Consider the following 220,329-nt stretch of genomic DNA (forward strand, 5'->3'; position numbering starts at 1 on the left):
TCGGCTGGCCCCTGGGCGTCGATGCCGTCTGCCTGGGCGCGCAGATGCTGACCCGGCTGGCAACCCCGGGGCACACCGCCGACTCGACCGCCTACCTGCTGCACGACGAGCAGCTGAAAATCCGCCTGGCATTCGTCGGCGACACGGTGATGCCCGGTGCCCTGGGACGAAGCGATTTCGCGCAAAGTGCGCCGCTGGCATTCGGTCCTTCGCTGAAGAAGCTGGAGCAGGCCGCGGGCCCCCGCACGCTGCTGCTTCCGGCGCACGACTACGACGACCGCTTCGCGAGCACCCTGGCCCGCGAATGCACGGCCCAGCCGCTGCTCGCGCAGGTGCTGTGCGGCGACATCGACGCGGAACGCTTCGCTTCGGCGAAGGCCGAATTGGAGAAAGACCTCGCGCTGACCGAATACCAGACCCTTGCCTGCGGCGCGCGGATCGACAGCGGCTGCGCAGGCGCGGGCCACGAGATGAACGCCACGCAAGCGCAACGGCTGCTGCTCGAACATCCGGGCCTGGTTGTGGTGGATGTGCGCGAGCCCTACGAACAGCGCGTGAGCGAATCGTCGCCCTTCGGTGCCGGCACCCACCGCGAGGCGGTGCCGCTGTCAGGGCTGCTCAATGCGCTGCCCGGCTGGCTGGCGCTGCCGGCCGGTGCGCCGGTGCTGTTCTACTGCAGAAGCGGCAATCGCAGTGCGCAGGCGGCCGAGGCCCTGCGTCGCCTCGGCCATGCGCAGGCATGGAGCCTGGCGGGTGGCCTTGCGCTGTGTTCCGGTGCGGGCGCGGTCGCGCAGCCGGGTGCGTCAATGCACTGAGCCAGCGGAGCTCGAGCGGAATCGCTCCGACAGTGACGACGTGCGTCGATCGACCAGCAAAGCACCAAGTCGCGCGAACAGAGCTTCGCCGCTCAACCGGCCTTCGCAGTCCGGTCGGTGCCGACGGCGGGGCACGACGATGCCGGGGCCCTGCCGGGCTCATCCGCGCCGCACCAGTCTCCACCCAGCGCCTTCACCAGGAACACCGCGGTCAGCAGCCGCTGCCCCCGCAGCTGCGCGGCCTGGCGTTCCACCGTCAGCAGCGACTGCTGGGCGGTGATCACGTCGAGGTAGGTCGACGCGCCGCCTTCATAACGGCTGGTGGCCATGTCCAGCACGCGGCGCGCGGCCGTCACGGCGGCCTGCGCCTGTGCGGTTGCGCTGTCGAGCGCGGAAAGGCCGGTGATGCCGTCTTCCACTTCCTGCATCGCGGTCAGCACGGTGCGGCGGTAGTTGCCCACGGTGACGTCGTAGCCGGCCTTCGCGAAATCGACGTTGGCACGGATGCGCCCGCCGTCGAACAGCACCTGCGTGGCCGACACGCCCACCGACCACAGCAGGCTCGGGCCGTTGAACAGCGTCTCGATCATCCGGCTGTCCACGCCCACGGTGGGCGAGATGAAGATGCTCGGGTAGAAGGCGGCGGTGGCGACGCCGATCTGCGCATTGGCGGCGGCCATCGCGCGCTCGGCCGAGGCCACGTCGGGCCGGCGCTGCAGGATCTCGGAGGGCACGCCCAGCGGCACGGCCGGCGGCCTGATCTCGCGCAGGTCCACCGGCAGCGAGAAGCTGGGCGCAGGCGTGCCGGTGAGCGTGGCCAGCGCATGCTCGTACTGCGAACGCTGCTTTCTCAGCACGTCGACTTGCGTCAGCGTGGTCTCCAGCAGCGCCTGCTGCTGCGCCACGTCCAGGCCCGACACCGCGCCCAGGTCGTGGCGCGCCATCACCAGTTCGAGCGCGCGGCGCTGCAGCGCGATGGAGCGGGTGAGCACGTCGAGTTCGACGTCGGTCGAGCGCAGGTTGAAGTAGCTGCTTGCCACGTCGGCGCTGAGCAGCAGCCGGGTGTTCTGCAGGTCGGCGGCCGATTGCTCCGCCGAGGCCTTGGCACCCTCGACCGTGCGCTGCACGCGGCCGGCCAGGTCGACTTCGTAGCTCGCGTTGAGCGACAGCGCGAAGTCGTTCTGCACGGTCGTCGAATTGGGCGTCGAGTAGTTGGTGAGCGGGCGGTTGGCAGAAATTCTCAGACGCGAGGCGCGGGTGCCGAGGCCGACCTGCGGATACTGGCCGGCCGCATTGGCCGCGAGCGTGGCGCGTGCCTGCGCCAACCGCGCATTGGCGATGGCCAGCGTGGGACTGCCGGCCAGCGCCTGCTGCTGCAGCGCGTCGAGCTGCGGGTCGTCGAAGCGGCGCCACCATGGGCCCTTGTCGGCTGCGTCGCTCGGCGTGCTCACGCGCCAGGGTTCTTCGAGTTTCCAGCTGACGGGCAGCGGCGTGTCCGGCGTCTTGTAGTCGGGGCCGACCGCGCAGCCCGCCAGCAGCATGGCGGCCAGCAGGGCAAGCGGAGCGGCCAGGCGCGGCGGCGTCACGCCGGGGCCTTCGGCGTCGGAGCCTTTGCCGGCGGCGCTTCGGGCGCCACCGCCACCACGTCGCCTTCGGCCAGTGAGTCGGACGGGTTCAGCACCATGCGGTCGGTTTTCTCGAGGCCGTCGATCACCTCGACGTTCTCGCCATAGTTGCGGCCCAGCGTCACGGCGCGCAGGTTGACGCGGCCTTGCGCATCGACCACCGCGATGCGCGTGCCCTCGGCGCGGAACAGCAGCGCGTTCGACGGCACCGAGAGCGTGCGGCTCGCGGCCAGCGGCAGCGACACCTGCACGTAGGCGCCCGGCAGCAGCGCGCCGTCGCTGTTGGGCAGCGACACCTCGACCTGCATCATCCGCGTGGTCGTGTCGATGGAGCCGGCGGTGCGCGCCACCTGGCCCTTGAAGGTCTGGCCGCGCAGCTCGGCCTGCGTCACCACCACGGGCTGGCCGGTCTTCACCAACTGGGCGTAGGCCTGCGGCACGTTGATGTAGACGCGCAGCGGATCGGTCTGCGCCAGCAGGAACAGCGCGCGACCGGCACCGCCGCCCGCGCCCGCGTCGATGAGGTCGCCCACGTCCACGTTGCGCCGCGTGATCACGCCCGCGAACGGCGCCACCACGCGCTTGAAGCCCTCGGTCTGCTTCAGCCGCTGCACGTTGGCGTCGGCTGCAGCCACGTTGGAAGTGGCCTGCGCCACTGCGCTGCGGCGTTCGTCCAGCTCCTGCTGCGAGACCACGTCCTTCTTGCGCAGCGCTTCCCAGCGATCGGCGGTGCTGCGCGCCAGTTCCAGGCCGGAGGCGGCCTGCGCGCGCGCGGCCACGGCCTGCGACAGCTGCTGGTCGATTTCGGGCGTTTCGATTTCGGCGAGCAGCTCGCCCTTCTCGACGCGGCTGCCGATGTCCTTGGTCCAGCGCTTGAGGTAGCCGCTGGCGCGTGCCGAGATGGGCGACTGCACGAAGCCCTGCAGCGTGCCCGGCAGCGACAGCGTCTGGCCGGCGGTGGGCACGCGGGGCAGGGCGGTCTGCACGTACTGCTTCGCGCGCTCGGTCGTGCCCGCTTCGAGCGCGCGGGCGTTGGCGATGCGCACGAACACGGTGCGCGCCGCGCCGAGCCCCAGCAGCACGAGGACGATCAGCACCAGCCAGCGCGTGCGCCGCACGATCTGCCGGCGGCGCAGCAGCTCGCCGTCGCTGTCGCCGGTGGGATGGATGGTCAATGCCGCGTGGCGTTGCTCCGTCATGACCAGCTCGGCGCCGGGCCGCTCCCAAGGCGAGCTGCGGCCCCCTCGGGGGGCAGCGAATACACGAAGTGAATGAGCGTGGGGGTCAAGGCTTCAGTTCTCCCGGGGCTGCGCCCGCTGGCGGTTGATGCTGTGCTGCGCGCGCCGCCTTGCGGCGGGCGAGCCGACTGTGCACCCCCGCGAACACGGCGGGTACGAAAAACAATGTCGACACCGTGGCAAAGACCAGGCCACCGATCACCGCGCGGCCCAGCGGCGCGTTCTGCTCGGCGCCTTCGCCCAGGCCCAGCGCCATCGGGATCATGCCGATGATCATTGCCAGCGCCGTCATCAGCACCGGCCGGATGCGGGTGGCGCCAGCTTCCAGCGCGGCCGAAAGTGGCGGGATGCCCGCCTGCAGCCGCTCGCGCGCAAACGACACCAGCAGGATCGAGTTGGCCGTGGCCACGCCCATGGTCATGATCGCGCCCGTGAGCGCCGGCACGCTCAGCGTGGTGCCGGTGATGAACAGCATCCATGCGATGCCCGCCAGCGCGGCAGGCAGCGCGGTGATGATGATGGCCGCGTCCAGCCACGACTGGAAGGTGACCACGATCAGCAGGTACACCAGCACGATGGCCATCGCCAGCCCCACGCCCAGGCCGATGAACGACGACTGCATGGTCTGCACCTGGCCGCGTATGTCGACCCGGCTGCCGCGCGAGAGCTTCGGACGCATCTCGTCGACCAGCTTCTGCACCTTGGAGGCCACGCTGGCCAGGTCGGTGCCCTGCACGCTCACGTACACGTCGATCACCGGCGCGATGTTGTAGCGCGACATGACGGCCGGCTGCCGGTCGGCCTGGGTACTCACGAGGTTGCCCAGCAACTGCTGCGAGCCGGGCCCGCCCGCGCCGCCGCTGGCGCCCACCGGAATGTTGAGCAGCGAATCGAGCGAATCGACCGTGTACTGCGGCGTCTGCACCGCGATGCTGTAGACCACGCCGTTGGCCGGGTTCAGCCAGAAGGCGGGCGCCGTCTGCGAACTGCCCGAAAGCGCGATGAGCACGTTCTGCCCCACGTTCGAGGCGGTCAGGCCGTATTGCTGAAGCCGCGTGCGGTCCATCTGCAGGCTCAGCGCGGGGCCGTCGAGGCGCTGGTGCACGTGGGCATCGACCGCACCGGGAATCTGCCGGATCGCCTTGGTCAATTCGGCCGCGCGCGCCGCGTTGCCGGCCATGTCGTTGCCGCTGAACTGCACGTCGATGGCCGCTGGCAGGCCGAAGTTCAGGATCTGCGTGACGATGTCCGCCGGCTGGAAGAAGAACTCGATGCCCGGAAAGCGCTTGGGCAGCTCGGCCCGCAGCAGCGACACATGCTGCTCGGTCGGCTTGTGGCCCTCTTTCAGCGACAGCAGCAGCTCGCCGTCGAAGGTGCCGATGGTGCCGGCGTTGCTGTACGACAGGTTGATGCCGCTGTTGGGAATGCCGAGGTTGTCCAGGATGGTCTCGAGCTGGTCGGGCGGCACCAGCTCGCGGATGGCGGCTTCGACCTGGTCTGTGAGGCGCGCGGTTTCTTCGATGCGGGTGCCGGTGGGCGCGCGCAGGTGCAGGCGGATCTGGCCGGCATCGACGGTCGGGAAGAAGTCGCGGCCCAGCGCCGGGTAGAGCAGGCACGACAGCAGGCAGAAGCCGAGGAACAGGCCGATGAAGCCCGCGCGCTTGGAGAGCACCGCCGACAGCACCAGTGTGTAGGCACGGCGCACGCGCTCGAAGCGCTGGTCGAAGGCGCGGTACAGGCGCTGCAGCACGCTCTGCCTTGCGCCTTCGGCCGGATGTTGCTGCGGGCCGTGCGAGCCGCCCATCAGCAGCATCACCAGCGTCGGCACCAGCGTGCGCGACAGCAGGTACGAGGCCAGCATGGCGAACACCACGGCCTCCGCCAGCGGCACGAACAGGAAGCGCGCTACGCCCGAGAGGAAGAACATCGGCACGAACACGATGCAGATGCACAGCGTGGAGACGAAGGCCGCCGAGCCGATCTCGCCCGCGCCGACCTCGATGGACTCCTTCAGCGGCGTGCCCATGTGCAGGTGCCGCTCGATGTTCTCGATGGTCACGATCGCCTGGTCGACCAGAATGCCGACCGACAGAGCGAGCCCGCCCAGCGTCATGAGGTTGAGCGTTTCGCCCAGCGAATACAGCACCAGGATGGACGCCAGGATCGACAGCGGAATGGTCAGCCCGATGATCAGCGTGCTGCGCCAGTTGCCCAGGAACAGCAGCACCATCGCGGCGGTGAGCGCGGCGGCCAGGATGGCTTCGAACACCACGCCCTTCACGGCGGCCTTGACGAACACGGACTGGTCGAACAGCGGCGTGATCTTGATGTCTTCAGGCATCGTCTGCGCGGCGATGGGCAGCATGGCGCGGATGTTCGACACGATGTCCAGCGTGGAGGCTCCGCCGTTCTTCAGCACCGACAGCAGCACGCCGCGCACGCCGTCCTGGCGCACCACGTTGGTCTGCGGCGAGAAGCCGTCGCGCACATAGGCCACGTCGCGCAGGTATGTGGTGGCGCCGTTCACCGTGCGGATCGGCAGGTCGTTCAGGCCCGCGATGGCGTCGGGCGAGCCGTTCATCTTCACGTTGTATTCGGTGGCGCCGAACTTGGCCGTGCCCGAGGGCAGGATCAGGTTCTGCGTGTTCACCGCGTTCACCACGTCGGCCGGCGAGAGGCCTCGCGCCTGCAGCGCCTGGGTGTCGAGGTCGACCGAGATCAGCCGGTTCTTGCCGCCGTAGGGAAAGGGAATGGCAGCGCCCGGCACCGTGATGAGCTGCGGGCGCAGCTGGTTGACGGTGGCGTCGAACAGGGAGTTTTCAGAGCGCGTGGGGCTCGACAGCGCCAGCTGGACCACCGGCACGCTGGAAGCCGAATACTTGATGACCAGCGGCGGCGTGATGCCCGGCGGCAGTTGCCGCACCTGCGCCTGCATGGAGGCCACCACCTGCGAGATCGCCATCTCGATGTTGGCCGTGGGCTGGAAGAACACCTTGATGATCGATACGCCCGCCAGCGACTGCGACTCGATGTGCTCGATGTCGCTCACCGTGGTGGTCAGGCCCCGCTCGACCTGGCCGGAGATGCGCTGCCCCATTTCCTGCGCCGGCAGGCCGGTGTAGTTCCAGATGACGCTGACCACCGGGATGTTGATTTCCGGAAAGATGTCGGTGGCCATGCGCGCCAGGACGAAGGGCGTGGCCAGCACGATCAGCATCGCCATGACGATGAAGGTGTACGGACGACGCAACGCAAGCTGGACCATGGAGGAGGCTCTCTGCTTCCGACGGAAAAAGGTTTCGCATCATAAGGAAGTAGATTTAAGTTTGCTGGCCACGTCGGGGCGGCTGTCGCGCTTTACCAAATGGGTGGCGAATGACACCAGATGCCATTCGCACAGGGCACTCTCAGGCCTTGCCCGCCCGCATAGCCTCGAGAGCCACGGACACGCGGTTCATTGCGTCGGCGACGATTTCCAGTTCTTGCGCAGTGGCTGGCGCAACCATCGCACTCACGAGTTCGGCCTGAATCGCCAGGCACTTCCGGGCGATTGCCATGCCGTCATCGGTCAAGGTCAGGCGCCTGATTCGCGCGTCGGCACCGTCGCTGTCGCGCCGCACCCATCCCCTGGTCTCCATCTGCGTGAGCAGCATGCTGACGCCACTCTTGGCCACGAAGCAACGAGCGGCCAGCGCCTGCTGCGTGATGCCCGGCGTGGTCGCGATGGTGGCCAGCACCTCGTGTTCGCCCACGCGCAAACCGATCGCGGCGAGTCGTGACGTCATGACCGCGTCGCACAGGTTGTAGGCCCGTACCACCGCCAGCCAGGCTTGGGTTCCATGAGGCGACGAGGGCGCGCGGTCGAGTTCGGTCGGCTTTTTGGGCTTTGGGGAGCGCGGCCTGGTGATGCAACTCAGGCCTCGGGTGCACCGAGCGCCAGCCGCAACTGCGTGACATTGGGGTTGCCCGGATCGCGCCGCACCTTGAAGCCCAGCTTGCGCGTCAGCGCCAGCATCGCGACGTTGTCGAACAGCGTGATGTCCGCGAGCTGCTTCACGCCGGCCCCGGCGGCCGCATCGATCAGCTTGCGCATGAGCTTGTGGGCCACGCCCCGGTGCTGCCAGGCGTCGGCGATGACCACCGCGAATTCCGCGACGTGCGCCGTCTCGGGTGTGTCGCCGCGCACGTAGCGCGCCACGCCCATCTGCCGCTCGGCGCCGTCGGCCACGGTGGTCGCGATGAGCGCCAGTTCGCGGTCGTAGTCGATGTGGGTCATGCGCCAGAGTTCGTCCGGCTGTGGCTTGCGCGGCGACAGCAGGCGGCGGTAGCCGGTTTCGTTCGACAGGCCCGCCACGAATGCCGCGTGCATGGCCAGGTCGTCGGCGCGGATCGGGCGGATGCGCACCGCCGTGCCGTCGCGCAGTTGCCAGTCCTCGACCAGGTGGCTGGGGTAGTCGACGGCCGGCATGGCATCGCTCGGTCGACTCAGCCGATGACTTCGGGCCAGTCGGTGTGGAAGAACTGGCCTTCGGGCTTGTCGATGCGCTCGTAGGTATGGGCGCCGAAGAAGTCGCGCTGTGCCTGCAGCAGGTTGGCCGGCAGGCGCTCGGTGCGGTAGCTGTCGTAGTAGGCTAGCGATGCGCTGAAGGCCGGCACCGGAATGCCGTTGCTCACCGCCAGCGCCACCACTTCGCGCCAGCTCTGCTGCGTGCGGTTGAGCAGGTCCTTGAAGAACGGGTCGAGCATCAGGTTGCCCAGCGCCGGGTCGGTGCGGAAGGCGTCGGTGATGCGGTTCAGGAAGCGCGCGCGGATGATGCAGCCGCCGCGCCAGATGGATGCGATGCCGCCCAGGTCGAGCTTCCATTCCTTCTTGTCGCCCATCGTCTTGATGAGGTCGAAGCCCTGCGTGTAGCTGATGACCTTCGACGCATAGAGCGCGTCGTGCACCTTGGCCACGAGCGCCTGCTTCTCGAGCGACAGCTCGATCCTCGGCCCCTGCAGCAGCTTGCTGGCCGCCACGCGCGCCTTCTTCTGCGACGACAGCACGCGCGCTTCCACGGCGGCGTTGATGGTGCTGATGACCACCGCGTTCTCGGCCGCGTTGATCAGCGTCCACTGGCCGGTGCCCTTCTGGCCGGCCTTGTCGAGGATCAGGTCGACGATCGGCTTGCCGGTTTCCGGGTCTTTCTGCTCGAGCGCCTTGGCGGTGATCTGGATCAGGTAGCTCTGCAGCTCGCCGTCGTTCCACTCGTTGAAGATGGCGGCCATTTCGTCGGTGCTGAAGCCGGCCGCCTTGAACAGGCTGTAGGCCTCGCAGATGAGCTGCATGTCGCCGTACTCGATGCCGTTGTGCACCATCTTCACGTAGTGGCCCGCGCCGCCGGGGCCGATGTGAATGACGCACGGCTCGCCGTCGACCTTGGCCGCGATGCTCTCGAAGATCGGCTTCATCACTTCCCAGGTGGAAAGCGGGCCGCCCGGCATGATCGACGGGCCCTTGCGCGCGCCTTCCTCGCCGCCCGACACGCCCGCGCCGATGAAGCGCAGGCCCTTGGCTGCCAGGTAGGCGTCGCGGCGTTCGGTGTCGGTGTAGAGGCTGTTGCCGCCGTCGATGACGATGTCGTCCTTGTCGAGCAGCGGAATGAGTTGCTCGATCACCTGGTCGACCGGTGCACCGGCCTTGACCATGATCTGGATCTTGCGGGGCTTGGCCAGGCTCTGGACGAACTCTTCGAGCGTCTTCGTGCCTACCAGCTTCTTGCCTGGGTTGGCGGCAATGAAGGCTTCGGTGGTGGCTTCGGTGCGGTTGTACACGCTGACCTGGAAGCCGCGGCTTTCCACGTTCAGCACGAGGTTCTGGCCCATTACTGCCAGGCCGATCAGTCCGAAATCGCTTTTGTTGCTCATGGCCCTACTTTCATTCATGTGCGGGGGCGGAGCGCTCCGCGCACGGGTTTGGTTCGACAACCATTTTGCCGGGGTCGGGAAAGAGCCGCAGTCGGAGGCGGTCTATACCCGCTTCGGCTGCGCTTCGGCCGCGTTTCGACGGGCTTGGCACCGCGGAAATCGGCTTTCGCGTGGGGCTGACGGATGCGTCGCACTTCGTGCGCCAGTGCCGTACGCACCTGGGCGCCACGCCGGGGGAACTGCGGCGCCGGCGTTGAACCGGCAGCCGCCGCGCGTTCAGATGGCGCGCAGGTTCACTCGCCTTGAAAGGGCCTCCGCGCTTTCGCGCCGTTCGCTGTAGCGGTCGACGAGGTAGCCGGCACAGTCGCGCGTGAGCAGCGTGAACTTGACCAGTTCCTCCATCACGTCGACCACCCGCTCGTAGTAAGGCGAAGGCTTCATGCGGCCCGCCTCGTCGAACTCCATGAAGGCCTTGGCTACCGACGACTGGTTGGGGATCGTGAGCATGCGCATCCAGCGCCCGAGCACGCGCAACTGGTTCACCGCGTTGAACGACTGCGAGCCGCCTGAAACCTCCATCACCGCCAGCGTCTTGCCCTGCGTGGGCCGTACCGAACCGACGGACAGCGGGATCCAGTCGATCTGCGATTTCATGACGCCGGTCATGGCGCCGTGCCGTTCGGGCGATGTCCACACCATGCCTTCGGCCCACTGCGCGAGGCTGCGCAGTTCGCTGACCTTGGGGTGGTCTTCGGGCGCGCCGTCCGGCGGGGGCAGGCCGTGCGGGTCGTAGATGCGGGGCTCGGCGCCCATGGCGCTCAGCAGGCGCGCGGCTTCCTCGGTCAGCAGCCGGCTGTAGGAGCGTTCGCGAAGCGAGCCGTAGAGCAGCAGGATGCGCGGCGCATGCGTGGCGCGCTGCGCGGGCAGCAGAGAGTGCAGCCCGGGCAGGTGGAAGGCCTCCGGGTCGAGGTTGGGAAGGTCAGGGACGGGCGACACGCTGGCCTTTCGCATTGATGACGGGCTCGCCATCCTCCTTGGAAAAAGCCCCCTGCTGCGGGCGCGGAAGGATGTCGAGCACCACTTCCGACGGCCGGCAAAGGCGCGTGCCCAGCGGCGTCTCCACCACGGGCCGGTTGATGAGAATCGGGTGCGCCAGCATGAAGCCGATCAGCTGCTCGTCGGTCCACTTCGGATCGTCGAGGCCGAGCTCGTCATGGGGCGTGCCCTTGCGGCGCAGCAGGTCGCGCACCGGCATGCCCATCTGCGCGATCAGCCGCTGCAGCGTGGCGCGGTCTGGCGGGTTCTTCAGATACTCGATGACGATGGGCTCGTCGCCTGTGTTGCGGATCAGCGCGAGCACGTTGCGGGACGTGCCGCAGTCTGGGTTGTGATAGATCGTGATGTGGTTCATGGGAGTGCGATGCTCAGTCGAAGCGCCAGTGCCGCCAGGGTGACGAACAGCACCGGCAGGGTCAGCACGATGCCGACCCGGAAATACTCGCCCCAGCCGATCAGCGTGCCCTTCTTTGCGAGCACGTGCAGCCAGAGCAGCGTGGCGAGGCTGCCGATCGGCGTGATCTTCGGGCCGAGGTCGCAGCCGATCACGTTGGCGTAGACCATCGCTTCCTTCACCGCGCCGCTTGCGGCCGATGCGTCGATGGAAAGCGCTCCGACCAGCACCGTGGGCATGTTGTTCATGACCGACGACAGCACCGCCGCCAGAAAGCCCGTGCCCATTGCCGCGCCCCAGACGCCGCCTTGCGCGAACACATCGAGCAGCGCCGCGATCTGCCCGGTGAGCCCGGCGTTGCGAAGCCCGTACACCACCAGGTACATGCCGAGCGAGAACACCACGATCTGCCAGGGCGCGCCGCGCAGCACCCCGCGGATGCCGATCACCGGACCGCGCCCGGCCACCGCCAGCAGCACCACCGCGCCAAAGGCGGCCACAGCGCTGACCGGCACGCCCAGCGGCTCGAGGCCGAAGAAGCCGACCAGCAGCAGCGCAAGTACCGCCCAGCCGGCGCGGAAGGTCGCCGGGTCGCGGATCGCATCGGCGGGTGCCTTGAGCCGGGCCGCGTCGTAGCGCGCCGGAATGCCCCGGCGGAAGTACAGCATCAGCACCAGCAGGCTCGCGAGCACCGCCGCGATGTTCACCGGCACCATGACCGAGGCATACGCGCCGAAGCCGATCCGGAAGAAATCGGCCGAGACGATGTTCACGAGGTTGGACACGATCAGCGGCAGGCTCGCGGTGTCGGCGATGAAGCCCGCCGCCATGACGAAGGCGAGCGTGGCCGCAGGCGTGAAGCCGAGCGCGGCCAGCATCGCCATCACGATGGGCGTGAGGATCAGCGCGGCGCCGTCGTTGGCGAACAGCGCCGACACCGCCGCGCCCAGCAGCACGACGAACGCGAACAGCAGCCTGCCGCGCCCGCCGCCCCAGCGTGCCACGTGCAGGGCGGCCCATTCGAAGAAGCCCGCTTCGTCGAGCAGCAGGCTGATGACGATCACCGCGACGAAGGTGGCGGTCGCGTTCCACACGATGCCCCAGACAACGGGAATGTCGGACAGCTGCACCACGCCGAGCAGCAGCGCGATGACGGCGCCGAGCGATGCGCTCCAGCCGATGCCCAGGCCGCGCGGTTGCCAGATGACCAGCACGAGCGTGAAGACGAAGATCAGGACGGCGGTCAGCATGCCGGCCTCAGCAGCCGCATGCCGAAGGAGCCTCGACGGCGCAGGCCTCGCCCTGGCAGCAGTTCTCGCCGAGGTAGCCGAGCAGGGCGTTCATCTGGTCGAAGGCGGCGCGGTAGACGAGGTTGCGCCCTTGCCGTTCCTGCGACACCAGCCCCGAATGCATCAGTTCCTTCAGATGGAACGACAGGCTGGTGCCGGGCACCTCGAGCGATTCGGTGAGTGCGCCGGGCGTCAGGCCGGCAGGGCCGGCGACCACCAGCGCGCGGAACACGCGAAGGCGCACGGGCTGTGCAAGGGCGGCGAGGGAGCGGACAACGTCGTTTTCTTCCATATTTCAAGTATCTTTGAATAATTGAATGAATGCAACCGTCTTGGCACTGGCACGAATCGGCCATCCGGCTGGCAGGCATGGGCTATTCAAAATGGATCACTGTTTCTAAAGTCCTCATCTGTCGCAACAACGAAAGAGACATCCATGTCAGATACCTATGTTCTGGTTCACGGCGCATGGCACACCGGTGCCGAGATCGAAGCCGTGGCCGATGGCCTGCGCGCGGCCGGCCACACCGTGTATTGCCCCACGCTCGCCGGCAACAACCCCGGTGACGACCGCGCGAACACCGGCCTGGAAGACGCCATCGCCTCGGCCGTGCGCTACATCGAGGAAAAGAACCTCACGCAGGTGCGGCTGGTGGGCCACAGCTACGGCGGGATGGTGATTTCCGGCGTGGCGGACCGCATCGCGCCGCGGCTGAAGCGGCTGGTCTACATCAACGCCTTCGTGCCGCTCGACGGCGAATCGCTCAACGACATGGTGCCGCCGCACTACGTGACGATGTTCGATGCCGTCGCCGAAGCCAACGGCAACGCCGTGACCTTGCCGTTCGAGATCTGGCGCGAAGCCTTCATCAACGACGCCGACTTCGAAACGGCCACCGCCGCCTACGCCAAGCTCAACCCGCATCCGTACCGCACCTTCACCGACAAGATCCGGCTCAAGCAGCCGCTTGCCGCACTGGCGCTGGGCAAGTCCTACGTCAACTGCCAGCAGGACACGGCGATGCCGCACGGCCTGCCGTGGCATCCGCGCCTGTCGGAGCGGCTGGGGCTGTTCAGGCTGGTGGAGTGCCCCGGCAGCCACGAGATGTTCTTCTCCAACCCGGCGCGGCTGGCGCAGGCCATCATCGAGGCGGGGCGCGACTGAGCGCGCGAGGGGTCAGCGGCTGCTGAAGAGCGCGTCGTACACGCGGATCGACGCATAGGCGTCGTTCGCGGCGTAGCGGATCTGCGCCTCGGTGAGCTGCCTGTTGGCCCAATTCGAGGTGGTCGCCTTGCGCGACTTGATGAAGCGGCGGTTGAACACCAGCGCCACCGCCGCCTTCACGCCGACCGACTTGCGGTAGCCGCGCCTGCGGAATTCGTCGTCGATGTCGAACACCGCCTTCGGCTCGATGCCGAGCCGGTTGCGGATCAGCGTGAGGTCGCCCGAAAGCCCGAAGCCGACCTTGCGCAGCTCGGTCGATGCGATGAGCGCGGCCACCACGGGGTTGCAATCGGTGCGGTGCAGCTGGAACAGCCAGGCCGTGTCGCGGGTGGAGAACTGCACCACGTGCGGACCGCCCGACACCTCGTTCTTCGCGAAGGTGGGCTTGGATTCGGTGTCGAAGCCGGCGATGCCGGCGGCCAGCAGCGCGCTGGCCGCATGCTCCGCGTCTTGCAGCGTGGCGACGACCACGATGTCTTTCAGGCCGAGGCCTTCGAAGGGTTCGAGCAGTGCGATCTGTTCGCGCTCGGGCAGGGGCGGGAGCGCCGGCTTGTGTTGCTCGCTCACCGGGAGGCTGCTTTCGTTGTCGTCTTTTTCTTCACTGCGGCTTTCTTTGCTGTTGCTTTCTTCGCTGCGATCTTCTTCGCAGGCGGCTTCTTCTGTTTCGGCGGCTGGCCCGAGCGCAACGCCGCCTCGTAGGCGCGCCGGCCCCAGAGCGCTGCTTCGTGCCTGTCCTCGAACAGGTCCGCCGGGGCCAGCCGGTACGACATCGGCATCGACTGGCCCTGGCGCTCGTAGGTGAAGGGCGGAAGATCGAGCGCGTCGAAGTGCGGTGCGCTTTCGGCGTCGGCCTTGAGATAGAGCGTGTCGTTGGCCACGAGGGCGATCATGCGGTCCTCGTGCCAGATGCCGTGGCCGCCGAACATGCGGCGCGTGCGGATGCGGCCCAGGCGCTCGAACACCTCGTGCAGGCTTTCGACGAATTCGCTCATGCAGTGATCTCGATGCGGTTGCCGTCAGGGTCCAGCACCACGCTCTCGTAGTAGCCGTCGCCGGTGCGGCGCGGTCCGTCGAGCAGCGGGTAGCCGTCGGCCTTCAGGCGCTGCGTGAGCGCGTCGACCGCTGCGTCGGAGCCCACGCTGATGGCCAGGTGCGTCCAGCCCATGCGCTGCGCGCCGGCCTCGGCCGTCACCGGGGAAAGCGTGGTGGTGCTCATGGCCTCGATGCGCGCGCCGTCGCCCAGGCTCAGGAAGCACGAGGCGAAGCCCTTGGCCGGATTGGCATACCCCGCGCCGGCGGTGGCGCCGAAGTAGTCGACATAGAAGCGCTTGCAGCGTTCGAGATCGGTGGTCCAGAGTGCGATGTGGTCGATGCGCATGGAGAGCAGGAAGAAGGTCGGAATCAGCCCACGCGCCACGGTGGGCGGGAGGGCGACCAATGGTAGGCGATGCGTTCGCGGCCGCTGCTCGGATGGCGGTCGACCGTGCCGCGCTCCAGGCCGTAGCGCTCGTAGAAGCGCTGCGCCGATGTGTTGGTCATTGCCACGTGCAGCCGCCAGCCGGTGGGAATGCGCACGCAGGCCTCGTCCAGCAGTGCCTTGCCCAGGCCCTGGCTGCGCAGGTGCGGTTCGACGAAGAGCTGCGCCACGTATTCGCGCCGCTCCAGCAGCACCATGAACGCCAGCACCTGGCCCTCGCGTTCCGCCAGCACCACGTCGGCGGGCGGGCCGAACTCGGTGTGCACGCGATGCAGCCAATGGCCGATGGGCTCTATGACGGCGGCGCCGCGGTTGGCCGCCGTCCAGGCCCGGCGCCAGATGCCGGCCAGCACCATGTTCTCTTCAGCGGAGCCTTCGCGCGACCGCAGGTGGAAGGCGGGAATTTGGGCGGCGGACATGCGGCTCATGATACGGCGCGAGCCCGCCCCGGTCGACCTGCGTCGTCGCTCAGGCGTGCAGGCTCTGCGCGTGGTGCGCGATGTGGTCGGCCATGAAGGTCTGGATGAAGTAGTAGCCGTGGTCGTAGCCCGCGTGGCGGCGCAGCGTGAGCGGCTGGCCGGCGGCGGAGCAGGCCGCCTCGAACGCCTCGGGGTGCAATTGCTCCGCGAGGAATTTGTCGCTCAGGCCCTGGTCGATCAGGATGCCTTGCGGATAAGGCGCGGCCACCTGAGATTTCATGAGCGCGCTGGCGTCGTGCGCGAGCCACTGGGCGCGGTCGTCGCCGGGTGCGCCCAGGTAGCCTGCGAAGGCCTTCTCGCCCCACGGGCACTGCGTGGGCGCGCAGATCGGCGCGAAGGCCGAAAGCGACTTGAAGCGCCCCGGATGCCGCAGCGCCAGCGTGAGCGCGCCGTGGCCGCCCATCGAGTGGCCGAAGATGCCGACGCGATGGCCGTCGATGGCAAAGTGCGTGGCCACCAGCGGCAGCAGCTCGTGCACGATCCAGCTCTCCATGCGCCAGTGCGTGGCCCAGGGCTCGGCGAGCGCGTCGAGGTAGAAGCCCGCGCCGATGCCGAAGTCCCAGTGGTCCTTGGCGCCCGGAAGGCTCTCCACCTCGGCGCCGCGCGGGCTGGTGTCGGGCGCGATCAGCGCAATGCCCAGGCTCGCGGCCATGCGCTGCGCGCCGGCCTTCACCGCGAAGGTTTCTTCGTTGCAGGTCAGGCCCGCGAGGTAGAGCAGGGCGGGCACGGGCCCGTTCGCGGCCTGCGGCGGCAGGTAGACCGAGAAGCGCATCGGCAGGCCGATTTCATGCGAGCGATGCTCGTGGAAGCTCTGCACGCCGCCGAAGGCGTGATGCTCGGAAAGGGTCTTGGGTGTGTTGTCTGTCATGGGGTGTTCTTGCGCAACTCGGGGACCAGTTCGAGCACGGCGTCGGCAAAGGTGCGCGGCGCCTCCTGCGGCATGTTGTGGCCCACGCCGGGCACGAGGCGGTGCGAGCGCGCACCGGTGAAGCGGTGCGCGTGGGCCGACGCTTCTGCGGGTGGGCGCACGCCGTCGTCGATGCCGTCGAAGGTGATGGCCGGCACGGTGATAGCGGGCTGGGCCGCGAGCCGGCGTTCGATGTCGGCATAGGCCGGGTCGCCCGGCACGAGGCCGAAGCGGTGGCGGTACGACTGGATCACCACGTCCACGAAGTCGGGGTGGTCGAATGCGGCGGCGCTGCGCTCGAAGGTGGCGTCGTCGAACTTCCAGGTCGGCGACCACAGCTTCCACAGCAGCTTCGTGAGTGCTTTGCGGTCTTTCTCGAGACCCGCGCGGCCGCGCTCGCTGTGGAAGTAGTACTGGTACCAGAGGCTGTGCTCGTTGGCCGGCGTGTCGGGCTCCATCGCCTTCGCGATGTTCTGGATGTTGTAGCTGTTGAAGGACACCAGCCCCGCCACGCGCTCCGGCCACAGCGCCGCGACCACGCAGGCGGCACGGCCGCCCCAGTCGTAGCCGGCCAGCACCGCGCGTTCGATCTTCAGCGCGTCGAGCAGCGCGAGCAGGTCGGCGCCGAGCGCCGCCTGCTCGCCCGAGCGCGGCGTGGCGTCACTGAGAAAGCGCGTGGCGCCGTAGCCGCGCAGGTACGGCACGATCGCGCGGCAGCCCTGGCCGGCCAGCATGGGTGCGACTTCCGCGTAGGTGTGGATGTCGTACGGAAAGCCGTGCATCAGCAGAGCCGGCGGGCCATCGGCGGGGCCGGTTTCGAAGTACGCGACTTCGAGGACGCCCGCTTCGACTTTGCGCAGGGGTTCCATGCGGTTCATGGCGGGCGCCTCCGGGGCTTTTAGTAGATGACCACGCCGCGGATGGACTCGCCGCGCTTCATCAAATCGAAGCCCTTGTTGATGTCTTCCAGCGGCATGGTGTGGGTGATCAGGCTGTCGATGTCGATCTTGCCTTCCATGTACCAGTCGACGATCTTCGGCACGTCGGTGCGGCCGCGCGCGCCGCCGAAGGCCGAGCCTTCCCACTTGCGGCCGGTGACCAGCTGGAACGGCCGCGTGCTGATCTCCGCGCCGGCCTCGGCCACGCCGATGATGATGCTGCGGCCCCAGCCCTTGTGCGTGCACTCCAGCGCCTGGCGCATCACCTTGGTGTTGCCGATGCACTCGAAGCTGTAGTCGGCACCGCCGTCGGTCAGTTGCACGATCGCGTCGACGATGTTCTCGTGGTCCTTCGGGTTCAGGAAGTGCGTCATGCCGAACTTGCGGGCCATGGCTTCGCGCTCGGGGTTCAGGTCGATGCCGATGATCTTGTCGGCGCCCACCATCTTCGCGCCCTGGATGACGTTCAGGCCGATGCCGCCGAGGCCGAACACCACCACGTTCGCGCCGGCTTCCACCTTGGCCGTGAAGATCACCGCGCCTATGCCGGTGGTCACGCCGCAGCCTATGTAGCAGACCTTGTCGAAGGGCGCGTCCTCGCGGATCTTGGCCAGCGAAATTTCGGGCGCCACGGTGTAGTTGCTGAAGGTACTGGTGCCCATGTAGTGGGCGATGGGCTTGCCGTCCAGGCTGAAGCGGCTGGTGCCGTCGGGCATCTGGCCCTTGCCCTGCGTGCCGCGGATCAGCTGGCACAGGTTGGTCTTGCGGCTCAGGCAGAACTTGCACTGGCGGCATTCGGGCGTGTACAGCGGAATGACGTGGTCGCCCTTCTTCAGGGTGGTGACGCCGGGGCCGACGTCGACCACGATGCCCGCGCCTTCATGGCCCAGGATGGCGGGGAAGATGCCTTCGGGGTCGGCGCCCGAGAGCGTGTAGTAGTCGGTGTGGCAGATGCCGGTGGCCTTGATCTCGACCAGCACTTCGCCGAATTTCGGGCCTTCGAGGTCCACGGTTTCGATGGTGAGCGGCGCTCCGGATTTCCACGCGACGGCGGCTTTGGTTTTCATGGTGTTGGGTTCTTCAGAAGGCGGGAGGGGTGAGGATACTCAGGCGGGGCCAGCGGGGAAGATACCCGACATGCCGATGAACCCGCGCACGTGGCGGACATTCCACACCCAGTTTCGCAGTGCGGGAAATTCGTCGAGCGAAATGCCGCCTTCGCCGGCCAGCGCCACGTACGGAAAGCAGGCGATGTCGGCAATGGTCGGCTCGGGCGCGGATGCGAGCCAGCGCAGGCCCGCGCTGGCCTGTTCCGCCAGATGGTCGTCGAGCACGCGGAACACGGCGCGCGCGCCGCCGCGGCAGGCCTCGATGTCCAGGTGGTGGTAGCCGAGCGCATCGTGCAGCCGCGCGGCCGAGGCGGTGCGGGTGATCTCGTCGGCGGTGGCGAGCCACATCGCGATCTGGCCGCGCAGCCTGGGATCGTCGGGATACCAGTGGCCTTGCTGGTCGTAGCGGCTCGCGAGGTAGACCAGGATGGCCTGCGCATCGCGCAGCAAGAAGCCGTCGTCGTCGAGCACCGGCAACTGGCCGAGCGGATTGACCTTCGCCAGGAACGCGGCCGACTTGTGTTCGCGGCCGGGAAAGAAATCGACTGGCACCGTCTGGTATTCGACGCCGAGCCACGCCAGCATCTGCCGCACCTTGAAGCAGTTGCCCGACAGCGGGTAGTCGTGGAGCTTCACCGTCATGCCGCCGCCCTCACGGCGAAGCGCATGCCGCGTTCGCGCAGCCAGCGCCGGTAGGTGACGGAGGAGGTGTCGCCGCGCGTCGGCGTCTCGGCGCGGCCTTCGAGCGGCATGCGCTTGAAGGCGTGGTTCTCCAGAATGGGTTTGTCCTGCCCGAAGATCGTGTGCTGGAAGGCGATGAGCTCGGCATCGGTGGAGTCGTCGTCGAAGCAGGCGAGCATGGTGTGGGCGATGACATGCTCGTCGTCTACGGGCTGCAGGAAGAGGCCGATGGCATCGAGCTGGCCCTCGCGGAAGCTCGACTTGTAGAGCATGGCCGAGAAGGGCTGCATCACGCGGTACTTGTAGAGCACCTCGCTGCCCGTGCCGTCGTGTGCGGCCGAGGCACGGGGCTGCCAGAAGCGGCAGTCGGTGGCCCAGATCTCGCCGGTGGCGGGCTCGACCTGCACCTGGTACTGCGCCACCTCGGTGTGCGGCACCTTGCCGAGGTAGCCGGCATGCACGAAGGGAAAGTGCGCCATGTCGAGGAAGTTCTCGATCACGCGCAGGCCCGAGACCGCAACGCCGATGCCGCCGCAGTCGATGGTGCGGCGGCCGGGCTCGCTGTATTCGGCAAAGTCGAACAGCGAGCGCGCAGGGTTGCCGCTGGGGCAGGCCCAGAGGTAGCCGTAGCGGGATTGCACGGCCAGCGGCCGGTCGCCGAGGCGGCACTGGGGCGTGCCTTCAGGGTCGATCCACAGCTGCACGGTTTCGCCGAGCAAACGGGTGGTGCGGGGTGCGGACGTGGCGGGGCCGATGACGAGCCAGTCGTCCAGCATGTTGGGGTCGTCGGTGACGAAGGGCATGGGATCTTTCAGCCGAGGGCTTCGATGTCGCCGCGCAGGCTGCGAGCGGCGGTGTGCAGGGCCTGCATGGCGTGGGAGCCTGGGGCGGCGTCTGTCCAGAGGTGGACGAAAGCGAGTTGGGGCTGGGCGTCGAGGACGAGGGCGGCGGTGGCCACCCCGTCGAGCTGGCCGCGCCACGCGCCCGAGGGCACGTCGGTGCTCAGGCCGCGTTGCGCCAGGGCTGCCCGCACGGTTTCGGCGGGCATGTTCACGGTCAGCGTGCGGCAGAAGTGCCAGCCGGCGGGCACGGCGCCGGCCAGAGCCGGCGGCGCGGGCGGTGCCTCCGGCGACAGTTGAACCCAGAGCATCCCGGCCGCTTCCGCCGTGCCGAAGGTCCTGGCGCAGACATTGCGCGGCGCCTGCATGCTCGGGTGCGCCGGGATGCGGGTGCATTGCCCGCTGCCGGCGGCGTACTGCCAGCCGTGGTACGCGCAGGCCAGGTGGTCGTCGACCACCTGCCCCAGCGTGAAGCGCACGCTGCGGTGCGGACAGCGGTTTTCCCAGGCTTGTGCGGTGCCGTCGGTGGCGCGCCATAGCGCGAGTTCCTGGCCTTCTGCAAAGCCTGCGACGATGTTGTCGCCGGGGCGAAGATCGGCCGAGCGCGCGACGGGGTGCCAGACGGCGGTGTTGTGTGTGTTCATGGCGGTGATACCGTACCGCTTCCCACGCACCGATGAAAGCCACATGGAGAGACGCTACTTTTCATTCCTGCAACGCCGGGCCGCATGAGCCGGATCGATCTTGCACTGGTCGAGGCCTTCGTGCTGGTCGCAAAGAGCGGCAGCCTGACCAGGGCCGAAAGCCTCTCGGGCACGTCGAAGGCCACGCTGAGCCGGCAGCTCACGCGGCTCGAAGAGTTGCTGGGCGCCCAACTGCTGCAGCGCAGCCCGCGCCGAATCGCGCTCACCGAGGCCGGGCGCGCCTTCCTCTTGCGCGGGGAGGGGCTGCTCGACGAAGTCACGGGCCGGCTCGAGGCGGCCAGCACCGAGATCCACGAGCTGACCACGGGCGTGTCGGGCCGCCTCTCGCTGCTGTCGGACACGCAGTTCAGCACCTCCTTCGTCTGCCACGTGGTCAAGCTGTTCCTGGAGTCGCACCCCGAGGTGCGCTGCCAGCTCGACGTGGCCAACGGCTTCCATGCTCCGCGGATCGGCGACGTCGACTGCTATGTCTGCTCCGAGCCGCCCGACGCGCCGAATTTGGTCGCCAAGCTGCTCGGGCGGCTGAACTACGGGCTCTATGCGAGCCCGCAGTACCTGGCGCGGCACGGTACGCCGTCGTCGCCGGAGGATTTGGCTGCGCATCAGTCCATCGTGATGAAGGAACCTTCTTCGGGGCGCTCGCAGGTGTTGCTGGTGTCGGGCGCGCAGAGCTTCGCCTTCCAGCCCGAACCCGCCTTCGAAACCAACGACCACTGGGTCATGAAGACCTTCTGCATTGACGGCCTGGGCATCGCGCTGCTGCCGGCCTTCTTCGTGCGGCCGGAGGTGGAGCAGGGTGTGCTCGCGCCGGTGCTGCCGCAATGGCAGCCCGAGCCGCGCCGCATCTACTGCGCCTACCAGCGGCAGCGCTACATGGGGCAGAAGCTGCGGGCGTTCGTCGACCTGATGGCCCGCTGCGTGGTCGACATCGACTCTTACAACTACTACGTCGGGTCATCGGCCGCGCGCCGCCGCAGGGCGGCCGCGAGACCATAATCGGCGCCTGCCAGACAGACCCTCATTCATACAGCCATCATGAAGAAAATCCTCGTCCTCAACGGCCCCAACCTCAACCTGCTCGGTACGCGCGAGCCCGAACAGTACGGACGCGACACGCTGGCCGACGTCGAACGGCTGTGCAAGGAAACGGGCGCCAAGCACGGCGTGGAAATCGAATGCCGCCAGTCGAACCACGAAGGCGTGCTGATCGACTGGATCCAGGAGGCCGGCCGCGAGGTGGCGGCGGGCAACATGCTGGGCGTGGTGATGAACCCGGGCGCCTACACGCACACCTCGATCGCGCTGCACGACGCCATCAAGGGCGCGAGCGTGCCGCTGATCGAACTGCACATCTCGAACGTGCATGCGCGCGAGCAGTTCCGCCACCATTCGTACATCTCGCCGGCGGCGAAGGGGATCATCGTGGGCCTGGGCGTGAAGGGCTACACCCTCGCCATCGCCGCGCTGGTGCCCTGACTGACTAGTACTGCTGCTTGGGCGCCGAGGCCTTCCAGCTGCGGCTGACGCGGCCCTGGTTGTCGATGCTTTCCAGGTGCACGTCGAAGCCCCAGAGCCGCGCGACGTGCTTCAGCACCTCTTCGGCACCATCGTGCAGCGGCAGGTGGTTGCGCTGCGTGTGGCGCAAGGTCAGCGAGCGGTCGCCGCGCGTGGCCACGTTCCAGACTTGGATGTCGGGCTCGCGGCTGCCGATGTCGTACTGGCGTGACAGCGATTCGCGCAGCGCGTGGTAGCCGCTGTCGTCGTGGATGGCTGACACCTCCAACTCCGACTCGCTCTGGAAATCCCGGATCGAGAACAGGCGCAAGTCGCGCATCGTCTTCGGGCTCAGGAACTGGCCGATGAAGCTCTCGTCCTTGAAGTTGCGCATGGCGTAGTCAAGCGTCTTGACCCAGTCGGTGTCCACGAAGTCGGGGAACCAGCGGCGGTCTTCCTCGGTCGGCTTCTCGCACACGCGGCGCAGGTCGGTCATCATCTTGAAGCCGAGCGCATACGGATTGATGCCGCTGTAGGCGCGGTGCCCCACCGGCGGCTGATAGATCACGCCGGTGTGCGAGCTGAGCCATTCCATCATGAAGCCGTCGGCCAACTGGCCGCGGTCGTACATGGTGTTGAGCAGCGTGTAGTGCCAGAAGGTGGCCCAGCCTTCGTTCATGACCTGGGTCTGGCGCTGCGGGTAGAAGTACTGCGCGATCTTGCGCACGATGCGCACCACCTCGCGCTGCCAGGGTTCGAGCAAGGCGGCGTTCTTCTCGATGAAATAGAGCAGGTTCTCCTGCGGCTCCGACGGGAAGCGCTTCGACGAATCGGCCTCGGCCGCCTGCTCGCTCTTGCGCGGCAGGGTGCGCCAGAGGTCGTTCACCTGCTGCTGCATGTGGCGCTCGCGTTCGGCGCGCTGGGCGCTTTCCTGCGCCAGCGAGCGCTTCTGCGGGCGGCGGTAGCGGTCGACGCCGTAGTTCATCAGCGCGTGACATGAGTCGAGCAACTGCTCGACCGCATCGAGGCCGTGACGCTCCTCGCATTCTGCGATGTAGTGCCGTGCGTAGACCAGGTAGTCGATGATGGACGAGGCGTCCGTCCACATGCGGAACAGGTAGTTGCCCTTGAAGAAGCTGTTGTGGCCGTAGGCCGCGTGCGCGATCACCAGGGCCTGCATGGCCATGGTGTTCTCTTCCATCAGGTAGGCGATGCACGGATCGGAGTTGATGACGATCTCGTAGGCCAGCCCCATGTGGCCGCGCTTGTAGTTCTTCTCGGTCGAGATGAACTGCTTGCCGTACGACCAGTGCCGATAGATCATGGGCATGCCCACGCTGGCGTAGGCGTCCATCATCTGCTCGGCGGTGATGACCTCGAGCTGGTTCGGGTACACGTCGAGGCCGTAGCTCCTGGCCGTCTTGGCGATCTCGGCGTGGTAGGTCTCGATGAGTTCGAAGGTCCAGTCGGAGGGGCTGGGCAGGCGTTCGAGAACACGGTCGGTGATCATGACGTCACCCCTTCCTTCTTGAACAGGTCGCGGAAGACCGGATAGATGTCCTGCGCGTCGGACACCTTGCGCATGGCGAAGTTGGGATGCACGCCTTCGAGCTGCTGGTATTCCTGCCACAGGTTCTGCTCGGTCTCGGCCACCTGCACGTAGGCGTAGTAGCGCACCACGGGCAGGATGTTGTCCACCAGCAGCTCGCGGCAGCGGCCGCTGTCCTGGTGCCAGTTGTCGCCGTCGCTGGCCTGCGCGCCGTACACGTTCCACTCGCCGCTGGGGTAGCGCGCCTTGATGATCTCGTCCATCAGCACAAGCGCGCTCGACACCACGGTGCCTCCCGTCTCGGTGGCGTGGAAGAACTCTTCTTCGCTCACTTCTTGCGCCTGCGTGTGGTGGCGCAGGAACACGAGGTCGATCTTCTCGTAGTGCCGCGTGAGGAACATGTACAGCAGCATGAAGAAGCGCTTGGCCATGTCCTTGCGCGCCTCGTCCATCGAGCCCGACACGTCCATGAGGCAGAACATCACCGCCTTGGCGCTGGGCACGGGCGTCTTCACGCGATTGCGGTAGCGCAGGTCGATCGGGTCGATGTAGGGCACGTGCCGCATGGTGCGGCGCAGTTCGGCGATGCGTTCCTCGGTCTCGCGGATCTCGTTCTGGATGAGGGCCTGCACGGCCTGCGGATGCTGCTTCAGCTGCTCGAGGTGCGCCTCAAGCCGCTTGAGTTCCTTGCGCGGTTCGCCGCCCAGCGCGATGCGGCGGGCGAGGGCGCCGCGCATCGAGCGCACCACGTGCAGGTTGTTGGGGGAGCCGTCGCTGGTGAAGCCGGCGCGGTGGCTCTTCCATTCGGGCACGTCGGCAATCTGCGTGCGAATGAGGTGCGGCAGCGCGAGGTCGTCGAAGAAGACGCGCATGAACTCCTCGCGCGTGAGGCGGAAGACGAAGTCGTCCTCGCCCTCGCCGCTGTCGCCGGCTTCCCCGCTGCCGGAACCGCCGCCGCCCCCGCCTTCGGGGCGCTTGATGCGGTCGCCCTTCAGGTACTCCTGGTTGCCCGGGTGCACGTATTCGCGGTCACCGCCGCGCGCATGGCCGAACACAGGTTCGGACACATCGTGGCGCGGCAGGGTCACGTCTTCGCCTTGCTCCAGTTCGCGGATGTTGCGGCCGCTGACGGCGCGCCTCACCGCTTCCTGGATCTGCCCCTTGTAGCGCCTGAGAAAGCGCTCGCGGTTGCCAATGGACTTGTTCTTGCCCGATAGCCGGCGGTCGATGATCTGCTGCAGGATGGCCAAGATGTCTGCTCCCTTAATGACGGATCACGCGTTCCTTCGTGAAACGCCGTGGAACCGGCTTTGCCGCGCCGCTGGCGTTGCCCCCTGCAAGGGGGTTGGCGAAGCGACACGAAGTGCGCGAAGCCTGGGGGTGTGCCATATCAAGAGCTCTTGCGCACCCGCAGATACCACTCGCAGAGCAGGCGGACCTGCTTGGCGGTGTAGCCCTTCTCCACCATGCGCGTCACGAAGTCCTCGTGCTTCTTCTGCTCGTCGGCGCTGCTCTTGGTGTTGAAGCTGATCACCGGCAGGAGCTCTTCGGTGTTGGAGAACATCTTCTTCTCGATCACCGCGCGCAGCTTCTCGTAGCTGGTCCACGCCGGGTTGCGCCCCGCGTTGCCGGCCCGTGCGCGCAGCACGAAGTTGACGATCTCGTTGCGGAAGTCCTTCGGGTTGCCGATGCCGGCGGGCCGCTCGATCTTCTCGAGTTCGGCGTTGAGCGAGGCACGGTCGAAAACTTCGCCGGTGTCGACGTCGCGGAACTCCTGGTCCTGGATCCAGTAGTCGGCATAGGTCACGTAGCGGTCGAAGATGTTCTGGCCGTACTCGCTGTAGCTCTCGAGGTAGGCGGTCTGGATTTCCTTGCCGATGAACTCGGCATAGCGCGGCGCCAGCAGCTCCTTGATGTAGCTGATGTACTTCTGCTCGACCTCGGGGGCGAACTGCTCGCGCTCGATCTGCTGTTCGAGCACGTACATCAGGTGCACAGGGTTCGCGGCCACTTCGGAGCTGTCGAAGTTGAAGACCTTCGAGATGATCTTGAAGGCGAAGCGTGTGGAAACGCCGCTCATGCCTTCGTCGACGCCCGCGTAGTCTCGGTACTCCTGGATCGACTTGGCCTTGGGGTCGGTGTCCTTGAGGTTCTCGCCGTCGTAGACCTGCATCTTGCTGAAGGTGCTCGAGTTCTCGGGCTCCTTCAGGCGCGTGAGCACCGAGAGCTGGGCCATCATGCGCAGCGTTCCCGGAGCGCAGGGGGCCTTGGCGAGCGAGGAGTTGCGCACCAGCTTCTCGTAGATCTTGATTTCTTCAGATGCGCGCAGGCAGTAGGGCACCTTGACGATGTAGATCCGGTCGAGGAAAGCCTCGTTGTTCTTGTTGTTGCGGAAGGCCTTCCACTCGCTCTCGTTGCTGTGCGCGAGCACGATGCCGTCGAAGGGAATGGCACCGAAGCCTTCCGTGCCCTTGAAGTTGCTTTCCTGCGTGGCCGTGAGCAGCGGATGCAGCACTTTGATGGGCGCCTTGAACATTTCCACGAACTCCAGCAGGCCCTGGTTTGCCAGGCACAGGCCGCCGGAGTAGGCGTATGCGTCGGGGTCGTCCTGGGCGTAGGTCTCGAGCTTGCGGATGTCGACCTTGCCGACCAGCGAGGAGATGTCCTGGTTGTTCTCGTCGCCGGGCTCGGTCTTGGCCACGGCGATCTGCCGCAGCACGGACGGGTAGCGCTTGACGACCTTGAACTGGCGGATGTCGCCGCCGTACTCCTCGAGCCGCTTGACGGCCCAGGGCGAGAGAATTCGGTTCAGGTAGCGGCGGGGGATGCCGTATTCCTTTTCAAGGATCTCGCCGTCTTCGAGCGTGTCGAAGAGGCCGAGCGGGGATTCGTTGACCGGCGAACCCTGTATCGCATAGAAGGGCACGTGCTCCATGAGCTGCTTCAGCCGCTCCGCGATGGAGCTCTTGCCGCCGCCCACGGGCCCCAGCAGGTAAAGGATCTGCTTCTTTTCTTCCAGGCCCTGCGCGGCGTGGCGGAAATAGGACACCACCTGTTCTATGGCGTCTTCCATGCCGTAGAACTCCTTGAACGCCGGGTAGATCTTGATGACCTTGTTGGCGAAGATGCGCGAGAGACGGGGGTCATTGCGCGTGTCTACCAACTCCGGCTCGCCGATAGCCTTGAGCATTCGCTCGGAGGCAGTGGCATACGCGGTGGGATCGCGCTTGCAGATGTCCAGGTAGTCCTGCAGCGAGATGACTTCCTCGCGGGTGCGCTCGTAGCGGGCGGCAAAGTTGCTGATCACATCCATGGTCACGCCTCCATCAAGAGTCAGTGGGCTTTTGGCCCGATGGCGTGCAACAAAGGCTTCGCGCAACATTTAAGGTGTGCCTGCCCTTGGCTGCATGCCGCGGAAAACTCCCTTACAACAATCTGCTAACAATCAGCATAAAGCAAAGATTGAACCCGGCAAATCATTTGTTAATTCAGAACCACGCTATCGAGTAAAGTTCCGCGAAAAACAAGGAACAAATTTCCGGATTTCAGCTAAATTCAAAGGCTGACTTTTTGATTTTCTCCGGGTGAAAACGCCTATGTCGAACGGCCATTGGCCATTTTTGATTTTTCTCCGGGAAAAACTCGCCTATTGAGCTTCAAGTCTCAAAAAATCCTGCCTTCTTCTGCAATAACGCGCGATCTGCCGTTTGGTTTATTGCTCGCACAAAAAAATATAAAAGCAATCCTCGCGCCACCTCGGGATAGGCGGTTTTCGTCAACCGGCGTGGGAAAGCTGCCCGTGCCTGCACCAACTTGGTGATCCATGAAAGACAAAGGGCCGCGATCGCGGCCCTTGTAGTGGATGTGGTGCGGTCAAGTTACCGCGGCATCGAGTTCAACTGAAGAACTCCTTCGCCTTGTCGAACCAGCCCTTGTCGGTCGGGCTGTGCTTCTCGCCGCCCTTCTTGAGGGAGTCGTCGAGGTCCTTCAGCAGCTTGCGCTGGAACTCGGTGAGCTTCACAGGCGTCTCGACGCGCACGTGGCAGTACAGGTCGCCGGGATAGCTGGAGTTCACGCCCTTGATGCCCTTGCCGCGCAGGCGGAACTGCTTGCCGCTCTGCGTGCCTTCGGGAATGTCGATGGCCGCCGCGCCCTTGAGCGTGGGCACGTTGATCTCGCCGCCCAGCGCTGCCGTGGTCATGCTCACTGGCACCACGCAGTGCAGGTTGTCGCCGTCGCGCTCGAAGATGTCGTGCTTCTTGAGGCGAATCTCGATGTACAGGTCGCCCGGCGGGCCGCCGTTGACGCCCGGCTCGCCGCTGCCGGTGACGCGCATGCGCTGGCCATCGTCGATGCCCGCGCGGATCTTCACTTCGAGCGTCTTGTTGCGCTTGATCTTGCCCTGGCCGTGGCACGCGGTGCAGGGCTCGGGAATGATCTTGCCGCTGCCGTGGCAGGTGGGGCAGGTCTGCTGCACGCTGAAGAAGCCCTGGCGCATCTGCACCGCGCCCGCGCCGTGGCAGGTCGTGCAGGTGATGGGCTTGGTGCCGGGCTTGGCGCCCGAGCCGTGGCAGGTGTCGCACTCGTCCCAGGTCGGGATGCGGATCTCGGTCGTCTTGCCTTCCGCGGCTTCCTCGAGCGTGATCTCCATCGCGTAGCTGAGGTCGCTGCCGCGGAACACCTGGCGCCCACTGCTGGTGCGGCCGCGGCCGCCACCGCCGAACACGTCGCCGAAGATGTCGCCGAAGGCTTCCGCGAAGCCGCCGAAGCCTTCCGCGCCCGGGCCGCCGCGCATGTTGGGGTCGACGCCGGCGTGGCCGTACTGGTCGTAGGCTGCGCGCTTCTGTCCGTCGGACAGCATTTCGTAGGCTTCCTTCACCTCCTTGAACTTGGCCTCGGCGTCCTTTGCGGTGTCGCCGTGGTTTCGGTCGGGGTGGTGCTTCATCGCGAGCTTGCGATAAGCCTTCTTGATTTCATCCTCGCTCGCGTTCTTGGGGACGCCGAGGGTTTCGTAGTAGTCGCGTTTGGTGGCCATGGCAGGTCGATCAGCAGATCAGGGAAGCAGCGGAAACTCGGGTAACTTGAAGCGAGAAAGGCTGGAGCACCTCCGCAGGTGTTCCAGCCTTGTCCAAGGGACTGAAGATCAGCCCTTCTTGACTTCCTTGACTTCGGCGTCGACCACGTTGTCGTCGGCCTGCGCATGTGCGCCGGCTTCCGCGCCCGCCGGACCCGAAGCTGCCGAGGCGCCGGCCGCGGCCTGCGATTCGGCATACATCTTCTCGCCGAGCTTCTGGCTTGCGGTCATGAGCGTGTTGGTCTTTTCCTCGATCGCGGCCTTGTCTTCACCCTTGAGGGCTTCTTCCAGGTCCTTGATCGCGGCTTCGATCGCGTCCTTCTCGGCGGCTTCCAGGCTCGCACCGTGCTCGCCCAGCGACTTCTTCACGCTGTGGACCATGGCTTCGCCCTGGTTGCGGGCCTGCACGATCTCGAGCTTCTTCTTGTCGTCGGCCGCATTCAGCTCTGCGTCCTTCACCATCTTCTGGATCTCGTCCTCGCTCAGGCCCGAGTTCGCCTTGATGGTGATCTTGTTTTCCTTGCCGGTGCCCTTGTCCTTGGCGCCGACGTGCAGGATGCCGTTGGCGTCGATGTCGAAGCTCACCTCGATCTGCGGCGTGCCGCGCGATGCCGGCGGAATTCCTTCGAGGTTGAACTCGCCGAGCAGCTTGTTGCCCGAGGCGATGTCGCGTTCGCCCTGGAACACCTTGATGGTCACGGCCGGCTGGTTGTCCTCGGCGGTCGAGAAGGTCTGCGCGAACTTCGTCGGGATGGTCGTGTTCTTGGCGATCATCTTCGTCATCACGCCGCCCATGGTCTCGATGCCCAGCGACAGCGGGGTCACGTCGAGCAGCAGCACGTCCTTGCGATCGCCGGAGAGCACTTGCCCTTGGATGGCGGCGCCGACGGCCACGGCTTCGTCGGGGTTCACGTCCTTGCGCGGTTCCTTGCCGAAGAAGGCCTTCACCTTGTCCTGCACCTTGGGCATGCGGGTCATGCCGCCGACCAGGATCACGTCGTTGATGTCGCCCACGCTGATGCCGGCGTCCTTGATGGCCAGGCGGCAGGGAGCGATGGTGCGCTCGATCAGCTCGTCGACCAGGCTTTCGAGCTTGGCGCGGGTGAGCTTGATGTTCAGGTGCTTCGGACCCGTGGCATCGGCCGTGATGTAGGGCAGGTTGATGTCGGTCTGCGCGCTGTTCGACAGCTCGATCTTGGCCTTTTCAGCGGCTTCCTTCAGGCGCTGCAGGGCCAGCACGTCCTTGCTCAGGTCGACGCCCTGTTCCTTTTTGAACTCGCCGATGATGTAGTCGATGATGCGCTGGTCGAAGTCTTCGCCGCCCAGGAAGGTGTCGCCGTTGGTCGACAGCACTTCGAACTGCTTCTCGCCGTCGACGTCCGCGATTTCGATGATCGACACGTCGAAGGTACCGCCGCCGAGGTCATACACGGCGATCTTGCGGTCGGCCTTGTCCTGCTTGTCGAGGCCGAAGGCCAGCGCGGCAGCGGTGGGCTCGTTGATGATGCGCTTGACGTCGAGGCCCGCGATGCGGCCGGCGTCCTTGGTGGCCTGGCGCTGGGCGTCGTTGAAGTAGGCCGGCACCGTGATCACGGCTTCGGTGACGGTTTCGCCGAGGTAGTCTTCGGCGGTCTTCTTCATCTTGCGCAGGATGTCGGCGCTGACCTGCTGCGGGGCCATCTTCTTGCCGCGCACTTCCACCCACGCGTCGCCGTTGTCGGCCTTGGCGATGGTGTAGGGCATCAGGTCGATGTCCTTCTGGACTTCCTTTTCCTCGAACTTGCGGCCGATCAGGCGCTTGATCGCGTATAGCGTGTTCTTGGGGTTGGTGACGGCCTGGCGCTTGGCCGAGGCACCGACCAGCACTTCACCGTCTTCCTGGTACGCGACGATCGACGGCGTGGTGCGGGCACCTTCCGAGTTCTCGATCACACGCGTGGTGTTGCCTTCCATGATCGACACGCACGAGTTGGTGGTGCCGAGGTCGATGCCGATGATCTTTGCCATGTTCTTACTCCTGAAAGCCTGAAAAATATGTTGTTATGAACTTGTGGATAACCCGTCGCGATTCAAGGTATGAAGCGGGGATTTCCTGTGGGAATCTTGTGTGCCGGTGAATGCGGGGTGGCTTACTTCGGCGCGCTGACCGTGACCAGCGCCGGGCGCAGCACGCGCTCGTTGATGGTGTAGCCCTTCTGGAGCACGGTCACCACCGTGTTCGGCTCCTGGTCGGCGGGCACCACCGAGATGGCCTGGTGCTGGTGCGGGTCGAACTTGGTGCCGGGGGCGGGGGCCACTTCGATCACCTTGTTGCGTTCGAGCGCGCTCTTGAGCTGGCGAAGCGTGGCTTCGGCGCCTTCGCGGATCTGCTCGGGGGTGGCGTCCTTGACGGCCAGGCCGGCTTCGAGGCTGTCGGTCACCGGCAGCAGGCTCTCGGCAAAGGCTTCCACGGCGAACTTGCGGGCCTTGGAGACTTCTTCGTCGGCGCGGCGGCGGGCATTCTGCACGTCAGCCTGGGCGCGCAGGTACTGGTCGGCCAGTTCGGTGTTCTTGGCCTGCAGGGCAGCCAGCTCGCCTTGGGCCTGCGCCAGTGCGGCGAGGGCGTCGGCTTCGTTGGCGGCTTGCGCGGCCTCCAGTTCTTCGGGGCTTGGCTCGCCTTGCAGCATTTGTGAATTCTGTGCGGATTGTTGCGGGTCAGACATTTTTCAAAGAACCGGCGTGAGCCGGAAAACAAACGATAGCCAACCACTTGGGGCTGGCCGGGAGCATTTCAAGCGAAAAAATGCGGCCAAGTGGGCCGCTGCACGAGGTTTTCGAGGGTGTTTTCTCGCGGAACACCGCGGAACCGGCTTTGCCGGGCCGCAGGTGTTGCCCCCGGTGGGGGTTGGCGAAGCGACACGAAGTGCGCGCAGCCTGGGGGCGAGGCCGAATCAGTGGGCGTCGAGCAGCTCGACGTCGAACTTCAGGGTGGCGTTCGGGGGGATCACGCCGCCGGCGCCGCGGGCACCGTAGCCCAGCGAGGCGGGGATGATCAGCGTGCGCTTGCCGCCGATCTTCATGCCGGCCACGCCTTCGTCCCAGCCCTTGATGACCTGGCCGGCGCCCAGCGAGAACGCGAACGGGTCGTTGCGGTCGCGGCTGGAGTCGAACTTGGCGCCCTGGGTGCCGTCGTTGTAGAGCCAGCCGGTGTAGTGCACGTGCACGTGCTGGCCAGCCTTGGCTTCGGCGCCGGTGCCGACTTCGGTGTCTTCGTATTGCAGGCCGGAGGGGGTGGTTGGCATGGGAAACGCTCCTTGCGTCGATGTGAGAAGAATGAATCGAAGGCGCGGAGTTTACCGAGGCCGGATTCGCCCGGCCTGTCGGCCGTCAGCCGTGGCTGGTGTCGTCGCCGGGCTGCGCGGGTACGGCAGCGGGCTCTGCGGCCGGGGTCTGCGGTGCCGGCGCCGGGACGGCAGCGGCGGGCGAGGGGGCTGCAGGCGCTGCCGGCGCCGCGGCCTTCTTGATCTGCCCCAGCTGCCACTTGCCGGCAAACGCCTGCAGGTCGGACAGCCGCTTGAGCAGGTCCTGTCCGCTGAGCGTGAGGCTGTAGCCGTCGCTGCCGTGGCCGACGATGCCGGCCTCGCGCAGTTCCTTGATGCGGGTGTTGAGCGTATTGGGAGTGATGCCGCCCACGCTGTCCTGCAGCAGCCGGAAGGTCTGGGCATGACCGTCGCGCAGCGCCCAGAGCACGCGCAGCGCATAGCGGGCTTCGAGCAGGGCGAGCAGCTGGCTGACGGCTGCGTTTTCCTTGGTACTCATCGACATCATCTCCTCGAAGCTGGGCGTGCCGCGGACCTGGGGGCAGGGGCGATGGCGCGCGTTCTCTTGTGTGTGGTTATGAACCGTCCGGGTGGCAGACGACTATAGCGCAAAGGATTGTGATGCTACTAGTTTTATAGCTGTGAAGGCATGCGGCATGCGGGTTGTGAGACAAAGCCTCACAAACTGGAATAGTTGGCCATGGCTTCGCCCAGCCGGATCGAACGCCCTGGCGACCAGTCGGGGTTGAACGCCAGCGCAGGCGCCGGGAACAGCATGACGACCGTCGAGCCGAGCAAGAAACGGCCCATCTCGTCGCCCTTGCGGATGTCGATCTGCTGGTCGTTGTAGCTCCACTCGCGCAGCTCGCCCACGCGCGGCGGGTTGACCACGCCGTGCCACACCGTGGCCATGCTGCCGACGATGGTGGCGCCCACCAGCACCAGCACGAAGGGGCCGTGCGCCGACTCGAACACGCACACCACGCGCTCGTTGCGCGCGAACAGGCCGGGCACGCCACGCGCCGTGGTCGGGTTCACCGAGAACAGGTCGCCGGGCACGTGGATCATGCGCACCAGCCGCCCGTCGCAGGGCATGTGGATGCGGTGGTAGTCCTTCGGGCTCAGGTAGAGGGTCGCGAAACTGCCGTGCGCGAACTTGGCCGCCAGCGTGGCGTCGCCGCCGACCAGCGCGGTGGTCGTGTAGTCATGGCCCTTGGCCTGGAAGATCTGGTCGCCCCGGATCGGGCCGAACTGGCTGATCGCGCCGTCCACCGGGCAGGTCAGGTCGGCCTGCGCGAGCGGGCGCACGCCCGGCTTGAGTTCGCGCGTGAAGAACTGGTTGAAGCTCTTGTAGTGGTGGATGTCCGACTCGAGCGCCTCGCCCATGTCCACGCCGTACTTGGCCACGAAGCGCCGGATGATCCAGGTAGTGACCGCCCCCCGCTCCTTGCCCGCGACCCAGCCGGCGAAATTGGTCAGGGCCTGCTTGGGGAACAGGTATTGGGGCAGTACGGCGGAGCGGTCGGACACGTGGTGGGGGCCTGGAATGCGAATTGGAGGGGCATTCTATAAAGGGCTTCCAAGGCGGGGCGTAGGAAGCTTCCCTCGGTATTGGCCTTGCCTGCTAATCGGCCTTGATTCCGGCGGCCTTGATCACCTGCGCCCACTTCTCCACCTCGGCCTTCTGGAAGGCCGCGATCTGCGTCGTCGTCATGTCGGCCGGTTCCATGCCGAAGCCCTTGAGCTTGTCCTGCATCTCGGGTGTCGCGAGGATCTTTCGGATCTCGGTGTGCAGCCGGTCGACCACAGGCGCCGGCGTGGCGGCCGGCACGAAGATCGCCTGCCACGACACCACTTCGAAGTCCTTCAGGCCCGGCAGGCCCGATTCCGCGATCGTCGGCACGTCGGGCAGCGAGGCCAGCCGCTTCGACGACGTCACCGCAATGGCGCGCAGCTTGCCGCTCTGGATGTGCGGGCCGGCCACCACCGTGGTGTCGAACATCATGTCGACCTGTCCGCCGATGGCGTCCTGGATCGCCGGGCCGCTGCCCTTGTAGGGAATGTGCGTGAACTTCACGCCCGACTTGTACGCCAGCAGTTCGAGCGCCAGGTGCTGCGACGTGCCCGTGCCCGCCGAGGCCGACGACAGCCCGCCCGACTTGGCCTTGCTCGCTTCCAGGATGTCCTTCAGCGTCTTGTACGGGCTGTTCTGGCTCACCACCAGCACCACCGGGTTGGTGCCGATCAGCGTCACCGGCGCGAACGACTTGATCGGGTCGTAGCCGATCTTGGGGTACAGGCTCACGTTGATGGCGTGCGAGCTGATGGTGCCGCCCACCAGCGTGAAGCCGTCCGGCGCGGCGCGAGCGCCGACCTCCGAGCCCACGCTGCCGCCGGCGCCGCCCTTGTTGTCGATGATGACGCTCGTGCCAAGCACCGGGCCGAGCTTCTGTGCAATGAGCCGGCCCAGCACGTCGGTCGTGCCGCCGGCGGGAAACGGCACGAGGTAGGTGATGGCCTTGCCCGTCGGCCAGTTGCTGCTGCTCTGCGCGAAGGCTGCCGGAAGACCGGCGGCAAGCGAAGAGGCAAGGGCGGTGCGGATGAGTGCGCGGCGTTGCATGGTCTTGTCTCCTTATGTTGCCCCGGGGCTCAGGGCTTGATGCCGAGCTTGGTGATCAGCGCCTTGAAGTACTCGTTGTCCTTGGCCAGCGTTTCCTTGAAGGCGGCGCCGTCGGTGTAGGCGTAGCCCAGGTTCTGCTTGTCCATCACCTCGCGCAGCAGCGGCTCCTTGGCGGTCTTGGCGGCGATGTCGCGCAGCTTGGCCATCACTTCGGGCGGCGTGTTCTTCGGCGCGCCGAGGCCGCGCCAGGTGCCGATGGAGATGTCGATGCCGCGCTCCTTGGCGGTCGGCACCTTGTCGAAGGCAGCCAGGCGCTTGTCGGCCATCACCATCAGCATCTTGAGCTTGCCGGCCTGAACGTAGGTCGATACCTCGGCCGGGCTCACCGCCACCGCATCGACGTGGCCGCCGAGCAGCGCCAGCACGGCCGGGCCCGCACCCTGGAACGGGATGTGGTTGAACCTGGCGCCGGTCTTGTCCTCCAGCGCCGATGCCGCCAGGTGCCAGATCGAGCCGGTGCCCGAATTGCCCACGCCCATTTCGCCCGGCTTCTTCTTGGCGGCGGCCAGGAATTCTTCGATGGTGTTGTAGGGCGAGTCGGCCTTCACGGTGATGGCGGCCGGGTCGGCATTGAGCTGCGCGATCGGCTGGAAGTCGTCGTAGTTGAACTTGGCCAGGCCCAGGTGGGGCAGCGTCAGCAATTCGACCGTGAGCACCGCCAGCTTGTAGCCGTCGGGCCGCGAATGGATCACCTCGTTCCAGCCGATGGCGCCGCCCGCGCCGGGGCGGTTCACGATCACGATGCTCTCGGACGTGTGCTTGCGGCTCGCGTCGGCGAAGGCGCGGGCCAGCGCGTCGGTGCCGCCGCCGGGCTGGTAGGGCACGATCAGCTCGACCGTGTGGTTCGGGTAGTCGTTGCCGGCGGCTTGCGCGGCGGGCGCCGCTAAGCCGAATGCAAGGCCGAGCGCACCCGAGAGGGCCGCGAGCTTGCGCAGGAATTCCGTCGTCATCTGTCTTGTCTCCGTTATTGGTTTTGCGGTTGCTGGAAAAAACGTGCGCGGTCAGGGCATGTACTGCCCCCCGTTCACTTCGATCACCTGCCCCGTGACATAGGCCGAGAGCTGGTCCGAGGCGAGATACAGGAAAGCGCCGACGCACTCTTCGGGCTCGCCGAGGCGGCCCATGGGAATGCTGGCGCGGAAGTTATCGAGCATCGCGGGCGTCGAGAAGCGGTCCTGGAAGGGCGTCTGAATGACGCCCGGCGCCACCGCGTTCACGCGGATGCGGTCGCCCACCAGTTCCTTCGCGAGGCCGTGCGTGGCGGTGCTCACGAAGCCCTTCGAGCCCGCGTACAGGTACGCGGCCGGCCCGCCGCCAGTGCGCGCCGCGACCGAGGTCACGTTGATGATGTTGCCGCCGCCCTGCGCGCGCATCAGCGGCACCACCTCGCGGCAATACGCGAGAACCGACCGCGCGTTGATGTGCATCACCTCGTCGAACAGCGCGTCGTCGAACTCGGCGATGGGCACGCGCTTGACCAGGCTGCCGGCGTTGTTGACCAGCACGTCGATGCCGCCGAACTCGGCCACCGTCTGCTTCACGCTGTCGCGGATCGCGCCGGTGTCGCGCACGTCGGCCTTCACCGCCACTGCCGCGCCGCCCGCCGCGCGGATGGTCTCGACCACCTGGTTGGCCGCGGCCGCCGAGCTGTTGTAGTGCACCGCCACGCGCATGCCGCGCGCCGCGAACGCAATGGCCACCGCCGCGCCGATGCCGGTGCTGGCACCGGTGACGAGGGCGGTCTTGTCCTTGAGGTCTTCCATGTGTTTGCTCCTTACGGGTTGTTCAGGTGACCGGCGCCGGGTTGAACAGCACCAGCGCGTTGTGCAGCTTCCAGTGCTCGGCCCAGGTCTTCTTGCGGCCGCTTGCCACGTCGAGCATCAGGTGGAACATCTCCCAGCCGATGTCTTCGATCGTGGCCTCGCCGTCGGCGATGCGGCCTGCGTTCACGTCCATCAGGTCGTGCCAGCGGCGCGCCAGGTCGCTGCGCGTGGCGACCTTGATGACCGGCACTTCGGCCAGCCCGTAGGGCGTGCCGCGGCCGGTGGTGAACACATGCAGGTTGATGCCGGCCGCCAGCTGCAGCGTGCCGCAGATGAAATCGCTGGCCGGCGTGGCCGCGTAGATCAGGCCCTTCTGCGTGGCTTTCTCGCCCGGCGCGAGCACGCCCGTGATCGGCGCCGAGCCCGACTTGACGATGGAGCCCATCGCCTTCTCGACGATGTTCGACAGGCCGCCCTTCTTGTTGCCCGGCGTGGTGTTGGCGCTGCGGTCGACGCGGCCCTTCTGCAGGTAGGCGTCGTACCAGGCCATCTCGCGGATCATGGCTTCGGCCACCTCCGGCGTGGAGGCGCGCGAGGTGAGCTGGTCGATGCCGTCGCGCACCTCGGTCACTTCCGAGAACATCACGGTGGCGCCCGCGCGCACCAGCAGGTCGGTGCAGAAGCCCACGGCGGGGTTGGCGGTGACGCCGGAGAACGCGTCGCTGCCGCCGCACTGCACCCCCACCACCAGCTCGCTGGCGGGCACGGTCTCGCGGCGGCGTGCGTTCAGGCGCGCCAGATGCACTTCGGCCTGCCGCATGACCGAGTCGATCATCGACATGAAGCCGATGTGCTCGTCGTCCTGCAGGCAGACCACGTCGAGTTCCGCATCGCCTTCGGTTTCGCCGCGCTTGTCGACGATGGGGATGCTGCCCGGCGGCAGCAGCCGCTCTGGCTGCAGCTTCTCGCAGCCCAGGCTCACCACCATCACCTCGCCGCCGAAGTTCGGGTTGAGGCTGATGTTGCGCAGCGTGCGGATCGGAACGATGGCGTCGGGCGCGTCGATGGCCACGCCGCAGCCGTAGCCGTGTGCCAGCGCCACCACGTCGTCCACGTTCGGGTACTTGGGCAGCAGTTCGGCCTTGATGCGCTGTACCGCGAAGTCGATCACGCCGGCCACGCATTGCACCGTCTCCGTGATGGCGAGGATGTTGCGCGAGCCCACCGAGCCGTCGGCGTTGCGGTAGCCCTCGAAGGTGTAGCCCTCCAGCGGCGGCAGGGCAGGGGGCTTGACGGTCGCGATGGGCAGGCCGTCGAGTTCCGGCGCCACCGGCATGCGCATCACGCGCTCGTGCACCCAACTGCCGCGCGGCAGCGCCTTCTGCGCATAGCCGATCACCACGTTGTAGCGGACGATGGCCGCGCCCTCCGCCAGGTCGGTGAGAGCCACCTTGTGGCCCTGGGGCACGTTGTCCACCAGCCGGAGGCCGTCGGCGAACTCGGCGCCGGCCTTCAGGCCGCCGTCGTTGGCGACGATGGCGACGTTGTCGTTGGCGTGGATGCGGATGTAGAGCGGCGAGGCTCCGGTGGCGTTGCTCATCGTGCGAACCTCTTTTTGCTTACAGCACCTTGTGGCCGGTCAGCATCGTGGGCAGCCAGGTGGAGAAGGCCGGCACGTAGGTCACCAGGGTGATGGCGATGAAGATCGCCAGATAGTAGGGCCACGCGGTTTTCGTCGCCTCCCCGATGGATATCTTGCCGATGGCGCAGCCGATGAACTGCACCGTGCCCACGGGCGGATGCACCAGCCCCAGCGCGCAGTTCAGCAGCAGCATCATCCCGAACTGCACCGGGCCCACGCCCATCTGGATGGCCAGCGGCAGGAACAGCGGCGTGGTGATCAGGATGTGCGCCGCCATGTCCAGGAAGATGCCCAGGAAGATCTGGATGATGTTGATGTACAGCAGCATCAGCCAGGGGCTGGAGGTGGCGGCCAGCAGCACTGTTTCGATGGCGTCCGGGATCTCCAGGTAGGCCATCTGGTAGCGCAGCATGTTCGACACGCCGATCAGCAGCAGGATCACGCCGGTGGTCTTCGAGGCCTTGGCCAGCGACTTGAAGAGCTTCTCGCGCGTCATCGTGCGGTAGGCCACCACCGTGAGCAATAACGAATACGTCACCGCGATGGCCGCCGCCTCGGTGGCTGTTGCCACCCCCTGCATCACGCAGACCAGGATGATCACGATCACCATCAGGCCGGGAATGGCCGACAGGAAGGTCTTGCCCACCATGCCCCAGCCGGGGAAGCGCTCGACCATGGTGCTGCCGTCGGTGCGCCTGGGGTAGCCGTGCTTGGCGGCCTGCCAGTAGGCGGCCACCAGCATGCACACCATGATCCAGAACACCGGGATCAGCCCTGCGAACATCAGGTCGCCGATGGACACGCCCTTGATGATGTGCCCGTCGATCGTGCCCACCGCGGCCTGCGCGGCGAAGGCGTAGATGATCATGTTGTGCGAGGTCGGCATCAGCGCGCCCGAGAGCGATGCATGCGTCGTCACGTTCACCGCGTAGGCCGCGCTGTAGCCCTCGCGCTTCATGATCGGGATCATCACGCCGCCCATGGCCGAGGTGTCGGCCACCGGCGAACCCGAGACGCCGCCGAAGAGCGTGGACGCCACCACGTTGGCCAGCCCGAGGCCGCCCTTCCAGTGGCCCACCAGGCTGCGCGCGAAGGCGACGATCTTGTCCGCAATGCCGCCGTGCAGCATCAGTTCGCCCGAGAAGATGAAGAACGGAATGGCCAGGAACGAGAACACGTTCATGCCCGACACCATCATCTGGATGGCGGTCTCGAAGGGCAGGCCCTCGTAGGCGAACGTGGCCAGGCAGCTCAGCCCGATGGCGAAGGCCACGGGCATCCCCAGCAGCAGGAACAGCACGAAGCTGAGGGACAGCACTGTCAATGCCATGATGGAACGACCTTCTGGCCGGTGAACTGAGCAGCCAGGTGCTCGATGGAGAAGAGGGTGATCAGCACCCCGGCGAAGAGGATCGGCACGTAGCGCACGGCTTCGGACAGGCCCAGCGTGGGAATCGTCGATTCGCGCGTGGACACTGCCATCTCGGCGCCGCCCGCGAACAGCGCCACGGCGAAGCCGATGGTCAGCACGCAGGTGAGCGCCTTGCACCAGAACTGGCCCTTGGGTGGCAGGGCCTTCACCAGCGAATCGAGGCCGATGTGCCCGGCGTCCCGCACGCCGGCGGAGGCGCCGAACATGGCGACCGAAATCACCAGCAGCAGCGCGACCTGCTCGACATACGGCGGAGCGTCATTGAAGACGTAGCGCAGCACCACGCCATAGACGACGACCCCGAGCAGGCCGACGAGGCACACGCAGGCGATGTACATCGCCCAGCGGGAGAGCCGCGCGTTCAATGAGGTAAGCAGGCTCATGTGCGGCGCGCGTCACTTGGTGTTGACGATTTCCTGCACCAGCGCCTTCTGCTCCGGCGTGGTCGCGAACTTGTCCCACACCGGCTTCTCGACGTCGACGAAGCCCTTGCGGTCGATCTCGGAGGCCGCGACGATCTTGGCGCCGCCCTTGATGACGGCCGCCTTGGCGTCCTTCTCGCGCGGCTCCCACAGCTTCACGTAGTAGGGCACCGAGTCTTTGGCGGCCTTGCGGATCGCGACCTGCTCTTCCTTGGTGAGCGTGTCCCAGATCTTCTTGGAGAACACCAGCACTTCGGGCGTCATGACGTGCATGGTCTCGGAGTACACCGGCGCGGCCTCGAAGTGCTTGGCCTCTTCGTACGAGGGATAGTTGTTCTCTGCGGCGTCCACCAGGCCGGTCTTCAGGCCCGTGTAGACCTCGGCGATGGGCATCGGCGTGGGCGAGGCGCCGGTGGCGCTCACCAGGCTCACCATCAGGTCGGAGGGCTGCACGCGGATCTTCAGGCCCTTCATGTCGGCCACCGACTTGATCGGCTTCTTGGCATACACCGATCGCGCGCCGCTTTCATACATGCACAGGCCGATGAAGCCGGCCTTCTCGAAGGCTGCGAGCACCTTGTCGCCGGCCGGGCCGTACATCGCCTTGCGGAAGTGCTCGATGTCGCGGAACAGGAAGGGCAGCGACGGAATGACCGACTCCGGCACGATGCCGTGGAACGACGCGCTGCTCACGCGCACCATGTCGAGCGCGCCGATCTTCACCTGTTCGACCGTGTCCTTCTCGGAGCCCAGCGAGCTGTCCGCGAAGATCTTGATGTTGTCCTTGCCACCCGTGGCCTTCGACAGTTCATCGCCCATGAACTTCACCGCCTGGTTGGTGGGGAAGTCCTTGGCGTGCACCTCGGCGGAACGGAAGGTTCGCGCCATGGTGGCGTTGCTTGCCGTGAATGCGATCAAACCAATCGCGATCAGGCCCGACAGCTTCTTCATTTGTAGTGATTTCATTTTTGATGCTCCTCGGTGGATGAAAAGAAAACGCAGCGGATGGATGGATCGATAAACGGGTCAGATGCCGAAAGCGGGCTCCGCGAGGCCCTGTGCGCCGGGCCGCAGCGCGAACACGCCGCCGGCCAGTGGTTGGTCCGACAGGTCGATGCCGCCGGGTCGGATGGAGGTGACGAAGAGGGTGTCGAGCCCGGCGCCGCCGAAGGCGCACATCGCGGGCTTCTTCACCGGCACTTCGAGCGAGCGGTCGAGCCGGCCGTCGGGCGTGAAGCGGTGCACCAGGCCGGCGTCGTTGCCGCAGATCCAGTAGCAGCCGTCGGTGTCCATGGCCGCGCCGTCGGGGCGGCCGGGCAGGGGCTTCATGTCGATGAAGAGGCGGCGGTTGCTGGGGGTGCCGGTTTGCGTGTCGTAGTCGAAGGCCCAGACGGCCTGCACCGTGGGGTGCGAATCCGAGAGATACATCGTGCGGCCGTCGGGGCTGAAGGCCAGGCCATTGGGCACGATGAGGTCGTCGAGGCGCAGGGTGGCAGCGCGGTCGCCCTTGCCGTAGCTGTAGAGGCGGCCGACGCGTGCGCCCGCCGCCATGTCGAGCAGCATCGTGCCGGCCCAGAAGCGGCCCTGGCGGTCGCAGCGGCCGTCGTTGAATCGCATGGCCGGGGCGGCGTGTTCGACGGGCGCCAGGGAGGTGGCGGCCAGCGTGCCGTCGGCCTGCGGCTTCAGGGAGAACAGGCCGCTTTCCATGCCGGCGAGCCATTCGCCGGGCACGTCGGCGCGCGGCGCGATGCAGGCGATCATTTCGCCGGCGGTCCACTTCGCATGGCCTTCGCCTGCATGCCAGCGGTTCAGCGTGCGCGCCGGAATGTCGACCCAGTAGAGCGCCTGTTCGCGCGCATGCCACACCGGGCTTTCGCCGGTGCCGTTGCGCGCGTCGAGAACGAGTTCAGCGCTCATCGCCGAACGGGCCTTGTGCGGTGAAGGCGCCGCCCTGGTAGATGGCGTTCGGGTCGGTCGGCGCGACGGGCGGCTGTGCCTCGACCTTGTCGCGGAACACTTCCGAGCTGTCGCGCGGCAGGAAGCCCAGGTGCGCGGCGGCGCTGTTGTCCCACCACACGTCGCGGTTGTTCGACATGCCGTAGACCACCGTGTGCTTCACGTAGGGGGTGAACAGCGATTTCTCGATCAGCGCCGTCAGGTCGTGGTAGCTGAGCCAGGTGCTCATCATCCGGCGGTTGGCCGGCTCGGGGAACGAGGAGCCGATGCGGATGCTGACGGTCTCGATGCCCCAGCGGTCGAAGTAGAACTGCGCCACGTCCTCGCCGAAAGACTTCGACAGGCCGTAGTAGCCGTCGGGCCGGCGCACCGCATGCGCGTCGATGTGCTCGCTCTGCTTGTAGAAGCCGATCACGTGGTTCGAGCTGGCGAACACCACGCGCTTCACGCCGTGGCGGCGCGCGGCTTCATAGATGTGGAACACGCCCTTGATGTTGGCTTCGAGAATTTCCTCGAACGGCCGCTCGACCGACACGCCGCCCAGGTGGACGATGGCGTCGCAGCCGTCCACCAGCGCATCGACCGCCGCCTTGTCCGACAGGTCGCAGGGCACGACTTCCTCGTGCGCATCGGCGGCCGGTGCCAGCGAGGCGATGTCCGAGAGCCGCAGCACCTCCGCGAATGGCTTGAGCCGCTCGCGCAGCACCTTTCCGAGGCCGCCGGCGGCGCCGGTCAGGAGAAGGCGGTTCATCTTGTTGTCTTTCATCTTTGCCCGTCCATGCACGCAGTGGTAGTGGTTTCCGGCGGCCCGCCGTCGCGGTGTCTTGCCGGCAGCAGCGGCCGGTACGATGCCGGCAGGGCAAGGTCGAAAGGGCGCTGCATGTCGGTGCCGTTGAAACCGGAAAGCCGCTGGCGAAGTTGCCGGCGGCGTGTAGAGGTGGTTGAGTGATAGGTTATCTGTTGTCGTACAACTAGTTTGGGGATTATCATCGTGACCATGGTTCAGTCGACTGCGGGTAATCCCTCGATATCAGAAGCGCCGGCGGAAACGGCTTTCGTGGGGCGTCCGCGCCAGCGCGCACGCGGCCTCGCGCACGGGCTGGTGGAAGACCTGGGCGAGAAGATCCGCAACCAGTCGCTGCGGCCCGGCGACAAGCTGCCGACCGAGTCGGCCATCATGCAGGCCTACGGCGTGAGCCGCACCGTGGTGCGCGAGGCGCTGTCGAAGCTGCAGGCCGGCGGCCTGGTAGAGACGCTGCACGGCGTGGGCACCTTCGTGCTGCAGCCGCGCACGGGCGGCGTGTTCCGCCTCGACCCCGGAGAGATCGCCGCTTCGGTCGACGTGCTGGCCGTGCTCGAGTTGCGCATCAGCCTGGAGACCGAGTCGGCCGGCCTCGCCGCCAGTCGCCGTACAGAAGAGCAGCTGGTCGCCATGCGCCAGGCGCTCGACGACTTCGAGCACAACGTGGTCGTGGCGGGCGACACCGTGGGGCCGGACTTCCGCTTCCACCTGCAGATCGCCGAATCGACCGGCAATCCCTACTTCGCGGACATCATGAGGCACCTGGGCACCACGCTCATTCCGCGCACCCGCATCAGCGCGATCCGCACGCACGAGGGCGGGGCGCCTTACCTGAGCCGCGTGAACCGCGAGCACGAAGAAATCTACGCGGCCATCGCGCGCCGCGACCCCGAATCGGCCCGCGCGGCCATGCGCATCCACCTGACCAACAGCCGCGAGCGCCTGCGCATGGCGCAAGAGGCCGCGCAGCAGCAGAAGGCAAAGGCCGATGCCGCAACCGCTGGCGGTGCTGCTTCGGTCGACAACGCCACTTCGAGCTGAGTTTTTCTTGTTTGCCTGGCTGGACAACTCGTTTCTCTAGTTGTACGATGACTGATAACTTGATTCGAGTATCAGGCATGGCCACGACAGCCATCGAACAAAAGGAGACAGCATGACCATCAACCGACGCGGCGCACTAGGAGCCGCGCTTGCCACGACACTGGCCGCCAGCCTGCCCGCGCGGGTTCTTGCGCAGGGCAGCGGCGGCAACTGGCCGTCCAAGCCGCTCAAGCTCATCGTTCCGTATCCGCCGGGCGGTTCGTCCGACATCATTGCGCGGGCCATCAGCCAGCCGCTGTCCGAGGCGCTCGGGCAGTCGGTCATCGTCGACAACCGGGCGGGCGCCAACGGCAACCTCGGCGCCGACCTGCTGGCCAAGGCGCCGGGCGACGGCTACACGCTCATGCTGTGCGACCTGGGTGCGCTGGCCATCAGCCCCTCGCTGTACCCCAAGCTGCCGTTCGACCCGTCGAAGGACCTGCGCGGCGTGGCCATGCTGGCCTACTCGCCGCACCTGCTGGTGGTGCATCCGTCGGTGCAGGCGAACACCTTGAAGGAGCTGGTCGAGCTCTCGAAGAAAAGCGATCTCAACTTCGCCGTCACCGCCAGCGGCAGCACCGCGCACCTGGCGGGCATCGAGCTGCAGCGCAAGGTCGGCGCCAAGTGGGAATACGTGCCCTACAAGGGCGGCGTGCAGGCGGTGCTCGACACCGTCGCCGGCCAGACGCAGGTGCTGATGAACGGCATGCTCGCCACCTACCCGCAGGTGCAGGCCGGCAAGCTCAAGCTCATTGCGGTGTCCAAGGCCACGCGCATGCCGCTGATCGGCAATGTGCCGACCATCGCGGAGCAGGGCGCCCCCGGCTACGAGTCGGGTACCTGGCAGGGCGTGGTCGCGGGACGCGGCGTGCCCGACGCGGTGATCGCGCGGCTCAACCGCGAGCTGGTGCGCATCATCCGCACGCCCGACATCCGCGCCCGGCTCGCCGGCCAGGGCGCCGAAGTCGTGACCATGGCCGCGCCGGAGCAGGACCAGTTCTTCGCCAAGGAGCGCGCGCGCTGGGCGCAGGTCGTCAAGGAAGCGAACGTCAGGCTCGACTGACTTGCCGCTTCGCACCCCATTTTTCTTCTCATTCAAATCTTTACTGGACTCTTCCCCATGAACCCCCAAGAACTCAAGACCATCATGGGCTCCGGCCTGCTTTCGTTCCCGTTGACCGACTTCGACGCGAACGGAGACTTCAACAAGAGCAGCTACGAGAAGCGTCTCGAATGGCTCGCTCCCTACGGCGCCAGCGCGCTGTTCGCGGCCGGCGGCACGGGCGAGTTCTTCTCGCTCACCGGCGAAGAGTACCCGGGCATCATCAAGACGGCGGTGGACACCTGCCGCGGCGTGGTGCCGATCATTGCCGGTGCCGGCGGCCCCACGCGCTTCGCCATCCAGTGCGCGCAGGCTGCCGAGAAGGCCGGCGCGCACGGCATCCTGCTGCTGCCGCACTACCTCACCGAAGCCGGCCAGGAAGGCCTGGCCGCGCACGTCGAAGCCGTGTGCAAGAGCGTGAAGTTCGGCGTGATCGTCTACAACCGCGCCACCAGCCGCCTCAAGCCCGACACCCTGGCCGGCCTGGCCGAGCGCAACCCCAACCTCGTGGGCTTCAAGGACGGCATCGGCGACATCGAGGCCATGGTCGCCATCTACCAGAAGATGGGCGACCGCTTCGCCTACCTGGGCGGCCTGCCCACGGCCGAGGTCTATGCCGCCGCCTACAAGGCGATGGGCACGCCGGTGTATTCGTCGGCCGTCTTCAACTTCATTCCGAAGACCGCCATGGACTTCTACAAGGCCGTGGCCGCCGACGACCTGCCCACGCAGCACCGCCTGCTGAAGAACTTCTTCATGCCCTACCTCGAGCTGCGCAACCGCGTGCCGGGCTACGCGGTGAGCATCGTGAAGGCCGGCGCAAAGATCGTCGGCCACGACGCCGGCCCCGTGCGCGCGCCGCTCACCGACCTGAAGCCGGCCGAGGTCGAGCAGCTCAAGGCGCTGATCGACGCGCTCGGCCCGCAGTGAGCCGGGCCATGAGCACGCCCACCGTCACCGCGATGCGCGTCGTGCCCGTCGCGGGCCACGACAGCATGCTGATGAACCTCAGCGGCGCGCACGGCCCGTTCTTCACGCGCAACCTGCTGATCCTGACCGACAGCGCCGGGCGCACCGGCGTTGGCGAAGTACCCGGCGGCGAGAAGATCCGCCAGACGCTGGAAGACGCGCGCGGCCTCATCGTCGGCCAGCGCATCGGCAATCAAAACGCGGTGCTCAACAGCATGCGCAGCGCTTTTGCCGGCCGCGACAGCGGCGGCCGCGGCCTGCAGACCTTCGACCTGCGCGTGACCATCCACGCAGTAACGGCCGTGGAAGCCGCATTGCTCGACCTGCTCGGCCAGTTCCTCGAAGTGCCAGTGGCGGCCCTGCTCGGCGAAGGCCAGCAGCGCGACGCGGTGCAGATGCTCGGCTACCTCTTCTACGTGGGCGACCGCAAGAAGACCGATCTTCCCTATGACAGCGACCCGAACGCCGACAACGACTGGTTCCGCCTGCGCCACGAAGAAGCCATGACGCCAGAGGCCATCGTGCGCCTGGCCGAGGCCACGCATGCGCGCTACGGCTTCACCGACTTCAAGCTCAAGGGCGGCGTGCTGCGCGGCGAGGAAGAAGTCGAGGCCATCCGCGCGCTGCACGAGCGCTTTCCGCAAGCGCGCGTCACGCTCGACCCGAACGGCGGCTGGCTGCTGCAGGACGCCATCCGCCTGTGCCGCGACCTGCACGGCGTGATGGCTTATGCCGAGGACCCGTGCGGTGCCGAAGGCGTGTTCTCCGGGCGCGAGGTGATGGCCGAGTTCCGCCGCGCCACCGGCCTGCCGACCGCCACCAACATGGTGGCCACCGACTGGCGCGAGATGGTGCACAGCCTCTCGCTGCAGTCGGTCGACATTCCGCTTGCCGATCCGCACTTCTGGACCATGCAGGGCTCGGTGCGCGTGGCACAGCTGTGCCAGGCATGGGGCCTGACCTGGGGCTCGCACTCCAACAACCACTTCGACGTGTCGCTCGCAATGTTCACGCACGTGGCGGCCGCCGCGCCGGGCAAGGTCACGGCCATCGACACGCACTGGATCTGGCAGGACGGCCAGCGCCTGACCAAGGCGCCGCTGCAGATAGAAGGCGGCTTCGTGAAGGTGCCGACGCGCGGGGGCCTGGGCGTGGAGCTGGACATGGACGAAGTCGAGAAGGCGCACCAGCTGTACCTGAAACACGGCCTTGGCGCTCGCAACGATGCGCAGGCGATGCAATACTTGATTCCCAACTGGACTTTCGACAACAAGCGCCCCTGCATGGTGCGCTGAAGGAACCGACGCAATGCAAAACTTCGACAACCTCATCGCCGGCGAATGGCGTGCCGGCGCGAGCTACAGCCCCAACGTCAACCCCAGCAACCTGTCCGACGTGCTCGGCCAGTACACGCAGGGCGATGCCGCCCACGTAGACGCTGCCGTCGCGGCGGCTACTGCAGCCTTTCCGGCATGGGCTACGGGCAGCATCCAGGCCCGCTCGGATGCGCTCGACAAGATCGGCAACGAGATCCTCGCGCGCAAGGAAGAGCTGGGCACGCTGCTCGCACGCGAAGAAGGCAAGACCAAGGCCGAAGGCATCGGCGAGGCCACGCGCGCTGGCCAGATCTTCAAGTTCTTCGCCGGCGAATGCCTGCGGCTGTCGGGCGAGGTGCTGCCGTCGGTGCGCCCCAACATCGGCGTGGAAATCACGCGCGAGCCGGTCGGCGTGGTGGGCCTCATCACGCCGTGGAACTTTCCCATTGCCATTCCGGCCTGGAAGATCGCGCCTGCGCTGGCTTTCGGCAACTGCGTGGTGCTCAAGCCCGCCGACCTGGTGCCGGGCAGTGCCTGGGCGCTGAGCGAGATCATCAGCCGCTCGGGCATTCCGGCCGGCGTGTTTAACCTGGTGATGGGCCGCGGCAGCGTGATCGGCAATGCGCTGGTCAATCATCCGGGCATCCATGCGATCAGCTTCACCGGCTCGGTTGGCGTGGGCCGCAACATCGCGATCCAGTGCGTCACCAACCACAAGAAGGTGCAGCTCGAAATGGGCGGCAAGAATCCGCAGGTGATCCTGGACGACGCCGACCTCGCACAGGCGGTGGAGCTGAGCGTGCAGAGCGCGTTCTATTCGACCGGCCAGCGCTGCACCGCGTCGAGCCGCCTCATCGTGACCGAGGGCATCTATCCGAAGTTCATCGCCGCCATGAAGGAACGCATGGCGAAGATCAAGGTGGGCGACGCGCTCGCGCAGGGCACCGACGTGGGCCCGGTCTCGTCGAAGTCGCAGCTCGACCAGGACATGGAATACGTCGCCATCGGCAAGGGCGAGGGCGCCACGCTGGCGGCCGGCGGCGAGCTGCTGAAGCTGGAGACCGATGGCTACTACATGTCACCGGCACTCTTCAGTGAATCGGCCGCGAGCATGCGCATCAACAAGGAAGAGATCTTCGGCCCGGTCGCAAGCGTGATTCGAGTGAAGAACTACGAGGAAGCGCTGGCCACCGCCAACGACACCGAGTTCGGCCTGTCGGCCGGCATCGCCACCACTTCGCTGAAGTACGCGACGCACTTCAAGCGCCACAGCCAGGCCGGCATGGTGATGGTCAACCTGCCGACGGCGGGCGTGGACTACCACGTGCCTTTCGGCGGCCGCAAGGGTTCGAGCTACGGGCCGCGCGAGCAGGGGCGTTATGCGCAGGAGTTCTTCACCACGGTGAAGACAGCCTATACCCTGGCCTGATCTTTTGGGCTGCTCCCGTTGTCGGGGGCATTCAGGGCGCGCTCACGCCGACGGCGTACCTTGCTCCGCGAATGTCCGCCGGCCTGCGGCCTCCCGCTTTATTTCGCTGCGCAAGGCACCCCACCGTCGTGATCGTTCAGAGCGCTTGTTGATCGGCCAGCACAAGAGCGGCGCCCTGTGCACTCACCCCGAAAAAAACTCAGACCGGCAAAGAAGACGCCGGCGCCTGCCGCCGACGCCTCATCAGGTACTCCACGAGTTCAAAGAGCCCCTCGCTCAACAGCGCCAACGCAGCCGCCGGCAAAGCGCCCGCCAACAGCAGCTCACGGTCATTGAGCGCCAACCCCGTCACGATGCGCTCGCCGAACCCGCCGGCACCAATGAAAGCCGCAATGGTGGCCGTTCCGATGGCGATCGCCGTGGCGGTGCGCACGCCCGCGAGCAGCGTGGGCAGCGCCAGCGGCAACAGCACCAGTTGAAGGCTCTGCGGCGGCGTCATGCCCAGCGCCGTGCCGGCCAGCCGCAGACCGTTGGGCACCTCGGCCAAGCCCGTCACCGTGTTGCGCATGATCGGCAGCAGCGAATAAAGCGTGAGCGCGATCAGCGCCGGAAACGCGCCGATGGCGCCGAGCATCGAAATCAGCACCGCCAGCAACGCCAGCGAAGGCACCGTCTGCAACAGGCTCGCGAAGCCCAGCACCACCGCGCGCAGCCGCACATGCGGGAACACCAGTATCGCGATCGGCACGCCGATGAGAATCGCGACGCCCACCGACAGCGCCACCAGGAACAGATGCTGCCGCGCCAGCTTCCACAGGTCGGGGCCGAACAGCTTGGCCGCGAAGCCGCGGCGCTCTTCCTTCGGCTGCTGCTGCCCCGCCTTCGCTTCCTTGCCGGCGCTCGCGAGAAAGTCGCGCGCAATCACGTCGAAAGGCACGCTCTGCAGTTCGGCGCGGGCATTCATCGCGATCATCGCGTGCTCGTCCACGCGGCCTTCGAGTGTCTTGAGCGCGGCCCATGCCTCGGGCAGCCGCGTCGGCAAATCGAGCTTGTAGAGCACCACCGCGTCGTAGCGCGGAAAGTACTTCTTGTCGTCCTCCAGCACGCGCAGGCCCAGGTGGTCGATCTTCGCGTCGGTGGTGTAGATGTCGATCGCGTCGATCTGCCTGGCGGCCACCGCGTCGTATGCCAACCCGTGGTCGAGCCCCGAGGGTGTCTGCTTGAAGCCGTAGCGCTCTGCCAGGCCCTTCCAGCCGTCGGCGCGGCCGATGAATTCGTTGGACAGGCCGAGCTTGAGTTCGGGGTGCTTCGCCAGGTCGCTCAGCGTGCGCAGGCCCAGCCGGTCGGCATCGGCCGCGCGCACCGCGAGCGCATAGCCGTCGTTGAAACCCAGCGGAATCGCAATGCCCAGGCCCATCGGCGCGAGCGCGGCGTTCATGGCCTCACGCGTGTCCGCCGGCGAGCCCTTGAGGATTTCCTGCGCGATGGTGCCGGTGTATTCGGCATACAGGTCGATCGCGCCCGAGCGCAGCGCCTCGTACACGATGGCCGTGTTGCCCAGGCCCTGCCGCACGACGGGCGGCGACGCGGTATGCGGCGCGGCGGTCTGCGCCAGCAATTCGGCGAGGATGTACGACTCGGTGAAGCGCTTGGACCCGACGCGCAGCGTGTCGTCCGCCGCATGCGCGACATTCGCGACATGCGCCAGGCCCAGCCAGGCGAGCGTCAGGAGCAGGGCAAGGCGGCGGAGGCAACGGGGCAGATGCATCGCGGCCAGTTTATAGACATCGGCCGGCTTGGCGTACCCGCCAATCTCCTACACGCCGTCGTGCGCGCAACCGATGGGCCGCAGGCTGCCGCGCGCGCACCATGCAAGCCATGAAGTCCAAACCCCCGAAGCCCGAAACTCCCAAGTCCGACCCTTTGCCCGCCGCCGATGTGCACGGCCTGCGCGAACTCCCCGGCGTGCACGTCGAAGGCTACAGCCTCCAGTTGCGCGACAAGGACGGCTTCGTCGGCGACCAGGCGAGCCAGACGGCCTTCAGGGAATTGCTCGAGCGCTGGCGCAAGCGCCGCCGCAAGAACGGCAAGGACCCGCTCGGCGAACTGCACTCGCGCGACCTGAGCAAGAAAGCGCTGGACCGCGTGCTGAGCGCAAAGAAAGCCTCGGAGGCCGGCGACGTGATGCACGGCGTGATCGAGGAGTTCACCGAGGAACTCGCCTCCGTCATCCAGCGTTTCCTGCGCCAGCCCTCATGGCAGAAGGTCGAGCGCATCGTCATCGGCGGCGGCTTTCCGGAGAGCGATGTCGGCGAGCGCGCGGTGCTGCAGACGGGCGCCATCCTGGAAGAGATGGGCCTGCACGTGCAACTGGGCCGCCTCTCGCACAACGTGGACGACGGCGGCCTGATCGGCTGGGTGCACCTGGCGCCGCCCGCGCTGCTGCGCAAGTACGAAGCCATCCTGGCGGTCGACATCGGTGGCACCAACGTGCGCTGCGGCATCGTGAAGACGCGCTACCGCAAGGCGCCCGACTTCTCCCGCGCGGAGGTGGTGCGGCGCGAGAAATGGCGCCATGCCGACGAAGGGCCCAACCGCAGCAACATGGTCGAGCACATTGCCGACATGCTGATGGACATGGTGCGCTACAGCGAGCGCAAGAAGATCCGGCTCGCGCCTTTCATCGGCATCGGCTGCCCGGGGCTGATCCGCTCCGACGGCTCCATCGCGCGCGGCGCGCAGAACCTGCCTGGCGACTGGGAAAGCCACGCCTTCCACCTGCCGACGGCCGTATGGCGCCGCATGCTGACGCTGGGCGCCGACCCGATGCTGGTGCTGATGCACAACGACGCGGTGGTGCAGGGCCTGAGTGAACTGCCCTTCATGCGCGACGTGAAGCAGTGGGGCGTGCTCACCATCGGCACGGGGCTGGGCAACGCGAGCTTCACGAACAGGCCCTGAAGCGGCGGCCCGCCGCTACAGGTCTTCGGCCCGCAGTCCTTCGACGCGCACGTTCGCGGAGGCGGAGGCAACGTTGCCCGCCGCGTCGGCCGCGCGCACCTCGACGTTCGCGGCGCCCGGCCTCTTCGGCGTCCAGGCGCATACGTAGGGCGCGGCGCGCAGCGTGCACGCGGTCCTGCCGTCGACGATGAACTTCAGCTCGGCCACGGCCACGTTGTCGGATGCGGTGGCGGCAAGCCGCGTCGCCATGCCGGCCGCGATGCCCGGCGGAACCGACAGCGAGACGGCCGGCGGCACGCTGTCCGAAGGCGGATTGACGATCACGTTGGCCGAGGCAACCGCGGAGTTGCCTGCCGCGTCGATTGCGACCACGCGGATCGTCTGCACGCCGGGCGAGGTCGGCGTCCAGCTGCAGGTGTAGGGCGGGGCGGTGAAGGTGCAGATCGGAATGCTGTCCCGGCCCAGCACCTTGACGCCCCATACGCCCGCGTTGTCCACCACTGCCGGGGCAATGACCGTGAGCTGCCCCACCGTGGCCATGGAGGGGGCGGCGAGCGACACGATGGGCGGCGTTGCGTCGGCGCTGCCGAGCGCCAGGTCGATGGTGAACATCGACTGCCCCTGCACGGCCTTCTGTTCGAAGGCGTCGAAGATGGTGAACCAGCCTGCGCCGGGCGCGCGGTTGGCGGCGCGTGCCTTGGCCAGCAGCGTCGTCTTGCCGACGGCGAAGCAGCTGAAGCCGCAGTTCCAGTCGAACGTGAAGCGGCCCGACGCATCGGCCACGCCGGTCACCAGCATGACCAGCGGCTTGCCGCCCCCGGGGTCTCGCCACACCGACACCTGCGCGCCGGGCAGCGCGGCGCCGCTGTCGCGGTCGGTCACGCGCACCTGCGTGGCGGTGGTGGCGGCCATGAACTTCGAGCTGCCGAGCTTGGGCCAGTCGCTCCAGTCGGTGTCGATGTTGGCCTTGGTGCCGGCGGTGAAGCGGATCATGTCCAGCGTCGCGACTCGGTTGGCGGCGGGGTCGCGGCGCTGCTCGAACACCGTGCCCAGCAGCGGGTCGAGCCGCCAGTTCTGGCGGGTCCACCAATAGCGGTCGTTGTCGTTCGACAGGGCGAGGTCGGTGACGGGTGCGACGCCTGTGGTGTCGGCCACGGCGATGCCGTTGTAGTACTCGCCCGCGCCGGCGCCGAACACGTGCTCCAGCTCGTGCAGCAGGGTCTTGAGCTGGCGGCCGAGGTAGTCCTTCTCGGTGGACTCTGGCGCCGCCGGCGTAATGGCGCGCGACAGGCGCAGCGGGTCATGGATGGCGATCCAGTTCAGGTTCCAGGTCACGCCCTTCTGCGGAAAGGTCCAGCTGGTCGACAGGCCGCCGTGGCTGTAGCCCCGGGTCGACTTCGACACGCAGACCACCACCTCGCCGTTCACGAGGCCGTTGTAGCTGCAGGCCGGCGCGGCGGTGGGCGCCACCAGCTGCAGGTCGGTGGCGGGATCGAAGACGAAGCTGCGCACGGTCTCGCGGGTGAAGACGGTGTTGACGTCGGCCACGTACTGGGCGAGCCGGCGGCCTGCCTCGGCGGGGCCGATGTCGGCGGCCAGCTCGGGGTCGACGAAGAACTTCAGGCGGTGAATGCTGGGGGAGGCGCGGCCGACTTCGTCCATGGCGGCGAAAGCGGGCGGCATTCCGGACAGTGCGATGAGAACTGGTAGCGCAAGAACCAGTTTCGCGAGATTCGCAAGTGCGCGCGGCGAGAAGAAGGCTCGCATCGGATTTCCCCGGATGGCCGGGGCACTGGACTCGAACGGACGGCGCTTCGGGCTGCCGTGCGGTGGCAGCCTGGGCGGACTTCCCCGCAAGGCGGAGGGTTGCGGGAATCCGTTCGAGCCCGACCGATGACTGGTAAATCAGGGGTCAGGCGCGCCTGTCAACTACCGAAACCGGTGGGAATTTTAGTGTGCATGTTCTGCTTGTTGCATTTTTGTTGCATTTATGCACCCAAGATTACAGCTGGAAGGCTACCGTGAGCAGCAGCCCCTCGGCCAGGTCGCGCATGAGTCCGGGGCGTCGCGCGCGGTAGGGCTCGCCAGCCGAGGCGGTGGTCTCGATCCATTCGGCCAGCCAATCGATTTCCTCGGCGCCGTAGAACACCACCGCCGCCTCGTGGTTCAGCAGCAGGCTTCGCAGGTCGAGGTTGATGGAGCCGCACATCGCCAGTTCTTCATCGAGCACCACAGCCTTGGCGTGCACCATGAAAGGCAGCATTCGAAAGTTCACACCCGCGCGGGCAAGGTCGCGCATGGCGCGGGCGCGCACGAAGTCGGCCAGGCGATGGTTCGACTGCGCGGGCATCGCGATGGTCACTTGCACGCCGCGCCGGGCGGCCAGCCGCAGCGCGTCGCGCAGGCCGTCGCCGGGCACGAAGTAGGGCGTGATCGCCAGCACGCGATGCTCGGCACGGAAGCAGGCGTCGATCAGCAGCGCGTGCGCGGTGTCCTCGGTCTGGTCGGGGCCGCTCGGCAGGAACTGGGCCATTGCGGTGCCGGGGCCTTCGGGCACGTCGTCGGCCGTGATCGCGCGGGCCTTGCGCGGGCGCACCGAATTCCAGTCGTGGTCGAACTGGCGCGCCGCCGCGGCAGCCACGCTGCCGCGCAGGTCGAACGACAGGTCGCGCCAGGCCTGGGGGTGCTTTTGGTTGCCGGTGAAGTACTCGCCCGCGAGGTTGCGCCCGCCCGACCAAAGCCAGCCGTCGTCGGCGATGGTGAACTTGCGGTGGTTGCGCAGGTTGCGCGGGCCGATGCGGCGCAGGCTGAAGAAGGGGCGGAACACCGCCACCTCGCCGCCTGCCGCGCGCAGCCGGTCGAAGTGATGGCGCGGCAGCGACAGCGCGCCGAAGCCGTCGAGCAGCACTCGCACCTTGATGCCTTCGCGCGCCCGCTTCGCGAGCCGGTCGATCACCGAATGGCCCAGCGCGTCGTCGCCGATGATGAAAGTGCACACGTCGATGCGCTCCTGTGCGCCGTCGATCACCTGCCACAGCGCCTCGCGCGCGGCCTCGCCGTCGGCATGCATGCGAACGGCCGAGCGGCCCGGCGGCGCGAGGCCGAAGCTCTCGATCAGGTCGGCCGCCCAGTGGCCCGGCGGCACCGAGCGCGGCGGCCGTGGCGAGCCGGCGGGGCGCAGCTTGCGCTGGCCGAACAGCAGGTACATCGGAAGGATGAAATAGGGCATCAGCACCAGCCCCATGACCCAGGCGATGGCCGTGGTGGGGGCGCGCTGCTCGCGGCGCGCGCGGGTGGTCAGCACATAGACCAGCAGCGCGAAGGTCACGACGAGAAAGTGCTGCGACGGAGAGGGCAGCCAGTCGAAACGGGTGTTGTGCGGCATGGCGCAATGATGCGTCAGCGCGGAATCAGCGTTGCAGGAAGGCCGGCACGCCGCGCCCTTGCGAGGCAAGGAACTGCATCATCGGGTCGACCACCGCGCGCACGGCCGGCCGTTCGCCCACGCGGGTGCGCCATGCCAGCAGGCGCGGCGTGGCGTCGGTCATGCCGGCGCCCTTGCGGTCGGCGAACACGCAGGCCATGTAGAAGGCGATGTCCGCGAAGCCGTAGGGGCCCGCGAGGTAGTCGCGCGCGGCGAGCAGGCCTTCCATTTCGTCGTAGTAACGCGCGCAGGCGGCGCAGGCCGCGACGGCGGGAGCGCTCTGCATCGCTTCCTGCAGGCCGAAGAGCTTGATGACGTTGGGGAAGAAGACCTCGTCGGACTTCTGCTCGAGCTGCCGCGCGCGGGCGCGGTCTGCAATGCCGCTCGGCCACAGCGCGGGGGCCGGGTAGCGGTCTTCGAGGTACTCGAAGATCTGGGTCGAGTCGAACAGCGAGACCCCGCCGTCGATCTCGTCGACCAGCACCGGCACCTGCTGCTTGACCGGGTTCACGTGCAGCACTTCAGGGTGCTTGGGCTCGTAGGCGTCGCCTTCGATGAACGGCACCATGACCAGTTCGAAGGCAACGCCTTTTTCGCGCGCCGCTATCTCGACCTTGGCGCCGAACATGCTGAGGGGGCCGGAGTAGATGTGAGTCGTCATGGCCCCCGACTTCAACAGAATCTGCGGGTCAGGTCGAGCCCCAGACCTCCTGCGCGGTCTCGACCACCAGGCGCAGCTTGTTGCGCTGCGCTTCCACCGCGATGTTGTTGCCGTGCACGGTGCTGGAGAAGCCGCACTGCGGCGAAAGCGCGAGCTGGTCGAGCGAGGCGTACTTGGCGGCCTCGTCGATGCGGCGCTTGAGCTCGTCCTTGTCTTCCATCTGGCCGAACTTGGTGGTCACCAGGCCGAGCACCACGGTCTTGCCCTTGGGCAGGTAGCGCAGCGGCTTGAAGTCGCCCGAGCGCGCGTCGTCGTACTCCATGAAGTAGGCGTCGAGGTCCATCTCCTTGAGCAGTGCCTCGGCCACGGGCTCGTAGTTGCCGGCGGCGGCGTGCGTGCTCTTGAAGTTGCCGCGGCACAGGTGCATGGCCAGCAGCATGCCCGGCGGCTTCTGCGCGACCACCTTGTTGATGAAGGCGGCGTAGCGGTGCGGCAGTTCGTTCGGGTCGTCGCCGCGCTTGCGGGCGGCTTCGCGCATGTGCTCGTCGCACAGGTAGGCGAGGTTGGTGTCGTCCATCTGCACGTAGTTGCAGCCGGCGGCGGCCAGCGAGCGAAGCTCGTCGCCATAGGCCTTGGCCACGTCGTCGTAGAACGCCGGGTCGAGCTCGGGGTAGGCGTCCTTGCTGATGCCGGCGCGGCCGCCGCGGAAGTGCAGCATGGTGGGCGAGGGGATCGTCACCTTGGGCGTGTTGCCCGCGGCCACCTGGCTCTTGAGGTACTGGAAGTCGGCGAGCTGGATGTCCTTCACGTGGCGGACCTTGTCGATCACGCGCATCGCGGGCGGTGCGAGTTCTTCGGTGCCGTCGGGCTTGCGGATGGTGACCGGAATGTCGGTCTTCACGCCGCCGAGCTGGTCGAGGAAGTCGATGTGGAAATAGGTGCGGCGGAATTCGCCGTCGGTGATGCTCTTCAGGCCGATGTCTTCCTGGAACTTGACGATCTCGGTGATCGCCTTGTCTTCGACCAGGCGAAGCTGTTCGGGCGTGATCTCGCCCTTGGCCTTTTGCTCGCGCGCTTCGAGCAGGTATTTGGGGCGCAGGAAACTGCCCACGTGGTCGTAGCGGGCGGGCAGGGCGGCGTGCTGTGACATGGATGACTCCGTCTTGATGAGGGGGAACTGGCCGGACATCGTATCGCCATCGAAATGGGGATGGCTGTATACAGAAATCTCAGTGTTTTCCCTATAAATGCCCGAAATGGCTGGAAATTTTCGTGTTTCTGTATACATTGGGTATTCATGAAAACGCCCACGACCGCCTTTCCGCTGAACGCCTGGTATGCCGCCGCCTATGACGTCGAAGTGCGCCATGCGCTGCTGCCACGCACCATCTGCAACCAGAAAGTGGTGCTGTTCCGACGCACCGACGGCGAAGTCGCCGTGCTCGAAGATGCCTGCTGGCACCGGCTGATGCCGCTGTCGCTGGGCCGCCTCGAAGGCGACGAGCTGGTGTGCGGCTACCACGGCCTCGTCTACAACAGCCAGGGCCGCTGCACCCACATGCCGAGCCAGGAAACCCTCAACCCGTCGGCCTGCGTGCGCAGCTTTCCGGTGGTCGAGAAGCACCGCTTCGTGTGGATCTGGCCCGGCGACCCGGCCAAGGCCGACCCGGCGCTGGTGCCCGACATGCACTGGAACGACGACCCCGCCTGGGCCGGCGACGGCAAGATGATCCGCGTCAACTGCGACTACCGCCTGGTGGTCGACAACCTCATGGACCTGACGCACGAGACCTTCGTGCACGGCTCGTCCATCGGCAACCGCGAAGTGGCCGAGGCGCCCTTCGTCGCCACGCACGGCGACCGCTCTGCCACCGTCACGCGCTGGATGGAGAACATCGATCCGCCGCCGTTCTGGGGCGGCCAGATCCGCCATGCGCGCGGCTACACCGGCAAGGTCGACCGCTGGCAGATCATCCGTTTCGAAGGCCCGTGCACGGTGAACATCGACGTCGGCGTGGCCGAGGCCGGCAGCGGCGCGGTGCCGAAGAACGGCGATGCGGGCGACCGCAGCAAGGGCGTCAACGGCTACGTGCTCAACACCATCACGCCCGAGACCGACAAGACCTGCCTGTACTTCTGGGCCTTCTCGCGCAACTACTGCCTGGGCGAGCAGCGCCTCACGCACGAGCTGCGCGAGGGCGTTGCCGGCATCTTCCGCGAAGACGAGCTGGTGCTCGAGGCGCAGCAGAAGGCCATGGACGAGCACCCCGACCACAAGTTCTACAACCTCAACATCGACGCCGGTTCGATGTGGGCGCGCAAGCTCATCGACCGCATGATCGAGAAGGAAAAGCCCGCACGCACCGCCATTCCGATCCGTCCCGCCGAGCAGCCGGGCCAGAAGCAGGCCGCATGAGGGCCGCCGTGGTTTCCTCCGCCGCGGAACAGCAGCCCGGCGACAGCGGCAGCTCGCAGGCCGTGAAGGCACAGCTGCGGCTGCGCGAAATGATCCTCGCGGGCGAGCTGCCCGGCGGCGCGCGCATTGCCGAAGTGGCCATCTCCGAGCAGCTCGGCGTGTCGCGCACCCCGGTGCGCACCGCGCTGATGCGGCTCGAGCAGGAAGGCCTGCTCGAAGCGCTGCCCAACGGCGGCTACGCGGTGCGTACCTTTTCCGAGCGCGACGTGGCCGATGCCATCGAACTGCGCGGCACGCTCGAAGGCCTGGTGGCCCGCCTCGCGGCCGAGCGCGGCGCCGCGCCGGTGGTGCTGCGCGAGGCACGCGCCTGCCTCACGCGCATCGACGAACTGCTGCGCGAGCCCGCGCTCGACGACGCGGCTTTCTCGCGCTACGTGACGCACAACGAACGCTTCCATGCGCTGCTGTGCGAAATGGCGGGCAGCCCGGTCATCGCGCAGCAACTGGAGCGGGTGGTCAACCTGCCTTTTGCGTCGCCCTCGGGCTTCGTCATCGTGCAGGCCAATTCGCCCGCCGCGCGCGACATGCTCGTGATCGCGCAGGACCAGCACATCCAGGTGCTCGACGCCATCGAGTCCGGCGAAGGCTCGCGCGCCGAGTCGCTGATGCGCGAACACAGCCGCATCGCGCGGCGCAACCTGCGCGAGGCGCTGCACGGCACGCCGACGGCCGAACAGCGCCCGCTTCCGGGCGTGCAGCTGATCCGCCGCCGCGGCTGATTCCCTTCCTTTCCCTCCCTTCCTGTTGGTGTTGTTCCCCGATGAAAAGCGATCTTCAATGGATGCAGGCGCAGGTGGTTGCGCTGCGCGACGTGACGCCCACCGTGCGCGAGTTCGAACTGCGCCCCGACGACGGTTTTGCCGGCGCCTATGAACCCGGCGCCCACCTGCAGGTGCAGGTGATGGCGGCGCAGGGCAAGCTGCAGACCCGCTCCTACTCGCTGGTCGGCGAGGGCGACGGCCGCTGCTGGCGCATCGCCGTCAAGCGGCTCGACGACGGCCGTGGCGGATCGCTCGCGATGTGGCGGCTGGCCGTGGGCGACCGGCTGCAGGTCAGCGCGCCGCAGAACCATTTCGCGCTCGACATGTCCGCACCCGGCTACCTGCTGGTGGCGGGCGGCATCGGCATCACGCCGCTGGTGCTGATGGCGCAGCGGCTGGGCGAGCACGCCAGGCGCGGCGGCGTGCCGGTGAAGATGCTCTACGGCGCGCGCAATGCCGACGAGTTCGGCTACCTCGCGCATCTGCGCGAAGCGCTGGGCGAGGGCGTCGAGGCGCACGAAGGCTCGGCGCCCATCGACTTCGCCGCCGCCATCGCCGCGCTGCCGCCCGGCGGCCAGCTCTACACCTGCGGCCCGGTGCCGATGCTCGAGGCGCTCAAGCGCGCCTGGCATGCGGCCGGCCGGCCCATCGAGGACCTGCGCTTCGAGACCTTCGGCAGCAGCGGCCGGCTCGCCACGCAGGCCTTCCAGGTGCGCATTCCGCGCCATGACCTCGCCATCACGGTGCCGGCCGACTGCACGCTGCTCGAGGCACTGGACGCCGCCGGCGTGCAGACGCTCTCGGACTGCAAGCGCGGCGAGTGCGGCCTGTGCGCCATGGACGTGATCGCCGTCGACGGCGAGATCGACCACCGCGACGTGTTCCTCAGCGAGCACGAAAAACAGGCGACCACGCGCATCTGCGCCTGCGTGTCACGCGCGGTGGGTACGCTCACGCTCGACTCCGCCTATCGCGCCGACAGCTGACCCCACCCCGGGCGCAAGCCGTCTTGCGCGATGATCGCGCAGTTCATTTATTGATCGCGCAACAATGCCAAGCGAAAGAGGCGGGGTAGGTGAATGCCTGCTGCGCCGTCTGTTGCAAAGTGTTGAAAATAGCCCCGGTTTCGAGTTCCGTCCCTGAAGGAAAAAACATGCAAAGACGCCATCTCATCCAGACCGCAGCCCTGTCGGCGCTCGCGCTTTCAATGTCGCTGGCCAGTGCCCAGGACAACAAGTTCAAGATCGGCCTGATCCTGCCGATGACGGGCCAGTCGGCATCCACCGGCCGCCAGATCGAAGCCGCTGCGCGCCTCTACATGGCCCAGAACGGCGACACCGTGGCCGGCAAGAAGGTCGAGCTGATCGTCAAGGACGACACCGGCCTGCCCGACGTCACCAAGCGCCTGGCACAGGAACTGGTGGTGAACGACAAGGTCAACGTGCTGGCCGGCTTCGGCCTGACGCCCCTGGCCCTGGCCGTGGCGCCCATCGCCACCCAGTCGAAGACGCCCGAAGTCGTGATGGCCGCCGCCACGTCGAGCATCACCGAGGCATCGCCCTACATCATCCGTTCGAGCTTCACGCTGCCGCAGGTGTCGGTGGCCATGGGCGACTGGGCGCCGAAGAACGGCGTGAAGACGGTCGTCACGCTGGTGGCCGACTACGGCCCGGGCAACGACGCCGAGAAGTTCTTCAGCGAGCGCTTCCAGCTCAACGGCGGCAAGGTGATCGAGAAGCTGCGCGTGCCGCTGCGCAACCCCGACTTCGCGCCGTTCCTGCAGAAGGTGCGCGACGCCAAGCCCGACGCGCTGTTCGTCTTCGTGCCTTCGGGCGCGGGCGCGGCCGTCATGAAGCAGTTCCTGGAGCGCGGCATGGACAAGGCCGGCATCAAGATGATCGCCACCGGCGACGTGACGGATGACGATCAACTCAACGACATGGGCGACGGCGCGCTGGGCGTGGTCACCTCGCACCACTACTCGGCCGCGCACCCGTCGGCAATGAACAAGAAGTTCGTCGAAGCCTTCGAGAAGGCCAACCCGAAGATGCGCCCCAACTTCATGGCCGTGGGCGGCTATGACGGCATGCGCGTGATCTACGAGGCGCTCAAGGCCACCAAGGGCCAGGGCGGCGGCGAAGCGCTGCTGGCGGCCATGAAGGGCCAGGTCTTCGAGAGCCCGCGCGGCCAGGTGCTGATCGATGCGCAGACGCGCGACATCGTGCAGGACGTGTACCTGCGCAAGGTCGAGAAGAAGGACGGCCAGCTCTACAACGTCGAGTTCGACGTGATCAAGAGCGTGAAGGACCCCGGCAAAGCAAAATAAAGGCTCGCCCCCAGGCTGCGCGCACTTCGTGTCGCTTCGCCAACCCCCTGCCGGGGGCAACACCGCAGGCCCGGCAAAGCCGGTTCCTGGGTGTTTCCCGAAGGCGTCGCGCCGTGCGGCAAGCTGCTGAGTCGCTCATATGTTGACCATTCTTTTCGACGGCATCGCCTACGGCATGCTGCTCTTCGTGCTTGCCGTGGGGCTTGCCGTGACGCTCGGGCTGATGAACTTCATCAACCTCGCGCACGGCGCCTTTGCCATGGCCGGCGGGTATCTCACGGTGTTTGCCATGCAGAAGCTGGGCGTGCCGTTCCTGGCCTGCCTGCCGCTGGCGTTCATCGTCGTCGCTCTGGCCGGGGCCTTGCTGGAACGCACGCTCTACCGGCCGATGTACGGCAAGCCGCACCTGGACCAGGTGCTCTTTTCCATCGGCCTGGCCTTCATGGCGGTGGCCGCGGTCGACTACTTCGTCGGCTCTTCTCAACAGAACGTGCAACTGCCCGAATGGCTGCGCGGGCGCACCGAGATCGGCGACGGCGCGCTGCTGCTGGGCATGGGGCACTACCGGCTTTTCATCATCGCGGTCTGCGCGGTGCTGACGGTGGTGCTGCAGCTCATCCTGTCTAAGACGCGCTTCGGCAGCCGGCTGCGCGCGGCGGTCGACGACCCGCGCGTGGCGGCGGGGCTGGGCATCAACGTGAACATCGTGTTCCTGCTGACCTTTGCCGTGGGCTCGGGCCTCGCGGGGCTGGGCGGGGCGCTGGGCGCCGAGATCCTGGGGCTCGACCCGACCTTCCCGCTCAAGTACATGATCTATTTCCTGATCGTGGTTTCGGTCGGCGGCACCTCGTCGATCACCGGGCCGCTGGCGGCCGCGCTGCTGCTCGGCATTGCCGACGTGGCGGGCAAGTACTTCATTCCGAAGATGGGTGCGTTCACCGTCTACCTGCTGATGATCCTGATCCTGATGTGGCGGCCCCAGGGCCTGTTCACCCGAAAAGGAGGCCGCTGAATGAGCGCTCCTTCTTCCTCGGCCGGCTTCCAGTCGGCCCTGCTGCGCAAGGCGCGCTGGCATCCGCTCGAGTTCGTGGCCTGGGCCGTGGCCTTCGCGTTGCCGCTGGTCATGCCTTCGCATTCGCTGCTGGTCAACGAGATCGCCATCGTCGCGCTGTTCGCGATGTCGCTCGACCTGATCCTGGGCTATGCCGGCATCGTGTCGCTGGGCCACGCGGCCTTCTTCGGCTTCGGCGCGTATGCGGCGGCGCTGTTCGCCAAGCTGGTGATGCCCGACCCGACCGTGGGCCTTGTGTTTGCCATCGTGCTGTCGGCGCTGCTGGGCCTGGTGGCCAGCGTGACCATCTTGCGCGGCAGCGACCTCACGCGGCTCATGGTCACGCTGGGCACCGCGCTGCTGCTGCTCGAACTCGCCAACAAGCTCGACTGGCTGACCGGCGGCGCCGACGGCCTGCAGGGCGTGGTCATGGGCCCGGTGCTCGGCATGTTCGACTTCGACCTGTACGGCCGCACGGCCGCCTGGTATTCGCTGGCCGTGATGCTGGTGCTGTTCCTGCTGATGCGCCGGCTGGTGCATTCGCCGTTCGGCGCCACGCTGAAGGCGATCCGCGACAACCGGCTGCGCGCGATGGCCATCGGCATCCCGGTGGTGCCGCGGCTCGTCACTGTCTACACCGTGGCGGCCGGCGTTGCCGGCGCGGCGGGCGCGCTGCTGGCGCAGACCACCGGCTTCGCATCGCTCGACGTGCTGGCCTTCGACCGTTCGGCCGACGTGCTGCTGATGCTGGTCATCGGCGGCGTGGGCTGGCTCTACGGCGGCGTGGCTGGCGCCATCGTGTTCAAGCTGCTGCAGACCTGGCTGTCGGCGGTGACGCCGCAGTACTGGATGTTCTGGATCGGCCTGATCCTGGTGCTGCTGGTGCTGGTGGGCCGCGACCGTCTGCTGAAGCCGTGGACATGGTTCGGCGCCGGCAGGAAGAAGGGCGGTGCGGCATGAGCGACACCGTGCTCTCCACCCACGGCCTCGTGATGCGCTTCGGCGGCATCACGGCCACCAACAACGTGACGATGGAGCTCAAGCGCGGCGCCCGCCATGCGCTGATAGGCCCCAACGGCGCGGGCAAGACCACGCTCATCAACCAGCTGACGGGCGTGCTCACGCCGACCGAAGGCCGCATCACGCTGCTGGGCGAAGACATCACCAGGCTTGCGCCGCACAAGCGCGTGGCGCGCGGCCTGGTGCGCACCTTCCAGATCAACCAGCTGTTCGACTCTATGACGCCGCTGGAGACGCTGGCGCTGGTGGTGTCGCAGCACCAGGGCGCAGGCGCGCAGTGGTGGCGGCCGCTCGGGTCCAGCAAGGCGATCGTCGAGCGCGCTACGCAACTGCTCGAACAGTTCCATCTGAGCGACGTGGCCCGCCAGCAGGTGAAGCACCTGGCCTACGGCAAGCGCCGTCTGCTGGAAATCGCGATCGCCCTGGCCTGCGAGCCGCGCGTGCTGCTGCTCGACGAGCCGGTGGCGGGCGTGCCCGCAGGCGAGCGCGAAGAGCTGCTGCAGACCGTGGCAGCGCTGCCGGCCGACGTGTCGGTGCTGCTGATCGAACACGACATGGACCTGGTGTTCAGCTTCGCAGACCGCATGACCGTGCTGGTCAACGGCACGCTGCTGACCGAGGGCGACCCCGAAACCATCGCCAACGATCCCAAGGTGAAAGAGGTCTATCTGGGCCACGGAGAAGCCGCCCATGTCTGAGCTGCTGCGAATCGAAAACCTGAGCGCCGGCTACGGCGAGGCCGTGGTGCTGCACGACGTGGCGTTCACCCTCGGCGAAGGCCAGACGCTGGCGCTGCTGGGCCGCAACGGCACCGGCAAGACCACGCTGATCAACACGCTGGCGGGCGCGACGCGCCAGCACGGCGGCAGCATCGCGCTGGGCGGGCAGGCGCTGCACAAGCTGGCGCCGCACCAGCGCGCGGCGGCCGGCATCGGCTGGGTGCCGCAGGAGCGCAACATCTTCAAGTCGCTCACGGTGCACGAGAACCTCACCGCCGTGGAGCGGCCCGGCAAGTGGAACACCCAGCGCGTCTACGAGATGTTCCCGCGCCTGGCGGAACGCAAGACCAACCTGGGCACGCAGCTCTCGGGCGGCGAGCAGCAGATGCTGGCCGTGGGCCGCGCGCTGGTGCTCAACCCCAAGCTGCTGCTGCTCGACGAGCCGCTCGAGGGCCTCGCGCCCATCATCGTGGAAGAGCTGCTGCGCGCCATCCGCCGCATCACGCAGGACGAGGGGCTGGCCGCGATCATCGTGGAGCAGCATCCGCAGGCGATCCTTGCGATTTCCGACGAGGCGGTGGTGCTGGACCACGGCACCATCGTGCACACCGACTCTGCAGCGGCATTGCGCGCACAGCCGCAGGTTCTGGACCGGCTGCTGGGCGTCGCGCGCTGAAGCCTCAGATCGCGCAGCCGTCGGGGCCGCACACCGGCGCCGTCGCGGTTGAGTCGGTCGCGGCGGGCTGAGGCGCCGCAACCAGCGCGGCAAGCTGCGCCTTCCAGTCTTCGGCGCGGCCGAGCCAGGGGCCGATGTCGATGCGGCCCGCGCGGCCGTCGGCCTGTGTCAGCACGAAGGTCGGAAAGCCCTGGCCGCCCGCGCGCTGCAGGAATTGCCGGCTCTCGGCAATGTGCTGGGCAGTCGGCGCGCCCGACAGGCGATCGAATGCCGCGGCAAAGGCTTCTGCATCGAAACCGAGTTCGGCCGCCAGTGCCTTCAGCACTCCCACGTCGGCGATGCGCCGGCCTTCCACGTAATGCGCCTGCTGCAGGCGATGCGCCATGTCCAGCCCGCCGCCCGCGCGCAGAGCCTCGGCCGCCAGCACCGCGGTGGTCGGCGGCTCGGAGTCCATCACCGCGCCGGTGTCGCGCAGCAGTCCCTCGAAGTAGTTCTCGCCGAAGGGCTGGCCCGTCATCTCGGCGATGCGATGGTCGTGCGGCATCACGTAGTCGCGCCACTGCGGCGTGATCTGGCGGCGGTTGGCGCCGGTCATCATGCCGCCGCCGTGGAACTCGACCTTCAGTCCGGGCACGCCGCGTGCCGCGTCGACCAGCGGCGCAGCGGCGTAGCACCAGCCGCACAGCGGGTCGAAGATGTAGTGCAGGGTGGCGCCTTGGTCGGTTGCTGCGTTCATTGCGGCCATTTCATTTCTCCCTTGATGACCTTGGCGCCGAGTTCCAGCGACGAGGCGTCTTCCAGCTTCGGGTAGCGCTTCTTCATCGCGGCGATGAGTGCGGCCGAGTCCTTGGCCTTGGCAGCCTCGGTTTCGAAGGCCTTGAGGTAGCCGCGCGTGAACTTCACCGACGCAATGGTGTAAGGCGCCGAGCCGTCGGCATTCGGCAGGTAGTGGCCGGGCACCACCGTCTTCGGGTGCAGGGCCTGGATGCGGTCCAGCGTCTTGAGCCAGTCGCGGCGCGACTCGGGCGTTTGCGTGTCGGCCACCCAGACGTGGATGTTGGCCGACACGGAGATGCCGCCGACCACCGCCTTCAGCGAGGGAATCCACGCGAAGCTGCGCTCGGGCGTGGGGCCGTCGAGGCCGACGACCTGGATCTTGCGGCCTTCGAGTTCGAGGCTGTCGCCGGCCAGCGCCTCGGGCACCACCAGCGACTTGGGCGCGTTGTCCTTCAGGATCGGGCCCCAGTGCGCGAGCTTGCCGTCCTTCGAGGCCTGGATGGCGGCCACCGTCTGCGGCGTGGCGACGATCTTCGCGTCGGGGAAGGCGGCCTGGATCACGTCGAGGCCGAAGTAATAGTCGGGGTCGCTGTGGCTGATGTAAACCGTGGTGAGCTTCTTGCCCGTGGCCTTGATCTTCTGCACCAGCGCCTCGGCGTCGTTGCGCTGGAACTGCGCGTCGATAAGCACGGCGTCGGTCTGGCCGGTGACGATCTCCGACGAGACCGGGAACATCGATTTCGCGCCGGGGTTGTAGACGTCGAGCTTGAGCGGTTGCGCGGCCGTGGCGGCTTGCGCGGCCAGCGGGGCGAGGCTCAGCGTAGTGGCGAGGGCGGCGGCGGAGAGAAGGGCTCTGCGGAACATGGTGCGAACTTTCTGTGTGCGTTGAGGGGTGTGACAGCGCTGATGCCTCGAATGTTAGGTTGCGTGAACCGAAACAAAAACCCGACGAATCGCAATGAATCGTTTCCGATTCCGGGCGAATCGAAGGCCCGGCGCCTCGGTCAGTCCGTGGCGCAGCGCTGCAGATGCGCCACCAGCAACTGCGCCGAGGGCGACAGCGTGGCCTCGTCCCTGAAGCAGATCGCAAACCGCCGCCGCGCCCAGGCGTCGGTCAGCGGCATCAGCCGCAGGCCGTAGGCGTCGGTGAAGGGCCGCGCCACTTCCGCCGGCACCACGCTGATCGCCAGCCGGGCCCGCACCACGCGCAGCGCCGCATCGAAGTTCGACACCAGCACCCGGTGCACCAGCGGCTTGCCCGCCACCGCCGCCTCGCGCGCCAGCATCAGCTGCACCGCGCTGAGCGCGGGCATGCCGACGAACTCATGGTCGAGCACGTCCTCGAAGCGCACTTGCGCGTGTTGCGCCACCGGGTGCGACGGATGCGCGACGATGGCCAGGTGGTCGGTGCGGTAGCTGCGCCTCTGCAGGCCTTCGAGGTCGGCTGCGTCCCAGCACAGGCCGATGGAGGCGCTGCCTTCGCGGATGCCGCGCACGATCTCAGGGCTCACGCGCTCCTCCATGTCGACGCGGATGTTGCGGTGCGCCGGGTTCTGCAGGAAGCCGGCCACATCCTCCGCCAGCGACTCGGCCATGACCGAAGCCGAAGCCAGGATGCGCACGTGCCCGCGCGCGCCGCCGGCATAGGCGGCCATGTCGCGCTCGATGCGGTTCACGCTGCCGAGCATTGCGCGGGCGTGTTCCAGCAGGGTCTCGCCTGCCGGCGTCGGCACCACGCCGCGCCGCTTGCGCAGCAGCAGCGGCGTGCCCACCGCCTCTTCAAGCTGGGCCAGCCGCTTGCTGATGGCCGAGCCGACGATGCTGGCCTGCTCGCCGGCGCGCGCAATGCTGTGCGTTTCGCAGACGGAGACGAATAGGCGGAGGGTGGTCAGGTCGAGGTCGCGCATGGTGTCTCCAGATATTCCGGTTTGGAATCAGGTGGCTTCCAAAATATACCTTCTGAATCGAATCGGAACTTCTAACATGTGTGCCGTACCCTCACGACGGAGACAAAGTCTTGATTCACGCCTTCCTGCCGCGCCGCGCGGTCGTCCGCGAAGTGGGCCTGCGCGACGGCCTCCAGAGCATCGCCCGCGTGCTGCCCACCGAACGCAAGCTCGAATGGATCCGCGACGCCCACGCGGCCGGCCAGCGCGAGATCGAGGTCGGCTCGTTCGTGCCGGCGCACCTGTTGCCGCAACTGGCCGACACCGCCGAGCTGCTGACGTATGCGAAGACGCTGCCGGGGCTGTTCGCCTCGGTGCTGGTGCCCAACCTCAAGGGCGCCGAGCGTGCCATCGCGGGAGAGGCCGACCTGATGATCGTGCCGCTGTCGGCCAGCCATGCGCACAGCCTTGCCAACCTGCGCAAGACGCCTGACGAAGTGGTGGCCGAGGTCGGCCGCATCCGCGCGGCGCGCGACGCGGCGGGCTCGAAGACGCTGATCGACGGCGGCGTGGGCACGGCCTTCGGCTGCACGCTGCAGGGCCATGTCGATCCCGACGAAGTGCTGCGGCTGATGCAGGCGCTGCTCGACGCCGGCGCCGACCGCGTGAGCCTGGCCGACACCGTCGGCTATGCCGATCCGGCGATGGTGCGCAGCCTGTTCGAGCGTGCGCTGCGCATCGCGGGCGACCGGCTGTGGTGCGGCCATTTCCACGACACGCGCGGCATGGGGCTCGCGAATGTGTATGCCGCGCTGGAAGTCGGCATCACGCGTTTCGACGCCTGCCTGGCCGGCATCGGCGGCTGTCCGCATGCACCCGGCGCCAGCGGCAATGTCGACACGGAGGACCTGGTGTTCATGCTCGAGAGCATGGGCGTCGAGACCGGCGTCGATTTGCCGAAGCTGCTCGACCTGCGCCGCCGGGTGGCGGGCTGGCTCGAGGGAGAAACGCTGCAGGGCACGGTATGGCGCGCTGGCTTTCCCAAGACCTTCGCTGTTGCCGAGGGAGTCGCGGCATGAGCGCCACCGAAGAAAAGAAGCGCCTGCCGCTCGCCGGCATCCGCGTGGTCGAGTTCACCCACATGGTCATGGGCCCGACCTGCGGCATGGTGCTCGCGGACCTGGGGGCGGAAGTCATCAAGGTCGAACCCATCGACGGCGACCGTACCCGGCACCTGCTGGGCGCCGGCGCGGGCTTCTTTCCCATGTTCAACCGCAACAAGAAGAGCATCGCGCTCGACCTGCGGAACCCCCAGGGGCTGGAAGCCGCGCTGCGCCTGTGCGCCACGGCCGACGTGGTGGCGCAGAACTTCAAGCCCGGCGCCATGGACAAGTACGGCCTGGGCTACGCCGCGCTCGGCAAGCTCAACCCGCGCCTCGTGTACGTGAACCACACCGGCTTCCTGCCCGGCCCCTACGAGCACAGAACCGCGCTCGACGAGGTGGTGCAGATGATGGGCGGCCTGGCCTACATGACCGGGCGCCCCGGCGATCCGCTGCGCGCGGGCACCAGCGTGAACGACATCATGGGCGGCATGTTCGGTGCCATCGGCGCCATTGCCGCGCTGATGCAGCGCGCCGAGACCGGCAAGGGGCAGGAGGTGCAGTCCGCGCTGTTCGAGAACAACGTGTTCCTGGTCGGCCAGCACATGATGCAGTACGCCATCACCGGCCAGGCTGCCGCGCCGATGCCTGAGCGCATCTCGGCCTGGGCGCTGTACGACGTGTTCACGGTGAAAGACGGCGAGCAGATCTTCCTGGCCGCGGTGAGCGACGCGCAATGGAAGACTTTCTGCGACGCGCTGGGCTTCGACGACCTGAAGGCCGACGCCGCCTTGCAGACGAACAACGCGCGCGTGCGTGCGCGGCCCACCTTGCTGGCCGACTTGCGCGAGCGGCTGGCCGGGCGTTCGGCGGCGGAGCTGTCGGCCATCTTCGAAGCCAACGGCCTGCCTTTCGCGCCGATCACCCGGCCCGAAGACCTTTACGCCGATCCGCACCTCAAGGCCACCGGCGGCCTCGTGGACATCCGCCTGCCCGACGGCGAGCGCGCCGGCGAAATGGCGCAGACCACGCTGTTCCCGATCACGCTCGGCGGCGAGCGCCTGGGCGTGCGCATGCACCCGCCGACGCTGGGCGAGCACACCCGCGAACTGCTGGCCGAACTGGGCTATGCGCGCGAGCAGGTCGATGAACTGCTTGCGGGCTCGGCGGTGGCCTGATCCACGCGCCGGCGCGAATTTTCAAAACCATAAAGAGAGACAAAGCCATGACCGACAAGACATTTCCCCCGATGAACCGCCGCGCGGTGCTGGGCCTCGGCGCCTGCGCCGCCGCGGTGGCCGCATGCCCGGCGTTCGCACAGGGCTCGGACAAGCCCATCCGCTTCATCCTGCCGATCAGCGCCGGCTCCGGCGTCGACACCATCGTGCGTGCGGCGGCACCCGCGCTCGGCAAGGCCTTCGGCCAGCCGGTGGTGATCGAGAACCTGCCGGGTGCCGGCGGCATCACTGGAGCGGGGGCCATCGTCAAGGCCGCGCCCGACGGGCTCACGCTGGGCATGGTGTCGAACAACCACGTCATCAACCCGGCGGTGTTCAAGAAGATGCCGTTCGACGCGATCAACGACATCACGCCGATCAGCGTGGTGGGTGCCACGCCGCTGGTGCTGGTGGCCAACCCGAAGCTGCCCGCAAAGAACGTGCAGGAGCTGATCGCGCTGCTGCGCGCCAAGCCCGGCGGCTACAACTACGCGTCGTCGGGCAACGGCACCATCATTCACCTGGCCGGCGAGATGTTCATGGACGAGGCCGGCGTGAAGGCGCGGCACATCCCGTACAAGGGCACGGGCCCGATGGTGACCGACATGATCGGCGGGCAGGTCGAGATGGGCGTGGTGTCGTTGCCGGCGGTGCAGCCGCACATCAGGAGCGGCGCGCTGCGCGCCATCGGCCTGTGCGGCGCCACGCGCTCGCCGGCCGCCCCGGACATCGCGACCATCGCGGAGCAGGGGCTGCCCAACTACGCGGTCGAAGGCTGGTTCGCGGTGATCGGGCCGGCGAAGATGCAGGCCGCCGATGTGCAGCGCGTGCACGACGCGGTGGCCGCAGCCTTCACCAGCGCCGAGGTGAAAGAGGCGATGGACAAGCAGGGCAACGTCATCAAGCCCACCACGCCCGAGCAGGCCGCGGCGTACTTCCGCAGCGAGGCGGCGCGCTATGCGGCGCTGGTGAAGAAAGCGAACGTCGTACTGGAATGACGGCCGGGCCTACGCCGGCCCGACGGCGCGGTAGAGCGCCCGCACGAAATCCGACTGCGTGATCATCCCCGTCAGGCGCTTCTCGCCGTCGATGATCGGGATGTGGTGGTGCCCGCCTTCGGAGAACAGCGGCACCAGGTCGACCACCGGCCGGTCGGCGCTGGCCACGCGCACCTGGCGCGTCATGATCTGGCCGACCACCTCGGGCTTGTTCGACATCACGGTGCGCGTGGCGCGAATCAGCTCGCGCAGCCTGCCCGCGATGCCGTCGTGGTGCTGCAGGTCGATCTGGCGGAAGAAATCGGCCTGCGTGACGATGCCGACCACGCGGCGCGTGCGGTCCGTTACCGGCAGGGCCTTGATGCGGCGTTCGTGCATCAGCGCCCAGGCTTCCTGCAGCGGCGTGCCGAACTCCACCGAGATGGGCTCGCTCGACATGATGTCGGCGCAATGCAGCGTGCCGAGGCGGCGCTTGTACGACTCCAGCTCGGTCTGCTGGATCAGCGATTCGAGGTCGTCGCGGCTGATGTCCAGCACCTGGTTGTAGCGGGCCAGCACGGCGTCGATGTCGGCCTGGCTGAAGCGCGCATCGGCCGCCGGCGGGCGCGCGACCTGCACATGCGGATAGCGCCGGCCGGTGAGCGTGTTGTAGAGCACGCCCGCCAGCACCAGCAGCAGCGAGTTGGTGAAGAAGGGGAACAGCGCCGACGAGAAATGCGTGGTGTGCGTGAGCACCGCAAGCAGCGCCGCGGCGCCGCCGGGCGGATGCAGGCAGCGTGCGCTGAACATGAGCGCAACGGCCATTGCCACGGCCACGGCGGCAGCGATGGTCGGCTCGGGAATCCAGCTGGCGCAGGCGATGCCCACCGCCGCCGACAGCGTGTTGCCGCCGATCACCGGCCAGGGCTGCGCCAGCGGGCTCGCCGGCACCGCGAACACCAGCACCGCGCTGGCGCCCAGCGGCGCGATCAGCCAGACGCTTGCATGCAGCGGGCCTGCCAGCCAGTGCGACAGCAGCGCCGCCGCCAGCAGGCCGAGGCCGGCACCGGCCACTGCGCGCAGACGTTCGCGCGCATCGACGGTGGTGCGTGCCGGCAGCCAGGCGCGCGCATGAGCCAGGAGGGCGTCGAACCTCGGCATCGGAACGCGTCTCCCGTGCTCAGCCTTCGTGGGCGACCATGCGCCCGATCTCGGGCCAGCGGCCGTGCAGCCAAACCCAGGCGACGAGGCCGATGGCGAGCATGGCCATCGAAGTCAGCGCCAGCGCGAGCGTGGAATGCATCACCAGCGGCGCCACCGCGCCGGCCACGATGCCGTTGGCGGTGGAGCCGATCACGGCCTGCAGCGACGAGGCCATGCCGCGGCGCTCGGGGTGCAGGTCGAGCACCAGCAGCGTGACCACCGGCACCATCAGCGCCCAGCCGAAGGCGAACACCGCCAGCGGCCACAGCGCCCATGCCACGTGCGCCTGGAAGAAGGTGTTGGCCACCACGTTGACCACCGAGGTGATCAGCATGATGAGAAAGCCGTCGCGGATCTGCCGCTTGGGCGCGACCTTGCCGGCCATGCGCCCGCTGGCGCGCGCGCCGAGCATGATGCCGCCGATGGTCAGCAGGAAGAACCAGAAGAACTGCTGCGGCTGCAGGGCGAGGTGGTCGCCGAGGAACGCGGGCGCGGCCAGCACGTAGAGGAACATGCCGTTGAAGGGCACCCCGCTGGCAAAGGCCAGCAGCAGGAAGCGCGGGTCGGAGCACAGGTCCCAGTAGCCGCGCATCAGGTGGCGCACCTGGAAGGGCTGGCGGTGGTCCTTGTGCAGCGTCTCGGGCAGCAGCTTGTAGTTGGCCGTGAACAGCACCACGCCCACCGCCACCAGGAACCAGAACACCGCATGCCAGCCCGCGTGCACGAACAGGAAGCCGCCCACGATGGGCGCGATGGCCGGCGCCACGCCGAAGTAGATCGTGACCTGGCTCATAACCCGCTGCGCCTCTGCGGGCGGGAACATGTCGCGGATCACCGCGCGCGACACCACGATGCCGGCGCCGGTCGACAGGCCCTGCAGCCCGCGGAACAGCACCAGCTGCGTGATGTTCTGCGACAGCGCGCAGCCCAGCGACGCCAGCGTGAACACCGCCAGCCCCCACAGCACCACGGGGCGGCGCCCGAAGCTGTCCGACAGCGCGCCGTGGAACAGGTTCATGAACGCGAAGCCGAAAAGGTAGGCCGAGAGCGTCTGCTGCATCTCTGCAGGCGTCGCGCCGATCGATTGCGCGATGCCCGAGAACGCCGGGATGTAGGTGTCGATCGAGAAGGGCCCGAGCATGCCCAGCACGGCGAGCAGCACGGCAAGCGCCCAGCGCGGGGCCTGCCAGAGTTTGTCTGCATCGGGATTCATGGAAAGGCAGCTCCGTTGTACTTGTTGTCTGTCTACGAAAAAGAGAACGCCCGCCGCCCGTGTGAGGGGCAAGGCGGGCGCTTTGGCTTCAGCGAACCCGGATTACAGGGTGTCGATGAAGCTGCGCAGCTTGTCCGAACGGCTCGGGTGCTTCAGCTTGCGCAGCGCCTTGGCTTCGATCTGGCGGATGCGTTCGCGGGTCACGTCGAACTGCTTGCCGACTTCTTCCAGCGTGTGGTCAGTCGACATTTCGATGCCGAAGCGCATGCGCAGCACCTTGGCTTCGCGCGGCGTGAGCGAGTCGAGGATGTCCTTGACCACGTCGCGCAGGCCGGCCTGCATGGCGGCTTCGATGGGCGCAGTGTTGCTGCTGTCCTCGATGAAGTCGCCCAGGTGCGAATCGTCGTCGTCGCCGATGGGGGTTTCCATCGAGATCGGCTCCTTGGCGATCTTCATGATCTTGCGGATCTTGTCTTCCGGGATCTCCATCTTCGCGGCCAGGATGCCGGCGTCGGGCTCGAAGCCGAACTCCTGCAAGTGCTGGCGCGAAATGCGGTTCATCTTGTTGATCGTCTCGATCATGTGCACCGGGATGCGGATGGTGCGCGCCTGGTCGGCGATCGAGCGGGTGATGGCCTGGCGGATCCACCACGTCGCGTAGGTCGAAAACTTGTAGCCGCGACGGTATTCGAACTTGTCGACCGCCTTCATCAGGCCGATGTTGCCTTCCTGGATCAGGTCCAGGAACTGCAGGCCGCGGTTGGTGTACTTCTTGGCGATGGAGATCACGAGGCGCAGGTTGGCCTCGATCATTTCCTTCTTGGCGTCGCGCGAAGACGATTCGCCTTCGTTCATGCGCTTGTTGATGTCCTTGAGCTGCGTGAGCGGCACCACCACGCGCGACTGGATGTCGGCGAGCTTCTGCTGCAGTTCCTGCACCGGCGGGATGTTGCGCCCGAGCACCGTGCTCCACGGCTTGCCGGCGGCGGCCTGCTTCTCGACCCACTTGAGGTTCAGCAGGTTGGACGGAACGACGTTGCCGTTCTTGTCGAAGCCGCTGAAGTCGCGGATGAACTCTTCCTGCGGGAAGCCGCACTTGTCCACGATGATGCGGCGCAGCTCGCGTTCCTTCTTGCGGACGTCGTCCACCTGCGTGCGCACCAGGTCGCACAGCTTCTCGATGGTGCGGGCGGTGAAGCGGATGGTCATCAGCTCGTCCGACATGGCCTGCTGGGCCTTGGCGTACGCCGGCGTGCCGTAGCCTTCCTTGTCGTAGATCTTGTGGACCTTCTCGAACAGGGCGGCGATGCGGTCGAAGCGCTCGAGCGCGTCGCGCTTGAGTTCTTCGAGCTTCTTGGTCAGGGCCTTGGAGCCGCCCTTGCCGTCGTCGTCGTCTTCTTCGTCGAATTCGTCGAAGTCTTCTTCGGCCACATAGTCGTCGGCCTCGTTGGGGTTCGAGAAGCCGTCGACGATGGTCGAGATGACGACCTTGCCTTCACGGATCTCGGCGGCCAGGCGCAGGATTTCAGCGATGGTGGCTGGGGAGGCCGAGATGGCTTCCATCATGGCCATCAGGCCGCCCTCGATGCGCTTGGCGATTTCGATTTCGCCTTCGCGGGTCAGCAACTCGACCGTGCCCATTTCGCGCATGTACATGCGCACGGGGTCGGTGGTGCGGCCGAACTCGCTGTCCACCGTGGAAAGAGCCGCTTCGGCTTCTTCCTCGGCTTCTTCCACCGTGGTGGCGGTGGGCGCGGTGTTGTTCAGCAGCAGGGTTTCGGCGTCGGGCGTCTGCTCGTACACCGCCACGCCCATGTCGTTGAGCATGGTGACCACGACTTCCATGGTCTCGGCGTCGACCAGCTTGTCGGGCAAGTGGTCGGAGATTTCGCCGTGCGTGAGGTAGCCGCGCGTCTTGCCCAGCGTGATCAGGGTCTTCAGGCGCGAGCGGCGCTTGGCCAGGTCTTCTTCGGAGAGCACGGTCTCGTCGAGACCGAATTCCTTCATCAAGGCGCGTTCCTTCGCCTTGCTGATCTTCATGCGCAGCGGCTTGACCTTCTCTTCGGTGGTCGTGGCTGCCGCGGGTTCGTCGCCGGCCAGGTCGTCCTCGATGTCCGACAGGTCGATGTCGCTCTCGGGCGCGTCCTTGTCAGCCTTGGGCTTGCGGCCGCGCTTGGCGCCGGTGGTGGCAGCGGCGCCGGCGGCCTTGGGCGGGCGCCCGACTTTCTTGGCGGCGGGGGCGGCGGCTTTTTTGGGATCGTCGAGAGAGGTCGATTTCGTGGGCACGGTTTTCACTTTCGTTGCGGCTGCCGATTTGGTTGCGGCGGCACCCGTCTTAGATGCCGGCGACTGGCCGGCTTTCAACGGTTTTTCTGCTGCGGGCTTGGTGGCGACGCTTTTGGCAAGTGAAGGAGCAGGCTTCTTTGAACTGGGCATACGACCTCGTTACGGCAAGAAAAGACAAGCGGAATCACAGGCGCGCCGTCACGCGGACAGCGCCACCACGCCCGTGCACAGGCACGGACAAAACAATTGGGAAAGAGGAAGTGATTCCTCAACAGGCAAGATGTCGGGCGAACATTTGGTGTGCAGTCCTTGCGGTTATTGACCCTTTCCGCCGGAATTTACCGTTGGAGTGCGTTGCGCTAGGGGTCGGCCCGGAGGTGCTGCTGTCGCTCTTGCCTAATTTCGCCAGTTGCGAAGCCCTACATTATAGCGCGTTGCGCAAATTTCAAGCACTTTCTGTACCGGACGGGCGCAGGCGGTTGCGCAATTCGAGCCGGCGCGCCTCCAGCGCCTTGTAGCGCTCCAGGGCCTTCGGGTCTTTACCTACGGCCGCGATGGCCTCGCTCTGCTGGGCTTTCAGGCGGTCGTCGAGCATGAAGTCGAGCACGCTGGTCAGCTCCTTGGCGGCGTCGGCCAGGTGCTGTTCTTCCTCGCCCTCGGGCACCGGCCCGGCTTCGGAGACGGCCATGAGCCGCTCGGCCAGCGGCTCGAAGTCGAGCCCGCGCAGCCCCTCGCGCAGCGCCGCCCAGGGCTGGACGCCGTGCTCGTGCAGCTGGCTGTCGAGCCATGTGAAGAGTGCGCCGTGCGAGCCGGGCAGGTCGCACAGCATCAGGTGCAGCTCGTGCGAAAGCGCCTCCCACTGCGCCATGTTCGACAGCAGCAGCCGCACCGCCACGTCGGGCCGGCTGGGCGGGGTGCCGCGGCCGCGCAGCGGCTCGATGGGCTCCTCGAACTTGCCGCCCCAGCGCTTGCCCTTGGTGAACTTGCGCTGCGGCTGGAACTTGGGCTTGCTATCGCTTTCATAGCGCGGCGGCTCGTAGTCCTGTGGCGGCGGCATGTCGGGGTAGTAGTCGTCCCCGCCACCCGTGTACATGGGCGGTTCGTTGTGGCGCTGTCCGGCGGAGGCGCCGCCAGGCTTGCGCGGGCCGGGCGTGGAAGCCCACAGCTCCGAGAGCGCCGCCGCGTCGAGCTGCACCAGCGCGGCGATCTCGCCCAGCAGCTGGCGCTTGAGCGCGCCGTCGGGCATGGCGCTCCAGAGCGGGCGCACGTTGCTGGTCATGTGGGCGCGGCCTTCGGCAGTGGTCAGGTCGCAGCCTTCGCGGGCGGCTTCGAGCATGAAGCGCGACAGCGGCGTGGCCTCGGTCACGAAGCGGGCGAAGGCCTCGGCGCCGTGCTCGCGGATGAAACTGTCGGGGTCGTGCTCGGCCGGCAGGAACAGAAACTTGATGCTGCGCACGTCGGTGGCGTAGGGCAGCGCGCCGTCGAGCGCCTTGCGTGCGGCGCGGCGGCCGGCGGCGTCCCCGTCGAAGCTGAACACCACCGATTCGGTGAAGCGGAAGAGCTTTTGCACATGCTCGCTCGTGCAGGCCGTGCCCAGCGTGGCCACCGCGTTCGGAAAACCGAGCTGCGCCAGCGCCACCACGTCCATGTAGCCCTCGGTGACCAGTGCGTAGCCACGGTCGCGGAAGGCGGCACGGGCTTCGTAGAGGCCGTAGAGCTCACGGCCCTTGCTGAACACGGGCGTTTCGGGCGAATTCAGGTACTTGGGCTTCTCGTCGCCCAGCACGCGGCCGCCGAAGCCGATGCACTCGCCCTTCACGTTGCGGATCGGGAACATCACGCGGTCGCGGAAGCGGTCGTAGCGCTTGGCTTCCTCCTCGCTGAGCTTGCCTTCTTCGTTGTTGACGATCACCAGCCCGCTCTCGGCGAGCAGCGGGTCGTCGTAGTCGGGGAACACGCTGGCCAGCGCGCGCCAGCCGGCCGGCGCGTAGCCGATGCCGAACTGCTTGGCCACCTCGCCGGACACGCCGCGACCCTTCAGGTATTCGATGGCGCCGGGCGCCTGGCGCAGGTGCTTGCGGTAGGCGTCGCCGGCCTTTTCGAGCACGTCTGTCAGCGTGGCCTGCTTCTGGCGCTGGCTGGCGGCGCGGGCGCGTTCGGCGGGGGAGGCGTCGTCCTCCGGCACCTGCAGGCCGTACTGGCCGGCCAGGTCATGCACCGCCTCGACAAAGCCCATGCCCGCATGCTCCATCAGGAAGCCGATGGCGTTGCCATGCACCCCGCAGCCGAAGCAGTGATAGAACTGCTTGGTCGGGCTGACGGAGAAAGAGGGCGATTTCTCGCCATGGAACGGGCACAGGCCCATGAAATTGGCGCCGGCCTTCTTGAGCTGCACATAGCGGCCGACGATCTCGACCACATCGGCGCGCGCGATGAGTTCCTGGATGAATGAAGCGGGGATGGTCATGTAGGCGAAGAGCGGCAAATCATACGCAAGCCGCCGAACGCCCGCGGCCGGGCGGCATACTGGCCGCGACCGAAATCCACGCATGACGATGTCCAACCCCTTGCAACATGCTGCTCCCGTGCTGCGCCACCCCGTGCGATTCGCCTGGGAGGCGCTGAAGGAATTCCGCGCCAACCAGGGCCTGCTTCTCGCGGGCGCGGTGGCGTACTACGCGCTCTTGTCCATCGTGCCGCTGCTGATCGTGAGCGTGATCGCGCTGTCGCACGTCATCGAGCAGGCCGAATTGCTGCGCACCATCGGGCGGTATCTCGAATGGCTGCTGCCGGGGCAGTCGAAAGCCATCGTGGCCGAACTGTCGAGCTTCCTGGATCATCGTGACGTGCTCGGGCCTGTGCTGCTGGTGACGATGATCTTCTTCAGCTCTCTGGCCTTCAGCGTGCTCGAGAGTGCGATGGCGGTGTTCTTCCACCACCGCAAGGCCGCCCACAAGCGCCATTTCCTGGTGTCCGTGGCCATGCCGTACGTCTACATCCTGTGCCTGTGCGTGGGGCTGCTGCTGGTCACGCTGGTGTCGGGAGCGCTGCAGCTGGTGGGGCAGGAAAGCGTCGACCTGCTGGGGCACAGCTGGTCGCTGTCGGGCATTTCGGGGCTTCTGCTGTACCTGCTGGGGCTGGGCGGCGAGATCTTCATGCTGACCTCGCTCTACCTCGTGATGCCGGCCGGGCGCATGTCGCTGCGGCATGCGCTGCTGGGCGGCGTGACGGCCGCGCTGCTGTGGGAGGCCACGCGGCGCGTGCTGATCTGGTACTTCTCGACGCTGTCGCAGGTGAACGTGGTCTACGGCTCGCTCACCACGGCGATCGTGGTGCTGCTGAGCCTGGAAATTGCGGCCACGCTGGTGCTGCTGGGGGCTCAGGTGATCGCGCAGTACGAGCGCCTGGACCGCACCGGCAGCACGAAGCCGCCAGCCTCCGAGCTCAGCGGGGAGCCAATCGAATCGCTCCGTCCAGACGAATCACTTCGCCGTTGAGCATGTCGTTCTCGATGATGTGCTTGGCCAGCTTGGCGTAGTCCTCGGGCGTGCCCAGGCGCGAGGGGAAGGGCACGCTGGCCGCCAGGGCGTCCTGCACTTCCTGAGGCATGCCGAACAGCATCGGCGTGCCGAAGATGCCGGGGGCGATGGTCATGTTGCGGATGCCGCTGCGCGCGAGGTCACGGGCGATCGGCAGCGTCATGCCGACCACGCCGCCCTTGGAGGCGCTGTAGGCCGCCTGGCCGATCTGGCCGTCGTAGGCCGCGACCGAGGCGGTTGAAATCAGCACGCCGCGCTCGCCGGTGGCTTCGGGCTCGTTCTTGCCCATGGCGTCGGCCGCCAGGCGGATCATGTTGAAGCTGCCGATCAGGTTGACCGTGACGGTCTTGCTGAACACGGCCAGTGCGTGCGGGCCGTTCTTGCCCACGGTCTTCTCGGCCGGCGCGATGCCGGCGCAGTTGACCAGTCCGACCAGCTTGCCGAGCTTGAGCGCGGCGGCCACCACCGCCTGGCCGTCGGCTTCCTGGCTCACGTCGCACTTGACGAACACGCCGCCGATTTCCTTGGCAACAGCTTCGCCCTTGTCAGCCTGCATGTCGGCGATGACCACCTTGGCGCCGTTGGCGGCCAGCATGCGCGCCGTGCCTTCGCCGAGGCCCGAAGCGCCACCGGTCACGATAAAAACCTTGCCGTCGATCTGCATTGAAAGTCTCCTGAAATGAAACACCCCCAGTCTTCGCGCACTTTGTGTCGCTACGCCAACCCCCTTGCAGGGGGCAACACCAGCAGCCCGGCGGAGCCGGTTCCGCGGTGTTCCGCTAGAAGGCCGCGTTGATTCGTCTGGCGGAAAACCGAGATAGGGCAGGCATTATCGAAGACGCCCGTCAGGCCAAAAAAAAGGCCTCATCCGAGGATGAGGCCCTGAATTGGATCCGTGAGGACCCAAGGAGACAACTGGTGGTGGTCGGCTGCTTAGCGCTTGCGCGAAGCGGTCGCGGTCTTCGCGGCGGCGACGGCTTGCGTCGACACGGCGTTGAAGTTGGCTTCGGCGACGTCCGACGCTTGCTTGACGGCCTTCTGAACCGATTCGAAAGCGTTGTTGGCGGCGGCCACGGCGCTCTTCAGCACGGCGACGGCGGTTTCCGAACCGGCCGGTGCATTCTTGGAAGCGCTGTCGACGAGGCCGACGAAGGCTTGCTGGGCTTCGGTGGCCTTGGCTTCGAAAGCCTTGCCGAACTCGGCGCCGGTGCCTTGGGCGATGTCGTACAGGTGACGGCTGTAGGCGGCGGTCTTTTCAGCCAGGGGCTGGAACAGGCTGGCTTGCAGCGTCAGCAGTTCTTGAGCGTCCTTCACGCTGAGGGCGGCCTGCGCGGTGCTCTGGGCTTCGGCCAGGGCTGCCTTGGAAGCGGTCACGTTCAGCTCGACCAGCTTTTCGACGCCTTCGAAGGCCTTGGTGGTCAGGCCGAACAGGGTTTCGAGGTTGGCTTTTTGGGCGGCGAGGATTTGGTCAGCGGTCAGGGCCATTTGAGATCTCCAGAAGGGATGATTAGGTGGTCGGTTCACGTTGCGCTGTCTCGCCGTCTATGTTGCGGTGCAGCATGGCCTCAAGTATAGGCAGCTGAGTTTTGCGGGCAAGGGGTTTTTGCTGCTCTGCAGCAATTTAGAACGCGTCTTCTAAATTCGGCCTGCCGCTCCAGAATGCGGGCATGCGCGCCTTCTATTCCGGCCAGTTCGTCCTGCCCCTGCCCGAGGGCCATCGCTTCCCCATGTCGCGCTACGCCATGCTGCGCGAACGCCTGCTGGAGCAGCTTCCGGCGGTGGTGATGGACGTGGCTCCACGTGCCGGCGACGACGAACTGGCGCTCGCCCACACACCCGAATGGATCTCTGCCGTCAGCGAGGGCAGCGTCAGCCCGCAGGCGATGCGCGAGATCGGCTTTCCCTGGAGCGAGGCGATGGTCGAGCGCTCGCGCCGCTCGGCCGGCGCCACCATCGCCGCCTGCCGCGTGGCCTTCGCGGAGGGCGTGTCGGCCAACATGGCGGGCGGCACGCACCATGCCTACGCCGACAAGGGCAGCGGCTTCTGCGTCTTCAACGACGCTGCCGTGGCCGCCCGGCTCATGCAGGCAGAGCACGCCCGAGCCGGGCAGTTGCTCAGGGTGGCGGTGATCGATCTCGACGTGCACCAAGGCAACGGCACCGCGAGCATCTTCCAGGGCGACCCGAGCGTGTTCACGCTGTCGCTGCACGGCCAGAAGAACTTTCCCTTCCGCAAGGAGACGAGCGACCTCGATGTCGAGTTGCCCGACGGCTGCGGCGACGCCGAGTATTTGGCCGCGCTGGAGCACGCACTCGACGAACTCGACCGGCGCTTTGTCCCCGGCCTCGTGATCTACCTCGCCGGTGCCGATCCCTTCGAGCGCGACCGCCTGGGCCGCCTCAAGCTGAGCTTCGACGGGCTGGAGGCGCGCGACCGGCGTGTGTTCGACTGGGCCTGGCAGCGCCGCCTGCCGATGGCATTCGCGATGGCCGGCGGCTACGCCAACGACATTGCGGAGACGGTGCAGGTGCAGGTCGGCACCTTCAGGGTGGGCCTGGAGTACTGGCGCCGCTGGCAAAATGCCGCGCGATGAGCGCCACCACCAAACCCACCCCGAATACACGTGAAGGCTATCGCGCCTTTCGCAGCATCCCGACGCGCTGGGCCGACAACGACATGTACGGCCACGTCAACAACGTCGTCTACTACAGCTGGTTCGATACGGCGGTGAACGCGCTGCTGATCGAGCGCGGCGCGCTCGACATCCACCAGGGTCAGACCATCGGCTTCGTGGTCGAGACCCAGTGCAACTACTTCGCTCCCATCGCGTTTCCGCAGACGGTGGAGGCGGGCATCCGCGTTGCGCAGGCCGGCCGCTCCAGCGTTCGCTATGAAATCGCTCTGTTCGCCGAAGGCTCGGACAGCGCCGCGGCGCAGGGCCACTTCATCCACGTCTACGTCGACCGCGCCACCCAGCGCCCGGTGCCGCTGCCGGAGGCATTGCAGCGGGTGGTCGAATCGCTCAAGGCCTGAGCGGAAACCAGTTCCTCAACGACAAACGGCGCCCGAGGGCGCCGTTCTGTCTTTTGAAGGCGGTCAGGCCTTACATCGTCTTCTTCATGGCCTTGATGTCGGCCTTGCCCTTGTCTTCGTCAGCCTTGGCCTGGTTCACGCAGGCGCTCTTGGCGTCGCCCTTCTGGTCGTCGCACTTTTCCTTGGCGACCTCGTAGGTGGCCTTCACCTTTTCTTCAGCGACCTTGCGGGCATGGCTGTCGCTCGGCTGGTATTGCTGCTCCAGCTCGGCCTTGGCCACGTCTTCCTTGCCCTTGGCTTCCTTCTGGCAGACGTCCTTGGCGTTGTCCTTCATCGTGTCGCACTGGGTCTTGGCGACCTTGTAGTCGGCCTCGATCTTTTCCTTGGCGACCTTGTATTCGTCCTTGGTCATCGCGCTGGCTTGCGTGGCGACGAAGCAGGTGGATGCGAGAGCGAGCATCAGCAGATGTTTTTTCATTGGAGTTTCCTTCCGGGAGTTGTTGAATCAGGTCGAAGTCGGCGGGCGCTTCAGTAGCGCTCGAACCACAGCGCGTCGGGCGTGCGGCCGTCGCGCGATTCCCATTCCTTCACCTGCTTCTCGGCTTCGTCGCGGCTGATGCCGTGGCGTTCCTGGATGCGGCCCAGCAGTTGGTCGCGCTTGCCGGCAATGACATCGAAGTCGTCGTCGGTCAGCTTTCCCCACTGCTCCTTGACCTTGCCCTTGAGCTGTTTCCAGTTGCCTTCGATGGTGTCCTTGTTCATGCGACTCTCCTTTGAGATGTTGATTCGGCGGACCGTTGCGCCGCCGTGAAGTCAATGTCGCCGGGTGGATTCACCCCATCGGTAGGACGTGCTGTCCGGGCCTCGTAGGCAGAGGCCGACGCGCCCCGTGATAATCGAGCGGACGCCGAAAGTTTGAGACACCGCATCGCATCGCACAGCATCGCGTACAGCACCATGATCATTCACAGCCTGCTCGACACCGACCTCTACAAATTCACGATGATGCAGGTCGTGCTGCACCACTTTCCCGGGGCCCGGGTCGAGTACCGCTTCAAGTGCCGCAACCCCGGTGTCGACCTGGCCCAGTTTGCGGGCCAGATCCGCGACGAGGTGCGCAGCCTGTGTTCGCTGCAGTTCCGCGACGCAGAGCTCGCCTACCTGCGCTCCATGCGCTTCATCAAGAGCGACTTCGTCGACTTTCTCGGTCTCTTCAGGCTCAACGAGAAGTACATCAACATCATTCCCCAGCCCTCGGGCGAGCTCGAGATCCGCATCAAGGGGCCGTGGCTGCACACCATCCTGTTCGAGATCCCGGTGCTGGCCATCGTCAACGAGGTCTACTTCCGCAACACCCGGAAGAAGCCCGATTTCGAAGAGGGCCGCCGCCGGCTCGAGACCAAGATCGCGCAACTGCAGGACGAGGGCCTGGCCGACCTCAAGATCGCCGACTACGGCACGCGCCGCCGCTTCTCCAAGGATTGGCATGAAGAGGTCCTGCGCACGCTGACCGCGCGGCTGGGCGCCGTCACCCCGCCGGCGGTGCAGCCGCCCACGGGCGCGCGGCTCCCGCAGCTCGCGGGCACCAGCAACGTGCTGTACGCCATGAAGCTCGGCCTGATCCCGCTGGGCACCATGGCGCACGAATACCTGCAGGCCTGCCAGGCGCTCGGCCCGCGGCTGCGCGACAGCCAGATCTTCGGCTTCGAGAGCTGGGCGCGCGAGTACCGCGGCGACCTCGGCATCGCGCTGTCCGACGTGTATGGCATGAGCGCCTTCCTGCGCGACTTCGACCTGTATTTCTGCAAGCTCTTCGACGGCGCCCGCCACGACAGCGGCGATCCGTTCCAGTGGGGCGAGCGCATGCTGGCGCACTACGTCGCCAACCGGGTCGACCCGCGTACCAAGACGCTGATCTTCAGCGACGGCCTGACGGTGCCGCGCACCATCGAGCTCTACCAGCAGTTCCGCGGCCGCTGCCAGCTGGCCTTCGGCATCGGCACCAACCTCACCAACGACCTGGGCTACGAGCCGCTGCAGATCGTCATCAAGATGATCCACTGCAACGACCAGCCGGTGGCCAAGCTGTCGGACACGCCGTCCAAGAACATGTGCGAGGACGAGAAATACCTGGCTTACCTGCGGCAGGTCTTCGAGATCGAACAACCCCCCGCCTGACGGCTGTACCCGCGCTGCGCACAGCACCGTCTGGTACGGTACGGCCCCATGCAAAAAACGATCCGACTGACCGCAGCCGCGGTATTGCTGCTCCTGCTTCCCGCGCTGGCCACGGCCGCGGATTTCGACGGCGGCAAGCTGTCGCCGCTGTGGGGTGTTCCGTTCGCGGGCATCCTGCTGTCGATCGCGCTGATGCCGCTGCTCGCGCCGTCGTTCTGGCACCACCACTACGGCAAGATCTCGGCCGCGTGGGCGCTGGCTTTTCTGCTGCCCTTTGCCGCCACCTATGGGGCAACGCTGGCCGGCGTGCAGCTGGTGCATGCGCTGGTGGCCGAGTACATCCCGTTCATCATCCTGCTGACGGCACTGTTCACCGTGGCGGGCGGCATCCACATCCGGGGCAACCTGCGCGGGGCACCGGGCCTGAACACGGCCATCCTGGCCATCGGCGCCGTGCTCGCGAGCTTCATGGGCACCACGGGCGCCTCGATGCTGCTGATACGGCCGCTGATCCGCGCCAACGACAACCGCGTGCACAGGGTGCACGTGATCGTGTTCTTCATCTTCATCGTGTCGAACGCGGGCGGCTCGCTCACGCCGCTGGGCGATCCGCCGCTGTTCCTCGGCTTCCTGAAGGGCGTCAGCTTTTTCTGGACCGTGCAGAACATCCTGCCCGAGACGCTCTTCATACTGGCCGTGCTGCTGGCGCTGTTCTATTTCATCGACCGCCACTACTACCGCAAGGAAGGCGTGCTGCCAGTCGACCCGACGCCCGACACTCCCGGCATCCGCTTCGACGGTGCCGCCAACTTCTGGCTGCTGGGCGGCATCGTCGCGCTGGTGCTGATGAGCGGCTTCTGGAAGTCGCCCGTGGTGTTCGACGTGTTCGGCACCGAGGTCGGCCTGCCGGGCCTGCTGCGCGATGTGGGGCTGGCGCTGATCGCGGTGGTCTCGTACAAGCTCACCGCGCCCAAGGTGCACGCAGACAACCAGTTCGAATGGGGGCCGATGGCCGAGGTGGCCAAGCTGTTCGCGGGAATCTTCCTGACCATCATCCCGGTGATCGCGATGCTCAAGGCCGGCACGCAAGGGCCGTTCGGCGCCATCGTCTCGGCCGTGACGCGCGCCGACGGCCAGCCCGATCCGGCGATGTACTTCTGGGCCACCGGCGTGCTGAGTTCCTTCCTCGACAACGCGCCGACCTACCTCGTGTTCTTCAACACCGCGGGCGGCGATCCGGCCGCACTGATGACGACCTATGCCTCCACGCTGGCCGCCATTTCGGCCGGTGCGGTGTTCATGGGTGCCAACACCTACATCGGCAACGCGCCGAACCTCATGGTCAAGGCCATCGCCGAAAGCCGCGGCGTGCGCATGCCGAGCTTCTTCGGCTACATGGCGTGGTCGATGGCGATCCTGGTTCCGCTGTTCGTCATCTGCACCTTCATCTTCTTCCGCTGATCTTCTTCCCTCGACAAGAGACAACATCATGAGCAAGCCCAAGATCCTGGTCGCGCGCGCGATCTTTCCCGAGACCATCGAGCGCCTGTCGCAGCATTTCGAGGTCGAGTCGAACCAGTCCGACGAAAGCTGGAGCAAGGATCAGCTCATCGCGAAGCTGCAGGGCAAAGCGGGTGCCTTCACCACCGGCAGCGAGCGCATCGACGCCGCCGTGCTCGACGCCTGTCCCGACCTGAAGATCTGCGCCAACATGGCGGTGGGCTACAACAACTTCGACGTCGACGCGATGGCCGCGCACGGCGTGCTCGGCACCAACGCGCCCGATGTGCTGACCGAGACCACGGCCGACTTCGGCTTCGCGCTGCTCATGGCCACGGCGCGCCGCATCACCGAGAGCGAACACTTCCTGCGCGCAGGCAAGTGGCAGAAGTGGAGCTTCGACATGTTCGCGGGCTCCGACATCCACGGTTCCACGCTGGGCATCATCGGCATGGGCCGCATCGGGCAGGGCATCGCGAAGCGCGGCGCGCACGGCTTCGGCATGAAGGTGGTCTATCACAACCGCTCGAAGCTCGACGCCTCGCTCGAGGCCGAATGCAAGGCCAGCTACGTGAGCAAGGAAGAGCTGCTCAAGACCGCCGACCACGTGGTGCTGGTGGTGCCGTACTCGGCGGCTTCGCACCACACCATCGGCGCGGCAGAGATCGCGCTGATGAAGCCGACGGCCACGCTCGTCAACATCGCGCGCGGCGGCATCGTGGACGACGCGGCGCTGGCTGTTGCATTGCGCGAGAAGCGCATTGCCGCCGCCGGCCTCGACGTGTTCGAGGGCGAGCCCAAGGTCCACCCCGACCTGCTGACCGTGCCCAACGTCGTGCTCACGCCGCACATCGCCAGCGCCACCGTGCCCACGCGCCGCGCAATGGCCGACCTGGCCGCCGACAACCTCATCGCCTACTTCGGCGGCAAGGGACCGCTGACACCGGTGACGCCCGTGCCCGCCGCCCGCAAGTAAGAAGCAAGAGGCGACAACCAGACCTTGGACACTGCCCTTATCCTGATCGGACTGGCCGTACTCGCGGTCATCCAGCTCGTGCTGGTTATATGGCTGCTGGCCCGCCGGCAGCCCCCGGCCGACCACGGCGACCTGCTGCGCGTGCTTGCCAACATCGGCTCGGCCAACGAGCGCACCGAGCGCGAACTGCGCCGGGAAATCGCCGACAGCTCGCGCGGTGCCCGCCAGGAAACCACGCAGGCCTTTGCCACCTTCCAGCGCGCTCTGGTGCAGCAGGGCGCCGAGGCCACACGCACCCAGAACGCGCAGCTCGATGCCTTTTCGCTGCAGCTCGCGTCGCTGCAGAAGACGCTGGCCGACACGCTCAATACGCAACTGCAGGGCCTGAGCGAATCGAACGCACGCCGTCTTTCGGAGGTGCGCGCGACCATGGAGTCCCAGCTCGCGCAGCTGCAGCAGACCAATGCCGCCAAGCTCGACGAGATGCGCAAGACCGTCGACGAGAAGCTGCAGAGCACGCTCGAAACCCGCCTGGGCGAAAGCTTCAAGCAGGTGGCCGACCGGCTCGAGCAGGTGCACAAGGGGCTCGGCGAAATGCAGACGCTGGCCGTCGGTGTCGGCAGCCTGCAGCGCGTGCTGACCAACGTGAAGACGCGCGGCGTGTTCGGCGAGGTGCAGCTCGAAGCCTTGCTCGAGCAGGTGCTCACGCCCGACCAGTTCGCCAAGCAGATCGAGACCAAGCCGCGCAGCGGGCAGCGCGTCGACTTCGCCATCCGCTTTCCGGGGCGTGGCGAGGAGGGCGCGCCCGTGTGGCTGCCGATCGACGCCAAGTTCCCGCGCGACGACTACGAGCGCCTGATCGACGCGCATGAGCGTGCCGACGCGCCCGGCGCGGAGCTGGCCGCCAAGGCGCTGGAGGCGCGCATCCGCACCGAGGCCAAGTCGATTGCCGACAACTACCTCGCGGCGCCGCACACCACCGACTTCGCCATCCTCTTCCTGCCGGTCGAAAGCCTCTACGCCGAGGTGCTGCGCCGCCCCGGACTGATGGACGCCATCCAGCGCCAGCACCGCGTGACGCTGGCCGGCCCGACCACCCTGCTCGCCATGCTCAACAGCTTGCACATGGGCTTTCGCACGCTCGCGCTGGAGCAGCAGGCCTCCGAGGTCTGGAAGGTGCTGGGCGCGGTCAAGACCGAGTTCGAGCGCTACGGCGACTGGGTCGCGCGGATCAAGGAACAAGTGGCCAAGGCGTCCGACACGCTCGACAAGGCCGACACGCGCGCCAAGCAGATGCGCCTGGCGCTGCGCAAGGTCGAGGCCCTGCCCGAGGCGCAGTCGCAGGCGCTGCTGCCGCCCACCGCCGACAGCGAGGGCGACGACACCCCGTGAAAGGCTCCGAGCTTCTGCGCGTCATCGGCGCCCAGGTCTGCCTGCATGCCACCATGGCCGGCATGCGTCTCGCCACACCGCTGCTGGCGCTGCAGCAGGGCTACAGCGCGGCGGCGGTCGGCGTGCTGATCTCCCTGTTCGCGCTGACCCAGGTGTTCCTGGCGCTGCCCGCGGGGCGCTTTGCCGACCGGTACGGCTTCAAGCGGCCGCTGTGGCTGTCGGTGATTGCGGCGGTGGTCGGCGCGGGGCTGGTGGTGGTGTTCCCCGTGTTCCCGGTGATGTGCCTGTCGGCCTTGCTGACCGGCGGCGCCACCGGCTCGACCGTCATTGCGCTGCAGCGGCATGTGGGGCGGTCCGCGCATGACCCGACGCAGCTCAAGCGCGTGTTCAGCTGGCTCGCAATTGCACCGGCGGCGGCCAATTTCGTCGGGCCTTTCCTGGCCGGGATGCTGATCGACCACGCAGGCCGCGCGCCGGCGGACATGCTGGCCTTTCGCGTCTGCTTCGCGGTGATGGCGGCGCTGCCCCTCGTCTGCTGGTTGCTCGCGCGCGGCGCGCACGAGCCGCCGCCCACGCCGCCGCTGGCGGGTGCCACGCCCACGCGCGCCTGGGACCTGCTGCGCGAGCCGATGTTCCGCCGCCTGCTGTTCGTGAACTGGCTGCAGTCGTCGAGCTGGGACGTGCACGCCTTCGTGCTGCCGGTGCTGGGGCACGACAGGGGCATCAGCGCTTCGGTGATCGGCTCGATACTGGGCGCTTTCGCGGTTGCGGCTGCCGCCATTCGGGTGGTGCTGCCGGTGATCGCATTGCGCGCCTCCGAGCGCAGCGTGATCCTGAGCTCCACCGTGGTGACGGCGCTGGTGTTCGCGGTCTATCCGCTGCTCGACGCGGCCTGGGCCATGGGCGTGTGCTCGGTGATCCTGGGCTTCGCACTCGGCGCCGTGCAGCCGATGGTGATGAGCATGCTGCACCAGATCACGCCGCACACGCGGCACGGCGAGGCGCTGGGGCTGCGCCTGATGACCATCAATGCGTCGAGCGTGGCGATGCCGATGCTGTTCGGCTCGCTCGGCGCGCTGATAGGCATCGCAGGTGTGTTCTGGGTGGTCGGCGGCGTGCTGGCGCTGGGCGCGCGCGCTACATGGGGCCTGAAGGTCTGACATGGCGCCGCCTGCCGTTCGGCAGTGGCGCCTTGTCGACAACTGCGGCGCGTGGCTGCAGGGGATTCAGGTCAGAGCTTGTAGAAACGCTTGATCGCGTTCCAGGCGTCGTCGGGCGCGTCGACGTACTCGAAGAGCTTCACGTCGCCCGGTGAAATGACGCCTTCGTCGACGAGGAAGTCGAAGTCGATCAGCCGCTTCCAGTAGTCCGAGCCGAACAGCACGATCGGCACCGGCTTCGACTTCTTGGTCTGCACCAGCGTGATCACTTCGAACAGTTCGTCGAGCGTGCCGAAGCCGCCCGGGAACGCGACCAGCGCCTTCGCACGCATCATGAAGTGCATCTTGCGGATCGCGAAGTAGTGGAACTTGAAGCTCAGCGCCGGCGTGACGTACGGGTTGGCCTCTTCTTCCATTGGCAGCGCGATGGCCAGGCCGACCGAGAGGCCGCCGCCTTCATGCGCGCCGCGGTTGGCCGCCTGCATGATGCCGGGACCGCCGCCGGTGCAGACGAACAGCTTGTCCTGCGGTTCCTTGTCGTTGCTGTACTGCGCGACCAGCTTGCCGAAGGCGCGTGCCTTCTCGTAGTAGTGCGAGTTGCGCGCGAGCCGGCGCCAGCGCTCGGAGGCAGCCGCATCGCCGGCCGCATCGGCCTGGGCGATCATGGCGGCGGCGTCTTCCTCGCTGCGAAAGCGCGCGCTGCCGAACACCACCACGGTGTTCTCGATGCCGTGCGCGCGCTGCTCGACGTCGGGCTTCATCAGCTCGAGCTGCATGCGGATGCCGCGGGTTTCGCGGCGCAGCAGGAACTCGGGGTCGGCGAAGGCGATGCGCGAGGGATCGGGGTCGAGCGGGAGGCCCTTGTCGGCGTGGGACTGGAGCGTGGCCCAGGCGTCGGCCAGGCGTTTGTCGTGAAGATCGTGCGTGTTGTTCATGAAGAAACGGGACAGATGGACCTGAGTGATTGTGCAGCGTTGCAACCAGTGTGCCCGGAAACGAAAAAGGCTCCTTGCGGAGCCTTTTTACAGGGTGGTGGTCGATTGGCCGGAGAGGCTCAGACGCGCTTGCGGTATTCGCCGGTGCGCGTGTCGATTTCGATCTTGTCGCCTTGCGAAACGAACAGCGGCACCGGCACTTCGAAGCCGGTGGCGATCTTGGCGGGCTTCATGACCTTGCCCGAGGTGTCGCCCTTGACGGCGGGTTCGGTCCAGGTGATTTCGCGCTCGACGCTGGTCGGCAGTTCGACCGAAATGGCCTTGCCGTCGTAGAACACCACTTCGACGGCCATGCCGTCTTCGAGGTAGTTCAGGGCGTCGCCCATGTTCTCGGCTTCGACTTCGTACTGGTTGTATTCGGCGTCCATGCAGACATACATGGGGTCTGCGAAGTAGGAGTAGGTGCACTCCTTCTTGTCCAGCACGATCTGGTCGATCTTGTCGTCGGCCTTGAAGACCACTTCGGTGTTGAAGTTGGCGATCAGGCTCTTCATCTTCATGCGCACGGTGGCGGAGTTGCGGCCGCCGCGGCTGTATTCGGTCTTGAGGACGACCATCGGGTCCTTGCCGTGCATGATGACGTTGCCGGCGCGGATTTCTTGAGCGATTTTCATAACAGGGTCTCTGGATGTTGGCCGCTCGGTGCGCGGAGCCATCGACGGTATGTGCCGGTGTTGCTGGCCCCGCGGTACATGTCCCGCGGCAGGTTTAGCGGAGAGCATTACGGACCGAAGGAATCCGGGCCGAAATCCGCAAAGCCCGCTATTTTAGCTTTTTTGGGCGACCATTTCCTGCAGTTGCGTGACCAGATCGTCCTGCGCGAGCAGCCGCTCACGGGCACTGCGGGCGGTTTCGTGCCACGGACCCTGCATTTCCAGCGGAGGCAATGGGGCGTTGCTGAAGCCGTTCCAGGCGTGGTGAAAAAGCCGCAGCGAGGGAGGGGCGCCCAGCCAGTCCAGCCAGGCGCCGAGCTTGACGTGGTGCGCGTCGTCGTCCTGCGGGTAGATCTGCCAGACCAGCGGTGCGCCGGCCCAGAGCGCACGCACAAGCGAATCCTCGCCGCGCACGAAGTTCAGGTCGCAGGCCCAGAGCAGGTGGTCGAAATCCGGCTGGGCGAGATAGGGCAGGTATGAAATTGATAGCGCGCCGCTCGCTTCTTCGGTGCCGAGCAGTGCCTTGACCGCCTGCGCCGCGCGTCCGGCCGTCACCAGCAGCCGTGTGGGCTCGGGGCCCTGCGCCAACCGGGCCAGCAATGCAGCCAGCGCCGGGGGCTCGTAGCAGAACAGCGACACCAGGCGCTCGCCGGCTTGCCACGGAATCTGCCGTTCGGAGAGCCACCGTGTGCGGTGGAAGCCGGCCTGCCGCGCCGCGAGGTCGGTCTCCCGAAGCAGGCCGCCGGTCGCGGGCGTGAAGCCAGGGTAGAAGAAGCGCTTGGTCAACCCGGCGCCGGGACCCCGGAACACCGGCGAGGGCAAGCCGTGCAGCCGTTCCACATACGGCTCGGCCGACAGGTATTCGAGGTTGACCCAGGCTTTGCCCGGCGTTTCTGCAAAACGCGCGATCAGCTCCGGCGCCGGCTCGCAGCCGAAGGCCTCGACCAGCACGTCGGGCGGGGGCTCCGCCACGGCTGCCTGCAGCGCGGCGTTGTCTAGCCAGTCGACCACCCGCACGCCTTCGTGTCCCGACGGCGCCATCCAGCGCAGCGCGGCCGCGTCGTCGATCCACAGCCGCACGCGTTCGCCGCGCACCGCCAACTGGCTGGCCAGCCGCCAGCAGACGCCCAGGTCGCCGTGGTTGTCGATGACCTTGCAGAAGATGTCCCATTGCCTCGATTGCATAGGTCGCCAGTGTGCCCGTGTTCCGTGGCCGCGCTTGCTATGCTGGCCGGCACAACAACCATCGGAGAGAGACCATGAGGATGCAGACCTTCCGCGCCGTGAAGACCATGCTTGCCGCGTCGCTGGCCCTGTGCGGCATGACCGCCGCGCTGGCCCAGACGCCAACGCCGCCGCCATCGCTCACGCCGCAGCAGCAGCGCTTTCACGACATCTACAAGGAACTGGTGGAAATCAACACCACCCATTCGGTGGGAGACAACACGGTGGCGGCGCGTGCCATGGAAAAGCGCCTGATCGAAGCGGGCTTTGCGCCGGGCGACATCCAGATCTTCGAGCCCTTCCCGAAGAAGGGCAACCTGGTGCTGCGCTTCAAGGGCGACGGCAGCAAGAAGCCGCTGCTCCTGCTGGCCCACATCGACGTGGTCGAGGCCCGCCGCGAAGACTGGAAGACCGACCCGTTCAAGCTGCAGGAAACCGGCGGCTACTTCACCGCGCGCGGCTCCATCGACGACAAGGCGGTGGCCTCGGCGCTGGTCTCGGTCGTGGGGCAGCTCAAGCAGGAGGGCTTCAAGCCGAAGCGCGACATCATCCTCGCGCTGACCGCCGACGAAGAACGCGGCGACGCGCTGAGCAACGGCGCCTTCTGGCTCATCAACAACAAGCCCGAGCTGCTGCAGGCGGAGTTCGGCATCAACGAAGGCGGTGGCGGTGAATTGCGCGGTGGCAAGCCGAACCTGCACCGCATGCAGGTGGCCGAGAAGATGTACACCACCTACATGCTGGAGGTACGAGATGTCGGCGGGCACAGCTCGGTGCCCACCAAGAGCAACCCGATCTACGCGCTGTCGGCGGGGCTGGAGCGGCTGGGCAATTTCAATTTCCCGGTCAAGCTGGCGGACGTCACCAAGACCTACTTCGCGCGCAGCGCGCCGTTTGCCACCGGCCAGTTGGCCGACGACATGCGCGCGGTGGGCGCGGGCAACCCCGACCCGTCGGTGATCGAGCGCATGTCGGCCAATCCGGCCTACAACGCGCAGTTCCGCACCACCTGCGTCGCGACGATGGTGCAGGCCGGCCATGCCGAGAACGCGCTGCCTCAGTCGGCCAAGGCGACGGTCAACTGCCGCATCCTGCCGCACGACGACCCCGAAGAGGTCGAGCGCCTGCTGACCCAGGCGGTCGGCAACGACAAGATCGTGGTGCGCAACATGGGCAAGCCGCTGCGCAGCCCGGCGTCGCCGCTGAACGGCGACCTCGTGAAGACGGTGGAGTCGCTCACCCAGCAGATGTGGCCGGGCGTGCCCGTGGTGCCGGCCATGAGCACCGGCGCCACCGACAGCCGCTTCATGCGCAATGCCGGCATCCCGATGTACGGCGTGACCGGCATGTTCCTGGAACCGGCCGATGCGCGCGCCCATGGACTGGACGAGCGCATCGAGATCCAGCGCCTGTACGACGGGCGCGAGTTCCTGTACAGGCTGGTGAGCGAGCTCGCGAAGTAGGCATTCCTGGCAGGGGCTTGTTCCGGCCCCGCCGGGTTTGCGGCGGGCGCTCGGCCAGGCCGTGCGCCGCACGCCACAATAGCCGCCATGTCAGACGTGCATTCCGATCAATTGCTCAGCGAAGTCGCGGCCTTGCCGCAGCTGCCCGGGGTCTATCGCTATTTCGACGCCGCGGGCGCGGTGCTGTACGTGGGCAAGGCGCGCAACCTCAAGAAGCGGGTCGCCAACTACTTCCAGAAGAGCCACGGCGGCACCCGCATCGGTCACATGATCTCGAAGATCGTGCGCATGGAGACCACTGTGGTGCGCTCCGAGGCCGAGGCGCTGCTGCTCGAGAACAACCTGATCAAGACGCTCAAGCCGCGCTACAACATCCTGTTCCGCGACGACAAGAGCTACCCCTATCTCAAGATCGCGTCGCACCAGTTTCCGCGGCTGGCCTACTACCGCGGCGCGGTCGACAAGAAGCACCGCTATTTCGGGCCGTACCCCAGCGCCTGGGCTGTGAAGGAATCGATCCAGCTGCTGCAGAAGGTGTTCCGCCTGCGCACGTGCGAGGACACGGTGTATGCCAACCGCACGCGGCCTTGCCTGCTGTACCAGATCAAGCGCTGCAGCGGGCCCTGCGTCGGCTACATCGCGCCCGACGCCTATGCGCAGGACGTGGCCAGCGCCGAGGCCTTCCTGATGGGCGACACGCAGCTCGTGCTCTCGAAGCTGGAGCAACGCATGATGACGCACGCCGAGAAGCTCGAGTTCGAGCAGGCGGCCGAGCTGCGCAACCAGATGTCGGCCATCTCGCGCGTGCTGCACCAGCAGTCCATCGAGATCGCCTCCGACAAGGACGTGGACATACTTGCCGTCAAGGTGCAGGGCGGCAAGGCCTGCGTGAACCTGGCCATGGTGCGCGGCGGCCGCCACCTGGGCGACCGGCCGTACTTCCCCGTGCATGTGGAAGACGCGGCGCAGATCCATCATGGCGAGCTGGACGCCGACGACGGCGACGATGCCAGCCTCGTTGCCGCCGACCCGATCGAGGTGCAGGTGCTCGAGGCCTTCATCGCCCAGCACTACATCGACGTGCCGGTGCCGGCCACGCTGGTGCTGAGCCAGCAGGTGAGCCGCGAGCTGATCGAGGCGATCTCGCAGCAGGCCGGCTCTCGCGTGACGGCGGTGTTCCAGCCGCGCGAGCAGCGCCGCCACTGGCTCGAGATGGCCGAGACCAATGCCGGCCTGCAACTGGCCCGGCTGCTGGCCGAGGAGGGCTCGCAGCAGGCGCGTACCCGCGCGCTGGCGGATGCGCTCGAGCTGGCCTCGGACGACCTCGACGACTTCCGCGTCGAGTGCTTCGACATCTCGCACACGGCCGGCGAGGCCACGCAGGCCTCGTGCGTGGTGTTCGAGCACCACGCCATGCAGAACAAGGAGTACCGCCGCTACAACATCGAAGGCATCACGCCCGGCGACGACTACGCGGCCATGCGCCAGGTGCTGCACCGCCGCTACGGCAAGCTGGCCGAGGCGATGGCGGCCGAGACCGATGCGCTGCCGCCCGGCGACGCCGAGAGCGACGGCACCGAAGTCCCGCCGAAGCCCCGCACCGCGCGCATGCCCGACCTGGTGCTGGTCGACGGCGGCAAGGGCCAGGTGTCGATGGCGCGCGAGGTGTTCGGCGAGCTGGGCCTGCCGCTGTCGCTGATCGTCGGCGTCGAGAAAGGCGAAGGCCGCAAGGTCGGGCTCGAAGAACTGGTGTTCGCCGACGGCCGCGAGAAGGTCTACCTGGGCAAGGACTCCGCCGCGCTGATGCTGGTGGCGCAGATCCGCGACGAGGCGCACCGCTTCGCCATCACCGGCATGCGGGCCAAGCGCGCCAAGGTGCGGGTGGGAGGCAGCCAGCTCGAAGACATTCCGGGCATCGGGCCGAAGCGGCGGGCGCGGCTGCTGCAACGCTTCGGCGGTATCCGCGGCGTGGCCGCGGCGAGCGTGGAAGACATCGCCTCCGTCGAGGGCATCGCCTCCGACCTGGCGGAAGAGATCTACAAGGCACTGCACTGAGGCGGGTGCCCTCAACCGGTTGCCGGTCGAGGGGTAACGCCGCCATGACACAATCAAGCGATGTTCTGGACCTTACCGACCATCATGACCTGGACGCGCATCGTCGCGATCCCTTTGATCGTCGGCGTGTTCTACCTGCCGATGGCCGAGCCGATGCGCAACCTGATCGCCACGGTCATGTTCATCGTCTTCGCGGCCACCGACTGGCTCGACGGCTTCCTGGCGCGCAAGCTCAACCAGACTTCGGCCTTCGGCGCCTTCCTCGATCCGGTGGCCGACAAGTTCCTGGTCTGCGCGTCGCTGCTGGTGCTGGTTCACCTGCAGCGCGCCGACGTGTTCGTGGCGCTCATCATCATCGGCCGCGAGATCGCGATCTCGGCGCTGCGCGAATGGATGGCGCAGATCGGCGCCAGCAAGAGCGTGGCTGTCCACATGATCGGCAAGGTCAAGACGACCGTGCAGATGATCGCCATCCCGTTCCTTCTGTATGACGGGCGTCTCTTCAAGGTGATCGACACCGGGCTCTGGGGTCAATGGCTGATCTGGATCTCGGCCGTGCTCACCATCTGGTCGATGGTGTACTACCTGCAGAAGGCCATTCCAGAAATCCGGGCGCGTACCAAATGACCTCGGCGGCCACGGCCCGCAATGCGGGCTGGCTGCGGGCGATGCCCGGGGTCTTCGTGCTGATCTGGAGCACTGGCTTCATCGTCGCGCGCTACGGCATGCCGTACGCGCCACCCCTCAAGTTCCTGGCCGTGCGCTATGCGCTGTCCCTGGCCTGCTTCGGCATGTGGGTCGCGCTGGCGCGGGTCGCGTGGCCGAAGCAGCGCGCCCAGTGGGGGCACCTGGCCGTCACCGGCATCCTGATGCAGGCGGGTTACCTCGGCGGCGTGTGGGCTGCGGTGCATGAGGGCATGGGCGCCGGGCTGGTGGCGCTGCTGGTCGGAATCCAGCCGGTGCTCACGGCGGTCTGGATGTCGTTCAATGGCGGGCGCATTTCCAAGCGGCAGTGGGGCGGACTCGCGCTGGGTTTCGCCGGGCTGGTGCTGGTGGTGTCGCGCAAGCTCGGGCAGGGCGGCGAGGTGAGTGCATTGACGATGGGGCTGGCGCTGATGGCGCTGATCTCGATCACCGCGGGCACGCTGTACCAGAAGCGCTTCGTCGCGCCGTGCGATGTGCGCAGCGCAAGCGCGGTGCAGATGGCGGCGGCGCTGCTCGTCACGCTGCCTTTCGCGGCGCTGGAGCCGCAGCACATCGAGTGGAACCTGCAGTCGGGCGGCGCGATGGCCTGGTCGGTGCTGGCGCTTTCGCTGGGCGGCAGTTCTCTTCTATATATGTTGATACAGCGCGGCACGGCCACTGCCGTCACCAGCCTCCTGTACCTGGTGCCGCCTTGCACGGCGGTAATGGCATGGCTGCTGTTCAGCGAGCCGATCACCCTGGTGACGGTGCTGGGCATTGCGCTCACGGCCGTCGGCGTGAGCCTGGTGGTGCGCAGCGAGCGCTGAGCCGGCCGGCCTGCATATTCAGCGTGCGCCGGCCTTGCCCGGCTTCCAGGGCTCCGCTCGAAACTGCTCCGCGAGGTGGTCGACCAGCAGCCGCACGCGGCGCGGCGTCTTTGGCCGCCACGGGGCGACCCAATGGATGTCGGCGTCCGCCATCGCATATTGCGGCAGCACGCGCACCAGTTCGCCGCTGGCAAGCTGCGGAGCGATGTCCCAGAGGCTGCGCAGCATCACGCCATGCCCGGCCAGGCACCAGTCGCGCACCATCTCGCCTGAATTGCTTGCCAGCCGGCCCTGCACCCGCACCCGCGCCGTGCTGCCGTCGCGCGCATGGCGCAGGCTCCAGAGCGTGAACTGGCGCTGGTTGACCTCTCCGTTCTCACGCGCGACCAGGCAGTCGTGCAATGCCAGTGCCTCGACCGTGGCCGGCATGCCGCGGCGTGCCAGGTAGTCCGGTGACGCCGCCAGCACGCGCTGGTTGCGTGCGATGCGCCGCGTGACCCAGTCGGCCGCCCGGGGCTGCTGCACGGCCCAGAGCCAGATGGCGCCGTCGTAGCCTTCGGCGCCGAGGTCTGGCAGCTGCTCGGTCAGCAGCAGCTCGATCTGCAGTGCCGGGTGGCGGGTCTGGAAAGTGGCCAGCGCGGGCCCGAGCCAGCGTCGCCCGAAACCGAATGTGGCGGCGAGGCGGATCGTGCCGACCAGTTCATTCTGGCGCTCTCCTAGTTCGCTTTCGAGCGCGGCAAAGCCCTCGAGCAGCGTCTTCGCATGCAGGCAGACCGCCTCGCCCTCGGCCGTGACGCTGAGCCGCCGCGTGGTGCGGTCGAACAGGCGCTGGCCCAGCCGCACCTCGAGCGCGCCAAGCCGCTTGGTGATGACGGAAGGCACGACATCGAGCGTGTCGGCGGCGCCGGCCAGGCTGCCCTGGTCGCGGATGGCCAGCACCAGCGCCAGGTCGCCACGGTCCATCAAGGGAGAATTCATGCCGAAATGGAAAGTATGAATTGGCTGATTGTTGCTTGATGGCCGCGAGGGCGCAACGCACAATCGCCGACGTGACGAACCCGTTCCTTTCCTTTCCCACTTTCGACATCGCGCGCGACGGCGTGCGCATCCACGGCCGCATCGGCGGGCAGGGTGCGCCGCTGCTGCTGTTGCACGGTCATCCGCAGACGCATGCGATCTGGCACCGCGTGGCGCCGGCGCTGGCCGAGCGCTACACCGTGGTCGCCCTGGACTTGCGCGGCTACGGCGATTCGGGCCGGCCGGCCGCCGATGCCGAGCACCGTGTCTACAGCAAGCGCGAGATGGCGCTCGACGCGCTCGCCGCCATGCGGCACCACGGCTTCGAGCGCTTCGGCGTGCTCGCGCATGACCGCGGCGCGCGCGTGGCGCACCGGCTTGCGGCGGACCATCCGGCGGCGGTCGAGCGCATGCTGCTGCTCGACATCGCGCCCACGCTCGCCATGTACGAGCAGACCTCCGAAGCGTTTGCCAAGGCATATTGGCACTGGTTCTTCCTGATCCAGCCTCCGCCGCTGCCTGAAGCACTGATCGCCTCCGACCCGGTGCGCTACGTGCGCAGCGTGATGGGCGGGCGGCATGCGGGCCTGGCGCCGTTCGCGCCCGAGGTGCTTGCGGAGTACGAGCGCTGCGCCGGCATCGCCGGTACGGCCGAATCCATCTGCGAGGACTACCGCGCCTCCGCAACCATCGACCTCGTCCATGACCGTGCCGACATCGCAGCCGGGCGACGCCTTGCGCAGCCGTTGCGCGTGCTGTGGGGCGAGCACGGCGCGGTCGGCAAGGCCTTCGACGTGCTGGCGCTTTGGCGCGAGCGCGCGGCCGAGGTATCGGGCCATGCCCTGCCTTGCGGCCACTACGTTCCCGAAGAAGCGCCCGACGCATTGCTGGTCGAGGCACTCGAATTCTTTTCCGTTCCCCAACAAGCAGGAGCCACATCATGAGCACCCAGAGAATCGCAGTCATCGCCGGCGACGGCATCGGCAAGGAAACCACGCCCGAGGGCCTGCGCGTGCTCGAGGCGGCGGCCACCAAATTCGGCATCGACCTGAAGTTCGACCACTTCGACTTCTCGAGCTGGGACTACTACGAGAAGCACGGCCAGATGCTGCCCGACAACTGGAAGGACCAGATCGGCGGACATGACGCCATCTTCTTCGGCGCAGTCGGTTGGCCCGAGAAGATTCCCGACCACGTGTCGCTGTGGGGTTCGCTGCTGATGTTTCGCCGCGAGTTCGACCAGTACATCAACCTGCGCCCGGCGCGCCTGATGCCCGGCATCATCGCGCCGGTGGTGCGGCGCGATGGCACGCCGCGCGAGCCGGGCGAGATCGACATGTACATCGTGCGCGAGAACACAGAGGGCGAGTACTCCAGCATCGGCGGTCGCATGTACCAGGGCACCCCGCGCGAGATCGTGGTGCAGGAAACCGTGATGTCGCGCGTGGGTGTAGACCGCGTGCTGAAGTTCGCCTTCGAGCTTGCGCAGTCGCGGCCCAAGAAGCACCTGACCAGCGCCACCAAGTCGAACGGCATCTCGATCACCATGCCCTACTGGGACGAGCGCGTGGCCGAGATGGGCAAGAGCTATCCGGGCGTGACGCTCGACAAGTTCCACATCGACATCCTCACCGCACACTTCGTGCAGCGGCCCGACTTCTTCGACGTGGTGGTGGCGAGCAATCTCTTCGGCGACATCCTGTCCGACCTGGGCCCGGCCTGCACCGGCACCATCGGCATCGCGCCGAGCGCCAACCTCAACCCCGAGCGCACCACGCCGTCGCTGTTCGAGCCGGTGCACGGCTCGGCACCCGACATCGCGGGCAAGGGCATCGCCAACCCCATCGGGCAGATCTGGTGCGGCGCGATGATGCTGGAGTTCCTGGGCCACAAGCAGGCGCACGATGCCATCCTGTCGACCATCGAGAAGGTGCTCGCGCCCCAAAGCGGAGCACCGCGCACCCCCGATATCGGTGGCAAGGCGAGCACCAGCGACCTCGGCAAAGCCATTGCCGAGGCGCTTTGAGCCGCACGGGAAAAGGAGTTCACGAAAGGCCCCTAAAATCGCGCGCTCCGCTGATCGGCTGGGCGCCGTGTCTTATTGACACCCTGCAGACCAGTGGTTGTAATCCTCGCTGGCAGTGCGCTGCCGAGGCGTCAGGCCTGCCAGGTTCTTGAGTCGCACACACCGCGGCCAGGTCGCAGCTGACGAAAGCCGACCAACTTTTTTTCTACAAGGGGCCCTTGTGAACAAGACCGAACTGATTGAGCACATCGCAAAGAACGCCGACATCTCCAAAGCCGCAGCGACCCGCGCGCTCGAATCCACGATCGGCGCCATTCGTACCACGCTCAAGAAGGGCGGTTCTGTTTCGCTCGTCGGTTTCGGCACTTTCGCAGTAGGCAAACGCGCTGCCCGCACGGGCCGAAATCCCCGTACCGGCGACGCGATTAAAATCAAGGCCGCCAAGATCCCGAAGTTCCGTCCAGGCAAGGCGCTGAAAGACGCGCTGAACTAAGGCGTTAGACTCGGAGAATAAATTCCGGTGGGGTGCTTAGCTCAGTTGGTAGAGCGGCGCCCTTACAAGGCGTAGGTCGGGGGTTCGAGCCCCTCAGCACCCACCACCACCAGATGCAAAGGCGAACCGCAAGTTCGCCTTTTTTATTGCCGTCCGACAGCTGTCGAAAAAGAGTGTTCAAGCATGTTTGAAGCCTTCCGCAAGCACACCAAGATCGTGATGATTTTCTTGTTCTTGCTGATCATTCCCTCGTTCGTGTTCTTCGGGGTCGAACGCTACCAGGGGTTCGGCGGTGACGAGAAGGTTGCGCGCATCGAAGGGCACGACATCACGCGCCCCGAGTGGGATCAGCAGCATCGCGTCGAGACGGACCGCATTCGCCAGCAGTCTCCCAACGTCGACCCGACGCTGCTCGAGTCCGATGCGTTGCGCTACGCCACCCTGGAGCGCATGGTGCGCGACCGCGTGCTGGCGGCAGCAGCTTCCAAGGCGAACATGACTGTGTCGGAAGACCGCCTTTCGCGCATCTTCGCGCAAGACCCCGGCTTGGCCTCGTTCCGCACGCCCGACGGCAAGTTCGACCGAGAGACCTTCCAGCGCGTGACGGGCCGCACGCCCGAACAGTACGAAGCCTCCGTGCGTGCGGACATGGCAACGCAGCAGGTCATGCTTGGCATTTCGGGCACGGCCTTCACGCCGCCGGCACTGGCCGCCACCACGATCAACGCTTTCTACGACAGCCGCGAAATCCAGGTGGCGCGCTTCGGCCCCGAGGCATTCGCCTCGAAGGTGACGGTGAGCGACGCCGACATCGAGACCTACTACAAGGACCACGCGGCGCAGTTCCAGGCGCCGGAGCAGGCCAACATCGAGTACCTGGTGCTCGACCTAGAAGCGGCCAAGAAGAACATCAACGTCAGCGAGGCCGATCTCAAGTCCTACTACGACCAGAATGCCGCGCGTTTCGGCACGAAGGAAGAACGCCGCGCGAGCCATATCCTGATCACCGCGCCGTCGAGCATGCCCGCAGCCGATCGCGCAAAGGCCAAGGCCAAGGCGGAAGAACTGCTGGCCGAAGTGAAGAAGGCGCCGAACACGTTCGCCGACGTGGCGCGCAAGAATTCACAAGACCCGGGCTCGGCGGAGAAGGGCGGCGACCTCGACTTCGTCACCCGAGGCGCGATGGTCAAGCCGTTCGAAGACGCGATGTTCTCGCTCAAGAAGGGCGAGATCAGCAACGTGGTCGAAACCGAGTTCGGCTATCACATCATTCACCTGACCGACATCAAGCCTGCAGTGGTGCCGCCTTTCGAACAGGTGCGCGCGACCATCGAGAACGACGTGCGCTCGCAGCAGGCCACTCAAGAGTTCGCGAAGGCCGCCGAGACCTTCACCGACGCCGTGTACCAGACGCCCGACAGCCTGAAGCCCGCGGCCGAGAAGCTGAAGCTCACGATCCAGACGGCCAGCAACGTGGCGCGCACGCCCGTGCCGGGCGCAACCGGCCCGCTGGCCAGCCGCAACTTCCTGAATGCGCTGTTCGCCCCGGATTCGCTCCAGCGCAAGCAGAACACCGAGGCGATCGAGGTCGGCTCGAGCCAACTCGCATCGGGCCGCGTGACGACGTACACGCCGGCGCATCCGGTGCCGCTGGCCGAGGTCAAGGACAAGATCCGCGCACAGCTCGTCAATGAGCGCGCCGCCGTGCTGGCCAAGACAGAAGGCGAAGCAAAGCTCGCCGCGTGGACGGCCAAGGCCGACGGCGCGACCTTCGGCGCGGCCATGACCGTCTCGCGCCGCGATGCGGCATCGCAACCGCTGCCGGTGATCGACGCCGCGCTGCGTGCCGACGCCGCCAAACTGCCGGCCCTGGTCGGCGTGGACCTGGGCGCGCAAGGCTATGCCGTGGTTCGCGTGAACAAGGTCGTCCCGCGCACGCCGCCGCCTGCCGAGCTCGCGAAGCAGGAGCAGACGCAGGTCGGCCAGTCGGTGGCCGCCGCGGAAGATGCCGCGTACTACAACATGCTGAAGGACCGCTACAAGGCCCAGATCCTGGTGCCCAAGCCGGCTGACCCGCTGCCTGGCGCAGCAGCAGCCGGTCGCTGAGCCGCAAGAGTCTTCGCAACGCAAGACACAGCCCGAGCCAATGGCTCGGGCTTTTTCGTTCTGGTCGCACGAGGGACAAGCGGCAACCACGCTTCTTGCCAGAATCCCGCACATGGGAACCCTCTATCTCGTGCGCCACGGGCAAGCCAGTTTTGGTGCCGCCGACTATGACAACCTGAGCGAACTCGGGCATCGGCAATCCGTTCGGCTCGGCGAATACTGGCGCGAGCGCGGCATGGCTTTCGATGCGGTGATTACCGGCACGCTCAAGCGCCATCGCCAGACCTGGGAAGGCATCGCCAAAGGGCTGGGCCTTTCGCGCGACGACGTGCTGCCGTGGCCCGGACTCAACGAGTACGACAGCGAGGCTGTGATCGCCACGATCCATGAAGGCAAGCTGGAGAAGCCCGATTCACCCGAGATGTACCGTCATCACTTCCGCTTGCTGCGCGAAGGATTGGGTGCCTGGATGCAGGGCAAGACCGAGCCTGCAGGCATGCCGAGCTATGTCGACTTCCTGGCGGGCGTGACCACGGCACTCGACCATGTGCGCGACAGGCATCACGGCGCGAAAGTGCTGGTGGTGTCCAGCGGCGGCCCGATCAGCACCGCCGTCGGCCATGTGCTGGGGACGAGTGCCGAAACCACGATCGAACTCAATCTGCGCATCCGCAACACTTCGGTCACGGAATTCGCGTTCACGCCAAAGCGGCACATGCTCGTGACCTACAACACGCTGCCGCACCTGGACGGTCCGGCTTACGAAGACTGGGTGACTTACGCCTGAGTGCGTGGTCGTGGTGCACTGGCTGGCTCAGGCCTGCCATACGCCGTAGCCGGCCTTGCGCAGCATGATGCCGAGCTCGACTTCCATCGAGCGGGCGTCTTCATAAGGCATGGGGTTGTAGCGCTCGTAGAGCGCAGGCAGCAGGCGCAGGCCGAATTCCTGGACGAAGCTGTTGGCCTGGATGCCGGCCTTGTGCTTGTCGAAGCGGATGTCGGGGTCCAGCCCCGTCATGCCCACATAGACGAAGGGCTTGCCGAGTTGGTAGTCGGGGTTGGCACGGCGAAAACGGCCGTTGTTCCAGACGCGGTCGTCGAGTTCGACCACATAGACGTGGTGCTTTGCGCGTGGCTTGCGGGGTGCCCGCGGCGGCATCAGCTCTTGCGCTTGATCAGGCCGTAAAGAATCAGCAGCACGATTGCGCCAAGCACGGAAGCGATGAAGCCGGCGCCCTGTCCGGCGATGTACCAGCCCATCGCCTGGCCGATGTAGGTCGCGATCAGTGAGCCGGCAACGCCGATGATCGTGGTGATGATGAAGCCCGCGGAATCGTCCCCTGGCTTGACGGCACGTGCCACCAGACCCACGACGAACCCGATCAGAATAGTCCAGACGATGCTCATGAAAAAATTCCTTTTGCGGTGAAGTGGAGATGACGAAAGCCAAGCGGTCTGCGCGGCTCGCATTCATGATAGCGGAGCCATATGGATCGCCGCGACGCCGAGGGCGCGTGGCGTCCTACAAGAGGCGGCGCCACGCGGCGGTATACCCGTCGCATGCTGGAAAAATTGCCTGATGTCATTGGTCACGCGCTGCAGGGTGTTCGCGCGGGGTTGGACAACATCGTCTTCAATTCGCTCGGAATGCGGGAGGGCATGGCCTCCATTGCGGTGACGAGCATCGCGTTCGTAGACCATGCGCCAATACCTGCGCGGTACACGGCTGACGGGGAGGGCGTGTCGCCACCTCTGCAATGGACGAATCTGCCTGCAGGCAGTGCGGCGCTGTTGCTGATCGTGGAGGACGCAGATTCGCCGACGCCGAACCCGCTGGTGCATGCCATCGTCGTCGGCTTGCCGCCTGAGATCGGCTCCCTTGCCGAAGCTGCCATACCCAGTCCGGACAACGATGGCGCTGGCCTGCATGTCGGGCGCAATTCGGCATTGCAGGCTATGTGGCTGCCGCCCGATCCGCCGCCGGGGCACGGAAAGCATCGCTATGCATTCCAGGTGTTCGCGTTGAGCCAGGCGCCCGAGTTCTCCGGTACGCCCGGCCGGGACGAGGTTTTCGAAGCCCTGCGCGCGCACGCCATTGCGAGCGGCCTGCTGATCGGCACCTGCGAGCGGCCCGACGGCTCCATCAAGATCGAGGAAAGCGTGCCTTCCGCAGGTCCGCTGGCGGCTGGTTGAGATGCACGAATGTGACTTTCGAGCAATCGAGTTGATCTCAATCGTCAAAACGACGATTTTTAACGCTACAATCTGAGGCTCTGCGGTGGCTGTAGCTCAGCTGGTAGAGTCCCAGATTGTGATTCTGGTCGTCGTGGGTTCGAGTCCCATCAGCCACCCCAAAAATATCTCCTTTGCGCTATTGCTCAATAGCCGCCAAAGGATTACATCGCCGGACTTGCTCCGGCGTTGTCATTTCCGGCCCCGTGTTCTACGGCACGCCAACTCTCTTTTCCTCTTCTGATTCGCATATCCCATCCTGGGCTGGCGCAGCGTTACGTTGCGAGTTGTTGCATTAAAGCAATGAACTGCAGGTTTTTTGATCGAGAGGCGCGTGCGTGACAAATGTAAATTGAATTAAAATCCGCTCGTTTTCAATTTCAGGAGTCCAACAATGGCTTCGACCCTCGCAGATATCAATTCCCAGATCAAGAAGCACGACGAGCAGATTGCGCAATTGCGCAAGCAGGCCGAAGACCTGCGCAACCAGGAACGCGCTGGCGTGATCGAAGAGTTGCGCAAGAAGATTGCCGAATATGGGTTGACGGCTTCTGACCTGAAACTGACCGGCCGCGCCGTCACTGCAAAACGCAGCGCTGGTGCCGCTCCGGCAAAGGCCGTCGCCAAATACCGTGGCCCGACGGGCGAAACCTGGTCTGGTGGCCGTGGCCGCAAGCCGCGTTGGGTGACGGAAGCATTGGCTGCCGGCAAGTCGCTTTCCGATTACGAGATCAAGTAAGTGCCTGCGCATTCGGTGGCAGGTAGCTGCCCAATAAAAAAGCCCGCGTATGCGGGCTTTTTTATTGGGGTTGACGCGCAGCAGCGCGTTCAGTTGACCATCACGAGTTTGCCTTTGACACCGCGCGAGCCCATGTGGGCATAGGCGGCCTTCAATTCCGCCATCGGCATCGTGCTGTCGATCACCGGCTTGATCTTTCCCTGACCGTACCACTGGGCCAATTCGGCCATCATCTGCGCATTGGCCTTGGGTTCGCGCTTGGCGAAATCGCCCCAGAACACGCCGACCAGCGAGGCGCCTTTCAAGAGCGTCAGATTCAATGGCAGCGACGGAATGGGGCCGGATGCAAAACCCACCACCAAATAGCGGCCGCGCCATCCGATCGAGCGAAACGCCGGCTCCGCGAAATCACCGCCGACCGGGTCGTAAATGACATCCGGTCCTTTGCCGTCGGTGGCGGCCTTGATGGCATCGCGAAAACCGTTGGGCAGGGCGTGCGTGGTGTAGTTGATCGTCGCGTCTGCGCCGATGGAGCGGCAGAGTTCGCATTTCTCGTCGGTCGATGCTGCCGCAATGACCTTCGCGCCCGCAGCCTTGGCAATCTGGATGGCAGCCGTGCCCACGCCGCCGGCGGCGCCAAGTACCAGCACGGTTTCACCGGCCTTGAGCTGTGCGCGGTCCATCAGCGCATGCCAGGAGGTGGCGTAGATCATGATGAAAGCGGCTGCATCGACATGACCGAAGCCTTCCGGCAGCGGCATGCAAAGCGCGGCGGGTGCCAGCGTGTGGGTGCCGAATCCACCTGTGCCCGACAGGCAGGCCACGTTCTGGCCGACCTTGAGGTGCGTGACGCCTTCGCCGACCGCCTGCACGACGCCTGCGTACTCGGAGCCCGGCACGAAGGGAAGCGGCGGCTTCATCTGGTATTTGTTCTGCACGATCAGCAGGTCGGGGAAATTCAGGCTGGCGGCCTTGATCTCGATCAGCACCTGGCCGGGGCCCGGGGTCGGGGTCGGCAGTTCCTTCCAGGTCAGCGCATCGACGCCGGTGGGGTTTTCGCAAAGCCATGCGTGCATGCTCGGGTCTCCTTCGTGTGAGTCGGGTGAGGGCAATGAATGCGGGCGATGATAGGGGGCGCGGCAAGGCGGGCTTGTCCCTGCTGCGACGCACCCGGCGCCTACAATCTGGTGCATCCAGGACACCATGAAGATACTTATTTCCAACGACGATGGCTTTCAGGCGCCGGGCATCGTCGCTTTGCACGACGCGCTGAAGGACATCGCCGACGTCGAGGTGGTGGCCCCCGAACACAACAACAGCGCCAAGTCGAACGCGCTCACGCTGGCCGCTCCGCTCTACGTGCGCGAGGCGCACAACGGCTTTCGCTACGTGACCGGCACGCCGGCCGATTGCGTGCATATCGCGCTCAAGGGCCTGCTCGACTACCGGCCCGATCTGGTGGTGTCCGGCATCAACAACGGCGCCAACATGGGCGACGACACCATCTATTCGGGCACCGTCGGCGCGGCGATGGAGGCCTATCTTTTCGGTATCCCGGCCATCGCCTTCTCGCAGATCGAGAAGGGCTGGGCGCACGTGGATGCGGCCGGCCAGGTGGCGCGCCGGCTGGTGCAGCAGATCGAGCGCGAGCGCATGCTCGGCGGCGCGCCTTTCCTGCTCAACGTGAATGTGCCGAACCTGCCGTTCGATCAGCTCAAGCCGGTCAAGGTCTGTCGCCTCGGCCGCCGACACGCGGCCGAGAAAGTGATCACGCAAGACAGCCCGCGCGGTGAAACCATGTACTGGATCGCCGGCGCGGGTGGAGCCAAGGACAGCGGCGAGGGCACCGACTTCCACGCCACCGCCGCGGGCCACATTGCGCTGACGCCGTTGCAGATCGACTTGACCGACCACGCCAACCTCGGCCAATGGCGCGAGACGGTGGCCCGTCTCGGCAACTGACATGGCCACGCAGCGGCCCAGTTTCCCCGTTCGACTGACACCCACAGCTTCGGCCGCCACGCGCGGGCGCATGCCCGCCGCGCCGGTCAAGCCCATGGTGCCGTCCACGCCCTCGATGGCTTCGGACGCGGTGCGCGCACGCATGGTGCAGAAGCTTGCGGCGCAGGGCATTTCCGATCCGCGCGTGCTGCGTGCAATGGGTGCCGTGGACCGGCATCGCTTCGTCGACAGCGCGTTGGTCAACCAGGCCTACGAAGACACGAGCCTGCCTATTGGATTGGGGCAGACCATTTCCAAGCCCAGCGTGGTGGCTCGCATGATCGAGTTGCTGCTCGGCGCGCCGGCGCTGGTCGGCAAGCCGCAAGACAAGCTGGGCCGCGTGCTGGAGATCGGCACCGGCTGCGGCTATCAGGCGGCTGTGCTCAATCATGTGGCCACGGAGGTCTACAGCATCGAGCGCCTGCGCGGGCTGCATGAGCGCGCGCGCGCGAACCTGCGGCACTTCCGGCTGGCCACCGTGCATCTCATGCTGGGCGACGGAATGATCGGCTATGCCAAGGGCGCGCCGTACGCCGGCATCATTGCCGCGGCGGGTGGCGAGGCGGTGCCCGAAGCCTGGATCACTCAACTCGCGGTAGGTGGCCGCATCGTGGCGCCGACCCATTCCGCGAGCGGCGGTCAAGCACTTGTCGTCATTGACAAGACCCCGCGGGGGTTGGAGCGGCTCATTCTTGAGGCGGTCCACTTTGTCCCCCTAAAATCGGGGATTGCTTGAAGGAATAACAAATGCAGGGTATTGGCAATCGGAGTTGGTTCGCTGGCATCACGTTGGCTTTTGTGCTCGTGATCGCGGGCTGTTCCACGCCGCGTGGGCCGGCACCGGTCGAAGACCGCGGCACCATGACTCGCGCCCCGGCACCCGGCACGGTTCCTGGCGGCCCACCGATCACCACCGACGCCAATGGCAAGCCGCTTGCCGGCATTGAAAACTACGGCAAGCCCGGTTACTACGCAGTGCGTCCGGGCGACACGATTCGCCGCATCGGCATCGAGACAGGGCAGCGCTGGCAAGACATCGTGCGCTGGAACAACATCGACAACCCCGACCTGATCGAAGTCGGCCAGGTGCTGCGGGTAATTCCCCCGACCGGCCCGGGTACTTCCGTCGCCGCAGCGCCTTCGACTTCGAGCGGCTCCGAAGGTGCTGTCACCAAGCCCGTGACGCCGCCTCCCGTCATCGCGCCGGTCACGCCTCCTACCGGCGCAAGCAAGCCGCCGGCTCCCGTCACCGCATCTCCGGCAGGACCGGGCAGCGGTGCGTCGGGTGACGAAGACCTCGGCTGGATCTGGCCCGCGAGCGGTTCGCTGATCGCAGGCTTCGACGAGGCCAAGAACAAGGGCTACGACATCAGCGGCAAGGCAGGCGACCCGGTGCTGGCCGCCGCCGATGGCCGTGTGGTCTACGCAGGTGCCGGCCTGCGCGGCTACGGCAACCTGATCATCCTGAAGCACAACAACACCTACCTGACCGCGTATGCGCACAACCAGACGCTGCTCGTGAAGGAAGACCAGTCGGTTCAGAAGGGCCAGAAGATCGCCGAAATGGGCAGCAGCGATTCCGATCGCGTCAAGCTGCACTTCGAGATCCGCCGCCAGGGCAAGCCCGTCGATCCCTCGCGTTACCTGCCCGGCCGGTGATGCCATGCCTGCCTCCCGCCCCCGCCGCACGCCGCCCGTGCGCAGGTTGGCGGGCAAGGGCAGCGCGCTTCCGCCTTCCGCGGACCATGCCGACGAGCCACCCGAGCAAGACCTTCGCTCGCTAGAGGGCACAGCCGCACAGCCCAATGGTGCGACTGCCGATTCGATCGGCGGTGAGGGCGCCGACGCCCTCACCATCTACCTGCGCCAGGTTCGTCGCACAGAACTCTTCACTCCCGCCGAGGAATACCAGGCCGCATGCGCCGCGCGGGCCGGCGACTTTGCCGCGAGGCAGTCGATGATCGAGCACAACCTGCGGCTCGTCGTGAGCATTGCCAAGGGCTATCTGGGGCGCGGCGTGCCGATGTCCGACCTGATCGAAGAAGGCAACCTCGGGCTGATGCATGCCATCGGCAAGTTCGAGCCCGAACGCGGCTTTCGCTTCTCTACTTACGCGACCTGGTGGATCCGCCAGTCTGTCGAGCGCGCCGTCATGACGCAGGCACGGGCGATCCGCCTGCCGGTGCATGTGGTGCGGGAACTCCAGCAGGTGCTGCGTGCCCGGCGCACGCTCGAAGGCGACGCCGAGTTCCTCGCTCGCCGACGCGACGGCGTGCGCGTGGAAGACATCGCCGCGCTGCTCGGGCGTGACGTCCAGGCGGTGGCCGACCTGTTGGCCTTGGCCGAGGCGCCGCGCTCGCTCGATGCGGGCGATGCGCGCGGCGACGACGGCTTCACGCTGGCCGACACCGTGGCCTCCGACGACGAACAAAGCAGTCCCAGCGGCACCACGCACGCGCATGAAGTCGAGCGCCTGCTCGACCAGTGGGTGCATGCGCTCGATGCGCGCGAGCGGGAGGTGCTGGAGGGCCGCTATGGCCTGCACGATCGCGAGCCCGAAACCCTCGAGGTTCTGAGCGTCCGGCTCGGTCTCACGCGTGAGCGTGTCAGGCAGATCCAGAACGAGGCGCTGGCCAAGATGCGCCGCCAGTTGGCGCGTTCGGGCGTCGGGCGGGACGCGTTGTTCTAGGTGCTTTCAGGTTGCCTCGGCCGCGCTGAGACAATCGGGGGATGACGGAATCCATCGAAGAAAAGAAAGTCCCCACGAATCCCGGCGAAGAATGGCTGCAGGTCGAGTCGCTCGACCTCGACGCACAGGGCGTATCGCACAAGGCCGACGGCATGGTCGTGTTCATCGAGGGCGCATTGCCCTTCGAGGAAGTGCAGTTCAACGTCCATCGCCGCAAGAACAACTGGGAGCAGGGCACGGTCACGGCCATCCGCCGTGAATCATCGCAGCGCGTGCGCCCCGGCTGCCCGCATTTCGGCCTGCACACCGGCGCCTGCGGCGGCTGCAAGATGCAGCACCTGGACCCGGCCGCCCAGGTGGCCGTGAAGCAGCGCGCGCTGGAAGACAACCTGTGGCACCTCGGCAAGGTCAAGCCCGAGAACCTGCTGCGGCCGCTCGAAGGCCCGGCGTGGCATTACCGCTATCGCGCGCGGCTGTCGGTGCGGCACGTGGTCAAGAAGGGCACGGTGCTGATCGGCTTCCACGAGCGCAAGAGCCGCTACCTGGCCGACATGCAGGTTTGCCCGGTGCTGCCGAAGCAGGTCAGTGAAATGCTGATGCCGCTGCGCGCGCTGATCGGCTCGCTCGATGCGCGCGAGACCTGCCCGCAGATCGAACTCGCCTGCGGCGACGCACCGGACTCCACGAGGCTCGGCACGATCGCGCTGGTGCTGCGGCATCTGGAGCCGCTGTCGCGCGCTGACATCGAGCGCCTGAAGGCTTTTGCAGCGCAGAACGAGGGCGTGCAATGGTGGCTGCAGGCCAAGGGGCCTGACACAGTCAAGCTGCTCGAAGAGGGCGGCACGCCGCTGGCTTACCGGCTGCCTGAGTTCGGCGTCACGATGCCTTTCAAGCCGACCGATTTCACGCAGGTCAATCCGCACATCAACCGCGCGCTCGTGGGCAAGGCGCTGCGCCTGCTCGACGTGCAGCCCGACGAGCGCGTGATCGACTGGTTCTGCGGCCTCGGCAACTTCACGCTGCCGTTGGCGAGCAAGGCGCGCGAGGTGCTGGGCATCGAGGGCAGCGACACGCTGGTGGCGCGCGCCACCGACAACTACCAGGCGAACCAGCCCGCGACCTCCGCCCGTCGTGCGCTGTCGCCCGCAACGTTTGTCGCGCGCAACCTGTTCGAGATGACGCCGGCCATGCTGGTGGCGGACGGCAGCGCCGACAAATGGCTGGTCGACCCGCCGCGCGAAGGCGCGTTCGCGCTTGCCAAGGCCATGGCCGACCTGCATCAGCAGCCCGAACTGCGCACCGACGGCTGGACGCCGCCGAAGCGCATCGTGTACGTGAGCTGCAATCCGTCGACGCTGGCGCGTGATGCCGGCCTGCTGGTGCATCAGGCGGGTTACCGCTGCACGTTTGCGGGGGTGGTCAACATGTTCCCGCACACGGCGCACGTCGAGTCGATCGCGGTGTTCGAGCTGGAATGAGAAAAGGGCCCCTCGCGGGGCCCTTGTTCCTGGTGTGTGGCCCTTCTCGGGGCCTATCGGTCAGTCGCGTTCGCCGCCGAAGATGCCCAGCAGCGCCAGCAGGCTCTGGAACACGTTGAACAGGTCCAGGTAAAGCGCGAGCGTGGCGGTGATGTAGTTGGTTTCGCCGCCGTCCATGATCTGCTTCAGGTCATAGAGCATGTAGGCAGAGAAGATGCCGATTGCAGCCACCGAGATCACCAGCATGCCGGTGCTCGAGCCCACGAACACGTTGATGATGGCGCCGAACATCAGAACCATCGCGCCGACGAACAGGAACTTGCCCATGCCCGACAGGTCGCGCTTGATGACCGTGGCCAGCGAGGCCATGACGAAGAACACGCCGGCAGTACCGCCGAAGGCCGTCATGATGAGTTCCGAGCCGTTCTTGAAGCCCAGCACCATGGCGATCAGCCTCGACAGCATCAATCCCATGAAGAAGGTGAAGCCCAGCAGTACCGGCACGCCGGCGGCGGAGTTCTTGGTCTTCTCGATGGCAAACATGAAGCCGAACGCGCCGCCGAGGAACACGATGAGGCCGAGGCCGCCGGTGAGCGAGCGGGTGATGCCGGTGCTGACGCCGACCCAGGCGCCGAGCACGGTGGGCAGCAGGCTGAGCGCGAGCAGCCAGTAGGTGTTGCGCAGCACGCGCTGGCGTTCTGCCTGGGCCAGCGGCTGGCCGTAGCCTGTGGAGGTGTCTAGGGTGGTAACGCGGTCGTTCATGGCCGGAGCTCCTGTGGTTGCTGCTAAGACGCAGTTGGGGCGCATTCTAGGGGGCTGCAAGAGGAGGTTTCGAGAAAGACCGTATGCAGGATGTTCCCAAGCTTGGCACCTGCCCGAAGGCACTGCTGGCTGCGTGGCCGTTATGCTGTGGGGTTTTTACGCAACCTGAGCCAAACCATGAAGACCAAGTCATTCCTCGAACTCGCCGACGTCAAGACCATTGCCGCGGCGGCAGAAGCCGAGGCCCTCAAGAACAACTGGGCTGTCACCATCGCCATTTCGGACGACGCCGGCAACCTGCTCTGGCTGCAGCGTCTGGACGGTGCCGCAGCGCTGTCTTCGCACATCGCCCCCGCCAAGGCACACACGGCTGCCATGGGTCGTCGCGAGAGCAAGGTCTATGAAGACATCATCAACGGCGGCCGTACGGCATTCCTGACGGCGCCTGAAGTGCAGGGCCTGCTCGAAGGCGGTGTGCCGATCGTGAAGGATGGCCACGTGATCGGCGCAGTTGGCGTGAGCGGCGTGAAGTCGAATGAAGATGCGCAGATCGCCAAGGCGGGCATTGCCGCGCTCGGCCTCTGACACTTTTCGGAATCGCACAAAGCAAAACGCCGACTTCAAGGTCGGCGTTTTCTTTTTGGCGGCTTCAGCGTGAAAAAAAGCTTGGCTAGTCGGCGAACCGTTGGCTAGCAAAAAACGACCCTTGGAGAGATGAATCTCCTTGAGTCGCCCCACGATGAAACTTGCGCGAGGGGCGGGCTGAACAACCTTACTTGGTCAGGATCAGCTTGCCGAGTTTGGTGGCTTGAAGCCGATAAAGGGAACCGTTGTGCATGATGCCCACGGTCTTGCTTCCTTTCAGAAGCTCCGTGCTTTCGACCATCGGGACAGGACGCATTGCCTGGATCGACGCGTGGCCGCCACCCGACTGGTCGAGCGAAGGATGGTTCAGAACAGAAAAAGCGTTGGGGGTGGCTGGCATTTGGTGTTCCCTTATCGAAGCGATGACTGAATGATAATGATTCGCAATAAAAAAATCAATAGCGGCGATCAACTTTTTTTCGATCGCGATTCAGGTCACTTCGTATCGGGTTCCGTGATGAAGCCGATCTTGCGCACGCCGGCTTCGCGGGCTTCGGACATGGCCTTGGCCACGCGCTCGTAGCGCACGGCCTTGTCGCCGCGGATGTGCAGTTCGGGCTGCGGGTCCTTGGCAGCTTCGGCCGCCAGGCGGGCTGGCAGTTCGCTGTCGTCGATCTTCTGCTCGTTCCAGTAATACTCGCCATTCGCCGTGATGCTGAACAGGATGTTCTGCGGCTTGGGTTGCTCGGGCTCGCTCGTGGCGCGTGGCAGGTCGATGTTGACCGCGTGCTTCATCACCGGCACGGTGATGATGAAGATGATCAGGAGCACCAGCATGACGTCGACCAGCGGCGTCATGTTGATCTCGTTCATCACCTCATCGGGTTCGTCTTGGGTTCCGAAAGCCATGATGCTCAGCCCTTCTTGAGCGGAACCACGATCGCTTCGGTGCCGCTCTGAACGCGGGCGCCGGTCACGAAGTAGGCGTGCAGGTCGTGGGCGAAGGCATTCAGCTTGGTCAGCACGAACTTGTTGCCGCGCACCAGCGCGTTGTAGCCGAGCACCGCGGGAATGGCCACGGCCAGGCCCAGGGCCGTCATGATCAGCGCCTCGCCGATCGGACCGGCCACCTTGTCGATGGTCGCCTGGCCGGCCGAGCCGATGCTCATCAGCGCGTGATAGATGCCCCAGACCGTGCCGAACAGGCCGATGAAGGGAGCGGTCGAGCCGACCGACGCCAGGATGGCCAGGCCAGTCTGCAGGCGAGCGGTGAATGCATCGATGCCGTTGCGCAGGGAGCGCGTGATCCAGTCGCTCACGTCCAGCGCGTCATGCAGATGGGCCTTGGTGTTGCGGTGGTGCGCCGCGGCTTCGCGGCCTTCGAGGGCCAGCGCGCGGAACGGGTTGCTGTCGTCCTTGCCGAGCTTGTTCAGCGCGGTCGCGAAGTCTTCGCTGTGCCAGAAGTCTTGCGAGTGCTTGGCAAGACGCTTGTAGCGGATGACGTCGAGTGCCTTGACGATGATCACGATCCACGACGCGAGCGACATGCCGATCAACAGCACCGCCACGGCCTTGGTGACGAAGTCGCCTTGGTTCCAGACGTTCATCAAGCCAAATTGGGAATCCATACGAAGTTGCTCCAGAGAAAAATTAGTTCAGAACGTAGTTGACGGGGGCGTCATAGGACATGGCCTGCACCACCCCATTGACCTTGCCGGGAACGAACCGGCATTTCAGGATGTATTCCACGGCGGCTTCGTCGAGGCGATCGAAGCCGCTGGATTTCTTGACTTCGGCACTCTTGGGCAGCCCGTCGACGCCGACGAGCACCCGCACGATGACCTTGCCCTGCTCGCCTAGCCGCTTGCTCATGGCCGGGTAGGTGGCCTTGGGGTTCTGCAGGTAGTCGGCGTTGCTGGATGGCAACTGCACGGCGGGCGGTGCCGGCGGAGCCGGTGGCGGTGCGGGCGGCGCAGGAGGAGTGGGCGGCGCCGGCGGGGCAGCCGGAGGTGGCGGCTCCGTGACGCCGACGGGCGCCTGTGGCGCCGGCGTGGGTTCGCGAATGGCCTGGGGCCGCGGCGGAGGCGGCGCCTTCGTCACCTTGGGCTGAGGCGGCGGCGGGGGCGGAGGAGGGGGATCGGCCTTCGGTTTCGGCGGCTCGACAAACTGGCTCAGGATCTCGACCGGAATCACCACCTCGGCAGCGCGCCGGAGCAACCCGCTTTGCAGTGCCCATAGCGCGGCCGCATGAAAGACGATGACGCTGCCGGCAATGACGACATTGCGGGACAGGCCGAGGACGGAGGGGGGAGGGGCAAAGCGATCAGACACGATCAACCATTCGAATGCGGACACCCAGAAAAGTGCCACGATTGCAGCAAAACCGCTACGAAGACGCTACCGGCGTTATTTTCGGAAAATCCACCAGACCGAGCCTGCGACCAGGATCAGGCTGCCGCCGAGTGCCGAGACGAGTTCCATGCCTTGCTTTCCTTGATGGAGTTGGCAAGCTGGATCGTCCTCGGACCCGGCTCGCAATTCAAGGCGGCGACCGGGTGCGAAGCGCTGCACTGCGCGACGATATCGCGCGCACAACCTTCACACTGACCACACTGGGTGGCCACGCCGAGTTCGAATTGGACTTCGTCGAAAGTCATGCCGGCGCGCACGTGACGTGCGATTTCGCGGTCGGAGACTCGGCGGCAGACGCAAACGATCATGGCGGTGAAAGCGGCAGTTGGCTGGCTGTTGGATGTGGCTGATTATAAATAAGAATTTATCGCATTTGCAATAACTATGGTGTTACCAGTTCATGCAACACCCATCTGCAGGCGTCAGACGTCCGACCAGAGCCGCAGCAGATTGTGATAGTGGCCGGTGAGCGCTACCGTTTCCTCGCACTCGCCAAGGCGCGCCCGCAGCTTCTGGATGCTTTGGTCGAGCTCGAAAAGCATGCCGCGCTGCTGGTCGCTGCGCACCATGCTTTGCAGCCAGAAGAACGAGCACACCCTCGCCCCCCGGGTGACCGGATGCACCCGGTGCAGGCTGCTGGCCGGATAAAGAATGAGGTCGCCGGCAGGCAGCTTCACTTCGTGCGAGCCGTAGGTGTCGATCACCTCCAGTTCGCCGCCGTCGTAGTCCTCCGGCTCGCAAAGAAAGAGGGTGCAGGACAGGTCTGTCCGCAGCTGCTCCCCGCTGCCGGGAACGGCCCTCACCGCGCCGTCGACATGAACCCCGTAGTTTTCGCCGCCTTCATAACGGTTGAACAGCGGCGGCACGAAGCGCAGGGGCAGCGCGGCCGAGAAGAAGAGGGCATTCCGGGCCAGCGCGGCCAACACCGTCTTGCCGAGCTCGCGGCCGATCGGCGATTGCTCCGGCAACTGCCGGTTGCGCTTGACCTGGGCACCCTGGTCGCCGACGGTCTCGCGGCCGTCGGTCCATGGCGCGGCGTCGAGCGCGAGGCGCATCTGGCGAACCTGGTCGGGGCTCAGTACCCCGGGCACATGCAGCATCATTTGTAAAGAATTCCGCAGTCAGAAAAAGCCCCGGAACGGGCAGGGGTTCCAGTGTCGCACCGCAGCGGACGAGCCCGGCTGCGACGGCCGGGTTCAATAGACGTCGCGCCGGTAGCGTCCGCTCGTCGATAGCTCACTCACCAAGCCTTCGCCGGCAATCTGGCGCAAAGCGGCATCCACGCCCGAGGCCATGCCCCGGAGGCTCCCGCAGACATAGATTGCCGCGCCGTCCTGCAGCCACTGCAGCAAGGTGTCGGCCGATTGCAACAGCCGGTGCTGTACGTATAAGCGCCCCGGCTGGTCGCGTGAGAACACCATGTCGAGGCGACGAAGCACGCCTTGAGCCCGCCAGGCGTCGATCTCTTCGCGGTAGAGAAAGTCGTGGGCTGCCTGGCGCTCGCCGAATACCAGCCAGTTGTCGTGCCGGCCCGCGGCTGCCCGTGCACGCAGGTGGGCGCGCAGTCCCGCCAGGCCTGTGCCGTTCCCGATGAGGATCAACGGGCGGGCTTCGTTGCCGTCGAGGCGAAAGCCGCGATGCGGCCGCAGGCGCACCGCCACGCTGTCGCCTACCGTGAGGGTGGACGTGAGCAGGCCCGACGCGGCGCCCAGCGTGCCGTCGGGATGCTGTTCCTGCCGCACCAGAAGTTGCAGCTCGCCATCGGAATGCAGGGACGAGATCGAGTAGTCGCGAGGATGCGTGGGGTCGCTTGCGACCGCTACCTGTGCCAGGTCGCCGGAGGCCCATTGCGGCATCGGGCCGGTCTGAGGCACCAGTCCCAAGTGAAAGACAGGGGCGCCGGCGCTGCCGGGATTGAGCAGTTCCCGGCTGGTCAGCCGCCATTGCGCGAAGGCGCCGCCTGGCTCTTCGGCGGAGCTTGCGGCGTCCGCCGAGGAGCCCCACCGGGCTTGCCACCCGGCCAGTGCGGCCGGATCGCTGTTGTCGACCTCGATGCGCTCGAATTCAGGCGCGGCGCCCGCCGCATGCAGCCACTCGTCGAGCGCTCGACCGAAGCCGCAGAAGTTTGCATATTGCCGGTCACCCAGCGCCAGCACTGCGTAGCGGAGCGACCCCAGTTGCTGCGTCGAACCCATCACTTGCTCGCAGAAGACGCTGGCGCCGTCGGGTGCATCGCCTTCGCCGTAGGTGCTTGCTATGAACAGGGCTCGGCGCGTGGCACCGAGAGTCTCCGCATCGAGCGTGTTCATCTCCATCACCCGCACCGGCGTGCCGGCGGCTCGCAACTGCTTCGCCGTCTGCCAGGCGATGGTTTCCGCCTGGCCTGTCTGGCTCGCGAAAACCACGAGGGTGGGCGGTTCGTCACGGCTGTCGGCCGACAGCGCTGCGGCGGCACGCAAGGCTGCCGCTTTTCTCCGGCGCTCACGTATATAGATGGCCGTGCACAACGCGCCATAGGCGATCGCGGAAGAGCTCGCGCCGAGCGCGCGCCACACGGCCTCGTTCATGACCGGGCTTGTGCAGGCCAGTTGCTCGTGGCTCGCATGGTGGGCGACGGATCGCCATGACTCGCGAACAACGCGGCGACACGGTGCCGTTCCGCGAAGTCCCACCCGTCGTCGGGGCCCAACACGGTCAGCACGGTGGCCAGCGCGTCGGCTTCCATGCACCGCGGGTGCAGCACGGTGACGCTGGCCAGCGCATGGGCGACCGGCTCCCCGGTACGCGGATCGATGGTGTGCGACCAGTGCCTGCCTTCATGCGCCCGCTGGTGCCACCGGTCGCCGGATGTCGCGACAGCCATGTCCGCCAGCGCGACGAGTTCCGCGACTGCAAGGCCGCTATCGACCTGCACTTGCCACGGCTGCCCGCCGGGACGCCGCCCGACTCCCCGCAGCTCACCGCCTATTTCGAACAGGAAGTCGCTCAGCCCCAGTGCCTGCAGCGCCTGCGTGCCGTGATCGACCGCGAAGCCCTTGGCGATGCCGGAAAGATCGAGCACAACACCACCCGGCTGCGTCAGCGCGCCGCCGGCTGCATCGAATGCCAATCGCTGCCAGCCGACCTGCGAACGCGCTTCGGCAAGGGCCTGCGCGACAGGCACGCCGGATTCATCGGCCTCGGGGCCGAAGCCCCAGCAGGCGACAAGAAGCCCGACCGTCGGATCGATTGCCCCGCCGCTGGCAGCTCCCCAGCTTGCCGCGCAGCGCATCACCTCGGCGAACTCCTTCGGTAGCACATGGCGCGACCCGGCGGTCGAACGGTTGATCCGGCTGATGTCCGAATCCTGTTCCCAGTGGCTCATCTGCGCGATCACCGCGCCCAGTGCCTCCTCGACAGCCTCGCGCACCGACGACAGCGGCAGCATCCGCTGGTTGTCGAACCGCAGCGACCAGGTGGTGCCCATCGTCTGGCCGGCCAACTGCTGGAGACTGGCAGGGTCGGCTGGGCGAGGGACGGCCGCGTTGGCGTAGCCGCCAGCGCGCCAGGTGCTGAACGAGATTCCCAAGGCCGCTTGCCGCGTCAGGGCATCACTTCAAGGGTGGCGGCGTAGCTCAGGCGGCGTTCCTTGGCTTGTGGCACCGTGGTCTTGTTGTCCTTGGTGCTGGCGTCGAGCCAGTACATGCCGGCGGCCGGCCAGGTCACGCTGAACTGGCCCTTGTCGTCGGTCTTGAGCTTGATTTCCTCGAGCTTGTCGCGGTACTGCGTGTTGCCTGCCGTCACCGTCACTTCGAGGTCTTTCACGGGCTGGCCGTCGAGGTTCAGCGTGAAGGTGGTTTTCTCGCCCTTGGCCAGGTCGGTCGGGCTGCCCGCGGAGACCAGCTCCAGGCCCTGGCCGATCGGCTTGAGCGCCGAAGGCTTGCCGACGGTCACGAAGGTCTCGATGCGGCCGGACGACTGCGTGATCGCCACTTCCGTTGCATCGGCCGGTACTTCCTTGGCAATGCTTTCGGCCGTGCCGCGTGCGCGCTTGGTCTGGCCGGTTGCCTTGTCCTTCCAGCTCGCGAACGCGCCGGCGTTGATCACCGCGATGCGGTAGGTGCCGGTCTGCGCCACGTTCACGTCGAACACGTTGCGCAGCTTGAGCTTCGCTTCGGTCTCGGGCTTGACGGTGCTGCCGTCGGGGGCTGTGATCTGCAGGCCATCCAGGCGCAGCGGCGCGTGGTTGGCGACGAAGAGGTCGTTCGACACCGCGGCGTCAATGGTGACGGTGTCGGCCTTGGAAAACACGGTGGACGAGGGCAGCAGCCAGGCGTTGTGTGCCTGGGCCAGCGAGGCGACGGCCGTGAGGACGACGGCAAGGCCGGCGGCGCGCAGGGTGAGGTGGGTCATGTTGGCAGATCCTTGAGGTGACGGGCTGGCGGTGAAAGACGGTCGTGCAGTGCCGCTCAGGGCTTGAGTTCGAGCTTGATCTCGCCGAGCTCTTCCTTGCCGGACGCGGTCGGCTGCGCGGCGGCGGTCGGCGGCCACTGGAAGGGGATGCTCACGACTTCGCGGCCGCCCACTTCGCGCGCGGCTTCCACCACCAGCTTGTAGGCGCCGGGTGCGAGCTTGGGCATCTGGGCCGAGCCTTCGGTGAAGCTCAGCTGGTGCTTGCCGGCGGGCTTGGTAGCGCCCGTGACTCCGTCGACCGGCACCGCGAGTTCGCGGCCGCCGCGGCGCCACCACTGGCGCAGGTCCTTCAGCCACTTCGTGCCTTCGCCCTCGGGGTTGTTCGTCTTGGTGCGCACGTCGTACCAGACGGCCAGCGTGCCGGCCACGGTGTTGTCGCTGCGCTCGATCCAGGTCGCCACGTAGGGACGGTGGTATTCGGAGACGTTCAGCCGCGGAATCTCGATATTGACTGCCAGCCCGGCTGCGAAGGCCGGAGCCGCGAACAGTGCCGACATGGCAAGCGGCGCGAGTGAGTAGCGAACGTGCACGGGAACCTCTTTTTCTGAAACGACGGATGGATCAATGAATGAACAGCAGCGCGAGCAGCACCGGCACCACCAGCCCCATGCCCACCATGGGCCAGGTGAAAGGACGGTTGCCGGCGTGCATCTTGAGAATGAACAGGCCGGTGATCGAAAAGACCAGCGCGGCGCCCGCGAAGATGTCGATGAACCAACTCCACGCAGCGCCGGTGTTGCGGCCCTTGTGGAGGTCGTTGAAGTAAGAGAGCCAGCCGCGATCGGTGCGCTCGTATTCGATCTCGCCGTCGGCCAGGCTCAGGCGCAGCCAGGCGTCGCCGCCGGGGCGGGGGAGCGAAAGATAGATTTCGTCGTCCGACCATTCGGCGTCGCGGCCGGCGGTGGCTATATCCCAGTGCTGTTGGACCCAGGCCTGCAGTTCCGCGGGCAGGGGGGCCTTGCCCTTCTCGGCCCTGGCGGCCGGCAACTGCTTTTCGAGCTGCGCGCGCAAGGCTTCGTCGACGGTACCGCTGAGCTTGGTGACGGCCGGCTTGGCCTCGATCTGGCCGGCGTGGTTCAGCGTGAAGCCCGTGACGCTGAACAGGATCATGCCGATCAGGCAGATCGCGGAGCTGACCCAGTGCCATTCATGCAGGGTCTTGAGCCAGTAGGCGCGGCGTCGGGTGTCGGGGCGGGCGGCAGTCATCGAAGGCGCGGATTCTATCTGCGCAAATGAGAATGACTGCTAATTGAGCGTGGTTAAGTTACGTAAAGCAATAAAAAACGGGACCGAAGTCCCGTTGGCTGGCAAGCGCGGAAGCCTTGCTTATTCGAGTTCGCCCATCTGCGACTGCAGGTAGTTCTGCAGGCCGACCTTGTCGATCAGGTCGATCTGGGTTTCGAGGAAGTCGATGTGCTCTTCCGTGTCGTCCAGGATCTCTTGCAGCAGATCGCGCGAGACATAGTCGCGCACCGATTCGCAATGCGCGATGCCGTCCTTGATGGTGGCTTGCGCGCCGGTTTCGGCGCCGAGGTCGCAACGCAGCAGCTCGGGCACGTCTTCGCCGATGTTCAGCTTGCCCAGGTCCTGCAGGTTCGGCAGGCCGTCGAGCATGAAGATGCGGTCCATCAGCTTGTCGGCGTGCTTCATTTCGCCGATCGATTCCTCGTATTCCTTCTTTGCCAGCTTGTCCAGGCCCCAGTGCTTGAGCATGCGGTAGTGGAGGAAGTACTGGTTGATTGCAGTCAGCTCGTTCTTGAGCTGCGCCTGCAGATGTTCGATGACCTTGGGGTCGCCCTTCATGATCGTTTTCCTTGTTCTGAAAGAGGGGATTGTCAGAGGACCGGACGCACGCTTGCAAGCAATCCCATGCTGCGCCGGTCTGCATGCGTGTGATGGTGATACACGTTCGTATTGGTTCATGTCCAAAAGCGTTTCGCAGCCATCGTGAACATAGCAAGCTCCAATACTTTTAATAGATACTGACTATTGAATGTGTTTGATTGGTAGTTATACTAATGGCTCGCACTTATCTTTGTCCAACCGCAGCATCTAAGGAATTTCAATGTCCCTGATCAACACCCAAGTCCAGCCCTTCAAGACCCAGGCCTACCTCAACGGCAAGTTCATCGACGTGTCCGACGAGACGCTCAAGGGCAAGTGGTCCGTGCTGATCTTCATGCCGGCGGCGTTCACCTTCAACTGCCCGACCGAAGTCGAAGACGCGGCCGACAACTACCCCGAGTTCCAGAAGCTGGGTGCCGAGGTCTACATCGTGACCACCGACACGCACTTCTCGCACAAGGTCTGGCATGACACCTCGCCGGCCGTCGGCAAGGCCAAGTTCCCGCTGGTTGGCGACCCGACCCACACGCTGACCAACGCTTTCGGCGTGCACATCCCCGAAGAAGGCTTGGCACTGCGCGGCACTTTCGTGATCAATCCTGAGGGCATCATCAAGACCGCCGAAGTGCACTCCAACGAAATCGCTCGCGACGTCAAGGAAACCCTGCGCAAGCTCAAGGCAGCCGTCTACACCGCCGCTCACCCGAACGAAGTGTGCCCGGCCAAGTGGAACGAAGGCGACAAGACGATCGCTCCGTCGTTCGACCTCGTCGGCAAGATCTAAGCGTCCCCGTGCGAAAGCCCGGGCGCTCACGAGGCCCCGGGCTTTTTTGTCCCCCAGTTGATAGTTTTCAGTTATCGAAAGAGAGTTCCTCATGCTCGACGCAAACACCAAGGCCCAATTGAAGAGTTACCTCGAACGCGCCACGCAGCCGATCGAGATCGTCGCTTCGCTCGACGACAGCAAGGCCTCGGGCGAAGTGTTGTCGCTGCTGAAGGATGTGGCTGATGTTTCCCCGCTGGTCAAGCTGACCGAAAGCCGCGACGACAACCACCGCAAGCCCTCGTTCTCGATCAACCGCCCGAGCGAAAACCACGGCCCGCGCTTTGCCGGCCTGCCCATGGGCCATGAATTCACGTCGCTGATCCTCGCGCTGCTGCAGATCGGCGGCTATCCCCCGAAGGTCGAGCAGGCCGTGCTCGACCAGATCAAGGCGCTCGACGGCGATTTCGAGTTCGAAATCTACGTCTCGCTCACCTGCCACAACTGCCCCGACGTGGTCCAGGCGCTGAACCTGATGGCGGTGCAGAACCCGCGCATCCGCGCCACCATGATCGAAGGCGGCACCTTCCAGGACGAAGTCAAGGAACGCCAGATCATGGCCGTGCCGACCGTGTTCCTGAACGGCACCGAATTCGGCCAGGGCCGCATGAGCCTGGAAGAAATCCTCGCCAAGATCGACAACAGCGGCGTCGAGCGCGAAGCGAAGAAGATTGCCGGCAAGGATGCATTCGACGTGCTGATCGTCGGCGGCGGCCCGGCCGGCGCCGCGGCGGCCGTGTACGCCGCGCGCAAGGGCATCCGCACCGGCGTGGCCTCCGAGCGCTTCGGCGGCCAGGTGCTCGACACCATGGGCATCGAGAACTTCATCTCGATCAAGGAAACCGAAGGACCGAAGTTCGCCCACGCCCTCGAGGAGCATGTGCGCGACTACGACGTGGACATCATGAACCTGCAGCGCGCCAAGGCGCTGGTGCCGGGCAACGACCTCATCGAGGTGCAGCTCGAAAGCGGCGCCTCGCTCAAGAGCAAGACTGTCATCATTTCGACCGGTGCGCGCTGGCGCAACATCAACGTGCCCGGCGAGCACGAGTTCAAGAACAAGGGCGTGGCCTACTGCCCGCACTGCGACGGCCCGCTGTTCAAGGGCAAGCGCGTCGCGGTCATCGGTGGCGGCAATTCGGGCGTCGAAGCGGCCATCGACCTGGCCGGCATCGTCGGCCACGTCACGCTGATCGAGTTCGACACGCAACTGCGCGCCGACGCCGTGCTGCAGCGCAAGCTCAAAAGCCTGAAGAACGTCGACATCTTCACCAATGCGCAGACCACCGAGATCACCGGCGACCAGAAGGTCAACGGCCTGGTCTTCAAGGACCGTGCGACGGGCGAGCTGAAGAAGGTCGAGCTCGAAGGCGTGTTCATCCAGATCGGCCTGGTGCCCAACACCGACTGGCTCAAGGGCACGGTCGAGCTGTCGAAGCACGGCGAAATCATCGTCGACGCACGCGGCCAGACCTCGGTGCCCGGCGTGTTCGCGGCGGGTGACGCCACCACGGTGCCGTTCAAGCAGATCATCATCGCGGCGGGCGATGGCGCGAAGGCAGCGCTGGGTGCGTTCGATCACCTGATTCGCACATCGGCTCCGGCCTGAGTGCGCGTCAGCTAAGCCATGCAAGAGCGCCCGCTTGCCGGGCGCTCTTTGCTATCCAAAAGATAGCGGTTCAGTACGTCAGCCGCTCGGGCCGCAGCTCCTGCAGGATCGTCGTCGCGATTTCCTCGATCGACTTGGTGGTGGTCGACAGCCAGCGGATGCCGGCGCGCCGCATCATCGCCTCGGCTTCGCTCACCTCGTGGCGGCAGTTCTCGAGGCTGGCGTAGCGCGAATTGGGCCGGCGCTCGTTGCGGATCTCGCTGAGCCGGTCGGGCTGGATGGTCAGGCCGAAGATCTTCTTGCGGTGCGGCGTCAGGGCCGGCGGCAGCTGGCGGCGGTCGAAGTCTTCCGGAATCAGCGGGTAGTTGGCCGCCTTCAGGCCGTGCTGCATCGCCAGGTAGAGCGAAGTCGGCGTCTTGCCGCTGCGGCTCACGCCCACCAGGATCACGTCGGCGCCCTCGAGGTCGCGGTTGCTCTGGCCGTCGTCGTGCTGCAGGCTGAAATCGATCGCGGCGATGCGGTCGTTGTATTCCTTGCTCTTGCTGACGTCGCTGAAGCGGCCGATCCGGTGGTTGGACTTCACGCCCAGCTCGATTTCCAGCGGCCGCACGAAGGTGCCGAACATGTCCAGCAGCATGCCCTTGCAGCCGGTTTCGATGACTTCCAGCACGTCCATGTTGGCCAGCGTGGTGAAGACGATGGGGCGCACGCCCTCGAGTTCAGCCGTGTGGTTGATCTGCCGCACCGCCTGGTGGGCCTTGTCGACCGTGTCGGTGAAAGGCAACCTGACGTGGCGCGGTTTCATCTCGAACTGGGCCAGAACGGCGTTGCCGAAGGTCTCCGCGGTGATGCCGGTGCCGTCGGAAATGAAGAAAACAGTGCGTGAATGCGTGGTCATGCGGCCTTGTCCTGCGGCGCGGGCAACCTTGCCACGCCTACAATCCGGGCCATTATCGGGAATCCGCTTCCCAGCCCCCATTCTTTCCATGCACACCGCGCCCGCACCCAAAGCAACGACAACGATCGTGCCGCGCCGTCTGCATGCGGCACCGGTTTCAACTTCTGGAGCTTCCCCATGTCTGCACTTTTCGACGCGACCGCCCTGGTCGTACCGTTTGAAAACCTGAGAATGACCGACGTCGAGGCGGTTGGCGGCAAGAACGCCAGCCTCGGCGAAATGATCTCGCAGCTGCCGCAAGGCGTGCGGGTGCCTACCGGTTTCGCAACCACGGCGCACGCATTCCGCCAGTTCCTGGCCCACGATGGCCTGGCCGACAAGATCAGCAAGCGCCTGGCCGCGCTGGACACGGAAGACGTGCGCGCCCTGGCCACCGCCGGCGCCGAGATCCGCGCCATGGTCGAGGCCCAGCCTTTCCCGGCCGACCTGCAGAAAGCCATCGGTGAAGCCTTTGCCACGCTGAGTGCCGGCAACCCGGCCGCATCTTTCGCCGTGCGTTCCTCGGCCACCGCCGAAGACCTGCCCGACGCCTCGTTCGCCGGCCAGCAAGAGACGTTCCTGAACGTGGTCGGCATCGACGACGTGCTGCACAAGATGAAGGAGGTGTTCGCCTCCCTCTACAACGACCGCGCCATCAGCTACCGCGTGCACAAGGGCTTCGAGCATGACGTGGTCGCGCTGTCGGCCGGTGTGCAGCGCATGGTGCGCTCCGACCTCGGCGCCGCCGGCGTGATGTTCACCATCGACACCGAATCGGGCTTCGAGGACGTGGTGTTCATCACCTCCAGCTACGGCCTGGGCGAAACGGTGGTGCAGGGCGCCGTGAACCCCGACGAGTTCTACGTGCACAAGCCGACGCTGCGCGCCGGCAAGAAGGCCGTCATCCGCCGCAACCTCGGCTCCAAGCTGATCCAGATGGAGTTCGCGACGCCCGAAGAGAAAAAGGCGAGCGGCAAGCTGGTGAAGACCACCGACGTCAAGGCCGAGCAGCGCAACCGCTACTCGCTGAGCGACGCCGACGTCGAGCAGCTCGCCAGATACGCCCTGGTCATCGAGGAGCACTATGGCCGCCCGATGGACATCGAGTGGGGCAAGGACGGCACCGACGGCCACCTCTACATCCTGCAGGCACGCCCCGAGACAGTGAAGAGCCAGCAGCAGGGCAAGGCCGAGCAGCGCTACAAGCTGCTGGGCAAGGGCGCAGTGCTGGCCGAAGGCCGCGCCATCGGCCAGAAGATCGGCACCGGCCCCGTGCGGCTCGTGCACAGCATCAGCGAAATGGACAAGGTGCAGGCCGGCGACGTGCTCGTCACCGACATGACCGATCCCAACTGGGAACCGGTGATGAAGCGTGCCGCCGCCATCGTCACCAACCGTGGCGGGCGTACCTGCCATGCGGCCATCATCGCGCGTGAACTCGGCATTCCGGCCGTGGTCGGCTGCGGCGATGCCACCGACCTGCTGAAGGACGGCACGCTGGTGACCGTGAGCTGCGCCGAGGGCGACACCGGCTTCATCTACGACGGCCTGCTCGAGACCGAAGTGACCGAAGTGCAGCGCGGCGTGATGCCCGAGATCGACCTCAAGATCATGATGAACGTGGGCAACCCGCAGCTCGCCTTCGACTTCGCGCAGCTGCCGAACCACGGCGTGGGCCTGGCCCGCCTGGAGTTCATCATCAACAACAACATCGGCGTGCACCCGAAGGCGATCCTCGATTATCCGAACGTCGACAACGACCTGAAGAAGGCCGTCGAGTCGGTGGCCCGCGGCCATGCTTCGCCGCGTGCGTTCTACGTCGACAAGGTGGCTGAAGGCATCGCGACCATTGCGGCCGCGTTCTGGCCCAAGCCCGTCATCGTGCGCCTGTCCGACTTCAAGTCGAACGAATACCGCAAGCTGATCGGTGGCAGCCGCTACGAGCCGGAAGAAGAAAACCCGATGCTGGGCTTCCGCGGTGCCGCGCGTTACCTGAGCGCCGATTTCGGCGAAGCCTTCGCCATGGAATGCGAGGCGCTGAAGCGCGTGCGCAACGACATGGGCCTGACCAACGTGCAGATCATGGTGCCCTTCGTGCGCACCCTGGGCCAGGCCGAGCGCGTGACCGGCCTGCTCGGCGAGCACGGCCTGAAGCGCGGCGAGAACGAGCTCAAGCTGATCATGATGTGCGAGGTGCCTAGCAACGCCATCCTGGCCGACGAGTTCCTGCAGTTCTTCGACGGCTTCTCGATCGGTTCGAACGACCTGACCCAGCTCACCCTGGGCCTGGACCGCGACTCGGGCCTCGAACTGCTGGCCGCCGACTTCGACGAGCGCGACCCTGCCGTCAAGGCCATGCTGAGCCGCGCCATCAAGGCCTGCAAGGCGCAGGGCAAGTACGTCGGCATCTGCGGCCAGGGCCCCAGCGACCACCCCGACTTCGCGCTGTGGCTGGCGGAACAGGGCATTGAGTCGATCTCGCTGAATCCCGACAGCGTGATCGACACCTGGCAGCAGCTCGCCAAGCGCTGAAGCCCGTCGGATTGCGGAAATCCCCCATGGGGGATTCCCGCGCCACTGGCCTGTTTCTGAAACAAATTGCGTATTTGCTGCCAGACTTGAGGGAACTCACGGGCGCATCCCGGAACGGGGACCACCATGATTCTTCTCAAGACCGAAGCGGGCCACCAGGCCCTGAAAGACCGCTCGGTCCCGCTGTCGCCACGCCAGCGCTCGGCGTTCATCCTTTTCGACGGCAAGCGATCGGTCGATGACGTGCTTGCCGCGGGCATGGGCATTTCGCGGGAAGACGTCGACCAGATGATCTCGCTCGGCGTGCTGGAGCCCGTGGGCGGCAAGGCCGCGCAGCCCGTTGCCGCGGGCCCGGCAGCCCCTGCCGAGGAGCCGAAGCCGGCCGCCAGCGGCTCCGGCCGCAGCAAGCAGCAGCGCTACAAGGACGCCTATCCCATCGCCACCCAGCTCACCGGCAGCCTGGGCCTGATGGGCTTCCGGCTCAACCTCCAGGTCGAGGGCACGACAAGCTACGACGACCTGGTGGCGCTGGCGCCGAAGATCCGTGCCGCGGTCGGCCCGGAGAAGGCTGCCCCCCTGGACAAAGCCCTGGGCGACTGAGGCGCCTTGCCGGGGCGTAGATTACAGGGCTATAATCGCCGGCTTTGCCTTGCCACACTGCGCCCGACGCTGCAGGTGGCTTTTCCTCTTCTTCGGAAGAATCCACAAGGAGTGCCATGCGTCACTACGAAATCATTTTGCTGATCCACCCGGATCAGAGCGAACAAGTTCCGGCCATGCTGGAGCGCTACAAGGGCCTGATCACGGCCGGCGGCGGCAACGTCCACCGCGTTGAAGACTGGGGCCGCCGTCAGCTGGCTTACCAGATCAACAAGCTCAACAAGGCGCACTACCTGTGCGTCAACATCGAAGCCGAACAAGCCGTGATGGCCGAACTGGAACACGCGTTCAAGTTCAACGACGCCGTGCTGCGCCACCTGACCGTTCAGAAGAAGAAGGCCGAAACCGGTCCTTCGTCGATGATGAAGACGGTCGAGCGCGAAGAGGCCCGCAAGGCCCAGCAGGCCGAGTACGCCGCCAACAACAACTGATGGTGTGACTGCTGCCGCTGCGGCAACCGGGGCCAACCAGCTTCTGCTGTCCGCCTCCGTTGCCGAACTCGGAGCCTTGCGATTCACGCCGGCCGGCTTGCCCGCCATCGACCTGAAGCTCGAACACGAGTCGACGCTCCAGGAAGAGGGTAAGCCCCGGCAGGTCAAGACGGCCCTCAAGGCCGTGGCCTTCGGCGCAATCGCCGAACGGCTCGCAAAGCAGTCGATGGGGAGCCTCTGGCGTTTTCAGGGCTTTCTCGCGACACCGGGCAACGGCAAGCATCCGGTCCTGCATATCCAGGATTTTCAGCAAGATTAATTTTCGAAAAGAGGTCCTCAAATGGCCACGTTCAAGAAATTCAACAAAGACAAGCGCCCGAAGCGCAACACCCAGTCGCTGCTGTTCAAGCGCAAGCGTTTCTGCCGCTTCACCGTCGCTGGCGTCGAAGAAATCGACTACAAGGACATCGACACGCTGCGTGACTTCATCAGCGAAAACGGCAAGATCATTCCCGCCCGCCTGACCGGCACGCGCGCGATCTACCAACGCCAGCTGAACACCGCCATCAAGCGCGCGCGCTTCCTGGCCATGGTGCCGTACAGCGACCAGCACCGCGTCTAAGGAGTCGAGAACATGCAAATCATTCTTCTGGACAAGGTTGTCAACGTCGGTGCCCTGGGCGATATCGTCAAGGTCAAGGACGGCTACGCTCGCAACTTCCTGATCCCGACGGGCCTGGCCCGCCGTGCCACCGCCGCCAACAAGGCCGAATTCGAAGCCAAGCGCGCCGAACTCGAAAAGGCTGCGGCCGCCAAGCTGGCCGAATCGCAAGCTCAAGGCGAAAAGCTCGGTGGCACGACCATCAAGCTGACGCAAAAGGCTGGCGTCGACGGCCGTCTGTTCGGCTCGGTCACCAACGGCGACATCGCCGAAGAGCTGGGCAAGCAAGGCTACAAGGTTGTCAAGGCGCAAGTTCGCCTGCCCAACGGCCCGATCAAGGTCGTCGGCGACAGCACCGTGAGCGTTGCCCTGCATACCGACGTGGTGGTCGACATCTCCGTGACGGTCTACGGCGAAACCGCCTGATCGCTCACAGCGCCTTGTGCGCTGCAGCAGAAGCCGCCTTCGGGCGGCTTTTCTTTTTTCGCGCCCGTGTTTTCCAGTGCATTGCACTGGAAGATCACCGTTTATTCACAACCTTGTCCACACACGCATCGGCGTGCGCGGCTTAGCATGCAGGGTTGCAAGGGAAGTCCATGTCCGCCGTTTTCTCCTATGCCGACAATGACCCGTCGGCCGACCGCCAGATCGCCCAACTGCGCATTCCGCCTCATTCCATCGAGGCTGAATCGAGCGTGCTCGGCGGCCTGCTGCTCGACAACGGAGCTTGGGATCGCATGGGCGATCTGCTGGTCGACGGCGACTTCTACCGGCACGAACACAAGCTGATCTATGCCGCCATTGGCGGGCTGATCAATGCCAGCAAGCCGGCCGACGTGATCACGGTCTACGAGCAGTTGCAGAACCTCGGCAAGGCCGACGAGATCGGCGGGCTGGTCTATCTGAACTCGCTCGCGCAGTACGTGCCCAGCGCGAGCAACATCCGGCGCTACGCAGAGATCGTCCGCGAGCGCTCGATCCTGAGAAAACTGGTGTCCGCTGCCGACGAGATCGCGACGCAGGCCTTCAATCCGCAAGGCAAGCAGGTCGACAAGATCCTCGACGAAGCCGAGCAGAAGATCTTCAACATCGGCGAAGAAGGCACACGGATGAAGCAGGGCTTCCAGAGCATGGATGCCCTGGTGGTCGAGTTGCTCGACCGCGTGACCGAGATGGCCGAGAACCCGAACGACATCACGGGCATCCGCACCGGCTTTCACGACTTCGACAAGATGACCTCGGGCCTGCAGCCCGGCGACATGATCGTGCTGGCCGCGCGTCCGTCTATGGGCAAGACCTCGCTCGCGATCAACATCGCCGAGCACGTCGCGCTCGAAGAGGGGTTGCCCGTCGCTGTGTTCTCGATGGAAATGGGCGCCTCGCAGCTGGCGGTGCGTATCGTGGGCTCGATCGGCCGCATCGACCAGGGCCATCTGCGCACCGGCAAGCTCAGCGACGAAGAGTGGCCACGCCTGACCGAAGCCATCGAGAAGCTGCGCACCGTGTCGCTGCACATCGACGAGACGCCGGGCCTTTCGACCAGCGAACTGCGTGCCAATGCGCGGCGGCTGGCGCGCCAGTACGGACGGCTTGGCCTGATCGTGGTCGACTACCTGCAGCTGATGTCCACCAGCAGCTCCGGCGACGAGAACCGCGCCACCGCCGTGGGCGAGATCTCGCGGGGCCTGAAGATGCTGGCCAAGGAACTGAAGTGCCCGGTGATCGCGCTGTCGCAGCTCAGCCGCGGCGTGGAAAGCCGGACCGACAAGCGTCCCATGATGAGCGACTTGCGCGAATCCGGTGCCATCGAGCAGGACGCGGACATCATCATGTTCATCTACCGCGACGACTACTACGACAAGAACAGCAAGGAGCCGGGTGTGGCCGAGGTCATCATCAGCAAGCACCGGAACGGTCCCACGGGCACCGTCAAGCTGGCCTTCCTGAAGCCGATCACCAAGTTCGAGAACCTGGCCGGCTACAGCCACAACGAGCAGTACTGAACGGGCCTACTTGATCGGCAGGATCTGCCCTTGCACTTTCTCGACCTTGAAGGTGCGAAGCAGGTCGACCAGCGTCTTGCCGGGCTCGTCGCGAAAACGATCGGGCAGCATGTCGATCGCGTCCATGCGGTCCAGCCGGAAGCCGCGGAAGTCGTCGCGCAGTTCGCACCACGCCGACAGCGTCCATACCTTGCCCCAGTAGAAACAACCCAGCGGCCGCACCGTGCGTTCGCTGGCGTCGCCCGATACGTCGCGGTAGGCCAGCCGCAGCTTGTTGTGCGACTGCACGGCCTCGCGCAGCGTCTGCAGCCGCGCACGCAAGGCGGGGTCCAGGCCCATCGCGGGAGCGTAGAGCGCCAGCGCCTCGGCCGACACTCGCGCCGCCACCGGCAGCACCGAAAGGATCTTGCCGAGGCCGGTCTCGATGTCGCGTGCCAGCGCCGGGTCGACCCAGCTCTGCGCCATCCGCGCGGCGGCCACCAAGGCTGATGCCTCGTCCTGCGTGAACATCAGCGGCGGCAGCTCGAAGCCCGCGCCCAGCCGGTAGCCCATGCCCGCCTCGCCTTCGATGGGCACGCCCTGGTGCTGCAGGTCGGCCACGTCGCGGTACACCGTGCGTTCCGACACCTCGAGGCGCTGCGCCAGGAAGGCGGCCGTGGTGAGGCGGCGCCCGCGAATGAGCTGCACGATCTGGAAGAGGCGGTCGGCGCGGCGCATCAGCTTGTTCCGGTCAGGTCTGTTCGGGGCTCATGCAACTCCGATATGGATCGCCACCTTGTCCGGTCCTTCGTAGGCTTCGAAGTCGCTGCGGTATCTGCGCGCGACATCCGGGTGTGCCTCGAAATATTGCCAGATGTGCTGCCAGGTGGCGATCACCATGTGCGGCATCTCGCCCTGGCCGGTGAAGACGAGGTAGTCGCCGGCCTCGATGGGAATGCTGCCTTCCCCATCCGTGACGACGACGCCGGCCGTCACGTCGAACGGGCCATGGGCATCCGATTCATAGGCCGAGTAGACGCCGAAGATGCGCATGTCGGCCGTGCGGTTCGGGGTCGATGCATAAGTCTCTTCGCCGAAGAAGCGGCCCCACAGCGCGCTGAGGCGAGCGGTTGCCGGGGCGCTTTCTTCGCGGTTGGTGGTGCGGACGGTGAGGCCCGAGACGCGGAAGGCGTCGACGTGCTGGCGGGTGGGTTCCATCTCTCTTTTTCTCCTCAAAACAATAGTGTCTTCGGTTCGGCCTTCATGGCCTGGGCGATCAGCCGCATGTCGTCATCACTGACCTCGAACATGCCGAAGCGGAATTTGTAGCCCCATTGCTTGGGGTTCTCGATGAAGGCGAGGCGTTCGATCAGCGGCGAGATGGGCGCTTCGTGGGTGGCCGCATACGCCACGTCGCGGCGCCAGGGCACGAAGCCGTTGCCCATGTCGAACTCGTAGGGCTCGCCGGGCTGCACGATGCCGATCGCGACGAAGCTCTGCAGCCTGTCGGTGCCGCCGAACACAGTGGCCGGCGAGTAGTAGGCCACGCGGTCACCGGGCGAGAGTCGCTTGAGTGGCGCATGCTTGCCGTGGCCCACCTGCATGAAGCCGGTGGGCCGGTGGTCGCGGCCGCGCCGGGCGTGCTCGGCGCTGGCCACAGCGATCCAGTTTCGCTGCGTCATGATGGATTCAGTCCAGCGCGTGCAGACCGACTTCGTTGCCTTCGGTGTCGCGCAGGTAGGCGATGAAGCCCATGCCCGGCGGCAGCGCGGCCTTGGGCCCCACGATCTGTCCGCCGGCCGCCTCGACGCGCGCCAGCACGGCGTCGATGCTGGGCGCGCAATCGAGGTAGATGCGGATCCCGGTGCCGGCACGTGCGCTGCCGTTCGCGCCGGCTTGCAGGGCGCCGCCCGTGGCGGGCTTGTCGTGGGGGAATACGGCCAGCGTGTCGTCGCCGAAGGTCTCGCGGCGCAGCTTGCGGCCCAGGACGGTTTCATAGAACGTCTGGGCGCGGTCCATGTCGGCGACCGGGATCTCGAACCAGCTGATGGCGTTTTGCATTTGGAGGGCTCTCTTTCGTGTGTTGGGAGGGAGCCTCGATGGTGCTGGCGGGCTACTGACAGCGTCTTGTCAGTAGCCTGTCGGCAGGGCGAAAAAAAGCCCGCGATGCTCGGGGGAGCATGCGCGGGCCCTGTGCGGGACGAAGCGAAGGCTTAGAGCACGTCGCTCGCGAAATCGGCCAGCCGCGAGCGTTCGCCGCGCGCCAGCGTGATATGCCCGCCGTGCGGCCAGCCCTTGAACTTGTCGACCGCGAAGGTCAGGCCGGAGGAGCCTTCCGTGAGGTACGGCGTGTCGATCTGCGCAAGGTTGCCCATGCAGATGATCTTGGTGCCGGGGCCGGCGCGCGTGATCAGCGTCTTCATCTGCTTGGGCGTCAGGTTCTGCGCCTCGTCGATGATCACGTATTTGTTCAGGAAGGTGCGCCCGCGCATGAAGTTCATGCTCTTGACCTTGATGCGGCTGCGGATCAGCTCGTTGGTGGCCGCGCGGCCCCATTCGCCGGCACCGCCGCCGTCGCCCTTGGCCAGGAACTCGAGGTTGTCGTCGAGCGCGCCCATCCAGGGGCCCATCTTTTCTTCCTCGGTGCCGGGCAGGAAGCCGATGTCTTCGCCCACGCTCACGGTGGCGCGGGTCATGATGATCTCGGTGTAGCGGCGGTCGTCGAGTACCTGAGTGAGGCCGGAGGCCAGCGCCATCAGGGTCTTGCCGGTGCCGGCGGTGCCGGTCAGCGTGACGAAGTCGATCTCCGGGTCCATCAGCAGGTTCATCGCGAAGTTCTGCTCGCGGTTGCGCGTGTTCACGCCCCACACGGCGTTCTTGCCCGAGCTGTAGTCCTTGAGCGTCTTGAGCACCGCGGTCTTGTCGCGGATTTCGGTGACGCGCGCATACATGCTCGGCTCGCCGGGCGCCTCGAAGAAGACGAACTGGTTGATGTACAGGTTGGGCACCAGCGGACCGCTGATCCGGTAGAAGGTGTTGCTGCCGCTCTGCCAGCTTTCGACCGTCTTGCTCTGCCGGGTCCAGAAGTCGGGCGGCAGGGCCAGCGAGCCGGCGTAGAGCAGGTCGCCGTCTTCCAGCGTCTTGTCGTTCTGGTAGTCGTCGGCGGCCAGGCCGAGCGCGCGCGCCTTGACGCGCATGTTGATGTCCTTCGACACCAGCACGACCTCTTGCTTAGGCTTGCCGGGCTTGTCGGTGGCGTACTCGTCGCGCAGCGCCTGCACCACGCCGAGGATCTGGTTGTCCGCCTTGCCCTGGGGCAGGCTGACGGGCAGCGAGTAGTCGAGCGGGGCGGTCTGGAAGAACAGGCGGCCGCCGGCTTCGCGGTGGCCGGTGGTGTCGAGCTTCAGGCCCTTGTCGATGTCGGCATCCTGCGCGCCAGCCAGCGCGTCGAGCGTGCGACTGGTCTGCCGGCCGTTGCGGGCGACTTCGGTGGTGCCTTTCTTGTGGCCGTCGAGTTCTTCCAGCACGATCATCGGCAGGAAGATGTCGTGCTCCTCGAAGCGGAACAGGCACATCGGGTCGTGCAGCAGCACATTGGTGTCGAGCACGAAGAGCTTGGCGGGGCCGGTGGACTTGCTGCGCTTGGGGCGGGCGGGGGCCTGCGGCGCCGGGGCGACGGGTGTCGGGGCGGCAGCCAAAGCGGTCGGCACCTTCGTCTCGACCTGTATGAGGGCTTGCGGCTGGGGGGCGCTCACGGGTGCCGGCGAGGTTGCGGGAGAGACGGCGGGTGCGGCGGGCGAGGCTTTCGCCTTGGTCCGGCGCGCCGGGCGCGTGGCGGCGGATGCGCCACCGGCACCGTCGGTGCCGATGCTGTCGAACAGCTCCAGCGGTTGAGGCGTGCGTGCGGGTGCCTCATCGGCGCGCTGGTCGGTGGCGCGGCGCGAGCCCCTGTGCGAGGACCGGGCGGGCGCGTCGAGTGCGTCCGGCGAGAGCAATGCGGCGCGTTTCGTTGGGGCGGGGGGCAATGGCATGTGTCAGATCGCTCGCAGGAAGTGGGAACCAGAAAACGAAAAAGCCGCCTGAAGACCAAGGCGGCTTTGTTCGGGGGATGCGGTCGTGGAGCTCAACGGCATGAGGCCATTATGCACACTGCAAATGACGCGCCGGGGGCTCTTTTGCGCGTGGCGTTGGGCATTTCCCACGCCACGCCGCGAAAGCGCGCTTGCGGCGCCTGCGGTGATCAGGCCGCCTTCTTGAGCGCCTTGACCGCCTTGAGCACGTCGTCGACGTGCCCCGGAACCTTGAGCCCGCGCCATTCGGCCTTCAGGATGCCGTCGGCGCCAATGAGGAAGGTGCTGCGCTCGATGCCCTTGACCTTCTTGCCGTACATGATCTTGTTCTTGACCACGCCGAACATGTGGCACATTTTTTCTTCGGTGTCGGCGATGAGTTCGAAGGGGAGTTCGAGCTTGGCCTTGAATTCGTCGTGCGACTTCATGTTGTCGCGGGACACGCCGAAGACCGTGGCGCCGGCTTTTTCGAAGTCTTTGTAGCGGTCGCGAAACTGCATTGCTTCGGTCGTGCAACCCGGAGTGTTATCTTTCGGGTAAAAATACATGACCAGCACGTGGCCGAGATGCGAGGTATTCGAGACCTTGAGGCCGCCCGTGGCGCTGGCGTCGAATTCAGGAATGGGTTTGTTGACAACGATCGCCATGAAACTTGTTTTCTCCGTTAGATTCCGTTCTTCGAGCCCTCTCAGCCTTTTTCGGGGCTTGCTCGACGAATGGAGGATTGGTCGTTGCTAACTTTGGGGTAGCTGGCCTGTTCGCAACCTAGTATTTTACCCCGAAAACACCTCTATCAGCCACCCGCCGGGCTCTCGACCAGCAGGGCGGCGATTACGTGGCGGCCTTCCCCGGCCAGGATGTTGTAGGTCCGGCAGGCGGCGGCGGTGTCCATGGTCTCGACGCCGGTGCGCTGCGCCATGAGGGGCTTCAGCCAGGCCGGCTGGGGAAAGCGGATGCGGTTTCCGCTGCCGAAAATGATCAATTCCGCGCCCAGCGAGGTCAGTTGCGCGAAATGTTCCGGCCCGAGCTGGTCGAAGCTGGCGCAGTTCCATTCGAAGCGCTCGCCGCGCGAGCCGACGACCACGCTGCCTTCGACTTTTTCGTTGTTGATTGCAACCCAGCCGGGGCCGTGCGCGGTGAGGGACTGGGCGTCTGATTTGTCGGGCTGGAGCTTCATCTGGACACTGGGAACTGTGGTCAAATTATAGGTTTTCCCTGGTGCCAGAGGGCTTGAAAGGGCTTTCGCAAGCGAACCTCGCCGGCCTGTATCTCCGAGTAACAAATCCGTCTCAACCCGTTAATCCGCGCCCGGGAGGGCCCTTTGAAGCAGCTCAAGAAATCGGCCAAGCTGGCCAACGTCCTCTACGACATCCGCGGTCCCATCATGGATGCCGCCAAGCAGATGGAAGAGGACGGCCAGAAGATCATCAAGCTCAACATCGGCAATCTGGCCGTGTTCGGCTTCGACGCACCCGAGGAAATCCAGCAGGACATGATCCGCAACCTGCCGACCTCGGCGGGCTATTCGGACAGCAAGGGTGTCTTCGCCGCGCGCAAGGCCGTGATGCACGAGACGCAGAAGCAGGGCGTCGTGGGCGTCACGCTCGACGACATCTACCTCGGCAACGGCGCCAGCGAGCTGATCGCCATGTCCACGAACGCGCTGCTCAACGATGGCGACGAGCTGCTCCTGCCGGCCCCCGACTATCCGCTTTGGACCGCCTCCACGAGCCTCTCCGGCGGCACCCCGGTGCACTACCTGTGCGACGAGGCCAATGGCTGGATGCCGAACCTCGACGACATCCGCGCCAAGATCACGCCCCGCACCAAGGGCATCGTGGTCATCAATCCGAACAACCCGACCGGCGCGCTGTATTCCGACGACCTGCTCAAGAGCATCGTGGCCATCGCGCGCGAGCACGACCTCGTGATCTTCGCCGACGAGGTCTACGACAAGGTGCTCTACGACGGCGTCAAGCACACCGCCATCGCGAGCCTGTCGACCGACGTGCTCACGCTGACCTTCAATTCGCTCTCCAAGAGCTACCGCTCGTGCGGCTACCGTGCCGGCTGGCTCGCGGTGTCGGGCAACAAGCGCGCCGCGCAGGACTACATCGAGGGCCTGAACATGCTCTCGAACATGCGCCTGTGCGCCAACGTGCCCGGCCAGTGGGCCATCCAGACGGCGCTTGGCGGCTACCAGAGCATCAACGACCTCGTGTGCGAAGGCGGGCGCCTGCGACGCCAGCGCGACCTGGCTTATGAACTGATCACCGCCATTCCCGGCGTGAGCTGCGTCAAGCCGAGCGCCGCGCTCTACATGTTCCCCAAGCTCGACCCCGAGGTCTACCCGATCGAGGACGACCGCCAGTTCTTCCTGGAGTTGCTGAAGGAAACCCGCGTGATGCTGGTGCAGGGCACCGGCTTCAACTGGGCCACGCCTGACCATTTCCGCATCGTGTTCCTGCCCCACGAGGACGACCTGCGCGAAGCCATCAACCGCATCGCCAAGTTCCTGGAGCAGTACCGCCTGCGCCGCAAGACCAACTCATGAACGTCGCCTGCGTTGCCGCGGCGCTGTCGTTCGCGGCACTGTCCGCCACGGCTGCCGCGCCCGTCGAGAAGCCGCCGGTTTCCTTTTCGCACAACGACTGGGAACTGGCCTGCGACAACACGCGCACCTGCCGCGCCGCCGGCTACCAGCAGGACGGCGAGCCGGTATCGATGCGCATCACCCGAAAGGCCGGCCCCGGCACCACGGTCGACATCGCACTGCAGACCGGCGGCGAGGAAGAGGCCAAGGGCCCGTTGCGCCTGAAGGTCGGCAAGGCCACCGTATCCGGCCTCGAAGGCAGTTCTCCCAGCCTCGACGCCAGCCAGGTTCGCGCCGTGCTGCCCGAACTCCTCAAGAGCGACGACGCCACGCTCACGGCCAATGGCGGCAAGAAGTGGGTGCTCTCGCTCTCCGGCCTCAACGCCGTGTTGTTGAAGATGGACGAAGCCCAGGGTCGCGTCGACACGCCGGGCGCCCTGGTGCGCCGCGGAAGCAAGCCTGAAACCGCCGTGCCGGCGGCGTTGCCGATGCCTGTCGTCAATGCGCTCAAGCCCGTCAAGGCGCGCCCCGGCGACGACGCCCTGGCGGCGCGCATCTTCCCTTCTCTCAAGTTGAGCGAAGCCGATGGCCCGTGCAACAGCATGGGCGCGGTGCAGGCCAAATCGTTTCAGGTTCATCGCCTGACCGACAGCAAGATCCTGCTGTCGCTGGAGTGCAGCGTGGGTGCCTACAACTCCACCAGCCAGCTCTGGATTGCCAACGACAAGCCGCCCTATGCGCCATCGGCCCTCGAGGCCAACGGCGATTTCAACGACAAGGACGCCAGCGTCTCCTCGGTCATGAGGGTCCGCGGCATCGGCGACTGCGTGTCGACCGAAACCTGGCATTTCGACGGCAAGGGCTTCGTGCGAACCGGTGCCACCGTCGACAGCCTGTGCCGCGACTTCCCGGGCGGCGCCTGGAACCTGCCGCGCTACGTCAGCCGCGTCGTGACCGCGCCCGCCGCCACTCCATCCAAACCATGAACGCCATGAACGCGACTCTCCCAATGAAATCCATCCAAGTAGGCCTGCTCGGCGCAGGAACGGTCGGCAGCGGCACCTTCAAGGTGCTCCAGCGCAACCAGGAAGAAATCAAGCGCCGCGCCGGCCGAGGCATCGAGATCACCATGGTGGCCGACCTCGACACCGCCCGCGCCCGCGAAGTGGCCGGCGAAGGCGTGAAGGTGGTCAGCGATGCGCGCGAAATCATCGCCAACCCCGACATCGACATCGTCATCGAGCTGATCGGCGGCTACGGCATTGCGAAGCAACTGGTGCTCGAGGCCATCGCGGCCGGCAAGCACGTGGTCACGGCCAACAAGGCGCTGCTCGCGGTGCACGGCACCGAAATCTTCGCTGCCGCGCACGCCAAGGGCGTGATGGTGGCCTTCGAGGCTGCGGTGGCCGGTGGCATCCCGATCATCAAGGCGCTGCGCGAAGGCCTCACGGCCAACAGCATCCAGTGGCTGGCCGGCATCATCAACGGCACCACCAACTTCATCCTGTCCGAGATGCGCGACAAGGGCCTGGACTTCGCGACCGTGCTCAAGGAAGCGCAGCGCCTGGGCTACGCCGAAGCCGATCCGACCTTCGACATCGAAGGCGTGGACGCCGGCCACAAGGTCACGCTGATGAGCGCCATCGCCTTCGGCATTCCGGTGCAGTTCGACAAGGCCCACATCGAGGGCATCACCAAGCTCGCCGCGCAGGACATCAAATACGCCGAGCAGCTCGGCTACCGCATCAAGCTGCTGGGCGTGACCAAGCGCACCGCCAAGGGCATCGAGTTGCGCGTGCATCCGTCGCTGGTGCCGTCGAAGCGCCTGCTGGCCAATGTCGAAGGCGCGATGAACGCGGTGGTGGTGCATGGCGACGCCGTCGGCACCACGCTGTACTACGGCAAGGGCGCGGGCAGCGAGCCCACGGCCAGCGCCGTGATCGCCGACCTGGTCGACATCACCCGCCTGCACACGGCGGACGCCGCGCACCGCGTGCCGCACCTGGCCTTCCACCCCGATGCCATGAGCGACCTGAAGGTGCTGCCGATGACCGAGGTCGTCACCAGCTACTACCTGCGCCTGCGCGTGGCCGACCAGGCCGGCGTGCTCGCCAAGGTGACCGGCCTGCTCGCCACCGCCGGCATCAGCATCGACGCCGTGCTGCAGCGCGAAGCCGACGAAGTGGGCGGCGAGGGCTCGACGCAGACCGACCTCATCATCCTCACGCACGATGCGCGCGAGGGCACCGTCAACGACGTGCTGGCCGAGCTTCAGGCGCTGCCCACCGTGCTGCAGCCCATCGTGCGCATCCGCAAGGAAGAGCTGTCCTGAGCGACGGCGCGCCTACGCCAAACAACCGAGCATCCAAAGTGAACTACCTGAGCACCCGCGGCCACCCCGACCGCAAGCGCTTCTGCGAAATCCTCCTCGAAGGCCTCGCGCCCGATGGCGGCCTCTACCTGCCCGAGCAATACCCGCAGGTCGACACAGCCACGCTCGCCAAGTGGCGCGCGCTGCCGTACGCCGAGCTGGCCTTCGAGATCCTGTCGCTCTACATCGACGACATTCCGCCTGCCGACCTGAAGGCGCTCTGCGCGAAGACCTACACCGCCGAAGTGTTCGGCACCGACGAGATCGTGCCGCTGCGCGAACTGGAAGACGGCGTGTACCTCGAAGCCCTGTCCAACGGCCCCACGCTGGCCTTCAAGGACATGGCGATGCAGCTGCTGGGCAACCTGTTCGAGTACGAACTGGGCCGCCGCGACTCCGAGCTCAATATCCTGGGCGCCACCAGCGGCGACACCGGCAGCGCGGCCGAGTACGCCATGCGCGGCAAGAAGGGCGTGCGCGTCTTCATGACCTCGCCGGACGGCCGCATGAGCCCGTTCCAGCAGGCGCAGATGTTCAGCCTGCAGGACGAGAACATCCACAACATCGCCATCACCGGCGTGTTCGACGACTGCCAGGACATCGTCAAGGCGGTGTCGAACGACCTGGGCTTCAAGCGCAAGTACCGCATCGGCACGGTCAACTCGATCAACTGGGCGCGGCTGCTGGCGCAGGTCGTGTACTACTTCGCGGGCTACTTCCAGGCCACCGCGAGCAACGACAAGCCGGTGAGCTTCACCGTGCCCTCGGGCAACTTCGGCAACGTCTGCGCGGGCCACGTGGCACGCATGATGGGCCTGCCGATCCAGACGCTGGTGGTCGCCACCAACGAAAACGACGTGCTCGACGAGTTCTTCCGCACCGGCGTGTACCGCGTACGCGGCGCAGCCGACACGCACGAGACCTCCAGCCCGTCGATGGACATCAGCAAGGCCAGCAACTTCGAGCGCTTCGTGTTCGACCTGGTGGGGCGCGACGCCGCCCGGCTGCGCAAGCTGTTCGTCGAAGACCTGGGCGTGCAGGGCAGCTTCGACCTGAGCGGCGACCCGGCGTTCCAGCAGGCCGCCGGGCGCTTCGGCTTCAAGAGCAGCCGCAGCACGCACGCCGACCGGCTGGCCGTCATCCGCGACACCGACAAGCGCTTTGCCACGCTGGTCGACCCGCACACGGCCGACGGCCTGAAGGCCGCGCGCGAGCACCTCGCGCCTGGCGTGCCGATGGTGGTGCTCGAAACCGCATTGCCGATCAAGTTCGCGGCCACGCTGGTCGAAGCGCTGGGCGAAGAGCCCGCGCGCCCGAAGAAGTTCGAGGGCATCGAGTCGCTGCCCAAGCGCGTCGTCAAGCTGCCGGCCGACGCGGAAGCCGTGAAGGCCTACATCGCGCAGAACTGTGACTGAGCACGGCCGGGCCCGCGCATGAAGGTCGTCGCATGAAGGTGGTCGCATGAAGGTGGTCGGTCTGGCCGGCTATTCGGGCGCGGGCAAGACCACGCTGCTGGAGCGCCTGATTCCGGCGCTCAAGCGGCACGGGCTGCGCGTGTCGGTGGTCAAGCATGCGCATCACAAGTTCGACATCGACCATCCGGGCAAGGACACCTGGCGCCACCGCCAGGCCGGCGCCTTCGAGGTGGTGGTGGCGTCCGACCAGCGGCTGGCGGTGATGCGCGAGTTCGAGGTGCCTGTCGAGCTCAGCGTGCACCAGTTGCTGGCCGAAGTGCATGCCGCGGCCGACTGGGTGCTGGTCGAGGGCTTCCGGCACAGCGACGTGCTAAAGATCGAGATCTGGCGCCAGCCCGCGGAAGGCGAGCAGGCGCGCCCGGTGCTCTACACCGATGACCCCTTTGTCACCGCCATTGCCACGGACGCGCCGGGCAATCTGCCGTCGCCCACCGGGCGCCCGCTGTTCGACCTCAACGACGCCGAGGCCATTGCGAAGTGGTTGATCGACAGCGGCGACCGCTTCGAATACAACCCGGAACACCATGGCTGATTCACCCGTTCCCTTCTCCGCCTCTTCGTCGCGTCCGCCGCTGATGCCGCTGGACGAGGCAATCGCCGTCCTGCTCGCGAAGGCTCAACCGGCGCTGCCGACAGAGAGCGTCGTCACCTTCGACGCCGACGGCCGCGTGCTGGCGCAGGACCTCGTCTCCGGCCTCACGGTACCGCCGCGCGACAACAGCGCAATGGACGGCTATGCCGTGCGCGTGGCCGACTGCGCCGCGCCGGGCGCCGAACTGAAGGTAGCGCAGCGCATTCCCGCGGGCACCGTCGGCACGCCGCTCGCGGCCGGCACGGCGGCGCGCATCTTCACGGGCGCGCAGATCCCCGAAGGCGCCGACGCGGTCGTGATGCAAGAGGACACGGCCGCCACGCCGCAGGAGGGCGGCCTGGGCTCGGTGCGCATCGCCATCGTGCCGGCCGCCGGCCAGTGGATTCGCCGCGCAGGGGAAGACGTGGCCTCCGGCGACGTCGTGCTCAAGAAGGGCGAGCGCCTGACGCCCGCCGCGCTCGGCCTGGCGGCCAGCATCGGCTTCCACAAGCTGCAGGTGGCCCGCAAGCCGCGCGTGGCGATGCTGTCCACCGGCGACGAGTTGGTGATGCCCGGCGAAGTCGCACCCGACGCGATGAAGCCCGGCGCCATCTACAACTCCAACCGCTTCTTCATGCGTGCGCTGCTGCATCGCCTGGGCTGCGAGGTGAACGACCTGGGCATCGTGCCCGACAACCGCGAAGCCACCATCGCGGCGCTGCGCGAAGCGGCCGAGTCCAGCGACCTGATCATCACGACCGGCGGCGTGTCCGTCGGCGAGGAAGACCATATTCGCGCGGCGCTGCAGTCGCTTGGCGAACTGCAGCTGTGGTCGCTGTCGATGAAGCCCGGCAAGCCTTTCGCCTATGGCTCCATCGCGCGCGGCAACGGGCAGGGCGCCTGCCATGTGACCGGACTGCCGGGCAACCCGGTATCGAGCTTCCTGACCTTCCTGATGCTGGTGCGGCCCTTCCTGCTGACGCTGCAAGGCGCCACGCGTGTTGCGCCGGAGCCGGTGAAGATGCGCGCCGATTTCGACTGGCCGCGGGCCGACAAGCGACGCGAGTTCCTGCGCGCGCGTCGCAACGCGGCGGGCGGACTCGAGCTGTTCGGCAACCAGAGTTCGGGCGTGCTCACCTCGATGGTCTGGGGTGACGGCGTGGTCGACAACCCGGCGGGGCAGACGATCAAGTCCGGCGACACCGTCGACTTCATTCCCTTCGCTTCGCTGCTGGGCTGAATCCGGTCATGAAAGTCCAGGTCCGTTATTTCGCCTCGGTGCGCGAGGCGCTTTCCAGCAGCGGCGAAGCCGTCGACACGAAGGCCGAAACGCTCGCCGCCCTGCGCGACGAACTCATTGCAAGGGGCGGTGCCTACGCCACCGCGCTGGCCAGGGGCAGGGCGGTGCGCATGGCGCTCGACCAGGCGATGAGCGATGAAGCCGCAGCCCTGCACGAAGGCTGCGAGGTCGCTTTCTTTCCGCCGGTCACGGGCGGTTGAGCGAGGCGTCGAGCGCCACGAGGCGCTCGCGCAGGCTGTCGGACGCACGGGTCATCGGCGAGCGCAATTCGTTGTGCATTTCGCCCGCGTGGGCCAGCAGCGCCTTCACCGGGCCGGGGTTCGGTTCGGCAAAGAGCATTTCCACCAGCGGCTGCAGCGCCTGCCACTCGGTGCGCGCCTCGGCCAGCCGGTTTTGCGCCATCAGCCGCACCAGTTGCACGAAGCGGCGCGTCTGCACGTTGCCGCTGGCCGCGATGGCACCCGCGCCGCCTTCGGCCATGGTGCTGAAGATCTGGTGGTCTTCGCCCGTGAGCACCTGCAGCCGGCCGTCGGCGATCACGGCGCGCGTCTTGGCCGTGTCGCCGCCGCAGTCCTTGATGCCGCGGATGCGCGGGTGCCCGGCCAGCGCCAACAGCGTGTCGCGGGCGATGGTGACGCCGGTGCGGTAGGGAATGTCGTAGACCAGCACCGGTATCGTGCTGGCGTCGGCGATGGCGCGGAACCATTCGAGCAGGCCGGCCTGCGAGGGACGCACGTAGTGCGGCGCGGACACCAGCAGGCCTGCCAGCGGACGCTCCGAGAGCTTGCGCGCCCATGCCTTGGCCTTGCCGAGGTGGTAGCCGGAAATGCCCATCACGACCGGCAGGCCGCCTGCGGCTTCCAGCACGGTGTCCAGCACGGCCAGTTGCTCGGCCTCGTCGAGCGCGGCCGCCTCGCCGGTGGAGCCGCAGGGCACGAAGCCTGTCACGCCGTCGTTTGCGAGCCGGCGGACCAGCGCGGCAAGCGCGGCGTGGTCCACGGCGCCATCGCGAAACGGGGTGACGAGGGCCACCCAGAAGCCGGAAAAATCTGGGGTGGCGGGGTTGTGTTGTTGAGGCACGCGGGCTTCCTTTCAGGAATCGACCGATGGAAAGAACCATCGTCCGATGCGCGCGCAACCCAGGAGGGGCCAAAGCCTTGGCAGGTTCCGTCGCTCATCCGACGACGGAACCTCGGCTCCGGTCAGACGAGCTTTGGTTTTTTGGCTTTGTTGCTGCCCTGGTGCGCACGGCGGTCTTCGGGGTGCGAAGGCACCGGGAAGAGCGTGGGCGTGGCAAGGCAGGGCATCGGCACAGTCTATCGCGATGCCACAATTCGGACATGAGCGTTGCCCGTGTTTCGATCCAGACGAACGATTTCGACATCTCGCAGGAGGTCGCCGCGTTGCGTGCCGGCGACAAACGCGTGGGTGCCGTCTGCAGCTTCGTCGGCACCGTGCGCGACCGCAATGACGGCAGCAGCGTTTCGTCGATGGAGCTGGAGCACTACCCCGGCATGACCGAGAAAGCCATCGAGGCCATGATCGACGAGGCGCACAGGCGCTTCGACATCCTCGGTGCGCGCGTGATCCACCGCGTAGGCCTGCTGCAGCCGCCGGACCAGATCATGATGGTGGCGGTGGTGTCGGCGCACCGTGGCCAGAGCTTCGAGGCCTGCGAGTTCCTGATGGACTACCTCAAGACCCAGGCGCCCTTCTGGAAGAAAGAGCAGACGCCCGAAGGCGCCCGCTGGGTCGATGCGCGCGTGGCCGACGACGCGGCGCTGGCGCGCTGGGGCATCAGCGCCCCGAATGCTTAAAGAGGCTTGAAGCCGCTGGACTGGATGATCCGTTCCCAGGTCTGCGTGTACGTGCGAACGCGGCCCGCGAATTGGCCCTGCGGCTCGTAGCCGACCGTCAGGCCCATCGTGGTGAGCTTCTGCTTCACATCGGGCATGGCCAGCACCTTCTGCAGCGCGTCGCCGTACTTGTCGATGATCGGCTGCGGGGTGCCCACCGGCGCGAAGATGCCGTAGTAGGGCAGGTCGTCCAGGTTCGCGAAGCCCAGTTCGGTGAAGGTCGGCACGTTCGGGATCACGGCCTGGCGCTTGGCGCCGATGGACGCCACGATGCGCACCTTGCCCGCCTTGTGGTTCTCGATGAAGTCCGGCACGGAAGCGATGCCCGCGGTGATCTGGTTGCCCAGCATGTCGGCCGTCATGGGCGCGCTGCCGCGGTAGGGGGCGGGCTGCACGTCGATCTTGTACTTGTCCGAGATCATCTTCACCAGGAACTCGGGGATCGAGGCCGGCGCGGGGATGCCGATGGTTTCCTTGCCGCCCTTTTGCGTGCGGACCCACTTCACGTATTCGTCCATGGACTTGGCCGGCGTGCCGCCCGAGACGGCCAGCACGTTGGCGAAGGTGGCGAAGCCGGCCACGGGCACGAAGTCGGTGGCCGGGTTGAAGCCGGGGTTCTTCACGACCTGCGGCAGGATCGATATGGTGTGGTCATGCGACAGGAACAGCGTGTGGCCGTCGGGCGGCGAAGACTTCAGCACCGTGGCCGCGATCTGCCCGCCAGCGCCGGCGCGGTTCTCGACCACCACGGGCACGCCCAGCACGTCCTTGAGTTTTTCGCCCAGCGTGCGTGCAATGGCGTCGGTGCCGGCCCCTGCCGGGAAGCCCACGAGCAGGCGGATGGGAGTGCCGCTTTGCGCCTGCGCAAGGCCGCACAGGCCCAGGGCGGCTAGAAAGAGGCCGGCGCCGATCGCCCGGCGGACCGGCTGAACGCGCTGCATTGAAAAAACCATGATCGACTCCATTCGAGAGAGAGAAAAAAGAGAAATACCTACGGACAGGAACACGGATCTCGTGCAATACCCGTGCCCAGGGCGCCAGCCTTGAATCGTGCCCGAACGGCCCTATTTTGGATGCAGGAATACCACCATGCGACAAGACAAACTCACCACCAAATTTCAGGAAGCACTGGGCGACGCACAGTCGCTCGCGCTGGGCAACGACAACGCCTACATCGAGCCGGCTCACTTGCTGGCCGCGATGCTGCGGCAGGACGATGGTCCCCGCGCCCTGCTGGAGCGTGCCGGCGTCAACGTGCCCGGCCTGCTGAACGGGGCCGAGGCCGCCATCAAGAAACTGCCGCAGGTGCAGGGCCACGACATCGTGCAGGTCGGCCCCGAGCTCGGCAAGCTGCTGCAGGCCACCGAGAAGGAAGCCATCAAGCGCAATGACCAGTTCATTGCCGGCGAACTCTTCCTGCTGGCCCTGGCCGACAGCAAGGCCGACATCGGCAAGACCGCCCGCGAAAACGGCCTGAGCCGCAAGTCGCTCGAAGCGGCCATCGACGCCGTGCGCGGCGGCCAGGGCGTGAACAGCGCCGACGCCGAAGGCCAGCGCGAAGCCCTCAAGAAATACTGCATGGACCTGACCGAGCGCGCCCGCCTGGGCAAGCTCGACCCGGTCATCGGCCGCGACGAGGAAATCCGCCGCGCCATCCAGGTGCTGCAACGCCGCACCAAGAACAACCCCGTGCTCATCGGCGAACCCGGCGTGGGCAAGACCGCCATCGTCGAAGGCCTCGCGCAGCGCATCGTTGCAGGCGAGGTGCCCGATTCGCTCAAGGGCAAGCGGGTGCTGTCGCTCGACATGGCCGCGCTGCTGGCCGGCGCCAAGTTTCGCGGTGAATTCGAAGAGCGCCTGAAGACCGTGCTCAACGAACTCGCAAAGGACGAAGGCCAGACCATCGTCTTCATCGACGAGCTGCACACCATGGTCGGTGCCGGCAAGGCCGAAGGCGCGATGGATGCGGGCAACATGCTCAAGCCGGCGCTCGCGCGCGGCGAGCTGCACTGCGTGGGTGCCACCACGCTCGACGAATACCGCAAGTACATCGAGAAGGACGCCGCGCTGGAGCGCCGCTTCCAGAAGATCATCGTGGGCGAACCGAGCGTGGAGGCCACCATCGCCATCCTGCGCGGACTGCAGGAGAAGTACGAAGTGCACCATGGCGTGCAGATCACCGACCCGGCCATCGTGGCCGCGGCCGAACTGAGCGACCGCTACATCACCGACCGCTTCCTGCCCGACAAGGCCATCGACCTGATCGACGAAGCCGCGGCCAAGATCAAGATCGAGATGGACTCCAAGCCCGAGGTCATGGACCGGCTCGACCGCCGCCTCATTCAGCTGCAGATCGAGCGCGAAGCCGTGCGCCGCGAAAAGGACGAGGCCTCGCAGAAGCGCCTCGGCCTGATCGAGGACGAGATCGTCAAGCTGCAGAAGGAAATTGCCGACTACGACGAGATCTGGCAGGCCGAGAAGGCGCAAGCCCAGGGCAGCGCGCAAGTGCGTGAAGACGTCGACAAGATCAAGTTCCAGATCGAGGAATGGAAGCGCAAGGGCGACTTCAACAAGGTCGCCGAGCTTCAGTACGGCCAACTGCCCGCGCTCGAAAAGCGCCTGAAGGAAGCCGAGGCCAGCGAAGCGAGCAAGGGCAAGTCCAGCGCCCCCACGCTGCTGCGCACCCAGGTCGGCGCGGAAGAAATCGCCGAGGTCGTGGCGCGTGCCACCGGCATCCCGGTCGCCAAGCTGATGCAGGGCGAGCGCGACAAGCTGCTGGTGATGGAAGACAAGCTGCACGAGCGCGTGGTCGGCCAGGACGAGGCCATCGGTGCGGTCGCCAACGCGATCCGCCGTTCGCGCTCGGGCCTGTCCGATCCGAACCGTCCCACGGGCTCGTTCCTGTTCCTCGGCCCCACGGGCGTGGGCAAGACCGAGCTGTGCAAGGCGCTCGCGGGCTTCCTGTTCGACAGCGAAGACCACCTGATCCGCATCGACATGAGCGAGTTCATGGAGAAGCATTCGGTTGCCCGCCTGATCGGCGCGCCGCCGGGCTACGTGGGCTACGAGGAGGGCGGCTACCTCACGGAAGCCGTGCGCCGCAAGCCCTACAGCGTGGTGCTGCTCGACGAGGTCGAGAAGGCCCACCCCGACGTGTTCAACGTGCTGCTGCAGGTGCTCGACGATGGCCGCCTGACCGACGGCCAGGGCCGCACCGTGGACTTCAAGAACACCGTGATCGTGATGACGAGCAACATCGGCTCGCCGATCATCCAGGCCATGGTGGGCAAGCCTTCCGAGGAGATCAAGGAAGCGGTGTGGGACGAGCTGAAGAACTACTTCCGCCCCGAGTTCCTGAACCGCATCGACGAGACCGTGGTGTTCCACGCGCTCGACGCGAAGAACATCGAATCGATCGCGGCGATCCAGCTCAAGGTGCTGCAGGCGCGGCTCGCGAAGATGGACCTGGGCCTGGAGGTGTCGCCGGCGGCGCTGGCGGAGATCGCCAAGGTCGGCTTCGACCCGGTGTTCGGCGCACGTCCGCTGAAGCGCGCCATCCAGCAGCGCATCGAGAACCCGCTGTCGAAGCTGCTGCTGGACGGCAGCTTCGGGCCGAAAGACACCATCGAGGTCACGACCGACCCGATCCGGTCGCCCGGCCAGTTCTCGTTCGCTAAGGCCGGGGAACCAACCGCGGCTGCTTCGGCCTAAAGTTGGATGATGAACTTCATTTTTCGCGTCATTCTTCTGCTCCTGGGGCTGGTTTTCGCGGCCAGCCTGGCCGTCGCGGTCATGCTGCTGGCGGCTGTCTGGGGTGTGCGCTACGCCTGGGGGCGTCTCACGGGCAAGCCCGTGAGCCCTTGGGTGATGCGCTTCAACCCGCGCTCGGGCTTCGACAAATTTCGCAATGCGGCACAACCGGCCGAGCCGACCGCCGCCGACGTGGCCAACGCCCGGGCGCGCGGCGAATCGGTGGAGCGTCCGGTGCGCATTCGCGGCAGCGCCAGCGACGTGACCGACGTGTCGCCCAAGTCGGTCTCGCGCGGCTGAGCCTGCGCTATTCCACGCGCGACAACCCGTCGCGCGGTTCGCCGTCAGAATCGTCCTCCTGCAGCCGCCGCTTCTCGCGGCTTTCGCTTTCATCCAGGAGAGACATTCCATGACTTCGCGCGACATCTTCGTGGTCGGCACCGCCCGCACCGCCATCGGCACCTTCGGCGGTGCCCTGAAGGATGTACCCAACACCCAGCTGGCCACCACGGCAGTGAAGGCCGCCATCGAGCGCAGCGGCGTGGCCGCCGACGCCATCGGCCACGTTGTGATGGGCAACGTGATTCCCACCGACGTGAAGGACGCCTACCTGAGCCGCGTGGCCGCCATCGATGCGGGCTGCCCCATCGAAACGCCAGCCTTCAACGTCAACCGCCTGTGCGGCTCGGGCCTGCAGGCCATCGTGTCGGCGGCGCAGGCCATCGCGCTGGGCGATTGCGACATCGCCATCGGCGGCGGCTCGGAGTCGATGAGCCGCGGCCCTTACTTCGACACCTCTGCGCGCTACGGCGCGCGCATGGGCGATGCGGTGCTGGTCGACTACATGCTCGGCATCCTGCACGACCCGTGGGAGAAGATCCACATGGGCATCACCGCCGAGAACGTGGCGGCGCGCTACGGCATCACGCGCGAGCAGATGGATGAACTGGCCGTCACCAGCCAGCAGCGTGCGGCGGCGGCCATCGCGGCTGGCCGCTTCAAGGAGCAGATCGTTCCGGTCGAGGTGAAGACGCGCAAGGGCGTCGTGCTGTTCGACACCGACGAGCATGTGCGCGCAGACACCACCGCCGAGACGCTGTCGAAGATGAAGCCGGCATTCAAGAAAGACGGCCTCGTGACCGCCGGCAACGCCTCGGGCATCAACGACGGTGCCGCCGCCGTGGTGCTCGCCAGTGGCGAGAGCGTCAAGGCCCGCGGCCTGAAGCCGCTTGCACGCCTGGTCGGCTATGCGCACGCCGGCGTCGAGCCCGCGTACATGGGCATCGGCCCGGTGCCGGCCACGCGCAAGGTGCTGGAGCGCACCGGCCTGAAAGTGAGCGACTTCGACGTGATCGAGTCGAACGAAGCCTTCGCGGCGCAGGCCTGCGCGGTCATCAAGGAACTGGGCTTCGACCCCGCCAAGGTGAATCCGAACGGCTCGGGCATTTCGCTGGGCCACCCGGTGGGCGCGACGGGCGCGATCATCACGACGAAGGCGATTGCCGAGCTGCACCGCACGGGCGGGCGCTATGCACTGGTCACGATGTGCATCGGCGGCGGGCAGGGCATTGCCGCCGTCTTCGAACGGGTCTGAGCGCTGTGCTGCGTCCGCCCGTCCTGATCGATCCCGACGAGGTCGAGATCAGCGCCATCCGGGCGCAGGGCGCGGGCGGGCAGAACGTCAACAAGGTGTCGAGCGCGGTGCACCTGCGCTACGACATCCCGGCGAGTTCGCTGCCCGCCGACGTGAAGGAGCGGCTGCTCGCGCTGCGCGACAGCCGCATTACGCAGGAAGGCGTGCTGGTGCTCAAGGCACAGCAGCACCGCACGCAGGAAATGAACCGCGCCGACGCCTTCGCGCGCCTGCAGGCGGTAGTCGACAGCGTGGCCGCGCCGCCGCGCGTGCGGCGCGCCACCAAGCCGACCTACGGTTCCAAGCAGCGCCGGCTCGAAGGCAAGAGCCAGCGCTCGCAGATCAAGAACCTGCGCGGGCCGGTGCGGGACTGAGCGCGCCGGCGCCTTGCCGGATGCCGAGGCCGGGCGGAGGGACAAAGCCGCAGCTTTATATGCCTGAAACATCGCCCCCGCACAATCAGGCGAATGAGAAGCCATATCGCACGCGTCCTGTTGTCGGCGCTTCTGCTGACACCGCTGGCCGTGCTGCTTGACGGCTGCGCGCCGGATGCAGCATCGGGGCAGGTCGCCAGCAACGCCGCGGCGCCCGAACTCAAATGGGAAGAGCTGATCCCCAGGAGCTGGGACCCGACGAAGCGCTACCGCAACATCAGCCTCGAGGCGCTGCGCGACAACGATCCCAAGGCCGTCCAGATGCTCGACGAGATGCGCGCCGTCTGGGACAACGCGCCGGTCAACGTCGAACTGGACGGCAAGGCGGCCAGGCTCGCGGGCTTTGTCGTGCCGCTGGATGCCTCGCAGGAGGGCATCCGTGAATTCCTGCTGGTGCCGTACTTCGGCGCCTGCATCCACACCCCGCCGCCGCCCGCCAACCAGATCGTGCACGTGATCGCGCCGGGCCCGGTGAAGGGGCTGCATGCGATGGACACGGTGTACGTCAGCGGCACGCTGAAGGCGGCGCGCTATGCGTCGGCGGACATGGGCGTGAGCGGCTACGAGATTGCCGCCGCGGCGGTCGAGCGTTTCGTGCCCCGGCAGCCGCAGTGACCCGAGGCCCTCAGGCCATGCGCTGCGACAGGAAATCCAGGAACGATGTGATGCGCGCCGACAGCTGCGTGTTGCGGTAGTACACCGCGTTCACCGGTTGGCGCACGTCCACCGTGTCCTTGCCCAGCACCTGCACCAACGCGCCGCTGGCTCGGTCGGCATGGGTCATGAAGTCGGCCAGGCAGGCGATGCCAACACCGGCCAGCGCCAGCTGCCGCAGGGTTTCGCCGCTCGATGCCACCACCGTCGGCGCGATGGTCCACTCGTCGCCGTGCGGACCTCGCAGCGGCCAGCGGTTGAGCGACTCCGGCTGGGTGAAGCCGAGCAGTGCATGGCCGGCCAGCTCATCCACCTTGCGCGGCTTGCCGCTGGCTTCGAGGTATGCCGGGCTCGCGAGCACGCGCAGCCGGTGCGTGCCCAGCGGGCGCGCATGCAGCGTGGAGTCGCGCAGCGGGCCGATGCGGATCGCAATGTCGGTGCGGCGCTCCAGCAGGTCGATGGGCAGGTCGTCGGTGTCCAGCTCCAGGCTGATCTGCGGATAGAGCCGCCGGAATTCCGGCACCAGCGGCACGATGGCATGCAGCATGAATGGCGAGGCCGCGTTCACACGCAAGCGCCCGGCGGGCTGCTGGCGGCGCGCGGCCATCTGCTCTTCGGCATCGTCGATCGCGTCGAGGATGGCGCGCGTGCGCTGCAGGAAGGCGGCGCCTTCCTCGGTGAGCTCCAGCCGGCGCGTGGTGCGGCGCAGCAGCGTGGTGTCGAGCTTCTGCTCGAGCCGGCTCAATGCACGGCTGATGCCCGAGACCGTTTGCGCCAACTGCTCCGACGCGGCGGTGATCGAGCCCGTGTCCACCACCGTGCGGAACGCAACCAGTTCTTCGATGGTGGATTTCATGGGGGGCTTCAGGCGGCGGATTCGGTCTCGGCGGAGGCCACCGGCACGTCGATGCGCGGCATCAGCGCAGCGAGCGCCTCGCCGTCGGTGCGGTAGCTGAACAGCATCGGTCCCGGCGCGAGCAGGCCGGCGCGTTCCAGCACCTGCATCGCGGGCAGCTTCATTCCGCTCAGGTGCAGGCGGATGCCCCTGGATTCCATCATCCGGCGGATCGAGCCGAATACCTCGGCGCCGGTGATGTCGATGCGGTTGATGGGCTGTGCGAAGAGGCACACGTCGGTGAGCCCGGGCCGTTCGGCCAGCGCCACGGTGAGGGCGCGTTCGAGCGTGGAGGCAGAGGCGAAGTCGAGCTCGGCGTCCATGCGCAGCGCATAAAGCTGCGGCGCCAGCGGCGGCAGCTTCCAGAGGTTGCGGTCGCGCAGGCTGCCGTCGGGGTGCAGGCCCACTTCGATGATGCGCGGATGCAGGTGGCGATACATGTAGTGCGCCAAGGCGGCCAGCAGCCCGCCGAGCACGCCCCAGTAGATGCTGGGCGCGGTCGCGATGGTCAGCACGAAGGTGCCGAAGGCAATGCCCGCCTCGATGCGCGAAATGCGCCACAGCGCGGTGAAACTCGCCGGCTTCACCAGCCCGAGGATGGCCGTGACCACCACCGCCGCCAGCACCGCCTGCGGCACGTGATAGAGCAGCGGCATCAGCCACAGCAGCGCGCCGGCCACCACCAGCACGCTGAACAGCGTCGCCCAGCCGGTCTGCGCGCCCGCATAGAGCGTGATGGCCGAGCGCGAGAACGAGGAGCTGGTCGGGAACGCGCCCGAGAAGCCCGAGGCCAGCTTGGCAAGGCCCTGGCCGATCAGGTCCTGGTTTTCGTTCCAGAGCGTGCCGGCGCGCGCGTTGTCGACCTTGGCGCTCGACGCGGTTTCCAGAAAGCTCACCAGCGTGATCATCAGCGCCGGCAGCACCAGCGCGCCGAGCGTGCCCATCGGCAGCAGGCCGGGCCAGTAGAAAGACGGCAGGCCCGAAGGCAGGCTGCCGACCACCGCGCCGCCCTGCAGCGCGTAGTCGGCCACCCAGCTGATGGCGGCCGCGCCGGCTACCAGCGCCATCGTGGTCGGAAAGCGCGGAAGCAGGCGCTTGCCGAGCCACAGCACCGCGATGCTGCCGAGTCCGAAGGCGATGGCCACCAGGTCGGGCAACGGGCCGCCGCGCAGCACCTGCGGAATGGTGCGGCCGGTGAAGCCCAGCAGCGCGGGCAGTTGCGAGATGGCGATCAGCACCGCCGCCCCTTGCGTGAAGCCGATCAGCACCGGCGAATTGACCAGCCGCAGCAGCCAGCCGAAGCGCCCCGCGCCCAGCACGATCTGGATGGCGCCGGACATCAGCGTGAGCCACGCCGCCATTGCCACCCACTCGGCGCTGCCCGCCACCGCCAGCGGCGCGAGCGAGGCACCGACCAGCAGGCTGGTGAGCGCCGTGGGCCCCACCGACAGACGCTGCGACGAACTGAACATCACCGCGATCAGCGCCGGGAAAAGCGCGGCATACACGCCCGTCACCAGCGGCATGCCGGCCAGCGCGGCATACGCCACGCCCTGCGGAATGACCATCAGCGCGACGGTGATGCCGGCCATTGCCTCGTTGCGCAGCAGCGCGGCGGAGGGACGGGGCCAGGCAAGGCAGGGAACCCAGCGGGAGAGGCGCTGGCGCAGGGAAGGAGAGGTGGTGGCCGGATTCATGGATGACGGATGGCGCCCGCAACAGTACTGGATGCCGCGCGGGCGCAGAGGGCTTGCGCGGCTGCGCGAAGCATGGGTCAGCTAGACGAGCGAGGTCGCGTTCTTGAGCACGTAGTCGCAGGCCTTGGTCTTGAGCTTGGACGACAGGACCTTGAAATTCAGCGTCTGCCCGTCGCCGCCCTTGAGCAGGCCCTTGGCGCCGTTGGCGAAGCCGGTTTCCTGGGGCTTCTGGCCGGTGATCTTGGCGAGCAGCTTGTCTTTCACCGAGGCTGCGTCGCCGCCCAGATAGTTGTTCTTGACGCAGTACTGCAGCACTCCGGCTGCGTTGCCGATGGTGCTGGAGCCGATGGCGGGCATCTTGAAGCCGAGGTTGTTGCCCAGGCCGCCGAGCGCGGACCCGCCGGAGTTGCCGGAGTTGCCTTGCGTGTTGGCGCTGGCGGCCTCGCCGGCCTTTTCCTTCAGCTGGTCGAGCAGGTTGTTGGCTTGCGCCGAGGCACCTGCCGCGAGCAGTGCCAGGGCGATGAGGGTGGAGCGGGCGTGCATGGTGTCCTCCTGTCGGTAAGCGTGATGGAAAGCGGCCATCAGCATACCGGAGACTTCCAGGGGCGAGGCCCCCTGGCACGCGCCCGGTTTACTTCGTGCGGGGCGGGCGCTTTTCCAGGAGCGGCGCACTCGTGCCTTGCACGCCAACCAGCCCCAGCACCGTCACCAGCGAGTTCTGCGCACCCTTCCAGCCGTCGGTCACGTCGATCCATTCGCTCAGCGCGTGGAAGCCGCCCGTCTTGCCGCCGCCGCCGATGATGATGGCTGGAATGCCCAGCGACATCGGCACGTTCGCGTCGGTGCTCGCGCCGGTCAGCAGCGTCTTGTGGCCGAAGGCCGCGTTCGAGCGCGTGGCGGCCTCGACGATCACCGTGTCCGACTGCGTGCGGCCGCCCGGGCGGTCACCGATGAGCTTGGTGCTCACGCTCAGCGTGTTCACGTTCCAGCGCTTGTTTTCCTCGACCACGGCCTCGTCGATGGCCGCGAGGATCTTCTTCTCGGTCTCCAGCAGCGGCGCCATTTCGTCGGAGCGGATGTCGACCGCCATGCGCGCGTCCGGCGCGATGGTGTTGACCGAGGTGCCGCCGCCGACCGTGCCCACGGTGAACGTCGTCTTCGGGAAAGTGGGCGTGCGCACGTCGGCGATCTTGGCAATGGCGCGGCCCATGCCGTGGATGGCGCTGGGCACCTGGCCGAATGCACCGAAGCTGTGGCCGCCCGGGCCCTTGAAGGTCACTTCGTAGCGATGGCTGCCGGTGCCGAGCATCAGCACCGTGCCCTCGGGCGCGGGCTCGAGGCCGACCATGCCGTCGATGTCGAGGTTGTCGCGGAAGATGGCTTTCATGCCGCGCAGGTTGCCCAGTTCTTCCTCGCCCACGTTGCCGACGAACAGCAGGTCGCCCACGGTCTGGATCTTGTTGTCGTTCAGCACCTTGAGCCACGACAGCAGCACCGACAGGCCGCGCGTGTCGTCGGAGATGCCGGGCGCGTAGAGCTTGCCGTCGCGCTCCTTGACCTTCACGTCGGTGCCGGCGGGGAACACGGTGTCGAGGTGGGCCGAGATCAGCAGCTTCGGTCCGTTGCCCGTGCCCTTGCGCAGGCCGACCACGTTGCCTTCGGCGTCGATCTTCGCGTCGTCGAGGCCGAATGCCTTCATGCGCGCGAGGAAGGCTTCGGCGCGTTTCTGTTCCTTGAACGGGGGCGCCTCGATCTCGGTGAGCATCTTCAGGTCTTCCACCGAGCGCGCGTGGTCGGCCTTCACCGCGTCCAGCAGTTTCTGGATCTGCGGCGACGCCATCAGCTGCGTGTAGGCCTTGTCTACCTCCGGGCGCACCTGCGCGGGCGTGGCCGCGACCGAGCCGGTCTGTGCATGCGCGAGGCTGGCGGCGGCGGACGCCAGGGCGAGGACGAGGGGGGCGAGGCGAAGAGACACAGGGCGAGGCATGGTGCGGGAATGTCCTTGAAAGAAAAACCGATGGAGGTAGAGACGCCGCCGGCGCGGCGTCGTCAGCGATTCTTGCGGCTGTGCTAGGCGTGTGCTCTGGTTTAATCTTCCGCATTGTCAGTTTTTCTAACGGGAGTCCCATGCGCCGCCATATTCCCAGCACCCGCGCGTTGCTGATCTTCGACGCGGTGGCGCGCCATCACGGCGTGGGCAAGGCTGCGGAAGAGCTGTGCCTGACCCACAGCGCGGTGAGCCAGCAGTTGCGGCTGCTGGAATCGCAGATCGGTGTGCGGCTGGTGCAGCGCACCGCGCGCGGCACCGAGCTGACCGAGCCGGGTCGGCGCTACCACGGCCAGATTTCCGGCGACCTGCTGCGGTTGCAGAACCACACGCTCGAGGCGATGGCGCAGCGCACCGACGGCCTGCGGTTGCTGGTGGGGGCGGTGCCGGTGCTGGCCGAAGGCTGGCTCACGCCGCGGCTGCCCGAGTTCATCGCGCAGCATCCGGGCTGCAGCCTGCATCTGCAGGTGTTTCCGACGCATCTCTACATGGATGACCTGCCCTTCGACGTCGGTGTGCAGTACGACGACGCGGTGTGGCCCGGCGCCAATGCGCTCCCGCTGATGGGCGAGCCGTGCGTGGTGGTGTGCTCGCCGAAAGCCAAGGGCCGGGCGGCGATGGCGCGCGGCGACTTCCGTGCCGCGCCGCTGCTGCATCTGCGCACGCGCATGGGCGCCTGGGAGGAGTGGTTCGGCCAGGCGGCGAATGCGCGTGCGCCCGAGAACCTGGTGGCGGGGCACCGCTTCGACCTGTTCTCTTCGCTGGTCGCGGCGGTGCGCGCCGACCTGGGCGTGGGGCTGGTGCCGGAGTACTTCATCGAGCGCGAACTGCGCTCGGGCGAACTGGTGCTGGCCTGTCCGGAACGGGTGCCGTCGAGCCGCGGTTACAGCGTGTTCGTGGCGCCGAGCCGCACCGACGATGCGCTGGTCGGCGCTTTCGTCGAGTGGCTTCTTGCGGCGGCAGCCTAGGCCCGGCGGAACAGCAGCACCGAATTCGTGCCGCCGAAGGCGAAGGAATTGCTGACGGCCGCCTCGAGCGACGGTGCCGCCGTGTCGCCGGGCTGCACCAGGTTCAGGCCGCAGGCCGGGTCGATTTGCTTGCAGTGCGCATTGGGCGGCAACTGCCGCTCGTGCACTGCAAGCACGGTGATGAGCGCTTCTAGCGCGCCGGCCGCGCCCAGCATGTGGCCGTGCAGCGCCTTGGTAGAGCTCACGCGCAGCGCGTCGATGTCGTCGCCCCACACGTCGGCCAGCGCATTGCGCTCGACCACGTCGCCGATGCGCGTGGCCGTGCCGTGCGCATTGCAGTAGCCCACATCGCGCGGCTGCAGGCCGGCTTGCCGCAGTGCGGCGCGCAGTGCGCGGGCCTGGCCGGGGGCGTCGGGCTTGGTGAGGTGAGTGGCGTCGCTGCTCAGGCCCCAGCCGGCCAGCGTGGCGTAGCTGCGGGCGCCACGGGCGCGTGCGCGCTCGGCGGATTCCAGGATCAGGAAGGCCGCGCCTTCGCCCAGCACGAAGCCGCTGCGGTCGGCCGCGAAGGGCCGCACCGCGCCGGCCGCTTCGCCGGGCTGGAAGGTGGCGAGCGTCTGCATCGCCTGCCAGGCCAGCACCACGCCCGGCACGATCAGCGCCTCGCTGCCGCCGGCAATGGCGATGTCGACCTCGCCGCGCTGCACCGCCTTGGCCGCTTCGGCAATGGCTGCCGACGACGAGGCGCAGGCGACGGAATAGGTGAGCACCGGGCCCTGAACGCCCTGTCGCATTGCCACATGGGCGGCGGGTGCGTTGGGCATGAAGGCCGGAATGGTGAGCGGCGACACGCGGCCGTTGCCACGGTAGGCGGCCTCCAGTGCCGCCGCGCCGCCCATGCCGCAACCAGCGAAGACGCCGATGCGTTCGGGATCGGCATCGCCAGTGCCGATACCTGCGTCGCGCATCGCCAGGTCGGCCGCAGCCACGGCCAGCTGGCTCACGCGGTCGACGCCAGCGAGCTGCAGCTTGGTGAACCAGCGCGTTTCGTCGAAGGCGACGGTGGCCGCGGCGGCCGGCTTGGGCAGTTCGGGAAAGACGGGCTGGATGGCCGAGCGGCCTTGCAGCAAGGCCTGGAACAGCGCGCCCGGCGCGTCGCCGTGCGGCGCCATGACGCCCAGTCCGGTGACGGCGACCTCGTGGTTCACGCTGCCTTCGCTGCCCGGACCTTGTCGACCAGCGCCGCGAGTTCGGCCAGGGTGTCGATGTTCGCGTCCTCGTCGGGCATGGTGATGCCGAAGTGGTCTTCGATGGCGAACAGGAATTCGGCGAGCGCCAGCGAATCGAGTCCGCCGGTTTCCCGCATCGAGGCGTGTGGGTCGAGCTTCGACGGTTCGATGCCGTACTTCTCGTGGATCAGGTCCTGCAATTCCTTCAGCGAACTCATCGTGCGATGCCTGTCGTCATGTGCTGCCGCTGATCGATTGCCACCCCTGCAGGGCATGCCATTGGATCGATCCCTTCCTCATTCCGGCTGTTGTGGTCAATGATGACCAATGATATCCGCTCCCACGTGAGGGGAATCCCCTCGCAAACGCTTCCCTGGCCGCCAGTACAGCGAGGGCAGGGCGAACACCACGCCCAGCAGGGCGCCCGCCGCCACGTCGAGCACCACATGCTGCTTGACTGCCAGTGTCGAGTAGGCAATGGCGGTGAACCAGGCCCAGTTCAGCACGCGCCACGGGGCCGGGGTGCGGGTTTCGCGCAGCACGTGCTCGATGCGGATGGCGGTGAAGATGGCCACCGCCACGTGCATCGAGGGACAGGCGTTGCCCGCCGCGTCCACGCCCTGCAGCATGGCAAAGCCGGGGAAGCCGGACACGTCGATGGACAGCGGCGGAATCTGCGTCGGCCAGAAATAGAAGAGCCCCAGCCCGGTGATGCACAGCCCGCCGATCCACAGCCCGTAGACCAACAGCTCGCGGAAGGTGAGCTGCAGCCCCGGCGCAATGCCGACGTAGAACCAGAGCGACAGGTAGGCGCCCAGTGCATAAGGCTGGAACGCGATGAGGTGGTCCAGCGGCGTCAGCGGCATCACCGTGATCGGGAACGACGGGTTGCGCAGCAGGTGGAAGTAGCCGATGAAGAACAGCCAGGTGAAGACCGTGGTGCCGACCGCCTTCAGCAGGAAATGGCGGCGTATGCGCAGCCAGATGTCGGCGGTCCATGTGGGCGCCGGGGCTTCGGGCGCCAGCTGCAGTGGGATCGGTGAATGCATGGTGTCGGTCGCCGATCTTGCCAGAGCGGCACGACCCGCCGCGCGATGCCTTGCCGGTTCAGCTGGCGACGGCGCGCTTGCGGTGCTGGAACGAGGTCGGCGAGCGGCCGGTCGCCGCCTTGAACATGGCGCAGAAGGCGCTGTCGGTGGCATAGCCGCTGGCCGCCGCCACCTGGCTCACGGCCATGCCGCGGGCCAGCAGCGGCAGCGCATGCGCCATCACGGCCTGCTGGCGCCATTGCTGCCAACTCATGCCGAGCTGGTCTCGAAACAGTCGCGCCACCGTGCGCTCGCTCGCGCCGATGGTGGCAGCGCGCTCGGCCAGCGTGGCGCGGTCGGCCGGGTTGCGCAGCAGCGCCTCGCAGAGCTGGCGCAGGCGTTTGTCGGCGGGCAGCGGCACGTCGATGCGGATCTGGGTGGCGCGCTCTACCTCGTCCACCAGAAGCGGCGCGATCATGCGTTCGCGCTGCGGCGCATGCGGGTCGGCAGGTGGCAGGCCGTCGGGCGTGGTGTCGAGCGCGAGCATCAGTGCGCGCAGCAGCGGGCTGATCTCGAGCACCTCGCACTTCTCCCAGGTGGGAGCGATCCAGGCGTGCAGGTAGACGGTGCGCAACTCCGCGTCCTCGATCAGCGTGATGCTGTGCGGCATGTTGGCCGGCACCCAGAGCGCGCGCGAGGGCGGCACGATGTAGCTGCCGTCCTGCGTGCTGAGCCGGATCACGCCGCGGGTGGAGAAGGTGAGCTGGGGCCACGGGTGCTCGTGCAGTTCGACCAGGGTGTCGGCGCTCAGGAAATGTTCCTTGGCGCGCAGCGGTCGCACCGCGTCGGGGGCGTAGAGGTGCGGCGTGAGCGGACCGACGCTGTTGGCCGGCGCGGTCGCGGGAGCAGTCGCGAAAGAAGGAGAGGCGGCGGGGGAGGCGGCGCTTGGCATGGTTTCGACAAATGTTGTCGCTGTATCGGCATTCTGCCGCGTCCCCGCCGCATAGGATCGAAGCCCGCCCCGGTTTTTTGTAGCAATCCATGTCCTCTTCATCCTCCGCCGCCGTTCCGCCCACCACCTTGCGCACCGATGCCAAGCTGATCGGGCTGGTCGGCCTGGCCCACGCGGTCAGCCACTTCAGCCAGCTCATCCTGGCGCCGTTGTTTCCCTGGCTGAAAGACGCGTTCAACGTGAGCTTCGTCGAACTGGGCGCGGTGCTCACTGTGTTCTTCGTGGTCTCGTGCATCGTGCAGGCGGCCTCGGGCTTCATCGTCGACAAGCTGGGCCCGCGCCCGGTGCTGTTCGTCGGGCTGGGTGCGCTGGGGCTCGCGGCTTTCGGCTACGCAGCGGCGCAGAGCTACTGGATGCTGCTTGTGTGCGCGGTGGTCGGCGGCATCGGCAATGGCGTGTTCCACCCGGTCGACTACACGCTGTTCAACCGCAAGGTCGCGCCCACGCGGCTGGGCCATGCCTACAGCGTGCACGGCATCACCGGCAGCCTGGGCTGGGCGCTGGCGCCGGCCTTCGTGGTGCCGATTGCGATGGCGTACTCGTGGCGCGTGGCGCTGGCGTCGGCGGGTGTCGTGGCCGTCGTGGTGCTGCTGGTGCTTTGGGTCTACCGCAGTGTGCTGTCGCTCGATGCGGCGGCCGTGCACAAGGCCACCGGGCAGGGCGAGCCCGCGCCTGCCGGCGGCGAGTTCGACTTCCTGCGCATTCCCGCGGTGTGGATGTGCTTCGGTTTCTTCTTCTTCTATGCCGCGGTGATCAGCGTGGTGCAGACCTTCGCGCCGGCGGCTGCGGGCCACCTGCACGCGGTGCCGGTGGCGCTGGTGGCGGTGTGCCTCACGGTCTACATGGTGGCCAGCGCGGCCGGCATGGTGGTGGGCGGCTTTCTCGCGTCCGATCCGTCGCGCTGCGAGCGCATCGTGGGCGCGGGCTTCGGCGTGGCCGCCATGCTGGCCTTGGTGCTGGCCTTCGCTGACTTCCCGCCGATCGTGGTGCCGGTTCTGTTCGGGATGATGGGTTTCGTCTCCGGCGTGGCCGGCCCTTCGCGCGACCTGCTGGTGAAGAAGTCGACCCCGCCCAACGCCACCGGCCGCGTCTACGGCGTGGTGTACGCGGGCCTGGACATCGGGCAGGCCGTGGCGCCGCTGGTGTTCGGCCGGCTGATGGACCACGGGCAGTACACGAGCGTCATCGTCGGCCTGGCGGTGGTGCAGGGCGTGCTGATTGCCAGCGCCTTCAACGTGCGCCGGGTGCGCCGCACGGCGCTGGTGCCGGCTTCCGCCTGAGCCTCTGCCGGCTTGTTGAACAGCGGCCGATATCATCGGCCGCATGCAAGCCTTGTATGTGTCAGTGATCGCCGGCGCAGTGCTGGCGGGTTTCGTGCAGGGCCTGTCCGGCTTTGCGTTCGGCATGGTGGCCATGTCGGTGTGGGCCTGGACGCTGGAGCCTCAGCTGGCTGCGCTGCTTGCACTCTTCGGTGCGCTCACCGGGCAGGTGATTGCCGCCGTCACCGTACGCCGCGCCTTCGACAAGAGCCTGCTGTGGCCCTTCGTGCTTGGCGGACTCGTGGGCGTGCCTTTCGGTGTGTGGCTGCTGCCGCACCTGGACCTCGTGGTCTTCAAGCTGTGCCTTGGCGTGCTGCTGGTGCTGTGGTGCCCGGCCATGCTGATGTCGCAGCACCTTCCGAAGATCGCCTTCGGCGGTCGCGTGGCGGACGGCGTGGCCGGTGCCATCGGTGGCGCGATGGCCGGCATCGGCGGTTTCTCGGGGACCATTCCCACGCTCTGGTGCACGCTGCGCGGCTTCCAGCGCGATACGCAGCGCGCGGTGATCCAGAACTTCAACCTGTCGATGTTGATGGTGGCGTTTGCTATCCATCTCGCGAGTGGCAGCATTGCGCGTTCTACCGTTCCACTGCTGGGTGTGGTGGCGCTGGCGGTTGCGGTGCCCGTGTTGCTGGGGGCTCGGCTTTATGTGGGGATCAGTGAGGTTGCGTTTCGGAAGTTGGTGTTGGGGTTGTTGACGGCTTCCGGGGTGGCTATGTTGGTTTCTGCTGTGCCTGCTTTGTTGGCGCGCGGCTGAGGGTTGGTCGGGTGATTTTTTCCCGGGGCCGGGATGTCCGCCCGGCGGCGGACTTACTTTCTTTTGCTTCGCCAAAAGAAAGTAAGCAAAGAAAAGGCGACCCCGCTGTCTGCGACCCTTCGCTTCGCTACGGGCAACCTGCGGTGCTCGCGTTTCGCGGGGTCTCGCAGAACTCGCTTCGCTCAAACAGCTGCGAGCCCTGATCCGCGAAACGCTGCGCTCCTCGGCGCAGCCAGAGGGGAGGGGAAGCTGGCCGGGCCTTTGCTTCGCTCGGCCCACGCCGCACAGCCGCTGCGCGGCTGTGCCATTCGCGCCGAGCGCAGCGATGGCGCGTTCGGTTTCCAACTCCCTTCTGGCTGCGCCGAGGAGCGCAGACGTAGGCGGGATCAGGGCCGCAGCTGTTTGAGCGAAGCGAGTTCTGCGGACCCCCGTCTACGTCGAGCACCGCAGGTTGCCCGTAGCGAAGCGAAGGGACGCAGACAGCAGGGTCGCCTTTTCTTTGGCTACTTTCTTTTGGCGAAGCAAAAGAAAGTAGGTCGGCCGCCGGGCCGAGACCCGGCCCCGGAATACAAGAAAACCAGAAAAGCAACTACCGAGGCAACGCCAAAGCAAACGGCAAGCTAAGCACCCCCAACAGCGTAGACAGCGTCACCAACCCCGCCACATAAGCCCCGTTGTATCCCATCCGCGCAGCCAGCACATAAGCACTCGAAGCAGTCGGCACGGCCGAAAAAGCCATCAGCACGGAAGCCTGCATCGCATCGAGCCGCAGCGCCAACGCCAGCCCCCATGCAACCAGCGGCAGGACGAGATGTCGAATGGCCAGTATCGACACCGCCAGCATCTTGCCCGTGCCCAGCGTCGAGAACTTCATGCCCGCACCCGCGGCCAGCAGCCCCAGCGCGAGCGACGCGGCGCCGATGCGCGTGAGCGTCGGCGTGGCCCAGCCCGGCACGGTGAGCCCCAGCACGTTGGCCAGCAGCCCCGCGACCGTCGCGACGATCAGCGGGTTGCGCACCAGTTGAGGCAAGAAGCCGGTCTGCGCATGACGCGTCATCGGCCACACGGCCGCGATGTTGAAGATGGGCACGCACACGCCGATCAGCACTGCAATGAGCAGCAGGCCTTCGGATCCCGCCAGCCGCTCGGCCAGCGCGAGGCAGATGAAGGAGTTGAAGCGGAACGCGACCTGGGCGCTGGCCGCGTGGTCGCGGCGGTCGATGTGCGAGCCGATACCGGGCACGAAGGGCAGGGCGTAGGCCAGCGCGATGCCGACCGCGCCGATGCACAGGCCCGCGATCAGCAGGTTCGACGTCGCACCGAAGTCCAGCGGGCTGCGCACGATCGAGTGGAACAGCAGCACTGGAAAAAGAAAGTAGTAGACCAGGCTCTCGACCTGGTCCCACACGCGGCGGTCGAGGGCGGTGTAGCGGCACAGGAGCCAGCCGATGGCGATGAGGGAAAAGTCGGGGAAGAGCAGCTGCGCGTAGTTCACCGCTTCGAGGATAAACCGGACGGACCATGGGTAATCCACAGCACGGATGCAGCCCGTGAGCCGCTAGCATCCGGGCTTTCGTTTTTTCGACATCAAAGTCAAGTCAAGGAGTTTTTCGATGCAACGTCGTCAATGGAGCGCTCTGGTGGGCGCCGCCGCGCTGGTCGCGGTAGCGGGCCCGAGCTTTGCGCAGGGATACCCCAGCAAGCCTGTGGAGCTGAGCGTGCCCTTCGCCCCGGGCGGCACGACCGACATCGTGGCGCGCGTGATCTCCGACCCGCTGGGCAAGGTGCTGGGCCAGCCGGTGGTGGTGATCAACCGCGCCGGTGGCGGCGGCATCGTGGGTGCGGCCGAGACGGCACGCGCCACGCCCGACGGCTACAAGCTAGGCATTGCCACGGTGTCGAGCACGGCGGCCAACCCGGCCATCAACCCGAAGACGCCGTACGACCCGATCAACGACTTCACGCCGATCATCAACATCGCGGCCACGCCGAACATCATCGCGGTCAACCCGAGCTTCCCGGCCAAGAACTACGCCGAGTTCGTGGCCGAGCTGAAGAAGAACCCCGGCAAGTATTCGTATGCCTCGTCGGGCACGGGCGGCATCGGCCACCTGCTGATGGAGCTGTACAAGAGCCTGACCAACACCTTCGTCACGCACATTCCGTACCGCGGAGCGGGCCCGGCGCTGAACGACGTGGTGGCCGGCCAGGTGCCGATCATGTTCGACAACATTCCCTCGGCCATGCCCTTCATCACCAGCGGCCGGCTGATCCCGATCGTGGTGTCCGCGCCCCAGCGCCTGGCCGCTTTGCCCAACGTGCCCACCTTCAAGGAAGTGGGCCTGGAGCCGGTGAACCGCATGGCCTACTACGGCATCCTCGGCCCCAAGGGCCTGCCGAAGGAAGTGGTCGAGAAGATCAGCGCCGGCGTGAAGAAGTCGGTGGAAGAACCGGCGGTGCGCAAGCGCATCGAGGACACGGGCTCGCTGATCGTGGCCAATTCGCCCGAGCAGTTCGCCGCGCAGATCAAGGCCGAGTACGAGGTCTACAAGGACGTGGTGAAGAAGCAGAACCTGAAGCTCGACTGAGCCTGGTTTTCTTTCGACGAAAGCCGCCCGCGCCCCGGGCGGCTTTTTCTTTTTTGCTATCTTGCAGCGCATGACCGAGGCCGCCGCCGCACCCACACCCGACATCGACGATTTCATCGACGCCCTCTGGCTCGAGGACGGGTTGTCGAAGAACACGCTGGCCGCCTACCGCCGCGACCTCGCGCTGTTCGCGCAGTGGCTCGGCGCGCAGCAAGGCGGTGCCACGCTTGCCAACGCAAGAGAGACCGACCTGCAGGCCTACATGGGCGCGCGGCTCACCAACAAGGGCAAGGCGACGTCGGCCAACCGCCGGCTCACGGTGTTCAAGCGCTACTACCGCTGGGCGCTGCGCGAGCGGCGCATCACGGCCGACCCGAGCATCCGGCTGATGCCCGCGAGGCAGATGCCGCGCGCCATCAAGACGCTGTCGGAGAAGCAGGTCGACGACCTGCTGGCCGCGCCCGATGTCGAATCGCCCCTGGGCCTGCGCGACCGCGCGATGCTGGAGCTGATGTATGCGAGCGGCCTGCGCGTGAGCGAACTGGTGGCGCTCAAGGCCATCGACATGAGCCTGAACGACGGCGTGCTGCGCGTGCTGGGCAAGGGCAGCAAGGAGCGGCTGGTGCCGTTCGGCGGCGAGGCGCGGCGCTGGATCGAACGCTACCTGGACGAATCGCGCCCCGCGATCCTCGACGGCCAGCAGACGCCCGACCTGTTCGTCACAGCGCGCGGTGCGGGCATGACGCGCGTGATGTTCTGGATCATCGTGAAGAAGCACGCGACCGCGGCGGGCATCCACGTGCCGCTGTCGCCGCATACGCTGCGCCACGCCTTTGCCACGCACCTGCTGAACCACGGGGTCGACCTGCGCGCGGTGCAACTGCTGCTGGGGCACGCGGACATCTCGACTACCACCATCTACACGCATGTGGCGCGCGAGCGCCTGAAGCAGCTTCATGCGAAGCACCACCCACGCGGTTGAGCATTTGCAGGCCTGGCGCATCGGCTGCGCCGGATGGAGCCTGCCGCGCGCGCTATGGCCGGTGTTTCCGCCCGAAGGTTCGCACCTGGAGCGCTATGCGCAGCGCTTCGACGCGGTCGAGATCGACACCTCGTTCCACCGGCCGCACCGGCGCGAGACCTACGAACGCTGGGCCGCGAGCACGCCCGAGGGGTTTGGCTTTGCGGTCAAGCTGCCGAAGGCGGTTACGCACGAATGCCGGCTGGTCGATGCGATGCCGGCGTTCGAAGAATTTGCCGCGCAGGTCGAGGGCCTCGGGAACAAGCTCGGGGCGCTGGTGGTGCAGTTGCCGCCCAGCCTGGCGTTCGATGCCGCAGTGGTGCGCAGGTTTTTCGCCGCACTGCGGCGCAGGCACCCGGGCGCGGTGGTGCTGGAGCCCCGTCATCGCAGCTGGTTCACGCCGCAGGTCGACGGGCTGCTGTCGGGTTTCGAAGTGGCCCGTGTGCTCGCAGACCCGGTGCTGTTCGACGAAGCCGCGGCCCCCGGCGGCTGGCCGGGCCTTGTCTATCTGCGGCTGCACGGCTCGCCGCGGCGCTACTGGTCGGCCTACGACGACGACTTGCTTGCGCGGCTCGCGCAGCGGCTGCAGCTCGCGAAGGCAGAGGGCGCGCAGTGCTGGTGCGTGCTCGACAACACGGCTGGCGGCGAAGCGACCGGCAACGCGCTGACGCTGCGGCGGCTGCTACAGAATCAATGATCAACAAGAGGAGACGGAACGTGAACTTCAACAGACTCTGCGCCGGCATTGGCCTTGGCTTGGCGATGGCCGCAGCTTCAGGCCTCGCCGCCGCACAAGGCTTTCCGGGCGCCAAGCCCATTCGCCTGATCGTCGGCTATCCGCCCGGCGGCGGCATCGACTTTGCGGCGCGCACGGTGCAGGTGCCGCTGCAGGAGGCGCTGAAGCAGCAACTGGTGGTCGACTACAAGCCCGGCGCCAGCGCCAGGTGACGGGGCTCGACATGACGCACGTGCCCTACAAGGGCAGCGCGCCGGCGGTGCAGGACCTGATCGGCGGGCAGACACAGATCCTCATCGACGCGGGCAGCGTGCTGCTGCCGCAAGTGAAGGGCGGCAAGCTCAAGGCGCTGGCCGTGACCGGCCCGGTGCGCGACCCGCAGTTGCCCGACGTGCCGACCGTGAAGGAACTGGGGCTGGCGGGCATGGAGTCGGTCGGCTTCCAGGGGCTGGTGGGGCCGGCGAACATGCCCAAGGAGGTCGTCGAGCGGCTGTCGGGCGAGCTGGCCAAGGCGCTGGCGCAGCCGGAGATCAAGGCCAAGTTCGCGACGGCGGGGGCCGAGGTGCATTCGCTGGGCCCGGTCGAGTTCGCGGCCTTCGTGAAGGCGGACAATGAGAAGTGGTCCAGGCTGATCAAGGAGCGCAAGCTGCAGCTGGACTGACGCAATCACGCAGACGACCCGATCCACAGACACCATGAATTTCCTCGCTTCCTCGAAGCCATCGCGCCGCACGGCGACCCGACTCCTCGCCGCCGCCGCGCTGTGCGCCGCTTCCGGCGCCTACGCACAGGCCGTGCCCAGGACCGTGCGCCTCATCGTCGCCTACCCGGCGGGCGGCGTGAGCGACGTGGTCGCGCGGGCACTGGGCGACCGGCTCGCGGCGCAGATGGGCATCACGGTGATCGTGGACAACCGGGCCGGCGCAAGCGGCGCCATCGGCATGGACGCGGTGGCCAAGGCCGCGCCCGACGGCGCGACGCTGGGCTTCTCGGCCATCAGCCCGCTGGTGCTGAGCCCGCACCTGGGCAAGCTGCCCTTCGATCCGCTGAAGGACGTGGCGCCGGTGGCCAGCGTGATGTATTCGCCGGTGCTGCTGATCGCCACGCCGGCCAGCAAGGCCAAGGACTTCAAGGCGCTGATCGACGACGCCAAGGCGCATCCGGGCGCTGTGCGCTGGGCCACGTCCGGTCCGGCGTCGCTGGGCCACATCGTGCTGGAGCAACTGCATGCGGCAGCGGGCGTGGACATCACGCACGTGCCGTACAAGGGCGGTGGCCAGCAGCTCAACGATGCGATCGGCGGGCAGTTCGAGATTCTCTCGACCAACGCGAGCCCGACGCTGTCGTCGCACATCCAGTCGGGCAAGCTGCGCCCGCTGGCGGTGGGGGCACCGGCCCGGCTGGAGAGCCTGCCGCAGGTGCCCACGCTGGGCGAGCTGGGCTACAAGGCGGCCAACATCAACTCGCTGTTCGGCGTGTTCGCGCCGGCCGCCACGCCGGCTGCGCTGGTCGCGCGGTACAACGCCGAGATCAACAAGGCGCTGGCGAGCCCCGAGCTGCGCGCCAAGCTCACGGCCACCGACAACGTGCCGACCGGCGGCACCTCGGCAGCCTTTGCGAAGGAAATCGCCAGCGAGTTCGAAAGCAACGGCCGCATCATCAAGGCGGCGAACATCAAGGCCGACTGAGCCGCCTCGAACCAGCTGACGCCTGGAAGACACCTGCGCTTGTGGTTCGATTCTCCCTACCTTATAGTAGGTAGATGACCAGCCCTACAGCAGCCGCCCCAGCCCTTGCCACCGGCAGCACCCGCGAGCAGATTCTTGCGGTGGCGCGCGGCTTCATCGAAACCCGTTCCTACCTGGGCTTCAGCTTCCAGGATGTGGCCGACGCGGTCGGCGTGCGCAAGGCCAGCCTCTATCACCACTTTCCGAGCAAGGAAGCGCTGGGCATCGCGGTGATCCGCGCCGCGACCCAGGGCTTCAAGGACTGGGACGCCGCCCGCGCGCGCGAACCGAAGGACGCGCTCGAATCGTATTTCCGCATGTACCGCAACACGCTGAATGCCGGTTCCGGCATCTGCCCTGCGGGCGCACTGGCGCCAGGTTGGGACGTCATCAACGACGAACTGCGCGAGGCGGTTCGCGAACTGCGCAGCACCCAGGTGACGTGGCTCACGGGCGTGCTGGGTGCGCTGATGCCGGCCCGCAAGAAGGGGGCGTCGGTCGCTTCGCTGGCGGCCTATGTGTTTTCTTCCTGCCAGGGTGCGCTTTTGTCGGCACGCATGACAGGGCGCGTGGACGAGTTCGACGAAGCCATCGCGCAACTCAGGAGTTCATTGCCCGGCTGAGCGCGGGCCTGACGCAGGCGCGCTTCGGCGTGCCTATTTTGTGACCCTTTGGCCTACCGATTGGATGGTAGGTTTTATCTGTTGGAGCATTTCATGAAAGCCGTGATTTCCGCCTATGCCCGTTCTCCCTTCCACTTCGCGAAGAAAGGCGCGCTGGCCGACGTGCGCCCCGACACGCTCGCGGCCGGCGTCGTGAAGGGCCTGCTGCAACGCACCGACCTCGACCCCGCGCTGCTCGAAGACATCATCCTGGGCTGCGCCTACCCCGAGGCCTCGCAGGGCAACAACCTCGCGCGGATCGTCGGGCTGCTGGCCGGGCTGCCGCACGAGGTGGGCGGCATGACGGTGAACCGCTTCTGCGGCTCGTCGATGCAGGCGGTGCACATCGCCGCCGCGCAGATCGAGGCGGGCATGGGCGACGCGTTCCTGTGCGTGGGCGTGGAATCGATGACGGCGGTGCCGCAGGGCGGCTTCAACTTCTCGCCGAGCCCGGAGCTGCTGGCCAACACCGACGCCTACATCTCCATGGGCGAGACCGCCGAGAACGTGGCGCAGCGCTGGAACGTGAGCCGCGCCGACCAGGAGGCCTTCGCGGTGGAATCGCATCGCAAGGCTGCAGCCGCACGCGCTGAAGGCCGGCTGGCCGGCGAGATCGTGCCGGTGCGGCTGGCCTCGGGCGACATCGTCGATGCCGACGGCTGCATCCGCCCTAGCACCTCTGCCGAAGCGCTGGCGAACCTCAAGCCCGCATTCCGCCCCGACGGCGTGGTGACGGCCGGCACCTCGTCTCCGCTGACCGACGGCGCGGCCGTGGTGCTCGTCACCAGCGATGCGTTTGCCGCCAGGCACGGCCTGCAGGCGCTGGCACGCATCCGCTCGTTCGCGACCGTGGGCGTCGACCCCGCCGTCATGGGCATCGGCCCGATCCCTGCGACGCGCAAGGCACTGGCACGCGCCGGCCTGAGCGCGGCCGACCTCGACGTGATCGAGATCAACGAAGCCTTCTCGTCGCAGGCGCTGGCCTGCATCCGCGACCTGGGCCTCGACCCCGCGAAGATCAACCTCGACGGCGGCGGCCTTTCCATCGGCCATCCGCTTGGCGCGACCGGCGCTCGCATCACCGGCAAGGCCGCGTCGCTGCTGGTGCGCGAGAAGGGGCGCTATGCGCTGGCCACGCAATGCATCGGCGGCGGGCAGGGCATCGCGACCATCCTCGAGCGCGTCTGAGAACGGTCCGAGAATGCGGGCACGAACCCCAAGGAGAACCGATGACGGCAACCCCTGAAGCCGGCGCCAGGCCCAAGCTGTACCTCGAAGACCTGTCCGTCGGCGACCGCTTCCAGAGCGCCGAGCATGCGCTGGACGTGGCGCAGATCCAGGCCTTCGCGCGGCAGTTCGACCCGCAGCCTTTCCACACCGACGAAGAGGCCGCAAAGAATACCTTCTTCGGCGGACTGGCCGCGAGCGGCTGGCACACCGCGGCGCTCACCATGAAGCTGCTGGTCGAAAGCGGCATCCCGCTGGCCGACGGCATCATCGGCTCGGGGGGCGAGCTGCAATGGCCCAGGCCCACGCGGCCCGGCGACGTGCTGCATGTGGTGAGCGAAGTGGTCGACATCGTGCCCTCGCGCTCCAAGCCCGGCCGCGCGATGGTCACCATGCGCTGCCAGACGCTCAACCAGCATGGCGATGTGCTCCAGCACTTCACGCCCAAGCTGGTGGTGCACGCCAGGCCCGAGGCGATCTGAGGGCCCGAGGGCCCGAGAGCCGGTTCAGACCACCCGCAGGCCCAGTTCCTCGACCAGCGAGGCCGCCTGCCGGTGCGAGATGGTGGCGCCCTTGAACTGCGCCGCGTTCGCGAGCCGCAGTCCGCCGAGGTCGACCTCGCGCAGGTCCGCACCCTCGAATCGCGCCAGCTTCAGGTGCGCGTTGCGCAGGCTGCCGCCCTCGAACACCGCTTCGCGGAAATCGCAGCCCGACAGGTCGGCTTCCGAGAAGTCGAGCTGTTCGAGCGTCTGCTTGCGGAAAGACATGCCGCGCAGATGCGCATCGACCAGCAGCGAATCCTTGAAGCCGATGCCCAGCGCCGACACTTCGCCGAAGTGCGCGCCGGTGAGCTTCACGCCGGTGAAGAAGGCCGAGGCCATCTTGGCGCGCGCCCACTGTGTGTTGTTCAGGTCGCAATCCTGGAAGCGCGCGTTCGTCAGGTCGGCGAGGCCGAAGTCGGCCTGGCGCGAGCGGCATCCGGCCCAGCGGGTGTCCGCCAGCAGTGCGCGTTCGAACGAAGCCTCGGCAAAGTTGCAGAGCGTGAACTGCGCGCCGCGCAGGTCGAGGCGCGACAGGTCGGCCCCGTCGAAATCGCAGCGCTCGAAATGCAGCGGCTCGGCGCCCTTGCGCTCCTGCAGGCAGGCCAGCAGGTCGGGGCGCGACCAGGCCTGGTCTGAAATCACGTGGGTCATTCGGGGCGGGAGTCGGTCAGGGCGCGCAGTTCTTCGGGGCTGAAGCCGGCCCGGCTGCGTGCCTCGAGATTGAAAGGCGGCTTGTGGCGCGGTGCGTCGTAGCGCGCGACCAAGGCCGGGTAGGTGGCGTCGGGGTCGATGCCGGCGCGCTCGCACAGCCAGCGGTACCAGTGGTTGCCGATGGCCACATGGCCCACTTCGTCGCGCAGGATGATGTCCAGGATCTCCACTGCCCGCAGCGCATTGGGCGTGTTCACCCGCTTGAGCTTGGCCTGGATCAGCGGCGTGGCGTCCAGCCCGCGCGCTTCCAGCGTGCGCGGCACCAGCGCCATGCGGCCGAGTACGTCGTCCTTGGTCTTCTCGCACATGTTCCAGAGGCCGTCATGGCCCGGAAAGTCGCCGTAGCGCCAGCCCATGTCCTGCAGATGCGTGTGCAGCAGCGTGAAATGCAGCGCCTCTTCGTCGGCCACGCGCAGCCAGTCGCGGTAGTAGGCCTCGGGCATGCCGTCGTAGCGCCACACGGCGTCGAGCGCGAGATTGATGGCGTTGAACTCGATGTGGCAGATCGAATGGATCAGCGCGGCCCGGCCGTCGGGCGTGAACGGCGAGCGTTTTTGCACGGCGGTGGCGGCAACGCGCACGGGCTTGTCGGGGCGGCCGGGCACGCCGGTGTCGTCGCCGGGCGTGCGGATCGGGTCGGTTGCTATGGAATTGGTAGCGCCGTGCAGAGAAATGGCGCGCGTTGCAGCCACCTTCTGTTCAGGATCGGAGAGGCGCAGCGCGGCCAGCGCGCTCAATCGGGGGTGCATCCCTACAATTCTAGTTTTGCCCCCCGGAGACAACCACGATGGCGATTTATGAATTGGACGGCGTTGCACCGACCCTCGGCGAAGGCGCATGGGTGGCCGACAGCGCCCAGGTCATGGGCAACGTCAGGCTGGCCGACAACGCCAGCGTGTGGTTCGGCGCCGTGCTGCGCGGCGACACCGAGACGCTGACCATCGGACGCAACAGCAACATCCAGGACCTGTCGGTGCTGCATGCCGACATCGGCTGCCCGCTGACCATCGGCGACAACGTCACCGTGGGCCACCAGGTGATGCTGCACGGCTGCACCATCGGCGACAACTCGCTGATCGGCATCCAGGCCGTGGTCTTGAATAACGCGAAGATCGGCCGCAATTCGATCGTTGGCGCCGGCAGCGTCGTGACCGAGGGCAAGGAGTTTCCGGACAACTCGCTCATCATCGGCTCGCCGGCCAAGGTGGTGCGCACCCTCGATGACGCCGCGGCCGCCCGGCTGCGCCAGAGCGCCGAGCACTATGTCGAGAATGCCCATCGCTTCGCGAAGGGTCTCAAGAAGATCGCCTGACCGGTTCGGTTGCAGGCACACAGAGAAAGAAAACGTTTTGAGCGAGCTGCACAAATTCCTGTTCGATGGCCTGCCGGTGCGCGGCATGATCGTGCGCCTGACAGATGCGTGGCAGGAGATCCTTGCGCGGCGCGCCTCCAACACCGCCACCGGCGCCTATCCGCCGCCCGTGGCCGAACTGCTCGGCGAAATGACGGCTGCCGCCACGCTGATGCAGGCCAACATCAAGTTCAACGGCGCGCTGATCCTGCAGATCTTCGGCGACGGCCCGGTCAAGGTGGCCGTGGCCGAGGCCAAGCCCGACCTGAGCCTGCGCGCCACCGCCAAGGTCATTGGCGACCTGCCGGCCGACGCGCGGCTGCCCGACATGGTCAACGTGAACAACAAGGGCCGCTGCGCCATCACGCTCGACCCCAAGGACAAGCTGCCGGGCACGACGCCCTACCAGGGCGTGGTGCCGCTGTTCGACGACAACGGCGAGAAGCTCGGCAAGCTCAGCGACGTGCTGCAGCACTACATGCTGCAGAGCGAGCAGCTCGACACCACGCTGGTGCTCGCGGCCGACGACAAGGTGGCCGCCGGCCTGCTGATCCAGCGCCTGCCCGTGAAGGGCGAGGGCAACCTCGAAGGCACCTCGCGCAAGGACCACGACCAGGCCAACGAAGACCAGATCGGCCTGAACGAGGACTACAACCGCATCTCGATCCTCGCGTCCAGCCTGACTCGCGACGAACTGCTCACGCTCGACGTCGAGACCATTCTTCGTCGCCTGTTCTGGGAAGAGAAGCTGCTGCGCTTCGAGCCGCAGGCCGGCCTGCTGGGCCCGCACTTCGCATGCACCTGCGGGCGCGAGCGCGTGGCGCAGATGATCCGCGGGCTGGGCGTGGAGGAGGCCGAGAGCATCCTCGCCGAGCGCGGCGACATCGAGGTGGGCTGCGACTTCTGCGGCAAGCAGTACCGCTTCGACGCGGTCGACACCGCGCAGATCTTCAGGCCGCCGACGGACCAGATTCCGGGCAGCCCGGTCGTCCAGTAAGCGGCCTGTCGAGGCGCGAGCGCTGGCTCAGCGCGCTTCGCTGCTGTCGAAGCCGCCGAACGAGATGTCCGGCGCGCTCGTGTTGTGCTTGGACGGCAGGCTGCGGCCGAAGCGCACCTGCGTGGCCTGCAGGCTCTTCACCTCGGGCAGCGGCAGCACCTGCTGCGCGGCCTGCGGCGAAGCTTGCCAACGCACGTCGCTCACGTCGGCGTTGTCCGGCGTCACATACATCGATCGCAGCACCGCGAAGGGCTGCGCATTCACGGTCGGCTTCGACAGCGTGACGTCGAGCGCGGTACGCGTACGGCTGATTTCGTCGACGCGCGCCACCGCGCTGCCGCCGTTCGCGAAGCGCACGTGGATCGCCAGCGGTTTCGGATCGACGTGGATCGACGCGATGCTCACCACCGGCCGCGCGGCCGCCTCGACGGGCCCGAGCAGGAAGGACGAGCCATACACGCCGTCGCCGAAGCGCGGGTCCGGCAGCGGCTTGAGCCGCCAGTAGCCGTCCGACGGATAGAGCACGATGGCCTCGAGCGCCTTGCCGTTCTCCTTCTTGAACACCTGCAGCAGGTGGAAGCCCTTGTCCTTGCGCTTGCCCACGCTCACCGGCACGCTCTGCGGACGCCAGAAGCTCGGCAGCGTCATGCCGACAATGCGCCACTCGGCGTTGTCGAGCAGCACCACGGTGCGTTTCTTGAAACGGTGCGCGGGATCGGTGGGGTGGGCGCCGCCGTCGAAGTTGCAACCCGAGAAGTCGGGCGCGGTCACGTCGTTGCCGATCTTGTCGAGGTAGTCGGGCTGCAGCGCCTCGATGCGCATGTGGCGGATGCCGTCGCCGCGCAGGGTGAGGGAGACGTTGTCTTCCTCGGCGCAGGCGGTGGTCGTGGTGCCGTTCTCTATGGTGGCCGCGACGGGAGCGGCAGCGGCAGGGCCGGCGGCCAGCAGCAGGGCGATGAACGCGGTGGCAGGGGTGAGGCGCGCGGCTGTCGAAAGGGGCATCGGGTCTCCGGTGAAGGGGATGGTGCGCGCCGCTCGCTTATTCGCGGCGCCCGATCAGGTCGCTGAAGAGCTTATGTTCGCACTCCGGGTCGGAGCATTTCTCGCAAGGCCATGACCACGAGGCGGGCTTGGCTTCGAGCCGGCCGCGTGCGCGGGTGCGTCCTTCGTTGCCCGCGATCGAGTTGATCGCGTTCCAGGCGTTGGCAAGGCGTTCGCCGCCGCTGCCATGCACCACGGCGAACGAGAGCCTCGCGCCGATGAGTGCGGCGCGCACCAGCGTGTCGGTCGGCTGCTGCGCATGCGGGCCGTCGCGCATGTCGTCGGCCACCCAGGGCAGGTCGAGCGCGGTGAGCAGCGTGATGGCGTAGCGCCGCTGTGCGGCCAGCGCGCCTTCGTAGAGCGAGGTGTCTGCGAAAAGCTGCTCGCTGTAGACCGCCGTCATGAGCGCAGTGGTGTCGGCCACCACCACGCCCGACGCGGCGGCAACGCCGATGCGGCGGGTCTGCTCATCGGCAATGGCCTGCTGCTCGTCGGGGCGCGGCGTGCGGCCCTCGCGCTCGCACCATTCGCGCAGGTATTCGCCCACGAGCGTCACCGGTGTGCCGCGATCCTGCAGGCGCTGCGCGATGGCACGCGCCAGCTCGGTCTTGCCGGTGCTTTCGGCGCCCAGCAGCGCGATGACGCAGCCGGTCGGCAGGGTGGGCGTCATGCGCGTGCCGCCTGTGGCAGGCGTTGCCGCCATGCCAGGTAGCCGGCCACGCTGAGGGCGGCGAATACCGCATACAGCCCGACCGTGAGCCACAGGCCCTTGTGGATGAACAGGCCCACGCTGACCACGTTCACCGCCAGCCAGACCAGCCAGTTCTCGATGAACTTGCGCCCGAGCAGGAACTGCCCGACCAGGCTCAGCCCGGTGGCGAAGCCGTCCCACCAGGGCACGTCGGTGTCGGTGAAGCGGCGCAGGAAGAGGGCGACCGCCGGCCACGCCAATGCGCAGGCGGCCAGAGTGAGTGCAATGCCGCGCGGCGAAAGCCGGCTGACATGCAAGGCGCTCCCGTCGGCCCGATGGCCGCGCAGCCACTGGGCCCAGCCCCACAGGGCGACGAAAGCGAAGAAAACCTGGAGCGAAGCGTCGCCGTAGATGCGCGCCTTGGCGAAGACGGCTACATAAAGCAGCGAACTGACGATGGCCAGCGGCCATCCCCAGTGAATCTCGCGCATGTTGCAGCCGACCATGGCGAGCGCAAGGAGCGCGGCAACAAGCTCGAGCCAGCTGACGGGAGAGCCCCAGAGCAGAAATGCGGGGGCCGAGAGAAGCTCGAGAATCAAGTTCACCCCCAGGCTACGCGCACTTCGTGTCGCTTCGCCAACCCCCTGCCGGGGGCAATACCAGCGGCGCGGCGAAGCCGGTTCCGCGGTATTTCGCGCTCATGCAAAAAACTGTGCTGAATCAAGATGCCAAGGACTCGTCCGACAGGCTGCCGCTGCCTGGGCTGAGGGCGCAGTCTTTTCGTGAGACACCGCGGAACCGGCTTTGCCGGGCCGCCGGTGTCGCCCCCTGGAAAGAGGTTGGCGAAGCAACACGAAGTGCGCGAAGACTGGGGGTCATCCTAGTGTGCGATCTGGACGAACACTTCATTCGGCTTCACCATGCCAAGTTCCGCCCGCGCGCGTTCCTCGACCATTTCGAGGCCTTCCTTGAGGTCGTTGACCTCCGAGGTCAGGCGCTCGTTGTTCAGCGTGGCCTTGGCGTTGGCTTCCTTCTGGTCGGCCAGCTTGGTCCGCAGCTGCGCCACGTCGCGCACGCTGCCGCGCCCGTTCCACAGCTGCCACTGCAGGACGCCCAGCAGAAGCAGCAGGATGATCGGTGGAACGAAGCGGGCGCGCATGCGCGAGGCGTCCCGTGCGTTACTTCAGGTTGTAGAACGCGCCGCGGCCCGGGTACACGGCGATGTCGCCGAGGTCTTCTTCGATGCGCAGCAGCTGGTTGTACTTGGCGATGCGGTCCGAGCGCGACAGCGAGCCGGTCTTGATCTGGCCGGCATTGGTGCCCACCGCGATGTCGGCGATGGTGCTGTCTTCGGTTTCGCCCGAGCGGTGCGAGATCACGGCCGTGTAGCCCGCGCGCTTGGCCATTTCGATGGCGGCGAAGGTCTCGGTCAGCGTGCCGATCTGGTTGATCTTGATGAGGATCGAGTTGGCGATGCCCTTGTCGATGCCCTCTTGCAGGATCTTGGTGTTGGTGACGAACAGGTCGTCGCCCACCAGCTGCACGCGCTTGCCCAGGCGTTCGGTCAGGTGCTTCCAGCCGTCCCAGTCGCCCTCGTGCATGCCGTCTTCGATGCTGATGATCGGGTACTTGTCGACCCAGGTCGCGAGCATGTCGGTCCAGCTTTCGGACGTGAGCGAGAGGTTTTCGCCCGACAGCACGTACTTGCCGTCCTTGTAGAACTCGCTGGCCGCGCAATCGAGGCCCAGGGCGATCTGCTCGCCTGCGGTGTAGCCTGCCTTGTCGATGGCTTCCAGGATCAGCTGGATGGCCGCTTCATGGCTCTCGACGCTGGGGGCGAAGCCGCCTTCGTCGCCCACCGCCGTGCTGATGCCGCGGTCGCCCAGGATCTTCTTGAGCGCATGGAACACTTCGGCGCCGTAGCGCACGGCCTCGCGGAAGCTCTTGGCGCCCACGGGGATGATCATGAACTCCTGCAGGTCGAGGCTGTTGTTGGCGTGCGCGCCGCCGTTGATGACGTTCATCATCGGCACCGGCAGCTGCATGCCGCCCATGCCGCCGAAGTAGCGGTACAGCGGCAGGCCGGACTCTTCGGCCGCGGCGCGGGCCACGGCCATCGACACGGCGAGGGTGGCGTTGGCGCCCAGGCGGCCCTTGTTGTCGGTGCCGTCGAGGTCGATCATCGTGCGATCGAGGAAGGCCTGTTCGCTGGCGTCCAGGCCGAGCACGGCTTCCGAGATCTCGGTGTTGATGTTCTCCACGGCCTTGAGCACGCCCTTGCCCAGGTAGCGGCTCTTGTCGCCGTCACGCAGCTCGATGGCTTCGCGCGAACCGGTCGACGCGCCCGAGGGCACGGCCGCACGGCCCATGGTGCCCGACTCCAGCAGCACGTCGCATTCGACGGTGGGGTTGCCTCGGCTGTCGAGAATCTCGCGGCCGACGATGTCAACGATTGCACTCATCTTTTGTCTTTCTCTTTCGGTTCTCTTTGGCGGATGAATAAATGGGGCAGGGGGCTCAGAGGCCCTCGACGGCGATCATGTTCATGATCGCGGCGCCGGCACGCGCTTCGCGGGCCTTGAGGTATTCGGGCGTGTCGTAGAAGGCCTTGGCCTTCTCGAAGCTGGCGAACTTGAGGATCACGACGCGCGTGGGCTTCCAGTCGCCTTCCAGCGGCTGGACCTGGCCGCCGCGCACGCACACCTCGGCGCCGTGCGCCTGCATGGCGGCGCTCGACCACTTCTTGTATTCCTCGTACTGCGTCGGGTTGGTCACCTCGACGTGGGCGATGACGTATCCGCTGCTCATGCCACAGCCTTCAGCGTCTTGTTGGTGCTGCCCGCGCCCTTTTCCTTGTGTTCGAGCGCCGCCTTGATGAAGGCGTTGAACAGCGGATGGCCGCCCCATGGGGTCGACTTGAACTCGGGGTGAAACTGCACGCCCATGAACCAGGGGTGCACGTCCTGCGGCAGCTCGACGATCTCGGTCAGGTGCTCGCGCTGCGTGAGCGCCGAGATCACGAGGCCGGCCTTGCGCAGCTCGTCGAGGTAGTTGACGTTGGCTTCGTAGCGGTGGCGGTGGCGCTCGGTGACCACGTCGCCGTAGATGCTGTGGGCCAGCGTGCCGGGCGAGACGTCGGAGCTCTGCGCACCCAGGCGCATGGTGCCGCCGAGGTCGGACTTCTCGTCGCGCGTCTTCACGGTGCCGTCGGCGTCCTTCCACTCGGTGATCAGCGCGATCACGGGGGTGGGCGTCTCGGGGTCGAACTCGGTGCTGTTGGCGTTCTTCAGGCCGGCCACGTGGCGGGCGTATTCGATAGTGGCGACCTGCATGCCCAGGCAGATGCCGAGGTAGGGCACCTTGCCTTCGCGGGCGAAGCGGGCGGCCGAGATCTTGCCTTCCACGCCGCGCTGGCCGAAGCCGCCGGGCACCAGGATGGCGTCGTACTTGGCCAGGCGCGACACGTCCTGCGCCGTGATGGTCTCGGAGTCGATGTAGTCGATCTTCACGCGGGCATGGTTCTTCATGCCGGCATGGCGCAGGGCTTCGTTCAGCGACTTGTAGCTGTCCGACAGGTCGACGTACTTGCCGACCATGGCAATCGACACTTCCTTTTGCGGATGCTCGACCTCGTAGACCAGGTCGTCCCAGCGCTGCAGCTTGGCGGGCGGGGTGTTGATGCGCAGCTTGTCGCAGATCAGGCCGTCCAGGCCCTGCTCGTGCAGCATGCGGGGCACCTTGTAGATGGTGTCCACGTCCCACATCGAGATGACGCCCCATTCGGGCACGTTCGAGAACAGCGAGATCTTGGCGCGCTCGTCGTCGGGGATCGGGCGATCGGCGCGGCACAGCAGGGCGTCGGCCTGGATGCCGATTTCGCGCAGCTTCTGCGCGGTGTGCTGCGTGGGCTTGGTCTTGAGTTCGCCGGCGGCGGCGATCCAGGGCACGTAGCTCAGGTGCACGAAGGCCGAGTTGTTCGGGCCCATGCGCAGGCTCATCTGGCGCACGGCCTCGAGGAAGGGCAGCGATTCGATGTCGCCCACGGTGCCGCCGATTTCGACGATGGCCACGTCCACCTCGTGCGCCGTGCCGATGCCGGCGCCGCGCTTGATGTATTCCTGGATTTCGTTGGTGATGTGCGGGATCACCTGCACCGTCTTGCCGAGGTAGTCGCCGCGGCGTTCCTTCTCGAGCACGGTCTTGTAGATCTGGCCGGTCGTGAAGTTGTTGGCCTTGCGCATCCGCGTGTTGATGAAGCGCTCGTAGTGGCCGAGGTCGAGGTCCGTCTCGGCGCCGTCATCGGTGACGAACACTTCACCATGCTGGAAGGGCGACATCGTGCCGGGGTCGACATTGATGTACGGATCGAGCTTGATGAGGGTGACTTGGAGGCCGCGCGATTCGAGGATCGCGGCGAGCGAGGCGGAGGCGATTCCCTTGCCAAGGGAAGATACGACACCACCGGTGACGAAGACAAATTTGGTCATGCCAGTTCCGGACTTTGCAATCCGGGCAGTGGGAAATTGCGATTATAGGTGTGCCCTTCGCGGCACCTTCCGGCCAAGGGCTTGTCGGGGCTTGGCCGATGACATGTGAGCAACAATACGCCCCATGCAAGATCTCGCCGGCAAACACATCGTCCTCGGTCTCACGGGCGGCATCGCCTGCTACAAGTCGGCCGAGCTGTGCCGGCTGTTCGTCAAGGCGGGCGCGACCGTCCAGGTCGTCATGACCGAGGCGGCCGAGCAGTTCATCACGCCCGTGACCATGCAGGCGCTCTCGGGGCGCACGGTCTACACCTCGCAATGGGACACCCGCGAGCCCAACAACATGCCGCACATCAACCTGAGCCGCGAGGCCGATGCGATCGTGCTGGCGCCCTGCAGCGCCGACTTCATCGCGCGGCTGGTGCAGGGCCGTTCCGACGACCTGCTGAGCCTGATGTGCCTGGCCCGGCCCATGGACCGCATTCCGCTGCTGATCGCGCCGGCCATGAACCGCGAGATGTGGGGCCATCCGGCCACGCAGCGCAACCTGATGCAGGTGGCGGCCGACGGCGCCACGGTGCTGGGCGTGGGCAACGGCTGGCAGGCCTGCGGCGAAACCGGCGACGGGCGCATGCTCGAACCCGCTCAGCTGCTCGAGGACATCACGGCCTTTTTCAGCCCCAAGCTGCTGGCGGGGCAGAAAGTGCTGGTCACGGCGGGGCCGACCTTCGAGTCGCTCGACCCGATCCGTGGCATCACCAACCATTCGTCCGGCAAGATGGGTTTTGCCATTGCCCGCGCGGCCCGCGAAGCGGGCGCCGAGGTCACGCTGGTGGCCGGACCGGTCCACCTGCCCACGCCGCGCGGCGTCACGCGCGTCGACGTGCTGTCGGCGCAGGACATGCTCGAAGCCACCACCCGCGCTGCGGAGTTTGCTAGTGTTTTCATAGCAACAGCCGCCGTGGCCGATTGGCGCCCGGCCACGCAGAGCGACCAGAAGATCAAGAAAGACGGCAGCGGCAAGACCCCGGTGCTGGAGTTCGTCGAGAACGCCGACATCCTGCTGACCGTCGCGCGAAGCGAGCGCGCCCGGTCGAAGAAGCTCTTCTGCGTGGGCTTCGCGGCTGAAAGCGAAAACCTCGCGGCCCACGCCAAGGCCAAGCGCGAGCGCAAGGGCATTCCGCTGCTGGTCGGGAACATCGGCCCGCTGACCTTCGGGCAGGACGACAACGCGCTGCTGCTGGTCGACGCCAACGGCGTGCGCGAACTGCCGCGCGCGCCCAAGCTCACGCTGGCCCGCGAACTGATGACCGAAATCGCCGCACGACTTCCCGACTGGAGGGTCTGATGAACCTGAATCCCCAATGGAACACGCCGCCCAATGGCGACTTCGCGCGTTACGTGGAACGGCTGTCGGCCCAGGCCGCATTGCCAAGGCGCGCGCCCAAAGAGGGCGAGCCGGGGCTCGACGTCGGCATGACCCAGCCTCCCGGCCAGCAGGGCCCGGGTGCGCAGAAGGCCCAGGGCCCCGTCACGGCCGCCATGCAACGGCAGCAGCAACAGCAAGAACTGCCCAACGGCGAAGTACCCAAGGCCCAGCCTGGTGCGTTCGATCCGAAGGTGCTCAAGGTGATGGGCGCGGTCGGCGCGCTGGTGTTCCTCGTCCTGTGGGCTTCGGGCGTGCCTTTCGGCGTGCTCGTGCTCCTGCTGGGCGTGGCCCTGTGGTTCGGCAAGAAATTGAAGGGCGTGAAGTTCACCCCCGGTGTCGCCAAGTGGCAGCTGCTGCTGGAAGAGGCGAACCGCAAGCAAAGAGAACAGCAACAGAAGCAAGGCAGCAATTAAAAGTGAAAGTAGACGTCCGTATCCTCGATCCGCGCATGGCGGATCAATTGCCCGCGTATGCCACCCCCGGCAGCGCCGGCCTCGACCTGCGGGCCTGCCTCGATGCCCCCATCACGCTGGAGCCCAACGGCTGGCAGCTGGTGGGCACCGGCATCGCAATCCACCTGGCCGACCCGGCCTACGCGGCGCTGATCCTTCCGCGCTCGGGGCTGGGCCACAAGCACGGCATCGTGCTGGGCAACCTCGTCGGCCTGATCGACAGCGACTACCAGGGCGAACTGAAGATCAGCGCCTGGAACCGCAGTGACACGCCCTTCGTGCTGAACCCGATGGAGCGGCTCGCGCAGCTGGTGATCGTGCCCGTGGTGCAGGCGCAGTTTCGGGTGGTCACAGAATTTGCACCTACGCAACGCGGCGAGGGCGGCTACGGCTCCACGGGCAAACATTGAGCGAATCCTGAGGGGAGCCTGAGTTTCCGGGCGGTAAAGAACGGAACCCGGGCAGCCCCCGTTGCCTCGAAGGTTTCAACGTGTGTTTTGCGTCATCGCGGCAACGGCTGCGGCGTTAGACACACGCAGGCGCATTGTTCGTGCGCCGTTCTATCTGAGGAGCCTCTCAACATGAAGATTTCAATGCGCTTCGTTTCCGTTACCGCTTCCGTGCTGGCCGTGGCCACGCTCACGGCGTGCGTGGCGCCGGCGCCTGTCTACCAGACCTCGCGCTACCCCTACCAGGCACCGCCGCAGGCCATCCAGTACCGCGAAGCCTCCTATGTCGAATACGGCCATGTGGCCAACATCGAGGTGCTGCGCAGCGAAACGGCCGGCACCGGCACCTCGGGCGGCGGCGCAGTGGCCGGCGGCGTCATCGGCGGCGTGGTGGGCAACCAGTTCGGGCGCGGCAATGGCCGTGCCGCGGCCACCGCGCTCGGCATCGTGGGCGGCGCCCTGCTGGGCAACAGCATCGAGGCCCAGCAGAACGGCCCCCGTGTATACGAGACCTATCGCGTGTCAGTGCAGACCGACCGTGGCGGCTACCGCGCGTTCGACGTGCAGAGCCCCGGCGACCTGCGCATCGGCGACCGCGTGCGCATCGACAACGGCCAGATCTCGCGCATGTGACCCATCCACTCCCCGACTCGTCGGGGCACGAAAAAGCCGGGCAATGCCCGGCTTTTTCTTGGGCGCCATCGGCCGTCGTCAGTGCAGCGTCTCGTTGCCCGGCGCCATCGGCGCGACCTTGAAGAAACCCGTGCCCGCAGTGCCGCGTCCGACTTCTTCTTCCGTTGCCTCGCGCACCGAACGCACCGTGATGTCGAGCCGGATCGCGATGCCGGCCAGCGGATGGTTGCCGTCGAGCACCAGGTGGTCGGGGTAGATCTCGGCCACGGTGTAGATCGTGTCCTTCGGAATGTCGGCGTTCACGCCCTTGGGCAGCGCCGAGCCGTCGAAGGTCATGCCTTCTTCCGTGCCTTCGGGGAAGAGCGAGCGGGGCTCCAGGAAGAGCAGTTGGTCGTCGAAGTCGCCGAAGCCTTGCTCGGGCTCGATCTGCAGTTGCACTCGGGCGCCGGGCTCATGGCCCTGCAGGGCCGCCTCGATCACGTCGAAGAGATCGTCGCCGCCCACCATGAATTCCACCGGCTCTTCGAGCACGTCCAGCACGTCGCCGAGCGTGTCTTTCATCGTCCAGGTCAAGCCGACCACGCATTGTTCAGAGATTTCCATTGCAGAATTCTCCCATGGAGATTAATCAACCGCTGCCGTTGCTCGGCGGCCTGAGTGCCGCGCAGTTCATGCGGCGGTATTGGCAGAAAAAGCCCTTGCTGGTTCGCCAGGCCATTCCCGCCATGGTGCCACCGATCGAGCGCAATGCGCTGTTCGCGCTGGCCGAAAAGGAAGAAGTCGAGTCCCGCCTGATCCGGCAAGGCAAGGCCGGCTGGTCGCTCAAGCACGGCCCGCTGCCGCGCCGTGCCTTGCCGCCGCTCAAGCAGCCAGCCTGGACGCTGCTGGTGCAGGGCGTCGACCTGCACCACGAGGGCGTGCACGAACTGTTGCGGCAGTTTCGCTTTTTGCCGGATGCCCGCCTCGACGACCTGATGATCAGCTACGCGAGCGACACCGGCGGCGTCGGCGCGCATTTCGACAGCTACGACGTGTTCCTGCTGCAGGCGCAGGGCCGGCGCCGCTGGTCCATCGGCAAGCAGAGCGACCTGCGGCTGCAGCCCGGCGTGCCGCTCAAGATCCTCGAGAACTTCGAACCCGAGCAGACCTTCGTGCTCGAGCCCGGCGACATGCTGTACCTGCCGCCACGCTATGCGCATGACGGCGTGGCCGTGGGCGACGACTGCATGACCTGCTCGATCGGCCTGCGTTCGTCCGCATTGGGCGAGCTTGGCGCCGACCTGCTCGCGCGAATGGCGCAGGCCTATTCGGAAGACCTGGAAGACGCCGGACCCACTGAACTGGCGCGCTACCGCGACCCGACGCAGCCGGCCGTCGACAACCCCGCGCAGATGCCCGCCGCATTGCAGGGCTTCGCGCGCAAGGCCGTGGAAGCTGCGCTGCGCGATGCCGACGCCGTCGATCGCGCGCTCGGCGAGTCGCTCACCGAGCCCAAGGCCAACGTGTGGTTCGGCGAGGGCAGCCAGGCGCCCGACAACATGCAGCGCGTGGCGCTGGACCGTCGCACGCGCATGCTCTACGACACGCGGCACATCTACATCAACGGCGAGAGCTTTCGTGCCGGCGGGGCCGACGCCACGCTGATGCGCCGCCTTGCCGACCAGCGCGCGCTGGGCCCTCGCGAGCTGAGCCGCGCCAGCGAAGGCGCGCTCGCGCTGCTCGCCGATTGGTCCGAAGCAGGCTGGCTCCATGCCGAATGAATGACGAGGCCGCACAACCGCTGAGCGAAGGGCGCTTCGACGGCCGCGAGGCCTTCGATGCGATCCTGCGCACGGCGCTGTCCGCTGCCGCGCGCGAGGGCTGGAGAGAGATCGTCTTCAGCGACCCCGACTTCGCCGACTGGCCGCTAGGCGAGCGCGCGAGCATCGAGGCACTGCAGGCATGGTCGGCCAGCGGGCGCCGCTTCGTGCTGCTCGCGCAGCGCTTCGACATTCTTGAGCGAGGCCACGCGCGCTTCGTACCGTGGCGCCGCATGTGGGACCACATCATCGAATGCCGCACGACCGGCAAGGCTGCGGGCTGCGAAGTGCCCAGCGCCATCTGGACGCCCACATGGTTCGTGCATCGCATCGACCCTGAGCGCAGCCGCGGCGTGAGCGGTACCGATGCACGCGCGCGCCGTGCGCTGCGCGAGTCGATCGACGAGTGCTGGCGCGTCGCGCGGCCCGCGTTTCCTGCCTCCACGCTGGGCTTGTAAGCCAATGCCGCGAATGCGGCTGCCAGACACATTCGAGGCGGTATGCAGGTCTAGAATTTTTTCGTTCCAGACCTTCATTGTCAAAGGAGATTCCATGAAGAAGTCATCGTCCGTCCTGATCGCCTCGCTCATCGCCGCTGCCGCGCTCGTCGCCTGCGGAAAGAAGGAGGATGCAGCGCCGGCTGTCGTGACGCCGCCTCCTGCGCCCGTGACCGAGCCCGCGCCCGCTGCTCCTGCGCCCGCGCCTGCCACCACGCCTGATTCGAGTACCTCGTCCGCTACGCCGGCGCCTGGTGCTTCGTCTGCGCTCGATGCCGCGAACGCAGCCACCGAGGCTGCGAAGAAGAACAACGAAGCGCCGAAGCAGCAATGAGCAAGGGACTTGCGCCAGCGCGATAAAAAAACCGCCATGAGGCGGTTTTTTTTATTAGGGGAGAGTGAGCAAGGCCGCGCCCAGGCTCACACGTCGAGCCAGGGCGAGCCTTCTGCAGCGTCGGCGGTGAGCATCTCTGCCTCATCGCCGCCCAGTGCCTCGGCCATCAAGCGGCGCACGATCTCGGGCCGGTTGTTCTGCTCGCTCAGGTGCGCAGCGACCACATGGCGCAGGCCGCCGTGCAGCACCGCGCGTGCGATGTCCGCCGCAGCCGTGTTCGACAGGTGCCCGTAGTTGCCGCCCACACGGTGCTTGAGAAAGGCCGGGTAGGCCGAGCCCGCCAGCAGGTCGCTGTCGTGGTTGAACTCCAGCAGCAGTGCATGCACGCCGCTAAGCCGCGCGAGCACATGCGCTGTTGCATGGCCGAGATCGGTCAGCACGCCGAGGGTGCGATTGCCGTCGGTGCAGCGCAGTTGCAGCGGCTCGCGCGCGTCGTGGGGAACGGTGAAGGGCTGCACGCCGATGTCGCCCACCGCGAACTCGGCGTCGTCGCGCGCGATGTTCAGCAGGCCTTCGAAATCGCGCCCGCCGGTGGCTAACCATGTGCCTTCGCTCATCCATACGGGAATGCGGTTGCGCCGCGAGAGCGAATGGGCGCAGCCGATGTGGTCTCCGTGCTCGTGCGTGACGAAGACTGCATGGATGTCGCTGGCGGCAAGGCCTGCGCGGGCCAGCCGCAGGTCGAGCTGCTTGAGGCCGAAGCCGCAGTCGACCAACATGCGGGAGGTGCGGCCGCCGCTGGTCGCTTCGACCAGCGCGGCGTTGCCCGTGCTGCCGCTGCCGAGACTTCGGAAGCGGAGCATGCGGGTTACTTCAGGTCGTCGGCGATGACCTTGACGATGCGCTCGGCGTTGGCAGACGTTTCAGGCGCGCCGGCTTCGTTCATCACAACCACCGTGCTGCTCTCGCCCTGGCTCTTGACCGAGATGCGGAACTTCAGCGGTGACTCGTTCTTGCTCGACCCGCTGAACAGCTTGCCGAAGAAGCCGGGCTCCTTCTTGTCGGGGTTCGGCGGCACGTAGCGCACGAAGTACACGCCGGCGCTGCGGTCTCGGTCTTCCACTGTGAAGCCGGTGCGGTCGAGCGCCAGGCCCACGCGGCGCCATGCGCGGTCGAAGCCTTCGCTGATCTGCACGGCCGGCTGGTTGCCGATCTTGGTGATGGTGGCGGTGCGTGCCGGTGCCGTGGTGGCGGCCAGGATCTTCGACTTCTCTTCCGAGACGCCGAGCTTGACCATCAGGCGGCGCAGGAATTCGGTCTCGAGCTCAGGGTCGCTGGGGCGGGGCTGCCACACCGTCTGGTCCTGGCGGGAGTTGTTGTAGACCTCCTGCATGCCGCGATGGCTGATGAAGATCTCGGTGCCGTTGGGCGTGCGTTCCAGGCGGGTGCGGAAGCGGTCGAGTTCGCCGGTCGAGTAGACCGAGTCGACCAGCTTGCCCAGCGTGCCGCGGATGATGTCCTGCGGCAGCTTGGCGCGGTTCTCGGCCCAGTCGGTTTCCATGATGCCCAGGTTGCGCTGGTCGGTGGTCAGCAGGAAGCCGCTTTCCTGCCAGAAGTCGCGAACCGGCTCCCAGAGCTGGTCGGGCGTGCGGTTGACGACGATCCAGCGCTGCGTGCCCGAGCGCTCCATCTTGACGTCGCCGATGTTGCTCACGGCGGTGGGCACGCCCGGGGCGTTGGCAATGCCGGCCTGGTATGCGTTGGCGGTCACGGCGCCGCCGGGGATGGCGTAGCGGTTGTCGCGCGAGAGTTGGGAGAGGTCGGGAGGGACTTCGAGCGTCGGAGCCTTGCCGGCGCTCTTGTAGTCGATCTTGTCGCTCTCGAGGACGGAGCAGGCGGCGAGGCTGGCAACCAGGGTGGCCAGCAATGCATATCGCGAAATTTGCGAAAGGTTCTTCAACGTCGTCTTCCTTGTTGGAATGGTTCGGTCTATCTGTGGGCCGCAATGCCCGCCATCTCAGAGCATGGTTCGGGCAAAAGGTTGCTTAACCTTGTTGCGGCCAGGGAAAAAGCAGATCGCAGGTCGGAAATGGGTTGGGGGGCTCAGTTCTTGAGCAGGCCGGTGGCACGCAACGCGCCTTCGACCGCCGGACGGCTGGCTTCGCCCAGTTCGGTGAGCGGCAGCCGAAGCGCGCCGCCGCACAGGCCGAGCCTGGCCATGGCCCACTTGAGCGGGATCGGATTCGGCTCGACGAACAGGTTGCGGTGCAGCGGCATCAGTTCGAACTGGATCTGCATGGCGCGCTTGACGTCGCCTGCCAGCGCCGCGACGCACAGCTCGTGCATCTTGCGCGGCGCGATGTTGGCCGTGACGCTGATGTTGCCCTGGCCGCCGCACAGCATGAGTGCGACCGCGGTCGGGTCGTCGCCGGAGTAGACGGCGAAGTTCTTGGGCACGTCGCGGATGAGCCACTGGGCCCGCTCGATGTTGCCGGTGGCTTCCTTGATGCCGATGATGCCGGGCACCTGGGCCAGGCGCAGCACGGTGTCGTGCGCCATATCGGCGACGGTGCGGCCGGGCACGTTGTAAAGCACGATGGGCAGGTCGCCCACGGACTCGGCGATGGCCTTGAAGTGCTGGTACTGGCCCTCTTGCGTGGGCTTGTTGTAGTACGGCACGACCTGGAGCTGGGAGTCGGCGCCCACGCCCTTGGCGAACTTGGCGAGCTCGATGGCTTCCTTGGTGGAATTGGCACCGCAGCCGGCCATCACGGGGACGCGGCCCTTGGCCTGTTCGACCGAGACGCGGATGATTTCGCAGTGCTCTTCGACATCGACCGTCGGCGATTCGCCGGTGGTGCCGACCACGCCGAGGCAGTCGGTGCCTTCTTCGATGTGCCAGTCAATGAGCCGCCGCAGGGCGGGGTAATCGACACTGCCGTCGTCGTGCATCGGCGTGACGAGCGCGACGATGCTGCCTGTCAGTTGCTCCAAGGGGAATCTCTTTGTCGGTGGACGAAAGCGCCGATTCTACTTACTCCGGGGCCGGCGGAAACACGCCCCCCGACCCCCTCAGTTTCCCTTAAGGAGGCGGCGGGGCGGCTGGCCGGGGGCATTCCCGGCCTCGCGGACGGCGGCAATGCGCTGGACGAAGCGGGCCGGCTCGGGCTCGAAACCGTCTTCGTAGGCCACCACGCGCAGTCCGGTGCAGGCGGCGAGCAGCTCGCCGGGCTGCAGCAGGAAATCGGGCCGCGAGGGCTTGCCCACGGTCTCGTTGCCCGCGGCGAAGGTCTCGTAGAGCAGCACGCCGCCCGGCGCCACCGCGGCCGCGATGTCGGCCATGCGCGGCCGCCAGAGGTAGTGCGTGACGATCACGCCGCCGAAGGCCTGGCCGGCAAACGGCCACGGGCCCGATTCGATGTCGGCCTCGACCACGCTGCCGAAGGCGCCGGCCGCCGCCACGGCTTCGGGCGAACGGTCGACGCCCGTCACGGCGTGGCCGCGCCTGGCGAACCAGCACATGTGCCGCCCGGAGCCGCAGGCCACGTCGAGCACCGTGGCGCCGGGCGCGAGCAGGTGCGACCAGCGGACGATCCACTCGGAAGGCGCGCCCGTGCCGTGCGCCGTTGCTGCAACTTTCATGGCGGATCGGAGGAGAAGAGAAGAGAGGAAGCGTCAGAAGCAGGACCAGATCTGGTCCACCAGCGTCACGAGGAAGTCCGGATGCACGTACATCGCGAACACGCCGCCCAGCACTGCCAGCGCGGCCGCGAGCCAGCCGGCGTGGACAATGTGGTGGCGCATCCGTGGTGTCATGGCGCTCTTTATACGCAATCAGCCCGCCGCGCCCAATGGCCGGGGCGCCCGCGCGATGGCGTTTTCCTTCACCGGCAGGTTGATCAGCGCCGCGAACACGCCCAGCGCAATGGCGATGTACCAGACGACGTCGTAGCTGCCCGTGGTGTCGTACAGGTAGCCGCCCAGCCACACGCCCAGGAACGAGCCGACCTGGTGGCTCAGGAACACGAAGCCGCTGAGCATCGACAGATGCGCCACCCCGAAGATGCCCGCCACGATGGCGTTGGTCGCGGGCACGGTGGACAGCCACAGGAAGCCCATGGCCGCCGAGAACGCATACACGCTCATAGGCGAAATGGGCGCCAGCAGGAACAGCGCGATCGACACCGCCCGCGCGAAATAGATCGCCGCCAGGATCTTGCGCTTGGCCAGGGTCTGCCCCAGCAGCCCGACCGTGTAGGTGCCGAACACGTTGAACAGCCCGATCAGCGCCAGCGCATAGCCCGCCACGTCGGCCGGCAGGCTCTTGTCGCGCAGGTAGGTCGGCATGTGGATGCCGATGAACGCCAGCTGGAAGCCGCAGACGAAATACCCCGCCATCAGCAGCCCGAAACTGGGATAACGGAAAGCCTCGCCCACGGCCTGCAGCACCGACTGGTCGCGGTGGCCGGCCAGGGCTTCGGTCTTGGGCTCGCGCAGGCCGAATGCCAGCGGAATGATGACCAGAACCAGCACCGCCACCACGGCCAGAGCCGTCTGCCAGCCCAGGTGGCCGATCAGCCAGCCTTCCACCGGCGCCATCAGGAACTGCCCGAACGAGCCGGCCGCCGCCGCCACGCCCATGGCCCAGGACCGCCGCTCGGCCGGAATCTGCCGGCCGATCACGCCGTAGATCACGGCGTAGGTCGAGCCCGCCTGCGCGGCGCCGATCAGCACGCCGGCGCTCAGCGTGAACAGCAGCGGCGTCGGCGAATGCGCCATGCCGAACAGCCCCAGCGCATAGAACACCGAGCCGCCGATCAGCACCCTGAACGCGCCGAAGCGGTCGGCCAGCATGCCCGCGAACACGCCGAAGATGCCCCACGACAGGTTCTGCACCGCCAGCGCGAACGAAAAGGTGCCGCGGCTCCAGTCCTGCGCCTGCGTGATGGGCTGCAGCCAGAGGCCGAAGCCGTGGCGGATGCCCATGGAAAGCGTGACGATCATCGCCCCGCAGAAGAGGACTTGCTTGATCGAAAGAGTGCGGGCTGGCGTTTGCATGATGGCGTCGAATGTAGCGACCTGGCTGCTTTGGCAGGCGCCCCGATGGCCAAAGCCATTGATGATTTATCGGCGCCGTTTCGATGCGCGCTGGGCATCAAAGCGTCTCCTGTATGGGTATCCAGTTGTTTGGCGGCGACTGACTACAATCCGCCCCCATGGCGACTCCCCCCAAGACTCCCCCCAATTCTTCGTCCGCGTCTTCCGGCTACTCGGAAGGCTCCATCCGCGTGCTCAAGGGCCTGGAGCCCGTCAAGCAGCGCCCGGGCATGTACACCCGCACCGACAACCCGCTGCACATCATTCAGGAAGTGATCGACAACGCCGCCGACGAGGCGCTGGCGGGCCACGGCAAGAAGATCAAGGTCACGCTGCATGCCGACGGCTCGGTCAGCATCGAGGACGACGGCCGCGGCATTCCCTTCGGCCTGCACCCCGAAGAAAAAGCGCCCGTGGTCGAGCTGGTCTACACCCGGCTGCATGCCGGCGGCAAGTTCGACAAGGGCTCGGGCGGCGCCTACAGCTTCTCGGGCGGCCTGCACGGCGTGGGCGTGTCGGTGACCAACGCGCTGTCCAAGCGGCTCGAAGTGTCGACCCACCGCGAGGGCTCGGTCGCAAAGCTGGCCTTCAGCGGCGGCGACGTGATCGAACAGCTCGAGGTGCGCAAGCTCGAGGCCGGCGAACGCAAGCAGGGCACCACCGTGCGCGCCTGGCCAGACGCCAAGTACTTCGAGACCTCCGCGCTGCCCATGGGCGAACTCACGCACCTGCTGCGCAGCAAGGCCGTGCTGATGCCCGGCGTGAGCGTCACGCTCACGAACGAAAAGACCAAGGAAAGCCAGCAGTGGCTCTACAAGGGCGGCCTGAGCGACTACCTGATGCAGACGCTCAACGGCGACCCCGTCATTCCGCTGTTCGAAGGCGGCGGCCATGCCGACAAGAACGCCGACAACTTCGCCGAAGGCGAGGGCGCCGACTGGTGCGTGGCCTTCACCGAAGACGGCCAGCCGGTGCGCGAGAGCTACGTCAACCTGATTCCCACCAGCGCCGGCGGCACGCATGAAAGCGGCCTTCGCGACGGCCTGTTCACCGCTGTGAAGGGCTTCATCGAACTGCACTCGCTGCTGCCCAAGGGCGTGAAGCTGCTGCCAGAAGACGTGTTCGCGCGTGCCTCCTACGTGCTCAGCGCCAAGGTGCTCGACCCGCAGTTCCAGGGCCAGATCAAGGAACGCCTGAACTCGCGCGACGCCGTGCGCCTGGTGTCGAGCTTCGTGCGGCCCGCGCTCGAACTGTGGCTCAACCAGCACGTCGACTACGGCAAGAAGCTGGCCGAGCTCGCCATCAAGGCCGCGCAGACGCGCCAGCGCGCCGGCCAGAAGGTCGAGAAGCGCAAGGGCTCCGGCGTCGCCGTGCTGCCCGGCAAGCTCACCGACTGCGAGAGCAAGGACATCAGCCACAACGAAGTCTTCCTGGTCGAGGGCGACTCCGCCGGCGGCAGCGCCAAGATGGGCCGCGACAAGGAAAGCCAGGCCATCCTGCCGCTGCGCGGCAAGGTGCTCAACACCTGGGAAGTGGAGCGCGACCGCCTCTTCGCCAACACTGAAATCCACGACATCTCGGTGGCCGTGGGCGTCGACCCCCACGGCCCCAACGACACGCCCGACATGAGCGGCCTGCGCTACGGAAAGATCTGCATCCTGAGCGATGCCGACGTGGACGGCTCGCACATCCAGGTGCTGCTGCTCACGCTGTTCTTCCGCCATTTCCCCAAGCTCATCGAAGCCGGCCACGTGTATGTCGCAAAGCCGCCATTGTTCCGGGTGGATGCCCCCGCGCGCGGCAAGAAACCGGCCTCCAAGGTCTACGCGCTGGACGAGGGCGAACTGACCGCCACCCTCGACAAACTGCGTAAAGACGGCGTGCGCGAAGGCGCCTGGAGCATCAGCCGCTTCAAGGGACTGGGCGAAATGAGCGCGGAACAATTGTGGGAAACCACGCTCAATCCAGACACCCGCCGCCTTATGCAGGTCCAATTGGGCCGTTTCGACTTTACGTCCACCCAGGGCGAGATCACCAAGCTGATGGGCAAGGGCGAAGCGGCGGCGCGGCGCGAGCTCATGGAGTTGCGCGCCGACGACGTCGACATTGATGTCTGATCCCTCCACGTATGCCAGCTTTCAAGCGTTCGTTGCTCTTGGCCTTTCTGTTGCTCGTGCAGCAGGGGTTGGCGCACGCCGCTGATATCTACGGCTACATCGACAGCAAGGGCGTCGCGCATTTCGCCTCCGAGAAGATCGACGAGCGCTACCAGATCTTCTTTCGCGGCGGCCAGAGCTTCGATACCGCCAACGGCATCTCCCCGCTCGGGCGCGGCGCGCGCGGCATCGACGGCAAGGTGCCGCAGGCCTCGCAAACCCTGCTCGCCATGTTCGAGGCCTCGCCCGGCTACAAGACCGCCAAGGCCGCGCTGCGCGACGCATCGAGCAAGCACGCCATCGACTACGAACTGCTGCAGGCGCTGGTCGCCACCGAGTCGGGCTTCGATGCGCAGGCCGTGTCGCCCAAGGGCGCGATGGGCCTGATGCAGCTGATGCCCGCCACCGCGCAGCGCTATGGCGTGTCGGCGGACAAGCGCACCACCATCGAGAAGAAGCTGTTCGACCCGCGCATCAACATCGCCGCCGGTTCGCGCTACCTGCGCGACCTGATCGCCATGTTCCCGGGCCAGATCGAACTGGCCCTTGCCGCCTACAACGCGGGCGAGGGCGCCGTGCAGCGCGCTGGCAACAAGATCCCGAACTACAAGGAAACGCAGAACTACGTGCAGACCGTGCTGCAGCTCTATGCGTACCTGAAGCCCTCCGTCGCAACCGGTGGCGGCGTGCGCGGCGGCAAGACGCCGGGGCGCATCCGCATGGAGCTGACCGTGCCGCAGGGCGGTGCGATCAACCGGGGCAACATGCCGTCGGACACGCCGCGCAACATGCCGGCCATGCCCGACATTCCCGAGCCGCCAGCCACGCCGACCGGCGCGGCCGAGGCATCGCACGAGGCAATCAATCCGGGCTGAGCGCGCACGCACAGCCTGCAATCGTTTTTCTTTCTCTCTTCTTCATGGACTCCCAACCACCGCTCGATCTCCAGGGTCCCACCGACGGCGACACCACCCTCACCCTTGCCGACTACGCGCAGACCGCCTACCTCGAATACGCGCTCAGCGTGGTCAAGGGCCGCGCGCTGCCCGATGTGTCCGACGGCCAGAAGCCGGTGCAGCGGCGCATCCTGTATTCGATGTCGCGCATGGGCCTGGGCTTCGGCGGCACCAACGGCACCGTGGGCGCCAAGCCGGTCAAGAGCGCACGCGTGGTCGGCGACGTGCTCGGCCGTTTCCACCCGCACAGCGACCAGGCGGCCTACGACGCGCTGGTGCGCATGGCGCAAGATTTCTCGCAGCGCTATCCGCTGGTCGACGGACAGGGCAACTTCGGCAGCCGCGACGGCGACGGCGCGGCCGCCATGCGATACACCGAAGCGCGCCTGGCGCGCATCACCAGCCTGCTGCTCGACGAAATCGACGAGGGCACGGTCGACTTCATTCCCAACTACGACGGCAGCACTGAAGAACCTCGCCTGCTGCCTGCACGCCTGCCGTTCACGCTGCTCAATGGCGCCAGCGGCATCGCGGTGGGCCTGGCCACCGAGATCCCGAGCCACAACCTGCGCGAGACCGCCGACGCCTGCGTGGCGCTGATCAAGTCGAACGGCAAGCTCAGCGAGGAAGAACTCTTCGCCATCGTGCCCGGCCCCGACTACCCGGGCGGCGCGCAGATCATCAGCAACGCCAGCGACATCGCCGATGCCTACCGCACCGGCCGCGGCTCGCTCAAGGTGCGCGCGCGCTGGAAGATCGAAGAACTGGCGCGCGGCCAGTGGCAACTGGTGGTCAACGAGCTGCCGCCGGGCGTCAGCACGCAGAAGGTGCTCGAGGAAATCGAGGAAATCACCAACCCCAAGGTCAAGGCCGGCAAGAAGGCCCTTAGTGCCGACCAGACCCAGCTGAAGGCCGCGATGCTGTCGGTGCTCGACGTGGTGCGCGACGAGTCCAGCAAGGACGCCGCCGTGCGCCTGGTGTTCGAGCCCAAGACCTCGCGCATCAGCCAGGACGAGTTCATCACCACGCTGCTCGCGCAGACCTCGCTGGAGACCTCGTCGCCGATCAACCTCACGATGGTCGGCATCGACGGCAAGCCCACGCAGAAGTCGCTGCGCCAGATGCTCAACGAGTGGATCGCGTTCCGCGAGGTCACCGTCGAGAAGCGCTCGCGGCATCGCCTCAACAAGGTGCTGGACCGCATCCACATCCTCGAAGGCCGGCAGCTGGTGCTGCTGAACATCGACGAGGTGATCGCTATCATCCGGGCGGCGGAAGACCCGAAGGCGGCGCTCATCGCGCGCTTCAACCTCAGCGATCGCCAGGCCGAGGACATCCTTGAAATCCGGCTGCGCCAGCTTGCGCGGCTCGAAGCCATCAAGATCGAACAGGAACTGTCGGGCCTGCGCGACGAGCAGAAGAAGCTCGAAGACATCCTCGGCAGCCCCGCCGCGCTGCGCCGGCTGCTGGTGAAGGAAATCGAGGCCGACGCCAAGACCTTCGAAGACCCGCGCCGCACGCTCATCCAGGCCGAGAAGCGCGCCGTGGCCGAAGTGAAGGTGGTGGACGAGCCCGTCACCGTCATCGTGTCGCAGAAGGGCTGGGTCCGCGCGCAGAAGGGCTGGGCCAGCGAGAAGGCGGCCGCGAACGGCGGCAACGGAGCCTCGGCCCCCGAGTACAGCTTCAAGTCGGGCGACTCGCTCTACGGCGCCTTCGAATGCCGCAGCGTCGACACGCTGCTGGTGTTCGGCAGCGCCAAGGACAAGAGTGTGCGCGTGTACACCGTGCCCGTGGCTTCGCTGCCTGGCGCGCGCGGCGACGGCCAGCCCGTCACCACGCTCATCGAGCTGGACGCCGGCACGCACGTCACGCACTTCTTCGCCGGCCCGGTGGGCGCCAGCGTTCTGCTGGCCAATACCGGCGGCTACGGTTTCATCGCCACCGTCGAGAACATGATGTCGCGCCAGCGCGGCGGCAAGGCCTTCATCGACGTGGGCGAGGGTGAGCAGCTGTGCCGTCCGTCGCTGGTCGGCGGCGCGAGCGGCGCCGAGCCGATGCCGGCCGCCACGCACGTGGCCTGCGCCTCGACCGGCGGCCGCATCCTGACCTTCGACATCACCGAACTCAAGAGCCTGCCCAAGGGCGGTCGCGGCCTGACGCTGATCGACCTCGAGCCCAAGGACACCCTGGCCGGTGCGGCCGCCTACACGCGCAGCGTGAAGATCGAAGGCATCGGCCGCGGCGGCAAGGAACGCGAAGAGACCCTGGAGATCCGCACGCTCAACAACGCCCGCGGCAGCCGCGCGCGCAAGGGCAAGGCGGCCGACCTCGGCTTCAAGCCGTCGAGCATCGTGCGGGTGCAGTGATGGGCGGTATCGACGTCAGCGTCATCGGCATCTTCATTGCCGTGGTGACCGGCATTGGCAGCTATGTGCTGGGCAAGCGCATGCGCGAGAAGCGGGCCGCCAAGAAGCGCGAGAAGGACCGCATTGCTTCGCAGGCCGGTGAGAGCCGGCAGGTGCGCAGGGCGCGGGAGCGCAAGGAACGCGGCGAATAGCCATCCCCCAAAGTAGGGATGACGCCGCTTCCGGCGTGGAGGATGCTTGCTCCAAAACAGGAGGGCATCCAAATGATGAAGAGGCTGGAATCGTTTTTGGCCGGCAGGGTCTCGTGGCCCGCTGCCGTGCTGGCATCCGCGCTAATGCTGCTGGGAGGGTGCGGCAGTTTGCCTGACGCGAAGCCGTTCGCGGAAGCAACGGGCATTCTCTCTGCATCTGCCAAGGCTTCCGGGCAGGCCCTCAAGGATTCGATCCAGGGGGCGGCCGCGGTTCAGCAAGAAGACCAGAAAGCCTATGACGCTCTTGCCGATAAATTCGGAAAGGCATGGAAGTCCAGGGAGCTCGCCCTCAGGGGCGCAACCGACTACGCGAATGCGATGGTCGGCGTGGTTGCCGCGAGTGAAAAATCTGCCGAGACCGCTTCCAAGGTCGCTGATTCGCTCACTGGGCTGTCCACGGCGTTTGGTGTGCCGCTGGCGGCACCCGCTGTAGTCACGGCGACCGAGGTCGGCGCATTCGTCTGGAAGCGCGTGAGCATCGTCAGGGCATCAAATAGCCTGGAGCAGGCGCTCGAGCAGGCGCAGCCTGCAGTTGACCGCTTGGCGGCGCAGTTGATCGAAGACAGCAGGCGAGATCTGAATCCGATATTGATCGACTTGCGCGACAGCGTACGAGCCGGGATCAGCAAGCCGTATGACACCGATCAGAACTTGCTGCAGGAGTTCGAGTATGTCCAGGAAAACCTGCGGCGGCGAGCGCTGAAAGATGACCGCTATATAGGGGCGCTCCAGAAATTCGACATCGTGAAGCAGCCCCTGGATATGCGGTTGGCCGAGCGCGACCGAAAGCTGGAGCAGGCCGCGGTCGCCTATCGTGCCAGGGTGCAGTTGGTCAATGCAATGGCGCTCGCTGTTCAGAGCTGGGCCGACGCTCATCGCGATCTTGCGCGCGCGGTCAAGGAGAAGCGGAAGGTCTCCGTGTCCGAACTCATCGAGACCGCTGCGGAACTGCGTGAACTGACGAAGAAAGTGAGGGCGCTATGAACTGGCAGGATGCTCTGGATCAGATCAATCTGAACCCGCGATCGAATTCGAATCAACCACGGCCGGCCCTCGAGTGGCGCAATGCGCTGTACGCACTGCTGACTCTTGTCAGCGACGACATGTCGCTGGAGCAACGAACGGAGCTGGCGGGCCGGCTGGACACTTTCGTGGCCAACTCATGGGCGGTCGACGATTCCGAATCGATCATTCGCTTCGACGCAGTTGCAAGGAAATCTGCGCAGGCCCTTCGTATCGAGAATGTGAAAGCCCGCGTCGACTCGCTTGCGACGACGACAGCCGACTTCAACGCGGCCAATAAGCAGTTCGAGGCGATTTCCGCGCAATTGAAAAAACAGGCCTCCGATTTGCGCGCGGAGAAACTGCTGAATGCCATCGACGCCGTGAACGGAACGCTGAATTCTCTCCAGGCCCTTGCGAAGGCGGTGAAAGACGACGCGGTTGATGACGATACGGCCGCCATCGAGCAGGCACTGGACAGTGTGAAAAAGCTGCGCGCTGTGCTCGAAGGAATGAACAAGTAAACGGAAGCTGAGCGCCGCTAGCGCAGCCCCTGCCACCACCGCGTATTCGTCCGCGCCTGTCCCACCGTCACCACTTCGCCGATCACCGGCGTCGCCAGCTCGATCTTCTTCGCGGCCGTGAGGTCTGCGATGCGGTCCAGCGGGTCGTGCCAGGTGTGGAACGCGAGGTCGAAGGTGCTGTTGTGTACCGAGAAGAAGACCTTGCCGCGCAGGTCTTCGAAGGCCTGCACGCTTTGTTCGGGCGTCATGTGCACGGCGGGCCACATGGCGTCGTAGGCGCCGTTTTCCATCAGCGCGATGTCGAAGCCGCCGAAGCGCTCGCCGATCTGCTTGAAGCCGGGGAAGTAGCCGGAGTCGCCGCTGTAGAAGATGCGCTGGTCGCCGCTTTGCACCACCCATGAAGCCCAGAGCGTGCGGTCGCGGTCGCCGAGGGTGCGGCCTGAGAAGTGTTGCGCCGGCGTGGCCGTGAGCTTCACGCCGTCATGTTCGCTGTCTTGCCACCAGTCGAGTTCGGTCACGCGCTCGGCGGGCACGCCCATGACCACCAGCCGCGTGCGCACGCCCAGCGGCACGAAGTAGCGCTTCACGCCTTTCGACAGGTATTCGATGGTCGCGAGGTCGAGGTGGTCGTAGTGGTCGTGCGAAAGAATGACGCCCTCGATGGGCGGCAGTTGCTCGAGCGTGATCGGCGGCTTGTGAAAGCGCTTGGGGCCGGCCCATTGCACGGGCGACACGCGCTCGCTGAACACGGGGTCGATGAGCCAGTATTTGCCGCGCAGCTTGAGCAGGTGCGACGAGTGGCCGAGGCGCACGACGTGGTTGGTGCTGGTGTCGAGCGCATCGAGTGCGCTGCGTTCGAGGGTTCTCACCGGAATCGCGTCGACGGGCACGCTGTCGACCTTGCTGCCGACGATGAAGCGGGACCAGATGCGCCATGCGCTGGCCTGTTGGGGCAGGTCGGGGTTCGCCATGTTGTGGAAGCCGCCGTCGCGGAATTGGGGCGAGCTGTCGTAGCGCGTTTCGCCGCTTCCGGCGGCGCCGCACCCAGCGACGAAGGCGCAGCCGGCGGCCGCGAGTGCGGTGCCGCGGCGCAGCAGTTGAGGCAGGTAGGAGCCCTGCGAACCTGAATCGTCAGCCATGGGAGTGCCTTCTGGATTGTGTTTGTCGGATGGCGCGAGACTAGTCACTAAGCACGTTTCAATGGTTTCAGTCGTAGAAACATTTGGGGAGCGGGGGTATATCGCGGGCTCTTGTTTCGGGGCGCGTGCACAGGCCGCCGGGTACTCCCCTCCGCGAATGTCCCCCGCCCTTCGGGCTCCTCCTTTATTTCGCTGCGGGGAGCACCCGACGCCCTGTGCACGGGGCACGCTGTCGGTTTGCGGCCGATCAACCAGCGCTCTGTCGACGATCACGACGATGGGGTGCCTTGCGCAGCGAAATAAAGGAGGAGGGCGAAGCCCGGGGGACATTCGCGGAGCAAGGTACCCCGTCGGCGTGATCGCACCCCGAACAAAAAGGTCCAGTCCTATGCCATGCGCGATATAGCGCCCCAGACCACGCCTCGGCAAACTGAAAGGCTCCATCAGCCAAAGGCAAAGGCGGCAAGGTTCATGAGCAGCAATCGCTATCCCATCATCTACGTGCGCGGCTACGCCATGACCGAGGCCGAGCGCGACGACACCGCCGCCGATCCGTTCTGCGGCTTCAACGTAGGCTCCACCGTCTACCGCGCCACGGTCAAGAAAGAAGCGCCGGCGCAGAAGTTCGTCTTCGAGTCGCCGGTGGTGCGGCTGCTGGCCGACTTTCAGTACCAGAGCGTCTACCAGAACGGCCTCGACATCATCGACCCCGACTGGAAACCCTCGCCCGACGAGAACGGCAACGACGTGGACGGCATTCCCGCCGCCTCTTTCATCATCTACCGCTACTACGACGCGGGCTCCGAGCTGCTCGGCGATGGCCAGTCGCGCGACGTCAAGGTCTATGCGCAAGGCCTGAGCCAGCTGATCCTGCGCGTGCGCGACCTCGTGGCGCTGCGCGAAGGGCCGGGCTATTCGAAGGACGACTTCCGCTGCTACCTCGTCGCGCACTCGATGGGCGGCCTGGTGGTGCGCGCCTTCCTGCAGAACCCCGCGCTCGGCGACGCTGCCGCGCGCGCCTGCGTCGACAAGGTGTTCACCTACGCCACGCCGCACAACGGCATCGACATGGGCGGCATCAACGTGCCGGCGTGGCTCTCGCTGGCCGAGATGAACACCTTCAACCGCGACAAGATGTCGGAATTCATGGCCACCGCGCCGGTCAACGGCCGCATGGACTACCTGCCGGCCTCGGCCTTTCCGGCCGAGCGCTTCTTCTGCATGGTCGGCACCAACCGCGGCGACTACGAAACCGCCAAGGGCCTGTCGCGCATGTTCGCGGGCCACGGCAGCGACGGGCTGGTGCGCATCGAGAACGCCTCGCTCTGGGCGCTCGACGATGCCGGCAACACGCAGCCGGTGGCCACAGCCTTTGCCTACCGTTCGCACTCCGGCTTCTTCGGCATCGTCAACTCGGAGGAGGCCTACCAGAACCTCACGCGCTTCCTGTTCGGCGACGTGCGCGTGGACCTGTGGTTCGACATCGACGGCGTGACCCTGCCGCCGGACCTGCCCGCCGGTGCCGACGTCGATGCGCTCTACCAGGTCGAGCTGCTGGCCGCGCCCCGCGGCAAGCGCTGGTACCTGAGCCGGCGCGTGGCGGAAGAAGACTCGCCGGCCTGCCGCACCCACAAGGAGCTGACCGACCCCGCCACGGCCGACCGCCGCGCGGTCTACCTGTCGACCGTGTTCCTCGCCAACAGGGCCCGCGTGAAGCAGGACCGCCCGACGCTCGCCTACGCCATGACGCTGGGCGTGCGCGTGCCCGACTACCAGGTCAACAACAAGTTCTGGCTAGACGGCCACTACGAGGGCAGCTCGCTGTTCCGCGACACGCTGGTGATCGAGCTCGCGCCGCCCGCCGCGGACGACCCCGCGCAGAACTGGAACGTCAAGTACGGCTGGCAGACCGACACGGCGGGCCAGGCCTCTCTGCCGATGAACCCGACGCAGCTGGCTAGCGGCAAGCTGCGCTTCACCGTGCCGCTTTCCAGCCTTGGGGCCGCACCGGCGGCGCCCGGCATCACCGGGAAAGTACGGCTCGAAGTGAGCGCCTGGAGTTGAGGCCCGCCGCTACGATGGCGGCATGAAAACAGCCATCCTCGTCATCGATGTGCAGCGCGGTCTCTGCGACGACCCGCCGCGTCCCCATGAAGCCGCCGAAGTGGTGCAGCGCATCAACGCGCTCACCGGCAGGGCGCGCGCGGCCGGCGTGCCGGTGGCGTTCATCCAGCACGAGAACGCGGTCGACCTCGTGTTCGATTCCGAGCGCTGGCAACTGGTCGGCGCGCTGGACACCGATTCGCGCGACGCCAAGCTGCGCAAGACCACGCCCGATTCGTTCCTGCGCACGCCGCTCGATGCATGGCTGTCGGAGCATGCGGTGAGGCGCGTGGTCATCTGCGGCTACTCGTCGGAGTTCTGTGTCGACACCACCGTGCGCCGCGCCGCCGCGCTGGGCTACGAGGTGGTGCTCGCGGCCGATGCGCACACCTCGCACGACAAGCCACACGCCACCGGCGCGCAGATCCGCGCGCACCACAACGCCACGCTCTCGGACATCACGAGCTTCGGCGTGCCGATCCGCGCAATCGCCAGCGCGGAAGTCGTCTTGGGCGACTGAACGCAGCCTGCACGAACCGCGCGCGGCACGGGCGTGCGCCCGCAAGCGAAAGAGCCTGCATCGAAGGGCTGCCTGAATGCTCAAACGCTGCGTGACACGGCAACCTTGTGCAGGAGCTCGATCAGGATCAACTGCTCGCCCTTGGAGAGGTTGCCGAGCACATGCTGCTCGCCTTCGATCACCGACCGTGTAGCGCTGCTGGCAAGCGTTGCGCCGGTCGGGGTGGTTCGAAGGTACTGAGCCCTGCGATCCGTTGCATGCGGGGTGCGCCGGATCAACTCTCGCCTCTCGAGCCGTTCGAGCCATGCTGCGATGTTGGGCGCCGTGACCGCGAGTGCCTTTGCCAGGCGGGCGGCCGACACGTCGGGATTTTCGTGAATGAGGCACAGCACCGTGAACTCGACGGGGCGCAGGTCGAAAGGTGTGCCTACTCGCTCGGCGAACACTGCGTCGGTGACGATCGTCGCCTGCGCGAGCTGATAGCCGAGCACGTGATGCAGGGACGCTTCGACCAGTCGGCCGGCTGGTGTGGCATCTACCGGATTGCTTCTGTTCTTGGGCATTCCGGGCATTGTCGTTCTGCCTCCAAGTGATTCACCGCCTGATCTAACGTGTTCGGCGGATCTTCGTTGGAGTGCAAACTGCTTAATGGAAAACCATAACTGGTTATCTTTAATAGTTAAGTAGATTAACTATAGGCGCCGCATCCAGGCGTCGAAGGAGACATTCTTGAAGACCCCTGCATCCCTGATCTTTGTCGCTTCACTGCTGACCGCCTGCGGCGGAGGAAATGGTGGTGGCGGCTTCGTCGGTTCGTTCCCGACGACCGGCACGCCGACGGCCGGCAACGGCAATCCCGTGACTCCTCCCGACAATCCGGCGCCGCCCGTCGAGACACTGCCGGTGCTCGGCGCGGCCACCGGCGCGGCGCTCATCGATTGCGCCTCGCTCGCCGGCTTCACCTTTGCCCACACGACGATCACTGCTGCCAATTCGATTGCCGCCGGCAGCCTGAGCGTCGCCGGCAAGCCGGTGGGGGCGCATTGCCAGGTGCGCGGATCGATGTATCAGCGCACGAGTCCGGTCGACGGCCAGAGCTATGCGATCGGCTTCGAGATGCGTTTGCCGGTGAACTGGAACGGGCGATATTTCTATCAGGCCAACGGGGGGCTCGACGGCAGCATCGGCACCGCCACCGGGCCGGTCGGCGGAGGCGGCGTTCTGGACAACGCGCTGAACAAAGGCTTCGCCGTGATCAGTTCCGACGCGGGGCACCAGGCGCCCACGCCGTTCTTCGGCATCGATCCGCAGGCCCGCCTCGACTACGGCTACCAGGCGGTCGGCAAGCTCACGCCGATGGCGAAGGCGTTGATCGCGTCGGCCTATGGAAAGGGACCGGACCGCTCCTACATCGGCGGCTGCTCCAACGGCGGGCGCCACACCATGGTTGCCATGTCGCGCTATGCGGACGACTACGACGGCTTCCTGGTGGGCGACCCCGGTTTCCGGCTTCCCCTTGCGGCCTCCGCAAACATCGTCGGTGCCCAGAACTACAACGCCCTGGCAACCACCCCGGGCGATCCGAGCACGGGCTTCACGTTGGCCGAACGCACCCTGGTCTCCAATGCGGTCCTTGCCAAGTGCGACGCCCTCGACGGCACCACCGACGGCATCGTCCAAGACACCGGCGCATGCCAGGCGGCCTTCTCGCTCGACCGCGACGTTCCCACCTGCAGCGGCTCGCGCGATGGCACCTGCCTGTCGGCCGACCAGAAGCTTCGCATCGGGCAGCTCTTCGCGGGTGCGCTCGACGGCGGCGGAAAGAAGTTCTATGCGAGCTTTCCGTTCGACGCAGGCCTGAACACCACCGGCTGGTCATCGTGGAAGTTCTCGAATTCTTTGAACCTCGACTCAGGTGCGGTCGCCTTCGTCTGGCAGGTGCCGCCCGAGAGCCCGACCGGCTTCAACGGCCCCAATTTCACGCTCACGGCCGACATCGATTCGATCCTCTCGAAGATCACGTCGACCGACGGGCTCTACACCGAGAACTCGCTTTCGTTCATGACGCCGCCGAACCCGACCGATCTGAGTCGCTTGAAGAAGCGCGGCGCCAAGGTCATGACCTACCACGGAACGAGCGACCCCATCTTCTCGAGCGACGACACGCAGCACTGGTACGACCAGCTGACGGCGGCCAACGGCGGCGATGCATCCAACTTCGCACGCTTCTATCGGGTGCCCGGAATGAACCACTGCTCCGGCGGGCCGACCACCGACCAGTTCGACATGCTCGCACCGCTCGTCAACTGGGTGGAGAAGGGCGAGGCCGCCGATTCGGTCGTCGCCTCGGCGCGCGGTGCGGGCAACGCAGGCGGCGCGAATGCGGATGTGCCTTCCGGCTGGTCGCCCACCCGCACCCGGCCGCTCTGCGCCTACCCGAAGGTTGCGCGCTACAAGGGCACGGGCGATATCGAGAAGGCCGAGAGTTTCAGCTGCCAATGAAAAGCTTCGCGGCTGGCAGCGCTCGGCCGCGAGCGAAGTGCGTGGCTATACTGCGCCCGTCACGTCTAACAAGGCGTGATCGGGTTTAGCAGCCCGAAGCAATCTCTGCGACGAGAGCCGCAGTTTCCCCGCAGGACCTGCGGCTTTGTCATTCGCGCTTCCAGTTTTGGCGGCTCGGATGGGAGGGCTCGCGCCCTGCCGGTTTCTCGCAAGAGGTTGCCCGGTCTGCTAACCCGTCCGAGCTGCCGCCCCGTTTAGCAGCGGGTGTGGCGGTTTCTGAAATCGCAACCTCTGGAGGTCCCCCGTGACCAAGTCTGCTCGCGTGCTCAAGCACGCGCCGAAAACCGATGCCGCCTCGACGCCGAAGTCGGTTCCTCTCCATTCGAATGCAAATGCCGAGTCGGTTGCCCTGCAGGCAGGCGACGACGTCGAGGGCATTCGCCAGGTGCACAGCGCCTATGTGTGCCTCGAAAAGCTCATCGTTCCGATGCAGGTGAACGAGCGCGAGGAGATCTATCCGACGCGATCCGAATTCGGCGCACTGTTCCGCCTGGTCAATGAGGAGCTGCAACGGCGGATCGACGCTGCGGACAGCACGATCGGTTCCTTGCGCGGTGCTCTGGGCAAGCAAGTCTGCGAACCTGCTCGATGAGTGCCCCGGGGCAAGCGCCGGTCAATCCGCCCCGGGCCGCCAGCTTGCCCCTGAACCCCAGAAAGCAGGACAAAACGACCACCTAGGGGAATCCCTAATCGAGCCTGAAACCGGTTTCATATAAGCTGCAAGCATTGCTTTCGAGGCTCGCACGCGCTCGCCCCCCATGAACTACCAGTTTCAATTCGACGCCGTCTTTGCCGCCTGGCCGCTGTTGCTCAAGGGCACGTGGATCACGGTCCAGCTCTCGCTCATTGCCACGGTGCTGGGCCTGGTGGTCGCCATCTTCTGCGCCTGGGGCAAGACTTCGGGCCCGGGCTGGCTGCGCTTCATCGTCAATGCCTACATCGAGGTGATCCGCAACACGCCGTTCCTGGTGCAGCTGTTCTTTTTCTTCTTCGCGCTGCCGGCCATCGGGCTGCGCTGGTCGCCGCAGACGGCCGCGCTGGTGGCCATGGTGGTGAACCTGGGCGCCTACGCCACGGAAATCATCCGCGCGGGCATCGAGTCGATTCCCAAGGGGCAGATCGAGGCGGGCAGGGCGCTGAACCTCAAGCCCTGGGAAATCTTCCGCTTCGTGATCATCAAGCCGGCGCTGAAGGCCATCTATCCGGCGCTCACCAGCCAGTTCATTTTGCTGATGCTGAGCTCGGCCGTGGTGTCGGTCATCTCTGCCGACGACCTGACCTCGGTGGCCGCCAACCTGCAGTCGCAGACCTTCCGCAGCTTCGAGATCTACATCGTCGTGGCCGCCATCTATCTCGCGCTGGCGCTGGCCTTCTCGGCGATGTTCAAGCTGATCTACAAGCGCACGCTCAACTACCCGGACCGCCGGTAAGAGACGACGGACGGAGACAACACCATGCGTACCTTCGGTTTTCCCGAATTCCTTTTCATCCTCGAAGCGGCCAAGTGGACGCTCGCGCTGTCGGCCATCGCCTTCGTGGGCGGCGCGATCCTGGGGCTCATCATTGCGCTGATGCGCACGTCGGAATCGACGTGGGCGCGGGCCGTGTCGACCACCTTCATTCAGATCTTCCAGGGCACGCCGCTGCTGCTGCAGCTGTTCCTGGTGTTCTTCGGCGCGCCGGTGCTGGGGCTGGACATCAACCCGTGGGTAGCCGCGGGCGTGGCGCTCATCCTCAACAGCGCGGCCTTCCTCGGCGAAATCTGGCGCGGCTGCATCGAGGCCATTCCGCGCGGCCAGTGGGAAGCGGCGGAGGCGCTGAGCCTGAAGTACACCTCCCGCATGCGCGACGTGGTGCTGCCGCAGGCCTTCAAGATCGCGCTCGCGCCCACCGTGGGCTACGTGGTGCAGATCATCAAGGGCACCTCGCTCGCGGCCATCATCGGCTTCGTCGAGGTGACGCGTGCCGGGCAGATCGTCAACAACGCCACCTTCCAGCCGCTCATCGTGTTCTCGGTGGTGGCCGCCATCTATTTCGTGATCTGCTGGCCGCTGTCGCTGCTGGCCGCGCGCATGGAGCGCAAGCGCGCTCGCGCGCTGGCCCGCTGATTTCCTTTTTTCGTTTTTTCTTTCTCGTCGTTCCTTTCTTTATTCAGGAGACATATTCCATGACCCGTACCACCTCCCGCCGCGCAGCGCTCGCAGCCCTCGGCCTCGGCGCCGCCCTCACCGTGTTCGCACCCTTCGCCTCGGCCCAGAGCGTGGCCGACATCAAGAAGAAGGGCGAGATCACCATCGGCATGCTGGTCGACTTCCCGCCCTACGGCACCACCGACGCCAAGAACCAGCCCGATGGCTACGACGCCGACGTGGCCAAGTTGCTGGCCAAGGACTGGGGCGTCAAGGCCAACATCGTGCCGGTGACCGGCCCGAACCGCATTCCCTTCCTGCTGACCAACAAGGTCGACCTGCTGGTGGCTTCGCTGGCCATCACGCCCGAGCGCGCGAAGCAGGTGCAGTTCTCGCAGCCCTACGCGGCCGCCACCATCGTGCTGTACGGCGCGAGCAAGACGCCGATCAAGGCTGCAGCCGACCTGAAGGGCCTGCGCGTCGGTGTGGCTCGCGCTTCGACGCAAGACGTGGCCGTGACCAAGGCAGCACCGGAAGGCACCGAAATCCGCCGCTTCGACGACGATGCATCGGCCATGCAGGCGCTGATCTCCGGCCAGGTCGATGCCATCGGCTGCTCGGTGACCGTCGCCGCGCAGATCGCCAAGCGCGTGCCTGCCAACACCTACGAAAACAAGTTCACGCTGGTGCAGCAGTCGATGGGCATCGCGATGCGCCCCGGCCAGGAAGAGCTGGCCAAGGCGGTGAACGAGTTCGTGCAGAAGAACACCGCCAACGGCGAGCTGAACAAGCTGTATCAGAAGTGGCTGCAGGCCGATCTGCCGAAGATGAACTAACCCCCAGGCTTCGCGCACTTCGTGTCGCTTCGCCAACCCCCTTGCAGGGGGCAACACCTGCGGCCCGGCAAAGCCGGTTCCGCGGTGTTCCTTGAGAAGGCGCAAGGCGCCCCACATCGAGTATCGGAATAACGAGCATGACGACGGAATCGATCATCCGCATGGAAGCGGTCAACAAGTGGTACGGTGAATTCCAGGTGTTGACCGGCATCGACCTGTCGGTGCGCCAGGGCGAGCGCATCGTGATCTGCGGGCCTTCGGGCTCCGGCAAGTCGACGCTGATCCGCTGCATCAACCGGCTCGAGACGGTGCAGAAGGGCCGCATCGTGGTCGATGGCATCGACCTCACGGCCGGCGGCAAGAACATCGACGCGGTGCGTGCCGAGGTCGGCATGGTGTTCCAGCAGTTCAACCTGTTCCCGCACCTCACCATCCTGGAGAACTGCACGCTCGCACCGATGCGATCGCGCGGCATGACCAAGGCGCAGGCCGAGGAAATTGCCATGAAATACCTCACGCGGGTGCGCATTCCCGAGCAGGCCAACAAGTACCCGAGCCAGCTCTCGGGCGGCCAGCAGCAGCGCGTGGCCATTGCGCGCGCGCTGTGCATGACGCCGAAGATCATGCTGTTCGACGAGCCAACCTCCGCGCTCGACCCCGAGATGGTCAAGGAAGTGCTCGACACCATGATCGGCCTGGCCGAAGACGGCATGACCATGCTGTGCGTGACCCACGAAATGGGCTTTGCCCGCAGCGTGGCCGACCGCGTGATCTTCATGGCCGAAGGCAAGATCGTCGAGCAGGCACCGCCCGAAGAGTTCTTCGGCAACCCCAAGGACGAGCGCACGCGCCAGTTCCTCGGCCAGATCCTGAGTTCACACCAAGGCCACTGATGTCCTTCGAGGTCCTGATTTCTCTGTCGTCCTTCGGTGCGGCCGAGGTGGGCCGGCACGGCCAGCTCTGGTGCTCGCAGCTTGCGCGCGCGTCAGGCGCCGATTCGGTGGAAGTGCGCGGCGAGATGTTGCGCGACCCCGACGCGGAACTGCCCGCGCTGAACGGACTGGCATCGGTGTACTCCAGCCCCGAGGGCCTGTGGGCCCAGGGCGGCTGGCTCGACAGCGCCGCGCTCAAGCGCGGCATTGCCGCCGCCACGCGGGTGGGCGCGAAGCGGCTCAAGATGTCCATCGGCGACTTCCAGGCTTCGTCGCACGGCTCGCTCTGGGGCCTGAAGGTGGAGCTTGCGGAGACACGCGTCGAACTCGTCATCGAGAACGACCAGACCGTGCGCGCCGGCACGCTGGCCGCGCTGCAGACCTTCTTCGACGTGGCCGACCGCGCCGGCGTTTCGCTCGGCATGACCTTCGACATGGGCAACTGGCACTGGGTCGGCGAATGCCCGCTGCAGGCGGCGCAGGCGCTCGGCCATCGCGTGCGCTACGTGCATTGCAAGGGCGCGCAGCGCCTGCCGCACAAGTGGGTGGCGGTGCCGCTGGGCGATTCGGTGGCGCCATGGCGTGCCGTGCTGCGCGCGCTGCCCGCCGACGTGCCGCATGCCATCGAATACCCGCTCGCGGGCGACGACCTGCAGGCCGTCACCCGCGCGCAGATCGACTTCATCCGCGCCGCGCGCGCACAGACCTAGAACAACAGACATGACAGAACCTACCGCCTTCGACGTCGCTCTTTTCGGGGAGGCCATGCTGCTGCTGGTGGCCGACCGGCCGGGGCCGCTGGAGGACGCCCAGTCGTTCCACAAGCGCACCGCCGGTGCCGAGACCAACGTGGCCATCGGCCTCTCGCGCCTGGGCCTGAAGGTGGGCTGGGCCAGCCGGCTGGGCACCGACTCGATGGGCCGCGCGCTGCTGGCCGCGATGCGCGCCGAAGGCATCGACTGTTCGCATGTGATCACCGACGCCACGCAGCGCACCGGCTTCCAGTTCAAGGGCCGCGTCACCGACGGCAGCGACCCGCCGATCGAATACCACCGCAAGGGCTCGGCCGCGAGCCACATGGGCCCGGCCGATGTCGACGAAACATGGCTGCGCTCGGCGCGGCACCTGCACGCCACCGGCGTATTCGCCGCCATCTCGGACACCAGCCTGCAGGCCGCGCTCAAGAGCATGGACGTGATGCGCGCCGCGGGCCGCACCATCTCGTTCGACACCAATCTGCGTCCCACGTTGTGGTCGTCCACCGAGACCATGCGCCACTGGGTCAACGAACTGGCCTCGCGCGCCGACTGGGTGCTGCCCGGCATCGAGGAAGGGCTGCTGCTCACGGGCCACGACAAGCCCGAAGACGTCGCCAGGTTCTACCGCGAGCGCGGCGCGAAGCTGGTGGTGGTGAAGCTCGGCGCGGCGGGCGCCTACTACGACAGCGACGTGGCCGGCACCGGCCGCATCGACGGCTTTCCGGTGAAGGAAGTGATCGACACCGTGGGCGCGGGCGACGGCTTCGCGGCCGGCGTGGTGAGCGCGCTGCTCGAAGGCCGCAGCGTGCCCGACGCGGTGCGCCGCGGCGCCTGGATCGGCGCGCGCGCCGTGCAGGTGCTGGGCGACACCGAAGGCCTGCCGACGCGGGCGCAACTCGAAGAAGCGGGGCTCTGAACGCCATGACGCAGCAGAAGAACATCCTCGTCTTCCGGCCGCTGCCTGAAGACCAGCTCGCGCGCCTGCAGGCCGCGCATCACGTGACGGTGGCCGATCCGCGCAAGGAGCCCGAGGCCTTCGCCGCCGCGCTGCGCACCGCGAACGGCCTGATCGGCTCCAGCCACCCGGTCGATGCCGCGCTGCTCGATGCGGCGCCGCAGCTGCAGGTGATTTCGAGCGTGTCGGTCGGTGTCGACAACTACCCGCTGGCCGAATTGCACAAGCGCGGCATCGTGCTGTGCCACACGCCCGATGTGCTGACCGAGACGGTGGCCGACACGGTGTTCGCGATTCTCATGGCCACGCAGCGCCGTGTGGTCGAACTGTCGAACCTGGTGCGCGAAGGCCGCTGGACCAAAAACATCGGCGAAGAACTCTTCGGCACCGACGTGCACGGCAAGACGCTGGGCATCCTCGGCTTCGGCCGCATCGGGCAGGCGGTGGCGCGCCGCGCCGCTCTGGGATTCGGCATGCCGGTGCTCTACCACGCGCGCCGCCCGGTCGACCTGGCCGCGCAGGCGCCCGAGCTGCAAGGCCGCGCCACGCACACGCCGCTGTACGACCTGCTCGCGCGCGCCGACGTCGTGCTCGCGATGCTGCCGCTGACCGATGCCACGCGCGGCATGATCGACGCCGCATTCTTCGCGCGCATGAAGCCCGGCGCCGCCTTCATCAACGGTGGCCGCGGCGCCACGGTGAACGAAGACGCGCTGCTGAACGCACTCGATCACGGCACGCTGCGCGCGGCCGGCCTCGACGTGTTCGCGAAAGAGCCGCTGCCGGCCGATTCGCCGCTGCGCACGCATCCGCGCGTGACGCCGCTGCCGCACATCGGCTCGGCCACGCATGAGACGCGCCATGCCATGGCCGAACTGGCCACGACCAACCTGCTGCAGGTGCTGGCCGGCGAGAAGCCGACGGCGCCGTACGACACGGCGAGCGCATGACCGGTGCCAGGCTTTTCTCCCTCCCCCGCCGGGGGAGGGCAGGGGTGGGGGCAAGCGGCGAGTCCATCGGGCGCTCTGCCTGCCCTCATCCCTGCCCTCCCCCAGGGGGGGAAGGAGCAAAGACATGAAGCCCACCGGCCGCGCAACCATCGCCGACGTCGCCGAAGCGGCCGGCGTCTCCAAGGCCACCGTCTCGCGCTTCCTCAACCACCGCGAACGGCTGCTCAGCCCCGACATCGCCGCGCGCGTCGAAGTGGCCATCGCCAAGCTGGCCTATTCGCCGAGCCCGATGGCGCAGGCGCTTAGCCATGGCCGCTCGCGCCTCATCGGCCTGATCGTGGCCGACATCACCAACCCGTATTCCGTCGCCGTGCTGCGCGGCGCCGAGAAGGCCTGCCAGGATGCCGGCTACTTGGTGATGCTGTTCAACCTCGGCAACGAGAGCGAACGCGAGCGCGAAGCCATCGATGCGCTCGCGGGCTACCAGGTCGACGGCTTCATCCTCAACACGCTGGGTCGCGGCAGCAACGTGGTCGACGCGGTCACGCTGCACGGCAAGCCCGCCGTGCTGGTCGACCGCCGGCATGCGGGCATGCACACCGATTTCGTCTCGCTCGACAACCATGCCGCGATGACGGCCACCTGCGGCCATCTGGTCGAAGGCGGCTACCGCGAGCTGCTCTACGTCACCGAGCCGCAGAAGGGCGTGAGTTCGCGGCGCGAGCGCACGGCCGCCTTCGGTGCATGCGTGGCGGCGCACGAGCCGCGTGTGGCGGGCGAGATTTTCGAGTGCGTCGAGGGCGAGAGCGATGCGCTCGACGAGGCCTTGCGCGCCCTGCGCCAGCGCGCCAGGCGCGGCCGCCGCGCGGCGGTGGTCGCGGGCAATGCGGTGGTCACGCTGCGCGTGGCGCAGGCGATGGCGCGGCTGGGCTGGCAGTTCGGCAGCGACCTGGGCTTCGTCGGCTTCGACGATCCCGAATGGGCCTCGCTCATCGGTCCCGGCCTGAGCACCGTGGCCCAGCCCACCGACGCCATCGGCCGCACGGCAGCTACCTGCCTCATCGAGCGGCTGCGGGGGCTGGAGGAGCCGCCTCGTCAGTTGTTGTTGCCTGGGGAGTTGGTGGTGCGCGGGTCTTCTCACGCTTAGCTGCGTGGTTGTGTTTGTTCTGGGCGCGCTCACGCCGACGGGGTACCTTGCTCCGCGAATGTCCCCCGGGCTTCGCCCTCCTCCTTTATTTCGCTGCGCAAGGCACCCCGCCGTCGTGAGCGTCCAGAGCACTGGTTGATCGGCAGGCACCAGAGCCGCGTCCATCGTGCACAGGGCGCCGGGTGCTTCCCGCAGCGAAATAAAGGAGGAGGCCGCAGGCCGGGGGACATTCGCGGAGGGGAGTACCCGGTGGCCTGTGCACGCACCCCGAACAACGCACAAGCATCAAGCAACAAGAGACCGAGCATCCTGCACAGCACGGTCAAAGGTAATCGGCCCCCGCATCCAGTCAGCCGCCCGCTCGGCAATCATGATCGTCGTCGCGTTCGTGTTCCCGCCGATCAGCGTCGGCATCACCGATGCATCGACCACGCGCAGGTTCGCGATGCCGTGAACCCGCAGCTTCGCGTCGACCACGGCCATTGCGTCCGTTCCTATCTTGCAGGTGCCCACCGGGTGATAAATGGTGTCGGCGCGTGCGCGGATGTGCCGCTCCAGCTCTTCGTCGGTCTGCACGTTCGCGGTGTAGAGCTCGCTGTGTCGGTAGGGCGCCAGGGCAGGCGCGCGCAGTATTTCGCGCATCTTCTTCACGCCCTGCAGCAGCAGCGCCACGTCCTGCGCGTCGGACAGGAAGCGCGGATCGATGCGCGGCGCGGATGCCGGATCTGCGTCGTTCAGCCGCACGTCGCCGCGTCCGTTGGGCCGCAGCACGCATGCGTGGCACGAGAAGCCGAAGCCCCCGTGCAGCTTGCGCGCGTGGTCGTCCACCAGCCCGATCACGAAATGCAGCTGCAGGTCGGGCCGGCGCAGCTCGGGCGATGACTTGATGAAAGCGCCGCCCTCGGCAAAAGGCGTCGAGATCAGGCCCTTGCCCGTGCGACGCCACTCTGGAATGGCCTTCACGAAATTGAAGAGCCCCGCAGGCCCAAGTCCGGGCAAGCCCTTTGCCTTCGTGCGATAGGACAGGATGAAGTCGACATGGTCCTGCAGATTGCGGCCCACGCCCGGCAGCGCATGCCGTACCGCGATGCCGTGGCGCTGCAGTTCCTGCGGGTCGCCGATGCCCGAGAGCATCAGCAGCTGCGGCGAGTTGAACGCGCCGCCGCACAGCACTACCTCGCGCCGCGCCGAGAGCGTGTCGATGTTGCCGCCCCGGCGCACCTCGACGCCGGTGGCGCGTCGCCCGTCGAGCAGCACGCGCTGCGCCTGCGTGCCGTTCAGCACCGTGAGGTTGGGGCGCATGCTCATCACCGGGTGCAGGTAGGCCGCCGCGGCCGAGCAGCGCTCGCCGTTCCTGTCGCCGCCGTGGAACTGCGTGACCTGGTAGAGCCCGGCGCCTTCCTGCACGCTGCCGTTGAAGTCGTCGTTGCGCGGAATGCCGCACTCCATGGCAGCGCGCACGAAAGCTTCGCTGATCTCGCGCGGCGACTGCTGGTCCGCCACTTGCAGCGGGCCGTGCGCGCCGTGCATGGCGCTCTCGCCGCGCTGGTTGCCTTCGGCATGTTTGAACCACGGCAGCACGTCGGCGAACGACCAGCCCGAGCAGCCGGCGCGCTCCCAGTCGTCGTAGTCGCCGGGATGGCCGCGTACGTAGAGCATGGCGTTGATGGCGCTCGAGCCGCCGAGGCAGCGCCCGCGCGGCTGGTAGCCGCGGCGTCCGTTCAGGCCGGGCTGCGGCACGGTCTGGTAGGCGTAGTTGTTGATGCGCGGGCGCCCCGGCAGCATGGCCGCCGCGCCGGCCGGGGCGCGCACCAGCACGCCGCGGCCGTCGCCGCCGGCCTCGATCAGGCAGACCTGCACGGCGGGGTCTTCGCTGAGCCGCGCGGCCAGCGTGGCGCCGCCGGACCCGCCGCCCACGATCACGTAGTCGAATTCCATGGCGTGTCTCTTCCTTTTGTTATTTGCCGCCTGCGTCCGGTCGGTGGAGCGGACGAATTCGACTGTAGGAATGAACGCTGGAGCGGAGCTTGGCGTTTTCCCTCAGTGCGGCAGGCCCAGGCCCACGGCCTGCAGATAGGCCTCCAGTGCCTCGATGCGGGCCGAGGCCACGATGGCGCCGACATAGCCGTCGGGGCGCACCAGCACCCAATCGCCGGGCATGGGTTCGTAGGCTTCGCGGAAGTGGCCGCCGTCGTCGTGCAACTCGCCCCCGTCGCCCAAGGTATGGATGTGCAGGCCCGACCGTGGCGCGATGCCGCGGCGATCGGTCTCCCAGCCCAGCAGGGTCCAGTGCGCACCCTTGAACAACTGGAACAGGCGCGTCGGTTGCCCGGCGGCGCCGCGTACCGGCGCATCGGGCGCGCGGTCGCCCGCGCACAGGCGGCTGCCGGCGCGTTCCGGCTGCTCCATCGCGAGCGACGATCCGAAGTAGCCCAGGTCGAGCTGATGCACCTCGCGTCCGCGCCGCATGTCGCCGCGCTTCGCATCGACGAGCAGCTTCGTGGAGAGCCCGAGCACTTCTGCCGCAACCGGGCGACGCTCTTCTTCGTAGCTGTCGAGCAAGGTCTTGGGCGCGCCAGCTGCAACGCCCGCCAGTTTCCAGCCGAGGTTGTAGGCGTCCTGCACGCTGGTGTTCAGCCCCTGGCCGCCCGTCGGCGGATGGACGTGCGCGGCATCACCGACCAGCAGCACGTTGCCTGCCCGGTAGCGGTCGGCCAGGCGAGCGTTCATCTGGAAGGCCGAGGCCCACGAGACCGAGTGGATCTCGATGTCGTTGCGGCCGGTGCGCGCGGCAACCATGGCAGAGAGGCCCTGCGCAGAGAGATCGATGTCGCCTTCCAGCGGTATCGGCGCCTGCAGCTGGAACAGCTGCGTTCCGGCGAGTGGGCAGAGGGACATCTGCGCATCCATCGAGCCCTCGTTGAAGCGGTGCCAGGCTCCGCGCTCCAGGCCGGACAGCACGACATCGGCCACCACCGCGCGCACGCCCAGCGTCTTGCCAGGAAAGCCGATGTCCAGCGCATGCCGCACGAAGCTGCGGCCACCGTCGGCGCCGACGAGAAAGCGCATGCGAAGCGTCTCTTCGCCTGCCGCACTGGCCAGCCGCGCGGTCACGCCGCTTTCGTCCTGCTCGAACGCCACAAGCTCGCGGCCGAATGCCGGTCGGTGCCCGAGCTCGGCCAGCCGCTCGCGCAGCACGCCTTCGGTGAGGAACTGCGGCACCATCAAAGGAATGCCGTAGGGCTCCGCTGGCGTCGGTGGCGTGTGCGTCATCACCGGCGAATCGACATGGCCGCCGTCGGGGTGGTATTCCCGCGAAGGCGGATACAGGCCGCCGGCTGCGACGACCCGGTCGAGGATGCCCATGTCCTCGAAGACTTCCTGCGTTCGCGGCTGGATTCCCTTGCCGCGCGAGCCCTGGAAAGGCGCGTCCATCTTCTCGATGAGTCGGAAGGAAACACCCCGCCGCGCGAGGTCGATGGCAAGCGTGAGGCCGGCCGCGCCGGCGCCGCAAATGAGTACGTCCGTGGAAAAGTCCTGGGTCATGGCAAGCTCCGATGTGTGTAATATGCACCTATTAGGAGCGGATGCTATGCCAAAGAAAATAAATGTGCAAGATGCACATATCTCCGCGCAACTGCGCGCGTTGCACGGTGCGCTGCTCACCGTGGTGAGCGTCATGAACCGTCCGCAGCGTGACGAGGCGATGGTGCGCGAAGCGGGTATTTCGCTCGACCGCGCGTTGTTCCCGCTGCTGGTTGGCATCGAACGGGTCGGGCCCATCGGCGTGGTCGAACTCGCCGACCGTGCCGGGCGCGACCACACGACGGTCAGCCGGCAGGTCGCGAAGCTGGAGAGCCTGGGCCTGGTCGAGCGCCAGGGCGGCGCGCACGACCGGCGCGTGCGCGAGGCGGTCGTCACGCCTAAAGGCAAGGCGATGACCGATGCAGTCGATGCGGCGCGCGAACGGCTTGCGCGCGGCATCTTCGACAAGTGGGAGCCGCAGGATTTCGAGGACCTGGTGCGGCTGCTGCAGAAGTTCGCGGCGGACATCGAAGGCGCACCCGCGGGCGGGAAGTGACTGCGCGCAAGGATGAGCCGGAACCGCTCTCGGCTTGCGGCCAGAATCGGCGGATGCCCTCCACGATTCTGCTGATCGACGACCACGCCATGTTCCGCGAGGGCCTGCGCCTCGCGCTGCGAGAGGCGCAGCCGTCGATAACCATCGAAACCGCCAGCACCGGCAGCGAAGCGCTGCAGGCGTTGTCGACGCTGCCCGTGCTCGATGCGGTCATGACCGACTACTACCTGCCCGACCTCGGCGGTGCCGCCCTGGTGCAGCAACTGCATCGGCGCAGAGGCGGGCTGCGCATCCTGGTGCTGTCGGCCTCCGAAGACCCGCATGACGTCGAGACCGCGCTCGGAGCCGGCGCGCATGGCTTCGTCCACAAGTCGGCCGACAGCCGGCAGTTGCTGGATGCGCTGCGCCGCGTGTTCGGTGGCGAGCAGAACGTGGTGCATGTGTCGCCGCAGCAGGGCGCTTCGCCGCTGCCGGTGCTGTCGACACCGACCGACAGCCTGAGCCACTTGACCGCGCGGCAGACCGAGGTGCTGCACCTGCTGTGCGAGGGCCTGCGCAATGCGCAGATCGCAGAGCGGCTGCAGACCTCCGAGAAGACCGTGAAGGCCCATATCTCCGCGATCTTCGCGGCGCTCGGCGTGTCCAACCGCACGCAGGCCACGATCGTGGCGCGCCGCGCCGGCATGCTGGGCAAGCCACGTTAGGCAGCGCGACGCGCCCGGCGTGGCTCAATTCGCCATCATGCATTCGGACGCAACGGTATTCACGGAGATGCGCTTCTGGGGCCTGGTGCTCTGCTCGCTGGTGCTGCCCACCGCCACCTTCATCACGCTCTTCGTGCGGCGCGAGTTCTCGAAGGTCACCGTGCTGGGCTTCGGCCTGCTGCTGATCCTGCTGGCGGGCGTGGACATCTTCCTGTTGCGCGCGCTGGCCACCCTGGCCCAGGCCACGCCTTCGCTGGCTGACGACCTGGTGTTCTCGTCGGCACTGTCGATCGCGCTCTACATTTTTCCGGCCGCCTTCGGCACCTTCGGCCTCAACATGGTCTCGCATGTGCTCATGCACTACCTGAAGCAGAAGGAACTGCGCTTCGAGCGGCACAAGGTGCCGCAGCAGCAGCCGACCGGTGCGCCTTCGCGGACTCGCGCACTGGCCGTGCGGCGGATCCGGCCGCAGGCCGACCGCGCGGAAGAACCCCGGCCTTATGAGCCGCGTGGCCGCGCACCGCGCGCAAGCTGGCTCTACGCGAGCCCGGGCATGCGCCGGCGGCGAGTGGTGTCCCGGGCGTCTTTGCGGTAGAGGGGCGCGGCGCCTGCCCGCCAGGCGCACAGACATCGACGCCTACTCTCGACGCTCGATCGAAGAGCCGAGATCATCAACGCGGCGGTCTCCACCGGCACGCTGTTTTCGCGGTCGAGCTCCTCGTGACCCAGAACAGCATCAACCCGACTTGGCCTCTCAAGGCCGTCCGTTCCAGTCGGCCGCGAGCAGCAGCCTGTCGACCCACTCGCGCAGCGAATCCACTTCCACCGGCTTGTGCAGGATCGGAATGGAACGCGCAGCCGCCTCGATGAGGCGCGCGGGATCGGTGTCGCCACTCACCAGCAATGCGGGAATCGCAGAGTCGTTGTATTCCTCGTGCACGCGGTCGATGGCCTCTATGCCGGTCTCGTGATCGCGCAGGCGATAGTCGCTCACGATCAGCCCGGGCTTGCCGGGTACGTCGGCAGTCAGTTCGACCAGTTCGTCCGGCCCTGCGGCCGCGATCACGCGGTGCCCCCAGCTTTCGAGCAGCAACCTCAGCCCTTCGCGGTTCTGTGCGTCGTCGTCGATCACCAGGATCAGCTGTCCCGTGGCCGGCTTCGCATGCGAGGCGACGGCAACGGGCGTGTGCGCTTGCGTGGCGGCGAACACGCCGGCCTCGGCCGCGATGTCCGGCGCCGATGCATGTTGCTGCGCATCGACGCTCAGCATGAAGACCGTGCCGCGGCCCTCGGCCGAGTGCAGCCACAGCGAGTGTCTCAGCAGCGCGGCGGTGCGGCGCACGATGGCAAGGCCCAGTCCCAGCCCCTTGCTTCGGTCGCGCTCCGGGTTTCGCAACTGGTGGAACTCCCAGAAGACGCGCTCATGCTCGTGCTTCGGAATGCCCGGGCCGGTGTCCCAGACCTCGATGCGCACCGCGTCGTCGCCGCGCCTGCGGCAGCCGATCAGCACGCGCCCGCTCGGCGTGTGCGCGATGGCGTTGCTCACCAGGTTGCGCAGGATGCGCTCCAGCAGCATCGGGTCCGAACTGACGAATGCGGCGCAGGGCCGCACCTTCAGCGCCAGTCCCTTCTGCTGGGCCTGCGGCGTGTATTCGGTGCGGATCTGGTCGAGCAGCCGGTCGAGCTGAAAACTCTGGATGCGCGGATGGATCACGCCCGCATCCAGCCGCGAAATGTTGAGCAAGGCATCGAACAGATGCCCCATCGCGGCGCTCGCCTTGGTGATGTTGTCCAGCAGGTAGCGGCCATGCGCCGACAGGCGCTCGTTTGCCAGAAGGCCCAGGAAAAGGCTCATCGCATGAACCGGCTGCCGCAGGTCGTGGCTGGCCGCCGCGAGAAAGCGCGACTTCTCCAGGTCGCTGCGTTCGGCGGCTTCCTTTTCAAGCCGCACCTGCTGCAGCAGCGCCAGGTTTTCATAGCCCAGCCGCAGAGCGTTCAGGTGCGTGCGGTTCATGCGATGGATGAAGGCGACAGTGGCGACCAGGTAGGCCGCGCCGCTGGAAACCAGCGCCAGGTTCACCGCCGAGGGCTGGACCGCCAGCGCAATGAAGGTCGGCGCAAAAGTCGGTACCACGAACGCATACACGGCGGACAGCACCATGTAGTTCGAATAGATGGCGCCCGTGCCCAACCCGAACAGCACCACGATGAAGAAGAGCTGGTACTCCAGCGGGACGAAGAAGGTCCAGTAGGCGAACGGTAGCCCCCACAGAATGCCCGAGGCGACGTTGCCGATCACCATCTGCCGCAGCCAGCGCTCGCCCGACTCAGGGCGGTTGCGTGTGCGCGCGTAGTACAGCATCGCGCCGAAGCGGAAGGCCGCAACCACCAGCGTGGCCGCGAGCCAGGTGACCACTTGCGTCCGGGGCACAACTGCCAGCATCACATAGGCCACCACGCAGGCCGAGATGACCGAGCCGGCCAGCGCGAACGGGAAGCTGCGCAGCAGTACGGAGAGTTGGACTTCGAAGATGCGTTGGGTGTCGGAGG

Annotated in this window: 224 protein-coding genes, 2 tRNA genes and 1 pseudogene (2 of these 227 cut by a window edge); 113 read left to right on the forward strand and 114 right to left on the reverse strand. The window is 66.6% G+C overall.

Annotated features, from left to right (window positions below; genetic code table 11):
- Positions 1–815, forward strand: the 3' end of a protein-coding gene (locus tag ACQY8B_RS05195) for an aminotransferase class V-fold PLP-dependent enzyme (protein ID WP_422085715.1). It extends 1,447 nt beyond the left edge of the window; only the last 815 of its 2,262 coding nucleotides appear in the window; its start codon lies off the left edge, out of view; it ends in the stop codon at positions 813–815.
- 92 nt (positions 816–907) lie between these two features.
- Here ACQY8B_RS05195 and ACQY8B_RS05200 read toward each other — a convergent pair whose 3' ends face one another.
- From ACQY8B_RS05200 to ACQY8B_RS05245, 10 genes are all read right to left on the reverse strand, one after another.
- The gene (locus ACQY8B_RS05200; RefSeq protein WP_422089156.1) at positions 908–2,356 is read right to left on the reverse strand and encodes an efflux transporter outer membrane subunit; all 1,449 of its coding nucleotides are present in this window, start codon (positions 2,354–2,356) and stop codon (positions 908–910) included.
- Between the two features lie 41 nt (positions 2,357–2,397).
- Positions 2,398–3,639, reverse strand: a complete 1,242-nt coding sequence (locus tag ACQY8B_RS05205) for an efflux RND transporter periplasmic adaptor subunit (RefSeq protein WP_422085716.1) — start codon at positions 3,637–3,639, stop codon at positions 2,398–2,400.
- Between the two features lie 85 nt (positions 3,640–3,724).
- On the reverse strand, positions 3,725–6,943 hold the full coding sequence (locus tag ACQY8B_RS05210) for an efflux RND transporter permease subunit (RefSeq protein ID WP_422085717.1): 3,219 nt from the start codon (positions 6,941–6,943) through the stop codon (positions 3,725–3,727).
- Between the two features lie 142 nt (positions 6,944–7,085).
- Positions 7,086–7,463 carry a MarR family winged helix-turn-helix transcriptional regulator gene (locus ACQY8B_RS05215; RefSeq protein WP_422085718.1) on the reverse strand — a complete coding sequence of 126 codons (378 nt, stop codon included), beginning with the start codon at positions 7,461–7,463 and terminating at the stop codon, positions 7,086–7,088.
- Positions 7,464–7,591: 128 nt separating this feature from the next.
- Complete coding sequence (locus tag ACQY8B_RS05220) at positions 7,592–8,146, reverse strand: GNAT family N-acetyltransferase (protein ID WP_422085719.1); 555 nt, start codon at positions 8,144–8,146, stop codon at positions 7,592–7,594.
- Between the two features lie 17 nt (positions 8,147–8,163).
- A complete protein-coding gene (gene gnd / locus ACQY8B_RS05225; RefSeq protein ID WP_422085720.1) occupies positions 8,164–9,585 on the reverse strand; it encodes a decarboxylating NADP(+)-dependent phosphogluconate dehydrogenase in 1,422 nt (473 codons plus the stop codon).
- Positions 9,586–9,861: 276 nt separating this feature from the next.
- A complete protein-coding gene (arsH, locus tag ACQY8B_RS05230; RefSeq protein WP_422085721.1) occupies positions 9,862–10,596 on the reverse strand; it encodes an arsenical resistance protein ArsH in 735 nt (244 codons plus the stop codon).
- Complete coding sequence (gene arsC / locus ACQY8B_RS05235; protein WP_422085722.1) at positions 10,565–10,996, reverse strand: arsenate reductase (glutaredoxin); 432 nt, start codon at positions 10,994–10,996, stop codon at positions 10,565–10,567. Before arsC ends, arsH begins: the two co-directional genes overlap by 32 nt.
- Positions 10,993–12,285, reverse strand: a complete 1,293-nt coding sequence (locus ACQY8B_RS05240) for an arsenic transporter (protein WP_422085723.1) — start codon at positions 12,283–12,285, stop codon at positions 10,993–10,995. The genes arsC and ACQY8B_RS05240 overlap by 4 nt, the downstream gene beginning before the upstream one ends.
- 7 nt (positions 12,286–12,292) lie before the next feature.
- A complete protein-coding gene (locus ACQY8B_RS05245; RefSeq protein ID WP_422085724.1) occupies positions 12,293–12,616 on the reverse strand; it encodes an ArsR/SmtB family transcription factor in 324 nt (107 codons plus the stop codon).
- 144 nt (positions 12,617–12,760) lie between these two features.
- On the opposite strand from ACQY8B_RS05245, the gene ACQY8B_RS05250 reads away from it, so the two are divergent.
- Positions 12,761–13,489, forward strand: a complete 729-nt coding sequence (locus tag ACQY8B_RS05250; protein WP_422085725.1) for an alpha/beta fold hydrolase — start codon at positions 12,761–12,763, stop codon at positions 13,487–13,489.
- Positions 13,490–13,501: 12 nt separating this feature from the next.
- On the opposite strand, the gene ACQY8B_RS05255 is transcribed toward ACQY8B_RS05250, so the two are convergent.
- Genes ACQY8B_RS05255 through ACQY8B_RS05300 form a run of 10 tightly spaced genes read right to left on the reverse strand, consistent with a single transcriptional unit; the run spans position 13,502 to position 20,623 of the window.
- Entirely contained in the window at positions 13,502–14,116 is a 615-nt protein-coding gene (locus ACQY8B_RS05255; protein WP_422085726.1) for a 3'-5' exonuclease, read from the reverse strand.
- The gene (locus tag ACQY8B_RS05260) at positions 14,113–14,541 is read right to left on the reverse strand and encodes a TfoX/Sxy family protein (protein WP_422085727.1); all 429 of its coding nucleotides are present in this window, start codon (positions 14,539–14,541) and stop codon (positions 14,113–14,115) included. Before ACQY8B_RS05260 ends, ACQY8B_RS05255 begins: the two co-directional genes overlap by 4 nt.
- Positions 14,538–14,987 carry a VOC family protein gene (locus tag ACQY8B_RS05265; RefSeq protein WP_422085728.1) on the reverse strand — a complete coding sequence of 150 codons (450 nt, stop codon included), beginning with the start codon at positions 14,985–14,987 and terminating at the stop codon, positions 14,538–14,540. Before ACQY8B_RS05265 ends, ACQY8B_RS05260 begins: the two co-directional genes overlap by 4 nt.
- The gene (locus tag ACQY8B_RS05270) at positions 14,951–15,445 is read right to left on the reverse strand and encodes a GNAT family N-acetyltransferase (RefSeq protein ID WP_422085729.1); all 495 of its coding nucleotides are present in this window, start codon (positions 15,443–15,445) and stop codon (positions 14,951–14,953) included. Before ACQY8B_RS05270 ends, ACQY8B_RS05265 begins: the two co-directional genes overlap by 37 nt.
- A gap of 49 nt (positions 15,446–15,494) precedes the next feature.
- Entirely contained in the window at positions 15,495–16,373 is an 879-nt protein-coding gene (gene fghA / locus ACQY8B_RS05275; RefSeq protein WP_422085730.1) for an S-formylglutathione hydrolase, read from the reverse strand.
- On the reverse strand, positions 16,370–17,290 hold the full coding sequence (locus ACQY8B_RS05280; RefSeq protein ID WP_422085731.1) for an alpha/beta fold hydrolase: 921 nt from the start codon (positions 17,288–17,290) through the stop codon (positions 16,370–16,372). Before ACQY8B_RS05280 ends, fghA begins: the two co-directional genes overlap by 4 nt.
- A 20-nt stretch (positions 17,291–17,310) precedes the next feature.
- Entirely contained in the window at positions 17,311–18,417 is a 1,107-nt protein-coding gene (locus ACQY8B_RS05285; RefSeq protein WP_422085732.1) for an S-(hydroxymethyl)glutathione dehydrogenase/class III alcohol dehydrogenase, read from the reverse strand.
- Between the two features lie 39 nt (positions 18,418–18,456).
- Positions 18,457–19,101: a glutathione S-transferase family protein gene (locus ACQY8B_RS05290; RefSeq protein WP_422085733.1), complete on the reverse strand. Its 645-nt coding sequence runs from the start codon at positions 19,099–19,101 to the stop codon at positions 18,457–18,459.
- Positions 19,098–19,943, reverse strand: a complete 846-nt coding sequence (locus ACQY8B_RS05295) for an aromatic ring-hydroxylating dioxygenase subunit alpha (RefSeq protein ID WP_422085734.1) — start codon at positions 19,941–19,943, stop codon at positions 19,098–19,100. Before ACQY8B_RS05295 ends, ACQY8B_RS05290 begins: the two co-directional genes overlap by 4 nt.
- An 8-nt stretch (positions 19,944–19,951) precedes the next feature.
- Positions 19,952–20,623: a Rieske 2Fe-2S domain-containing protein gene (locus tag ACQY8B_RS05300; protein ID WP_422085735.1), complete on the reverse strand. Its 672-nt coding sequence runs from the start codon at positions 20,621–20,623 to the stop codon at positions 19,952–19,954.
- 84 nt (positions 20,624–20,707) lie between these two features.
- On the opposite strand from ACQY8B_RS05300, the gene ACQY8B_RS05305 reads away from it, so the two are divergent.
- Both ACQY8B_RS05305 and aroQ read left to right on the forward strand, forming a co-directional pair.
- The gene (locus ACQY8B_RS05305) at positions 20,708–21,679 is read left to right on the forward strand and encodes a LysR family transcriptional regulator (protein WP_422085736.1); all 972 of its coding nucleotides are present in this window, start codon (positions 20,708–20,710) and stop codon (positions 21,677–21,679) included.
- A 39-nt stretch (positions 21,680–21,718) separates the two neighbouring features.
- Complete coding sequence (gene aroQ, locus ACQY8B_RS05310; RefSeq protein WP_081268598.1) at positions 21,719–22,159, forward strand: type II 3-dehydroquinate dehydratase; 441 nt, start codon at positions 21,719–21,721, stop codon at positions 22,157–22,159.
- Positions 22,160–22,163: 4 nt separating this feature from the next.
- On the opposite strand, the gene ACQY8B_RS05315 is transcribed toward aroQ, so the two are convergent.
- The 18 genes from ACQY8B_RS05315 to ACQY8B_RS05400 all read right to left on the reverse strand — a co-directional run bounded on the left by ACQY8B_RS05315 (position 22,164) and on the right by ACQY8B_RS05400 (position 42,760).
- On the reverse strand, positions 22,164–23,687 hold the full coding sequence (locus ACQY8B_RS05315; RefSeq protein ID WP_422085737.1) for a SpoVR family protein: 1,524 nt from the start codon (positions 23,685–23,687) through the stop codon (positions 22,164–22,166).
- Positions 23,684–24,976 carry a YeaH/YhbH family protein gene (locus ACQY8B_RS05320; protein WP_422085738.1) on the reverse strand — a complete coding sequence of 431 codons (1,293 nt, stop codon included), beginning with the start codon at positions 24,974–24,976 and terminating at the stop codon, positions 23,684–23,686. Before ACQY8B_RS05320 ends, ACQY8B_RS05315 begins: the two co-directional genes overlap by 4 nt.
- Positions 24,977–25,116: 140 nt before the next feature.
- On the reverse strand, positions 25,117–27,039 hold the full coding sequence (locus ACQY8B_RS05325) for a PrkA family serine protein kinase (protein WP_237675294.1): 1,923 nt from the start codon (positions 27,037–27,039) through the stop codon (positions 25,117–25,119).
- A gap of 582 nt (positions 27,040–27,621) precedes the next feature.
- Positions 27,622–28,761, reverse strand: a complete 1,140-nt coding sequence (dnaJ, locus tag ACQY8B_RS05330; RefSeq protein ID WP_205367295.1) for a molecular chaperone DnaJ — start codon at positions 28,759–28,761, stop codon at positions 27,622–27,624.
- A 108-nt stretch (positions 28,762–28,869) separates the two neighbouring features.
- Positions 28,870–30,807, reverse strand: a complete 1,938-nt coding sequence (gene dnaK / locus ACQY8B_RS05335) for a molecular chaperone DnaK (protein WP_081268602.1) — start codon at positions 30,805–30,807, stop codon at positions 28,870–28,872.
- 122 nt (positions 30,808–30,929) lie between these two features.
- Positions 30,930–31,466: a nucleotide exchange factor GrpE gene (grpE, locus tag ACQY8B_RS05340; RefSeq protein ID WP_422085739.1), complete on the reverse strand. Its 537-nt coding sequence runs from the start codon at positions 31,464–31,466 to the stop codon at positions 30,930–30,932.
- Between the two features lie 264 nt (positions 31,467–31,730).
- Positions 31,731–32,081 (reverse strand): FKBP-type peptidyl-prolyl cis-trans isomerase, encoded by a 351-nt coding sequence (locus ACQY8B_RS05345; RefSeq protein WP_056590059.1) that lies wholly within the window; start codon positions 32,079–32,081, stop codon positions 31,731–31,733.
- An 85-nt stretch (positions 32,082–32,166) separates the two neighbouring features.
- The gene (locus ACQY8B_RS05350; protein WP_422085740.1) at positions 32,167–32,598 is read right to left on the reverse strand and encodes a winged helix-turn-helix transcriptional regulator; all 432 of its coding nucleotides are present in this window, start codon (positions 32,596–32,598) and stop codon (positions 32,167–32,169) included.
- 179 nt (positions 32,599–32,777) lie between these two features.
- A complete protein-coding gene (asd, locus tag ACQY8B_RS05355; RefSeq protein WP_422085741.1) occupies positions 32,778–33,629 on the reverse strand; it encodes an archaetidylserine decarboxylase in 852 nt (283 codons plus the stop codon).
- 94 nt (positions 33,630–33,723) lie between these two features.
- Positions 33,724–34,719, reverse strand: a complete 996-nt coding sequence (locus ACQY8B_RS05360; protein ID WP_422085742.1) for a Bug family tripartite tricarboxylate transporter substrate binding protein — start codon at positions 34,717–34,719, stop codon at positions 33,724–33,726.
- A 29-nt stretch (positions 34,720–34,748) separates the two neighbouring features.
- The gene (locus tag ACQY8B_RS05365; RefSeq protein WP_422085743.1) at positions 34,749–35,729 is read right to left on the reverse strand and encodes a tripartite tricarboxylate transporter substrate binding protein; all 981 of its coding nucleotides are present in this window, start codon (positions 35,727–35,729) and stop codon (positions 34,749–34,751) included.
- Positions 35,730–35,780: 51 nt separating this feature from the next.
- A complete protein-coding gene (locus ACQY8B_RS05370; RefSeq protein ID WP_422085744.1) occupies positions 35,781–36,542 on the reverse strand; it encodes an SDR family NAD(P)-dependent oxidoreductase in 762 nt (253 codons plus the stop codon).
- A gap of 22 nt (positions 36,543–36,564) precedes the next feature.
- Complete coding sequence (gene garD / locus ACQY8B_RS05375; RefSeq protein ID WP_422085745.1) at positions 36,565–38,142, reverse strand: galactarate dehydratase; 1,578 nt, start codon at positions 38,140–38,142, stop codon at positions 36,565–36,567.
- A gap of 19 nt (positions 38,143–38,161) precedes the next feature.
- A complete protein-coding gene (locus ACQY8B_RS05380) occupies positions 38,162–39,514 on the reverse strand; it encodes a TRAP transporter large permease (RefSeq protein ID WP_285414452.1) in 1,353 nt (450 codons plus the stop codon).
- On the reverse strand, positions 39,505–39,999 hold the full coding sequence (locus ACQY8B_RS05385) for a TRAP transporter small permease (protein ID WP_422085746.1): 495 nt from the start codon (positions 39,997–39,999) through the stop codon (positions 39,505–39,507). The genes ACQY8B_RS05380 and ACQY8B_RS05385 overlap by 10 nt, the downstream gene beginning before the upstream one ends.
- Before the next feature lie 12 nt (positions 40,000–40,011).
- Positions 40,012–41,004 (reverse strand): TRAP transporter substrate-binding protein, encoded by a 993-nt coding sequence (locus ACQY8B_RS05390; RefSeq protein ID WP_285414454.1) that lies wholly within the window; start codon positions 41,002–41,004, stop codon positions 40,012–40,014.
- Between the two features lie 60 nt (positions 41,005–41,064).
- Complete coding sequence (locus ACQY8B_RS05395; protein ID WP_422085747.1) at positions 41,065–41,955, reverse strand: SMP-30/gluconolactonase/LRE family protein; 891 nt, start codon at positions 41,953–41,955, stop codon at positions 41,065–41,067.
- On the reverse strand, positions 41,945–42,760 hold the full coding sequence (locus ACQY8B_RS05400) for an NAD-dependent epimerase/dehydratase family protein (RefSeq protein WP_422085748.1): 816 nt from the start codon (positions 42,758–42,760) through the stop codon (positions 41,945–41,947). The genes ACQY8B_RS05395 and ACQY8B_RS05400 overlap by 11 nt, the downstream gene beginning before the upstream one ends.
- A 231-nt stretch (positions 42,761–42,991) precedes the next feature.
- On the opposite strand from ACQY8B_RS05400, the gene ACQY8B_RS05405 reads away from it, so the two are divergent.
- The 5 genes from ACQY8B_RS05405 to ACQY8B_RS05425 all read left to right on the forward strand — a co-directional run bounded on the left by ACQY8B_RS05405 (position 42,992) and on the right by ACQY8B_RS05425 (position 48,692).
- Positions 42,992–43,837 (forward strand): FadR/GntR family transcriptional regulator, encoded by an 846-nt coding sequence (locus tag ACQY8B_RS05405; protein WP_422085749.1) that lies wholly within the window; start codon positions 42,992–42,994, stop codon positions 43,835–43,837.
- Positions 43,838–43,949: 112 nt separating this feature from the next.
- Positions 43,950–44,939 (forward strand): Bug family tripartite tricarboxylate transporter substrate binding protein, encoded by a 990-nt coding sequence (locus ACQY8B_RS05410; protein WP_422085750.1) that lies wholly within the window; start codon positions 43,950–43,952, stop codon positions 44,937–44,939.
- A gap of 57 nt (positions 44,940–44,996) precedes the next feature.
- Complete coding sequence (kdgD, locus tag ACQY8B_RS05415; protein ID WP_422085751.1) at positions 44,997–45,908, forward strand: 5-dehydro-4-deoxyglucarate dehydratase; 912 nt, start codon at positions 44,997–44,999, stop codon at positions 45,906–45,908.
- 8 nt (positions 45,909–45,916) lie between these two features.
- Complete coding sequence (gene gudD, locus ACQY8B_RS05420; protein WP_422085752.1) at positions 45,917–47,242, forward strand: glucarate dehydratase; 1,326 nt, start codon at positions 45,917–45,919, stop codon at positions 47,240–47,242.
- A 13-nt stretch (positions 47,243–47,255) separates the two neighbouring features.
- Complete coding sequence (locus tag ACQY8B_RS05425; RefSeq protein ID WP_422085753.1) at positions 47,256–48,692, forward strand: aldehyde dehydrogenase family protein; 1,437 nt, start codon at positions 47,256–47,258, stop codon at positions 48,690–48,692.
- 199 nt (positions 48,693–48,891) lie between these two features.
- Here ACQY8B_RS05425 and ACQY8B_RS05430 read toward each other — a convergent pair whose 3' ends face one another.
- Complete coding sequence (locus ACQY8B_RS05430; RefSeq protein WP_422085754.1) at positions 48,892–50,460, reverse strand: glycine betaine ABC transporter substrate-binding protein; 1,569 nt, start codon at positions 50,458–50,460, stop codon at positions 48,892–48,894.
- Between the two features lie 110 nt (positions 50,461–50,570).
- Between ACQY8B_RS05430 and ACQY8B_RS05435 the strand changes: the two genes are divergently transcribed.
- A complete protein-coding gene (locus ACQY8B_RS05435) occupies positions 50,571–51,653 on the forward strand; it encodes an ROK family protein (RefSeq protein WP_422085755.1) in 1,083 nt (360 codons plus the stop codon).
- 15 nt (positions 51,654–51,668) lie between these two features.
- Here ACQY8B_RS05435 and ACQY8B_RS05440 read toward each other — a convergent pair whose 3' ends face one another.
- From ACQY8B_RS05440 to ACQY8B_RS05455, 4 genes are all read right to left on the reverse strand, one after another.
- Positions 51,669–53,315, reverse strand: a complete 1,647-nt coding sequence (locus tag ACQY8B_RS05440; protein WP_422085756.1) for an Ig-like domain-containing protein — start codon at positions 53,313–53,315, stop codon at positions 51,669–51,671.
- Positions 53,316–53,655: 340 nt separating this feature from the next.
- Positions 53,656–55,038 carry a phospholipase D-like domain-containing protein gene (locus tag ACQY8B_RS05445; protein ID WP_422085757.1) on the reverse strand — a complete coding sequence of 461 codons (1,383 nt, stop codon included), beginning with the start codon at positions 55,036–55,038 and terminating at the stop codon, positions 53,656–53,658.
- A 25-nt stretch (positions 55,039–55,063) separates the two neighbouring features.
- The gene (locus ACQY8B_RS05450) at positions 55,064–55,738 is read right to left on the reverse strand and encodes a glutathione S-transferase family protein (protein ID WP_422085758.1); all 675 of its coding nucleotides are present in this window, start codon (positions 55,736–55,738) and stop codon (positions 55,064–55,066) included.
- A gap of 28 nt (positions 55,739–55,766) precedes the next feature.
- Entirely contained in the window at positions 55,767–56,888 is a 1,122-nt protein-coding gene (locus tag ACQY8B_RS05455; protein WP_422085759.1) for a 5-methyltetrahydropteroyltriglutamate--homocysteine S-methyltransferase, read from the reverse strand.
- Positions 56,889–57,035: 147 nt separating this feature from the next.
- Between ACQY8B_RS05455 and ACQY8B_RS05460 the strand changes: the two genes are divergently transcribed.
- The 8 genes from ACQY8B_RS05460 to ACQY8B_RS05495 all read left to right on the forward strand — a co-directional run bounded on the left by ACQY8B_RS05460 (position 57,036) and on the right by ACQY8B_RS05495 (position 64,767).
- On the forward strand, positions 57,036–58,154 hold the full coding sequence (locus tag ACQY8B_RS05460) for a Rieske 2Fe-2S domain-containing protein (RefSeq protein ID WP_422085760.1): 1,119 nt from the start codon (positions 57,036–57,038) through the stop codon (positions 58,152–58,154).
- Positions 58,151–58,933, forward strand: a complete 783-nt coding sequence (locus ACQY8B_RS05465) for a GntR family transcriptional regulator (RefSeq protein ID WP_422085761.1) — start codon at positions 58,151–58,153, stop codon at positions 58,931–58,933. The genes ACQY8B_RS05460 and ACQY8B_RS05465 overlap by 4 nt, the downstream gene beginning before the upstream one ends.
- 41 nt (positions 58,934–58,974) lie before the next feature.
- Positions 58,975–59,961: a PDR/VanB family oxidoreductase gene (locus tag ACQY8B_RS05470; protein ID WP_422085762.1), complete on the forward strand. Its 987-nt coding sequence runs from the start codon at positions 58,975–58,977 to the stop codon at positions 59,959–59,961.
- A 167-nt stretch (positions 59,962–60,128) separates the two neighbouring features.
- Positions 60,129–61,301: an ABC transporter substrate-binding protein gene (locus tag ACQY8B_RS05475; RefSeq protein WP_285414466.1), complete on the forward strand. Its 1,173-nt coding sequence runs from the start codon at positions 60,129–60,131 to the stop codon at positions 61,299–61,301.
- A gap of 139 nt (positions 61,302–61,440) precedes the next feature.
- Entirely contained in the window at positions 61,441–62,313 is an 873-nt protein-coding gene (locus ACQY8B_RS05480; RefSeq protein ID WP_081268628.1) for a branched-chain amino acid ABC transporter permease, read from the forward strand.
- Positions 62,314–63,312 (forward strand): branched-chain amino acid ABC transporter permease, encoded by a 999-nt coding sequence (locus ACQY8B_RS05485; protein ID WP_422085763.1) that lies wholly within the window; start codon positions 62,314–62,316, stop codon positions 63,310–63,312.
- Positions 63,309–64,070, forward strand: coding sequence for an ABC transporter ATP-binding protein (locus ACQY8B_RS05490; RefSeq protein WP_422085764.1), 762 nt, complete (start codon positions 63,309–63,311; stop codon positions 64,068–64,070). Before ACQY8B_RS05485 ends, ACQY8B_RS05490 begins: the two co-directional genes overlap by 4 nt.
- The gene (locus ACQY8B_RS05495; RefSeq protein ID WP_422085765.1) at positions 64,063–64,767 is read left to right on the forward strand and encodes an ABC transporter ATP-binding protein; all 705 of its coding nucleotides are present in this window, start codon (positions 64,063–64,065) and stop codon (positions 64,765–64,767) included. Before ACQY8B_RS05490 ends, ACQY8B_RS05495 begins: the two co-directional genes overlap by 8 nt.
- Before the next feature lie 4 nt (positions 64,768–64,771).
- On the opposite strand, the gene ACQY8B_RS05500 is transcribed toward ACQY8B_RS05495, so the two are convergent.
- The 3 genes and pseudogenes from ACQY8B_RS05500 to ACQY8B_RS05510 all read right to left on the reverse strand — a co-directional run bounded on the left by ACQY8B_RS05500 (position 64,772) and on the right by ACQY8B_RS05510 (position 67,451).
- Positions 64,772–65,512 (reverse strand): DsbA family protein, encoded by a 741-nt coding sequence (locus ACQY8B_RS05500; protein WP_422085766.1) that lies wholly within the window; start codon positions 65,510–65,512, stop codon positions 64,772–64,774.
- A pseudogene (locus ACQY8B_RS05505) lies at positions 65,506–66,408 on the reverse strand (MBL fold metallo-hydrolase); the annotation flags it as partial. The gene ACQY8B_RS05500 and the pseudogene ACQY8B_RS05505, both read right to left, overlap by 7 nt.
- A 140-nt stretch (positions 66,409–66,548) precedes the next feature.
- Positions 66,549–67,451, reverse strand: a complete 903-nt coding sequence (locus ACQY8B_RS05510) for a LysR family transcriptional regulator (protein ID WP_422085767.1) — start codon at positions 67,449–67,451, stop codon at positions 66,549–66,551.
- 110 nt (positions 67,452–67,561) lie between these two features.
- Here ACQY8B_RS05510 and ACQY8B_RS05515 point away from each other — a divergent pair, with 110 nt between their 5' ends.
- From ACQY8B_RS05515 to ACQY8B_RS05525, 3 genes are read left to right on the forward strand one after another with little or no spacing between them, the layout of a single operon-like run.
- The gene (locus ACQY8B_RS05515) at positions 67,562–68,509 is read left to right on the forward strand and encodes a hydroxymethylglutaryl-CoA lyase (RefSeq protein WP_422085768.1); all 948 of its coding nucleotides are present in this window, start codon (positions 67,562–67,564) and stop codon (positions 68,507–68,509) included.
- Positions 68,506–69,711 (forward strand): CaiB/BaiF CoA transferase family protein, encoded by a 1,206-nt coding sequence (locus tag ACQY8B_RS05520; protein ID WP_422085769.1) that lies wholly within the window; start codon positions 68,506–68,508, stop codon positions 69,709–69,711. Before ACQY8B_RS05515 ends, ACQY8B_RS05520 begins: the two co-directional genes overlap by 4 nt.
- Before the next feature lie 47 nt (positions 69,712–69,758).
- Positions 69,759–70,748 (forward strand): tripartite tricarboxylate transporter substrate binding protein, encoded by a 990-nt coding sequence (locus ACQY8B_RS05525; protein WP_422085770.1) that lies wholly within the window; start codon positions 69,759–69,761, stop codon positions 70,746–70,748.
- Positions 70,749–70,757: 9 nt separating this feature from the next.
- Here ACQY8B_RS05525 and ACQY8B_RS05530 read toward each other — a convergent pair whose 3' ends face one another.
- The 3 genes from ACQY8B_RS05530 to rpoD form a co-directional block, all read right to left on the reverse strand.
- A complete protein-coding gene (locus tag ACQY8B_RS05530; RefSeq protein WP_422085771.1) occupies positions 70,758–71,888 on the reverse strand; it encodes an HPP family protein in 1,131 nt (376 codons plus the stop codon).
- A 19-nt stretch (positions 71,889–71,907) separates the two neighbouring features.
- The gene (locus ACQY8B_RS05535) at positions 71,908–73,143 is read right to left on the reverse strand and encodes a multidrug effflux MFS transporter (protein WP_237675246.1); all 1,236 of its coding nucleotides are present in this window, start codon (positions 73,141–73,143) and stop codon (positions 71,908–71,910) included.
- Between the two features lie 102 nt (positions 73,144–73,245).
- Positions 73,246–75,429, reverse strand: a complete 2,184-nt coding sequence (rpoD, locus tag ACQY8B_RS05540; protein ID WP_234382454.1) for an RNA polymerase sigma factor RpoD — start codon at positions 75,427–75,429, stop codon at positions 73,246–73,248.
- Between rpoD and ACQY8B_RS05545 the strand changes: the two genes are divergently transcribed.
- Positions 75,422–75,751: a hypothetical protein gene (locus ACQY8B_RS05545; RefSeq protein ID WP_422085772.1), complete on the forward strand. Its 330-nt coding sequence runs from the start codon at positions 75,422–75,424 to the stop codon at positions 75,749–75,751. The two genes, rpoD and ACQY8B_RS05545, sit on opposite strands and share 8 nt — an antisense overlap.
- 123 nt (positions 75,752–75,874) lie before the next feature.
- Here ACQY8B_RS05545 and dnaG read toward each other — a convergent pair whose 3' ends face one another.
- On the reverse strand, positions 75,875–77,896 hold the full coding sequence (gene dnaG / locus ACQY8B_RS05550; RefSeq protein WP_422085773.1) for a DNA primase: 2,022 nt from the start codon (positions 77,894–77,896) through the stop codon (positions 75,875–75,877).
- Between the two features lie 82 nt (positions 77,897–77,978).
- Between dnaG and ACQY8B_RS05555 the strand changes: the two genes are divergently transcribed.
- Positions 77,979–78,926, forward strand: a complete 948-nt coding sequence (locus ACQY8B_RS05555; RefSeq protein WP_422085774.1) for a YihY/virulence factor BrkB family protein — start codon at positions 77,979–77,981, stop codon at positions 78,924–78,926.
- On the opposite strand, the gene ACQY8B_RS05560 is transcribed toward ACQY8B_RS05555, so the two are convergent.
- Positions 78,874–79,632, reverse strand: coding sequence for a 3-hydroxyacyl-CoA dehydrogenase (locus tag ACQY8B_RS05560; RefSeq protein ID WP_422085775.1), 759 nt, complete (start codon positions 79,630–79,632; stop codon positions 78,874–78,876). The two genes, ACQY8B_RS05555 and ACQY8B_RS05560, sit on opposite strands and share 53 nt — an antisense overlap.
- A 269-nt stretch (positions 79,633–79,901) precedes the next feature.
- On the reverse strand, positions 79,902–80,453 hold the full coding sequence (locus ACQY8B_RS05565) for a phasin family protein (protein ID WP_198088673.1): 552 nt from the start codon (positions 80,451–80,453) through the stop codon (positions 79,902–79,904).
- A 182-nt stretch (positions 80,454–80,635) separates the two neighbouring features.
- Here ACQY8B_RS05565 and ACQY8B_RS05570 point away from each other — a divergent pair, with 182 nt between their 5' ends.
- A complete protein-coding gene (locus ACQY8B_RS05570) occupies positions 80,636–81,562 on the forward strand; it encodes a histone deacetylase (RefSeq protein WP_422085776.1) in 927 nt (308 codons plus the stop codon).
- On the forward strand, positions 81,559–82,002 hold the full coding sequence (locus ACQY8B_RS05575) for an acyl-CoA thioesterase (protein ID WP_422085777.1): 444 nt from the start codon (positions 81,559–81,561) through the stop codon (positions 82,000–82,002). The genes ACQY8B_RS05570 and ACQY8B_RS05575 overlap by 4 nt, the downstream gene beginning before the upstream one ends.
- Positions 82,003–82,072: 70 nt before the next feature.
- On the opposite strand, the gene ACQY8B_RS05580 is transcribed toward ACQY8B_RS05575, so the two are convergent.
- Together ACQY8B_RS05580 and ACQY8B_RS05585 are read right to left on the reverse strand one after the other, a co-directional pair.
- Entirely contained in the window at positions 82,073–82,480 is a 408-nt protein-coding gene (locus ACQY8B_RS05580) for a hypothetical protein (protein WP_081268646.1), read from the reverse strand.
- A 50-nt stretch (positions 82,481–82,530) separates the two neighbouring features.
- Complete coding sequence (locus ACQY8B_RS05585) at positions 82,531–82,764, reverse strand: CsbD family protein (protein ID WP_081268647.1); 234 nt, start codon at positions 82,762–82,764, stop codon at positions 82,531–82,533.
- Between the two features lie 195 nt (positions 82,765–82,959).
- Between ACQY8B_RS05585 and pncB the strand changes: the two genes are divergently transcribed.
- The 5 genes from pncB to ACQY8B_RS05610 are packed head-to-tail and all read left to right on the forward strand — an operon-like array spanning position 82,960 to position 89,208.
- Positions 82,960–84,180, forward strand: a complete 1,221-nt coding sequence (gene pncB / locus ACQY8B_RS05590; protein WP_422085778.1) for a nicotinate phosphoribosyltransferase — start codon at positions 82,960–82,962, stop codon at positions 84,178–84,180.
- A gap of 48 nt (positions 84,181–84,228) precedes the next feature.
- The gene (locus ACQY8B_RS05595) at positions 84,229–85,641 is read left to right on the forward strand and encodes a sodium:proton antiporter (protein WP_422085779.1); all 1,413 of its coding nucleotides are present in this window, start codon (positions 84,229–84,231) and stop codon (positions 85,639–85,641) included.
- A 28-nt stretch (positions 85,642–85,669) separates the two neighbouring features.
- Positions 85,670–86,656 carry a 2-hydroxyacid dehydrogenase gene (locus ACQY8B_RS05600; protein WP_422085780.1) on the forward strand — a complete coding sequence of 329 codons (987 nt, stop codon included), beginning with the start codon at positions 85,670–85,672 and terminating at the stop codon, positions 86,654–86,656.
- A gap of 24 nt (positions 86,657–86,680) precedes the next feature.
- Entirely contained in the window at positions 86,681–88,048 is a 1,368-nt protein-coding gene (locus ACQY8B_RS05605) for a DNA recombination protein RmuC (protein WP_422085781.1), read from the forward strand.
- Positions 88,045–89,208 carry an MFS transporter gene (locus ACQY8B_RS05610; protein ID WP_422085782.1) on the forward strand — a complete coding sequence of 388 codons (1,164 nt, stop codon included), beginning with the start codon at positions 88,045–88,047 and terminating at the stop codon, positions 89,206–89,208. Before ACQY8B_RS05605 ends, ACQY8B_RS05610 begins: the two co-directional genes overlap by 4 nt.
- A gap of 71 nt (positions 89,209–89,279) precedes the next feature.
- Here the strand turns inward: ACQY8B_RS05610 and ACQY8B_RS05615 are convergent, their stop codons facing one another.
- From ACQY8B_RS05615 to earP, 3 genes are all read right to left on the reverse strand, one after another.
- Positions 89,280–90,143, reverse strand: coding sequence for a TIGR00730 family Rossman fold protein (locus ACQY8B_RS05615; protein WP_422085783.1), 864 nt, complete (start codon positions 90,141–90,143; stop codon positions 89,280–89,282).
- 119 nt (positions 90,144–90,262) lie between these two features.
- Positions 90,263–90,817 (reverse strand): elongation factor P, encoded by a 555-nt coding sequence (efp, locus tag ACQY8B_RS05620; protein WP_081268654.1) that lies wholly within the window; start codon positions 90,815–90,817, stop codon positions 90,263–90,265.
- A 153-nt stretch (positions 90,818–90,970) separates the two neighbouring features.
- Complete coding sequence (gene earP / locus ACQY8B_RS05625; protein WP_422085784.1) at positions 90,971–92,041, reverse strand: elongation factor P maturation arginine rhamnosyltransferase EarP; 1,071 nt, start codon at positions 92,039–92,041, stop codon at positions 90,971–90,973.
- 74 nt (positions 92,042–92,115) lie between these two features.
- Between earP and ACQY8B_RS05630 the strand changes: the two genes are divergently transcribed.
- The 4 genes from ACQY8B_RS05630 (at position 92,116) to ACQY8B_RS05645 (ending at position 97,109) form a co-directional block, all read left to right on the forward strand.
- The gene (locus tag ACQY8B_RS05630; RefSeq protein ID WP_422085785.1) at positions 92,116–93,543 is read left to right on the forward strand and encodes a M20/M25/M40 family metallo-hydrolase; all 1,428 of its coding nucleotides are present in this window, start codon (positions 92,116–92,118) and stop codon (positions 93,541–93,543) included.
- Positions 93,544–93,630: 87 nt separating this feature from the next.
- The gene (gene uvrC / locus ACQY8B_RS05635) at positions 93,631–95,598 is read left to right on the forward strand and encodes an excinuclease ABC subunit UvrC (RefSeq protein WP_422085786.1); all 1,968 of its coding nucleotides are present in this window, start codon (positions 93,631–93,633) and stop codon (positions 95,596–95,598) included.
- Between the two features lie 60 nt (positions 95,599–95,658).
- Positions 95,659–96,225 carry a CDP-diacylglycerol--glycerol-3-phosphate 3-phosphatidyltransferase gene (pgsA, locus tag ACQY8B_RS05640; RefSeq protein ID WP_081268659.1) on the forward strand — a complete coding sequence of 189 codons (567 nt, stop codon included), beginning with the start codon at positions 95,659–95,661 and terminating at the stop codon, positions 96,223–96,225.
- Entirely contained in the window at positions 96,222–97,109 is an 888-nt protein-coding gene (locus ACQY8B_RS05645) for a DMT family transporter (RefSeq protein WP_422085787.1), read from the forward strand. The genes pgsA and ACQY8B_RS05645 overlap by 4 nt, the downstream gene beginning before the upstream one ends.
- A gap of 18 nt (positions 97,110–97,127) precedes the next feature.
- On the opposite strand, the gene ACQY8B_RS05650 is transcribed toward ACQY8B_RS05645, so the two are convergent.
- Positions 97,128–98,087 carry a LysR substrate-binding domain-containing protein gene (locus tag ACQY8B_RS05650; protein WP_422085788.1) on the reverse strand — a complete coding sequence of 320 codons (960 nt, stop codon included), beginning with the start codon at positions 98,085–98,087 and terminating at the stop codon, positions 97,128–97,130.
- A gap of 38 nt (positions 98,088–98,125) precedes the next feature.
- On the opposite strand from ACQY8B_RS05650, the gene ACQY8B_RS05655 reads away from it, so the two are divergent.
- From ACQY8B_RS05655 to ACQY8B_RS05680, 6 genes are all read left to right on the forward strand, one after another.
- Entirely contained in the window at positions 98,126–99,070 is a 945-nt protein-coding gene (locus tag ACQY8B_RS05655) for an alpha/beta fold hydrolase (RefSeq protein WP_422085789.1), read from the forward strand.
- Complete coding sequence (locus ACQY8B_RS05660; protein WP_422085790.1) at positions 99,067–100,152, forward strand: tartrate dehydrogenase; 1,086 nt, start codon at positions 99,067–99,069, stop codon at positions 100,150–100,152. The genes ACQY8B_RS05655 and ACQY8B_RS05660 overlap by 4 nt, the downstream gene beginning before the upstream one ends.
- 220 nt (positions 100,153–100,372) lie before the next feature.
- Positions 100,373–100,645, forward strand: coding sequence for an HU family DNA-binding protein (locus tag ACQY8B_RS05665; RefSeq protein ID WP_007830705.1), 273 nt, complete (start codon positions 100,373–100,375; stop codon positions 100,643–100,645).
- Positions 100,646–100,675: 30 nt separating this feature from the next.
- Positions 100,676–100,751: transfer RNA gene (locus ACQY8B_RS05670), tRNA-Val, on the forward strand.
- A gap of 77 nt (positions 100,752–100,828) precedes the next feature.
- Positions 100,829–102,751, forward strand: coding sequence for a SurA N-terminal domain-containing protein (locus tag ACQY8B_RS05675; protein WP_422085791.1), 1,923 nt, complete (start codon positions 100,829–100,831; stop codon positions 102,749–102,751).
- A 112-nt stretch (positions 102,752–102,863) separates the two neighbouring features.
- Entirely contained in the window at positions 102,864–103,538 is a 675-nt protein-coding gene (locus tag ACQY8B_RS05680; RefSeq protein ID WP_422085792.1) for a histidine phosphatase family protein, read from the forward strand.
- Between the two features lie 27 nt (positions 103,539–103,565).
- Here the strand turns inward: ACQY8B_RS05680 and ACQY8B_RS05685 are convergent, their stop codons facing one another.
- Together ACQY8B_RS05685 and ACQY8B_RS05690 are read right to left on the reverse strand one after the other, a co-directional pair.
- Positions 103,566–103,910 carry a hypothetical protein gene (locus tag ACQY8B_RS05685; protein WP_422085793.1) on the reverse strand — a complete coding sequence of 115 codons (345 nt, stop codon included), beginning with the start codon at positions 103,908–103,910 and terminating at the stop codon, positions 103,566–103,568.
- Positions 103,910–104,158 (reverse strand): GlsB/YeaQ/YmgE family stress response membrane protein, encoded by a 249-nt coding sequence (locus ACQY8B_RS05690; protein ID WP_422085794.1) that lies wholly within the window; start codon positions 104,156–104,158, stop codon positions 103,910–103,912. Before ACQY8B_RS05690 ends, ACQY8B_RS05685 begins: the two co-directional genes overlap by 1 nt.
- A 153-nt stretch (positions 104,159–104,311) precedes the next feature.
- Between ACQY8B_RS05690 and ACQY8B_RS05695 the strand changes: the two genes are divergently transcribed.
- The 3 genes from ACQY8B_RS05695 to ACQY8B_RS05705 all read left to right on the forward strand — a co-directional run bounded on the left by ACQY8B_RS05695 (position 104,312) and on the right by ACQY8B_RS05705 (position 105,722).
- Positions 104,312–104,944 (forward strand): YbhB/YbcL family Raf kinase inhibitor-like protein, encoded by a 633-nt coding sequence (locus ACQY8B_RS05695; RefSeq protein ID WP_422085795.1) that lies wholly within the window; start codon positions 104,312–104,314, stop codon positions 104,942–104,944.
- An 85-nt stretch (positions 104,945–105,029) separates the two neighbouring features.
- Positions 105,030–105,105, forward strand: a tRNA-His gene (locus tag ACQY8B_RS05700).
- Between the two features lie 272 nt (positions 105,106–105,377).
- Complete coding sequence (locus ACQY8B_RS05705) at positions 105,378–105,722, forward strand: H-NS family nucleoid-associated regulatory protein (RefSeq protein ID WP_422085796.1); 345 nt, start codon at positions 105,378–105,380, stop codon at positions 105,720–105,722.
- Positions 105,723–105,811: 89 nt separating this feature from the next.
- Here ACQY8B_RS05705 and ACQY8B_RS05710 read toward each other — a convergent pair whose 3' ends face one another.
- Positions 105,812–106,798: an NADPH:quinone oxidoreductase family protein gene (locus ACQY8B_RS05710; protein WP_422089157.1), complete on the reverse strand. Its 987-nt coding sequence runs from the start codon at positions 106,796–106,798 to the stop codon at positions 105,812–105,814.
- 127 nt (positions 106,799–106,925) lie between these two features.
- On the opposite strand from ACQY8B_RS05710, the gene surE reads away from it, so the two are divergent.
- Genes surE through rlmD form a run of 5 tightly spaced genes read left to right on the forward strand, consistent with a single transcriptional unit; the run spans position 106,926 to position 111,890 of the window.
- Positions 106,926–107,684, forward strand: coding sequence for a 5'/3'-nucleotidase SurE (gene surE / locus ACQY8B_RS05715; RefSeq protein WP_106933873.1), 759 nt, complete (start codon positions 106,926–106,928; stop codon positions 107,682–107,684).
- Position 107,685: 1 nt separating this feature from the next.
- The gene (locus ACQY8B_RS05720) at positions 107,686–108,459 is read left to right on the forward strand and encodes a protein-L-isoaspartate(D-aspartate) O-methyltransferase (RefSeq protein WP_422085797.1); all 774 of its coding nucleotides are present in this window, start codon (positions 107,686–107,688) and stop codon (positions 108,457–108,459) included.
- 11 nt (positions 108,460–108,470) lie between these two features.
- Positions 108,471–109,382 (forward strand): peptidoglycan DD-metalloendopeptidase family protein, encoded by a 912-nt coding sequence (locus tag ACQY8B_RS05725; RefSeq protein ID WP_422085798.1) that lies wholly within the window; start codon positions 108,471–108,473, stop codon positions 109,380–109,382.
- A gap of 4 nt (positions 109,383–109,386) precedes the next feature.
- Positions 109,387–110,412: a sigma-70 family RNA polymerase sigma factor gene (locus ACQY8B_RS05730; RefSeq protein WP_422085799.1), complete on the forward strand. Its 1,026-nt coding sequence runs from the start codon at positions 109,387–109,389 to the stop codon at positions 110,410–110,412.
- Between the two features lie 41 nt (positions 110,413–110,453).
- Positions 110,454–111,890: a 23S rRNA (uracil(1939)-C(5))-methyltransferase RlmD gene (rlmD, locus tag ACQY8B_RS05735; protein ID WP_422085800.1), complete on the forward strand. Its 1,437-nt coding sequence runs from the start codon at positions 110,454–110,456 to the stop codon at positions 111,888–111,890.
- A gap of 60 nt (positions 111,891–111,950) precedes the next feature.
- Here rlmD and ACQY8B_RS05740 read toward each other — a convergent pair whose 3' ends face one another.
- A complete protein-coding gene (locus ACQY8B_RS05740; RefSeq protein ID WP_081268675.1) occupies positions 111,951–112,652 on the reverse strand; it encodes a Bax inhibitor-1/YccA family protein in 702 nt (233 codons plus the stop codon).
- A 177-nt stretch (positions 112,653–112,829) separates the two neighbouring features.
- Here ACQY8B_RS05740 and ACQY8B_RS05745 point away from each other — a divergent pair, with 177 nt between their 5' ends.
- Positions 112,830–113,237 (forward strand): GlcG/HbpS family heme-binding protein, encoded by a 408-nt coding sequence (locus tag ACQY8B_RS05745; protein WP_081268676.1) that lies wholly within the window; start codon positions 112,830–112,832, stop codon positions 113,235–113,237.
- Positions 113,238–113,424: 187 nt separating this feature from the next.
- Here the strand turns inward: ACQY8B_RS05745 and hemP are convergent, their stop codons facing one another.
- The 12 genes from hemP to bfr all read right to left on the reverse strand — a co-directional run bounded on the left by hemP (position 113,425) and on the right by bfr (position 121,904).
- Positions 113,425–113,637: a hemin uptake protein HemP gene (gene hemP / locus ACQY8B_RS05750; RefSeq protein ID WP_422085801.1), complete on the reverse strand. Its 213-nt coding sequence runs from the start codon at positions 113,635–113,637 to the stop codon at positions 113,425–113,427.
- Positions 113,638–113,732: 95 nt separating this feature from the next.
- Positions 113,733–114,146 carry an ExbD/TolR family protein gene (locus ACQY8B_RS05755; protein WP_422085802.1) on the reverse strand — a complete coding sequence of 138 codons (414 nt, stop codon included), beginning with the start codon at positions 114,144–114,146 and terminating at the stop codon, positions 113,733–113,735.
- 5 nt (positions 114,147–114,151) lie between these two features.
- The gene (locus ACQY8B_RS05760) at positions 114,152–114,865 is read right to left on the reverse strand and encodes a MotA/TolQ/ExbB proton channel family protein (RefSeq protein WP_422085803.1); all 714 of its coding nucleotides are present in this window, start codon (positions 114,863–114,865) and stop codon (positions 114,152–114,154) included.
- 22 nt (positions 114,866–114,887) lie between these two features.
- Positions 114,888–115,571 carry an energy transducer TonB gene (locus tag ACQY8B_RS05765; RefSeq protein ID WP_422089158.1) on the reverse strand — a complete coding sequence of 228 codons (684 nt, stop codon included), beginning with the start codon at positions 115,569–115,571 and terminating at the stop codon, positions 114,888–114,890.
- 113 nt (positions 115,572–115,684) lie between these two features.
- Positions 115,685–115,957: a (2Fe-2S)-binding protein gene (locus ACQY8B_RS05770; protein WP_422085804.1), complete on the reverse strand. Its 273-nt coding sequence runs from the start codon at positions 115,955–115,957 to the stop codon at positions 115,685–115,687.
- A 114-nt stretch (positions 115,958–116,071) separates the two neighbouring features.
- Positions 116,072–116,752: a Fe2+-dependent dioxygenase gene (locus ACQY8B_RS05775; RefSeq protein WP_422085805.1), complete on the reverse strand. Its 681-nt coding sequence runs from the start codon at positions 116,750–116,752 to the stop codon at positions 116,072–116,074.
- Positions 116,753–116,845: 93 nt separating this feature from the next.
- Positions 116,846–118,216, reverse strand: a complete 1,371-nt coding sequence (locus tag ACQY8B_RS05780) for a sulfite reductase subunit alpha (protein ID WP_422085806.1) — start codon at positions 118,214–118,216, stop codon at positions 116,846–116,848.
- Complete coding sequence (locus ACQY8B_RS05785) at positions 118,213–119,115, reverse strand: FAD:protein FMN transferase (protein WP_422085807.1); 903 nt, start codon at positions 119,113–119,115, stop codon at positions 118,213–118,215. The genes ACQY8B_RS05780 and ACQY8B_RS05785 overlap by 4 nt, the downstream gene beginning before the upstream one ends.
- A gap of 116 nt (positions 119,116–119,231) precedes the next feature.
- On the reverse strand, positions 119,232–120,041 hold the full coding sequence (locus ACQY8B_RS05790; protein ID WP_422085808.1) for a DUF4198 domain-containing protein: 810 nt from the start codon (positions 120,039–120,041) through the stop codon (positions 119,232–119,234).
- Positions 120,042–120,097: 56 nt separating this feature from the next.
- Positions 120,098–120,598 (reverse strand): DUF2271 domain-containing protein, encoded by a 501-nt coding sequence (locus ACQY8B_RS05795; protein WP_422089159.1) that lies wholly within the window; start codon positions 120,596–120,598, stop codon positions 120,098–120,100.
- 64 nt (positions 120,599–120,662) lie between these two features.
- Entirely contained in the window at positions 120,663–121,307 is a 645-nt protein-coding gene (locus ACQY8B_RS05800) for a PepSY-associated TM helix domain-containing protein (RefSeq protein WP_422085809.1), read from the reverse strand.
- Between the two features lie 120 nt (positions 121,308–121,427).
- Positions 121,428–121,904, reverse strand: a complete 477-nt coding sequence (gene bfr / locus ACQY8B_RS05805) for a bacterioferritin (RefSeq protein ID WP_081270476.1) — start codon at positions 121,902–121,904, stop codon at positions 121,428–121,430.
- A 262-nt stretch (positions 121,905–122,166) separates the two neighbouring features.
- Between bfr and ahpC the strand changes: the two genes are divergently transcribed.
- Together ahpC and ahpF are read left to right on the forward strand one after the other, a co-directional pair.
- Complete coding sequence (ahpC, locus tag ACQY8B_RS05810) at positions 122,167–122,730, forward strand: alkyl hydroperoxide reductase subunit C (RefSeq protein WP_007830764.1); 564 nt, start codon at positions 122,167–122,169, stop codon at positions 122,728–122,730.
- A 91-nt stretch (positions 122,731–122,821) separates the two neighbouring features.
- Positions 122,822–124,378, forward strand: a complete 1,557-nt coding sequence (gene ahpF, locus ACQY8B_RS05815; RefSeq protein WP_422085810.1) for an alkyl hydroperoxide reductase subunit F — start codon at positions 122,822–122,824, stop codon at positions 124,376–124,378.
- Between the two features lie 70 nt (positions 124,379–124,448).
- On the opposite strand, the gene ppsR is transcribed toward ahpF, so the two are convergent.
- Entirely contained in the window at positions 124,449–125,276 is an 828-nt protein-coding gene (gene ppsR, locus ACQY8B_RS05820) for a posphoenolpyruvate synthetase regulatory kinase/phosphorylase PpsR (RefSeq protein ID WP_081270474.1), read from the reverse strand.
- A gap of 177 nt (positions 125,277–125,453) precedes the next feature.
- Here ppsR and ppsA point away from each other — a divergent pair, with 177 nt between their 5' ends.
- From ppsA to dnaB, 7 genes are all read left to right on the forward strand, one after another.
- The gene (ppsA, locus tag ACQY8B_RS05825) at positions 125,454–127,847 is read left to right on the forward strand and encodes a phosphoenolpyruvate synthase (RefSeq protein WP_422085811.1); all 2,394 of its coding nucleotides are present in this window, start codon (positions 125,454–125,456) and stop codon (positions 127,845–127,847) included.
- Between the two features lie 126 nt (positions 127,848–127,973).
- Complete coding sequence (locus tag ACQY8B_RS05830; protein WP_422085812.1) at positions 127,974–128,447, forward strand: hypothetical protein; 474 nt, start codon at positions 127,974–127,976, stop codon at positions 128,445–128,447.
- A 116-nt stretch (positions 128,448–128,563) separates the two neighbouring features.
- Positions 128,564–128,938 carry a 30S ribosomal protein S6 gene (rpsF, locus tag ACQY8B_RS05835; protein ID WP_081270471.1) on the forward strand — a complete coding sequence of 125 codons (375 nt, stop codon included), beginning with the start codon at positions 128,564–128,566 and terminating at the stop codon, positions 128,936–128,938.
- A gap of 4 nt (positions 128,939–128,942) precedes the next feature.
- On the forward strand, positions 128,943–129,257 hold the full coding sequence (gene priB / locus ACQY8B_RS05840) for a primosomal replication protein N (protein WP_422085813.1): 315 nt from the start codon (positions 128,943–128,945) through the stop codon (positions 129,255–129,257).
- A gap of 21 nt (positions 129,258–129,278) precedes the next feature.
- Positions 129,279–129,560: a 30S ribosomal protein S18 gene (rpsR, locus tag ACQY8B_RS05845; RefSeq protein ID WP_007830781.1), complete on the forward strand. Its 282-nt coding sequence runs from the start codon at positions 129,279–129,281 to the stop codon at positions 129,558–129,560.
- A 12-nt stretch (positions 129,561–129,572) separates the two neighbouring features.
- Positions 129,573–130,025 carry a 50S ribosomal protein L9 gene (gene rplI, locus ACQY8B_RS05850; protein WP_422085814.1) on the forward strand — a complete coding sequence of 151 codons (453 nt, stop codon included), beginning with the start codon at positions 129,573–129,575 and terminating at the stop codon, positions 130,023–130,025.
- Between the two features lie 170 nt (positions 130,026–130,195).
- Entirely contained in the window at positions 130,196–131,602 is a 1,407-nt protein-coding gene (gene dnaB, locus ACQY8B_RS05855; protein ID WP_422085815.1) for a replicative DNA helicase, read from the forward strand.
- Between the two features lie 6 nt (positions 131,603–131,608).
- Here dnaB and ACQY8B_RS05860 read toward each other — a convergent pair whose 3' ends face one another.
- From ACQY8B_RS05860 to ACQY8B_RS05890, 7 genes are all read right to left on the reverse strand, one after another.
- Positions 131,609–132,319 (reverse strand): helix-turn-helix transcriptional regulator, encoded by a 711-nt coding sequence (locus tag ACQY8B_RS05860; RefSeq protein ID WP_422085816.1) that lies wholly within the window; start codon positions 132,317–132,319, stop codon positions 131,609–131,611.
- 30 nt (positions 132,320–132,349) lie between these two features.
- Complete coding sequence (locus tag ACQY8B_RS05865; RefSeq protein WP_422085817.1) at positions 132,350–132,799, reverse strand: GyrI-like domain-containing protein; 450 nt, start codon at positions 132,797–132,799, stop codon at positions 132,350–132,352.
- Between the two features lie 14 nt (positions 132,800–132,813).
- On the reverse strand, positions 132,814–133,263 hold the full coding sequence (locus ACQY8B_RS05870; protein WP_422085818.1) for an EVE domain-containing protein: 450 nt from the start codon (positions 133,261–133,263) through the stop codon (positions 132,814–132,816).
- Between the two features lie 7 nt (positions 133,264–133,270).
- Positions 133,271–133,642, reverse strand: coding sequence for a VOC family protein (locus ACQY8B_RS05875; protein WP_422085819.1), 372 nt, complete (start codon positions 133,640–133,642; stop codon positions 133,271–133,273).
- Positions 133,643–133,794: 152 nt separating this feature from the next.
- Positions 133,795–135,612 carry a PhoH family protein gene (locus ACQY8B_RS05880; protein WP_422085820.1) on the reverse strand — a complete coding sequence of 606 codons (1,818 nt, stop codon included), beginning with the start codon at positions 135,610–135,612 and terminating at the stop codon, positions 133,795–133,797.
- A 209-nt stretch (positions 135,613–135,821) separates the two neighbouring features.
- A complete protein-coding gene (locus ACQY8B_RS05885) occupies positions 135,822–136,298 on the reverse strand; it encodes a peroxiredoxin (protein ID WP_422085821.1) in 477 nt (158 codons plus the stop codon).
- 146 nt (positions 136,299–136,444) lie between these two features.
- Positions 136,445–136,828 carry an Mth938-like domain-containing protein gene (locus ACQY8B_RS05890; protein ID WP_422085822.1) on the reverse strand — a complete coding sequence of 128 codons (384 nt, stop codon included), beginning with the start codon at positions 136,826–136,828 and terminating at the stop codon, positions 136,445–136,447.
- A 144-nt stretch (positions 136,829–136,972) separates the two neighbouring features.
- On the opposite strand from ACQY8B_RS05890, the gene ACQY8B_RS05895 reads away from it, so the two are divergent.
- The 7 genes from ACQY8B_RS05895 to moaD are packed head-to-tail and all read left to right on the forward strand — an operon-like array spanning position 136,973 to position 144,161.
- On the forward strand, positions 136,973–138,205 hold the full coding sequence (locus ACQY8B_RS05895) for a pyridoxal phosphate-dependent aminotransferase (RefSeq protein WP_422085823.1): 1,233 nt from the start codon (positions 136,973–136,975) through the stop codon (positions 138,203–138,205).
- Positions 138,202–139,230 carry a DUF1176 domain-containing protein gene (locus ACQY8B_RS05900; protein WP_422085824.1) on the forward strand — a complete coding sequence of 343 codons (1,029 nt, stop codon included), beginning with the start codon at positions 138,202–138,204 and terminating at the stop codon, positions 139,228–139,230. Before ACQY8B_RS05895 ends, ACQY8B_RS05900 begins: the two co-directional genes overlap by 4 nt.
- A 23-nt stretch (positions 139,231–139,253) precedes the next feature.
- A complete protein-coding gene (locus ACQY8B_RS05905; RefSeq protein ID WP_422085825.1) occupies positions 139,254–140,576 on the forward strand; it encodes a homoserine dehydrogenase in 1,323 nt (440 codons plus the stop codon).
- Between the two features lie 38 nt (positions 140,577–140,614).
- Entirely contained in the window at positions 140,615–142,030 is a 1,416-nt protein-coding gene (gene thrC, locus ACQY8B_RS05910; protein ID WP_422085826.1) for a threonine synthase, read from the forward strand.
- Positions 142,031–142,076: 46 nt separating this feature from the next.
- Positions 142,077–142,622: a molybdopterin-guanine dinucleotide biosynthesis protein B gene (gene mobB, locus ACQY8B_RS05915; protein WP_422085827.1), complete on the forward strand. Its 546-nt coding sequence runs from the start codon at positions 142,077–142,079 to the stop codon at positions 142,620–142,622.
- Entirely contained in the window at positions 142,615–143,901 is a 1,287-nt protein-coding gene (locus ACQY8B_RS05920) for a molybdopterin-binding protein (RefSeq protein WP_422085828.1), read from the forward strand. The genes mobB and ACQY8B_RS05920 overlap by 8 nt, the downstream gene beginning before the upstream one ends.
- Before the next feature lie 8 nt (positions 143,902–143,909).
- A complete protein-coding gene (gene moaD / locus ACQY8B_RS05925) occupies positions 143,910–144,161 on the forward strand; it encodes a molybdopterin converting factor subunit 1 (protein WP_081270455.1) in 252 nt (83 codons plus the stop codon).
- On the opposite strand, the gene dapA (ACQY8B_RS05930) is transcribed toward moaD, so the two are convergent.
- The gene (gene dapA / locus ACQY8B_RS05930; protein ID WP_422085829.1) at positions 144,148–145,041 is read right to left on the reverse strand and encodes a 4-hydroxy-tetrahydrodipicolinate synthase; all 894 of its coding nucleotides are present in this window, start codon (positions 145,039–145,041) and stop codon (positions 144,148–144,150) included. The genes moaD and dapA (ACQY8B_RS05930) overlap by 14 nt on opposite strands.
- A gap of 260 nt (positions 145,042–145,301) precedes the next feature.
- On the opposite strand from dapA (ACQY8B_RS05930), the gene ACQY8B_RS05935 reads away from it, so the two are divergent.
- Entirely contained in the window at positions 145,302–145,778 is a 477-nt protein-coding gene (locus ACQY8B_RS05935; RefSeq protein ID WP_422085830.1) for a molybdenum cofactor biosynthesis protein MoaE, read from the forward strand.
- Here the strand turns inward: ACQY8B_RS05935 and ACQY8B_RS05940 are convergent.
- On the reverse strand, positions 145,775–146,770 hold the full coding sequence (locus ACQY8B_RS05940; protein ID WP_422085831.1) for a Bug family tripartite tricarboxylate transporter substrate binding protein: 996 nt from the start codon (positions 146,768–146,770) through the stop codon (positions 145,775–145,777). The genes ACQY8B_RS05935 and ACQY8B_RS05940 overlap by 4 nt on opposite strands.
- A gap of 136 nt (positions 146,771–146,906) precedes the next feature.
- Between ACQY8B_RS05940 and clpB the strand changes: the two genes are divergently transcribed.
- The 5 genes from clpB (at position 146,907) to ACQY8B_RS05965 (ending at position 152,249) form a co-directional block, all read left to right on the forward strand.
- Entirely contained in the window at positions 146,907–149,528 is a 2,622-nt protein-coding gene (gene clpB / locus ACQY8B_RS05945) for an ATP-dependent chaperone ClpB (RefSeq protein ID WP_422085832.1), read from the forward strand.
- 9 nt (positions 149,529–149,537) lie between these two features.
- Positions 149,538–149,867, forward strand: coding sequence for a hypothetical protein (locus ACQY8B_RS05950; RefSeq protein WP_422085833.1), 330 nt, complete (start codon positions 149,538–149,540; stop codon positions 149,865–149,867).
- A 109-nt stretch (positions 149,868–149,976) separates the two neighbouring features.
- Positions 149,977–151,161 (forward strand): acetyl-CoA C-acyltransferase family protein, encoded by a 1,185-nt coding sequence (locus ACQY8B_RS05955; protein ID WP_422085834.1) that lies wholly within the window; start codon positions 149,977–149,979, stop codon positions 151,159–151,161.
- Between the two features lie 5 nt (positions 151,162–151,166).
- Complete coding sequence (arfB, locus tag ACQY8B_RS05960; protein WP_422085835.1) at positions 151,167–151,574, forward strand: alternative ribosome rescue aminoacyl-tRNA hydrolase ArfB; 408 nt, start codon at positions 151,167–151,169, stop codon at positions 151,572–151,574.
- 93 nt (positions 151,575–151,667) lie between these two features.
- Entirely contained in the window at positions 151,668–152,249 is a 582-nt protein-coding gene (locus ACQY8B_RS05965; RefSeq protein ID WP_422085836.1) for a DUF3299 domain-containing protein, read from the forward strand.
- Between the two features lie 10 nt (positions 152,250–152,259).
- Here the strand turns inward: ACQY8B_RS05965 and ACQY8B_RS05970 are convergent, their stop codons facing one another.
- From ACQY8B_RS05970 to ACQY8B_RS05985, 4 genes are all read right to left on the reverse strand, one after another.
- Positions 152,260–153,144 carry a LysR substrate-binding domain-containing protein gene (locus ACQY8B_RS05970; protein ID WP_422085837.1) on the reverse strand — a complete coding sequence of 295 codons (885 nt, stop codon included), beginning with the start codon at positions 153,142–153,144 and terminating at the stop codon, positions 152,260–152,262.
- Between the two features lie 8 nt (positions 153,145–153,152).
- Positions 153,153–154,880 carry a SulP family inorganic anion transporter gene (locus ACQY8B_RS05975; RefSeq protein WP_422085838.1) on the reverse strand — a complete coding sequence of 576 codons (1,728 nt, stop codon included), beginning with the start codon at positions 154,878–154,880 and terminating at the stop codon, positions 153,153–153,155.
- Positions 154,881–154,961: 81 nt separating this feature from the next.
- Positions 154,962–155,423, reverse strand: a complete 462-nt coding sequence (locus ACQY8B_RS05980; RefSeq protein WP_422085839.1) for a DUF2501 domain-containing protein — start codon at positions 155,421–155,423, stop codon at positions 154,962–154,964.
- Positions 155,424–155,511: 88 nt separating this feature from the next.
- Complete coding sequence (locus tag ACQY8B_RS05985; protein WP_422085840.1) at positions 155,512–156,867, reverse strand: M20/M25/M40 family metallo-hydrolase; 1,356 nt, start codon at positions 156,865–156,867, stop codon at positions 155,512–155,514.
- Positions 156,868–157,007: 140 nt separating this feature from the next.
- Here ACQY8B_RS05985 and ACQY8B_RS05990 point away from each other — a divergent pair, with 140 nt between their 5' ends.
- Positions 157,008–157,895 carry a LysR substrate-binding domain-containing protein gene (locus ACQY8B_RS05990; RefSeq protein ID WP_422085841.1) on the forward strand — a complete coding sequence of 296 codons (888 nt, stop codon included), beginning with the start codon at positions 157,008–157,010 and terminating at the stop codon, positions 157,893–157,895.
- Here ACQY8B_RS05990 and ACQY8B_RS05995 read toward each other — a convergent pair.
- The 4 genes from ACQY8B_RS05995 to ACQY8B_RS06010 all read right to left on the reverse strand — a co-directional run bounded on the left by ACQY8B_RS05995 (position 157,892) and on the right by ACQY8B_RS06010 (position 161,101).
- On the reverse strand, positions 157,892–159,100 hold the full coding sequence (locus ACQY8B_RS05995) for a beta-ketoacyl-[acyl-carrier-protein] synthase family protein (RefSeq protein WP_422085842.1): 1,209 nt from the start codon (positions 159,098–159,100) through the stop codon (positions 157,892–157,894). The genes ACQY8B_RS05990 and ACQY8B_RS05995 overlap by 4 nt on opposite strands.
- Complete coding sequence (locus ACQY8B_RS06000; protein ID WP_081270439.1) at positions 159,097–159,339, reverse strand: acyl carrier protein; 243 nt, start codon at positions 159,337–159,339, stop codon at positions 159,097–159,099. The genes ACQY8B_RS05995 and ACQY8B_RS06000 overlap by 4 nt, the downstream gene beginning before the upstream one ends.
- Before the next feature lie 96 nt (positions 159,340–159,435).
- The gene (locus tag ACQY8B_RS06005; protein ID WP_422085843.1) at positions 159,436–160,170 is read right to left on the reverse strand and encodes a phosphatase PAP2 family protein; all 735 of its coding nucleotides are present in this window, start codon (positions 160,168–160,170) and stop codon (positions 159,436–159,438) included.
- A gap of 58 nt (positions 160,171–160,228) precedes the next feature.
- Positions 160,229–161,101: an AraC family transcriptional regulator gene (locus tag ACQY8B_RS06010; protein WP_422085844.1), complete on the reverse strand. Its 873-nt coding sequence runs from the start codon at positions 161,099–161,101 to the stop codon at positions 160,229–160,231.
- 89 nt (positions 161,102–161,190) lie between these two features.
- On the opposite strand from ACQY8B_RS06010, the gene ACQY8B_RS06015 reads away from it, so the two are divergent.
- Positions 161,191–162,441, forward strand: coding sequence for an MFS transporter (locus tag ACQY8B_RS06015; protein WP_422085845.1), 1,251 nt, complete (start codon positions 161,191–161,193; stop codon positions 162,439–162,441).
- A gap of 43 nt (positions 162,442–162,484) precedes the next feature.
- Positions 162,485–163,237, forward strand: a complete 753-nt coding sequence (locus ACQY8B_RS06020; RefSeq protein ID WP_422085846.1) for a sulfite exporter TauE/SafE family protein — start codon at positions 162,485–162,487, stop codon at positions 163,235–163,237.
- 589 nt (positions 163,238–163,826) lie between these two features.
- Here ACQY8B_RS06020 and ACQY8B_RS06025 read toward each other — a convergent pair.
- Complete coding sequence (locus ACQY8B_RS06025; RefSeq protein WP_422085847.1) at positions 163,827–164,732, reverse strand: AEC family transporter; 906 nt, start codon at positions 164,730–164,732, stop codon at positions 163,827–163,829.
- Positions 164,733–164,850: 118 nt separating this feature from the next.
- Between ACQY8B_RS06025 and ACQY8B_RS06030 the strand changes: the two genes are divergently transcribed.
- From ACQY8B_RS06030 to ACQY8B_RS06070, 9 genes are all read left to right on the forward strand, one after another.
- Positions 164,851–165,825, forward strand: a complete 975-nt coding sequence (locus ACQY8B_RS06030) for a tripartite tricarboxylate transporter substrate binding protein BugE (RefSeq protein ID WP_422085848.1) — start codon at positions 164,851–164,853, stop codon at positions 165,823–165,825.
- Positions 165,826–165,895: 70 nt separating this feature from the next.
- A complete protein-coding gene (gene xerD, locus ACQY8B_RS06035; RefSeq protein ID WP_422085849.1) occupies positions 165,896–166,807 on the forward strand; it encodes a site-specific tyrosine recombinase XerD in 912 nt (303 codons plus the stop codon).
- On the forward strand, positions 166,782–167,543 hold the full coding sequence (locus ACQY8B_RS06040; protein ID WP_422085850.1) for a DUF72 domain-containing protein: 762 nt from the start codon (positions 166,782–166,784) through the stop codon (positions 167,541–167,543). Before xerD ends, ACQY8B_RS06040 begins: the two co-directional genes overlap by 26 nt.
- Positions 167,544–167,563: 20 nt before the next feature.
- Positions 167,564–167,794 (forward strand): hypothetical protein, encoded by a 231-nt coding sequence (locus tag ACQY8B_RS06045; RefSeq protein WP_422085851.1) that lies wholly within the window; start codon positions 167,564–167,566, stop codon positions 167,792–167,794.
- Between the two features lie 11 nt (positions 167,795–167,805).
- Positions 167,806–168,243, forward strand: a complete 438-nt coding sequence (locus ACQY8B_RS06050) for a Bug family tripartite tricarboxylate transporter substrate binding protein (protein WP_422085852.1) — start codon at positions 167,806–167,808, stop codon at positions 168,241–168,243.
- A 34-nt stretch (positions 168,244–168,277) separates the two neighbouring features.
- A complete protein-coding gene (locus tag ACQY8B_RS06055) occupies positions 168,278–169,270 on the forward strand; it encodes a Bug family tripartite tricarboxylate transporter substrate binding protein (protein WP_422085853.1) in 993 nt (330 codons plus the stop codon).
- A gap of 74 nt (positions 169,271–169,344) precedes the next feature.
- On the forward strand, positions 169,345–169,932 hold the full coding sequence (locus ACQY8B_RS06060; protein WP_422085854.1) for a TetR/AcrR family transcriptional regulator: 588 nt from the start codon (positions 169,345–169,347) through the stop codon (positions 169,930–169,932).
- Between the two features lie 93 nt (positions 169,933–170,025).
- On the forward strand, positions 170,026–171,159 hold the full coding sequence (locus ACQY8B_RS06065) for a thiolase family protein (RefSeq protein ID WP_422085855.1): 1,134 nt from the start codon (positions 170,026–170,028) through the stop codon (positions 171,157–171,159).
- A gap of 41 nt (positions 171,160–171,200) precedes the next feature.
- On the forward strand, positions 171,201–171,680 hold the full coding sequence (locus ACQY8B_RS06070) for a MaoC family dehydratase (RefSeq protein WP_422085856.1): 480 nt from the start codon (positions 171,201–171,203) through the stop codon (positions 171,678–171,680).
- Positions 171,681–171,704: 24 nt separating this feature from the next.
- Here ACQY8B_RS06070 and ACQY8B_RS06075 read toward each other — a convergent pair whose 3' ends face one another.
- Together ACQY8B_RS06075 and ACQY8B_RS06080 are read right to left on the reverse strand one after the other, a co-directional pair.
- Positions 171,705–172,391 carry a pentapeptide repeat-containing protein gene (locus ACQY8B_RS06075; protein ID WP_422085857.1) on the reverse strand — a complete coding sequence of 229 codons (687 nt, stop codon included), beginning with the start codon at positions 172,389–172,391 and terminating at the stop codon, positions 171,705–171,707.
- Positions 172,388–173,200, reverse strand: a complete 813-nt coding sequence (locus ACQY8B_RS06080; protein WP_422085858.1) for a ferritin-like domain-containing protein — start codon at positions 173,198–173,200, stop codon at positions 172,388–172,390. Before ACQY8B_RS06080 ends, ACQY8B_RS06075 begins: the two co-directional genes overlap by 4 nt.
- 38 nt (positions 173,201–173,238) lie before the next feature.
- Here ACQY8B_RS06080 and ACQY8B_RS06085 point away from each other — a divergent pair, with 38 nt between their 5' ends.
- Entirely contained in the window at positions 173,239–173,763 is a 525-nt protein-coding gene (locus ACQY8B_RS06085; RefSeq protein WP_422085859.1) for a gamma carbonic anhydrase family protein, read from the forward strand.
- A gap of 37 nt (positions 173,764–173,800) precedes the next feature.
- Positions 173,801–174,799, forward strand: coding sequence for an Hsp33 family molecular chaperone HslO (locus tag ACQY8B_RS06090; RefSeq protein ID WP_422085860.1), 999 nt, complete (start codon positions 173,801–173,803; stop codon positions 174,797–174,799).
- 27 nt (positions 174,800–174,826) lie between these two features.
- On the opposite strand, the gene ACQY8B_RS06095 is transcribed toward ACQY8B_RS06090, so the two are convergent.
- From ACQY8B_RS06095 to ACQY8B_RS06125, 7 genes are all read right to left on the reverse strand, one after another.
- Complete coding sequence (locus ACQY8B_RS06095) at positions 174,827–175,801, reverse strand: hypothetical protein (protein WP_422085861.1); 975 nt, start codon at positions 175,799–175,801, stop codon at positions 174,827–174,829.
- Positions 175,802–175,838: 37 nt separating this feature from the next.
- Positions 175,839–176,510, reverse strand: a complete 672-nt coding sequence (locus tag ACQY8B_RS06100; protein WP_422085862.1) for an AAA family ATPase — start codon at positions 176,508–176,510, stop codon at positions 175,839–175,841.
- The gene (gene pnuC, locus ACQY8B_RS06105) at positions 176,507–177,127 is read right to left on the reverse strand and encodes a nicotinamide riboside transporter PnuC (protein WP_422089160.1); all 621 of its coding nucleotides are present in this window, start codon (positions 177,125–177,127) and stop codon (positions 176,507–176,509) included. The genes ACQY8B_RS06100 and pnuC overlap by 4 nt, the downstream gene beginning before the upstream one ends.
- Before the next feature lie 284 nt (positions 177,128–177,411).
- Positions 177,412–177,690 (reverse strand): cell division protein FtsB, encoded by a 279-nt coding sequence (gene ftsB / locus ACQY8B_RS06110; protein WP_422085863.1) that lies wholly within the window; start codon positions 177,688–177,690, stop codon positions 177,412–177,414.
- Between the two features lie 19 nt (positions 177,691–177,709).
- Positions 177,710–178,993, reverse strand: coding sequence for a phosphopyruvate hydratase (gene eno / locus ACQY8B_RS06115; protein WP_081267222.1), 1,284 nt, complete (start codon positions 178,991–178,993; stop codon positions 177,710–177,712).
- 55 nt (positions 178,994–179,048) lie between these two features.
- Entirely contained in the window at positions 179,049–179,339 is a 291-nt protein-coding gene (locus ACQY8B_RS06120; RefSeq protein WP_081267221.1) for a DUF1330 domain-containing protein, read from the reverse strand.
- Positions 179,336–181,018 (reverse strand): CTP synthase, encoded by a 1,683-nt coding sequence (locus tag ACQY8B_RS06125; protein WP_422085864.1) that lies wholly within the window; start codon positions 181,016–181,018, stop codon positions 179,336–179,338. The genes ACQY8B_RS06120 and ACQY8B_RS06125 overlap by 4 nt, the downstream gene beginning before the upstream one ends.
- 124 nt (positions 181,019–181,142) lie before the next feature.
- Between ACQY8B_RS06125 and coaBC the strand changes: the two genes are divergently transcribed.
- From coaBC to ACQY8B_RS06145, 4 genes are all read left to right on the forward strand, one after another.
- Positions 181,143–182,366, forward strand: a complete 1,224-nt coding sequence (coaBC, locus tag ACQY8B_RS06130; RefSeq protein WP_422085865.1) for a bifunctional phosphopantothenoylcysteine decarboxylase/phosphopantothenate--cysteine ligase CoaBC — start codon at positions 181,143–181,145, stop codon at positions 182,364–182,366.
- Complete coding sequence (locus tag ACQY8B_RS06135; RefSeq protein WP_422085866.1) at positions 182,366–182,860, forward strand: hypothetical protein; 495 nt, start codon at positions 182,366–182,368, stop codon at positions 182,858–182,860. The genes coaBC and ACQY8B_RS06135 overlap by 1 nt, the downstream gene beginning before the upstream one ends.
- Before the next feature lie 2 nt (positions 182,861–182,862).
- Positions 182,863–183,309: a dUTP diphosphatase gene (gene dut, locus ACQY8B_RS06140; protein WP_422085867.1), complete on the forward strand. Its 447-nt coding sequence runs from the start codon at positions 182,863–182,865 to the stop codon at positions 183,307–183,309.
- Positions 183,310–183,480: 171 nt separating this feature from the next.
- Positions 183,481–183,981, forward strand: coding sequence for a glycine zipper 2TM domain-containing protein (locus tag ACQY8B_RS06145; RefSeq protein ID WP_422085868.1), 501 nt, complete (start codon positions 183,481–183,483; stop codon positions 183,979–183,981).
- A gap of 78 nt (positions 183,982–184,059) precedes the next feature.
- Here the strand turns inward: ACQY8B_RS06145 and ACQY8B_RS06150 are convergent, their stop codons facing one another.
- On the reverse strand, positions 184,060–184,584 hold the full coding sequence (locus tag ACQY8B_RS06150) for an FKBP-type peptidyl-prolyl cis-trans isomerase (RefSeq protein WP_422085869.1): 525 nt from the start codon (positions 184,582–184,584) through the stop codon (positions 184,060–184,062).
- 14 nt (positions 184,585–184,598) lie between these two features.
- On the opposite strand from ACQY8B_RS06150, the gene ACQY8B_RS06155 reads away from it, so the two are divergent.
- The 3 genes from ACQY8B_RS06155 to ACQY8B_RS06165 all read left to right on the forward strand — a co-directional run bounded on the left by ACQY8B_RS06155 (position 184,599) and on the right by ACQY8B_RS06165 (position 186,611).
- A complete protein-coding gene (locus ACQY8B_RS06155) occupies positions 184,599–185,741 on the forward strand; it encodes a JmjC domain-containing protein (RefSeq protein WP_422085870.1) in 1,143 nt (380 codons plus the stop codon).
- A complete protein-coding gene (locus ACQY8B_RS06160; RefSeq protein ID WP_422085871.1) occupies positions 185,738–186,238 on the forward strand; it encodes a hypothetical protein in 501 nt (166 codons plus the stop codon). The genes ACQY8B_RS06155 and ACQY8B_RS06160 overlap by 4 nt, the downstream gene beginning before the upstream one ends.
- A gap of 94 nt (positions 186,239–186,332) precedes the next feature.
- The gene (locus ACQY8B_RS06165; protein WP_422085872.1) at positions 186,333–186,611 is read left to right on the forward strand and encodes a hypothetical protein; all 279 of its coding nucleotides are present in this window, start codon (positions 186,333–186,335) and stop codon (positions 186,609–186,611) included.
- Between the two features lie 86 nt (positions 186,612–186,697).
- On the opposite strand, the gene ACQY8B_RS06170 is transcribed toward ACQY8B_RS06165, so the two are convergent.
- The 6 genes from ACQY8B_RS06170 to ACQY8B_RS06195 all read right to left on the reverse strand — a co-directional run bounded on the left by ACQY8B_RS06170 (position 186,698) and on the right by ACQY8B_RS06195 (position 191,669).
- Positions 186,698–187,474, reverse strand: a complete 777-nt coding sequence (locus tag ACQY8B_RS06170; protein WP_422085873.1) for an MBL fold metallo-hydrolase — start codon at positions 187,472–187,474, stop codon at positions 186,698–186,700.
- Between the two features lie 5 nt (positions 187,475–187,479).
- The gene (gene bamC / locus ACQY8B_RS06175; RefSeq protein ID WP_422085874.1) at positions 187,480–188,571 is read right to left on the reverse strand and encodes an outer membrane protein assembly factor BamC; all 1,092 of its coding nucleotides are present in this window, start codon (positions 188,569–188,571) and stop codon (positions 187,480–187,482) included.
- A 143-nt stretch (positions 188,572–188,714) separates the two neighbouring features.
- On the reverse strand, positions 188,715–189,563 hold the full coding sequence (gene dapA, locus ACQY8B_RS06180; protein WP_422089161.1) for a 4-hydroxy-tetrahydrodipicolinate synthase: 849 nt from the start codon (positions 189,561–189,563) through the stop codon (positions 188,715–188,717).
- Positions 189,564–189,683: 120 nt separating this feature from the next.
- Positions 189,684–190,253: a class I SAM-dependent methyltransferase gene (locus tag ACQY8B_RS06185; RefSeq protein WP_422085875.1), complete on the reverse strand. Its 570-nt coding sequence runs from the start codon at positions 190,251–190,253 to the stop codon at positions 189,684–189,686.
- Positions 190,254–190,286: 33 nt separating this feature from the next.
- Positions 190,287–190,415 carry a hypothetical protein gene (locus tag ACQY8B_RS06190; protein ID WP_422085876.1) on the reverse strand — a complete coding sequence of 43 codons (129 nt, stop codon included), beginning with the start codon at positions 190,413–190,415 and terminating at the stop codon, positions 190,287–190,289.
- 30 nt (positions 190,416–190,445) lie between these two features.
- Positions 190,446–191,669 (reverse strand): MFS transporter, encoded by a 1,224-nt coding sequence (locus ACQY8B_RS06195; RefSeq protein WP_422085877.1) that lies wholly within the window; start codon positions 191,667–191,669, stop codon positions 190,446–190,448.
- 158 nt (positions 191,670–191,827) lie between these two features.
- Here ACQY8B_RS06195 and ACQY8B_RS06200 point away from each other — a divergent pair, with 158 nt between their 5' ends.
- The 6 genes from ACQY8B_RS06200 (at position 191,828) to ACQY8B_RS06225 (ending at position 198,963) form a co-directional block, all read left to right on the forward strand.
- A complete protein-coding gene (locus ACQY8B_RS06200; protein ID WP_422085878.1) occupies positions 191,828–193,825 on the forward strand; it encodes a DNA topoisomerase IV subunit B in 1,998 nt (665 codons plus the stop codon).
- Between the two features lie 11 nt (positions 193,826–193,836).
- Positions 193,837–194,739, forward strand: a complete 903-nt coding sequence (locus tag ACQY8B_RS06205; RefSeq protein WP_422085879.1) for a lytic transglycosylase domain-containing protein — start codon at positions 193,837–193,839, stop codon at positions 194,737–194,739.
- Positions 194,740–194,783: 44 nt separating this feature from the next.
- Positions 194,784–197,186: a DNA topoisomerase IV subunit A gene (gene parC, locus ACQY8B_RS06210; protein WP_422085880.1), complete on the forward strand. Its 2,403-nt coding sequence runs from the start codon at positions 194,784–194,786 to the stop codon at positions 197,184–197,186.
- Positions 197,186–197,377 (forward strand): hypothetical protein, encoded by a 192-nt coding sequence (locus ACQY8B_RS06215; protein ID WP_422085881.1) that lies wholly within the window; start codon positions 197,186–197,188, stop codon positions 197,375–197,377. Before parC ends, ACQY8B_RS06215 begins: the two co-directional genes overlap by 1 nt.
- 72 nt (positions 197,378–197,449) lie before the next feature.
- Positions 197,450–198,421, forward strand: a complete 972-nt coding sequence (locus ACQY8B_RS06220; RefSeq protein ID WP_422085882.1) for a hypothetical protein — start codon at positions 197,450–197,452, stop codon at positions 198,419–198,421.
- Positions 198,418–198,963, forward strand: a complete 546-nt coding sequence (locus ACQY8B_RS06225; RefSeq protein ID WP_422085883.1) for a hypothetical protein — start codon at positions 198,418–198,420, stop codon at positions 198,961–198,963. Before ACQY8B_RS06220 ends, ACQY8B_RS06225 begins: the two co-directional genes overlap by 4 nt.
- A gap of 17 nt (positions 198,964–198,980) precedes the next feature.
- Here the strand turns inward: ACQY8B_RS06225 and ACQY8B_RS06230 are convergent, their stop codons facing one another.
- Complete coding sequence (locus ACQY8B_RS06230; protein ID WP_422085884.1) at positions 198,981–200,102, reverse strand: MBL fold metallo-hydrolase; 1,122 nt, start codon at positions 200,100–200,102, stop codon at positions 198,981–198,983.
- 471 nt (positions 200,103–200,573) lie between these two features.
- On the opposite strand from ACQY8B_RS06230, the gene ACQY8B_RS06235 reads away from it, so the two are divergent.
- Entirely contained in the window at positions 200,574–202,166 is a 1,593-nt protein-coding gene (locus ACQY8B_RS06235) for an esterase/lipase family protein (RefSeq protein WP_422085885.1), read from the forward strand.
- A gap of 22 nt (positions 202,167–202,188) precedes the next feature.
- Positions 202,189–202,725 carry a cysteine hydrolase family protein gene (locus ACQY8B_RS06240; RefSeq protein ID WP_422085886.1) on the forward strand — a complete coding sequence of 179 codons (537 nt, stop codon included), beginning with the start codon at positions 202,189–202,191 and terminating at the stop codon, positions 202,723–202,725.
- Positions 202,726–202,805: 80 nt separating this feature from the next.
- Here the strand turns inward: ACQY8B_RS06240 and ACQY8B_RS06245 are convergent, their stop codons facing one another.
- Complete coding sequence (locus tag ACQY8B_RS06245; RefSeq protein WP_422085887.1) at positions 202,806–203,288, reverse strand: MarR family winged helix-turn-helix transcriptional regulator; 483 nt, start codon at positions 203,286–203,288, stop codon at positions 202,806–202,808.
- A 166-nt stretch (positions 203,289–203,454) separates the two neighbouring features.
- Between ACQY8B_RS06245 and ACQY8B_RS06250 the strand changes: the two genes are divergently transcribed.
- From ACQY8B_RS06250 to ACQY8B_RS06295, 10 genes are all read left to right on the forward strand, one after another.
- Positions 203,455–205,227 (forward strand): tannase/feruloyl esterase family alpha/beta hydrolase, encoded by a 1,773-nt coding sequence (locus tag ACQY8B_RS06250; protein ID WP_422085888.1) that lies wholly within the window; start codon positions 203,455–203,457, stop codon positions 205,225–205,227.
- A 304-nt stretch (positions 205,228–205,531) separates the two neighbouring features.
- A complete protein-coding gene (locus ACQY8B_RS06255) occupies positions 205,532–205,879 on the forward strand; it encodes a hypothetical protein (protein WP_422085889.1) in 348 nt (115 codons plus the stop codon).
- Between the two features lie 166 nt (positions 205,880–206,045).
- Complete coding sequence (locus tag ACQY8B_RS06260) at positions 206,046–206,717, forward strand: amino acid ABC transporter permease (protein WP_013540636.1); 672 nt, start codon at positions 206,046–206,048, stop codon at positions 206,715–206,717.
- 24 nt (positions 206,718–206,741) lie between these two features.
- Entirely contained in the window at positions 206,742–207,395 is a 654-nt protein-coding gene (locus tag ACQY8B_RS06265) for an amino acid ABC transporter permease (protein WP_422085890.1), read from the forward strand.
- A 59-nt stretch (positions 207,396–207,454) separates the two neighbouring features.
- Positions 207,455–208,252, forward strand: coding sequence for a transporter substrate-binding domain-containing protein (locus ACQY8B_RS06270; protein WP_422085891.1), 798 nt, complete (start codon positions 207,455–207,457; stop codon positions 208,250–208,252).
- A 137-nt stretch (positions 208,253–208,389) separates the two neighbouring features.
- A complete protein-coding gene (locus ACQY8B_RS06275) occupies positions 208,390–209,145 on the forward strand; it encodes an amino acid ABC transporter ATP-binding protein (protein ID WP_422085892.1) in 756 nt (251 codons plus the stop codon).
- Positions 209,145–209,894, forward strand: a complete 750-nt coding sequence (locus tag ACQY8B_RS06280; RefSeq protein WP_422085893.1) for a sugar phosphate isomerase/epimerase family protein — start codon at positions 209,145–209,147, stop codon at positions 209,892–209,894. The genes ACQY8B_RS06275 and ACQY8B_RS06280 overlap by 1 nt, the downstream gene beginning before the upstream one ends.
- 10 nt (positions 209,895–209,904) lie before the next feature.
- Positions 209,905–210,858, forward strand: a complete 954-nt coding sequence (locus ACQY8B_RS06285) for a sugar kinase (RefSeq protein ID WP_422085894.1) — start codon at positions 209,905–209,907, stop codon at positions 210,856–210,858.
- Between the two features lie 5 nt (positions 210,859–210,863).
- Positions 210,864–211,847 (forward strand): 2-hydroxyacid dehydrogenase, encoded by a 984-nt coding sequence (locus tag ACQY8B_RS06290; protein WP_422085895.1) that lies wholly within the window; start codon positions 210,864–210,866, stop codon positions 211,845–211,847.
- A 124-nt stretch (positions 211,848–211,971) separates the two neighbouring features.
- Positions 211,972–212,994: a LacI family DNA-binding transcriptional regulator gene (locus tag ACQY8B_RS06295; protein ID WP_106933944.1), complete on the forward strand. Its 1,023-nt coding sequence runs from the start codon at positions 211,972–211,974 to the stop codon at positions 212,992–212,994.
- Between the two features lie 285 nt (positions 212,995–213,279).
- On the opposite strand, the gene ACQY8B_RS06300 is transcribed toward ACQY8B_RS06295, so the two are convergent.
- Together ACQY8B_RS06300 and ACQY8B_RS06305 are read right to left on the reverse strand one after the other, a co-directional pair.
- Positions 213,280–214,932, reverse strand: coding sequence for a GMC family oxidoreductase (locus ACQY8B_RS06300; protein WP_422085896.1), 1,653 nt, complete (start codon positions 214,930–214,932; stop codon positions 213,280–213,282).
- Positions 214,933–215,034: 102 nt separating this feature from the next.
- Positions 215,035–216,540 carry an FAD-dependent oxidoreductase gene (locus tag ACQY8B_RS06305; RefSeq protein WP_422085898.1) on the reverse strand — a complete coding sequence of 502 codons (1,506 nt, stop codon included), beginning with the start codon at positions 216,538–216,540 and terminating at the stop codon, positions 215,035–215,037.
- A gap of 46 nt (positions 216,541–216,586) precedes the next feature.
- Between ACQY8B_RS06305 and ACQY8B_RS06310 the strand changes: the two genes are divergently transcribed.
- Genes ACQY8B_RS06310 through ACQY8B_RS06320 form a run of 3 tightly spaced genes read left to right on the forward strand, consistent with a single transcriptional unit; the run spans position 216,587 to position 218,374 of the window.
- Complete coding sequence (locus ACQY8B_RS06310) at positions 216,587–217,075, forward strand: MarR family winged helix-turn-helix transcriptional regulator (RefSeq protein WP_106933947.1); 489 nt, start codon at positions 216,587–216,589, stop codon at positions 217,073–217,075.
- A gap of 53 nt (positions 217,076–217,128) precedes the next feature.
- The gene (locus tag ACQY8B_RS06315) at positions 217,129–217,779 is read left to right on the forward strand and encodes a response regulator (RefSeq protein WP_422085899.1); all 651 of its coding nucleotides are present in this window, start codon (positions 217,129–217,131) and stop codon (positions 217,777–217,779) included.
- A gap of 37 nt (positions 217,780–217,816) precedes the next feature.
- Positions 217,817–218,374, forward strand: coding sequence for a hypothetical protein (locus ACQY8B_RS06320; RefSeq protein WP_422085901.1), 558 nt, complete (start codon positions 217,817–217,819; stop codon positions 218,372–218,374).
- 159 nt (positions 218,375–218,533) lie between these two features.
- On the opposite strand, the gene ACQY8B_RS06325 is transcribed toward ACQY8B_RS06320, so the two are convergent.
- Positions 218,534–220,329 carry the 3' portion of a hybrid sensor histidine kinase/response regulator gene (locus ACQY8B_RS06325; protein WP_422085903.1) on the reverse strand. The gene runs 22 nt beyond the window's last position, so only the last 1,796 of its 1,818 coding nucleotides appear in the window; the start codon falls outside the window, past its right edge; it ends in the stop codon at positions 218,534–218,536.

Source organism: Variovorax sp., from assembly GCF_965279555.1.
In the GTDB taxonomy this organism is placed as follows: domain Bacteria; phylum Pseudomonadota; class Gammaproteobacteria; order Burkholderiales; family Burkholderiaceae_C; genus Variovorax.

Bases quoted from the DNA above. Each gene is read 5' to 3' on its own strand.
- ACQY8B_RS06030 (WP_422085848.1), top strand. From the start codon at position 164,851: ATGCAACGTCGTCAATGGAGCGCTCTGGTGGGCGCCGCCGCGCTGGTC.
- ACQY8B_RS05580 (WP_081268646.1), bottom strand. From the start codon at position 82,480: ATGAAAAAACATCTGCTGATGCTCGCTCTCGCATCCACCTGCTTCGTC.
- ACQY8B_RS05535 (WP_237675246.1), bottom strand. From the start codon at position 73,143: ATGAATCCCGATGCAGACAAACTCTGGCAGGCCCCGCGCTGGGCGCTT.
- ACQY8B_RS05525 (WP_422085770.1), top strand. From the start codon at position 69,759: ATGACCGACAAGACATTTCCCCCGATGAACCGCCGCGCGGTGCTGGGC.
- ACQY8B_RS05200 (WP_422089156.1), bottom strand. From the start codon at position 2,356: ATGCTGCTGGCGGGCTGCGCGGTCGGCCCCGACTACAAGACGCCGGAC.
- xerD (WP_422085849.1), top strand. From the start codon at position 165,896: ATGACCGAGGCCGCCGCCGCACCCACACCCGACATCGACGATTTCATC.
- mobB (WP_422085827.1), top strand. From the start codon at position 142,077: ATGAAGGTGGTCGGTCTGGCCGGCTATTCGGGCGCGGGCAAGACCACG.
- ACQY8B_RS05315 (WP_422085737.1), bottom strand. From the start codon at position 23,687: ATGATCACCGACCGTGTTCTCGAACGCCTGCCCAGCCCCTCCGACTGG.
- ACQY8B_RS05680 (WP_422085792.1), top strand. From the start codon at position 102,864: ATGGGAACCCTCTATCTCGTGCGCCACGGGCAAGCCAGTTTTGGTGCC.
- ACQY8B_RS05575 (WP_422085777.1), top strand. From the start codon at position 81,559: ATGAGCGCCACCACCAAACCCACCCCGAATACACGTGAAGGCTATCGC.
- ACQY8B_RS06235 (WP_422085885.1), top strand. From the start codon at position 200,574: ATGAGCAGCAATCGCTATCCCATCATCTACGTGCGCGGCTACGCCATG.
- ACQY8B_RS05360 (WP_422085742.1), bottom strand. From the start codon at position 34,719: ATGCAACGCCGCGCACTCATCCGCACCGCCCTTGCCTCTTCGCTTGCC.
- ACQY8B_RS05470 (WP_422085762.1), top strand. From the start codon at position 58,975: ATGAAAAGCGATCTTCAATGGATGCAGGCGCAGGTGGTTGCGCTGCGC.
- ACQY8B_RS06300 (WP_422085896.1), bottom strand. From the start codon at position 214,932: ATGGAATTCGACTACGTGATCGTGGGCGGCGGGTCCGGCGGCGCCACG.
- ACQY8B_RS05220 (WP_422085719.1), bottom strand. From the start codon at position 8,146: ATGCCGGCCGTCGACTACCCCAGCCACCTGGTCGAGGACTGGCAACTG.
- ACQY8B_RS05570 (WP_422085776.1), top strand. From the start codon at position 80,636: ATGCGCGCCTTCTATTCCGGCCAGTTCGTCCTGCCCCTGCCCGAGGGC.
- dapA (WP_422089161.1), bottom strand. From the start codon at position 189,563: ATGCACGACGACGGCAGTGTCGATTACCCCGCCCTGCGGCGGCTCATT.
- ACQY8B_RS06095 (WP_422085861.1), bottom strand. From the start codon at position 175,801: ATGCCCCTTTCGACAGCCGCGCGCCTCACCCCTGCCACCGCGTTCATC.
- ACQY8B_RS05325 (WP_237675294.1), bottom strand. From the start codon at position 27,039: ATGGATGTGATCAGCAACTTTGCCGCCCGCTACGAGCGCACCCGCGAG.
- ACQY8B_RS06290 (WP_422085895.1), top strand. From the start codon at position 210,864: ATGACGCAGCAGAAGAACATCCTCGTCTTCCGGCCGCTGCCTGAAGAC.
- ACQY8B_RS05920 (WP_422085828.1), top strand. From the start codon at position 142,615: ATGGCTGATTCACCCGTTCCCTTCTCCGCCTCTTCGTCGCGTCCGCCG.
- ACQY8B_RS06160 (WP_422085871.1), top strand. From the start codon at position 185,738: ATGAATGACGAGGCCGCACAACCGCTGAGCGAAGGGCGCTTCGACGGC.
- rpsR (WP_007830781.1), top strand. From the start codon at position 129,279: ATGGCCACGTTCAAGAAATTCAACAAAGACAAGCGCCCGAAGCGCAAC.
- ACQY8B_RS05475 (WP_285414466.1), top strand. From the start codon at position 60,129: ATGCAAAGACGCCATCTCATCCAGACCGCAGCCCTGTCGGCGCTCGCG.
- rlmD (WP_422085800.1), top strand. From the start codon at position 110,454: ATGACGGAATCCATCGAAGAAAAGAAAGTCCCCACGAATCCCGGCGAA.
- ahpC (WP_007830764.1), top strand. From the start codon at position 122,167: ATGTCCCTGATCAACACCCAAGTCCAGCCCTTCAAGACCCAGGCCTAC.
- ACQY8B_RS05790 (WP_422085808.1), bottom strand. From the start codon at position 120,041: ATGACCCACCTCACCCTGCGCGCCGCCGGCCTTGCCGTCGTCCTCACG.
- ACQY8B_RS05450 (WP_422085758.1), bottom strand. From the start codon at position 55,738: ATGACGACTCACATCTACTCCGGCCCCCTCAGCATGTTCGGCGCCAAG.
- ACQY8B_RS06145 (WP_422085868.1), top strand. From the start codon at position 183,481: ATGAAGATTTCAATGCGCTTCGTTTCCGTTACCGCTTCCGTGCTGGCC.
- ACQY8B_RS05905 (WP_422085825.1), top strand. From the start codon at position 139,254: ATGAAATCCATCCAAGTAGGCCTGCTCGGCGCAGGAACGGTCGGCAGC.
- ACQY8B_RS05485 (WP_422085763.1), top strand. From the start codon at position 62,314: ATGAGCGCTCCTTCTTCCTCGGCCGGCTTCCAGTCGGCCCTGCTGCGC.
- kdgD (WP_422085751.1), top strand. From the start codon at position 44,997: ATGAACCCCCAAGAACTCAAGACCATCATGGGCTCCGGCCTGCTTTCG.
- ACQY8B_RS06155 (WP_422085870.1), top strand. From the start codon at position 184,599: ATGGAGATTAATCAACCGCTGCCGTTGCTCGGCGGCCTGAGTGCCGCG.
- bfr (WP_081270476.1), bottom strand. From the start codon at position 121,904: ATGAAGGGCGACCCCAAGGTCATCGAACATCTGCAGGCGCAGCTCAAG.
- ACQY8B_RS05430 (WP_422085754.1), bottom strand. From the start codon at position 50,460: ATGCATCTGCCCCGTTGCCTCCGCCGCCTTGCCCTGCTCCTGACGCTC.
- ACQY8B_RS05405 (WP_422085749.1), top strand. From the start codon at position 42,992: ATGGTTCAGTCGACTGCGGGTAATCCCTCGATATCAGAAGCGCCGGCG.
- ACQY8B_RS05975 (WP_422085838.1), bottom strand. From the start codon at position 154,880: ATGAATCCGGCCACCACCTCTCCTTCCCTGCGCCAGCGCCTCTCCCGC.
- ACQY8B_RS05685 (WP_422085793.1), bottom strand. From the start codon at position 103,910: ATGCCGCCGCGGGCACCCCGCAAGCCACGCGCAAAGCACCACGTCTAT.
- ACQY8B_RS05890 (WP_422085822.1), bottom strand. From the start codon at position 136,828: ATGAAGCTCCAGCCCGACAAATCAGACGCCCAGTCCCTCACCGCGCAC.
- efp (WP_081268654.1), bottom strand. From the start codon at position 90,817: ATGAAAATCGCTCAAGAAATCCGCGCCGGCAACGTCATCATGCACGGC.
- ACQY8B_RS06320 (WP_422085901.1), top strand. From the start codon at position 217,817: ATGCATTCGGACGCAACGGTATTCACGGAGATGCGCTTCTGGGGCCTG.
- ACQY8B_RS06075 (WP_422085857.1), bottom strand. From the start codon at position 172,391: ATGACCCACGTGATTTCAGACCAGGCCTGGTCGCGCCCCGACCTGCTG.
- ACQY8B_RS05875 (WP_422085819.1), bottom strand. From the start codon at position 133,642: ATGCAAAACGCCATCAGCTGGTTCGAGATCCCGGTCGCCGACATGGAC.
- ACQY8B_RS06185 (WP_422085875.1), bottom strand. From the start codon at position 190,253: ATGAAAGTTGCAGCAACGGCGCACGGCACGGGCGCGCCTTCCGAGTGG.
- ACQY8B_RS05760 (WP_422085803.1), bottom strand. From the start codon at position 114,865: ATGGATTCCCAATTTGGCTTGATGAACGTCTGGAACCAAGGCGACTTC.
- ACQY8B_RS05645 (WP_422085787.1), top strand. From the start codon at position 96,222: ATGACCTCGGCGGCCACGGCCCGCAATGCGGGCTGGCTGCGGGCGATG.
- ACQY8B_RS05510 (WP_422085767.1), bottom strand. From the start codon at position 67,451: ATGCGCGACCTCGACCTGACCACCCTCCGCCTATTCGTCTCCGTCTGC.
- arsH (WP_422085721.1), bottom strand. From the start codon at position 10,596: ATGCGAAAGGCCAGCGTGTCGCCCGTCCCTGACCTTCCCAACCTCGAC.
- ACQY8B_RS05755 (WP_422085802.1), bottom strand. From the start codon at position 114,146: ATGGCTTTCGGAACCCAAGACGAACCCGATGAGGTGATGAACGAGATC.
- ACQY8B_RS06055 (WP_422085853.1), top strand. From the start codon at position 168,278: ATGAATTTCCTCGCTTCCTCGAAGCCATCGCGCCGCACGGCGACCCGA.
- ACQY8B_RS06070 (WP_422085856.1), top strand. From the start codon at position 171,201: ATGACGGCAACCCCTGAAGCCGGCGCCAGGCCCAAGCTGTACCTCGAA.
- aroQ (WP_081268598.1), top strand. From the start codon at position 21,719: ATGAAGAAAATCCTCGTCCTCAACGGCCCCAACCTCAACCTGCTCGGT.
- ACQY8B_RS05435 (WP_422085755.1), top strand. From the start codon at position 50,571: ATGAAGTCCAAACCCCCGAAGCCCGAAACTCCCAAGTCCGACCCTTTG.
- ACQY8B_RS06245 (WP_422085887.1), bottom strand. From the start codon at position 203,288: ATGCCCAAGAACAGAAGCAATCCGGTAGATGCCACACCAGCCGGCCGA.
- ACQY8B_RS05740 (WP_081268675.1), bottom strand. From the start codon at position 112,652: ATGAACGACCGCGTTACCACCCTAGACACCTCCACAGGCTACGGCCAG.
- ACQY8B_RS05600 (WP_422085780.1), top strand. From the start codon at position 85,670: ATGAGCAAGCCCAAGATCCTGGTCGCGCGCGCGATCTTTCCCGAGACC.
- ACQY8B_RS05500 (WP_422085766.1), bottom strand. From the start codon at position 65,512: ATGGCCGCAATGAACGCAGCAACCGACCAAGGCGCCACCCTGCACTAC.
- ACQY8B_RS06270 (WP_422085891.1), top strand. From the start codon at position 207,455: ATGACCCGTACCACCTCCCGCCGCGCAGCGCTCGCAGCCCTCGGCCTC.
- rpsF (WP_081270471.1), top strand. From the start codon at position 128,564: ATGCGTCACTACGAAATCATTTTGCTGATCCACCCGGATCAGAGCGAA.
- ACQY8B_RS05900 (WP_422085824.1), top strand. From the start codon at position 138,202: ATGAACGTCGCCTGCGTTGCCGCGGCGCTGTCGTTCGCGGCACTGTCC.
- garD (WP_422085745.1), bottom strand. From the start codon at position 38,142: ATGAGCAACGCCACCGGAGCCTCGCCGCTCTACATCCGCATCCACGCC.
- ACQY8B_RS05245 (WP_422085724.1), bottom strand. From the start codon at position 12,616: ATGGAAGAAAACGACGTTGTCCGCTCCCTCGCCGCCCTTGCACAGCCC.
- ACQY8B_RS05560 (WP_422085775.1), bottom strand. From the start codon at position 79,632: ATGCAGATCGACGGCAAGGTTTTTATCGTGACCGGTGGCGCTTCGGGC.
- ACQY8B_RS06305 (WP_422085898.1), bottom strand. From the start codon at position 216,540: ATGACCCAGGACTTTTCCACGGACGTACTCATTTGCGGCGCCGGCGCG.
- ACQY8B_RS05455 (WP_422085759.1), bottom strand. From the start codon at position 56,888: ATGTCACAGCACGCCGCCCTGCCCGCCCGCTACGACCACGTGGGCAGT.
- ACQY8B_RS05555 (WP_422085774.1), top strand. From the start codon at position 77,979: ATGACGATGTCCAACCCCTTGCAACATGCTGCTCCCGTGCTGCGCCAC.
- ACQY8B_RS05770 (WP_422085804.1), bottom strand. From the start codon at position 115,957: ATGATCGTTTGCGTCTGCCGCCGAGTCTCCGACCGCGAAATCGCACGT.
- ACQY8B_RS05710 (WP_422089157.1), bottom strand. From the start codon at position 106,798: ATGCACGCATGGCTTTGCGAAAACCCCACCGGCGTCGATGCGCTGACC.
- uvrC (WP_422085786.1), top strand. From the start codon at position 93,631: ATGTCAGACGTGCATTCCGATCAATTGCTCAGCGAAGTCGCGGCCTTG.
- ACQY8B_RS05480 (WP_081268628.1), top strand. From the start codon at position 61,441: ATGTTGACCATTCTTTTCGACGGCATCGCCTACGGCATGCTGCTCTTC.
- ACQY8B_RS05380 (WP_285414452.1), bottom strand. From the start codon at position 39,514: ATGGCATTGACAGTGCTGTCCCTCAGCTTCGTGCTGTTCCTGCTGCTG.
- grpE (WP_422085739.1), bottom strand. From the start codon at position 31,466: ATGCTGCAAGGCGAGCCAAGCCCCGAAGAACTGGAGGCCGCGCAAGCC.
- ACQY8B_RS06215 (WP_422085881.1), top strand. From the start codon at position 197,186: ATGGGCGGTATCGACGTCAGCGTCATCGGCATCTTCATTGCCGTGGTG.
- ACQY8B_RS05300 (WP_422085735.1), bottom strand. From the start codon at position 20,623: ATGAACACACACAACACCGCCGTCTGGCACCCCGTCGCGCGCTCGGCC.
- ACQY8B_RS06195 (WP_422085877.1), bottom strand. From the start codon at position 191,669: ATGCAAACGCCAGCCCGCACTCTTTCGATCAAGCAAGTCCTCTTCTGC.
- ACQY8B_RS05870 (WP_422085818.1), bottom strand. From the start codon at position 133,263: ATGACGCAGCGAAACTGGATCGCTGTGGCCAGCGCCGAGCACGCCCGG.
- gudD (WP_422085752.1), top strand. From the start codon at position 45,917: ATGAGCACGCCCACCGTCACCGCGATGCGCGTCGTGCCCGTCGCGGGC.
- ACQY8B_RS05990 (WP_422085841.1), top strand. From the start codon at position 157,008: ATGCGCCGCCATATTCCCAGCACCCGCGCGTTGCTGATCTTCGACGCG.
- moaD (WP_081270455.1), top strand. From the start codon at position 143,910: ATGAAAGTCCAGGTCCGTTATTTCGCCTCGGTGCGCGAGGCGCTTTCC.
- ACQY8B_RS05660 (WP_422085790.1), top strand. From the start codon at position 99,067: ATGAGCACCCAGAGAATCGCAGTCATCGCCGGCGACGGCATCGGCAAG.
- ACQY8B_RS05260 (WP_422085727.1), bottom strand. From the start codon at position 14,541: ATGAGCGAATTCGTCGAAAGCCTGCACGAGGTGTTCGAGCGCCTGGGC.
- ACQY8B_RS05295 (WP_422085734.1), bottom strand. From the start codon at position 19,943: ATGCCCTTCGTCACCGACGACCCCAACATGCTGGACGACTGGCTCGTC.
- ACQY8B_RS05865 (WP_422085817.1), bottom strand. From the start codon at position 132,799: ATGGAACCCACCCGCCAGCACGTCGACGCCTTCCGCGTCTCGGGCCTC.
- ACQY8B_RS05655 (WP_422085789.1), top strand. From the start codon at position 98,126: ATGGCCGCGAGGGCGCAACGCACAATCGCCGACGTGACGAACCCGTTC.
- ACQY8B_RS05270 (WP_422085729.1), bottom strand. From the start codon at position 15,445: ATGTCCGCCGCCCAAATTCCCGCCTTCCACCTGCGGTCGCGCGAAGGC.
- ACQY8B_RS05860 (WP_422085816.1), bottom strand. From the start codon at position 132,319: ATGCGCCGCGCCGACCGCCTCTTCCAGATCGTGCAGCTCATTCGCGGG.
- ACQY8B_RS06310 (WP_106933947.1), top strand. From the start codon at position 216,587: ATGCCAAAGAAAATAAATGTGCAAGATGCACATATCTCCGCGCAACTG.
- ACQY8B_RS05795 (WP_422089159.1), bottom strand. From the start codon at position 120,598: ATGTCGGCACTGTTCGCGGCTCCGGCCTTCGCAGCCGGGCTGGCAGTC.
- dnaB (WP_422085815.1), top strand. From the start codon at position 130,196: ATGTCCGCCGTTTTCTCCTATGCCGACAATGACCCGTCGGCCGACCGC.
- clpB (WP_422085832.1), top strand. From the start codon at position 146,907: ATGCGACAAGACAAACTCACCACCAAATTTCAGGAAGCACTGGGCGAC.
- ACQY8B_RS05365 (WP_422085743.1), bottom strand. From the start codon at position 35,729: ATGACGACGGAATTCCTGCGCAAGCTCGCGGCCCTCTCGGGTGCGCTC.
- ACQY8B_RS06135 (WP_422085866.1), top strand. From the start codon at position 182,366: ATGAACCTGAATCCCCAATGGAACACGCCGCCCAATGGCGACTTCGCG.
- ACQY8B_RS06125 (WP_422085864.1), bottom strand. From the start codon at position 181,018: ATGACCAAATTTGTCTTCGTCACCGGTGGTGTCGTATCTTCCCTTGGC.
- ACQY8B_RS05520 (WP_422085769.1), top strand. From the start codon at position 68,506: ATGAGCGCCACCGAAGAAAAGAAGCGCCTGCCGCTCGCCGGCATCCGC.
- ACQY8B_RS05880 (WP_422085820.1), bottom strand. From the start codon at position 135,612: ATGCCATTGCCCCCCGCCCCAACGAAACGCGCCGCATTGCTCTCGCCG.
- dnaK (WP_081268602.1), bottom strand. From the start codon at position 30,807: ATGGCAAAGATCATCGGCATCGACCTCGGCACCACCAACTCGTGCGTG.
- ACQY8B_RS06000 (WP_081270439.1), bottom strand. From the start codon at position 159,339: ATGAGTTCGCTGAAGGAATTGCAGGACCTGATCCACGAGAAGTACGGC.
- ACQY8B_RS06010 (WP_422085844.1), bottom strand. From the start codon at position 161,101: ATGCCAAGCGCCGCCTCCCCCGCCGCCTCTCCTTCTTTCGCGACTGCT.
- ACQY8B_RS06260 (WP_013540636.1), top strand. From the start codon at position 206,046: ATGAACTACCAGTTTCAATTCGACGCCGTCTTTGCCGCCTGGCCGCTG.
- dnaJ (WP_205367295.1), bottom strand. From the start codon at position 28,761: ATGGCCACCAAACGCGACTACTACGAAACCCTCGGCGTCCCCAAGAAC.
- ACQY8B_RS05955 (WP_422085834.1), top strand. From the start codon at position 149,977: ATGACTTCGCGCGACATCTTCGTGGTCGGCACCGCCCGCACCGCCATC.
- gnd (WP_422085720.1), bottom strand. From the start codon at position 9,585: ATGAGCAACAAAAGCGATTTCGGACTGATCGGCCTGGCAGTAATGGGC.
- ACQY8B_RS05490 (WP_422085764.1), top strand. From the start codon at position 63,309: ATGAGCGACACCGTGCTCTCCACCCACGGCCTCGTGATGCGCTTCGGC.
- ACQY8B_RS05940 (WP_422085831.1), bottom strand. From the start codon at position 146,770: ATGGTTTTTTCAATGCAGCGCGTTCAGCCGGTCCGCCGGGCGATCGGC.
- ACQY8B_RS06040 (WP_422085850.1), top strand. From the start codon at position 166,782: ATGCGAAGCACCACCCACGCGGTTGAGCATTTGCAGGCCTGGCGCATC.
- ACQY8B_RS06265 (WP_422085890.1), top strand. From the start codon at position 206,742: ATGCGTACCTTCGGTTTTCCCGAATTCCTTTTCATCCTCGAAGCGGCC.
- ACQY8B_RS05745 (WP_081268676.1), top strand. From the start codon at position 112,830: ATGAAGACCAAGTCATTCCTCGAACTCGCCGACGTCAAGACCATTGCC.
- ACQY8B_RS05345 (WP_056590059.1), bottom strand. From the start codon at position 32,081: ATGCCAACCACCCCCTCCGGCCTGCAATACGAAGACACCGAAGTCGGC.
- ACQY8B_RS06065 (WP_422085855.1), top strand. From the start codon at position 170,026: ATGAAAGCCGTGATTTCCGCCTATGCCCGTTCTCCCTTCCACTTCGCG.
- ACQY8B_RS05280 (WP_422085731.1), bottom strand. From the start codon at position 17,290: ATGAACCGCATGGAACCCCTGCGCAAAGTCGAAGCGGGCGTCCTCGAA.
- ACQY8B_RS05350 (WP_422085740.1), bottom strand. From the start codon at position 32,598: ATGAGTACCAAGGAAAACGCAGCCGTCAGCCAGCTGCTCGCCCTGCTC.
- ACQY8B_RS05695 (WP_422085795.1), top strand. From the start codon at position 104,312: ATGCTGGAAAAATTGCCTGATGTCATTGGTCACGCGCTGCAGGGTGTT.
- hemP (WP_422085801.1), bottom strand. From the start codon at position 113,637: ATGCCAGCCACCCCCAACGCTTTTTCTGTTCTGAACCATCCTTCGCTC.
- ACQY8B_RS05425 (WP_422085753.1), top strand. From the start codon at position 47,256: ATGCAAAACTTCGACAACCTCATCGCCGGCGAATGGCGTGCCGGCGCG.
- ACQY8B_RS06285 (WP_422085894.1), top strand. From the start codon at position 209,905: ATGACAGAACCTACCGCCTTCGACGTCGCTCTTTTCGGGGAGGCCATG.
- ACQY8B_RS05495 (WP_422085765.1), top strand. From the start codon at position 64,063: ATGTCTGAGCTGCTGCGAATCGAAAACCTGAGCGCCGGCTACGGCGAG.
- ACQY8B_RS05595 (WP_422085779.1), top strand. From the start codon at position 84,229: ATGCAAAAAACGATCCGACTGACCGCAGCCGCGGTATTGCTGCTCCTG.
- fghA (WP_422085730.1), bottom strand. From the start codon at position 16,373: ATGACAGACAACACACCCAAGACCCTTTCCGAGCATCACGCCTTCGGC.
- ACQY8B_RS05410 (WP_422085750.1), top strand. From the start codon at position 43,950: ATGACCATCAACCGACGCGGCGCACTAGGAGCCGCGCTTGCCACGACA.
- ACQY8B_RS05465 (WP_422085761.1), top strand. From the start codon at position 58,151: ATGAGGGCCGCCGTGGTTTCCTCCGCCGCGGAACAGCAGCCCGGCGAC.
- ACQY8B_RS05830 (WP_422085812.1), top strand. From the start codon at position 127,974: ATGATTCTTCTCAAGACCGAAGCGGGCCACCAGGCCCTGAAAGACCGC.
- eno (WP_081267222.1), bottom strand. From the start codon at position 178,993: ATGAGTGCAATCGTTGACATCGTCGGCCGCGAGATTCTCGACAGCCGA.
- ACQY8B_RS05730 (WP_422085799.1), top strand. From the start codon at position 109,387: ATGCCTGCCTCCCGCCCCCGCCGCACGCCGCCCGTGCGCAGGTTGGCG.
- ACQY8B_RS05630 (WP_422085785.1), top strand. From the start codon at position 92,116: ATGAGGATGCAGACCTTCCGCGCCGTGAAGACCATGCTTGCCGCGTCG.
- ACQY8B_RS06315 (WP_422085899.1), top strand. From the start codon at position 217,129: ATGCCCTCCACGATTCTGCTGATCGACGACCACGCCATGTTCCGCGAG.
- ACQY8B_RS05780 (WP_422085806.1), bottom strand. From the start codon at position 118,216: ATGAACGAGGCCGTGTGGCGCGCGCTCGGCGCGAGCTCTTCCGCGATC.
- ACQY8B_RS05210 (WP_422085717.1), bottom strand. From the start codon at position 6,943: ATGGTCCAGCTTGCGTTGCGTCGTCCGTACACCTTCATCGTCATGGCG.
- ACQY8B_RS06100 (WP_422085862.1), bottom strand. From the start codon at position 176,510: ATGACGCCCACCCTGCCGACCGGCTGCGTCATCGCGCTGCTGGGCGCC.
- ACQY8B_RS06205 (WP_422085879.1), top strand. From the start codon at position 193,837: ATGCCAGCTTTCAAGCGTTCGTTGCTCTTGGCCTTTCTGTTGCTCGTG.
- ACQY8B_RS05585 (WP_081268647.1), bottom strand. From the start codon at position 82,764: ATGAACAAGGACACCATCGAAGGCAACTGGAAACAGCTCAAGGGCAAG.
- ACQY8B_RS06120 (WP_081267221.1), bottom strand. From the start codon at position 179,339: ATGAGCAGCGGATACGTCATCGCCCACGTCGAGGTGACCAACCCGACG.
- ACQY8B_RS05800 (WP_422085809.1), bottom strand. From the start codon at position 121,307: ATGACTGCCGCCCGCCCCGACACCCGACGCCGCGCCTACTGGCTCAAG.
- ACQY8B_RS05290 (WP_422085733.1), bottom strand. From the start codon at position 19,101: ATGACGGTGAAGCTCCACGACTACCCGCTGTCGGGCAACTGCTTCAAG.
- ACQY8B_RS05950 (WP_422085833.1), top strand. From the start codon at position 149,538: ATGAACTTCATTTTTCGCGTCATTCTTCTGCTCCTGGGGCTGGTTTTC.
- ACQY8B_RS05285 (WP_422085732.1), bottom strand. From the start codon at position 18,417: ATGAAAACCAAAGCCGCCGTCGCGTGGAAATCCGGAGCGCCGCTCACC.
- surE (WP_106933873.1), top strand. From the start codon at position 106,926: ATGAAGATACTTATTTCCAACGACGATGGCTTTCAGGCGCCGGGCATC.
- ACQY8B_RS05725 (WP_422085798.1), top strand. From the start codon at position 108,471: ATGCAGGGTATTGGCAATCGGAGTTGGTTCGCTGGCATCACGTTGGCT.
- ACQY8B_RS05690 (WP_422085794.1), bottom strand. From the start codon at position 104,158: ATGAGCATCGTCTGGACTATTCTGATCGGGTTCGTCGTGGGTCTGGTG.
- dnaG (WP_422085773.1), bottom strand. From the start codon at position 77,896: ATGACCATCCCCGCTTCATTCATCCAGGAACTCATCGCGCGCGCCGAT.
- ACQY8B_RS05305 (WP_422085736.1), top strand. From the start codon at position 20,708: ATGAGCCGGATCGATCTTGCACTGGTCGAGGCCTTCGTGCTGGTCGCA.
- ACQY8B_RS06230 (WP_422085884.1), bottom strand. From the start codon at position 200,102: ATGGCTGACGATTCAGGTTCGCAGGGCTCCTACCTGCCTCAACTGCTG.
- ACQY8B_RS05650 (WP_422085788.1), bottom strand. From the start codon at position 98,087: ATGAATTCTCCCTTGATGGACCGTGGCGACCTGGCGCTGGTGCTGGCC.
- ACQY8B_RS05980 (WP_422085839.1), bottom strand. From the start codon at position 155,423: ATGCACGCCCGCTCCACCCTCATCGCCCTGGCACTGCTCGCGGCAGGT.
- ACQY8B_RS05390 (WP_285414454.1), bottom strand. From the start codon at position 41,004: ATGAAATCACTACAAATGAAGAAGCTGTCGGGCCTGATCGCGATTGGT.
- ACQY8B_RS06170 (WP_422085873.1), bottom strand. From the start codon at position 187,474: ATGCTCCGCTTCCGAAGTCTCGGCAGCGGCAGCACGGGCAACGCCGCG.
- ACQY8B_RS06020 (WP_422085846.1), top strand. From the start codon at position 162,485: ATGCAAGCCTTGTATGTGTCAGTGATCGCCGGCGCAGTGCTGGCGGGT.
- ACQY8B_RS05775 (WP_422085805.1), bottom strand. From the start codon at position 116,752: ATGATGCTGCATGTGCCCGGGGTACTGAGCCCCGACCAGGTTCGCCAG.
- ACQY8B_RS05205 (WP_422085716.1), bottom strand. From the start codon at position 3,639: ATGACGGAGCAACGCCACGCGGCATTGACCATCCATCCCACCGGCGAC.
- ACQY8B_RS05250 (WP_422085725.1), top strand. From the start codon at position 12,761: ATGTCAGATACCTATGTTCTGGTTCACGGCGCATGGCACACCGGTGCC.
- ACQY8B_RS05720 (WP_422085797.1), top strand. From the start codon at position 107,686: ATGGCCACGCAGCGGCCCAGTTTCCCCGTTCGACTGACACCCACAGCT.
- ACQY8B_RS05705 (WP_422085796.1), top strand. From the start codon at position 105,378: ATGGCTTCGACCCTCGCAGATATCAATTCCCAGATCAAGAAGCACGAC.
- ACQY8B_RS06165 (WP_422085872.1), top strand. From the start codon at position 186,333: ATGAAGAAGTCATCGTCCGTCCTGATCGCCTCGCTCATCGCCGCTGCC.
- ACQY8B_RS06280 (WP_422085893.1), top strand. From the start codon at position 209,145: ATGTCCTTCGAGGTCCTGATTTCTCTGTCGTCCTTCGGTGCGGCCGAG.
- rplI (WP_422085814.1), top strand. From the start codon at position 129,573: ATGCAAATCATTCTTCTGGACAAGGTTGTCAACGTCGGTGCCCTGGGC.
- ACQY8B_RS05215 (WP_422085718.1), bottom strand. From the start codon at position 7,463: ATGACGTCACGACTCGCCGCGATCGGTTTGCGCGTGGGCGAACACGAG.
- ACQY8B_RS05240 (WP_422085723.1), bottom strand. From the start codon at position 12,285: ATGCTGACCGCCGTCCTGATCTTCGTCTTCACGCTCGTGCTGGTCATC.
- ACQY8B_RS05385 (WP_422085746.1), bottom strand. From the start codon at position 39,999: ATGAGCCTGCTTACCTCATTGAACGCGCGGCTCTCCCGCTGGGCGATG.
- pncB (WP_422085778.1), top strand. From the start codon at position 82,960: ATGATCATTCACAGCCTGCTCGACACCGACCTCTACAAATTCACGATG.
- ACQY8B_RS06005 (WP_422085843.1), bottom strand. From the start codon at position 160,170: ATGCATTCACCGATCCCACTGCAGCTGGCGCCCGAAGCCCCGGCGCCC.
- ACQY8B_RS06200 (WP_422085878.1), top strand. From the start codon at position 191,828: ATGGCGACTCCCCCCAAGACTCCCCCCAATTCTTCGTCCGCGTCTTCC.
- ACQY8B_RS06015 (WP_422085845.1), top strand. From the start codon at position 161,191: ATGTCCTCTTCATCCTCCGCCGCCGTTCCGCCCACCACCTTGCGCACC.
- ACQY8B_RS06150 (WP_422085869.1), bottom strand. From the start codon at position 184,584: ATGGAAATCTCTGAACAATGCGTGGTCGGCTTGACCTGGACGATGAAA.
- ACQY8B_RS05530 (WP_422085771.1), bottom strand. From the start codon at position 71,888: ATGCCGAGGTTCGACGCCCTCCTGGCTCATGCGCGCGCCTGGCTGCCG.
- ACQY8B_RS05985 (WP_422085840.1), bottom strand. From the start codon at position 156,867: ATGCCTCGCCCTGTGTCTCTTCGCCTCGCCCCCCTCGTCCTCGCCCTG.
- ACQY8B_RS05395 (WP_422085747.1), bottom strand. From the start codon at position 41,955: ATGAGCGCTGAACTCGTTCTCGACGCGCGCAACGGCACCGGCGAAAGC.
- arsC (WP_422085722.1), bottom strand. From the start codon at position 10,996: ATGAACCACATCACGATCTATCACAACCCAGACTGCGGCACGTCCCGC.
- ACQY8B_RS06050 (WP_422085852.1), top strand. From the start codon at position 167,806: ATGACGCACGTGCCCTACAAGGGCAGCGCGCCGGCGGTGCAGGACCTG.
- earP (WP_422085784.1), bottom strand. From the start codon at position 92,041: ATGCAATCGAGGCAATGGGACATCTTCTGCAAGGTCATCGACAACCAC.
- ACQY8B_RS05565 (WP_198088673.1), bottom strand. From the start codon at position 80,453: ATGGCCCTGACCGCTGACCAAATCCTCGCCGCCCAAAAAGCCAACCTC.
- ACQY8B_RS05970 (WP_422085837.1), bottom strand. From the start codon at position 153,144: ATGAAATCCACCATCGAAGAACTGGTTGCGTTCCGCACGGTGGTGGAC.
- ACQY8B_RS06080 (WP_422085858.1), bottom strand. From the start codon at position 173,200: ATGCACCCCCGATTGAGCGCGCTGGCCGCGCTGCGCCTCTCCGATCCT.
- coaBC (WP_422085865.1), top strand. From the start codon at position 181,143: ATGCAAGATCTCGCCGGCAAACACATCGTCCTCGGTCTCACGGGCGGC.
- ACQY8B_RS05965 (WP_422085836.1), top strand. From the start codon at position 151,668: ATGAGAAGCCATATCGCACGCGTCCTGTTGTCGGCGCTTCTGCTGACA.
- ACQY8B_RS06295 (WP_106933944.1), top strand. From the start codon at position 211,972: ATGAAGCCCACCGGCCGCGCAACCATCGCCGACGTCGCCGAAGCGGCC.
- ACQY8B_RS06220 (WP_422085882.1), top strand. From the start codon at position 197,450: ATGATGAAGAGGCTGGAATCGTTTTTGGCCGGCAGGGTCTCGTGGCCC.
- pgsA (WP_081268659.1), top strand. From the start codon at position 95,659: ATGTTCTGGACCTTACCGACCATCATGACCTGGACGCGCATCGTCGCG.
- ACQY8B_RS05785 (WP_422085807.1), bottom strand. From the start codon at position 119,115: ATGGGCACCACCTGGTCGCTGCGGTTCGACAACCAGCGGATGCTGCCG.
- ACQY8B_RS06275 (WP_422085892.1), top strand. From the start codon at position 208,390: ATGACGACGGAATCGATCATCCGCATGGAAGCGGTCAACAAGTGGTAC.
- ppsR (WP_081270474.1), bottom strand. From the start codon at position 125,276: ATGACCACGCATTCACGCACTGTTTTCTTCATTTCCGACGGCACCGGC.
- ACQY8B_RS06085 (WP_422085859.1), top strand. From the start codon at position 173,239: ATGGCGATTTATGAATTGGACGGCGTTGCACCGACCCTCGGCGAAGGC.
- ACQY8B_RS05440 (WP_422085756.1), bottom strand. From the start codon at position 53,315: ATGGACGAAGTCGGCCGCGCCTCCCCCAGCATTCACCGCCTGAAGTTC.
- ACQY8B_RS06060 (WP_422085854.1), top strand. From the start codon at position 169,345: ATGACCAGCCCTACAGCAGCCGCCCCAGCCCTTGCCACCGGCAGCACC.
- ACQY8B_RS05445 (WP_422085757.1), bottom strand. From the start codon at position 55,038: ATGCCGCACAACACCCGTTTCGACTGGCTGCCCTCTCCGTCGCAGCAC.
- ACQY8B_RS05675 (WP_422085791.1), top strand. From the start codon at position 100,829: ATGTTTGAAGCCTTCCGCAAGCACACCAAGATCGTGATGATTTTCTTG.
- ACQY8B_RS05460 (WP_422085760.1), top strand. From the start codon at position 57,036: ATGAAAACGCCCACGACCGCCTTTCCGCTGAACGCCTGGTATGCCGCC.
- ACQY8B_RS05370 (WP_422085744.1), bottom strand. From the start codon at position 36,542: ATGGAAGACCTCAAGGACAAGACCGCCCTCGTCACCGGTGCCAGCACC.
- ftsB (WP_422085863.1), bottom strand. From the start codon at position 177,690: ATGCGCGCCCGCTTCGTTCCACCGATCATCCTGCTGCTTCTGCTGGGC.
- ACQY8B_RS05885 (WP_422085821.1), bottom strand. From the start codon at position 136,298: ATGGCGATCGTTGTCAACAAACCCATTCCTGAATTCGACGCCAGCGCC.
- ACQY8B_RS05400 (WP_422085748.1), bottom strand. From the start codon at position 42,760: ATGAAAGACAACAAGATGAACCGCCTTCTCCTGACCGGCGCCGCCGGC.
- ahpF (WP_422085810.1), top strand. From the start codon at position 122,822: ATGCTCGACGCAAACACCAAGGCCCAATTGAAGAGTTACCTCGAACGC.
- ACQY8B_RS06190 (WP_422085876.1), bottom strand. From the start codon at position 190,415: ATGCGCCACCACATTGTCCACGCCGGCTGGCTCGCGGCCGCGCTGGCA.
- ACQY8B_RS06240 (WP_422085886.1), top strand. From the start codon at position 202,189: ATGAAAACAGCCATCCTCGTCATCGATGTGCAGCGCGGTCTCTGCGAC.
- ACQY8B_RS05935 (WP_422085830.1), top strand. From the start codon at position 145,302: ATGAGCGTTGCCCGTGTTTCGATCCAGACGAACGATTTCGACATCTCG.
- parC (WP_422085880.1), top strand. From the start codon at position 194,784: ATGGACTCCCAACCACCGCTCGATCTCCAGGGTCCCACCGACGGCGAC.
- ACQY8B_RS06225 (WP_422085883.1), top strand. From the start codon at position 198,418: ATGAACTGGCAGGATGCTCTGGATCAGATCAATCTGAACCCGCGATCG.
- ACQY8B_RS05615 (WP_422085783.1), bottom strand. From the start codon at position 90,143: ATGAACAACACGCACGATCTTCACGACAAACGCCTGGCCGACGCCTGG.
- ppsA (WP_422085811.1), top strand. From the start codon at position 125,454: ATGTCTGCACTTTTCGACGCGACCGCCCTGGTCGTACCGTTTGAAAAC.